181 protein-coding genes, 2 pseudogenes and 2 riboswitches (1 of these 185 cut by a window edge) are annotated in these 230,686 nt (G+C 42.3%); of the genes and pseudogenes, 128 read left to right on the top strand and 55 right to left on the bottom strand.

All coding sequences use genetic code 11. The features are described from left to right. The 3 genes from ACSSTM_RS08905 to ACSSTM_RS08895 all read left to right on the top strand — a co-directional run. Positions 1-406: the 3' portion of a GNAT family N-acetyltransferase gene (locus ACSSTM_RS08905; protein WP_106037235.1), read on the top strand. Its footprint begins 113 nt before the window's first position; 406 of the gene's 519 nt are visible here — the last part of the coding sequence; its start codon lies beyond the left edge, outside the window; its stop codon occupies positions 404-406. 21 nt (positions 407-427) lie between these two features. Further along, a complete protein-coding gene (locus tag ACSSTM_RS08900; RefSeq protein ID WP_106037234.1) occupies positions 428-1,039 on the top strand; it encodes an FMN-binding negative transcriptional regulator in 612 nt (203 codons plus the stop codon). 171 nt (positions 1,040-1,210) lie between these two features. Then, a complete protein-coding gene (locus ACSSTM_RS08895; RefSeq protein ID WP_106037233.1) occupies positions 1,211-1,627 on the top strand; it encodes a hypothetical protein in 417 nt (138 codons plus the stop codon). 62 nt (positions 1,628-1,689) lie between these two features. Here ACSSTM_RS08895 and ACSSTM_RS08890 read toward each other — a convergent pair whose 3' ends face one another. Continuing rightward, a complete protein-coding gene (locus ACSSTM_RS08890; RefSeq protein WP_034664852.1) occupies positions 1,690-2,157 on the bottom strand; it encodes a hypothetical protein in 468 nt (155 codons plus the stop codon). 124 nt (positions 2,158-2,281) lie between these two features. Beyond that, positions 2,282-2,956, bottom strand: coding sequence for a hypothetical protein (locus ACSSTM_RS08885; protein ID WP_034664848.1), 675 nt, complete (start codon positions 2,954-2,956; stop codon positions 2,282-2,284). Positions 2,957-3,165: 209 nt separating this feature from the next. Here ACSSTM_RS08885 and ACSSTM_RS08880 point away from each other — a divergent pair, with 209 nt between their 5' ends. After that, positions 3,166-3,534 carry an RlpA-like double-psi beta-barrel domain-containing protein gene (locus tag ACSSTM_RS08880; protein WP_003213878.1) on the top strand — a complete coding sequence of 123 codons (369 nt, stop codon included), beginning with the start codon at positions 3,166-3,168 and terminating at the stop codon, positions 3,532-3,534. A 73-nt stretch (positions 3,535-3,607) separates the two neighbouring features. Further along, positions 3,608-4,657 (top strand): hypothetical protein, encoded by a 1,050-nt coding sequence (locus ACSSTM_RS08875; RefSeq protein WP_034664845.1) that lies wholly within the window; start codon positions 3,608-3,610, stop codon positions 4,655-4,657. A 214-nt stretch (positions 4,658-4,871) separates the two neighbouring features. Here the strand turns inward: ACSSTM_RS08875 and ACSSTM_RS08870 are convergent, their stop codons facing one another. From ACSSTM_RS08870 to gabP, 3 genes are all read right to left on the bottom strand, one after another. Then, positions 4,872-5,246 (bottom strand): carboxymuconolactone decarboxylase family protein, encoded by a 375-nt coding sequence (locus tag ACSSTM_RS08870; protein ID WP_034664837.1) that lies wholly within the window; start codon positions 5,244-5,246, stop codon positions 4,872-4,874. Between the two features lie 285 nt (positions 5,247-5,531). Further along, positions 5,532-7,064: a multicopper oxidase family protein gene (locus tag ACSSTM_RS08865; RefSeq protein ID WP_400560081.1), complete on the bottom strand. Its 1,533-nt coding sequence runs from the start codon at positions 7,062-7,064 to the stop codon at positions 5,532-5,534. 98 nt (positions 7,065-7,162) lie between these two features. Continuing rightward, entirely contained in the window at positions 7,163-8,551 is a 1,389-nt protein-coding gene (gene gabP, locus ACSSTM_RS08860) for a GABA permease (RefSeq protein WP_034664831.1), read from the bottom strand. A gap of 482 nt (positions 8,552-9,033) precedes the next feature. Between gabP and ACSSTM_RS08855 the strand changes: the two genes are divergently transcribed. The 5 genes from ACSSTM_RS08855 to guaA all read left to right on the top strand — a co-directional run bounded on the left by ACSSTM_RS08855 (position 9,034) and on the right by guaA (position 16,125). Further along, on the top strand, positions 9,034-9,933 hold the full coding sequence (locus ACSSTM_RS08855) for a cation diffusion facilitator family transporter (RefSeq protein WP_060595662.1): 900 nt from the start codon (positions 9,034-9,036) through the stop codon (positions 9,931-9,933). A gap of 103 nt (positions 9,934-10,036) precedes the next feature. Then, entirely contained in the window at positions 10,037-10,999 is a 963-nt protein-coding gene (locus ACSSTM_RS08850; protein ID WP_095286056.1) for an AAA family ATPase, read from the top strand. Then, a complete protein-coding gene (locus tag ACSSTM_RS08845; RefSeq protein ID WP_420735158.1) occupies positions 10,996-12,186 on the top strand; it encodes a DUF58 domain-containing protein in 1,191 nt (396 codons plus the stop codon). The genes ACSSTM_RS08850 and ACSSTM_RS08845 overlap by 4 nt, the downstream gene beginning before the upstream one ends. Positions 12,187-12,195: 9 nt before the next feature. Continuing rightward, positions 12,196-14,397: a DUF4129 domain-containing transglutaminase family protein gene (locus tag ACSSTM_RS08840; protein ID WP_420735159.1), complete on the top strand. Its 2,202-nt coding sequence runs from the start codon at positions 12,196-12,198 to the stop codon at positions 14,395-14,397. Between the two features lie 186 nt (positions 14,398-14,583). Continuing rightward, a complete protein-coding gene (guaA, locus tag ACSSTM_RS08835) occupies positions 14,584-16,125 on the top strand; it encodes a glutamine-hydrolyzing GMP synthase (RefSeq protein WP_095286054.1) in 1,542 nt (513 codons plus the stop codon). Positions 16,126-16,387: 262 nt separating this feature from the next. Here the strand turns inward: guaA and ACSSTM_RS08830 are convergent, their stop codons facing one another. After that, on the bottom strand, positions 16,388-17,302 hold the full coding sequence (locus ACSSTM_RS08830; protein WP_309416267.1) for an AraC family transcriptional regulator: 915 nt from the start codon (positions 17,300-17,302) through the stop codon (positions 16,388-16,390). Positions 17,303-17,592: 290 nt separating this feature from the next. Here ACSSTM_RS08830 and ACSSTM_RS08825 point away from each other — a divergent pair, with 290 nt between their 5' ends. Then, positions 17,593-18,831, top strand: a complete 1,239-nt coding sequence (locus ACSSTM_RS08825; protein WP_034664809.1) for a hypothetical protein — start codon at positions 17,593-17,595, stop codon at positions 18,829-18,831. A gap of 497 nt (positions 18,832-19,328) precedes the next feature. Here the strand turns inward: ACSSTM_RS08825 and ACSSTM_RS08820 are convergent, their stop codons facing one another. The 3 genes from ACSSTM_RS08820 to ACSSTM_RS08810 form a co-directional block, all read right to left on the bottom strand. Continuing rightward, on the bottom strand, positions 19,329-19,895 hold the full coding sequence (locus ACSSTM_RS08820; RefSeq protein ID WP_309416270.1) for a GNAT family N-acetyltransferase: 567 nt from the start codon (positions 19,893-19,895) through the stop codon (positions 19,329-19,331). 4 nt (positions 19,896-19,899) lie between these two features. After that, complete coding sequence (locus tag ACSSTM_RS08815) at positions 19,900-20,085, bottom strand: Fe3+ hydroxamate ABC transporter substrate-binding protein (protein WP_106043793.1); 186 nt, start codon at positions 20,083-20,085, stop codon at positions 19,900-19,902. Between the two features lie 266 nt (positions 20,086-20,351). After that, positions 20,352-21,539 carry an MFS transporter gene (locus ACSSTM_RS08810; protein ID WP_309416272.1) on the bottom strand — a complete coding sequence of 396 codons (1,188 nt, stop codon included), beginning with the start codon at positions 21,537-21,539 and terminating at the stop codon, positions 20,352-20,354. Positions 21,540-21,640: 101 nt separating this feature from the next. Between ACSSTM_RS08810 and ACSSTM_RS08805 the strand changes: the two genes are divergently transcribed. From ACSSTM_RS08805 to ablB, 19 genes are all read left to right on the top strand, one after another. Beyond that, entirely contained in the window at positions 21,641-22,537 is an 897-nt protein-coding gene (locus ACSSTM_RS08805; RefSeq protein WP_034664796.1) for a LysR family transcriptional regulator, read from the top strand. Between the two features lie 115 nt (positions 22,538-22,652). Beyond that, a riboswitch (purine riboswitch) is annotated at positions 22,653-22,754 on the top strand. Between the two features lie 145 nt (positions 22,755-22,899). Then, positions 22,900-24,225 (top strand): NCS2 family permease, encoded by a 1,326-nt coding sequence (locus tag ACSSTM_RS08800; RefSeq protein WP_034664933.1) that lies wholly within the window; start codon positions 22,900-22,902, stop codon positions 24,223-24,225. A gap of 218 nt (positions 24,226-24,443) precedes the next feature. Further along, the gene (locus tag ACSSTM_RS08795; RefSeq protein WP_309416273.1) at positions 24,444-25,244 is read left to right on the top strand and encodes a hypothetical protein; all 801 of its coding nucleotides are present in this window, start codon (positions 24,444-24,446) and stop codon (positions 25,242-25,244) included. Positions 25,245-25,446: 202 nt separating this feature from the next. After that, positions 25,447-26,001, top strand: a complete 555-nt coding sequence (locus ACSSTM_RS08790; protein WP_024424505.1) for a DUF2179 domain-containing protein — start codon at positions 25,447-25,449, stop codon at positions 25,999-26,001. Next, entirely contained in the window at positions 25,998-26,198 is a 201-nt protein-coding gene (locus tag ACSSTM_RS08785; RefSeq protein WP_012009137.1) for an NETI motif-containing protein, read from the top strand. Before ACSSTM_RS08790 ends, ACSSTM_RS08785 begins: the two co-directional genes overlap by 4 nt. Positions 26,199-26,277: 79 nt before the next feature. Continuing rightward, a riboswitch (purine riboswitch) is annotated at positions 26,278-26,379 on the top strand. 169 nt (positions 26,380-26,548) lie between these two features. Then, positions 26,549-27,037, top strand: a complete 489-nt coding sequence (gene purE, locus ACSSTM_RS08780) for a 5-(carboxyamino)imidazole ribonucleotide mutase (protein WP_058015578.1) — start codon at positions 26,549-26,551, stop codon at positions 27,035-27,037. Then, positions 27,030-28,172 carry a 5-(carboxyamino)imidazole ribonucleotide synthase gene (purK, locus tag ACSSTM_RS08775; protein WP_187704365.1) on the top strand — a complete coding sequence of 381 codons (1,143 nt, stop codon included), beginning with the start codon at positions 27,030-27,032 and terminating at the stop codon, positions 28,170-28,172. The genes purE and purK overlap by 8 nt, the downstream gene beginning before the upstream one ends. Next, positions 28,169-29,464, top strand: coding sequence for an adenylosuccinate lyase (gene purB / locus ACSSTM_RS08770; protein ID WP_034664786.1), 1,296 nt, complete (start codon positions 28,169-28,171; stop codon positions 29,462-29,464). The genes purK and purB overlap by 4 nt, the downstream gene beginning before the upstream one ends. Positions 29,465-29,536: 72 nt before the next feature. Continuing rightward, positions 29,537-30,259: a phosphoribosylaminoimidazolesuccinocarboxamide synthase gene (purC, locus tag ACSSTM_RS08765; RefSeq protein WP_275718549.1), complete on the top strand. Its 723-nt coding sequence runs from the start codon at positions 29,537-29,539 to the stop codon at positions 30,257-30,259. Further along, positions 30,252-30,506 (top strand): phosphoribosylformylglycinamidine synthase subunit PurS, encoded by a 255-nt coding sequence (gene purS / locus ACSSTM_RS08760; protein WP_003214349.1) that lies wholly within the window; start codon positions 30,252-30,254, stop codon positions 30,504-30,506. Before purC ends, purS begins: the two co-directional genes overlap by 8 nt. Next, complete coding sequence (purQ, locus tag ACSSTM_RS08755; RefSeq protein ID WP_034664782.1) at positions 30,503-31,186, top strand: phosphoribosylformylglycinamidine synthase subunit PurQ; 684 nt, start codon at positions 30,503-30,505, stop codon at positions 31,184-31,186. The genes purS and purQ overlap by 4 nt, the downstream gene beginning before the upstream one ends. Beyond that, complete coding sequence (purL, locus tag ACSSTM_RS08750) at positions 31,170-33,401, top strand: phosphoribosylformylglycinamidine synthase subunit PurL (protein WP_420735161.1); 2,232 nt, start codon at positions 31,170-31,172, stop codon at positions 33,399-33,401. Before purQ ends, purL begins: the two co-directional genes overlap by 17 nt. Then, a complete protein-coding gene (gene purF / locus ACSSTM_RS08745; RefSeq protein ID WP_034664775.1) occupies positions 33,377-34,807 on the top strand; it encodes an amidophosphoribosyltransferase in 1,431 nt (476 codons plus the stop codon). The genes purL and purF overlap by 25 nt, the downstream gene beginning before the upstream one ends. Positions 34,808-34,902: 95 nt before the next feature. Further along, positions 34,903-35,943, top strand: coding sequence for a phosphoribosylformylglycinamidine cyclo-ligase (gene purM, locus ACSSTM_RS08740; RefSeq protein WP_034664771.1), 1,041 nt, complete (start codon positions 34,903-34,905; stop codon positions 35,941-35,943). Continuing rightward, positions 35,940-36,509 (top strand): phosphoribosylglycinamide formyltransferase, encoded by a 570-nt coding sequence (purN, locus tag ACSSTM_RS08735; RefSeq protein ID WP_034664770.1) that lies wholly within the window; start codon positions 35,940-35,942, stop codon positions 36,507-36,509. The genes purM and purN overlap by 4 nt, the downstream gene beginning before the upstream one ends. A gap of 15 nt (positions 36,510-36,524) precedes the next feature. After that, complete coding sequence (gene purH, locus ACSSTM_RS08730) at positions 36,525-38,063, top strand: bifunctional phosphoribosylaminoimidazolecarboxamide formyltransferase/IMP cyclohydrolase (protein ID WP_034664768.1); 1,539 nt, start codon at positions 36,525-36,527, stop codon at positions 38,061-38,063. A gap of 12 nt (positions 38,064-38,075) precedes the next feature. Beyond that, positions 38,076-39,350, top strand: coding sequence for a phosphoribosylamine--glycine ligase (gene purD, locus ACSSTM_RS08725; protein ID WP_420735162.1), 1,275 nt, complete (start codon positions 38,076-38,078; stop codon positions 39,348-39,350). Positions 39,351-39,461: 111 nt separating this feature from the next. Then, positions 39,462-39,653 (top strand): hypothetical protein, encoded by a 192-nt coding sequence (locus tag ACSSTM_RS08720; protein ID WP_034664763.1) that lies wholly within the window; start codon positions 39,462-39,464, stop codon positions 39,651-39,653. Between the two features lie 22 nt (positions 39,654-39,675). Further along, the gene (gene ablB, locus ACSSTM_RS08715) at positions 39,676-40,521 is read left to right on the top strand and encodes a putative beta-lysine N-acetyltransferase (RefSeq protein WP_095286034.1); all 846 of its coding nucleotides are present in this window, start codon (positions 39,676-39,678) and stop codon (positions 40,519-40,521) included. Here ablB and ACSSTM_RS08710 read toward each other — a convergent pair. Next, entirely contained in the window at positions 40,516-42,174 is a 1,659-nt protein-coding gene (locus ACSSTM_RS08710; RefSeq protein WP_095286033.1) for a PucR family transcriptional regulator, read from the bottom strand. The genes ablB and ACSSTM_RS08710 overlap by 6 nt on opposite strands. A gap of 191 nt (positions 42,175-42,365) precedes the next feature. Here ACSSTM_RS08710 and ACSSTM_RS08705 point away from each other — a divergent pair, with 191 nt between their 5' ends. The 4 genes from ACSSTM_RS08705 to ACSSTM_RS08690 are packed head-to-tail and all read left to right on the top strand — an operon-like array spanning position 42,366 to position 46,350. Then, a complete protein-coding gene (locus ACSSTM_RS08705; protein WP_437404142.1) occupies positions 42,366-43,730 on the top strand; it encodes an aspartate aminotransferase family protein in 1,365 nt (454 codons plus the stop codon). A gap of 12 nt (positions 43,731-43,742) precedes the next feature. Next, positions 43,743-44,429, top strand: a complete 687-nt coding sequence (locus tag ACSSTM_RS08700; protein ID WP_282067488.1) for a CoA transferase subunit A — start codon at positions 43,743-43,745, stop codon at positions 44,427-44,429. Next, on the top strand, positions 44,405-45,070 hold the full coding sequence (locus ACSSTM_RS08695) for a 3-oxoacid CoA-transferase subunit B (RefSeq protein WP_282067487.1): 666 nt from the start codon (positions 44,405-44,407) through the stop codon (positions 45,068-45,070). The genes ACSSTM_RS08700 and ACSSTM_RS08695 overlap by 25 nt, the downstream gene beginning before the upstream one ends. A gap of 14 nt (positions 45,071-45,084) precedes the next feature. Further along, complete coding sequence (locus tag ACSSTM_RS08690) at positions 45,085-46,350, top strand: peptidase (protein ID WP_106038384.1); 1,266 nt, start codon at positions 45,085-45,087, stop codon at positions 46,348-46,350. 40 nt (positions 46,351-46,390) lie between these two features. Here ACSSTM_RS08690 and ACSSTM_RS08685 read toward each other — a convergent pair whose 3' ends face one another. Continuing rightward, the gene (locus ACSSTM_RS08685) at positions 46,391-46,612 is read right to left on the bottom strand and encodes a YgaP family membrane protein (protein WP_060595694.1); all 222 of its coding nucleotides are present in this window, start codon (positions 46,610-46,612) and stop codon (positions 46,391-46,393) included. Positions 46,613-46,736: 124 nt separating this feature from the next. Here ACSSTM_RS08685 and ACSSTM_RS08680 point away from each other — a divergent pair, with 124 nt between their 5' ends. Further along, positions 46,737-48,479, top strand: a complete 1,743-nt coding sequence (locus tag ACSSTM_RS08680; RefSeq protein WP_268496240.1) for an adenine deaminase C-terminal domain-containing protein — start codon at positions 46,737-46,739, stop codon at positions 48,477-48,479. A 551-nt stretch (positions 48,480-49,030) separates the two neighbouring features. Further along, positions 49,031-49,345, top strand: coding sequence for a YerC/YecD family TrpR-related protein (locus ACSSTM_RS08675; protein ID WP_003214053.1), 315 nt, complete (start codon positions 49,031-49,033; stop codon positions 49,343-49,345). Positions 49,346-49,583: 238 nt separating this feature from the next. Here the strand turns inward: ACSSTM_RS08675 and ACSSTM_RS08670 are convergent, their stop codons facing one another. Next, positions 49,584-51,164 (bottom strand): FMN-binding glutamate synthase family protein, encoded by a 1,581-nt coding sequence (locus ACSSTM_RS08670; protein ID WP_437404141.1) that lies wholly within the window; start codon positions 51,162-51,164, stop codon positions 49,584-49,586. Between the two features lie 139 nt (positions 51,165-51,303). On the opposite strand from ACSSTM_RS08670, the gene ACSSTM_RS08665 reads away from it, so the two are divergent. After that, a complete protein-coding gene (locus tag ACSSTM_RS08665) occupies positions 51,304-51,534 on the top strand; it encodes a hypothetical protein (protein ID WP_003214314.1) in 231 nt (76 codons plus the stop codon). Here ACSSTM_RS08665 and ACSSTM_RS08660 read toward each other — a convergent pair. Further along, positions 51,515-51,937, bottom strand: a complete 423-nt coding sequence (locus ACSSTM_RS08660; RefSeq protein ID WP_437404140.1) for a DUF2283 domain-containing protein — start codon at positions 51,935-51,937, stop codon at positions 51,515-51,517. The genes ACSSTM_RS08665 and ACSSTM_RS08660 overlap by 20 nt on opposite strands. Positions 51,938-52,209: 272 nt before the next feature. On the opposite strand from ACSSTM_RS08660, the gene ACSSTM_RS08655 reads away from it, so the two are divergent. From ACSSTM_RS08655 to ACSSTM_RS08565, 19 genes are all read left to right on the top strand, one after another. Next, complete coding sequence (locus ACSSTM_RS08655; RefSeq protein ID WP_066031213.1) at positions 52,210-52,902, top strand: heptaprenylglyceryl phosphate synthase; 693 nt, start codon at positions 52,210-52,212, stop codon at positions 52,900-52,902. A 57-nt stretch (positions 52,903-52,959) separates the two neighbouring features. After that, entirely contained in the window at positions 52,960-55,182 is a 2,223-nt protein-coding gene (pcrA, locus tag ACSSTM_RS08650; protein ID WP_437404139.1) for a DNA helicase PcrA, read from the top strand. A 44-nt stretch (positions 55,183-55,226) separates the two neighbouring features. Then, positions 55,227-57,233, top strand: coding sequence for an NAD-dependent DNA ligase LigA (gene ligA, locus ACSSTM_RS08645; RefSeq protein ID WP_034664717.1), 2,007 nt, complete (start codon positions 55,227-55,229; stop codon positions 57,231-57,233). A 15-nt stretch (positions 57,234-57,248) separates the two neighbouring features. Further along, a complete protein-coding gene (locus tag ACSSTM_RS08640) occupies positions 57,249-58,436 on the top strand; it encodes a CamS family sex pheromone protein (protein WP_034664713.1) in 1,188 nt (395 codons plus the stop codon). 133 nt (positions 58,437-58,569) lie between these two features. Further along, complete coding sequence (locus ACSSTM_RS08635; RefSeq protein ID WP_034664928.1) at positions 58,570-59,769, top strand: MFS transporter; 1,200 nt, start codon at positions 58,570-58,572, stop codon at positions 59,767-59,769. Positions 59,770-59,860: 91 nt separating this feature from the next. Continuing rightward, entirely contained in the window at positions 59,861-64,330 is a 4,470-nt protein-coding gene (locus ACSSTM_RS08630; RefSeq protein WP_106038389.1) for a non-ribosomal peptide synthetase, read from the top strand. A 23-nt stretch (positions 64,331-64,353) separates the two neighbouring features. Next, positions 64,354-65,868, top strand: a complete 1,515-nt coding sequence (locus ACSSTM_RS08625) for a serine hydrolase domain-containing protein (protein WP_223249933.1) — start codon at positions 64,354-64,356, stop codon at positions 65,866-65,868. After that, complete coding sequence (locus ACSSTM_RS08620) at positions 65,831-66,811, top strand: C39 family peptidase (RefSeq protein WP_437404138.1); 981 nt, start codon at positions 65,831-65,833, stop codon at positions 66,809-66,811. Before ACSSTM_RS08625 ends, ACSSTM_RS08620 begins: the two co-directional genes overlap by 38 nt. Continuing rightward, on the top strand, positions 66,808-67,524 hold the full coding sequence (locus ACSSTM_RS08615) for a thioesterase II family protein (RefSeq protein WP_437404137.1): 717 nt from the start codon (positions 66,808-66,810) through the stop codon (positions 67,522-67,524). Before ACSSTM_RS08620 ends, ACSSTM_RS08615 begins: the two co-directional genes overlap by 4 nt. Further along, positions 67,521-68,378 carry a 3-hydroxyacyl-CoA dehydrogenase family protein gene (locus tag ACSSTM_RS08610; RefSeq protein WP_034664701.1) on the top strand — a complete coding sequence of 286 codons (858 nt, stop codon included), beginning with the start codon at positions 67,521-67,523 and terminating at the stop codon, positions 68,376-68,378. Before ACSSTM_RS08615 ends, ACSSTM_RS08610 begins: the two co-directional genes overlap by 4 nt. A gap of 14 nt (positions 68,379-68,392) precedes the next feature. After that, positions 68,393-69,448, top strand: a complete 1,056-nt coding sequence (locus ACSSTM_RS08605; protein WP_034664698.1) for an HAD-IIIC family phosphatase — start codon at positions 68,393-68,395, stop codon at positions 69,446-69,448. 27 nt (positions 69,449-69,475) lie between these two features. Continuing rightward, positions 69,476-69,745, top strand: coding sequence for an acyl carrier protein (locus ACSSTM_RS08600; protein WP_034664694.1), 270 nt, complete (start codon positions 69,476-69,478; stop codon positions 69,743-69,745). Further along, positions 69,732-70,874, top strand: a complete 1,143-nt coding sequence (locus ACSSTM_RS08595; protein WP_034664692.1) for an acyl-CoA dehydrogenase family protein — start codon at positions 69,732-69,734, stop codon at positions 70,872-70,874. Before ACSSTM_RS08600 ends, ACSSTM_RS08595 begins: the two co-directional genes overlap by 14 nt. 19 nt (positions 70,875-70,893) lie before the next feature. Further along, entirely contained in the window at positions 70,894-79,983 is a 9,090-nt protein-coding gene (locus ACSSTM_RS08590) for a hybrid non-ribosomal peptide synthetase/type I polyketide synthase (protein WP_034664688.1), read from the top strand. Positions 79,984-80,003: 20 nt separating this feature from the next. Next, positions 80,004-82,673: a non-ribosomal peptide synthetase gene (locus tag ACSSTM_RS08585; protein WP_437404136.1), complete on the top strand. Its 2,670-nt coding sequence runs from the start codon at positions 80,004-80,006 to the stop codon at positions 82,671-82,673. Continuing rightward, positions 82,666-87,171, top strand: a complete 4,506-nt coding sequence (locus ACSSTM_RS08580; RefSeq protein ID WP_437404135.1) for a type I polyketide synthase — start codon at positions 82,666-82,668, stop codon at positions 87,169-87,171. The genes ACSSTM_RS08585 and ACSSTM_RS08580 overlap by 8 nt, the downstream gene beginning before the upstream one ends. An 18-nt stretch (positions 87,172-87,189) precedes the next feature. After that, positions 87,190-94,422, top strand: a complete 7,233-nt coding sequence (locus tag ACSSTM_RS08575) for an SDR family NAD(P)-dependent oxidoreductase (protein WP_437404134.1) — start codon at positions 87,190-87,192, stop codon at positions 94,420-94,422. Beyond that, positions 94,415-100,825, top strand: coding sequence for an HAD-IIIC family phosphatase (locus ACSSTM_RS08570; RefSeq protein ID WP_437404133.1), 6,411 nt, complete (start codon positions 94,415-94,417; stop codon positions 100,823-100,825). The genes ACSSTM_RS08575 and ACSSTM_RS08570 overlap by 8 nt, the downstream gene beginning before the upstream one ends. Then, the gene (locus tag ACSSTM_RS08565) at positions 100,818-101,825 is read left to right on the top strand and encodes a phosphotransferase enzyme family protein (RefSeq protein ID WP_420735169.1); all 1,008 of its coding nucleotides are present in this window, start codon (positions 100,818-100,820) and stop codon (positions 101,823-101,825) included. Before ACSSTM_RS08570 ends, ACSSTM_RS08565 begins: the two co-directional genes overlap by 8 nt. Positions 101,826-101,866: 41 nt before the next feature. Here the strand turns inward: ACSSTM_RS08565 and ACSSTM_RS08560 are convergent, their stop codons facing one another. The 3 genes from ACSSTM_RS08560 to putP form a co-directional block, all read right to left on the bottom strand. Beyond that, positions 101,867-103,273 carry an alkaline phosphatase gene (locus ACSSTM_RS08560; protein WP_420735170.1) on the bottom strand — a complete coding sequence of 469 codons (1,407 nt, stop codon included), beginning with the start codon at positions 103,271-103,273 and terminating at the stop codon, positions 101,867-101,869. Positions 103,274-103,385: 112 nt separating this feature from the next. Further along, positions 103,386-104,078: an MgtC/SapB family protein gene (locus ACSSTM_RS08555; RefSeq protein WP_034664661.1), complete on the bottom strand. Its 693-nt coding sequence runs from the start codon at positions 104,076-104,078 to the stop codon at positions 103,386-103,388. Between the two features lie 164 nt (positions 104,079-104,242). Then, entirely contained in the window at positions 104,243-105,724 is a 1,482-nt protein-coding gene (putP, locus tag ACSSTM_RS08550) for a sodium/proline symporter PutP (protein ID WP_106038400.1), read from the bottom strand. A gap of 420 nt (positions 105,725-106,144) precedes the next feature. Here putP and gatC point away from each other — a divergent pair, with 420 nt between their 5' ends. From gatC to gatB, 3 genes are read left to right on the top strand one after another with little or no spacing between them, the layout of a single operon-like run. Continuing rightward, positions 106,145-106,435 carry an Asp-tRNA(Asn)/Glu-tRNA(Gln) amidotransferase subunit GatC gene (gene gatC / locus ACSSTM_RS08545; RefSeq protein ID WP_003213898.1) on the top strand — a complete coding sequence of 97 codons (291 nt, stop codon included), beginning with the start codon at positions 106,145-106,147 and terminating at the stop codon, positions 106,433-106,435. Positions 106,436-106,449: 14 nt separating this feature from the next. Beyond that, entirely contained in the window at positions 106,450-107,907 is a 1,458-nt protein-coding gene (gatA, locus tag ACSSTM_RS08540) for an Asp-tRNA(Asn)/Glu-tRNA(Gln) amidotransferase subunit GatA (RefSeq protein ID WP_034664650.1), read from the top strand. Positions 107,908-107,920: 13 nt separating this feature from the next. Next, a complete protein-coding gene (gene gatB, locus ACSSTM_RS08535; RefSeq protein WP_034664646.1) occupies positions 107,921-109,351 on the top strand; it encodes an Asp-tRNA(Asn)/Glu-tRNA(Gln) amidotransferase subunit GatB in 1,431 nt (476 codons plus the stop codon). A gap of 181 nt (positions 109,352-109,532) precedes the next feature. On the opposite strand, the gene ACSSTM_RS08530 is transcribed toward gatB, so the two are convergent. After that, positions 109,533-110,378 (bottom strand): TetR/AcrR family transcriptional regulator, encoded by an 846-nt coding sequence (locus ACSSTM_RS08530; RefSeq protein WP_095286009.1) that lies wholly within the window; start codon positions 110,376-110,378, stop codon positions 109,533-109,535. A gap of 131 nt (positions 110,379-110,509) precedes the next feature. Here ACSSTM_RS08530 and ACSSTM_RS08525 point away from each other — a divergent pair, with 131 nt between their 5' ends. After that, on the top strand, positions 110,510-113,734 hold the full coding sequence (locus ACSSTM_RS08525) for an efflux RND transporter permease subunit (RefSeq protein WP_437404132.1): 3,225 nt from the start codon (positions 110,510-110,512) through the stop codon (positions 113,732-113,734). A gap of 30 nt (positions 113,735-113,764) precedes the next feature. On the opposite strand, the gene ACSSTM_RS08520 is transcribed toward ACSSTM_RS08525, so the two are convergent. Beyond that, on the bottom strand, positions 113,765-114,718 hold the full coding sequence (locus ACSSTM_RS08520) for a nucleoside hydrolase (RefSeq protein WP_095286007.1): 954 nt from the start codon (positions 114,716-114,718) through the stop codon (positions 113,765-113,767). A 181-nt stretch (positions 114,719-114,899) separates the two neighbouring features. On the opposite strand from ACSSTM_RS08520, the gene ACSSTM_RS08515 reads away from it, so the two are divergent. Both ACSSTM_RS08515 and rlmD (ACSSTM_RS08510) read left to right on the top strand, forming a co-directional pair. Then, entirely contained in the window at positions 114,900-115,808 is a 909-nt protein-coding gene (locus ACSSTM_RS08515) for a diacylglycerol kinase (protein WP_034664632.1), read from the top strand. Between the two features lie 60 nt (positions 115,809-115,868). Further along, entirely contained in the window at positions 115,869-117,248 is a 1,380-nt protein-coding gene (rlmD, locus tag ACSSTM_RS08510; protein WP_309416303.1) for a 23S rRNA (uracil(1939)-C(5))-methyltransferase RlmD, read from the top strand. 167 nt (positions 117,249-117,415) lie between these two features. Here the strand turns inward: rlmD (ACSSTM_RS08510) and ACSSTM_RS08505 are convergent, their stop codons facing one another. Further along, positions 117,416-117,976, bottom strand: coding sequence for a hypothetical protein (locus ACSSTM_RS08505; protein ID WP_437404131.1), 561 nt, complete (start codon positions 117,974-117,976; stop codon positions 117,416-117,418). 635 nt (positions 117,977-118,611) lie between these two features. Between ACSSTM_RS08505 and ACSSTM_RS08500 the strand changes: the two genes are divergently transcribed. Both ACSSTM_RS08500 and ACSSTM_RS08495 read left to right on the top strand, forming a co-directional pair. Beyond that, positions 118,612-119,583: a tRNA dihydrouridine synthase gene (locus ACSSTM_RS08500; protein WP_034664624.1), complete on the top strand. Its 972-nt coding sequence runs from the start codon at positions 118,612-118,614 to the stop codon at positions 119,581-119,583. A gap of 110 nt (positions 119,584-119,693) precedes the next feature. Beyond that, a pseudogene (locus ACSSTM_RS08495) lies at positions 119,694-120,143 on the top strand (SMI1/KNR4 family protein); the annotation flags it as partial. A gap of 134 nt (positions 120,144-120,277) precedes the next feature. Here ACSSTM_RS08495 and ACSSTM_RS08490 read toward each other — a convergent pair. Then, entirely contained in the window at positions 120,278-121,042 is a 765-nt protein-coding gene (locus tag ACSSTM_RS08490; protein ID WP_034664621.1) for a MurR/RpiR family transcriptional regulator, read from the bottom strand. A gap of 148 nt (positions 121,043-121,190) precedes the next feature. Between ACSSTM_RS08490 and ACSSTM_RS08485 the strand changes: the two genes are divergently transcribed. Then, positions 121,191-122,780 carry an alpha-glucoside-specific PTS transporter subunit IIBC gene (locus ACSSTM_RS08485; RefSeq protein ID WP_095286006.1) on the top strand — a complete coding sequence of 530 codons (1,590 nt, stop codon included), beginning with the start codon at positions 121,191-121,193 and terminating at the stop codon, positions 122,778-122,780. Between the two features lie 17 nt (positions 122,781-122,797). Beyond that, the gene (locus ACSSTM_RS08480; protein ID WP_095286005.1) at positions 122,798-124,123 is read left to right on the top strand and encodes a 6-phospho-alpha-glucosidase; all 1,326 of its coding nucleotides are present in this window, start codon (positions 122,798-122,800) and stop codon (positions 124,121-124,123) included. A 147-nt stretch (positions 124,124-124,270) separates the two neighbouring features. Here ACSSTM_RS08480 and ACSSTM_RS08475 read toward each other — a convergent pair whose 3' ends face one another. Beyond that, on the bottom strand, positions 124,271-124,642 hold the full coding sequence (locus ACSSTM_RS08475; protein ID WP_034664610.1) for a hypothetical protein: 372 nt from the start codon (positions 124,640-124,642) through the stop codon (positions 124,271-124,273). Positions 124,643-124,823: 181 nt separating this feature from the next. Between ACSSTM_RS08475 and ACSSTM_RS08470 the strand changes: the two genes are divergently transcribed. Together ACSSTM_RS08470 and ACSSTM_RS08465 are read left to right on the top strand one after the other, a co-directional pair. Then, positions 124,824-125,261, top strand: a complete 438-nt coding sequence (locus tag ACSSTM_RS08470; protein WP_095286004.1) for an Rrf2 family transcriptional regulator — start codon at positions 124,824-124,826, stop codon at positions 125,259-125,261. Between the two features lie 64 nt (positions 125,262-125,325). Then, the gene (locus ACSSTM_RS08465) at positions 125,326-126,240 is read left to right on the top strand and encodes an NAD(P)/FAD-dependent oxidoreductase (protein WP_095286003.1); all 915 of its coding nucleotides are present in this window, start codon (positions 125,326-125,328) and stop codon (positions 126,238-126,240) included. 10 nt (positions 126,241-126,250) lie between these two features. On the opposite strand, the gene ACSSTM_RS08460 is transcribed toward ACSSTM_RS08465, so the two are convergent. After that, a complete protein-coding gene (locus ACSSTM_RS08460) occupies positions 126,251-126,457 on the bottom strand; it encodes a hypothetical protein (RefSeq protein WP_095286002.1) in 207 nt (68 codons plus the stop codon). 113 nt (positions 126,458-126,570) lie between these two features. Between ACSSTM_RS08460 and ACSSTM_RS08455 the strand changes: the two genes are divergently transcribed. After that, positions 126,571-127,218 carry a DUF3885 domain-containing protein gene (locus tag ACSSTM_RS08455; protein WP_095286001.1) on the top strand — a complete coding sequence of 216 codons (648 nt, stop codon included), beginning with the start codon at positions 126,571-126,573 and terminating at the stop codon, positions 127,216-127,218. Positions 127,219-127,251: 33 nt separating this feature from the next. Here ACSSTM_RS08455 and ACSSTM_RS08450 read toward each other — a convergent pair whose 3' ends face one another. Further along, the gene (locus ACSSTM_RS08450; protein WP_034664592.1) at positions 127,252-128,580 is read right to left on the bottom strand and encodes a 6-phospho-beta-glucosidase; all 1,329 of its coding nucleotides are present in this window, start codon (positions 128,578-128,580) and stop codon (positions 127,252-127,254) included. A 199-nt stretch (positions 128,581-128,779) separates the two neighbouring features. On the opposite strand from ACSSTM_RS08450, the gene ACSSTM_RS08445 reads away from it, so the two are divergent. Beyond that, positions 128,780-129,511 carry a MurR/RpiR family transcriptional regulator gene (locus ACSSTM_RS08445; RefSeq protein ID WP_034664588.1) on the top strand — a complete coding sequence of 244 codons (732 nt, stop codon included), beginning with the start codon at positions 128,780-128,782 and terminating at the stop codon, positions 129,509-129,511. Positions 129,512-129,529: 18 nt separating this feature from the next. Here the strand turns inward: ACSSTM_RS08445 and ACSSTM_RS08440 are convergent, their stop codons facing one another. Next, positions 129,530-130,729: an MFS transporter gene (locus ACSSTM_RS08440; protein WP_034664584.1), complete on the bottom strand. Its 1,200-nt coding sequence runs from the start codon at positions 130,727-130,729 to the stop codon at positions 129,530-129,532. 145 nt (positions 130,730-130,874) lie between these two features. Here ACSSTM_RS08440 and ACSSTM_RS08435 point away from each other — a divergent pair, with 145 nt between their 5' ends. Further along, the gene (locus tag ACSSTM_RS08435) at positions 130,875-131,354 is read left to right on the top strand and encodes an aminoacyl-tRNA deacylase (protein ID WP_060595726.1); all 480 of its coding nucleotides are present in this window, start codon (positions 130,875-130,877) and stop codon (positions 131,352-131,354) included. A gap of 34 nt (positions 131,355-131,388) precedes the next feature. Here the strand turns inward: ACSSTM_RS08435 and ACSSTM_RS08430 are convergent, their stop codons facing one another. Then, the gene (locus ACSSTM_RS08430) at positions 131,389-132,297 is read right to left on the bottom strand and encodes a LysR family transcriptional regulator (RefSeq protein WP_095286000.1); all 909 of its coding nucleotides are present in this window, start codon (positions 132,295-132,297) and stop codon (positions 131,389-131,391) included. A 103-nt stretch (positions 132,298-132,400) separates the two neighbouring features. On the opposite strand from ACSSTM_RS08430, the gene ACSSTM_RS08425 reads away from it, so the two are divergent. Next, on the top strand, positions 132,401-133,600 hold the full coding sequence (locus ACSSTM_RS08425) for an MFS transporter (protein ID WP_106038412.1): 1,200 nt from the start codon (positions 132,401-132,403) through the stop codon (positions 133,598-133,600). Between the two features lie 65 nt (positions 133,601-133,665). Here the strand turns inward: ACSSTM_RS08425 and ACSSTM_RS08420 are convergent, their stop codons facing one another. Together ACSSTM_RS08420 and ACSSTM_RS08415 are read right to left on the bottom strand one after the other, a co-directional pair. Then, a complete protein-coding gene (locus ACSSTM_RS08420) occupies positions 133,666-134,745 on the bottom strand; it encodes a DUF3900 domain-containing protein (protein ID WP_012009211.1) in 1,080 nt (359 codons plus the stop codon). A gap of 198 nt (positions 134,746-134,943) precedes the next feature. Further along, positions 134,944-135,093 (bottom strand): DUF1540 domain-containing protein, encoded by a 150-nt coding sequence (locus tag ACSSTM_RS08415; protein WP_003213883.1) that lies wholly within the window; start codon positions 135,091-135,093, stop codon positions 134,944-134,946. Positions 135,094-135,448: 355 nt separating this feature from the next. On the opposite strand from ACSSTM_RS08415, the gene rfbF reads away from it, so the two are divergent. From rfbF to ACSSTM_RS08390, 5 genes are read left to right on the top strand one after another with little or no spacing between them, the layout of a single operon-like run. After that, positions 135,449-136,213: a glucose-1-phosphate cytidylyltransferase gene (gene rfbF / locus ACSSTM_RS08410; RefSeq protein ID WP_437404130.1), complete on the top strand. Its 765-nt coding sequence runs from the start codon at positions 135,449-135,451 to the stop codon at positions 136,211-136,213. A gap of 4 nt (positions 136,214-136,217) precedes the next feature. Continuing rightward, positions 136,218-137,189: a GDP-mannose 4,6-dehydratase gene (locus ACSSTM_RS08405; protein ID WP_437404291.1), complete on the top strand. Its 972-nt coding sequence runs from the start codon at positions 136,218-136,220 to the stop codon at positions 137,187-137,189. Between the two features lie 12 nt (positions 137,190-137,201). Continuing rightward, entirely contained in the window at positions 137,202-138,113 is a 912-nt protein-coding gene (locus ACSSTM_RS08400; RefSeq protein ID WP_095285996.1) for a putative nucleotide-diphospho-sugar transferase, read from the top strand. Then, positions 138,110-139,300: a glycosyltransferase family 2 protein gene (locus ACSSTM_RS08395; protein ID WP_095285995.1), complete on the top strand. Its 1,191-nt coding sequence runs from the start codon at positions 138,110-138,112 to the stop codon at positions 139,298-139,300. Before ACSSTM_RS08400 ends, ACSSTM_RS08395 begins: the two co-directional genes overlap by 4 nt. Then, positions 139,301-140,230: a putative nucleotide-diphospho-sugar transferase gene (locus ACSSTM_RS08390; RefSeq protein WP_095285994.1), complete on the top strand. Its 930-nt coding sequence runs from the start codon at positions 139,301-139,303 to the stop codon at positions 140,228-140,230. A gap of 35 nt (positions 140,231-140,265) precedes the next feature. Here ACSSTM_RS08390 and ACSSTM_RS08385 read toward each other — a convergent pair whose 3' ends face one another. Beyond that, entirely contained in the window at positions 140,266-141,504 is a 1,239-nt protein-coding gene (locus ACSSTM_RS08385) for an MFS transporter (RefSeq protein WP_034664564.1), read from the bottom strand. A gap of 134 nt (positions 141,505-141,638) precedes the next feature. Then, complete coding sequence (gene pbp4, locus ACSSTM_RS08380) at positions 141,639-143,678, bottom strand: penicillin-binding protein PBP4(5) (RefSeq protein WP_437404129.1); 2,040 nt, start codon at positions 143,676-143,678, stop codon at positions 141,639-141,641. A 261-nt stretch (positions 143,679-143,939) separates the two neighbouring features. Between pbp4 and ACSSTM_RS08375 the strand changes: the two genes are divergently transcribed. After that, positions 143,940-145,355: an SLC13 family permease gene (locus tag ACSSTM_RS08375; protein ID WP_034664557.1), complete on the top strand. Its 1,416-nt coding sequence runs from the start codon at positions 143,940-143,942 to the stop codon at positions 145,353-145,355. A 203-nt stretch (positions 145,356-145,558) separates the two neighbouring features. Here ACSSTM_RS08375 and ACSSTM_RS08370 read toward each other — a convergent pair whose 3' ends face one another. After that, positions 145,559-146,950 carry an amino acid permease gene (locus tag ACSSTM_RS08370; protein WP_034664554.1) on the bottom strand — a complete coding sequence of 464 codons (1,392 nt, stop codon included), beginning with the start codon at positions 146,948-146,950 and terminating at the stop codon, positions 145,559-145,561. Between the two features lie 180 nt (positions 146,951-147,130). Next, positions 147,131-148,204: a tetratricopeptide repeat-containing glycosyltransferase family 2 protein gene (locus tag ACSSTM_RS08365; protein WP_034664551.1), complete on the bottom strand. Its 1,074-nt coding sequence runs from the start codon at positions 148,202-148,204 to the stop codon at positions 147,131-147,133. A gap of 134 nt (positions 148,205-148,338) precedes the next feature. On the opposite strand from ACSSTM_RS08365, the gene ACSSTM_RS08360 reads away from it, so the two are divergent. Then, positions 148,339-150,228, top strand: coding sequence for an ABC-F family ATP-binding cassette domain-containing protein (locus tag ACSSTM_RS08360; protein ID WP_437404128.1), 1,890 nt, complete (start codon positions 148,339-148,341; stop codon positions 150,226-150,228). A 25-nt stretch (positions 150,229-150,253) separates the two neighbouring features. On the opposite strand, the gene folE2 is transcribed toward ACSSTM_RS08360, so the two are convergent. Beyond that, the gene (gene folE2 / locus ACSSTM_RS08355; protein ID WP_034664546.1) at positions 150,254-151,150 is read right to left on the bottom strand and encodes a GTP cyclohydrolase FolE2; all 897 of its coding nucleotides are present in this window, start codon (positions 151,148-151,150) and stop codon (positions 150,254-150,256) included. A 143-nt stretch (positions 151,151-151,293) separates the two neighbouring features. Between folE2 and ACSSTM_RS08350 the strand changes: the two genes are divergently transcribed. Continuing rightward, entirely contained in the window at positions 151,294-151,719 is a 426-nt protein-coding gene (locus ACSSTM_RS08350) for a MerR family transcriptional regulator (RefSeq protein WP_034664543.1), read from the top strand. A gap of 56 nt (positions 151,720-151,775) precedes the next feature. Further along, entirely contained in the window at positions 151,776-152,966 is a 1,191-nt protein-coding gene (locus ACSSTM_RS08345) for an MFS transporter (RefSeq protein WP_034664540.1), read from the top strand. Positions 152,967-153,015: 49 nt separating this feature from the next. Here ACSSTM_RS08345 and ACSSTM_RS08340 read toward each other — a convergent pair whose 3' ends face one another. Beyond that, positions 153,016-154,569: an ABC-F family ATP-binding cassette domain-containing protein gene (locus tag ACSSTM_RS08340; protein ID WP_106038417.1), complete on the bottom strand. Its 1,554-nt coding sequence runs from the start codon at positions 154,567-154,569 to the stop codon at positions 153,016-153,018. Between the two features lie 152 nt (positions 154,570-154,721). Between ACSSTM_RS08340 and ACSSTM_RS08335 the strand changes: the two genes are divergently transcribed. Beyond that, positions 154,722-155,864 carry a DEAD/DEAH box helicase gene (locus ACSSTM_RS08335; protein WP_034664534.1) on the top strand — a complete coding sequence of 381 codons (1,143 nt, stop codon included), beginning with the start codon at positions 154,722-154,724 and terminating at the stop codon, positions 155,862-155,864. A 34-nt stretch (positions 155,865-155,898) separates the two neighbouring features. Here ACSSTM_RS08335 and ACSSTM_RS08330 read toward each other — a convergent pair whose 3' ends face one another. Both ACSSTM_RS08330 and ACSSTM_RS08325 read right to left on the bottom strand, forming a co-directional pair. Beyond that, complete coding sequence (locus tag ACSSTM_RS08330) at positions 155,899-156,903, bottom strand: NADP-dependent oxidoreductase (protein ID WP_437404127.1); 1,005 nt, start codon at positions 156,901-156,903, stop codon at positions 155,899-155,901. Positions 156,904-157,011: 108 nt separating this feature from the next. Then, the gene (locus ACSSTM_RS08325) at positions 157,012-157,401 is read right to left on the bottom strand and encodes a YfmB family protein (protein WP_034664527.1); all 390 of its coding nucleotides are present in this window, start codon (positions 157,399-157,401) and stop codon (positions 157,012-157,014) included. Between the two features lie 221 nt (positions 157,402-157,622). Between ACSSTM_RS08325 and ACSSTM_RS08320 the strand changes: the two genes are divergently transcribed. From ACSSTM_RS08320 to ACSSTM_RS08265, 12 genes are all read left to right on the top strand, one after another. Next, complete coding sequence (locus ACSSTM_RS08320) at positions 157,623-157,970, top strand: general stress protein (RefSeq protein WP_060595744.1); 348 nt, start codon at positions 157,623-157,625, stop codon at positions 157,968-157,970. 962 nt (positions 157,971-158,932) lie between these two features. Beyond that, positions 158,933-159,589, top strand: coding sequence for a class I SAM-dependent methyltransferase (locus tag ACSSTM_RS08315; protein ID WP_034664521.1), 657 nt, complete (start codon positions 158,933-158,935; stop codon positions 159,587-159,589). A gap of 343 nt (positions 159,590-159,932) precedes the next feature. Beyond that, positions 159,933-160,658: a GTP cyclohydrolase II gene (locus tag ACSSTM_RS08310; protein ID WP_066031179.1), complete on the top strand. Its 726-nt coding sequence runs from the start codon at positions 159,933-159,935 to the stop codon at positions 160,656-160,658. A gap of 33 nt (positions 160,659-160,691) precedes the next feature. After that, positions 160,692-161,495 carry a formylglycine-generating enzyme family protein gene (locus ACSSTM_RS08305; RefSeq protein ID WP_106031354.1) on the top strand — a complete coding sequence of 268 codons (804 nt, stop codon included), beginning with the start codon at positions 160,692-160,694 and terminating at the stop codon, positions 161,493-161,495. Positions 161,496-161,499: 4 nt separating this feature from the next. Then, the gene (locus tag ACSSTM_RS08300; protein ID WP_106031353.1) at positions 161,500-163,257 is read left to right on the top strand and encodes a WD40 repeat domain-containing protein; all 1,758 of its coding nucleotides are present in this window, start codon (positions 161,500-161,502) and stop codon (positions 163,255-163,257) included. 283 nt (positions 163,258-163,540) lie between these two features. Continuing rightward, the gene (gene ribD, locus ACSSTM_RS08295; protein WP_420086629.1) at positions 163,541-164,623 is read left to right on the top strand and encodes a bifunctional diaminohydroxyphosphoribosylaminopyrimidine deaminase/5-amino-6-(5-phosphoribosylamino)uracil reductase RibD; all 1,083 of its coding nucleotides are present in this window, start codon (positions 163,541-163,543) and stop codon (positions 164,621-164,623) included. A gap of 116 nt (positions 164,624-164,739) precedes the next feature. Continuing rightward, on the top strand, positions 164,740-167,217 hold the full coding sequence (locus ACSSTM_RS08290) for an exosporium glycoprotein BclB-related protein (protein ID WP_437404126.1): 2,478 nt from the start codon (positions 164,740-164,742) through the stop codon (positions 167,215-167,217). 138 nt (positions 167,218-167,355) lie between these two features. Continuing rightward, positions 167,356-168,954: a sensor histidine kinase gene (locus tag ACSSTM_RS08285; RefSeq protein WP_106071870.1), complete on the top strand. Its 1,599-nt coding sequence runs from the start codon at positions 167,356-167,358 to the stop codon at positions 168,952-168,954. Between the two features lie 3 nt (positions 168,955-168,957). Then, complete coding sequence (locus tag ACSSTM_RS08280; RefSeq protein ID WP_034665245.1) at positions 168,958-169,656, top strand: response regulator; 699 nt, start codon at positions 168,958-168,960, stop codon at positions 169,654-169,656. A 3-nt stretch (positions 169,657-169,659) separates the two neighbouring features. Then, positions 169,660-170,637 carry a tripartite tricarboxylate transporter substrate-binding protein gene (locus ACSSTM_RS08275; protein WP_034665226.1) on the top strand — a complete coding sequence of 326 codons (978 nt, stop codon included), beginning with the start codon at positions 169,660-169,662 and terminating at the stop codon, positions 170,635-170,637. Positions 170,638-170,827: 190 nt separating this feature from the next. Then, positions 170,828-172,126: a citrate:proton symporter gene (locus ACSSTM_RS08270; RefSeq protein WP_034665220.1), complete on the top strand. Its 1,299-nt coding sequence runs from the start codon at positions 170,828-170,830 to the stop codon at positions 172,124-172,126. A 180-nt stretch (positions 172,127-172,306) separates the two neighbouring features. Further along, positions 172,307-173,938, top strand: coding sequence for a M14 family metallopeptidase (locus tag ACSSTM_RS08265; protein ID WP_187704398.1), 1,632 nt, complete (start codon positions 172,307-172,309; stop codon positions 173,936-173,938). A gap of 228 nt (positions 173,939-174,166) precedes the next feature. On the opposite strand, the gene ACSSTM_RS08260 is transcribed toward ACSSTM_RS08265, so the two are convergent. Continuing rightward, entirely contained in the window at positions 174,167-174,652 is a 486-nt protein-coding gene (locus tag ACSSTM_RS08260; protein WP_095286068.1) for a phenolic acid decarboxylase, read from the bottom strand. A 112-nt stretch (positions 174,653-174,764) separates the two neighbouring features. Here ACSSTM_RS08260 and ACSSTM_RS08255 point away from each other — a divergent pair, with 112 nt between their 5' ends. Together ACSSTM_RS08255 and ACSSTM_RS08250 are read left to right on the top strand one after the other, a co-directional pair. Next, positions 174,765-175,322 (top strand): PadR family transcriptional regulator, encoded by a 558-nt coding sequence (locus tag ACSSTM_RS08255; RefSeq protein WP_034665213.1) that lies wholly within the window; start codon positions 174,765-174,767, stop codon positions 175,320-175,322. 104 nt (positions 175,323-175,426) lie between these two features. Then, positions 175,427-176,533: a nitric oxide synthase oxygenase gene (locus tag ACSSTM_RS08250; RefSeq protein ID WP_034665210.1), complete on the top strand. Its 1,107-nt coding sequence runs from the start codon at positions 175,427-175,429 to the stop codon at positions 176,531-176,533. A 19-nt stretch (positions 176,534-176,552) separates the two neighbouring features. Here ACSSTM_RS08250 and ACSSTM_RS08245 read toward each other — a convergent pair whose 3' ends face one another. After that, on the bottom strand, positions 176,553-176,822 hold the full coding sequence (locus tag ACSSTM_RS08245; RefSeq protein WP_170938433.1) for an acylphosphatase: 270 nt from the start codon (positions 176,820-176,822) through the stop codon (positions 176,553-176,555). 122 nt (positions 176,823-176,944) lie between these two features. Between ACSSTM_RS08245 and ACSSTM_RS08240 the strand changes: the two genes are divergently transcribed. After that, positions 176,945-177,595 (top strand): MOSC domain-containing protein, encoded by a 651-nt coding sequence (locus ACSSTM_RS08240; protein ID WP_106038422.1) that lies wholly within the window; start codon positions 176,945-176,947, stop codon positions 177,593-177,595. 41 nt (positions 177,596-177,636) lie between these two features. Here the strand turns inward: ACSSTM_RS08240 and ACSSTM_RS08235 are convergent, their stop codons facing one another. The 3 genes from ACSSTM_RS08235 to map form a co-directional block, all read right to left on the bottom strand. Further along, on the bottom strand, positions 177,637-177,774 hold the full coding sequence (locus ACSSTM_RS08235; protein ID WP_003214303.1) for a YflJ family protein: 138 nt from the start codon (positions 177,772-177,774) through the stop codon (positions 177,637-177,639). Between the two features lie 134 nt (positions 177,775-177,908). After that, the gene (locus ACSSTM_RS08230; RefSeq protein ID WP_003214360.1) at positions 177,909-178,070 is read right to left on the bottom strand and encodes a hypothetical protein; all 162 of its coding nucleotides are present in this window, start codon (positions 178,068-178,070) and stop codon (positions 177,909-177,911) included. 123 nt (positions 178,071-178,193) lie between these two features. Further along, positions 178,194-178,943, bottom strand: coding sequence for a type I methionyl aminopeptidase (gene map, locus ACSSTM_RS08225; RefSeq protein WP_034665196.1), 750 nt, complete (start codon positions 178,941-178,943; stop codon positions 178,194-178,196). 191 nt (positions 178,944-179,134) lie between these two features. Here map and nagE point away from each other — a divergent pair, with 191 nt between their 5' ends. Further along, the gene (gene nagE, locus ACSSTM_RS08220) at positions 179,135-180,496 is read left to right on the top strand and encodes an N-acetylglucosamine-specific PTS transporter subunit IIBC (protein ID WP_437404290.1); all 1,362 of its coding nucleotides are present in this window, start codon (positions 179,135-179,137) and stop codon (positions 180,494-180,496) included. Between the two features lie 18 nt (positions 180,497-180,514). Here the strand turns inward: nagE and ACSSTM_RS08215 are convergent, their stop codons facing one another. Then, complete coding sequence (locus ACSSTM_RS08215; protein WP_095286073.1) at positions 180,515-181,273, bottom strand: DUF817 domain-containing protein; 759 nt, start codon at positions 181,271-181,273, stop codon at positions 180,515-180,517. Positions 181,274-181,468: 195 nt separating this feature from the next. Here ACSSTM_RS08215 and ACSSTM_RS08210 point away from each other — a divergent pair, with 195 nt between their 5' ends. After that, a complete protein-coding gene (locus tag ACSSTM_RS08210; RefSeq protein ID WP_034665187.1) occupies positions 181,469-181,972 on the top strand; it encodes a DoxX family protein in 504 nt (167 codons plus the stop codon). A gap of 44 nt (positions 181,973-182,016) precedes the next feature. Here the strand turns inward: ACSSTM_RS08210 and ACSSTM_RS08205 are convergent, their stop codons facing one another. Together ACSSTM_RS08205 and ACSSTM_RS08200 are read right to left on the bottom strand one after the other, a co-directional pair. After that, positions 182,017-182,604, bottom strand: coding sequence for a YjgB family protein (locus ACSSTM_RS08205; RefSeq protein ID WP_437404125.1), 588 nt, complete (start codon positions 182,602-182,604; stop codon positions 182,017-182,019). A gap of 99 nt (positions 182,605-182,703) precedes the next feature. Continuing rightward, positions 182,704-184,686, bottom strand: coding sequence for an LTA synthase family protein (locus ACSSTM_RS08200; RefSeq protein WP_034665184.1), 1,983 nt, complete (start codon positions 184,684-184,686; stop codon positions 182,704-182,706). A 578-nt stretch (positions 184,687-185,264) separates the two neighbouring features. Between ACSSTM_RS08200 and ACSSTM_RS08195 the strand changes: the two genes are divergently transcribed. The 7 genes from ACSSTM_RS08195 to ACSSTM_RS08165 all read left to right on the top strand — a co-directional run bounded on the left by ACSSTM_RS08195 (position 185,265) and on the right by ACSSTM_RS08165 (position 193,718). Beyond that, positions 185,265-186,923, top strand: a complete 1,659-nt coding sequence (locus ACSSTM_RS08195; RefSeq protein WP_095286076.1) for a pyridoxal phosphate-dependent decarboxylase family protein — start codon at positions 185,265-185,267, stop codon at positions 186,921-186,923. A 31-nt stretch (positions 186,924-186,954) separates the two neighbouring features. Then, entirely contained in the window at positions 186,955-188,679 is a 1,725-nt protein-coding gene (locus tag ACSSTM_RS08190; RefSeq protein ID WP_034665174.1) for a methyl-accepting chemotaxis protein, read from the top strand. A 79-nt stretch (positions 188,680-188,758) separates the two neighbouring features. Then, the gene (locus ACSSTM_RS08185) at positions 188,759-189,145 is read left to right on the top strand and encodes a DUF1992 domain-containing protein (protein WP_034665171.1); all 387 of its coding nucleotides are present in this window, start codon (positions 188,759-188,761) and stop codon (positions 189,143-189,145) included. Positions 189,146-189,309: 164 nt separating this feature from the next. Further along, on the top strand, positions 189,310-190,746 hold the full coding sequence (gene treP / locus ACSSTM_RS08180) for a PTS system trehalose-specific EIIBC component (RefSeq protein WP_034665169.1): 1,437 nt from the start codon (positions 189,310-189,312) through the stop codon (positions 190,744-190,746). A 15-nt stretch (positions 190,747-190,761) separates the two neighbouring features. After that, the gene (treC, locus tag ACSSTM_RS08175; RefSeq protein WP_437404124.1) at positions 190,762-192,462 is read left to right on the top strand and encodes an alpha,alpha-phosphotrehalase; all 1,701 of its coding nucleotides are present in this window, start codon (positions 190,762-190,764) and stop codon (positions 192,460-192,462) included. A 19-nt stretch (positions 192,463-192,481) separates the two neighbouring features. After that, positions 192,482-193,210 (top strand): trehalose operon repressor, encoded by a 729-nt coding sequence (gene treR / locus ACSSTM_RS08170; protein ID WP_437404123.1) that lies wholly within the window; start codon positions 192,482-192,484, stop codon positions 193,208-193,210. Between the two features lie 73 nt (positions 193,211-193,283). Next, positions 193,284-193,718 (top strand): hypothetical protein, encoded by a 435-nt coding sequence (locus tag ACSSTM_RS08165; protein ID WP_060595769.1) that lies wholly within the window; start codon positions 193,284-193,286, stop codon positions 193,716-193,718. Positions 193,719-193,766: 48 nt separating this feature from the next. Here the strand turns inward: ACSSTM_RS08165 and ACSSTM_RS08160 are convergent, their stop codons facing one another. After that, positions 193,767-198,056 (bottom strand): multifunctional 2',3'-cyclic-nucleotide 2'-phosphodiesterase/3'-nucleotidase/5'-nucleotidase, encoded by a 4,290-nt coding sequence (locus ACSSTM_RS08160; RefSeq protein ID WP_437404122.1) that lies wholly within the window; start codon positions 198,054-198,056, stop codon positions 193,767-193,769. A gap of 254 nt (positions 198,057-198,310) precedes the next feature. Here ACSSTM_RS08160 and ACSSTM_RS08155 point away from each other — a divergent pair, with 254 nt between their 5' ends. Then, positions 198,311-198,829: a type 1 glutamine amidotransferase domain-containing protein gene (locus ACSSTM_RS08155; protein ID WP_060595771.1), complete on the top strand. Its 519-nt coding sequence runs from the start codon at positions 198,311-198,313 to the stop codon at positions 198,827-198,829. Positions 198,830-198,941: 112 nt separating this feature from the next. On the opposite strand, the gene ACSSTM_RS08150 is transcribed toward ACSSTM_RS08155, so the two are convergent. Both ACSSTM_RS08150 and ACSSTM_RS08145 read right to left on the bottom strand, forming a co-directional pair. Beyond that, on the bottom strand, positions 198,942-199,157 hold the full coding sequence (locus ACSSTM_RS08150; RefSeq protein WP_003214000.1) for a DUF1128 domain-containing protein: 216 nt from the start codon (positions 199,155-199,157) through the stop codon (positions 198,942-198,944). 77 nt (positions 199,158-199,234) lie between these two features. Continuing rightward, a complete protein-coding gene (locus tag ACSSTM_RS08145; RefSeq protein ID WP_060595772.1) occupies positions 199,235-200,590 on the bottom strand; it encodes an alanine/glycine:cation symporter family protein in 1,356 nt (451 codons plus the stop codon). A gap of 174 nt (positions 200,591-200,764) precedes the next feature. On the opposite strand from ACSSTM_RS08145, the gene ACSSTM_RS08140 reads away from it, so the two are divergent. The 3 genes from ACSSTM_RS08140 to ACSSTM_RS08130 are packed head-to-tail and all read left to right on the top strand — an operon-like array spanning position 200,765 to position 202,425. After that, a complete protein-coding gene (locus ACSSTM_RS08140; protein WP_034665148.1) occupies positions 200,765-201,235 on the top strand; it encodes a low molecular weight protein-tyrosine-phosphatase in 471 nt (156 codons plus the stop codon). Between the two features lie 20 nt (positions 201,236-201,255). After that, positions 201,256-201,588 (top strand): hypothetical protein, encoded by a 333-nt coding sequence (locus ACSSTM_RS08135; RefSeq protein ID WP_034665145.1) that lies wholly within the window; start codon positions 201,256-201,258, stop codon positions 201,586-201,588. 18 nt (positions 201,589-201,606) lie between these two features. Next, positions 201,607-202,425, top strand: a complete 819-nt coding sequence (locus ACSSTM_RS08130; RefSeq protein WP_034665141.1) for a YihY/virulence factor BrkB family protein — start codon at positions 201,607-201,609, stop codon at positions 202,423-202,425. 209 nt (positions 202,426-202,634) lie between these two features. Here ACSSTM_RS08130 and ACSSTM_RS08125 read toward each other — a convergent pair whose 3' ends face one another. Then, complete coding sequence (locus tag ACSSTM_RS08125) at positions 202,635-203,816, bottom strand: MFS transporter (RefSeq protein WP_066031166.1); 1,182 nt, start codon at positions 203,814-203,816, stop codon at positions 202,635-202,637. Positions 203,817-203,891: 75 nt separating this feature from the next. Here ACSSTM_RS08125 and ACSSTM_RS08120 point away from each other — a divergent pair, with 75 nt between their 5' ends. The 3 genes from ACSSTM_RS08120 to ACSSTM_RS08110 all read left to right on the top strand — a co-directional run bounded on the left by ACSSTM_RS08120 (position 203,892) and on the right by ACSSTM_RS08110 (position 206,251). Then, the gene (locus ACSSTM_RS08120; RefSeq protein ID WP_106038430.1) at positions 203,892-204,269 is read left to right on the top strand and encodes an OsmC family protein; all 378 of its coding nucleotides are present in this window, start codon (positions 203,892-203,894) and stop codon (positions 204,267-204,269) included. 64 nt (positions 204,270-204,333) lie between these two features. Beyond that, positions 204,334-205,401, top strand: a complete 1,068-nt coding sequence (gene cax / locus ACSSTM_RS08115) for a calcium/proton exchanger (protein WP_034665131.1) — start codon at positions 204,334-204,336, stop codon at positions 205,399-205,401. Between the two features lie 67 nt (positions 205,402-205,468). Then, a complete protein-coding gene (locus ACSSTM_RS08110; protein ID WP_034665127.1) occupies positions 205,469-206,251 on the top strand; it encodes a YfkD famly protein in 783 nt (260 codons plus the stop codon). A gap of 352 nt (positions 206,252-206,603) precedes the next feature. Here the strand turns inward: ACSSTM_RS08110 and ACSSTM_RS08105 are convergent, their stop codons facing one another. From ACSSTM_RS08105 to yfkAB, 4 genes are all read right to left on the bottom strand, one after another. Further along, positions 206,604-207,323: a YebC/PmpR family DNA-binding transcriptional regulator gene (locus ACSSTM_RS08105; protein WP_003218036.1), complete on the bottom strand. Its 720-nt coding sequence runs from the start codon at positions 207,321-207,323 to the stop codon at positions 206,604-206,606. Between the two features lie 131 nt (positions 207,324-207,454). Continuing rightward, on the bottom strand, positions 207,455-207,856 hold the full coding sequence (locus tag ACSSTM_RS08100) for a nuclear transport factor 2 family protein (RefSeq protein ID WP_034665117.1): 402 nt from the start codon (positions 207,854-207,856) through the stop codon (positions 207,455-207,457). A 101-nt stretch (positions 207,857-207,957) separates the two neighbouring features. Then, entirely contained in the window at positions 207,958-208,794 is an 837-nt protein-coding gene (locus tag ACSSTM_RS08095) for a mechanosensitive ion channel family protein (RefSeq protein ID WP_309416357.1), read from the bottom strand. Between the two features lie 7 nt (positions 208,795-208,801). Next, positions 208,802-209,923 (bottom strand): radical SAM/CxCxxxxC motif protein YfkAB, encoded by a 1,122-nt coding sequence (yfkAB, locus tag ACSSTM_RS08090; protein ID WP_034665111.1) that lies wholly within the window; start codon positions 209,921-209,923, stop codon positions 208,802-208,804. A 146-nt stretch (positions 209,924-210,069) separates the two neighbouring features. On the opposite strand from yfkAB, the gene ACSSTM_RS08085 reads away from it, so the two are divergent. Beyond that, complete coding sequence (locus ACSSTM_RS08085; RefSeq protein WP_012009274.1) at positions 210,070-210,261, top strand: SE1561 family protein; 192 nt, start codon at positions 210,070-210,072, stop codon at positions 210,259-210,261. A gap of 101 nt (positions 210,262-210,362) precedes the next feature. Then, positions 210,363-211,154: a delta-lactam-biosynthetic de-N-acetylase gene (pdaA, locus tag ACSSTM_RS08080; RefSeq protein WP_034665108.1), complete on the top strand. Its 792-nt coding sequence runs from the start codon at positions 210,363-210,365 to the stop codon at positions 211,152-211,154. Positions 211,155-211,188: 34 nt separating this feature from the next. Here the strand turns inward: pdaA and ACSSTM_RS08075 are convergent. The 3 genes and pseudogenes from ACSSTM_RS08075 to ACSSTM_RS08065 all read right to left on the bottom strand — a co-directional run bounded on the left by ACSSTM_RS08075 (position 211,189) and on the right by ACSSTM_RS08065 (position 213,311). Further along, a pseudogene (locus ACSSTM_RS08075) lies at positions 211,189-211,680 on the bottom strand (DUF2716 domain-containing protein). A 32-nt stretch (positions 211,681-211,712) separates the two neighbouring features. Further along, on the bottom strand, positions 211,713-212,672 hold the full coding sequence (gene corA, locus ACSSTM_RS08070; protein WP_309416358.1) for a magnesium/cobalt transporter CorA: 960 nt from the start codon (positions 212,670-212,672) through the stop codon (positions 211,713-211,715). A 132-nt stretch (positions 212,673-212,804) separates the two neighbouring features. Next, the gene (locus ACSSTM_RS08065; protein WP_034665101.1) at positions 212,805-213,311 is read right to left on the bottom strand and encodes a hypothetical protein; all 507 of its coding nucleotides are present in this window, start codon (positions 213,309-213,311) and stop codon (positions 212,805-212,807) included. A 431-nt stretch (positions 213,312-213,742) separates the two neighbouring features. Between ACSSTM_RS08065 and ACSSTM_RS08060 the strand changes: the two genes are divergently transcribed. The 13 genes from ACSSTM_RS08060 to ACSSTM_RS08000 all read left to right on the top strand — a co-directional run bounded on the left by ACSSTM_RS08060 (position 213,743) and on the right by ACSSTM_RS08000 (position 228,860). Beyond that, complete coding sequence (locus ACSSTM_RS08060; protein WP_187704405.1) at positions 213,743-214,612, top strand: DNA-3-methyladenine glycosylase family protein; 870 nt, start codon at positions 213,743-213,745, stop codon at positions 214,610-214,612. 102 nt (positions 214,613-214,714) lie between these two features. After that, the gene (gene rlmD, locus ACSSTM_RS08055; RefSeq protein WP_034665094.1) at positions 214,715-216,100 is read left to right on the top strand and encodes a 23S rRNA (uracil(1939)-C(5))-methyltransferase RlmD; all 1,386 of its coding nucleotides are present in this window, start codon (positions 214,715-214,717) and stop codon (positions 216,098-216,100) included. A 152-nt stretch (positions 216,101-216,252) separates the two neighbouring features. Beyond that, positions 216,253-216,819: a TetR/AcrR family transcriptional regulator gene (locus ACSSTM_RS08050; protein WP_034665091.1), complete on the top strand. Its 567-nt coding sequence runs from the start codon at positions 216,253-216,255 to the stop codon at positions 216,817-216,819. Positions 216,820-216,877: 58 nt separating this feature from the next. Next, positions 216,878-218,737 carry an alpha/beta fold hydrolase gene (locus ACSSTM_RS08045; RefSeq protein WP_034665089.1) on the top strand — a complete coding sequence of 620 codons (1,860 nt, stop codon included), beginning with the start codon at positions 216,878-216,880 and terminating at the stop codon, positions 218,735-218,737. Positions 218,738-218,843: 106 nt separating this feature from the next. Beyond that, positions 218,844-219,254: a DUF6508 domain-containing protein gene (locus ACSSTM_RS08040; RefSeq protein WP_034665085.1), complete on the top strand. Its 411-nt coding sequence runs from the start codon at positions 218,844-218,846 to the stop codon at positions 219,252-219,254. Positions 219,255-219,400: 146 nt separating this feature from the next. Further along, positions 219,401-219,745 (top strand): hypothetical protein, encoded by a 345-nt coding sequence (locus ACSSTM_RS08035; protein WP_420735183.1) that lies wholly within the window; start codon positions 219,401-219,403, stop codon positions 219,743-219,745. Between the two features lie 139 nt (positions 219,746-219,884). After that, positions 219,885-220,712, top strand: a complete 828-nt coding sequence (locus tag ACSSTM_RS08030) for a MerR family transcriptional regulator (protein WP_268496215.1) — start codon at positions 219,885-219,887, stop codon at positions 220,710-220,712. Between the two features lie 26 nt (positions 220,713-220,738). Next, entirely contained in the window at positions 220,739-221,926 is a 1,188-nt protein-coding gene (locus ACSSTM_RS08025; RefSeq protein WP_420735185.1) for an MFS transporter, read from the top strand. 355 nt (positions 221,927-222,281) lie between these two features. Further along, positions 222,282-225,851, top strand: coding sequence for a YobI family P-loop NTPase (locus tag ACSSTM_RS08020; protein ID WP_309416361.1), 3,570 nt, complete (start codon positions 222,282-222,284; stop codon positions 225,849-225,851). A gap of 94 nt (positions 225,852-225,945) precedes the next feature. Next, entirely contained in the window at positions 225,946-226,197 is a 252-nt protein-coding gene (locus tag ACSSTM_RS08015) for a His/Gly/Thr/Pro-type tRNA ligase C-terminal domain-containing protein (RefSeq protein WP_420735186.1), read from the top strand. A 173-nt stretch (positions 226,198-226,370) separates the two neighbouring features. Beyond that, positions 226,371-226,937, top strand: a complete 567-nt coding sequence (locus ACSSTM_RS08010; RefSeq protein ID WP_437404121.1) for a hypothetical protein — start codon at positions 226,371-226,373, stop codon at positions 226,935-226,937. Between the two features lie 26 nt (positions 226,938-226,963). Beyond that, positions 226,964-228,247: a hypothetical protein gene (locus ACSSTM_RS08005; protein WP_437404120.1), complete on the top strand. Its 1,284-nt coding sequence runs from the start codon at positions 226,964-226,966 to the stop codon at positions 228,245-228,247. Between the two features lie 331 nt (positions 228,248-228,578). Continuing rightward, positions 228,579-228,860 (top strand): hypothetical protein, encoded by a 282-nt coding sequence (locus ACSSTM_RS08000; protein WP_003217864.1) that lies wholly within the window; start codon positions 228,579-228,581, stop codon positions 228,858-228,860. 54 nt (positions 228,861-228,914) lie between these two features. Here the strand turns inward: ACSSTM_RS08000 and ACSSTM_RS07995 are convergent, their stop codons facing one another. After that, entirely contained in the window at positions 228,915-230,423 is a 1,509-nt protein-coding gene (locus tag ACSSTM_RS07995; protein ID WP_034665066.1) for a helix-turn-helix domain-containing protein, read from the bottom strand. Positions 230,424-230,686: the final 263 nt, after the last annotated feature.

Raw genomic sequence — 230,686 nt, 5'->3', positions numbered from 1 at the left:
TGCTTACGTAAAGACAGCCTTTCATCCGAACCAGCTGTTAAAAGAATTACATCATCCATCTTCACAGTTCTATTTTGTTCAAGTGAATGGCGAAGTTGCTGGTTATTTGAAGGTCAATATGGATGATGCGCAGTCAGAAGAGATGGGAAGTGAAGCGTTAGAGATTGAAAGAATTTATATTAAGCAGTCCTTTCAAAAACAAGGATTAGGCCGATATTTAATCAATCAAGCCTTTGAGATCGCGAAGAAATATCATAAACGTGATGTTTGGCTTGGGGTGTGGGAGCACAACAAAGCGGCCATTGCATTTTATCAAAAGCTTGGGTTTGTTCAAACAGGGGTGCACGCATTCCTTATGGGAGACGAAGAACAATTGGACTTCATTATGACCAAAACACTTAGCTGAATCAATAAGGGGGAAGGGAATATGCATATTCCATCTTTTTTTCAAGTGAAAGATATGGAAGAAGTAAAAGCATTTATTCAATTACATTCATTTGCAACAGTTGTGACCACAACGGATGAAAAACCCATTGCGACACATATTCCAGTGAGTTTTCATCAAGTTGAAGATTCGTATGTGATTACAGGGCATATGGCGATTGGAAATCCTCAGTGGAAAACGTTTGAAGAAAATGAGAAGGTGCTCGTCATCTTTCAAGGACCACATGCCTATATATCCTCTTCATGGTATGAAAAAGAAGCCGTACCGACATGGAATTATCAGGCTGTCCATGTATATGGAAAGGCTGTGCTGTTAGAAAAAGGGGAACTGGTAAAAGAATTAACCACGATGCTGGAAACATACGAAAGCCACAGAGAACAGCCTGTTTTATGGGATACATTGTCTGATGAACTGTTAGAGAAACAAATGAAAGGGATTGTGGGCTTTAAAATCATCATTGATGAAGTTCAGGCTGCTTTTAAACTAAGCCAAAATCGCCATGAAAGGGATTATGCTCACATCATTGAAAAGTTGGAAGCAGAGGGTGACGTGGAAATGGCTGAGGCGATGAAAAAGAGAGTAAAGGATGTATGAGAAAAGCACTCTTATGATCAAGAGTGCTTTTTTTTGTTTTGAGAGAAATGAGATATCTTGGCTTATAATGTCACATTTTCTTTAAAATTACATAAAAAAATCCACTATTTCCATAAAAAATCAGATCAATTCCTTATAATAAAGGTATCTGAGAATGGGGAGTGAGTCGAGATGGACCAAAACTTGCTGCAAATGAATCAAGTGAGATCAGAGGATGAATTAGCGGTTGTTAATATATCTTCTACAGAAATTGGGGCGCTGTCAAAGGAAGCGGCTAAGCGGATTTTACAAACGAAGGATACGGATGATATTCATTTACTGATGTATGTCCCGATTGAAAAGAAAGCAGATTTGATTTGGTTGATTGAAAGTGTTGGACAGGCGTTAGAAGATGAGGATGAAGATAACGTTGCACTTGAATTTGCTGATTTGCTCTATTTCTTTGTCATTCCATTTTATAAGGAGTATATTTTGAGGGAACATCATTTGTATGAGTGTATAGATGATTTGTTGGTACTATTAGCATCAAGGACTCACTCAGATATTCACACACTAGTTGATGCGATGAGAGACGATTTGACTGAATAAACATGAAAAAAGGCTTGTAGAGAGGTCCTCTACAAGCTTTTTTCATCGTAAAAAACCATAAATTACTGGGCTCTTTCCCACGTGATTTTTGTTTCATTTGTTTTTTTCTTTCCTTTTGCCAGTACTTTGCCGTTTTCTTGTTTCACGGTGATGTTTAGGTCGTAAAAGGAATAGAGGGCGCCAAGGCTGTCATTTTCTGGTTTGTGCAGGTTGTTTTCTTTTTCAGTTGATGCCCCAATGGCCAGCGTCTTGGCAAAGTTTAAACCGATGACTTCAGCGTAATCACTATTGGTATCAGATGAAGCGGTCACGTTTAAAGAAATGACTTTTTTCTTTTGATCAACGGTGATGTCAGTATCTTTTATGAGTTTAGACTGCTCCATGACTTCTTTCGTTTCATTTTGAATGCGGTCATTAATCGTTGGAAGTGCCTTAGATTCTGTTTTTTGTTCTTTCGTCGTATTCGAGCAAGCTGCTAGAATGAAGAGACTTGCAACTAGGCTCATGAAAACAAGTAGACTTTTTCTCACGTTCGTTCTCCTTTTTTCTGCGAAGTATGTATGTTTATGTTACCACGAATCCTTGTTTTGATTAAAAGAGAAGTGTTGATAAGCTGTGAACAATAAAAAGCACCCAAAATAGGGCGCTTTTTTCTTATTGTGCTGAAAGGCTTGTACTTAATGGAACAGAAGAAATGACGGTGAATTTAGGAGCCGCAGCACCAGACTCTAAATTTTTACGTAAAAGCGATGATTTGATTGTTCCATCCCATTTTTTATAGACACTTCCTGAAGTATTCGCACGAAGCTGTACATTCGAGAAACTTGCTTGTGAGTAGCTGTTTGTTCCATTATCTTGGACGCCGTGAACCATTTTGACGACATCGAGGTTTTTCAGACGACTAGGGTTGAAAACAGGCTGCTTATAGCGCAATTTCCCATTGACGTATAGTGACACTGTGCCATCACCATTGTTGATGAGCTTTAAGTTGACACGTGCACCATCCGTAATGCTCTTATCGTACTCACTGTTCCAGTATTGACTGCCGCCTTGTGAGCCGCTGCCAAGAAAGACCTTATAGCCAGAAGACGTTTTTGAAATACCGCTCTCTACAACGGCAGAGCCGAGACCGAGGTACCAGTCCGCATAGCCATTTTTAATAGTGGCTGTTTTCGGCAGCACAATATCAGCAGAGATACCTGACCATTTTGCCTCATCCGTTTGTGTCACAATCGCGCCGTGACGAGGACCAGCTGCAGAGGCAGGGATACTTGATAGCATCAAAACGAAGGCCAAACTTACACTCAAAACGATGAACCACTTTTTCATAAAAATTCCTCCTTAAATTGGATTCACTTTTATTATATAAAATGAAAGAGAGGGGCTACTTACATTGTTCTGGCCGATTTTGGTATTTTTTGTGAACAAAATCGGTCATAAAGTGGTCAACTTGTATTCGAATTGTAATGTGACTGTAAAATAACTGGGGGCATCTTCATGTATAATAAGTGCAGAAACCAAATACGGAGGATTTTTTAATGAATAAAAAGCTTATCGCGACAATCGTAACAGTAGCTAGTTTATTTTTGGCGTTTAGTTTCTCACATGGAGCAAGTGCAAAAAAAGTAAGCGGCAATATTACTTGGTATAATGGTGTCGGTAAAAAGGGCGCAGATGGAAAAAAACTCGGTCATTGGGATGCAGCAACTAAAATGGGATTTGACGTACCGAAAAAAGGTACAAAACTTAGAGTGACAACAAAAGCGAAACCACATAAAGTGATTACAGTATATAAATATGATGTAGGCAGAATGCCAAACGCTGTATTAGACGTCAGTCCAAAAGCATTCAAAGCACTAGGGTATAAAACAAGTAAAGGTGTCGTAAAAGGGCATTACACTTATTAATACATAGTCATGCAAAGAAGCGGGAAAAGTTTATTTTCTGGCTTCTTTTCTTGTAGAGAGGGTCTGAAAGGCAATGAAAAAATCAACATGGTGGATCATCACGGTCATCGGAGTCGCAGTGATTGCGGCAGTCATTTTCTTCATGATGAAGCCGGCGCAAGAGGCGAAACATGCAGGAAAAGTGAAAACGAATCAAGATGCAAAAGACGAATTACTCGTTTCATTTACAGATCAACAGTTAAACAATACGTATTACCTGCATGACCGGGCGCTTCATACGGAGAAACTGACAGCATATCCTTCGATTGCTTATGATTCTACGAAACAGCTTTTATATTACACGTATACGGATGAAGACACACAAAAAGTGAGTATTCGAGAACTGAATGTGAAAACAGATGAAGAAAAAACGCTATTTACGAGTGATGATTCCATCGACAGTATGAGGCTGTCTGGAGACGGGAAACAGTTATATCTCAGGTATAACAAGGATTCTGGCGAACAATTTTATGTCGCTTCTTATGATTTGAATACACAAAAAATGAAGGTGTTATATCCAGAAAAAAGCAAGGATGATACGGTGAGTTCTTTTGCTTATGATCCGGCGTCAAACCTTCTGGCAATCCAGCATTATTCCTTAAAAGAAGATTACAAGAAAACCGATGAAGCGAATGAAAAGGGAAGAGACCCTGAACCAACGACCATGAAGATCACCCTTCAAACAGGTGCGAAGGGGAAGCGTATTACACGTATCTCGCAAACGATCAATGATATTTCATTTTCACCAGATCATAAGACATTGATTTATACAGAAGTGAAGGTGCGAAACGAAAAAGAAGTATCCTCTATTAAGATGCTTGATGTAGAAACCGGAAAAACGACAACACTCGTTAAGAACAGTGAGGATATGCATATTTTAAGTGCCGCACAGCCGCAATTTTCTACGGACGGATCTTCTGTTTATTTCTTAGGTGTTGCTAAAAACGCAAAGGAATTAAAGGATGACACCGGACGAAAAGCAAAGGTAAGAACGATATTTGAATACAATATCAAGAAGAAAACAGTGGAAGCCGCTTGGGAGAAGGATGGCGGAATTGTTAACAATTTCACTGTCAATCGATAAGGGTACGTTCAGTTATTTGATATAACTGGACGTTTTTTTATTTTGCCGCTTGAAATGATGGTGAAATTGAGGAATTCATGGAAGGGAAAGCAATTTTTAAGCAGAGAAACGTGTGGTATTTTCGTATTTTGCTTATGTGACAGAGGAAAAGAAAGAGAGTAATATGAGTGTACATAAAAAACGAGAGGACACAAGGCTTCTCGTTTTCACTGATTTATTTGGTGTTATTGTCTAGTAAGTTTTGAAAGATAAACAGGGCATTAATGGAGTGAGGGAATCCAGCAACTTTTGTACAGTGCTTAATAATCTCCATGATCTCTATGACAGAAAGTCCGATATGTAATGCTTGTTCAAAATGAGTCTTTAATTCTTCATCACAATCGCCTTTTGTAATGAGGGCAGATAATGTGCTGATGGCCTTTTGTTTTTCATCTAAAATGAAGTGGTTGAATTCTTTTTGTTCACCGAGTTCAATTGTTAGCTGTTCAATATTTGACCAAATGCTCTCGTTTTCCTGAATTGAAAGCTTCTCTATGTTACCTGCCGCTGTTTCTTGTGTGACCTGGCAAGTCTCTTTTTCTTCATTCAAATTGAACTCCTCCGTTTTTTATCGCAATTTTCCATTTGTTCGTTCATTGTGGCTTATGTGCCTTTTGACAGATGCAATGGGTATATAGTAGTATTATCGGTTTGCTGCGTCAACTTTTTAAGTATTGAATGTACAAATAAATGCCATTTCAAGTCATGCTTTGTTTTATTTTAGAGTAATTCAATGAAAAGGAAATAAAGGGCTAATATATCGCTGTCTGTTAGCCCTTCGCAATGATTTACTCAATACATGTGTTTAAGCATGTGACGGGAGATTAATTTCATTTTATTGGATGATATCCATCGGCCGCATCATGTCATAATCCTCGTGCTCTAATATATGACAATGCCACACATACCTGCCGCTGTATGGAACAAAGCGAGCGATGATCCGAATGACTTCACCGGCATGCGCTTGAATGGTGTCCTTGTAGCCTTGTTCATGTAAAGGAGGGGCTTCGTTCGGTCCTGTATACACAATTTCCCCTGTCGATTGATAGACCTCTGTATCAAATGGTCTTCTGTCTATCACCCTAAATTGAACAAGATGTAAATGAATGGGATGTGTGCCCCTTGTTGGATTGACGATGGACCAAACCTCTACACTGCCAAGCCGAGGATTTTCCGTGACGGGGTCATTCCAAAATTGGTTATCCAGCAATAAAATGGGGCGGCCGTATTTATCCTGTGTACCGGTAAGAGTGAGCGTACGCTCTTTATCAGCTCGACTAGGCCGAAGCGGTGGAAGCGGTTTGAAAATAGGCCGTAATGTTTTAGGTGCTCTCCCTTTTAGCGGCCGTGTGACTTTAAATTGCATGATGTTTGCATCTGTTTCAGGATTCACATCCTGTCCGCAGCCGGCTGTATTTTTGAGAGTGATCGTTTTGTTTTCGTAAGCTGAAAAGTCGATGATGACATCGAAACGTTCAGCAGGTGCGATGCTAAAGGATTGATGGCGAACAGGTCTTGGCAAAAAGCCCCCATCGGAACCAATTTGCAAGATTGTGGCGTCGTTATCTAGATGCAGCTCATAAGTTCTAGTATTGGACGCATTTAAGATACGAAAGCGGTATTTTCGCGGCTCTACTTCTAAATAAGGCCATACTTTTCCATTGACTAAAATCGTTTCTCCACAAAAAAAGGGCACGATGGATGGGTCTGGTAGGTCACTGTCTTCTGGCGTGTCGTTTGGTCTGCTAGGATAAAACAGTGAGCCATCCTCCTGAAACGTACGGTCCATGATCATTAAAGGAATGTCATAGTCATCTTTCGGCAGCTCTAAGGACTTTTCAAACGCATCAGAGATCAAATAAAACCCAGCTAAGCCGGCGTACACATTTAATCGTGTCAATGCCATCGCATGATCGTGATACCACAATGTGCAGGCTTGCTGATGATTTGGGTATACGTATACCTCTCGTTCAAAGAAGGGGCCGGTTGCTTCAAAGTCTCGTGAAAACCAAGCCTCTGGATAGCCGTCACTGCTTGCTGGTGTGACGCCGCCATGCAGATGAACGACCGTTTTGACTTCTGGTTCATCATGATGGCCGGCATGAATGGTGTGATCGACCGGCAGGAAATGCTTCAACGGCAATTTGTTCATCCATTTCACTTTGACTTTTTCATTTCGATTCGCTTGAATGGTGGGACCAGGCAAACTGCCATTATAGGTCCATAGCTTGGTTGGGGGCAGGTCTCTATGAACTTTTAGAAATACCTCCTCCATAGCGATTTCATAATACGTTTGTCTTGGGTTCTTTTTGACGGGCTCCGCGACTTCTGGGATTGGCAGCTCGTCAACAAATTTTTCTAGGTTCATGTTGTCTAATCCTCACTTAAAATCCAATTTGATACAGTATAAGTGCGGACATGAAAATAGGTGAATAAAATAAAAAAACCCGCTTTTCAGCGGGAGCATTACGGATGTTTATTTTCAAGCGCTGCATTTGCAGGCACTTTTTTATTCGGTTTAAAGACGAAATAAGCGGCAAGCACACCGAAGGTAATGATACTTGTCAAAATGAGCTGTGGTCTCATTGATTCGATAAACAGCATCGATGCCAAGATGGCGCAAATGACCAAAATGGTAAAGTACGTGAGATATGGGAACAGCCACATTTTGATTTTGAGCTGCTCTGGATTTTCTTTTTCGATTTTACGGCGCATTCTTAATTGTGAAACAGCAATGACCAAGTAGACAAGAAGGGCAATGGCGCCGGATGCATTGACTAAGAACAAAAAGATGGTTTCAGGATAAAAGTAGTTCATCATGACGGCAATGTAGGAAAAGAAGGTGCCTGCGACTGTAGCCGCTACAGGAACACCACGTTTGCTGATTTTCATAAAGCGTTTCGGTGCTTCGCCTCTTTCCGCTAATGAATAAAGCATTCTGGACGTTGTGTACAAACCGGAGTTTAAGCAAGATAGAACGGCTGTTAAAACAATGACGTTCATGACTTGAGCTGCTGATGGGACGCCGATGTATTCTAATACCGCAACGAACGGGCTTGTTAAAATACTCGCTGAATTCCATGGAAGCAAGGTCACAACGACAGCGATGGATCCGACATAGAACACGATGATACGCCATACAACAGAGCGGGTAGCTGTTGTCACAGACTTGACTGGGTCTGCTGATTCTCCGGCCGCTATTGCCACAATCTCGGTTCCCATGAAGGAAAAGATGACGACGACAATTCCGAGTAAAACAGAGCTGAATCCATTTGGAAGGAAACCGCCGTTCCCCGTTAAATTGGCAAGACCTGCAGTATGATGACCGCCAAAACCAAAGATAAATGCAAAACCGATGAGTAGAAAGAGAATAATGCTGACGACTTTTATTAATGAGAACCAGTATTCAAATTCGCCAAAAGATTTAACAGAAAAGATATTCGTTAATGTTAAGAGGATAGTGAGGATAAGACTTGTGAGCCAAACAGGTGCATCTCCATACCAATACTGAATAATGGCAGCACCGGCAATGGCTTCGATGGCGATGACGATGACCCAGAAGAACCAGTAAAGCCAGCCGATTGTAAACCCGGCCCAAGGACCGATGGCATCACTCGCATATTGTGAGAAGGAACCGCTTGTCGGATAGGCGCATGCCATTTCTCCAAGCATTCTCATAATAAAGATCACCAGAAGTCCGGCAAAAGAATAGGAAAGAATGGCTCCAGGCCCTGCAGAATGAATGACAGCGCCGCTACCAACAAATAGCCCTGCGCCAATAACCCCAGCAATGGAGATCATTGAAATATGTCTTGTTTTCAGATTTTTTTGAAGACCGTTTGTCATGTTGGACATGTCTTTACCTCCAAACATTTCTCTTCATAGAGAAATTGTTTTTAGAATATTTTAAATTTTATCATACTGAATTGTCATTCAGCATTGGACAGGTTATCAAACTGACATTTCAAACCTCTTAACATGATGTTAAAAAGTATAAAGGATTTGAGAGATTATGTTCCCTCTTTTTCCTCAGTTCATTCTTAAAAATAGCATAAGATCGGATGAAGAGAAGTTGTGTCTCAAAATAAAATTATTCTGATAATTTTTCGGTAAGAGTGATATTGCCCATATGATCATCACAGAGTGAATTGGAAAAAGGTTGATGGGAGTAGGTCTTGAGGTCAATTGACCTTATAAAAATAAGTTTACTTAGGTCAACACATTTCTATGTATCCTATTTTGCTGACACAAGCGAATCATGTTGCTGTAGACCCACATGGGCTTTGCTTTGTAAGATAAATAATAGAAAAGTGATGTGTGAGGAGGCGCGGTTCGACATGGAGCGCTATAACGAATTAAGACAAGGTGAAACAGGTGCTTGGGTCAGCATCATTGCCTATGTGATTTTATCAGCGGTGAAACTTCTAATTGGGTATGTGTTTCATTCAGAGGCTCTTTCGGCAGATGGATTGAATAATACGACGGATATTATTGCATCCCTTGCTGTGTTGATTGGGCTGCGTATTTCTCAAAAGCCGCCTGATGAAGATCATCCATACGGTCATTTTCGAGCAGAGAATATTGCGTCTCTTGTGGCGTCCTTTATTATGATGCTTGTTGGACTTCAGGTTCTGCTGAGTGCGGGCCGGTCGCTCTTCTCATCTGAGCATCAAACGCCCGATATGATCGCAGCTTGGACGGCAGCAGGAAGTGCTGTGGTGATGTACGGCGTGTATATTTACAACCGCAATCTGTCCAAACGGATCAATAGCCAGGCTCTTCATGCAGCAGCAGCTGATAATAAATCAGATGCGTATGTGAGTATTGGAACATTTGTAGGGATTATCGCCTCTCAATTTCAGCTGGCATGGATTGATACGCTTGCAGCGTTTGTCATTGGCCTCATTATTTGTAAAACGGCGTGGGAGATTTTCAGAGATGCCTCTCATTCGTTAACGGACGGTTTTCATATAAAAGATATGTCCAAATATAAAGAGACCATTGAAGCAACACCTGGAGTGGGCGATTTGAAAGATATTAAGGCACGGTATCTCGGAAGTACGGTCCATGTGGATGTAGTAGTGGAGGTCGAGCCGCACTTGAACATTGCAGAAAGCCATGATATTGCAGATGAGATCGAACGTAGAATGAAGAAGGAACATGATATTTTACACTCTCATGTTCATATGGAGCCAGCAGGTGAGACAAAAGAAGAGAAGAAGTCTTTTCCATCGTGAGAAGGCTTCTTTTTTTCTACATGCTGATGTTTTATGCAAATGCGCGTTGTATGGTAAAGTTAGACTATATGAAATTTAACGGAAACGTGATAGGAGGATCAGGATGGCATTTGATGAACCGATGCATTCAGATTTACAAAAAATCGTAGATAACATCAATAAAGTCATGGTTGGGAAAAAAGACATTGCGATATTAAGCCTTGTTGCGATTTTGGCGAAGGGGCATGTGCTACTAGAGGATGTGCCTGGTGTTGGGAAGACGATGATGGTTCGTGCTTTGGCAAAATCCATTGGCTGTGAGTTTAAGCGAATCCAATTCACTCCTGACCTTTTGCCTTCAGATGTAACAGGTGTGTCGATTTATAATAAAAAGACAAATGAATTTGAATTTAGGCAAGGACCGATTATGGGGCAGATTATTTTGGCTGATGAGATCAACCGGACCTCTCCTAAAACACAGTCGGCATTGCTCGAAGCGATGGAGGAAGGCAGTGTCACAGTGGACGGAGAAACAATGCCGCTTGCGGATCCTTTTTTCGTCATGGCGACGCAGAATCCAGTGGAATATGAAGGGACCTATCCGCTGCCAGAAGCGCAAATGGACCGGTTTTTATTCAAGCTGCAGATGGGATATCCGACCATGCTGGAGGAGCTGGAGGTGCTCAACTTGCAGGAAAAGCAGTCCCCGATTGATACACTTCAAGCTGTCATGACAAAGGAACATATTCATGCGTTGCAGCAAGCTGTTCAGACCATTCATGTGGATGCATCCATTAAAGAATATATTGTGGAAATTGCTCAAGCGACGCGTCAGCATCCATCTGTTTATTTAGGTGTGAGTCCAAGGGGATCGATCGCCCTCATGAAAGCGGCTCAGGCGTATGCACTTTTGAATCAGCGAGATTATGTGATTCCTGATGATATACAGTATTTGGCGCCATATACATTGCCGCATCGAATGATTTTGACATCAGAAGCGACGTATGAAGGGAAGAAGGCGGAGACACTGCTGCGACAAATGCTTGAGCAAATTGGCGTGCCAGTTCAAAAGTCGATGACTCAATGAAGTCACGTCATCGTTTGGCTGTTTTATTATGGTTACGGGTAATGATGCTCATCATCCTCACTGCGGCAGTCTTTTGTTATGCCATGTTTCAGGGAGGGTTTGTGAGTTGGTTCCTTTTTTATGCATTTTTACCATATACTTTGTATGCTTTGCTGTTTGCGCTCGTTCCGCTGCGAGCGACAGTCAAAAGGACATTACAGCAAACCCGATTGAAGGCGGGAGACGTGCTGTCCGTTGACCTTGAAATCAAGCGGACAAATCCATTTCCATACGTTTACGTCTTGATTGAGGATGATCCGCCGGACACCTTTCATTTACAGGAACAAATTGAAATGAAGCAAATGCTGTTTCCTTGGTTTCGGAAAACGTGGCGTTTTTCCTATCAATTGAATGATGTCAAGCGCGGGGAACATCATTTGTCAGCGGTTCGAATCAAAACGGGCGATATGTTTGGTTTTGTGGAGAAAGAAGTGATCATTCCGTTAGAAAAAAAGCTGCTTGTCTATCCCAAAATGCTCGATCTTCAGGTGGAGTCTGCTGAGTCAGTGAATGAAAATGGAGGCAAAGCGGTTCACTCGTGGTTAAATGAACCGACCCATGTGACAACAGGCGTACGGGAATACCAGCAAGGAGACCGTTTTGCTTGGGTGGACTGGAAGACGACGGCTAGAAGGGGTCAGCTGATGACGAAGGAATTTGAACAGAATCAAACAAAGGATCTTGTCGTGTTTGCTGATTTTACAGATGAAGCGGTTTTTGAGACCGTCGTGTCTATTGCAGCGTCTGTACTACAATCGGCAGTGAAAAAAGGGGTGCCTTCAGGTCTTGTACCTCTAGGAAATCAGCATGCCTTTCGAGTGGATCAAGGAGAAATTCATTTACAGGACATGCTCTATTATTTAACAAGGGTGCAGCATCAACCTTCTCGCGCACAAGAATATAAGGCGTTAGCAGCGAGTGAGTACCAGCACTCTGGAAAATATGTCGTCACGGGTCAGCTGCAAGAAGAGCTTGCTGCGAGCCTCTTTGGAAATCGAAACAGAAAGAACATCACTGTTCTTTTAGTGAAGAGAGCTTTGGATCGCTTCACGACAAAAGAAAAACAGCTTGTAGACCGGCTCAAGGCATCTGGAATACGCACGACCCTTTTATTTGAAGACCGGCTGCACGAAAGAACTGTGAGGTGACAAACATTTATGCTGGATACGCATCAGCGGCAAAGCCGTTTTGAGTTGTTCATCTATTATGCTATAGCATTTCTGCTGCTTTGGGAGTGGCTTCGTCCGCTTCAAGACTTTACAGAGACGAGTCATACGTCTTATTTCATCATTTTTATAGGGCTTACGTGTTTGTTTACATTCTTTCGTTTGAAGTGGTATGTGACGTTTCCTATTTGTACTGGCATGATCTTGCTCGCCTTATATTTGATCTTTTATCAAGCAGAGCCAAGCTATCCGGCTGCATTATTTGCTGATATCAAAGATAATATCACCATCATGAGCACAGGCATGTGGAGTGACATGTACCCGTCCTTCCGCACATTATTGTTTTATATTTTGCTATGGCTGCTTGTCTACTTGCTTCATTATTGGGTGGTCTATCAGCAGCGTATCTTTTTCTTTTTACTCATGACGATTGTGTATGTCACGATTCTTGATACATTTACGCCATATGATGCGACCTTTGCAATCGTTCGCATTATGGTGTTTGGCTTTTGTTTGCTTGGGTTGCTGTATTTCGATCGACTGCGTTCGGCTGAAGGCATTCGGGTGTCACAGAAGGCGCGTCTAAAGTGGTTTTTGCCCATGCTGGCGCTTGTCCTCCTATCAGCGGCACTCGGCGCTTCTTTGCCAAAGTCTGATCCGAAATGGCCTGATCCTGTCCCGTTTTTTAAGGCGGTGACGAATCAAGATAACGCAGCCGGGCAGAATAAGGTGGGATATAGTTCAGATGATTCATCGCTTGGCGGACCGTTTAGTGAGGATCGCACACCGGTCTTTAAATGGAGCGGAAAGAAGCCATCTTACTTTCGGGTCGAAACAAAAAGCATCTACACAGGAAAGGGCTGGGAGGATGCCTCAAATGATACAAAGCCTACTCGGCTAAAGGACGACGATGTGCCGAATCGGTGGTTTACCGAGCGTGTAAAAACAGAGGTGCACGAAACGAGAGTCGATATGGAATCTGACTATCGATTTAATCATGCCGTCTATCCAATTGGGACGATCACACTGATGCCAATGGAAAATATTCCGCTGCAAATGATGGGGAAAACGGAAAAAATTGTCCCATCCAGTCAAAATCCGCCGAAAAATTTAGGGAACTACCAAGTCACCTTCTTATCTCCTACATTTATCCTTGAGGATTTGCAGAGGATTAAAGTGCCAACAAAGAAGCAGGTAAATCAGGAGGTTGGCCGTGAATACTTGCAGCTTCCTTCCTCATTGCCAGAGCGTGTGAAGACGCTGGCAAACAGCTTAACGGAAACGAAGGATAATATGTATGATAAAGCCAAAGCGATCGAGGATTATTTAGGATCTGCGAAGTTTTCATATGAAACGCAAAATGTCGCTGTGCCTGGTCGTAATGAAGATTATGTAGACCAATTTTTATTTGATACGATGATCGGCTACTGTGATAATTTTTCATCCTCTATGATAGTGATGCTTCGTTCGATCGGGATTCCGGCGAGATGGGTGAAAGGATATACGGCAGGTCAGTTATATGAAACACAGATGGATGGAAACAATGTGTATGAAGTGACCAATAACAATGCGCATTCATGGGTAGAGGTGTATTTTCCAAACAGAGGCTGGGTCACCTTCGAACCGACAAAAGGATTTACGAACCCACAGACATTTACGAATGAAGCCGTTTCAAGCGATCAAACGGATGATCAAAAGGAAGAAGATCAGCCTAGCTCTGATGCACGCGAAGATCAGCCGGCAGAACAGCCGCAGCAGCAGGAGACAGATCAGCCGGCAGAACCAAAGAAACAAACAGCACAAGCAAAGCCAAGTATGGTGCATGTTGGTTCAATCTTGGGTTATGCGGCAGGAGCTATGGTCCTTCTTGGATTGATGAGCTGGCTGCTTTATCGATTAAGAGCAAGGTGGCTGCCATTCTTTATTGTGAGAAAGGTGAAACGTCTGCCAGAGGAGGAAGCATTCTTCTATGCGTATGCGGCTCTATTAAAGCAGCTGAAGCGCAGGGGGATTGAGAAAAGCCCAGGCATGACGCTAAGAGAATTCGCTTCTTTGATCGATGACAAGGATGGAGATCATCGCATGTCAGAACTGACGCAGCTCTATGAGCGGGCACTCTATCGACGAGAGGATGCGTCGGCGCTTTGGCGGCAATCGGCAAAGTTATGGGAAAATTTAATAAACAGGAGATAGTCTTGACCCCGTACCTTCCTGTTGTTAGAATAGGTGAATATTAAAACCTTCTAAAATACATGAAATTGAAGCGTTCGGATGTGAGTCTGGGCGCTTCAAAAGCGTGATTCACACTGAGAGCAGGTTTTCTCCTCTCATTTTTTCTGTGCGTTTATAAAAAACTATATTGGACATAGAGGTGACACCATGACAAATTTAGTAAATGAAATGATTTTGGTTCTAGATTTCGGCAGTCAGTACAATCAGCTGATCACACGCCGTATTCGTGAATTTGGTGTGTACAGTGAGCTTCATCCGCACACTTTAACTGCTGAAGAAATTAAAGAAATGGCGCCTAAAGGAATCATCCTTTCAGGCGGACCGAACAGTGTTTATGATGAAGGATCTTTCCGCTGTGATGAAAAGATTTTTGATCTAGACATTCCGGTTCTAGGCATTTGCTACGGCATGCAGCTCATGACTCACTATTTAGGCGGGAAAGTAGAAGCAGCAAGCCAGCGTGAATATGGAAAAGCAGATATCCACATTAACGGAACACCTGCTTTATTCAAAGACCTTCCGACTGATCAAGTCGTTTGGATGAGCCATGGTGACCTCGTTGTTGAAGTACCAGAAGGCTTTACAGTTGATGCAACAAGTCCACATTGTCCAAACTCAGCGATGAGCTTAGCTGAGAAGAATTTCTATGGCGTTCAGTTCCACCCAGAGGTTCGTCACTCTGAGTACGGAAATGATCTATTGAAAAACTTTGTCTTCGGCGTGTGTGACTGCGATGGCAAATGGTCAATGGAGAACTTCATTGAAATCGAAATGCAGAAAATCCGTGAAACAGTAGGCGACAAACAAGTATTGTGCGCACTAAGCGGCGGTGTAGATTCATCTGTTGTAGCGGTATTGATCCACAAAGCCATCGGCGATCAGCTGACATGTATTTTCGTTGACCATGGTCTTCTTCGCAAAGGCGAAGCAGAAGGGGTTATGAAGACATTTAGCGAAGGTTTCAACATGAACGTGATTAAAGTAGATGCGAAAGATCGTTTCTTAAACAAGCTAAAAGGTGTGTCTGATCCTGAGCAAAAACGTAAAATCATCGGTAACGAATTCATCTATGTATTCGATGATGAATCGGACAAGCTAAAAGGAATCGACTACTTAGCACAAGGAACACTTTATACAGACATTATTGAGAGCGGAACAGCAACGGCACAAACAATCAAATCTCACCACAACGTAGGCGGTCTTCCAGAAGACATGCAGTTCGAATTGATTGAGCCTTTGAATACACTATTCAAGGATGAAGTCCGTGCCCTAGGTTCAGAGCTGGGCATTCCTGACGACATCGTCTGGAGACAGCCATTCCCAGGTCCAGGACTAGGTATCCGTGTACTAGGTGAAATTTCTGAAGAAAAACTAGAAATCGTCCGTGAATCGGATGCGATTCTACGCGAAGAAATTGCCAACTTCGGCCTTGAGCGCGACATCTGGCAATACTTCACGGTTCTCCCAGACATCCGCAGCGTAGGCGTCATGGGTGACGCAAGAACATACGACTACACAATCGGTATCCGTGCTGTTACTTCGATTGATGGGATGACGAGTGACTGGGCAAGAATCCCTTGGGATGTGCTTGAAAAGATCTCAACTCGTATCGTGAATGAAGTGAAGCATATTAACCGCGTGGTGTATGATATTACGAGTAAGCCGCCTGCTACGATTGAGTGGGAGTAGGACTTTATTACTACATTTGTGCTTGGAACGTTGATGGATAAGGGTTTAACCTTTTGAAAAAAAGATAAAACCATTTTGAAATATACACTCCCCCACCAAAAAACCCTACCAGAATTTCGGTAGGGTTTTTTCTTTATGTGATTTTACTTCTGATTTAATGTGGTATCCTCTTTATCTTCACCAAATAAAAATCCAAGGCCCCAAATAAAGGTGAGTGAATTAACAGCGTACAATAAAATTGCACCAATCTTTTTCATGGCAATCAATTTCCTCCTAACTTCAGTCTGCTATAGCCCTCAAAATTTAAATTGACTGGTTCATCCTCTAAATCATCCACAGTATTTTGTTCTGTCACTGGCACACTTTCATCTACAGTTTTAAAACTAAGTTCGTCCATCCAAATTTGACCTGGACCTTGTAGTAAAATGCCAAACGCAATGACTTCACTTTTTACTGGAACATCTAGTACTACACTAAAATGATTCCATCCGTTTGTTCCTGTAATTGGACGGTTCATCATATTGTCAAACGCAAGAACTTCACCTGAAGAATGGTCCATTCTCATCCATAAACCAGCTGAGCCTTTCACATCTTCGCTTTTGACAAAAGCAGAAAATTGAAGGCGTTCCCCTCGGTAACGCTCAGACTTAATTTGCTGCATCAATGTCGCGAAACCTCGAGCTTTTTCATCTTTTGATTTCAGATAAGCGGAGTAAGTACCACTGTGTACAATTCTGTCATCCAAACCTGTTTCATAGTCAGATGGGGTGTCCCCCGTCATAATCCAGCCAGTAGGTGTGTTTTTATTTGCAGCCATATTTGTTTCCTCCTCATCAATGACATTCCTTAATAATTTCCGATAACGTGCGGGTGACATGTCATATATCTTCTTAAAGGCTCTAGTGAAGGATTCCTGTGAACTAAATCGATACTGCAATGCGATATCAATCGCCCGTTGGTCCGTATGAATTAAATCCTTCGCCGCTTGGGTCATCCGTCGTTCCCGTATATAATCAACAACTGACTTCTTAATCACTTTTTTGAACACACGGTGAAAGTGAAACCTAGAATAACCAGCGTGTTTCGCTAGAGTTTGAAGCGGCAAATCATCTTTCAGGTGTTGTTCAATATAATTTAAAGTTTCTTGAATCGTTTTTTCATGTTCTTGATAGGACAATCGAGCACCTCCTTGCCTTACGAGTTTAGTATAGCGGAAATGCTCTTTAGGAAACTTGACTTTTTGTGCTGTGTTGCGATTTTAGAACTGACCTTTTAGTCGTGGTTCAGGACTAAGTATCCGCGTACTGGGTGGAATTTCTGAAGAAGAACTTGAAATCGTACGGGAAGCGGATGCGATTTACACTAAGAAATCTTTCTTGAACATAAAAAAGAGTAGTCGATAAAATAAATGGAGAAGTATTTACTTTTTGCTTTATATTTTAATTAGTATTAGTAGGAGGAATTTATATGAAAAGAGAAAGTAGAGCTGGAAATTCATTCAATACATTAATTCTTTTTATTTATTTGTGTATACTAATTTTTTTATTGTCAAAAAAATTGTATTTGTTGTCTAGTATTTATGTTGTATTAATTAGTTTATGGCTAATTTGGGTGAATAGAAAACCCATTACTAGAAACATCAATACTCTCTTTGTTGAGCTGAAAAAGTTAAATCAATTAAAATATTATTATATTACAGATGATAATAAATATATTGATTTAGAGAAGAGACAGTATATCTTTAATTTATTCCGTGATGCAGCGGTGGGGACATTTTTTATTTCATTAGTTAACATCATAGCAATACGAAGTTTACTTGAACATTTTTTAGGTAAATCAGAAATTGTGAATTTATTCACTATCATCAGCATCAGTTTTGTATTAATTATTGGTTATGGGGGTATAATAGCAGGTTTAGTTTATAAATATACAACAGCTACATATGTTTTGATACCAATTATTAATGCTTTCATCTACTTTTTCTTTTTGCATCCAATAATTAATTCTTTACCTTATTTCGTTGGATTTTTGACTTACTTATTTACTACAGTGATACTGTATTCTGCGTTAACATATGCTTTTCCAGTTCATATTTTAAGGAAATTAAATGGAAAGACAGTATTAATTAGTTCATTTACAACAATTTCAGCTGCACTGTTAAGTCCAATTTTGTTGTTCTATTTTTCTAGTTATATCAAATCCGGAAAATATTTATTAACTATTGAAACTGTAAAAAAAGAGACTGACATCTCGGATACATTAAAAAACATTATTTTGGATAATCCTGATCTAGTAGATGTGATTAATCACTTTTTGTTGAAAGAAGTTTCGAGTCAGTTGACTTCAATGATAAGTTTAGGAATAACTGCATTTACAATATCTTATATTATAGGTGGTTTATTAATTAATAGAAAAATAACGAAAAATAAATTGAAAGCAAAATCTATTTATAGAAAATTAATTAAAGAAGAATACCCAATGGAATATAAGAATTTAGTTGCATGCTCGTATTACGGCGGAGAAGATTATGAAAACCTTTTATTAAATAATGATATAACTTCAAAAATAATCAAAGATAACGAGGTTAAATTAGATATTCCAAATTATTCAATAAAAACACAGTTTACAGCTTGGTTGAAAAGAAAAATAATTGTATACTCTATTTTCTCCTCATATAAAAAAATATTTAGTGAATTAAGGAAGTAGTTCAAAATCACTTGAAGTTACAAAATAGTTCTTGAAATCTCCCAATGACGCCCTTTTTCTTGACTCTAGTGATTCTCCAAGCTGTTGAATCACACTCCTCGAACCGATGACAAGAACTACTTTATATTTCTGATTGATATGAACGTGTATGTTTTGCTACTGGTTTATTTCTCGATTATTTACTTATATAGGTTACATGCCATTCAGTATTGGAGACATTTGTTACTTTAGGGTTTTATCATTCTATAGACACTTTTTATATATAAAATTTCGTTGTAATAGCACTTTAGCACACCTTTCTTCTCCGAATCTTTCCGAGGGAGAAAGGGTGCTGAATGTTCAATTTGCTAGACAAGTTTTCAATATATGGGTTTAGCTCGTAAATGTGACGGAGCATATTCGGGTTGTGATTTTGAATGAAAAAAGTATTTGTTTTTCCTTGGTCCGTTATGACTTTATATAGTATGATCAAATGAATATGCAAGACTTAATGAATTCTATTTTGTTTCAAAATCCCTCTTCAAAATCGAATACATAAACACATCATCAAACCCATGTTGACCAAGATCATACTCTCTCAATAAACCCTCTCGTACAAAATCAAAGTTCTCCAATAATTGAACTGAAGACGTATTTGCTGGATCAATGATGGCTTCAATCCGATTCAGGTTCATCTCCTGAAATCCATATCGTAACACCGCAGCGATCGCTTCACTCATAATCCCTTTTCTCCAATGATCGTGATGTAATTCATAGCCGATTTCCGTGCGGCAGTGCTGTTTTTCCAAGTTAAGAAATCCACAGCTGCCGATGATCGCAGGATCATCTTTTAAAGAAATGCCCCACCGGATGCCTGTTTGTTCTTTGAAGATATTGTCATACCACTTGATTTCTCCTTTTGTGTCCTCGATGGTTTCATGAGCATCAATGCCCATGTAGCGGCAGACGGTTTCATTGGATAAATAGATGTGCATATCCTCAGCATCTTCCATTGTTGCTTGTTTTAAGATCAGTCTTTCGGTATGTATTGTTGGAAATGATTGTGGAAAGGTGATTTTGTTCATTTGGTTATCCTCCATGCGATGTCTTTTGTTCTGTACATGCCTTACAATAAAAAACCCCTTCATTCCTCAGCCAAGCCTTTACCTCTGTCATTCCTCTTCTCTTTGGATAGATCAGCTTGACGTACACTTCTTCGTTTCCTTCTATCTTTTTCTGACAGCTAGCACACGTTGGTTCTTCGAATCGAAACAATCGACATACTCCTTTTTGTAGATATTTCTTCCATTATATCAAATATTCAACTTGTTCTTTCGACTCGATTCTTCACTTTTTCTGTTTTTGTCCGACATATGCTAAGTAAAAGAAATTTCCGTTTGTTGAAACCGTTTGAGAGAAAGCTTGCTCTAACAGGTGTAGGAGGTGTGAGTGAGATGAAGCATGTGCGTCTAATTAAAAAAGCACAAAAAGGGAATGTCCCGGCATCAAAAGCTAGTCGATAAATAAGAGAGCGAACATGGTTATCCATGTTCGCTTTTTGTCTGTTGATGGACCAGTCGATTACGATGGAACGAGTACCGAATCAACATGAATGCAACAAAACTGGCTAAACCGCCAATCCAGCTTAAGTTCGTGACATTTGTATATTGTATAATCACACCGCCGATTGACGATCCGAGCATCATGCCGATATTCATAATCGCTGTATTAAAACTCAGCACGGTTTCTGATGCTTGGGGTTTTAGAGAGATGAGGTAAAACTGCTTCGCTGGAGTTGTCGTCCATGTAGCGATGCCCCATATGGCTAGTGTGATCAAGACACTAATTGTAGAGAATTGCGTAAAAAATAAGGCAAAGAGAGCGAACATCTGGATCATGATGCTGATCGAGATGGTTCGGTTTGGCCCCCATTGATCAACGGCGAAGCCGCCAAAGCGTGAGCCTATAAAAGCAGCAATTCCTAATATAAGTAAGGAAATACTTGTCATTTCAAGAGAAAAGCCTGCGGTCTGTCGTAATAAAGGAGAGATATAAGCGAATACCATTGTGTAGCCTAAGATCCAAAAGACGGTCGTGGCTAAGCCGCTGATCACCCTGCGGTCTTGAAGGATGTGTAATTGCTGCTTCAATGGCAGATGTGAATGTCCCTCCATTCGTGGCAGTAATTGATAAAGCAGGACCAAGAGACAAGCAGTACCTAGCGCAATGATGAGAAAAATATAGTGCCAATCCACATGACCTGATAGAAATGTGCCAATAGGAACACCAAGTACGAGTGAAACGGTAAAACCAGTAATGACCGTCGCCATCGCGCTTCCTTTTTTTTCTGGAGGGGCGATCTGCGCTGCATAATTCGTGGCGACCACAATATATAAGCCGCCGCTCATGGCCATGATGACTCGAGATAGCAGGAGCAGCACAAAGTGATGGCTAAAAAAGGCGACCACATTGCCTAAAATAAACACAAAAATAGCCGATAACAGAACCTTTTTTCGGTTCAATTTCGATGTTGCCATGACTAAAAAGAGAGCGCCTACTGCATAAAATAGAGAGTAAACGGTGATAAGCTGCCCGGCAGCAGGAATGGAGATGTGTAAATCAACTGCAATTATATCTAGAATGCCAGACACGACGAATTCTGAAGTGCCTGTGACAAATGAACCGACAGCTAAAAGAATAATCAATAGCTGATGAGATGTGTTTTTCATTTTTGAACCCTTCCTTCATTTTGATACGTTGTATTTAGTTTAAATTCCGTGCTAACATAAGTAAAATTGATGTTTTTCATGAAGGGGATGAGTGAATACTCATGAGCTTTGTTCGCTTTGATATTATCGCAAAAGTGGTGGAGCTTGGCAGTTTTACCGCAGCAGCTGAAGCATTAAATATGACGCAGTCCGCCGTGAGTCATGCAGTGGCAAGTTTAGAAACGGAGTGGGGTGTGTCTTTATTCATTCGCGACCGAAAAAAGGGCATTATGCTGACGGACATCGGTCAAACTCTTCTCCCGCATATTAGAGAAGTGTTAAATAGGATGGAGAAGATCCAGCAAGAAATTGCGTTAACGAAAAATATTGAAACAGGCTTGATTCGTATCGGTACATTTGCCAGTGCATCTGCTTGTTTATTGCCTAAGCTGCTTGTAAGCTATCAGAAAAAGCATCCGAAAATCGAATTTAAATTTTATGAGGGGACGTATGAAGAAATATTGGAGTGGCTGGATTCTGGCATTATTGATGTTGGATTTGTTGTGAAAGGCCATGCGGATGAAGCCTTCGACTTGCTGCCGCTGATCAAAGATGAGATGGTGGTCGCTTATCATCCTCATCATCGATTCCACCAGCAGCCCATTGTAGACATAACAGATTTGGCGGATGAACCTTTTATTATGCCGACTGGCATGTATCAATCACATGTAGAGGATATTTTTTCTGAGGCCCAATTGAAGCCGGCTACTTTATTTGAAGTACATGATTGTACGACTATTGCTCGTATGGTCGGGGAAGGGCTTGGTGTCACGATAGGCCCTGAGTTGTTTTTAAAAACGCAGCAGCTTGTGCACATTCGTCAGCTGAATGTGTCTCATCATCGTGAGGTTGCGCTCGCCTGTCCTTCTCTCTCCCAAGCTTCTCCGGCAGTGAAAGAGTTTTTCCATGTGGCCGAAACGGTTTTTGTAAAAGAGAAGGATTTAGAGAAGGGTGTATAAAGAACTAGATGTGGTTTTCCAAATTCGTGTAATAAGACGAATGAAGCGGACATTTCTTTGAAAATTGTTCGCTTTTCGTATTGTGTTTTAAAAATGAAGTTGGTACAATAGACACAGAAATCAAATAGATAGAAGTCGTATAATCGCGGGGATATGGCCCGCAAGTTTCTACCAAGCTACCGTAAATGGCTTGACTACGTCAATTCACACTCGTTTGATATAAATCATGCATTGTTCTTGTTTTATGTCACGGTCTGAATTCACACTTGTAGTCAAGCGTCCCAAAACTGTTGGGGCGTTTTTTATTTGACTTGTGAATGGGACAGACTAAAGCAAAAGGACATGAAGGGAGTCAGTTGGCTTTGAAACAGTTTTTTCAGTTTGATGAGTTAGGAACGAATTACCGCAGAGAAATCATCGGTGGTTTAACCACATTTTTGTCGATGGCTTACATTTTGTTTGTCAATCCGATCACACTTGCTTTAGTGTCCGTACCGGATTTTCCAGATAAATTACGAATTGATCAGGGCGCTGTCTTTACAGCGACGGCGTTAGCCTCTGCCGCAGGGTGTATTCTGATGGGGTTGATTGCCAGGTATCCGATTGCGATTGCACCAGGTATGGGTTTGAATGCCTTCTTCGCCTTCTCGGTTGTTCTTGGCATGGGCATCACATGGGAAGCAGCACTTTCTGGTGTGTTTGTTTCAGGATTGATCTTTGTTGCCCTTTCTTTAACAGGTTTCCGTGAAAAAATCATCAATGCCATTCCGGCTGAGCTGAAGCTGGCGGTTGGTGCGGGTATTGGTTTGTTCATTACGTTTGTCGGTCTGCAAGGCTCTGGCATTATCGCCAATAATGATAATACGCTCGTTTCGATTGGAAACATTCACAGTGGCCCTGTCTTATTAACGGTGTTTGGTATCGTTGTGACTGTCATTTTAATGGTTCTTCGAGTGAATGCAGGTGTCTTCATCGGGATGCTTGTGACAGCTATTGCAGGAATGATCGTTGGTCTTGTACCAGTACCGACGCAAATTGTGGGAAGTATTCCAAGCTTATCTCCAACCTTTGGCCAAGCCTTGATTCATTTACCAGAAATTTTCTCAATTCAAATGCTTGTCGTGATTTTAACGTTCTTATTCGTTGGGTTCTTTGATACAGCAGGAACGCTTGTGGCTGTTGCAACCCAAGCTGGTTTAATGAAAAATAATGAGCTGCCGCGTGCAGGAAGAGCACTTCTGGCGGATTCATCTTCAATCGTTGTAGGTTCTGTCCTTGGAACATCCACAACGACATCTTATGTTGAATCCAGCTCAGGTGTAGCTGCTGGTGCGCGTTCTGGATTTGCAGCTGTCGTAACAGGTATTTTCTTCTTACTTGCGATGTTCTTCTCGCCGCTATTATCCATCGTTACATCGAATGTGACAGCACCTGCTTTAATCATTGTCGGTGCACTGATGGTCGCTCCGCTTGCGAAGATTGCCTGGGATCGTTTTGAAATTGCCGTACCAGCCTTCTTAACGATGATTATGATGCCACTCACATACAGTATTGCAACAGGGATTGCGGTTGGCTTTATTTTCTACCCGATTACGATGATCTTTAAAGGGAAAGCCAAAGAAGTACATCCGATTATGTACGGATTGTTTGTGATCTTTATTCTTTACTTTGCTTTCTTAAATCATTAATTGTGCAATCAAAACAGCAGCTCATGGAAGCTGCTGTTTTTTTGTTTTGTCTAATTTTCTTGCCATTTTAAAACCTCTGCTGCCTTTTATCCGTCTATTCGTATGAACGTCAAGGCATCTTGACTGAACAGAGAGACTCCGCTACTTTAAGAGGAGTCATCCGAACAGGTCATTCGTATGAGCCTGTAAGGATTGTGCTGGATAGGAGTTGATATGAGATGTTAGAAAAAGATCAAGAGCAAAGTACATCAGACTTAAAAAATGAAGAGCCATCAATAGATCAAGAAACGAGGCAATCCCGCCTCGGCAGAAGCGCCGCAAAACGTGGAAGAACCTCGAAAGCAAAAGCAGCAGCGGCTGATGAGCGTTCTGCCATTCAGCGTATGCTGCAAGGTGTAGGAGGCGCGTTTAAGCGCTATGGCTCATATGGACTTGCGATGTTAAAATCACCGAGTCGAGCAATCAATCAAGCGGAAACATTACGGATGAAGTACGCCTGGATTTCGATTGTGTTATGCAGCGTGTTTTTTGCTTTAGGCAACTATGTTCAATTAAAGGCGTCAAAGACCCGTTTATTAGGCTTTGGCATTCATTACTCTTTTGGTGACGCCTTTTTGAGGATAGCGGTCTTTACACTCATCCTGTTGACATTGATGATGCTTACCGTCTGGTTACTCGGAAAGTACATGCTAAAAGGAAACATATCACTGAAAGAAGTGATCATGAAGTTTGGTGCCGCCCTTGTGCCGGTTTTGGTTTTATCCATCCTTTGGCTTGTATTTGCCATGATGAATATTCCATATGTGACGGTCATTTTATCTGTGATGATGTTTTTTGGTCTCCAGTTGATTGCGATCGTACTCTTTCGCTCGATTCAATCGGAGCATGAAGCGGTGCGCGGTGATTTGATGTATGCGGGCTGGATCTTTTTATTGGTGGAGCTTGTCATCATTGCACTACTCTGGAGCATTGTCGGAGAGTATTTGATTCCATCACTTGTTCCTGTTCGATTTGGATAAACACACTGAAAGCCTCCTTTTTTGAAAAAGGAGGCTTTCATGTTGAGAAGAGGAAAAAACGGGTAAACTCTTGGTAACAAAGACCACCTTTGTTGTCGAAAGATATATGTGTTTTTCTCGCGCAAATTTGATTGTATCAAGGTATGTTCTCTAGTAGAATATGGGGTGCTTTATTTGATTTTTAGTGCAGGGGGTTCGAATCGTGCTTCAACAACTTTTATCCAATGCGTTCACCATGGTTTTGATCATTTTAGTGATTAATATTGTCTATGTTTCTTTTTCCACTATGCGTTTGATTTTAACAATGAAAGGCAGACGGTACGCAGCTGCTTTTGCTGGTACGATTGAAATGCTTATCTATGTCATTGGGTTAAGTATCGTACTTGATAACTTAGATCAAATACAAAATGTCATTGCGTATGCGCTAGGTTATGGGATGGGAATCATTGTCGGGATGAAAATTGAAGAGAAGCTGGCACTTGGCTACACAACTGTTAACGTGATCACAAAAGAATTGGATGTCGATCTCCCAAGACAATTGAGAGAAAAAGGATATGGTGTCACCAGCTGGGTAGCAGGCGGTCTTGAAGGAGACCGGACAGCATTGCAAATTTTAACACCGAGAAAATATGAACTGCAATTATATGAAACGATTAAAACGCTGGATTCAAAGGCGTTTATCATTTCGTATGAGCCCAAATCGATTCACGGCGGCTTCTGGGTGAAGGCTGTGAAGAAAAGGAGAATTAAAGAATGACCGCAAAACCAAAGAAGAAGAAATTCTATGTGGAAGACAACATGACGATCGATCAAGTGTTGTCCCAGATGGCAGCGGAAGGCTACTCGCCTGTCCGACGAATGGAGGAGCCCATTTTTCAGGAAAAGAAGGAAAATGGGTCGATTCAGATCATTCCGATTGGGAAAAAAATCGTATTTGAAGGAAAAATAGTCTAAATCCGAACATTAAAACGACGACTTCATAGATTGTTCGATAAATCCGTTGACATCATGAACATCCGTTGTTAAGATAAACATGAAATCAAAACACGAGCCTCATATAATCTTGGGAATATGGCCCATAAGTTTCTACCCAGTTACCGTAAATGACTGGACTATGCAGGATAGTGAACAAAACTGACATGGCGTTTCAAAAGCGAACAGCGCTTACCATGGCCCGGTTTGTGTTGCTTCCTAACAATGCAATGCAAATCGGGCCTTTTTGTTCGGCGTTTGACAAGCTGCTTAGGTTTGGGAAGCGTGTCAAACGATACAAGATCGAATATCAGCTTAAAGGTGGGGACAAAATGAAGCCGCTTGTAGGTGTCATCATGGGAAGTACATCTGATTGGGAAACAATGAAAAATGCGTGCGATATCTTAGAGGAATTAGACATTCCGTATGAAAAACAGGTGGTATCCGCACATCGGACACCTGACTTGATGTTTGAATATGCGGCAGAAGCAAGAGGTAAAGGACTAAAAGTCATCATTGCCGGTGCTGGAGGCGCAGCACATTTACCGGGGATGGTCGCAGCGAAAACGACACTGCCGGTCATTGGTGTGCCCGTACAATCAAAAGCACTAAATGGGCTGGATTCCTTATTATCCATCGTTCAAATGCCAGGCGGTGTACCGGTTGCGACAGTGGCGATTGGCAAAGCCGGTGCAACAAATGCAGGGCTTCTTGCCGCGCAAATGATTTCAGCATTTGATGAAACAATCGCTGCTCGCCTTGAAGAAAGAAGAGAGCAAACAAAACAGACTGTACTAGAAAGCAGTGATCAGCTTGGCTAAGCAGACCATTTTTCCAAACGCAACCATCGGTATTATCGGCGGAGGACAGCTTGGCAGATATATGGCCGTCAGCGCAAAGCAAATGGGATACCGGGCAGCTGTGTTAGATCCAGTCGCACAATCTCCTTGTGGACAGGTTGCTGATACAGAAATCACAGCTGCATATAGTGACCTCGAAGCGATTCGACAGCTGGCAGAAATCAGCGATGTCGTGACATATGAATTTGAAAATATTGATTATGATGCACTTAATCAATTGAAGGAAGAAGCCAATTTACCGCAAGGAAGTGAACTTCTTCTTTTAACTCAAAATCGTGAAACGGAGAAAAAAGGGATTGTAGACGCAGGCTGTGAAGTCGCGCCTTATCGCATCATTCATGATGAAAAAGAGCTGGAAGACGCAGTGGCCGTGCTTGGTTTGCCAGCCGTGCTGAAAACATGCAGAGGCGGCTACGACGGAAAAGGGCAGTATGTGATCAAGGAAAAAGGACAGCTTCATGAAGCAGCAGCATTGCTCACACATGGAACTTGTATTTTAGAAAGCTGGGTCCCATTTCAAATGGAGCTCTCGGTGATCGTCACTCGTTCTATTCATGGGGAGATTGCGGTATTCCCAGTCGCTGAGAACATTCATAAGCACAACATTTTGTTCCAAAGCATTGTGCCTGCAAGGGTAGAGGAACGCATTCAGGAGAAGGCAAAAGAGCTGGCAACGACACTGGCTGAAAAGCTGGGGCTAGTCGGTACACTTGCTGTAGAACTGTTCCTGACAAACGAGGGAGAGCTGCTCGTCAATGAACTGGCGCCTCGCCCGCATAATTCTGGTCATTATACGCTCGATTTATGTGAGACGAGTCAGTTTGAACAGCACGTTCGCGCGATATGTGGTTTGCCGCTTGGCGGTACAGCCCTTTTCTCAGAGGGCATGATGGTGAACTTATTAGGCGATGAAGTGGACATCCCAACAGAGCATCCTGAGCTTCTCAAAGAAGCGAAGCTTTATCTATATGGAAAGCATGAAGTAAAAGCCGGCCGCAAAATGGGTCACATGACATTTATGAAACAGCTTGATGATGAATGGATGACAAACATCACAAAGATATGGACTGAAAGAGATGGAGGAAACGGGAAATGATCGAACGTTACGCACGACCAGAAATGTCAGCAATCTGGACAGAGGAAAACAAATTTAATGCATGGCTTGAAGTAGAAATTCTCGCTTGTGAAGCTTGGGCAGAGCTTGGCGTTATTCCGAAAGAAGACGTTGTGACCATGCGCAAGAATGCAAGCTTTGATATTGATCGTATTCTAGAGATTGAACAAGACACGCGCCACGACGTGGTTGCCTTTACGCGTGCTGTATCTGAATCTCTAGGAGAAGAAAGAAAGTGGGTTCATTACGGGTTAACATCTACAGACGTAGTGGATACGGCGCTTTCATATTTATTAAAGCAGGCGAACGATATCTTGCTCAAGGACATTGAGAGATTTGTTGACATCCTAAAAGAAAAAGCAAAAGAGCACAAATATACCGTCATGATGGGTCGTACACATGGTGTACACGCTGAACCGACAACATTTGGCCTGAAGCTTGGTCTTTGGTACGAAGAAATGAAGCGTAACCTAGAACGTTTTAAACAAGCAAAAGCTGGCATCGAATACGGCAAAATTTCTGGAGCTGTTGGCACATATGCGAACATCGACCCGTTTGTTGAGCAATATGTATGTGAGAAGCTTGGCATCAAAGCTGCACCAATTTCCACCCAAACCTTGCAGCGTGATCGTCATGCAGATTACATGGCTACTCTTGCACTCGTCGCAACAAGCATTGAGAAATTTGCTGTTGAAATTCGTGGACTTCAAAAGAGTGAAACACGTGAAGTAGAAGAGTTCTTCGCAAAAGGACAAAAAGGATCATCAGCGATGCCGCATAAACGGAACCCAATCGGCTCTGAAAATATGACGGGAATTGCCCGCGTCATCCGTGGATATATGCTGACAGCTTATGAAAATGTACCGCTTTGGCATGAGCGTGATATTTCTCATTCCTCTGCTGAGCGCATCATTTTACCAGATGCAACGATTGCACTGAACTATATGCTGAACCGTTTCTCAAACATCGTGAAGAACTTGACGGTCTTCCCTGAGAACATGAAACGCAACATGGACCGCACACTTGGCTTGATTTACTCACAGCGCGTTCTTCTTGCATTAATCGATACAGGCATGGCACGTGAAGAGGCATATGATACGGTTCAGCCGAAGGCGATGGAAGCGTGGGAAAAGCAGGTGCCATTCCGTTCATTAGTAGAAGCGGAGGAAAAAATCACATCACGCTTAACACCTGAACAAATCGCTGACTGCTTCGATTACAACTATCACTTGAAAAATGTCGATATGATTTTCGAACGTCTAGGTCTTGCGTAAGAAATGGGCCGCCTGCTTGTCAGGTGCCCAATCCTGAAAATTGCCAACATTCAAATTAGGAGGCCAACCTGAATGACTGTGAAACAAGAACTTCTCTACGAAGGCAAAGCGAAAAAAATCTATCAGACCGATGACGAGCATATTTTATATGTCGAATATAAAGACTCAGCGACAGCATTTAACGGCGAAAAGAAAGCTGAAATCGAAGGCAAAGGCAGACTGAATAACGAAATTTCAAGCTTAATCTTTCAAATGCTGCATGAGAAAGGGATCAACAATCACTTTGTGAAACGACTCTCTGACACAGAACAGCTCATTCAAAAGGTGCAGATTGTTCCGCTTGAAGTGGTTGTACGAAATGTAGTGGCAGGCAGTATGTCAAAGCGCCTTGGCATTCCAGAGGGAACAAAACTGGATACACCATTAATCGAGTTTTACTACAAGGATGATGCACTCGGCGATCCGCTCATTACAGAAGATCATATTCACATTTTACATGCAGCGACACCAGAGCAGGTCGAGGAAATGAAACAGATCACAAGACAAGTGAATGAAGAGTTAAAGCAAATCTTCTCAGACTGCCATGTAAATTTAATTGATTTCAAGCTTGAATTCGGAATAGATCACGAGAATCGTATTTTGCTAGCTGATGAGATTTCACCTGATACGTGCAGGCTTTGGGACAAAGATACAAACGAAAAGCTTGATAAAGACGTGTTCAGACGAAACCTGGGCGGCTTAACAAATGCATACGAAGAAATTTTCAAAAGACTTGGAGGCCATAAACATGTATAAAGTGAAAATTTTTGTCAGCTTAAAAGAGAGCGTTCTTGATCCACAAGGAAGTGCCGTGCAGCACGCCTTGCACAGCATGTCTTATCAGGAAGTAAAGGATGTCCGTATCGGGAAATACATGGAGCTTGTCATTGAAAAATCAGATCGTGATTTAGACACAGTCGTCAAAGAAATGTGTGAAAAATTACTGGCCAACACGGTGATTGAAGATTACCGCTATGAGGTGGAGGAGGTTGTCGCACAGTGAAGTTTGCAGTGATCGTCTTGCCTGGCTCTAACTGTGATATCGATATGTACCATGCGATTCAAGATGAGTTAGGTGAACAAGTTGAATATGTATGGCACGACGAAACGAGTCTAGACGGATTTGACGGTGTACTCGTACCAGGCGGTTTCTCTTATGGGGATTACTTAAGATGTGGTGCGATCGCTCGCTTCTCTAACATCATGCCGGCGGTGAAAAAAGCAGCTGCGGAAGGAAAGCCTGTTCTCGGTGTTTGTAACGGGTTCCAAATTCTTCAGGAGCTTGGCATTCTTCCAGGTGCGATGAGACGAAATAAAGACTTGAAATTTATCTGTCGTTCAGTTGAACTCATTGTAGAGAACAGCGAAACGCAATTTACAAGCGGCTATCAAAAAGGCGAATCCATTACGATTCCTGTAGCACACGGTGAAGGCAACTTCTACTGTGATGAAGACACTTTAGCGAAGCTCATTCAAAATGGCCAAATCGCTTTCACTTACGGAGACGATATTAACGGCAGTGTCAATCGAATTGCAGGTATAACGAATGAAGAGGGCAATGTACTCGGCATGATGCCGCACCCTGAGCGCGCGGTTGATTCATTACTAGGCAGCGCAGACGGACTTAAATTGTTTCAATCTATCGTGAAAAATTGGAGGGACACTCATGTCACTACTGCTTGAACCAAGTCACAAGCAAATTAAAGAAGAGAAATTGTATCAGCAAATGGGATTGAGTGATGAAGAATTCGCTTTAATTGAATCCATTATTGGCAGACTGCCAAACTACACAGAAACGGGTATTTTTTCTGTCATGTGGTCAGAGCATTGCAGTTATAAAAACTCAAAGCCTGTTTTAAGCAAATTCCCGACAAAAGGAGAGCATGTTCTTCAAGGTCCTGGGGAAGGCGCTGGAATCGTGGATATTGGAGACAACCAAGCGGTTGTATTTAAAATCGAATCACATAACCATCCATCTGCGATTGAACCGTATCAAGGAGCGGCTACAGGTGTCGGCGGAATTATCCGTGATGTATTCTCCATGGGTGCGCGTCCAATTGCTGTATTAAACTCTCTTCGTTTTGGTGAACTGACTTCACCGCGCGTGAAGTACTTGTTTGAAGAAGTAGTGGCAGGGATCGCAGGCTATGGAAACTGTATCGGAATTCCAACAGTCGGCGGAGAGGTTCATTTTGATCAAAGCTATGAAGGCAATCCGCTCGTAAATGCGATGTGTGTTGGATTAATCAACCACGAGGACATCAAAAAAGGGCAGGCCAAAGGTGTCGGCAACACGGTGATGTACGTTGGTGCTAAAACGGGACGTGACGGTATTCACGGTGCAACATTTGCGTCTGAAGAATTTTCTGATGAATCAGAAGAAAAACGTTCAGCGGTTCAAGTCGGCGATCCGTTCATGGAAAAGCTGCTGCTTGAAGCGTGCCTTGAAGTCATCAAAAACGATGCGCTCGTTGGGATTCAAGATATGGGAGCGGCTGGCTTAACAAGCTCAAGCGCGGAAATGGCAAGTAAAGCAGGTTCTGGAATCGAGATGAATCTAGATCTCATTCCGCAGCGTGAAACAGGTATGTCGGCATACGAAATGATGCTGTCTGAATCGCAAGAGAGAATGCTGCTGGTCATTGAAAAAGGCCGCGAACAAGAAATCATTGATATTTTCGAAAAATACGATCTTGAAGCGGTATCAGTCGGTCATGTGACAAACGATAAAATGCTTCGTTTACTCCATCAAGGTGAAGTCGTATGTGAGCTTCCTGTTGACGCTCTTGCAGAAGAAGCGCCGGTTTATCACAAGCCATCAAGTGAGCCTGCATACTATCGTGAGTTTTTAGAAACAAAAGTTGAAGCTCCAGCCATCACAGATGCAGCAGAAACGTTAAAACAGCTCCTTCAGCAGCCAACAATTGCAAGTAAAGAATGGGTTTATGATCAGTATGACTACATGGTTCGGACAAATACAGTCGTTGCACCGGGCTCTGATGCGGGCGTACTAAGAATCCGCGGAACGAAAAAAGCCCTAGCGATGACAACAGATTGTAACGCACGCTATCTCTACCTTGATCCAGAGGTTGGCGGGAAAATCGCAGTCGCTGAAGCAGCACGTAACATTGTCTGCTCAGGCGCTCGTCCGCTTGCAGTGACAGATAACCTGAACTTCGGTAACCCGGAGAAACCAGAAATTTTCTGGCAAATAGAAAAGTCAGCTGACGGGATTAGCGAAGCATGCCGCACGCTAAGCACACCAGTTATCGGTGGGAACGTCTCTTTATATAACGAATCAAATGGAACAGCGATTTACCCAACACCAGTCATTGGAATGGTTGGTTTGGTTGAAGATACTGCTCATATTACGACTCAATCGTTCCAGCAGGCTGGCGATGTGATTTTCGTCATTGGTGAGACGAAGGAAGAATTCGCAGGCAGTGAGCTTCAAAAGATGACAGAAGGCCGTATTTACGGAAAAGCACCAGACATTGATTTGGATGTAGAGCTCACGCGTCAAGAAGCTCTGCTAGCCGCGATTCAAAACGGTCTCGTTCAATCAGCACACGATGTGTCTGAAGGCGGACTTGGTGTAGCACTTGCTGAAAGTACGTTTGGAACAGACGGTCTTGGCGCTGATATCCAAATCGATTTAAACAGCGAAGCTTCCTTATTCAGTGAAACACAGTCACGTTTTGTTGTCACAGTCAGACCAGAGCACTGCGAAGCGTTTGCTGCGGCGGTCAAAGATGCGAAAGAAGTCGGAACGGTCACAAATGATGGTGTATTTACCGTCAAAAATCAAGAAGGACAACAATGGATTCATGCAGCGGTCAACGAGCTTGAACGTGCATGGAAAGGAGCGATCCCATGCTTGCTGAAATCAGAGGCTTAAATGAAGAGTGTGGTGTCTTTGGGGTTTGGGGACACGAAGAAGCCCCGCAAATCACATATTACGGATTGCATAGCCTTCAGCACCGAGGACAAGAAGGTGCGGGAATCATTGCAACAGATGGTGAGAACCTGACATCACACAAAGGCCTTGGACTGATTACGGAAGTCTTTCAAAACGGTGAGCTAAAGGATTTGAAAGGAAAAGGGGCGATCGGACACGTTCGGTATGCGACAGCAGGCGGAGGCGGCTTTGAAAATGTGCAGCCCCTCTTCTTCCGCTCGCAAAACAACGGCAGTCTTGCCCTTGCTCATAATGGAAACTTAGTGAATGCAACGCAGTTAAAGCAGCAGCTAGAGAACCAAGGGAGCATTTTCCAGACCTCTTCTGATACCGAAGTGCTGGCTCATTTAATTAAGCGCAGCGGGCATATTGAATTAAAAGAGCAGATCAAAAATGCGCTGTCCATGCTGAAAGGAGCATATGCTTTCTTAATCATGACGGAAACAGAAATGATCGTGGCTCTTGATCCGAACGGCTTACGCCCGCTTTCACTTGGTATGCTTGGAGATGCTTATGTCGTCGCTTCTGAAACATGTGCATTTGATGTCGTCGGCGCTACGTATTTACGTGATGTGGAGCCTGGCGAAATGCTGATCATTAATGATGAAGGCTTGAAATCTGAGCGCTTCTCGATGAACATTAACCGCAGCATGTGCAGCATGGAATACATTTATTTCTCAAGACCTGACAGCAATATCAACGGCATCAATGTGCATAGTGCGAGAAAGAATCTAGGCAAAAAGCTTGCCGAAGAAGCGCATGTCGAAGCAGATGTTGTGACAGGTGTACCAGATTCCAGTATTTCTGCAGCGATTGGATATGCCGAAGCAACAGGTATTCCGTATGAGCTCGGTTTGATTAAAAACCGTTATGTCGGCCGGACCTTTATCCAGCCGTCTCAAGCATTGCGTGAGCAGGGCGTACGGATGAAGCTGTCTGCTGTGCGCGGGGTTGTCGAAGGAAAGCGTGTTGTGATGGTGGATGATTCCATCGTACGCGGTACAACGAGCCGCAGAATTGTCACGATGCTAAGAGAAGCGGGTGCGACGGAAGTCCATGTACGCATTAGTTCACCGCCAATCGCGCATCCATGTTTTTATGGAATTGATACGTCCACACACGAAGAGCTGATTGCTTCTTCTCATTCAGTGGAAGAAATTAGACAGGAAATCGGTGCAGACTCCATTGCATTTTTATCTGTAGACGGTTTAATGGACGGGATTGGCAGGAAGTATGATGATCCGCAGCGCGGGCAGTGTTTAGCATGCTTTACTGGTAAATACCCGACTGAAATTTATGAAGATACAGTTCTTCCGCATGTGAAGGAAACGGTCCTGACGAAATAATCGAATAAAGGAGCAGCAGTCAAGATGAGTTGATATGCTGCTCTTTCATTCTGCCGAAAATACATGGAAAGCAGCAGCTAAAAGGAGTGAATGGGATGTCAGAAGCATATAAAAACGCCGGTGTCGACATCGAAGCAGGGTACGAAGCCGTCAAACGAATGAAAACACACGTAGAACGTACAAAACGAGCAGGTGTCATGGGCGCTCTAGGTGGATTTGGCGGTATGTTTGATCTATCTGAGCTGCCATATAAAAAGCCCGTTCTTGTTTCAGGAACAGATGGTGTCGGAACGAAATTAAAGCTTGCCTTTTTAATGGATAAACACGATACGATCGGCGTCGATGCCGTGGCCATGTGTGTCAACGATGTGCTTGCACAAGGGGCAGAACCGCTCTTTTTCTTAGATTACTTAGCCGTTGGAAAAGCAGATCCGCTAAAAATTGAATCCATTGTCAAAGGGGTGGCTGACGGCTGTGAGCAGTCTGGTTCAGCACTTGTCGGCGGTGAGACAGCCGAAATGCCAGGTCTTTACACAGAAGAAGAATATGATATTGCTGGTTTTTCGGTAGGTGTCGTTGAAAAGGATGAAATCGTGACAGGAGACAGCATCAAAGAGGGACATTTGCTCATTGGACTGAGCTCAAGCGGAATTCATAGCAATGGTTACTCTCTCGTTCGTAAAGTTTTGCTGGAAGACGCTGGTCTTGACCTGCATCAAACGTATGAACCTTTTACAAGACCGCTCGGAGAAGAGCTTCTTGAACCGACAAAAATTTATGTGAAGCCCGTTCTCAAACAAGTGAAAGCCGGCAAAGTTGACGGCATGGCACATGTGACAGGCGGCGGTTTTATTGAAAATTTACCACGTATGCTGCCTGAAGGTCTTGGCGTTGAGATTGATAACGGTTCATGGCCAGTGCCACCAATTTTCTCCTTTATTCAAGAAAAGGGTCAGTTGAAGGCAGAAGAGATGTTCAATGTGTTTAATATGGGCATTGGCTTTGTCTTAGCTGTAAAAGAGGACGATCTTGTGGATGTGATTAGTGAACTTGAACAAGATGGAGAGAAAGCATTTCTCATCGGTCGTGTTCAAAAAGGAGAAGGTGTCACATTCGGCGGTGGAAGCCTCTCATGAAGAAGTTTGCTATCTTCGCCTCTGGAAGCGGGACAAACTTTCAAGCCATTATAGATACGTTAAAAGAAGAACAGTGGCAGGCAGAGGCCGCCATTGTGATTTGTGATAAACCGGGTGCGAAGGTGCTGGAGCGTGCTGAGAAAGAGGGCATTGCCTCCTTTGCTTTTACCCCGAAGGCTTTTCCGAATAAAGCCGCTTTTGAACAAACGATCATCGAACAGCTCAGGCTTCATGAAGTGGAATGGGTTTTCCTTGCTGGGTATATGAGACTGATCGGTCCGACATTACTTGAAGCGTATAGAGGGAAAATCGTGAATATCCACCCATCCTTGCTGCCAGCCTTCCCAGGTCTTGATGCCATCGGACAAGCCTATCAAGCAGGCGTCAAAGTGGCAGGCATCACCGTCCATTTTGTCGATGAAGGGATGGATACCGGTCCGATTATTGATCAATCGGCGATTTATATTGAACAAGGTGAAGAGCTTGAATCGATTGAAAAAAGAATGCATGAACTAGAACACACACTATATCCAAAAGTGATCAAATCACTTTTAGAATTATCTTAATGAGGTGACGAAGGCATGACGATCAAACGCGCATTAATCAGTGTTTCCGATAAAACGAATCTTGTACCTTTTGTGAAAGAATTAACAGAACTTGGCGTTGAAGTGATTTCAACTGGAGGTACACATAAGCTTCTTCAAGAGAACGGCATTGATGTCATTGGGATTTCTGAAGTCACTGGATTCCCTGAAATCATGGACGGACGACTCAAAACGCTTCACCCGAACATTCATGGTGGACTTTTGGCAGTGAGAGAAAACGATGAGCATATGGCACAGATTGAAAAGCATGGCATTCAGCCGATTGATCTTGTTGTCGTGAATCTCTATCCATTCAAAGAGACGATCTCAAAAGACGATGTAACGTATGAAGAAGCGATTGAAAACATTGATATTGGCGGACCGGGAATGCTTCGTGCGGCATCGAAAAACCACCAAGACGTCACAGTGATTGTCGATCCTCGTGATTATGATACAGTCGTTCAGCAAATCAAAGAAGGCGGCGTGCCGCTAGAGAAAAAACGTGAGCTTGCGGCGAAGGTATTCCGTCATACGGCTGCTTACGATGCCCTCATTGCGGATTATTTAACGAACTATGTTGGCGAAACAGAGCCAGAGCAGTTCACCGTCACGTTTGAGAAAAAACAATCCCTTCGTTATGGAGAAAACCCGCACCAAGCGGCGACTTTCTATGAAAATGCTCTTCCAAGCAAAGGCTCTTTAGCTACTGCAGCGCAATTACACGGAAAAGAACTTTCCTACAACAATATCAAAGATGCAGATGCAGCTCTTCAAATCGTACGAGAATTTACGGAGCCAGCGGCTGTGGCTGTAAAACATATGAATCCGTGCGGCGTTGGTACAGGAGAAACGATTGCTGAAGCCTTTGACCGTGCATTCAAAGCAGATGAAACCTCTATTTTTGGCGGCATTGTGGCGCTTAACCGTGAAGTAGACAAACAAACGGCAGACGTGCTGCATACGATTTTCTTAGAAATTGTTATCGCCCCATCCTTTAGCCAAGAAGCACTTGACGTGTTAACAGCGAAAAAGAATCTTCGCCTATTAACACTAGATGTAGAAGCGGATCTTGAGAAAAAAGAAAAGCAGCTGACAAGTGTCCATGGCGGACTGCTCGTGCAGGATATTGACACGTACGGCTTAGAGGAAGCAACCATCTCTATTCCAACGAAAAGAGAACCAACAGAAGACGAATGGAAAGATTTAAAGCTTGCATGGAAAGTCGTCAAGCATGTGAAATCAAACGCCATTGTCCTTGCAAAAGATCAAATGACAGCAGGTATCGGCGCTGGTCAGATGAACCGTGTTGGCTCAGCAAACATTGCGATTGAACAAGCAGGTGAAAAGGCGAAAGGAAGCGCACTAGGCTCTGATGCATTCTTCCCAATGGGCGATACAGTGGAAGCTGCTGCGAAGGCAGGCGTCACAGCGATCATTCAACCAGGCGGTTCCATTCGTGATGAAGAATCGATTCAAAAGGCAGATAAATACGGCATCGCCATGGTCTTCACTGGCGTTAGACATTTCAAACATTAAGGGGATGACAGTGTGAACGTATTAATTATCGGCAGAGGCGGAAGAGAGCATACCATCGCATGGAAAGTGAAGCAAAGTGAACTTGTCAGCCAAGTATTTGTCGCACCCGGCAATGATGGAATGACAGATGCTGCGAAGCTTGTCCCAATCGATGAAGGTAATCATGAGGCATTAATTCGTTTTGCAAAAGAAAATGAAATCGGCTTAACAATTGTCGGTCCAGAGGTTCCTTTAATTGCAGGTGTGGTGGATGCATTTGAAGAGGCAGGTCTAAAGGTATTTGGACCAAATGCAAAAGCTGCGGTTATTGAGGGCTCAAAGGAATTTGCAAAAGACTTAATGAAAAACTATGATATCCCGACCGCCGCTTACGCTACCTTCACATCGTTTGAAGAAGCGAAGGCTTATGTGGAAGAAAAGGGTGCGCCGATTGTCATTAAAGCAGACGGTCTTGCAGCAGGAAAAGGCGTGACAGTCGCTATGACACTTGAAGAGGCGATCAACTGTCTGCACGACTTTTTGGAAGATGAAAAGTTTGGCGATGCGAGTGCATCTGTCGTCATCGAGGAATTTTTAACAGGCGAGGAATTTTCACTGATGGCCTTTGTCAATGGAGAAAAGGTGTATCCAATGGTGATCGCGCAGGATCACAAACGGGCATTCGAAGATGACAAAGGGCCGAATACCGGCGGGATGGGGGCTTATTCGCCAGTACCGCAAATTTCAGATGAAGTCGTCCAAAAAGCGGTTGAAGATGTCGTCAAACCGGCGGCTCGCGCAATGGTGCAGGAAGAGCGTCCGTTTACAGGCATTTTATATGCAGGCTTAATGCTGACACCAGAAGGCTCAAAGGTCATTGAATTCAATGCACGCTTTGGCGATCCTGAAACGCAGGTTGTTCTCCCTCGTCTTGAATCAGATCTAGTCCAAGTATTCCTCGATATTCTAGATGGAAAAGATGTGGACTTACAGTGGAAAGACACTGCCGCTGTCAGTGTAGTTCTTGCTTCAGAAGGATACCCGGAGGACTACGCAAAAGGCACACCAATCGGTGCTTTGCAAACAACTGTGTCTAATGTCGTGACCTTCCACGCAGGAACAAAAAAAGAAAACGATCAATTCGTCACAAATGGCGGCCGTGTAGCAAATGTGACGGCATTTGACGACACATTTGAAGCGGCAAGATCAAGAGTGTATGAAGCCGTTGAAGAAATCATGCAGCCAGGACTATTTTACCGCCGTGACGTTGGCGCCCGTGCGCTGAAGGCTGCGGGGAAATCGATTTAATCAAAACACCTTTCTATCTGTCGAGATGGAAAGGTGTTTTTTGTTCGTGAGAAGGGATGCCGATTGAATATGAAGAAGTAATATGGGATCACGAGTTGATGGGGAGTCAGTATGATCATTCAAGGAATCATTCTATTTGCAATCGTATTACTTATTTTATTTGTCGTGTTCTCAAATCTCATCATGAATGAAGCAAGAAAGCAAAACAAAGTCAAAAAGAGATCAGCCATGATGTATATGAGCATGTCTATATTGGTGAGTATGGCGATTGTCTCATCCATTTGGAAGTTCTTTATTAACTGATTCATAAGAGAGGAATGAGTGTATGGTGCAATTGAAGAAACTTGCAAACGAGCGTTTTTCTGCCTTGATCTGTATTGATTCATTTAATGAGCGAATCCGTTTAGATGATTATAGCGGCAGGGTGCGGGATGTCATTCAGTCAGTTCTTCAGGAAGCGGCGGACTGCAAGGCTTCTAAGGTCATTGTGAAAGTAAGACGTGAGCATGTACCTCTTTTTTTAGAAAAAGGCTTTCGGCTTGAAGGCGTGTTTTCTCATTATTTTCTTGGAAGTGATGCGTACGGCATGTCGCTTTTTCTCACTGAGGATCGAATGAACAGTTCGTATTGGCTGGAGGAAGATGAGATCGTCGCATCCATTCAAGCGAAAGAGATCAAAAAAGACCAAGGCACATGGCAGGATGAGTATGTGATGAGGAAAGCCGATCCGAAGGATATTCACAAGCTGGCAAAGCTCTATGATACGGTCTTTGAAACGTATCCCACGCCAATGAACGAGCCAGATTATATCCAAAAGGTAATGGAGGAAGGGACTGTCTTTTATGCCGTTGAACATGACGGACACATTGTGAGTGCGGCATCCGCTGAAATCAATGCGCCGTATGGCCATGCGGAATTAACAGATTGTGCGACCCTTCCATCATACAGAAAACTAGGATTCATGTATCATTTGATTCTAGCACTTGAAAAAGAACTCCAGTCGATGCATATCTATGTCTTTTATTCTCTTGCACGTGCACTGTCCTATGGAATGAATCAAGTGTTTTATCAGCTTGGTTATACGTATACCGGGCGCTTCCAAAACAACTGCTATATTTTTGACAAAATTGAAGATATGAATCTATGGGTCAAAACGCCGAATGAATCATGAAATGGTTCTCATCTGATCTAGCAGACCAGATAGACGGTACGCCATGATACTGAGCTGCAGCTTCATCCGATCATCAGTGGATTTGAGGCTGCAGCCTGTTCTCGTTTCAATTTGTTTCAGCCGGTAGCTTAATGTATGTCTATGAATAAACAATTCTCCCGCAGATTTTTGAATATTTTCATTGTGTGCCAAATACACTTCGAGTGTATGGATCAGGTCAGCCCCTTGTTTTTTCGTATAAAGCAAAGGACTTAACAGCTCCACATAAAAATCATGCAAATTCATACCTGCTTCATTCATTTCAAGAAGCATGCCATATAAGCCGAGCTTTTGATAATGAATGATGCTTTCGTCTGTTTTTAAAAGTGGAAGGAGCCTTGCTGCATACTGCGCTTCCTTCGCACTTTTTGCAAAGAGACTGATCTGGTCATAGGCTCTCCCGATGCCAATTACAATCGGATGGACGGGAAAAAAATACGACCAAGTGCTCCGGCACTCCTCTGCTGCGCGATACCACTCCGCTTCTTGAAACGCTTTTTTTCCTGCGGGTGTCAGGACAAAAATGGAATCGAGCCTTGCCTTTAGTAAAAAGGGAATATGTCTGCGTTCAAATATCGACGTGAGTAATTGAGAGAGGCGCTGCATCATTTGATGATCGAGCTGTGTGTGCTGATGCTGAAATTGAAAGTAGATAACCACCTGCTCCTCGCTCATATCATATTGCAGCTTTGTTGCTTGTTCGACCACGTAGCTTTCTTCTGTATATTGCTGCTGCAAAATATCATCTAACAAATGTCCCTGCATTTGGTTTTCTGTATCTTGAATGGCCTTTTGCTTCAGCCATTCAATCGCATACACTGCCCCGGCATGCTCGATGGCAATCGCGTCGAGATGATGCCACGTATCCTTTTTCTTTAAAGACACAATAAACCCGAAAATATCACCCATCGCAATCACCGGACATGCGGCGAGGACAAACGCTCCGCACGTGTCATAGACGAGCCGGCCTTTCTCCTCTGCCTGCTTAAGAAGGGGCATGGTTTCAATTGGTTCACGATCTGTCAGAAAGCCAAAGGCAGGAGAGTACGTCACTTCATCTTTGATGAGATGAGCCGCTGTTTGATGTAAAAAGACATCAAGCACGACAATGTTCGCTGCAGTGAGATGTGCCAGTTCATCTGTAATTTGCCTCACATTTTTATTCCTTACATTTAATTGGGTCAGTCTTTGATGAATCGCTGATGAATATTTAAGCTGATGGAGCTGACTGCTCACGATTTGTTCTAGGACGGCTTTTGTAATGTCTGAGAAATTGATGTGCGGCGGAATTTCGATGAGCGGAATGCCGCTATTTTTCGCCGCTTGAATGAGTGATGTTGGAATTTCCGTTAAGTATACGCCTTTATAAATGGCAATGGCTGAAAGCCTGTGAGATTGAATCAATTCCTCAAGCCGGGCGCGTCTTTCTTGATTGTCTGCAAGTCCAAAGCCTGTTGTGACGAGTAATTCCCCTTCGGAAAGCCTCGAGGTGTCCTCGATAATTTCCACGATGGTTACCCACTGTATGAGGCGGTCCAGTCCATTTTCTCCAGCAAGCAGCTTTGTTCCCTTCATGATATCGAGCGAGAGTGCATCTTTGACGAGAATCGCCATAGACTCATGACCTCCTTTTGAACACTCTTATACACGATGTATAAAAAATGCGTGTGAAATTCGGGCATGTGGCGAATGGAGGATGACTGCCCTCTTGATTAAGCTAATCTTATAACAAGTATACAAAATTTTCTTGCGATTCATGAAAAAAGAAAGATGCAGCTGCTGACAAGAGAGGGAGGAATGGCAAAGTGGAGACCCGGGATTACTTAATCAAACCGATGTTGAATCAGCATTATCCTGTGGCTGTGAAAGGAGAGGGGATTTATTTATATGATCGGGACGGAAAAAAATATATAGATGGCTCATCGGGGGCTGTCACGGCAAGTATTGGACATGGCATACGTGAGATCATTGATGCCATGACAGAGCAAGCGGAAAAAGTGAGCTTTACGTACAGATCGCAATTCACAAATGAACCAGCAGAAGAACTTGCCTATGAATTGAGTACGCTTTGCCCAGGTAACCTGAACTGGTCTTTTTTTGTCGGAAGCGGATCAGAGGCAACGGAAACGGCTATGAAAATTGCTATTCAGCATTGGCAGGAGCAGGGGAAGGCTGAGAAAAATCACATTATCTCAAGATGGATGAGTTATCACGGCATCACACTCGGTGCGCTGTCGATGTCAGGACATATTGCAAGGAGAGAGCGCTTTGAACCATTGCTCGAAAAGCACCCGGTGCTGTCTCCGCCATATAGCTATCGTTCATGGCTGCCAAAGGAAGAGGGCAAGCAGGTCGAATGGTATGTTCAGGAATTTAAAACCGTCATTCAGCGTATAGGAAAAGAGAGGATTGCCGCTTTTATTGCAGAGCCGATTGTTGGAGCAGCGGGAGCGGCGCTTGTACCGCCAGACGGATATTTTGAAGCGATGAAGCGTGTCTGTGAGGAAAACGATATTTTAATGATTGCAGACGAAGTCATGACAGGCTTTGGACGAACTGGGAAAATGTTTGCGATGGAACATTGGGGCGTCGTACCAGATATTATGGTTCTCGGCAAAGGCATGAGTGCTGGCTATTCACCGATTGCGGCAGCCGTCTCAGCGGATCATGTTATCGCACCGATTCTGAGCGGTTCAGGTTCTGTGATGGCAGGTCACACCTATAGCGGCAATCCGCTTTCAGCAGCCGTCTCACTAGCCGTCATTCGATATATGAAAAAACATCAGCTTCCTGAACGAGCGGATCTGTCTGGCCGATATTTAATGAATGCTTTAAAGGATTTGCAAACAAACCATTTCATCATAGGAGATGTGAGAGGAAAGGGACTGCTCATTGGCATTGAGTTTGTCGCAGACCGCTTATCGAAAACACCATTTCCTGCCCATGCTCAAATGACGCATTTAGTCGTTGAGACGGCCAAGCAAAATGGATTGCTTGTTTATCCGGCAAGCGCTGGAGAGGATGGAGTGGGAGGTGCAGCGGTCATGATTGCACCGCCGCTTTCCATCACGCAGCAGGAGATGGATGAACTCATTCAATTATTTGAGCAGACAATCACGCAGGTCGAACAAGAAGTCATCAATCGAGGGTTTTTCCCATCTGCGATGTAGGGAGGAAAGATGATGAACAAAACAGTGAATGTAGATGAAGTGATCACGCATTTTAGGGACGGCATGACCATCATGTTTGGCGGGTTTGGCGGCGTAGGGTCTCCGCCATCATTGATCGACACCATCCTAGAAGCCAATATCAAAGATCTGACATTGATCGGAAACGATGCAGGCTTCCCGCAAATCGGTGTTGGCCGGCTGATCACAGAAGGAAGAGTCAAGAAGATCATTGCTTCTCATATTGGCTCAAATCCAATAGCCGGACAGAAAATGCAGGCAGGTACACTAGACGTTCATTTTTACCCGCAAGGCATTCTAGCAGAAAAAATTCGAGCAGGCGGGATGGGCTTGGCAGGCATTGTGACAGATGTCGGCATGGATAGCCTCAATCTCGATGAGAAGCAGCTCGTGCCGCTAAACGAGAAGACATATATCCTTGAGCCTGCGCTGACAGCGGATATTGCCATTGTGAATGCCCTCAAAGCAGACGAAGCAGGAAATCTGATTTTTGATAAAAGTGCACGGAATACAAACCCGATTGTGGCGATGGCAGGAGACTGGACCATTGCGGAAGTGGAAGAGATTGTGCCTGTGGGCAGTCTTCATCCAGAAGAAATCGTGACACCAGGCGTATTTGTGAACCAGATCGTGCAATCAAAAGGAGTGAACTGGACATGGGCATGGGAGACATCGATTTAAGACACCGCATAGCCAAACGCGCGGCGCAGGAAATTGAAGATGGTATGATCGTCAATCTAGGGATCGGCATCCCGACACTTGCAGCTGAATACATCCCAGCGCATTATAGGGTGTGGCTGCATGCAGAAAACGGCATTATGGGGGCAGGAGCCTCACCAGCACAAGGAGAAGAAGATCCGAATTTGTGCAATGCCGGTGGTTTCCCCATTACGTTAGCAAAAGGCGGTTCATACATGGACAGCACGACTGCTTTTGGTATCATTCGAAAAGGCATGCTGGATATGACCATTTTAGGTGCACTTGAAGTAAGCAGTCAGGGTGATCTTGCGAATTGGATTGTGCCGGGTAAACGAGTACCCGGGATGGGCGGAGCGATTGAGCTTGCGCAAAAGGCGAAAAAGGTTGTGGTGGTGATGAGCCACCTTGATAAACACGGTGAGTCAAAGGTGAAATCTGCCTGTACACTGCCCTTAACCGCTAAGTCTTGTGTGGATCTGATTATTACGGATATGGCAGTCATTGAGGTCAAATCACAGCTGCTCATTCTACGTGAAGTCATGCCGCCGTTTCAGCCGGAAGATGTCATAAGGGCGACAGAGGCCCCATTAATTTTAGCGCCCGATGTCAAATCTGTTGTGTAGAAAGGATGACTGACTTGCAGCCAATTACACGGATCAGAAGCTGGATGAGAGAGCACCAAGATGAAGCGATTGCGCTTCTTCAGCAAATGGTGCAATGTGAAAGCACCCAAGGGAATGAACAAGATGTGCAGCAAATCGTAGCAAATAAGCTTTCCGCAATTGGTTTTGATGTAGATGTATGGGACATTGGCGGAGAAGACCTGCTGGAACATCCGTATTTCTATTCCCCGAGGCGTTCCTTTAAAGGAAGTCCCAATGTCGCCGGACGATTGAAGGGGAAAGGCGGCGGCAAATCCATTTTATTAAATGGGCACGTGGATGTTGTTCCAGCAGGAGATACGAAACAATGGACATATCCGCCCTACAGCGGGCATATCATAAACGGGAGACTTTATGGACGCGGGGCAACAGATATGAAAGGCGGAAATGTTTCTTTACTCTTCGCACTAGAGGCACTGCATGCGCTTCAGATTCCGCTGAAAGGAGATGTTGTGTTTCATAGTGTCGTCGAAGAAGAAAGCGGCGGTGCAGGCACCCTTGCAGCCATACTGAGAGGGTATACAGCAGATGCGGCCATCATTCCAGAACCAAGTCATATGAAAATCTTTCCGATTCAGCAGGGATCTAAGTGGTTCAGACTGTATATTAAAGGAAGGGCAGCTCATGGCGGAACAAGATATCACGGTGTTTCCGCTATTGAAAAGAGTATGATCGTTCTTACGCATATAGCGGCACTTGAAGAAGAACGAAATCAACGTATCACCGAGCCGTTATTTCAGCATATCCCAATTCCGATCCCCATCAACATGGGGAAAATTCAAGGCGGTGATTGGCCGTCCTCTGTAGCAGATCTGGTCACAATGGAGGGCAGACTTGGTGTGATGCCAGGTGAGACGGTTGAGCAGGCAGAGAAGGAATTAGAAAATTGGATGACGGGACTTGGGGAAAAGGATGAATGGTTCAAAGATCATCCTGTCGAGGTCGAATGGTTTGGTGCAAGATGGCTTCCAGGCTCAATCGATACGAATCATCCACTTTTAAGTCTATTGAAGGAACAATATGAAGCGGTCAAGAAGGAGCCGCCAAAGATCGAAGCCGCTCCTTGGGGAACGGACGGCGGATTACTCTCACAGGCGGCAGGTATTCCGATCATCGTGTTTGGTCCTGGAACAACAGAGCTTGCCCATTTTCCGAATGAATCCATCGACATTGAGCATGTGATTGAAGCAGCAGAAATTATCGCAGGTACGATGGTGGAATGGTGTGAAGCAGCGGAGTGATGAAAGAGGCGGAAAATAATTACAAAAAAAGAAGGCTGTCTCACTCAGCCTTCTCTTTATGTGTGTCCTGCTGCTCACACATATACGTCACTGGACAAAAACGAAGAATACCAGATGCCAGTTTCATCCCGCCGCACATGATGCTGAAAAGCAGCATTTTACTCCATGGTTTTCTAGCATATAAAGAACCAGCCACAGTACATATTGTCATTCCGCAGGCAATTCGAATGAGCGCTTCCATTAAGCCGAGATTAGGTTTCATTGAAGGTGAATCTCCTTTTTTAAATATTTTAAGTGTGATTTCAAGAAATTGTAACGTTTCATTAATGCGTAACGTGGTTCGTTATGTTACGATAGTGCTAATACAAATGAAGGAGAGTATGTGAATGTCCGAACGTACTTTTAATTGGAGAAACAATGACATCCGCACACAAATCGATGTAGTCGACTCAAAAATAGTTCCAACACTCCTTTTAACGAATGGACTCGTGCTAAACCCATTTTTGAAACAATGGGTGAAGGCAAATATTTGGATACATGATGATCGAATTGTTTATGTCGGAGCAGAGCTTCCTCAAAATAAATCAGCTAAACGTGTGATTGATTGTGAAGGGAAATACATTGTGCCTGGGTATATAGAGCCTCACGCGCATCCGTTCCATATTTATAATCCCCAATCACTTGCAGAATATGTGTCTCAATTTGGCACAACAACGATGGTCAGCGATAACTTATTTCTTCTTTTGCAGAGCAATGAAAAGAAAGCGCTTTCCACTCTGTGTGAATTAAAACAGCAGCCATTTCAGTATTTCTGGTGGTCTAGATACGATCTTCAGACTGAAGTCAGATATGAAGATGAGATGCTTCCTATCAACTATCGCAAGGAATGGATTGATCATCCTGATGTCCTTCAAGGCGGCGAATTAACAAGCTGGCCAAGATTGATGGACGGTGATGATCTCATTTTATATTGCATGCAAGAAACGAAGAAGCAGAGAAAACGAATTGAAGGGCATTTCCCCGGAGCTTCCGAGAAAACGCTAACAAAAATGAAGCTGTTTGGCGCGGACAGCGATCATGAAGCGATGAATGCGGACGATGTGCTAAAACGCTTGTCCCTTGGCTACCATGTCTCACTTCGTCATTCTTCCATCCGCCCAGATTTAGTGAACATTTTAAGAGAACTGCACGAGTGTGATTTTAGACACTATGATCACTTTTTCTATACAACAGACGGAGCTGCGCCTCATTTTTATGAGGAAGGTATGATTAATCGTTTGATTTCAATTGCCCTTGAAGAAGGCGTGCCTATCATTGATGCGTATAATATGGCGACATTTAACATTGCAAAATACTATCAAATTGATGACCTATTAGGTGTTGTCGGTCCCGGCCGGCTGGCTTCTTTGAATATTTTAGATGATCCGATGAACCCAAATCCTGAAACGGTGATATCTAAAGGGGTTATTCTCAAATTAGATGGCGAGAACCAGCATCAATTTCAAGAAACTAAATGGAAAAATGGCGGGCTTGTTCCATTAGATTTAGGCTATGATCTGACGATGAGTGATTTGCAATTTTCCATGCCGCTAGGTGTCAAAATGAGAAATGCTGTCATCATGGAGCCTTATACAGTGGAGATTGATAACTCGGTGAACCAGCTGTCCTGTGACCATGATCAAAGTTTCTTTAGCCTGATTGACCGAAAAGGCGAGTGGCGTGTGAATACGATGCTTAAAGGTTTTGCAAATAAAGTGCAGGGCTTTGTCAGCTCATTTTCGCTCACGGGTGACATTTTAGTGATTGGGAAAAATAAAGAGGACATGATGCTGGCACATAAGAGAATGAAAGAAATCGGCGGGGGGATCGTCCTCACAGAGAACGGGAAAATTTTGCACGAAATCCCGCTACAATTATCAGGCTGTGCATCGGCTGAACCGTTTGAGACTGTTCTTCAGCAGATACAAACATTACGCGAGCTGCTCATTGAGCGAGGCTATCCATTTGATTGCCCAATTGATACACTTGTCTTTTTCCAAAGTACACATTTGCCGTATATTCGAGTGACACCAAGAGGAATATTTGATGTCATGAAAAAAACTGTACTCTTTCCGTCTATAATGCGTTAAAATATAACAGAGTGGAGCTGTATCATCTTTGCCACATTTCTGACAGCTGTTATAGGGCAGAAGTGAGCAATGGATCTCTTCGCTACCATGTAAGTGAAAATGCTTATGTGGAGTTGTTGAAGCAGAGGGCTTTGACATGACGAGTGAAATGCCCTAATTGAAAAATGAATCTGTCGGTTACGCTGGCCGACCAACATATTTTGAATAATTGAGCGAGGCGGGGCGCATGTTTGTGGTCTCGCCGAGCTTTCCGCACAACCTGTATTTTAGGGCATACCTAATCAAGCAGAAGTGATCTTGATATCGGAAGCAAACAAGTTTGTCAGATTGTCGTACAAGGAAAATGACAGAACTTGTCGAATTTGTATACGATAAAGAAGCTTCGGCTTACGAAAGAACTGACGGCATTTCCAGCGTAGAACCAAACCTGTCATGATTCGTTCAAAGCTCATTGCTGAGGTTGAAAAAAATTAGTCAGGAAAGATACCGCTTTTCTTCATAGAATGTCGTGCGAAGCGGTGTGCCAATAGTAAAGGAGAAGATGTATAAAGATGCAAATTGATAAATTAAGGGGCAAAAGCTTAGATCAGTTATTCAACTCCATCTTATCCCTTAAAGACCTGGAAGAATGCTATCGATTCTTTGATGATTTGTGTACCATCAATGAAATCCAATCTTTATCACAGCGTCTTGAAGTAGCGCGTATGCTTCGCGAGGGGAACACGTATCATAAAATTGAGACGGAAACAGGTGCGAGCACCGCAACCATCTCACGTGTCAAACGCTGCTTGAACTACGGAAATGATGCCTATACGATGGCACTTGACCGCGTAGCAGAACAGCAGGCAAATGACGAAACAAAATAAAACAGCTTTCACTGTAAACAATCCTTTTCAACAAGAATGGAGTTGTTTACAGTTTTTTTATGGAGAGCACTGAAAAGACAAGCAAGGACTGGCTGAATGAAGCGGGTCCTGTTTTTTATTTTAGCTCGCCTATAACCTCACGCATCCTCCATCTCCTATCATTTGTATAAGTTCTTTATACGCGATTGAGCCAAAATGTCAACGAAAAAAAAGGTGCGAAAACGCACCTTTTCCCAAACTAGACAGATGGCTGTGTCCCTGAAAACATCGGCACTTCACTTGTCTGGCCATTTTCTTGTCTGTAGATAATATGTTTCTCATTAAAATGAATGGGAGATTCAATTCCAGCGGCTGCGGATAAATTAAACAAACCTTCTCTAAGAGACAGGATATAATTGCAGACTCGGTATTTCTTTTCTTCAATTGATAAACCCTTTTGCAGCTTTGGATCCGTTGTGGCGACCCCGACTGGGCATTTATTCGTGTGGCACACTTGTGCGCGAATGCATCCGACTGAAAACATGAGTCCCCGTGCGATATTTACAAAGTCAGCACCCATGGAAAGGGCAATCGCAATTTTATCAGGTGAGAGAAGTTTGCCGGAAGCAAAGAGTTTTACCTGATCTCTGACACCGTATTCTTTCAATATTTGATGAACCATTGGGAGCGCCGTGAAAATGGGCAGCCCTGCGGAATCTGCCAATTCATGAAAGGATGCGCCAGTGCCGCCTTCTCCGCCATCCACTGTAATGAAATCAGGATGCTTTCCGCTTTTTTTCATATACGCTGCAAGCTCTTCAATGTTTTCTTTATGTCCGACAACAAGCTTGATGCCGACAGGCTTTCCGCCTATACTTCGCAGCTGTTCAATGAAATCAAACATATCAGGAATGGAGTGGAACATCTCAAATCGGTTTGGGCTGTCAATGGATTGATGGGGCGGCAATTTACGGATATTCGCAATTTCTTCGGTGACCTTTTCGCCGTCAATATGACCGCCGCGTGTTTTTGCTCCTTGTGCCAGCTTCAGCTCAAAGGCTTTGACTTCCTCGTGCTCGCTTTTTTTCTTAAATTCTTCAAAGGAAAAAGCGCCATCCTCTGTTCTGACACCAAATAGACCGGGCCCAATCTGGCAAATGATATCGGCTCCGCCTTTGAGGTGATATGGGGAAAGCCCGCCTTCACCTGTGTTCATCCACGTACCGCCAGCCATTTTTAATCCAGAGGATAGTGCTGTAATGGCCCTGTCGCCTAAAGATCCGTAGCTCATGGCAGACTGTCCAATCAGGCCTTTTACACGGAAAGGCTTTTGACATGTGTGTTCGCCAATCACTTGTACATCGTCTTGATGGAGATAGTAAGGTTTTGCTTCGACCTCTTTGGTATGTTCACTTCTTCGCAGTAAATTGTCTTGATCAATCTGATACACTTTTGTATGAATTTTTTCAAATTGATCGATGCGTAACTCATCTCGCTGCTTTGGAAAAAGGACGTTGCGAATGTAGTAACCAGGCTTGTCAAAATCACGTTTTGATCCAAAGCCCATCGTCCGGCTTTTGTACTTCCCAGACATGACAGCTTGCTCATATTCTCTTCTTGAGAAAGGAAGCTCCTCCCGATCATTCAGAAAAAGATATTGGCGCAGCTCAGGTCCTATTTTTTCAAAAATAAACCGCAGCTTTCCAATGACCGGATAATTTCGCAGGACAGAATGCTCTTCCTGTTTTTCATCTCGCATCCAAATCCAGATGAATAAAATGATTGGTAAGATGAAACAAATCACTAATAGTGCGCCAATGACAATGAAAGTTGTTGTCACGAAGATCCCCTCTTTTCTCTATCATTGCTGTTGTTATTCCACTTTTCATTGAAAGAGAAACCACTTCAACAGATTGTGACGTTTAGAAATGAAAAGGCGGGGTAACTTACAAATAAGATCATAAGGGGAGGGAACATACATGAATAAGCGTCCGAATGCGTATGTACTTGCAGGATTAGGGGTTGGTGGTGCTGTGTTATTAGCAGTAAAAAATAAACAGCATCTCAAAAAATGGGCAAGCATGTTCCGCTCAGATGAAAAAATTCCTGAAAAAGCTGGACACCCTGATCCATTAGATATTCAAGACAACAAGATGGTGGATGAAGGGGCCATGACATCCGTCCATTATTTCAATGAAGTGAGACAATAGTTTGGAAAAGCCGTTTTGACCATTCAAAACGGTTTTTTCTTGTCTTTCTTTTGATGTTATATCGAAGAGGATCGACAATCGTAAAACCGATCAGCCCTTTGTGATCAGGCGTCGAGAATTGAAATTCAATGCCCGATAAATGATAGGTTGAGAGAACTTCCTGATCCGTAAAACGTAACGAAAGCTCGTCCTCATAAACGGGTGCATGCTTCAGAACCTCTGCTTCTTCTGTAAATAACTCCAGACCAGCCACTCGGCCCTCTTTATCAATATCTGCATTCACACATTCATTTACGTCTAATTCAATGGTTTCTTTGATTGTCCCGATTCTAGGCGGGATGAGATCAATGTATCCGATGTCGATCGTTTGATCATATGTGATGGTTCTTTTCAAATCATTCACCTGCTTATTAGATAGTAAAATGTTCCTTTATTGTATAATATCATGTGATGAGACGAAGCAGCTCGCATTTCAGTTCAGTATTAATATATTTATCTCCCTCAGTCCTCTTGAAGTGGATCTTTTCACATAGTCTCCATTAGCCTCATCTAGAGTTAAAATTGTCCATTTTCAAAAGAATGAAACTTTTAGCTGAAGGAGGTTACCCATTTTTTGCGGTCACTGATTTTGTTATAATATTTAAATGGAATGAAACGAATGGAGGAACGTTTTTCATGTATGATGTTACCGAGTGGAAGCATGTCTTTAAACTCGATCCAAATAAAGAAATATCCGATGAACAGCTGGAGGCGATTTGTGAATCTGGTACGGATGCCATATTGATTGGCGGCAGTGACAATGTGACAGAGGACAATGTGCTCCAATTGATGTCAAAGGTCCGCCGATTTCTTGTGCCATGTGTGCTCGAAATCTCAACACATGAAATGATTGTGCCGGGCTTCGATCTGTATTTCATCCCGACCGTCTTAAACAGCTCTCATCCTGATTGGATTGTTGGGCTTCATAAGGACGCGATGAAGGAATTCGGTGATTTGATGTCAATGGAAGAGATCGTGCCTGAAGGCTATGTTATTTTAAATGAAGAGTGTAAAGCGGCCAAGCTCACAGAGGCAAATACAGCGCTGGACATCGATGACGTAAGGGCATATGCAAGAGTGGCAGAGCATTTGATGAAGCTGCCCATTTTTTATCTAGAATACAGCGGAACGCTTGGAGATATAGAGCTTGTGAAAGAAACAAAAGCAGTGCTTCATGAAACGGTCCTTTTTTATGGCGGGGGCATTGAAAACGCGAAGCAGGCAGAAGACTTTGCGCAGTATGCAGACGTGGTTGTTGTAGGAAACGTCATTTATGACAATTTCAAAGAAGCATTAAAGACAGTGGGCGCAGTCAAAAAGTCATCATAGTCAAACAAGACGAAACGGGTTAAAATAGAACATAAGTTCGAATTGGCGGTGAATGGAATGAATGAAATATCGAATCATCTATTAGAAGGGCTGAATGACGCGCAGAAAGAAGCGGTCAAAGCAACAGATGGACCTTTATTATTGATGGCAGGAGCAGGAAGCGGAAAGACACGGGTGCTCACACATCGAATTGCCTACTTAATGGTCGAAAAGCATGTGGCTCCGTGGAACATTTTAGCGATTACGTTTACAAATAAGGCAGCACGTGAAATGCGTGAGCGTGTCCAGGCCATTTTAGGGCCTGGTGCGGATGACATTTGGATCTCTACGTTCCACAGCATGTGTGTGCGCATTTTACGACGCGATATTGACCGTATTGGTGTGAATCGCAACTTCTCTATATTAGACACATCTGATCAACTTTCAGTAATTAAAAACATTTTAAAAGAACGAAATATCGATCCTAAAAAGTTCGATCCACGCAGCATTTTAGGATCAATCAGCAGTGCAAAAAACGAACTCATTGACGCAGAGGAATATGCCAAAACAGCCGGTGATTTCTATGATCAAGTGGTCAGCGACGTCTATACAGATTATCAAAAACGATTACTCAAAAACCAGTCACTCGATTTTGATGATCTTATTATGATGACGATTCGTCTGTTTGAACGGATCCCTGAAGTATTAGAACACTATCAGCGGAAATTCCAATACATTCATGTCGATGAGTATCAGGATACGAACAGAGCACAGTACATGCTTGTGAAACTGCTCGCTCAGCGTTTTCAAAATATATGTGTGGTGGGTGACTCGGATCAGTCCATTTACCGCTGGCGCGGAGCGGATATTACAAACATTCTCTCCTTTGAAAAAGATTATCCGTCCAGTGAAGTGATTCTGCTTGAGCAAAATTACAGATCGACTAAACGTATTCTGCATGCCGCAAATACAGTCATCCAAAACAATGCGAACCGTAAGCCGAAAAATCTTTGGACAGAAAATGATGAAGGAGCGAAGATAGCCTATTACCGTGCAGATAATGAATTCGGTGAAGGTCAATTTGTTGCTGGAAAGATTCATCAGCTTCATCAGAGCGGTAAGCGTAAATTATCCGATTTTGCGATTCTTTATCGAACCAATGCCCAGTCTCGTGTCATAGAGGAAACATTATTGAAGTCAAACATTCAATACAACATTGTCGGCGGCACGAAGTTCTATGACAGAAAAGAGATCAAGGACATTTTGGCTTACTTACGCCTAGTAGCTAACCCAGATGACGACATTAGCTTTGCACGTATTGTCAACGTACCAAAACGTGGAATCGGTGCGACATCTGTTGATAAAATCGCAGCATATGCGGAGATGAATGACCTGTCTATGTTTGAAGCGCTTGGTCAGGTAGATTTCATTGGACTCAGTGCAAGGGCAGCCAATGCGCTTGATGAGTTCAAACAGCTCATTGATCAAATGACGAACATGCAGGATTATTTATCTGTCACAGAATTAACAGAAGAAATCCTAGAGAAAACCGGCTATCGTGAAGCACTGAAGGTTGAAAAAACGATTGAAGCACAAAGCCGTCTAGAAAATATTGACGAGTTTCTCTCCGTCACTAAGAACTTTGAAGAACAAAATGAAGACAAGTCTCTCGTGACTTTCCTGACAGATCTCGCCCTCGTCGCAGACATTGATAAGCTGGATGAGAATGAGGAAGAAGATCAGGATGCCGTCATCTTAATGACTCTTCATGCTGCAAAAGGTCTAGAATTCCCTGTTGTTTTCTTAATGGGCATGGAGGAAGGTGTTTTCCCGCACAGCCGTTCATTAATGGAAGATGCAGAGATGGAAGAAGAGCGCCGCCTTGCCTATGTAGGCATCACACGGGCGGAAGAAGAGCTTTATTTATCAAGTGCCAAGATGAGAACACTCTTCGGCCGGACAAACATGAACCTTGAATCAAGATTCATTCGAGAAATACCAGCCGATTTATTGGACAACCTAAATGAGAAAAAAGAAACGAAAACACCATTTGGCCAAACAAGAGAAAGACCGCAAAGACGGGGACCTGTCTCACGTCCGCAAACTCAAACCATTCAAAACACAGGCGGCGGAAGTATTGGCTGGGCTGTGGGTGATAAAGCGGCTCATAAAAAATGGGGCGTTGGAACGGTTGTGAGTGTAAAAGGCAGTGGAGACAGCACAGAGCTTGATATTGCCTTTCCAAGCCCTACAGGCATTAAGCGTCTTCTCGCAGCATTTGCGCCAATTGAGAAGCAATAAACCGATAGCACTTATAAAACGGATGAATTGAAAGGAAGAAGCAGATGGATAAAGAAGCAGCGAAACGCCGGATCGAGGAACTGCACCAGATTTTGAACCAATACAACTACGAATATCATACACTTGATCGTCCAAGTGTTCCTGACGCTGAATATGATGCGCGGATGCGTGAGCTGATCTCTTTAGAGGAAGAGCACCCTGATTTAAAAGCAGCGGACTCCCCCTCACAAAGAGTAGGAGGCGCTGTGTTAGACGCCTTCCAAAAAGTGCGTCACGGCACACCGATGCTCAGCCTCGGGAATGCGTTTAATGAACAGGACCTTCTTGATTTTGACCGCCGGGTTCGTCAAGCAGTTGGTGACGATGTCGCATACAATGTCGAGCTGAAAATTGACGGACTCGCTGTTTCTCTCCGTTATGAAAACGGTGTGTTTGTCCGAGGTGCCACGCGTGGAGATGGGACAACGGGTGAGGATATTACTGAAAACCTCAAAACCATTCGTTCCATCCCGCTCAAAATCAAACGTCCTCTGTCGATTGAAGTGAGAGGCGAGGCATTTATGCCAAAACCTTCTTTTGAAGCATTAAACGAAAAAAGATTACAAAACGAAGAAGAGCCGTTTGCGAACCCGCGTAATGCGGCTGCAGGCTCGCTTCGTCAGCTTGATACGAAAATTGCGGCGAAACGAAACCTTGATATCTTCGTCTACAGTATAGCGGAGCTTGATGAAATCGGTGTTGAATCGCAAAGCGAGGGACTTGATCTTCTCGACGAACTTGGCTTTAAAACGAACAAAGAAAGACGGATGTGCCACACGATTGAAGAAGTGATCGACCTCATTGAAACATTGAAAACGAAGCGTGCCGATTTTTCATATGAAATCGATGGAATTGTCATCAAAGTCGATTCGTTAGCTCAGCAGGAAGAGCTCGGCTTTACAGCAAAAAGTCCCCGCTGGGCGGTTGCGTACAAGTTTCCGGCTGAAGAGGTCGTGACAAAGCTGCTTGATATTGAACTAAGTGTAGGGCGTACAGGCGTCATCACACCAACGGCGATTCTTGAACCTGTCAAAGTAGCAGGGACGACAGTGCAGCGTGCTTCTCTTCATAATGAAGATTTGATCAAAGAAAAGGATATTCGCCTTTTTGATCAAGTGATTGTGAAAAAAGCGGGCGATATTATTCCGGAAGTCGCAGGCGTACTGATCGATCAGCGTACAGGAGAAGAAAAGCCGTTTCACATGCCGACTGAATGCCCAGAGTGTCATAGTGAGCTGGTGAGAATTGAAGGCGAAGTGGCTTTGCGTTGCATCAATCCAGAATGCCCTGCTCAAATACGTGAGGGACTCATTCACTTTGTTTCCCGTAATGCAATGAACATTGATGGGCTTGGCGAGCGGGTCATTACACAGCTTTTCCAAGAACAGCTTGTCTCTCGTGTGTCCGATCTTTACCGATTAACGAAAGAAGAGCTCATTCAGCTTGAGCGAATGGGCGAAAAATCTGTCGACAATTTACTGCGTTCGATTGAGCAATCGAAAGAAAACTCTCTAGAGCGTTTACTATTTGGACTCGGTATACGATTTATTGGCTCTAAAGCGGCAAAGACCTTGGCGATGCATTTCGGCGACATCGATCAATTAAAGCAAGCGACGAAAGAACAATTACTCGAAGTCGATGAAATCGGTGAAAAAATGGCTGATGCCGTCGTCACGTACTTTGAGAAAGAAGAAATACTCAACCTGCTAAATGAACTAAAAGAGCTAGGGGTCAATATGACCTACACAGGGCCAAAGCCGGTGAAGGCAGAAGAAAGTGATTCCTATTTTGCAGGCAAAACCATTGTGCTGACAGGGAAATTAGAAGAAATGGCCCGAAACGATGCAAAAGCAGCGATCGAAGCATTAGGCGGCAAGCTGGCAGGTAGTGTGAGTAAAAAAACAGATTTAGTCATTGCCGGAGAAGCAGCGGGAAGTAAGCTGACAAAGGCAGAAGAACTCAATATTGAAATTTGGGACGAAGCTAAAATGCTCGAGGAGCTAAAGAAATAAGAGGAGTGTTTTCTATTGAAAAAGTTGTTATTGCTGCTGACAATGCTCACACTGGTATTGTCAGCGTGTGCACCTTTTGGGGGAAAGGAAGAAGAAGAGGTCACACAAAAAACGGATGAAACGAAGGAAACAGCCATCATCCCGATGTACAATATCTCTGACTCCTATTACAAAATGGTGCTGCCGTTTAAACAAGGGGCTGCGCGAGGATTAACAGCAGAGCGTCTCAACACACGCCTGGACATCGATGAATTTGAAACAGGACTTATGCGCCTTGCAACAGAGTCATTTAATACAAACGACTATCTTTTCCAAGAAGGACAGCATTTAGATGAGGACACCGTTCTCAACTGGCTGGCGCGCAAAAAAACAGGCAGTGATCTGAAAAAGGCAGAAAAAGAAGATAAAGACTTTAAGAATCTCGGCTTAAACCCAGCTCTTCCAAGCTCAGGTTCAACAAAGTCTAAAAATGAAAATAGTCCAATTTACTTAGCTTCGATGCTAGAACATAATTACTTAATTCGAAAAGATAAAAACAGCTTACAGCTTGGCGGAGTTGTCATTGGTCTTGCACTGAACTCTGTTTATTATTACCGTGAAAATATCGGTGATCCGCAGCAAGAAGTGACGATCGATTCATCGAAAAATTCAAAGAAACTATTGTCGGAAGGCGAAAAAATTGCTGAACAAGTGATCAAACGAATTCGTCAAATGGATGGGCTGCAAAAAGTGCCTGTCATGATTGCACTTTATAAGCAAGCACCAAAATCATCTATCGTACCAGGAAACTTTATCGCCAAAACGGATGTGAAAGCAGGCTCAGCTGATATCGGCAATTGGGATACGATCAAAGAGGAGAATGTCTTCTTCCCTTCAGATAATGCGAAAGGCAACTACAAAGATGATTCCGAGCGATTTGACCGCTTCAAAACAAAAGTCGAAGACTACTTCCCGAATTACACCGGAGTCGTAGGAAAAGGCTTTTACAAAAATGGCAACCTGCAAAAAATGAAAGTCGAAATTCCAATGCAGTTCTACGGAAAAACGGAAGTTGTAGCCTTCACGCAATATTTAACAGGTGAAGTCATGGATTACTATAAGAGTACCAATATCGAAATTAACATCACATCTTCTGATCAACAAGAAGCCCTGATCACGAAAAATGCTGAAGACAAAGAACCAACTGTTCATATATATGACTAAATAAAAACCGCCTTTTGGCGGTTTTTTAAATTAGGTAAAATGTATCAAGTTATGAAAATATTGTTATAAAAAGTAGAAGTGTAGAAAATAATGTATTATTATGGGTGATAATGAAGAGAAAATGGAGATCAATATGAAAAACAAATCATTTTACTTTTTATTAGGGGGACAATCCCTAGCTAATTTTGGGGATTCGCTATATGTCCTCGTTCTGACCATCCTGACATATCAATTAACAAATTCTACACTGATTGCTTCAATGGTGGCTGTTTCGCAGTTTGTTGGACAAGCCCTTGGAGCGGTACTCATTCCTTTCTTTATGTATCAATTTAAGCTGAAAAGACTCATTATCTATTTGCAAATGTGTCAAATTGCTTTCTTCGGTTGCTTGATTTTCATTTATATTCTACAACTATCAACTTTTACTATTCCTTTCTTTTTTATCATTGTATTTTTCCTGTCTTTGATAGATGGAGGAACCATTCCTGTTCGAAATTCGATGATCCCGCGTTTAGTAGAAAAGAACTTTTTACTAAAAGCCAATAGTTATATCTTAACTTCTGATCAAATTGTTCTTTTACTAGGCTGGCTTTTAGGAGGGCTGTTTATTGGTATTCTTGGACCGCAGTTTCTCCTATTGACGACACTTGTTTTATACAGTTTGTCGCTCATATCTATGCTCTTTATGATTGATACTGGGGCTGCAGCTAAACATGAGCAACAGTCTGAATCATTTGCTACAAGGGTCTTTTCAGGGTGGAAGCTCATGTATGAAAAGCCGACTATTCGAACATTAACGGTTTTAGAAATGCTATCCATGAGCGGTAGAAGTATCTGGACTGGAGCCATTATCCTTGTGTATGTCACAGAAGTCTTACACCAGCCTGAAACATGGTGGGGCTTTATTAACGCAAGCTATTTTGGCGGAACCATTCTAGGCGGCCTGCTCGTGCTGCGGTTCGCAAAGCATGTGGAACAGCGTTTGTTTGATCACATTTTTTACAGTTCGGTGATCGTAGCTGTGCTAACCCTTTGCTTAGGATTGAATCATTCAGCATGGATGAGTTTGTTGTTTGTCTTTTTATTAGGGCCAGCTTTTCAGCTTCGCAGCATTTCCATTCGTACCTATGTACAAGATACACTGAGTGAAATTGAATTGCCCAAAATACTGTCAGCTCAACATACACTATCAACTTTTATATACGGAATGTCCATCCTCGTTATGAGCACCATGACCGATCTCTTTGGGGCAAGAGTCGTCTTTTTTATAAACGTTGCTCTGTTTACTATGTCGGCTTTCCTAGCGTCTAGATTAAAAAATGAACAAATTTAGACATTTTATCTCAATTATTTACAAAAATACCGTTATATGATTTAATATGTTCGTAGAAATGTTAACTATATGAAAAGTAGAGGTGGCGTAATTGACTAGTAGTTTAGTATATTGGCCATTAACACATCCGCAGCGGCGCGTGATGAACATGGAAACATTTTATCCAGAAACACCGATCAATCATATTGGTGGTATCATTTTCGTCAATGGGCCGTTGCAGCTTGATAAACTGAAGCAGGCCATTGCATCTTGTATCATGATGACAGAATCTCTTCGTCTCAAGCTAGTAGAGAAAGATGGTGAGACGCTTCAATACGTTGATCCAAACGCCGATAATCCAATTCCTGCCTATGAGTTTTCCACACATGAAGACATGCTAGAATGGGCCGAAAAAGCCTTCAAAACACCATTTCAATTAACAGAAACCCCTCTCGCCGAATTTGCTGTATTAAAAGTCGGTGAACAACAATCCGGTTATTTCATCAAATGCCATCATACAGTAGCAGATGGATGGTCGATGAAAGTAATCATCGATAAAATTAGCCAGCTTTACACTGCTCTTACCCAAAGCTCCTCTATTGAACAAGAAGCAGATAATCATTCTGTATTTACTGTTAAAGAATCAAAATATATGAACTCCCCAAGATTTAAAAAAGATCAGCAATTTTGGAAAGAAGCATTATCTGATGTGTCTGATAGTTATTTGGTACAGGGAACTGACCAAATCAAAGGCCATCGGCACAGCCATTATCTTGATCGACAACTCTCAGAACGAATCTATGAATTTATAGATACCCATCATTGTTCAATCAACTCTTTATTTACTTTAGGACTCTTCGTTTATTTGCATAAAAGATACCAGCAAAAAGATTTTATTATTGGGACGCCAGTTCTCAATCGTTCCGGACAAAAGGAAAAAGCCACGTCCGGTATGACCGTCAGTACAATGCCATATCGAATGAAGATTGATCCTCATCTCTCTTTGTTAGAAAGTCTGACAGACGTTCAAAAAAGCTATAAGGCTTACTTCCTGCATCAGCGTTATCCCTATGATGCACTTGTCAAAGATTTAGAGCTTGCCAAAGCAGGATATAATCAGCTTTTTCAAATCTATATCAACTCCTACAGCACAAATATGGTGCAGGAGATGGAAGGATACAAAGTTGATTACATAGAGCTTTACAATGGCTTCCAGCCATATGGCTTACAAGTTGCTGTGAAAGAATGGGATGAAAAAGGGCAAATCGAGCTTCAATATGACTACAAGATCTCAGATTACAGCAATGAAGACATCGACTTTCTACACGAAAGAATGCTTCTCTTTGTCGAAACCATACTCGCTCAGCCAAAGCAGCTGTTAAAAGACGTACTTCTTATGACAGAAGACGAGGAACATCGAGAGCTATATCAATGGAACGACACAGGCGTGCTATTTCCACAGAAACAAAAAATCCATGAATTGATCACAGACATGTCAAAGACTTCTCCTGATCGAATCGCGATTCAGGACGGATCTTGTATCATGACATACGGTGAACTTGAGAGAAAAACCAATCAAATGGCTCATTTCCTACAAACACATGGCTTACAGAGGCATGACTTTGTTGCAGTATGTATGAATCATTCACCAGAACTTATCGTGCTGCTGCTGGGGATTTTAAAGGCTGGAGGTGCATATGTGCCGATTGATCCTGAGTATCCGCAGGAACGCATTCAGTTTATTTTGGATGACAGCCAGGCAAAGCTGTTTTTCACAGATGACGCATCTGCATACCATTTTAATGGCGATACGTACAATATCTACAACGTGTGGGATCAGTTGGATCAGTATGATGCGGTACATCCATTCATTGGGGATGCTGAAGACGTCGCATATATGATTTATACGTCTGGCTCTACAGGCCAGCCAAAGGGAGTCATGATTGAGCACCGAAGCTTAGTGAACTATATCATGTCTGCCAAAACACACTATACTGATTCATCAGATGATCATTTTGCCTTGTATTCATCTATTGCGTTTGATTTAACCGTGACATCCATTTATACGCCATTGGTCATTGGCAGTACAGTGGTGATCTATCGTCAAGAGGATCAGCCAGGCTTTTTATTAGAACATATTTTGTTTGATCAAAAAGCAAAGGTCATCAAGCTGACACCAGCTCATATGGCACTATTAACAGATGCTGCACTGTCTCAATCAGTTGTGAAACGGATGATTGTGGGAGGAGAACAATTATCGACCGCTTTGGCCAAAAGAATCACAGAGGCAAGTGATGGAAGGATATCCATCTTTAATGAATATGGACCAACTGAAGCAACCGTCGGCTGTATGATTCATCAATTCCATCAAGAGGATGGAGGGACATCGGTGTCAATTGGTGTGCCAATGCCAAATACAGAGATTTACCTTTTAGATGAGAATCAGCAAGCCGTGCTGCCAGGGACAGTAGGAGAAATATATATTTCAGGCGCGGGTGTTGGAAGAGGATATTGGCAAAGACCTGATTTGCATGAATCGCGCTTTCTGCCCAATCCATTTGTAAGCGGTCGCCGCATGTATAGAACAGGTGATATAGCCAAACGAGCAAATGATGGAAAGATTGATTACATTGGCAGGATTGATCATCAAATCAAGCTGCGAGGCTACCGGATTGAGCTGGGTGAAATTGAACTTGCACTTATGGCACTTGAAGAAGTTGATAAAGCAGCTGTTATTGATCTAACCGATGCATCTGGAGAAAAACAGCTGGCTGCATATATTGAATTGAAAGAAAAAGAGCTGACGTCCTTTTTACTTAGAAAGAAATTATCAGATCAGCTTCCAGCTTATATGGTACCTGCCTATTTTGTTGTACTAGATGAACTCCCGCTTACTCAAAACGGAAAAATCAATCGGACAGCACTGCCTGATCCATTGCTGTCTCAAGTGGAAACAGCCGTTGAATGGTCCAAGGAAACAGCGGACATTGAAGAGATCATAGTAGATACAGCAAAAGACATCTTAGGGCATGAAACGATCGAACCGGCTGATCATTTTTATCAGCTTGGCGGTGATTCCATTAAGGCGATTCAATTTATTGCGAAGTTAAAAGACAAAGGACTCTATTTAAAAACCAAAGATCTTTTTACGTATCCCATTTTTCGAGAAATGGCACAAGTCGTTCAGCAGGAACCAGTCTTACATATTTCACAAGAGCAGGCTGCGGGCGATGTGAAATCGATCCCAATTATCGAATGGTTCTGGTCCCAGCGGTTAAAAGATGAACATTTTTGGCATCAATCCATCATTGTTCATTCAAAGAAAAAGATGGATGAAAGAATCGTGCAGGATGCTTTAAAAGAGCTGGTCATTCATCACGACGGATTAAGGTTAAAAGTACATGAGGCAACTAACACACTCTATTATGATGAAGACATTCATGATATTCCGCTGATGATACACGATTTCACGGCATTGTCAGAAGAGAATGTGGAAGAAGCGCTAAAAGATGTAGGGTGTCAGGTCAAGCAAAGGACTCATCTTTATCAAGGACCATTGATTCAGGCAGCGCTTTGTCAAACTGATTCTCAATCACATCTCATTTTTGCCGCCCATCATCTTTTAGCTGATGGTATGTCATGGCAAATTCTTGTGGAGGACTTGATTCAATTATTGCATGCAGAGAAGGTTACAGCAGAAATGCTTCCTTCTAAAACCCATTCCTATCAAACATTTACAGAGCGGATGAACCAGTATGCAGTATCAGAGGATGTAAAAGAGTCGTTCAGCTATTGGCAAAAAGCGGTGCAGCATATTCAGCCTCTGTATCAAGTTTCTTCAAATGAGGGATATGTCAGAGACGAAGTCAAATTAACCAAGGCATTATCAGTGGAGCTCACGGATCAATTGATCAATCAAGCGAATCAAGCGTATCAAACGCAGCCTCACGAACTGTTAATTTCAGCCTTGACGCAAGCCTGTTATCAGCAAACGAATCAAAAGCGGATTTCTTTGGAATTAGAAGGTCATGGCAGGGATGCTGTGGAGGAAGATATTGATGTATCTAGAACGTTCGGCTGGTTCACCACCATGTACCCTGTGAATGTTCATGTGTCTGAATCTCTCTCAGATCACATACGGGCTGTCAAAGAAACGATACGTGAAGTGCCAAATAAAGGTGCAGACTATGGGCTGCTCTCACTCATCAATAGGCAGCTTCCTGATCATTCAGCGCCGCAATTACGCTTTAACTATCTAGGTGAAATTGATCAGGTGCTTAAACAATCATCTGATTATGAGATGACTTACTTTACATCGGGGATTGATTCGTCATTGGAGAATCCGTTAACAACCGTCATCGATATGGTCGCTACCATCAAGGGCGGCCAGCTGATATTCCATCTTTCTTTTAGCGCAAAACAGCTGTGTGAAACAGACATGACGCGGCTATTACAAGAGGTAGAGCGGCAAATTGAGCGTTTGGTACAGCATTGCTTAGAGAAAGAAGGAATCGAATTTACACCGTCTGATTTTGAAACAGTGGATATGTCTCTTGAAGAAATGGATTCATTATTTACATGAGGAAAAATCAGCATGTTATCTACATGTCATGTTTATTAGCGGTCTTATGGATAAGCAGCTTTGCTGGGGGGACACATGCAAAAGCAGTGATTTCACCTAAAGACATTGATCAAGTGATAGAGGAACAGATGAAGCTTGGGCGCATTCCAGGCATGTCCGCTGTGGTTGTGAAAAAGGACGAAGTGGTGTACCAAAAAGGCTTTGGTTATGCGGATCGAAAGAAAAAGAAGCAAGTGACAGCCAGCACTTTCTTTGAAATTGGTTCTACATCAAAGGCGTTTACCGCTCTTGCTATTGTGGAGTTAGAGAAGCAAGGAAAACTTCATATAAAAGATCCGGTGAGCAGCTATATTCCAGGTTTTTTTCCAACATACCATGGAAAGCCTCAGCGTTTGACGGTGGAGCAATTAATGCATCACACAAGCGGCATTCCCTTTCAATCCATTGCGCTTATCCAGCCTGATACTGCAAAGGATGCGCTGAAAAAAACAGTTCATCAGCTGAAATCAATCGAGCTTAATCGCAAGCCAGGCAGCTCCTTTGAATATGCCACCATCAACTATGATGTCCTTGGTCTCATCATTGAAAATGTAACAGGAACGTCATATGAGGCTTATATGAAAGAACTATTTAAAAGGCATCACCTTGACCAAACGGAGGCTGGGCTAAAACGCATGAAGTCCGGTGTTGTCTCAGAAGGATTTAAACTGCATTTCCTTGCTCCGCATGCTTATGAAGCACCAGAATATCGAGGCAACACCCCTGCAGGCTATATTGTGATGAATAGTCAGGATGTGGGGACTTGGCTGCAATATCAATTGACCGATTCAACTTGGTCTCGTTTTGTAAAAAATCCGGATCACTTAACTGTGAATGTCCCAGATGAAGGGAAGCATGTCTATTACAATGCCGGCTGGTATATAGAAAAGGCGCATGGGCAGGTGGACTCGCTTTTTCATGCAGGCTCTAACCCAAACTATTCATCATTTTTTCTGATCCAGCCAAAAGAAGATATTGCTATCGGAGTGTTAGCAAATATGAATAGCAGCTACACCGAGCAAACGGCACGTCTTATTGCCAATACGATCGCGGGTACAAATGAAGAAGCAGAGTCATCAATAGATCCATTTCAGCTCATTGATCAATTGAGTTTAGCAGCGACATGTCTTTTTATTTTGCTGCAAATGGTGTCTATCGTTCGTTTTATCAAGTGGAGGAAGCGTGTAAGAAACGGCGCTTTAGTTCGCAGAGACATGTCACTTGGCGTCTGGCTGAAAAGCATCGGCTGGGTGCTGCTGCTAATTGGGATATTGCTCCTGCCAATGATTCTTTCGCAGCTAGCCTTTAATGGGCTGCCTTGGAAAATGACTTTTATATGGGGACCTTCCTCTCTCATTGAATTAGCGATTTCTTATTATTTGTTTTTCATTTGGTTTTGTACGATTGGTTTCATCAAAGGATTTATGGTGACATCTACTGCTGGAAAGAGAGGAAAAAAAGATGACCGTCAAACAGATTTCGGGCATTCATCCTTATAATGATTTGTTTTATCGAAGCTGTTTCTTCAATTGCTTTTTTCCAATTGTGAAGCTGCATGATCAAGAAGTCGCTCCATACTTATTAAATGATCAATTTGCCTATGGGCTTACAGATGACGGCTTGCTGCAGATTGACTGGATGTCGGCACACGAACCAGAAAAGATTATGAATTTACAAGGCATTCAAGTTGAAAAAATGACGTATTGTGTCAATCTCATTGAAAAGGTCAAACAAGATGTGATGCGGGACCGCCCTGTGATTGTTTGGGTAGACCCTTACGTTCAGAGAGGCAGAAAAGAGTATTTGACAACCCATAGCCGTCATTCAATTTTAATTACGGGTTTCGATGAAAATCAGCAAACATTTCAAGTATTAGAGAATCGGCATTTAGATAATTTGTCTTATGAGCATCAAGTGCTGTCATTTAAAGATGTACAGAAAGGGTATGACACCTTTCATGATCATTTTCAGCCGAATGATCAATTTCATTCTTATGCGTCCTTCTACTTTGAACCGGACAAGCTCTCGACTGAATTATTTGATCAAAAAACGACTTATTTCCTGAGAAATATGCATGGTCAGATAGACGTAATCGAAAAAGGAATTACAGCTCTTGAAACATTTTATGAGCAATTTCCGCAATGGGATGATATCGAGAAGCTCGTGGCGTCTTTCAATCAGATCATCAATACGAAGAAAGTGGAGCTGTATCGGCTGAATCTCATCAAAGGCGATCTACCTGAGCTGGTGGGATGGATGGAACGTATTGTATCAGAATGGGAGAAAGCGAGGCATCAGGCAGCAAAACTCCTTTTCTCAGGTGAGATGTCTAGTAGGTACCAAGCCAATATCAAAGCTTCTTTAGAACAAATCATTCATGATGAAAAACACTGGCTGGAAGCGTTGGCAATCAAATGCAAAAGGAAGTGTGGCGTGTCGTGAAGTTATTTTGCTTACCGTACGCAGGTGGGGCAAGTACCGTATTCAGTACGTGGAAATCTTATATAGACCAGTCGATAGAAATTCATGCCCTTGAACTCCCTGGGCACGGGACAAGAATGACAGAGCCTGTTCTAACCGATTTACAGCAGGTCGCAGATGATCTTTATGTACAGGCGTCCTCCTCTTTAAAAGAAGGAGAAGGAGAGCCCTATGCCATTTTCGGTCATAGCATGGGAGCCGTCCTTGCGTATGAATTACAAAAAAGAATGAAAACAAGGTTAAACAAAGAGCCTGTCCATGTCTTTTATTCTGGGCGCTTTCCACCACATATTCCAGAAAAGAAAGTCTATCATCAACTGTCAGATTCCAAACTAAAAGAGGCGATCATTGCGATGGGAGGCGTTCCTGAGGAACTTGCCGATAACCATGCAGTGCTTGATTTCTTTCTGCCGATTTTAAGAGCAGACTTTCAGCTTTTGGAGACCTATCTGTGTGATGAAGTCGTTCCAGCTGCTTGTCCAATTTCTATTTTTTATGGTACACGTGATTTGCCTTCTGTGCTGTTCGATTTAGACGATTGGGATCAATATACAAGCGAAGATTGTGCGTTTTTTGAATTCGATGGAGATCACTTTTTTATTCATTCATTAACAAATGAAGTCGTAGAAAAAATCAATGTCATTTTAAAGCGAATTGGAGTGTTGGAGAAATGAACACGAAGCACGTAGGTGTGATTGGAGCAGGTGTGATGGGGGCTGATATGGCATTAGACCTTTCAGCAAATGGCTATCAAGTCACATTAGTTGATGTCACAGAAGAAAAACTAAATGAAGCGCTGGAAAAAATCAAGAAGACCTATCAACTGGTTCAATTTGTGAGAAAGAAGAAAATCTCATTGTCTTTAGAAGATGTATTGTCTCAAATCCAGCTGTCAACTTCACTTGAAGGCTTACATGACGCGCATATCGTCATTGAAAATGTGACGGAAGATTGGGAGATTAAAAGACCCATTTATGAAGAGCTGCGAGATATTTGTGCGAAAGAAACCATCTATTTTGTAAACACGAGCTGTATTTCGATTACAAAGGTAGGGTCCCTTATGCATCACCCTGAGAAGGTCATTGGGGCGCACTTTATGAACCCTGTTCCTCTTAAAGCGTTGGTTGAAGTGATTAGAGGAAAAGCAACTTCTGATGACACAGTTGAAACCGCAAAAGGTTTCTTGAAATCGTTTGATAAAACACCTGTTGTGGTGCATGATTTTCCGGGATTTGTTTCCAACCGTGTGCTTATGCTGACAATCAACGAAGCGATTTGGGCGGTGCAAGATCAAGTCGCCACACCAGCAGATGTCGATAAAATTTTCCGCGGGGGTTTCGGCCATAAAATGGGACCACTTGCGACAGGGGACTTAATTGGGCTTGATACGATTTTGAATTCATTGCTTGTTTTATACGAGAGCTACAAAGATCCGAAGTTCCGTCCATGTCCTCTACTTGTCAAAATGGTCGACGCAGGCGAGTACGGCAAAAAATCAGGTAAAGGCTTTTTCCAATATGACATGTGAGAGGAGAAAAACAAATGGCTAAGCAAATCAAGTGTGTTGTCTGGGATTTAGATCATACATTATGGGATGGAATTTTACTTGAATCAGATGAAGTGATGTTAAAGCCTTCGATGAAGGAAGTGCTAACAGAATTAGATGAGCGCGGTATCCTTCTTTCTATTGCAAGCCGGAATGATGAAGCAGCCGTGAGGGAAAAGCTCTCCGCCTTTGGGATCGAGCATTTCTTTCTCTATCCAGAGATTCATTGGAATGCCAAATCTAGTTCTTTAGAGAGAATCAGCGAGCGCCTAAATATTCATAAAGATACCATTCTCTTTATTGATGATCAGCCATTTGAACGAGAGGAAGTGAAGGCTGTTCATCCAGAGATTACGTGCTGGGATGCAGTGGATTATATGTCATTACTCACTGATGATCGGCTGCGTCCAGTCTTTATCACAGAAGATGCCAGACGACGCAGAAGAATGTATTTAGAAGCGGACCAAAGGCAGCAGGAAGAAGAGAAATATGAAGGGCCGCCTGAGAAATTCTTGGCGTCTTTACATATGAAATTCGTGATTTCAGAAGCAGGAGAACAAGACCTCCAGCGAGCTGAAGAACTGACCGTCCGTACCAATCAATTAAATGCGAGCGGGAAAACCTATGATTATGAAGAACTTGATTTCTTCCGTCAATCAGATTCTCACTTGCTGCTTGTCTGTGAACTTGAAGATAAATTCGGTTCCTATGGAAAAATTGGACTCTCATTAATAGAAGAAACAGGCGACACCTGGCATGTCAAACTGCTGCTTATGTCTTGCCGCGTCATGTCTCGTGGTGTCGGGACCATTTTACTCACAACGATTTTGCAAGAAGCGAAAAAGCGAGGAAAGCGCCTTGTGGCTGACTTTAAACAAACCGACCGAAACCGCATGATGTATATCACATACAAGTTTGCGAATTTCAAAGAAATCGAGAAGGGGGAGGATGGCTATATCTTGTTTGAAAATGATTTAAGCATGATTCAGCCTTTCCCAGAATACGTAGATGTCAATATTGAATTAAATCAAAAAGATCCAGCCAAACAATAAAAAAGCGAAAAGCGAGGAGATTAAATCATGAACCTACACGAACAAGTAAGAGCCTATATCGAGCAAAACCTAGTGGTATTTGATGAGGAAATTGAGCTTGGAAATGATGATCATATTTTTGAACAAGGCTTTGTCAATTCTCTATTTGCGATGAAACTAGTGAACTATATCGAACATGATTTTCACTTCCAATTAGATAACGAAGACCTCGACATTGCTCATTTTAGTACGGTCAATCGCATTGTCGCCTTAATTGAGAGAAAACAACAGGGGGCCGCTCTTCATGAAAACAGCTGAACAAACGATCGATGCCATTGAAGAAATACGACAGTATTGCGATGAACATATCCGTCCTTTTGCCAATGAATTCGATGAGACGGAACATTTACCAGAGTCGCTCATTCGAGATATGGCGAAAAGAGGCTACTTGGCAGCAGGTATACCGTCTTCCTATCAAGGGCTGGGGCTTGATCCAATAGCATATGGACAGTTCACGGAACAAGTGGGAAAAGCTTGCTGTAATGTACGGACATTATTGACAGTGAATTCACTCGTAGGAGAAGCCATTCTTCGTTATGGAACAGAAGACCAAAAACAAGGCTGGCTTGTTGAATTAGCTAAAGGAGAAAAAATCGGTGCCTTTGCTTTGTCAGAGCCGAATATTGGTTCAGATGCCAATCATGTTGAAACAAGCTATCAAAAAGAAGGACAATCCTATGTATTAAATGGGAAGAAAAAGTGGATTTCCTTTGGAGCGATTGCAGATTTCTTTATTGTGATTGCAAGAGACGGTGAACAAGTCACGGCATTCCTTGTCGATCGAGATCAGCCGGGTGTAGAGATTGAGAGAATTACAGGAATGATGGCCAATCGAGCATCATATCTAGCGGAAATCACTCTAGATCATGTCCAGGTGCATGAAGACTGTGTCTTAGGACCTGTTGGGGGCGGATTTAACCACGTGGTGTCACTCGCATTAGACCATGGAAGATACAGTGTCGCTTGGGCAGGGCTTGCCATCGCACAAGAAGCCGTTGATTCTCTTGTCACGTATTCACGTAAAAGAACACAGTTTAATGAAAAATTGTACAAGCATCAAATGATCAAAGGCATGATCGGAGATGCGGTTACCCAGCTCCATGCAGCGAGAGCCTTATGCCTAAAGGCTGGAGAAATGAGAGAAGCGAATCATCCTGATGCGATCACAGAAACATCCATTGCAAAATATTTCACCTCTAAAATCGCCGTTGACATTACAAATACAAATGTCCAAATCCATGGCGGAAGTGGATTTAGCCGGGAAAACTCAGCTTCAAGACTATATCGTGAAGCGAAGGTGCTTGAAATTATTGAAGGAACTTCGCAAATTCAGCAGCAGGTTATTGCTAACTATGGTTTACGCCATTATTTCGTGAAACATTCTTAGAGAGAAAGGAGATGATCCCATGGCTTTACAGCCGCAGAAGCTGGATAAACAGAACATTGAAAATATGTTAGGTATCACTACGATCCAAGAGGGACTGCTGTTTCATCATTTAATGGAACCGAACGGAACAGCTTATTTTGAACAACTGCTGATCGAAATAGACGGACCGATAGATCGAGACATTTTTGAACAATCATGGACGAATGTCACCAAACAGCATGAAATGCTTAGAACATTGTTCAGATGGCAGGAACTCGCAAGACCAGTACAAATTGTGCTGAAGCAGCACCAGCCAGACATTCGATATCGTGATTTGACACAAGCTAAGGAGCCTCTTCATGTGCTGAAAGAGGAGGTGACGGCACAGAACCGAGAAGAACGCTTTGATCTGCAGGAAGTCCCATTTCGCCTGACGTTATGTGAAGTGAATGATGAAGTCAGCTGGGTTCTCATTAGCTTCCATCACATTTTATTGGACGGATGGAGCCTTGGGATTGTATTAAGCGATTGGATGAGTGCATATGAGCGCTTATCGAATGGGGACAAACCTCTTCTTGAACAAAGACCGTCCTACCAATCATTTGTCAAATGGCAGCAGAAAAACCTTCAACAGACAGAAGCACAAGCCGCCTATTGGAAAAATGTTTTCAATGGCTGGAGTTATGCAGAACTGCTTCCGAAGTCAAGCGGCGCATATGAAAATTCAGAAGTTTTTCATCAATATGAACATCAAGTGGATACTTCCATTGCGGAGAGCCTGAGCAAATTCACGAATCAATATGACGTGACGCTCGCATCTGTGATGTATACGCTGTGGGGAGTTTTGCTATCTAAGTATGCCAACCAAGATGATATTGTCTTTGGGACAACAGTATCAGGGAGAAATGCGGATGTCCCTCATATTGAAAAGATGACAGGGCTGTTCATTAACACATTGCCGCTGCGGGTCTCATTCGAACAAGAGCGGCCGATTCTTGAACAGATGCAGGAAGTGAGTCGTGAGATAGCTGTAAGAAATGAATATGAACATACACCGCTATCTGATTTAAAGAAATATGCAGGAATGACGGCAGAGCAATCGTTATTTGATTCAATCGTCGTCATTGAAAACTATCCACTAGATCAAATGCTCACGAAAAACGATCAGCCTATTCGTATTCGTGGATTTGAGATGACTGAGCAGACAGAATTCGATCTCACGCTTAGTGTCCAGGCGTTTGATGATCAGCTGCACTTTTCATTGGTGTATAACCCCGTCAGCTTTTCAGCTGAACAAATCGAAAAGTGGTGTCAGCATTTTCTTCATCTCCTGTCTGATGCCTGTGCTCATCCGCACAAATCTGCTGCTCAGCTACAGCTGCTATCAGAAGAAGAGAAAGAAAAGCAATTAGCGGTCTTCCGGCAGTATGGCGGGGCAACATCTAGCAATGAACCAACGGTGATTGACCTTTTTGAAGCACAAGTGGAACGAACGCCAGCGGCAGCCGCAGTTGAGTTTGGCGATACGACGGTTACATATGAACAACTCAATAAGAGAGTGAACCAGCTCGCACATTATTTACAAAACAAAGGAGTCAAACAGGAGCAGCGTGTCGGCATTTTAGCAGAGCATTCCATTGAAATGGTGATAGCGTGCTTAGCGATCTTAAAAGCTGGCGGTGCATACGTGCCGATTGATCCTGAATACCCGCAGGAACGAATAGAATATCTATTAGAAGACAGCGGAGTAGAATGGCTCTTAACTCATCCAATTAAAGGGCTCACCTATGCTTATCATGGAGAAAAAATTGATATCACACAGCCGGATCTATACACCGGACCATCAGACAACTTGGCAGAAGCCATCACCTCAGACCAAACAGCCTACTGCATTTATACATCAGGTACGACCGGAAGACCTAAAGGTGTACTCATTCATCATCTTGGCTTAGCCAACTATATTGATTGGGCGAAGCAAGTATATGTTCGAGGAGAAACAAGGCATTTTGCTTTGTATACTTCACTGTCCTTTGACCTGACGGTTACTTCTATTTTCACGCCGCTCATTTCAGGAAATACCATCATGATTTACCACCATGAAAACCGGCAGCTGCTTGTCGAAGACATCATAAAAGATAATCGCGTACATGTGATGAAACTGACACCATCTCATTTACAGTTTATTAAGCATTTGTCTTTCCCAGACAGCCAAATGAAATGTTTCATTTTAGGCGGAGAACAGCTGGAAACATCTCTAGCGAAATCCATTCAGCAGTCCTTCCCGCAGCCAATTGAAATTGTGAATGAATATGGACCAACTGAAACGGTGGTTGGCTGCATGATTCATCGATATGACCAGGATTTTGATCAAGACGTGTATGTACCGATTGGAAAGCCTGCACAGCATACAGATATTCTTCTTTTTGACAGACATATGAATCTCATGCCGGAAGGAACCGTCGGTGAATTATATATTGGCGGGAAAGGTGTCGCAAAAGGGTATTTGAATCGACCGGAACTCACCGAAGAAAGGTTTGTCGATCACCCTTTCCAGCCAGGTGAAAAAATTTATAAAACAGGTGATGCAGCCCGCATTCTGCCTAATGGGCTCATTCAATTTTTAGGTCGAAATGATGATCAAGTGAAGCTGAGAGGCTATCGTATTGAAACAGGTGAAATTGAATTTTGGCTGAATGAACAGCCAGGTATGAAAGCAGCAGCTGTTGTTGTAAAGCCAGATGCTTCTGGTACACCATGTTTGGCCGCATATGTTGTCACGACAGCCAGACTTGATCAAGCTGCAATGAAACAAGCGTTGGCTGATCAGCTGCCGGATTATATGATCCCAACTCACTTTGTTCAATTGGATGATATGCCCCTGACTGCCAATGGCAAACTAGATAAACGGGCATTACCTGCTTTGAAACAGGCGCAGCAAACGAATAAGCAGGCGGGCGCTGCCCATCTTTCTGATACTGAGAAAGTCATTCAAGACATCTGGAAAAAAGTCCTCGGCTTAGATGAGGTAAGTGTTCATGACAAATTCTTTGACATTGGCGGGCATTCACTCAACTTAATCCACGTCAATCAACAGCTCGCTAAGCAATTGAATCAAAGCATTCCAATGGTCGAAATGTTCCGCCGTCCAACGATTAGAGAGCTTGCCGCATATTTAAGCGGCGATTCAGAGCAGGTAGCGGCAGGCACGCAGCCTGTGAAACAAAAGACAAGAAAAGCGAATGAGCCGATTGCCATTATTGGAATGGCTGGTAAATTCCCTGGTGCGAAAAATGTTGAGGCATTTTGGCGAAATTTGAAGAATGGAGAAGAATCAATTTCCTTCTTTTCCGATGAAGAACTGCTTGAAGCTGGTATTGACCGTCAGACCTTCGAACGACCCGATTATGTGAGGGCAAAAGGTGTGATTGATGGACCTGATTTATTTGATGCATCCTTCTTCGGCTATTCGCCAGGTCAGGCAGAAATGATGGATCCTCAAATACGCCTCCTGCATGAGTACGCATATAAGGCGCTGGAAGATGCGGGGTATGTGCAGGAAGATTATACGGGTAAAGTTGGGTTGTTTACTGGGTCCACATCGAATTTTCAATGGATTCAGCGTTTTGCAGCTTCCCTTGATAGCAGTATGTCAGAGCTGTTTGAAGTGGGTTCACTCAATGATACGTACACCGTAAGTACAAGAATTGCCCATAAATTGAATTTGAAAGGACCGGCGCTCACGCTGCAAACCGCTTGTTCGACTTCTTTGGTCGCTTTGCATTTGGCCTGTCAATCCATTGCAAATGGTGATTCAGATGTAGCTCTTGCGGGAGGTGTGTCGATCCTGCACCCAGTGAAATCAGGCTACGTTTATCAGCAGAACATGGTGAAATCAAGCGATGGCCATTGCCGCGCCTTTGATGATCAAGCAGATGGAACTGTTGGAGGAGATGGTGTTGGTCTTGTTGCTTTAAAAGCACTTAGTGAAGCCATAGAAGATGGTGACCATATTTATGCGGTCATTAAGGGCTCTGCTATTAACAATGATGGTGATCAAAAGGTTGGTTTCAATGCTCCAAGCGTTGAAGGACAGACACGTGTCATTCAGGATGCCTTACATCAAGCAGATGTTTCACCAGATACGATTGAATATGTGGAAACACATGGAACTGGAACATCACTTGGTGATCCGATTGAAATAGAGGCGCTCACAAAGGCTTTCGACACAGAGAAAAAACAATTTTGCCGTATTGGGTCTGTCAAAACCAATATTGGACATTTGGATGCAGCGGCAGGAGCAGCTGGCTTGATCAAAGCTGTGCTTTCGCTTCAGCATCACACATTTGTACCTAGTCTTCACTTCAAAAAAGCCAATGAAAACATTGCATTTGAGCATAGCCCTTTCTTTGTAAACACTGAGCTGACTGACTGGAAGCAGCCAGCTTCACATTTGCGGCGGGCTGGGGTGAGCTCATTTGGAATGGGTGGAACCAATGCACATGTCATATTAGAAGAAGCACCACAAAGAGATCGTCAGCAAATGCCTCGTTCTGCTGAGCTGCTTGTTCTTTCAGCAAAGAGCAAAACGAGCTTGGAACGAATGAAAGACAAACTCGTAAACCAAATAGAAAACACGCCTTCTATCAATTTGGCAGACGCAGCTTATACTCTGCAAACAGGAAGACAGTTCTTTGGTTTCCGTCAGGCATTTGTTGCGGCAAGCAGAGAAGATGCTTTGCGAGTATTAACAGAAAAGCAAGGCAAGGGCATTGGAAAGCTCATGCATTCGCATGTGGAGCAACAAAAGATTATTTTTATGTTTTCTGGACAAGGCAATCAATATCTCAATATGGGATTAGATTTGTACCGGGAAGAGCCTTACTTTAAGAAGCAAATGGATGCTTGTTTTCAAGCATATGAAGAAGCAACGGGGCGAAGTCTTGCCCGTATTCTTTACCCATTAGCGGCTGAAACAGACAAGGCGCGTGAAAAATTAGCAAGTACTCAATATGCACAGCCGGCCATTTTTGCCATTGAATATGCCTTATCCATGCTCTTCATTGAATGGGGCATTCGTCCTGATGCAATGATCGGTTATAGCTTTGGCGAATTAACGGCGGCCGCTATATCAGGGCTATTCAGCTTAAAGGACGCAATGTCCATGGTCGCCTATCGTGCGAATGCGATGCAATCGTCACCAGCTGGCGTCATGATGAGTGTTCCATTACCTGAGGAAGAGCTAAAACCGATGCTTCCAAAAGATATTTCTCTCGCGGTTGTCAATGATTCCTCATGTATCGTGTCAGGTCTAGAAGAGGCGATAAGTGAATTTGAACAAGAGCTGAAAAGCAACAGATTGATGTGTATGCGGTTAGGTGGAACCATTGCTGCCCACTCACATGTCATGAAGGAGGCAGCGGAGCAATTCGGAGAAAAATTAAAGCATATGAAAGCCAAAACACTTCGTATTCCATTTATTTCGAATTTGTCAGGAGATTGGATGACAGAGACGAGTGCGAAAGATATGTCTTATTGGAAAAGGCATATGACCGATACAGTTCGCTTTGCTGAAGGCATCACCAATATTTTACAAGAGGACAATATTCAATTAATTGAGATTGGACCAGGACAAGATTTAAGCGTGATGGTCAACAGGTCATTGAACGGCCTGAATCAGCATGTATGTCATGTGCTCAGACATGCAAAACAAGATGTGACGGATACAGAATTTTTACTTGGGCAGATCGGACGTCTATGGACAAACGGATTATCCATTGATTGGAACAGGTTCCATCTAAACCGTCAGCCGCGGAAAATGCCGCTGCCAACGTATGCGTTTGATCAAACTTCCTATTGGTATGATGCAGCAGATCGTGTAAAGCACGAAAAACCAAAGCAGTCTGGACGAAAGCAGCAAATGGATGAATGGTTCTATACCCCTCATTGGGAAGCGGATCTTTTACCTTGCGTGCCATCAGATGATTCGTCTGCCGGAGCCTTGCTTTTGTTTGCAGAGCCATCTGCTTTCGGAGAGAAGATTGCGGCTGAGCTCCTGACGAAACGGAACGAGTTCGTATTGGTTCGTAAAGGAAATGAATTTACGAAGCATGACGAAAAAAGCTATACCATTCGGTCACATGAGCCATCTGATTATGAAAGGCTCATATCAAATCTGGCAGATGACGAAATCAACGTGTCAGAAGTTTGTCATCTATGGGGGCTTTCAGAACGACAGCCATCTCACACGGAAGAAGAATGGGTGAAGCAAACGCAGCAAGATGCTTATTACTCCTTGCTTTATATCGGCCAGGCATTGAAAAAATATGTTTTGGACCAAAAGGTATCGATTACCGTTCTTTCCTCATTGACGTATGCCGTTGGCGGGGAGCCTGAACTTTATCCTGAAAAAGCGATCCATCTAGGACCTGCCATGGTTATTTCACAAGAAACACCGAACTTGCGTTACCGCATTCTTGATATTGATCGCCCGGTGGAAAATGGGGTTCAAGAAAAGCGATTGCTGAAGCAAATAAGCGATGAGCTAGATCGAGCGTATGGACCGCTTCTCACGGTCTATCGACGAAATAAGCGATATGTGAAAAAGTATGCGAAAGGTTCAGTTCCCGAAACAGGACATGCTCATTTGGCTAAAAAAGATGGTGTATACATTTTAATTGGCGGACTTGGGTTTATTGGATTGAATATCGCCCAGACTTTGGCCGAGCAAACGAAGGGAACCTTAATCTTAACGAGCAGGTCTGGACTCCCTGATAGAAGCAAGTGGCAAGAATGGCTGTCTACGCACGATGAACAGGATCCAACAAAGAAAAAAATACAAAAGGTAATGGCACTGGAAGAGACAGGCGCAGACGTTCTCATACAGAAAGTAGACGTTCGTCACAGGGAAGATATCCAGCAATTGATCAACACAGTGGATGCGTCATATGGACAGATCGACGGTGTGATCTATGCAGCTGGAGTGACAGGCGACCAATCTTTCCGGGTGATGGAGCAAACAGATGTCACATTTTCGGAGCCGCATTTTGAAGCGAAGATGAATGGCGTACTTCATCTTGATGCCGCCTTAGGTGATCGATCCCTTGATTTCTGTTTTGTCCTGTCATCTTTGTCACCGATCTTGGGCGGCCTCGGTTTTACAGCCTATACAGCTGTGAATCATTTCATCGATGCGTACGTGTATGAACGCAATCTACGTTCAGAAACACAGTGGTCTGTCATTAGCTTTGACGGCTGGGAATTTGAGCAGGGGAAGCAGCTCGATCTTCCAATCGGAGATGATGTCACCGAAACGTTAATTACAGAAAAAGAAGGAAGAATGATCTTTGAACGATTGCTTTCACTGGATCAAGTGGAACAAATGGTTATTTCGACAACATCTTTACATGATCGTATTCACAGATATGTAGACCGTTTATCCCGTGAGGAAGAGAGCGGCGGAGAGCATGTACAAGATGGAAACTTGTATTCTCGGCCAGCGCTTTCAACGAATTATGCGGCACCTGAAACAGAGCTGGAGAAGGAATTAAGTCAACATTGGCAAGCATTCTTTAAGATTGATGAAATTGGCATAGATGATCATTTCTTTGAAATGGGTGGAGATTCTCTTAAGGCGATTACTTTCATTGGCATTATTCATCGTGCATTTAGTGTAGAGCTGACACTGCCACAATTTTTCCAAATACCTACGATACGATTAATGGCAGCATATATCGACCAAGCAGATACTGCTGCTTATCATGCGATTGAAAAAGCCGAAGTGAAGGAGCATTATCCTCTGTCGTCTGCGCAAAAACGGTTGTATCTCATGCAGCAAATGGATGTAAACAGCACAGGATACAACGAGTTTAAAGCGGGACGAATCAAAGGAAAACTCGATATCAGCAGGTTGGAATGGGCTTTTCAGCAGCTCATTAAGAGACACGAAAGTTTGCGGACAGCGTTTGTACTAGAGAATGGCGTCCCTTATCAAAAGATTGAAGAAGAGGTACCATTTGCAGTCACATTGTTTGACCTCACAAAGGGATCGACACAAGGATCTGAGGAAGATCAAAAACAAGTGATTGAACAATTTTTGACTGCCTTTACGTTAAGTGAAGCTCCATTGATGAGAGTCGGTGTGATGAAGCTGGCAGAAGAGGAATTCGTGCTCATGCTGGACATGCATCACATTATCTCAGACGGTCTTTCTCAAGATATTTTGGTCAACGACTTTATGCAGTTATATGACGGCAGGACGCTTGAGCCTCTCGCTCTGCAATATAAAGATTTTTCAGAATGGCAAAATGACATGCTTGCGTCTGAAGCACTGAAAGAATCGAGTGATTACTGGAAAAACCGGTTAGAGGGTGCCCCGCTACTTGATCTGCCAACAGATTTCGATCGGCCAGAGGTGAGACAATTCCGCGGTGGGCATTATACGTTCCGTATAGAAGAAGCAGAGCTGAACGCGTTTAAGCAAATGATTTTAAAAGAAGACGCCACTCTGTTTATGGGTCTGTTAAGTGTGTATCAGATTTTGCTTCATAAATTAAGCGGACAATCAGATATCACGGTCGGGGTTCCGGTAGCAGGCAGAAAACAAGAGGAGCTGCAGCAAGTCATCGGTATCTTTGTCAATATGCTGCCACTTCGTTTATATCCTAAAGCAGAGCTGACGTACCAGCAATTCCTTCAGGATGTGAAGGCACATGTCATCGGTGATTTCGGACATCAAGAATATCAATATGAACAAATGGTTCAAGACCTCCAGTTAAGCCGGAGTGTCAGCCGGAATCTATTGTTTGATGCTGTGTTCGCTTTGCAAAATATGAATCAGCCAGAACTGAAGGTAGGCGGTTTAACCTTTAGTGATTATCCGTATGAGACAGGAACGTCGCGCTTTGATTTACTCTGGATTGCGTATGAGCAGGAAGATGGTCTTTCTTCAACGATTGAATATAATACTGAGCTTTTCAGTGAGGAAACCATTCAGCGGATTGCAGGCTTGCTGAAAGACATCATGCGGGCTGTTTCAGCAGATGCGATGAGAATAGAAGAGATCGAACTGACTTCTTCATTCAAGCAATTAGACGACGTATCTCTTTTCGAATTAGATGACTTAAAAATATAAGTAAAGAGGTGAATGGAAGAGTGATTGAACATGATGATTTTCAACTGAAAGCAGCGGCGAAGGAAAAGGCGAGGGAAAGAGCCTACTGGACATCTGTCTTATCAAGTGTCCAGCTTGATGGCCGCATTCCTCATACGGTTTCGCAAGTCAAGCCTGCTGAAATAAACCGATCGCTTCATTCGTCCTTCCCTATGGCTATGAACCATTCGTTAAAGCAATTATGTGGAGATTCTGATTTACGCCTGTTTATCGTGCTGACCACAGCCGCTTTTGGCTTGCTTCAACGTTATAGCGGAAAAACTGAGTTGATGGTGACTGTTCCTACAATGGAACAGTCTGCCAATCAATCAGCCATTAATCATATGCTGCCGCTTAAGGCAGAGATTGAGCCTCATATGAGCTTTAGCGCAGGGCTAGAGGCGGTGAAACTAACGTTTCAGGAGGCAGTGCGTCATCAAAACTATCCTGTTCATATTTTAATGGATGAGCTTTGGCGATCAGTAGGAGAAGACAAGAAGCGTGTCAATCTGGCATGTGCGTTTGAGCCATTGCATGGGCATGCTGACCGAGAGCAGCTGCATGCGGATGTGCTCATTGTTTGGAAGAAAGAACAAGATCACCTTCATGCTGAAGTTCACTGGGATGCTTCCATTTATGACGATCAAATGATGGAGCAGTTCTCCAGACATTTCATGACACTCACAGAGCAAAGTCTCAAAACGCCTGAACAAGCGATGAGCACACACTCATTTTTATCTGATATGGAGAAAAGTCAGCTGTTTGATTCGTTTCAAGGAGAGTCGCTCGCTTATCCAGTGGATCGTGATATTGTGTCGTTATTTCAAGAACAAGTCCAATTGCATCCAGCACGAACGGCTGTTGTGTTTGGCACCACCTCCTATACATATGAAGAGGTTGATGATTTATCGAATCGCATTGCACTTAGACTGTCTCAAAGTGAGATGACACGTGAGACTCCTGTTGGACTCAGAATGAATCGGTCTGCTGAACTGGTCATTGCCATTCTTGGCATTTTAAAGGCTGGCTATGCTTATTTACCGATTGATGTCCATCTGCCGATCGAAAGAATTCGGTATATGCTCAAAAACAGCGGTGCTGCAGTTATTGTCTCGGATGCGGACGGGCACGAAGGATTGGATGTCGAGGTTCATGTGATTCAAGACATGCTTCAAGAATCGCCAATAAAAGAGAATCTGACTTGGTCTATTTCGCCTTCGGATATGGCGTATGTCCTGTATACATCAGGAACGACAGGGCATCCAAAAGGGGTCGTTATTGAACATCGTCATGTCATTAATTTGGTATATGGAATGAAAACGCGCTTTTTTGATCTGCTCCCTGATCCTTTGCAAGTAGGGATGCTGGCTTCACACATTTTTGATGCGTCTGTTCAAACATTGTTCCCGGCATTGCTCCTCGGGCATACGCTGCATATTGCCAAAGATGAAGTTCGTATGGATGGGCATGCGTTATGGTCGTTTTACCAAGAAAACCACATTCAGCTGTCAGATGTGACCCCTTCTCACTTAAAGCTGATGAACAAGGCAGCAGCGCAATCGAAACAAGACCTGCCTGCTTTGAACATGCTGCTGGTGGGCGGAGAGGTGTTCACAAAAGAGCTGATGGATCAATTTTTACAGCATGTATCAGGTGAAAAACCGATCATGATTAATGCGTATGGGCCGACTGAATGTACGGTTCAGTCATCATCCTTTTTGATTCCCCATGACTGGGACGAGCAGGTCATTCCTATTGGGCAGCCGATGCCGAATGAGCATATTTTCATATGTGACGCGCAAGGGGAGCCAGTTCCGATTGGCGTCTTTGGCGAACTATATATAGCAGGCGATGGTGTAGGTCGTGGGTACATCAATCACCCTGATCTGAACAAGGAGAAATTTATCAAAAAACCAGAGCTGAGCAGCGGGATGTTATACGGTACGGGAGACCTTGCAAGATGGCGGTTTGATGGGTTGATAGAATTTGCTAAAAGAAACGATGGCCAAGTGAAAATCAGAGGGTATCGAATTGAGCTCGAGGAGATCCGCAGAGCGATTCTTGATGACCCGCATATGCAAGGACTGATTCAAGATGTCATTGTCATTCCTAAGGAAACGAAGGATCAGGACCAATACATTTGCGCATATATGCTGGCAAAACAAGCGATAGATCAGCGTGCGCTTCGTCAGTCTTTAAGTGAAAGGTTACCAGGTTATATGGTGCCGAGGCATGTCATTCAAATAGAACAATTTCCTTTGAATCTATCAGGGAAATTGGATATCCAAGCACTGCCGAATCCAGAAGATCAAGTGGCAGGCAATCAAGAGCCGTTGACCATTCAAGCACATAATGAAACAGAGCAGAAGCTTGTTCGCATTTTCGCATCTATTTTACAAGTCCCTGCTGCGCAGATACGTATAGATGAACCGTTTTTCGATTTAGGCGGGAACTCTTTTAATATCGTTGAACTGTCCAATAAAGTGAAAGAGGAATTTCAGCAGGAGCTGACAGTGATGGAGCTGTTCCAATATACAACTGTTTCGCAAATAGCCGCTCAATTGAGAAACAAAGTCTCAGGGCAAGAGAAACAGATCGAAAATGATGGAGAAAATGAAGCGGATGACTTAGAAAGTGCCGCTCAACTGTTAGGCGGGATGATAGATGAGTAAGTTCACAGGATTAGAGGTTGCAGTGGTTGGGATGGCCTGCCGTTTTCCGGGAGCAAAGAATATTCATCACTTTTGGGACAACCTTGCAAATGGAAGAGAGTCCATTACGTTCTTTTCGAAGGAAGAGCTGCTTGAGGCAGGGGTTGAGAAAGAAGCATTAGACCATGAGCAATATGTACGTGCCAAAGGAGCAGTCGATCAGCATGATCACTTTGATGCAGATTTCTTTGGTTATTCACAGCGTGAAGCAGAAGTAATGGACCCGCAAATCCGCATGTTTCATGAGGTGGCATGGGAATCCCTTGAAGATGCAGGCTATAACCCTGAAACCTATCAGGAACCGATTGGTTTATTTGGAGCTGCTTCTGCTAATTTATATTGGCAAGCTGCTTCCATGCTGATGAGAACGAATCACTCATCTGAACAATTTGCGGCTGTTCAGTTAACAGATAAAGATTTCATGAACACAAAGGTATCCTACAAATTGAATTTGAAGGGACCGAGCGTAGCTGTTGATACAGCTTGTTCTTCCTCTTTGACTGCCATTCATATGGCGGCGCGCGCCCTGATTACCGGAGAATGTAAAATGGCACTCGCAGGCGGCGTCACCATTACGACCCCTCACAAAAAAGGATACATGTATCAAGAGGGCATGATCATGTCGCCGGATGGGCACTGCCGGGCTTTTGATGAACAGGCAGAAGGAACCGTTGGCGGCGAGGGCTGCGGTGTTGTTGTGCTCAAATCATTAAAGCAGGCACTAAAGGATAAGGACCATATCTATGGCGTGATTAAAGGTTCAGCCTATAACAATGACGGCGGGCGGAAGGTTGGCTACACAGCACCAAGTATAGAAGGACAAAGCGAAGTCATTAAAAAGGCACTCAACATCAGTCGTGTAGAAACTGAGAGTATATCTTATATTGAAGCACATGGCACAGGTACGACTCTTGGAGATCCAGTTGAAATTGAGTCACTAAAGCAAGCCTTTCAAACGGATAAAAAACAGTTTTGTGCGATTGGGTCTGTGAAAACCAATATTGGTCATCTTGACTCAGCCGCAGGGATTGCAGGTTTTATCAAGACAACGCTTAGTCTGTACCATCAGATGCTGCCGCCTAGCCTTCATTATAAAAAACCGAATCCGAAAATTGATTTTGAATCAAGCCCATTTTATGTAAATACAACACCCGTACCATGGACGAAATCAGAGCAGCCGCTGCGTGCCGGGGTCAGTTCATTTGGAGTCGGCGGAACGAATGTACATCTGATTATGGAAGAGGCACCCGTCGCCGACAAACCGTCAGTAGAAAGAGATCATGAACTAATGGTGATTTCGGCAAGATCGAAGCAGGCGGTTCAAAAGTCTGCTGAACAAATGACATCTTATTTAAAAGAACATAAGCATGTCACACTATCCGATGCTGCATTTACCCTGCAAGAGGGACGAAAGCATTTTCCTTATCGACAAGCTTTTCTTGCAGGTCCGGGCCGCACATTCCAGTCAGCCGGCCAGCCGCAAAAGGCCTTTCAACAGCCTGCGGTCGTTTGGATGTTTTCTGGTCAAGGTGCTCAGTATGTGAATATGGGCAAGGATTTATATGAGAAAGACCCTGAATTTAAAGAAACGCTTCAGAAATGTTTTGCCATTATTTTATCGTTATCAGGTGTTGAGATCGAGAACGTGTTATATCCAACAACCGAAGAAGAGTTCATAAAAGCAGAACAACTTATGCAGCAAACATCATATACACAAATCATCTTGTTTAGTTTTGAGTATGCGCTCGCATCGAAGCTGATGGGACTAGGCATACGTCCGCATTATTTCATTGGTCATAGTATTGGAGAAATCACAGCTGCCTGCGTGGCCGGTATGATCAACCTTGAAGATGCCATCCGGATCGTTTTAAAAAGAGGCAGTTTGATGCAAAAAATGCCTCCAGGTGAAATGGCCGGTGTGTCACTCCCTGCCGATGAGATTGAACATGATCTTCCAGAAGGTGTCGAGCTTTCTGCAGTGAATAGCTCACAATTATCTGTTGTTTCCGGTCCTTCAGAACGGTTACAGATTTATCTCGAACAAGCTGAAAAAAGAGGAGCTTCTGTCCAAAAGCTGAAAACCTCTCACGCCTTTCATACGAGTATGATGGCTGAAGCGTCCGAACAGTTTAAGAACGTTCTCTCGGAGATCACCTATCAGCAGGGCGAGATTCCGATCCTTTCGAATGTGACAGGGAGCTGGTTAACAAATGAACAAGCCGCATCACCTGATTACTGGGCATCTCATATCAGGCAGCCTGTTTTATTTAGTCAAGGAGTAGAGACGTTACTTGGACTTGGAGAAGTGGTTTTCATTGAAGTGGGGCCAGGTCATACGTTAACTCAATTTGTGAGACGACATGATGACTATGATGTGAACAAAGCAGCGGCTGTTTCATTGGTGAGACATCCAAAAGAACAAGCTGCTGATGATGAATATATGAAAAAGGCTATAGGGAAGCTGTGGAGTTTCGGAGTGGAACCGAATTGGAGCGCTGTCAGAAAAGAAAAGGCCCTATATCGAGTGTCACTGCCAACATATCCATTCGAGCATCAAATATTCCCTTCTCCGCAGTTTAAAGCGGATCAGCTGATGACCGCTTTAGCGCCATCAGAAAAGGGGGAGAAACTCTCAGCTGATTTTCAAGACTGGTTTTACATCCCGGTATGGGAGCGCTCTGCACCTGTACTAAAAGAGAAGCATCATCAAGGGAAGCGTATCTTGGTTTTTGAGAAAAATGGTCATATTGGCGTTTATTTGAAAGAACGGCATGCAGAGGTTGTCAGCGTATGTCAAAGTGATCATACGATCAAAGAAAATGACCAGTTGATGAAGGCTGACGTTCATATGCTGTCACATTTAGAGTGGGTGATGGCTGAACTGCAGCAATCTGAATTTATACCGGAAGAGATCATCTGGATGCATGATGAACTAACAGAAGATACCGATGATCAGCCAAACTACTTATCTGTGCTCGATCTCGTCAGGCTGATCAGCCAGTATCATAACACAGCCATCCGTCTTCATCTTGTGACAAACCAAGCGCATGATGTAATCGGGATGGAGAAGGTCAATCCTCTTCAAGCAACATGTACTGGGCTGGCTCTGACCATTCCTCAAGAATATCAGCATATTGCGTGTCAGCACATTGATTTATGTCAGGAAACAAAGGCGGACTGGCCGCTATTTCTTTCATACGAGGTTGCAATGCACGATCAAGATGCGGTCGTGGCGTATCGCGTGAACAGCAGGTGGGTTCGAAAGGCTTCAAGTACCCCTTTAAACAAAGAGGAATCGTCCAAGCAGCCTTTCAGGACTCATGGCGTTTACCTCATGACCGGCGGTATGGGGGGCATTGGCTTCACATTAGCTAAACATTTAGCAGAAACGTATCAAGCGAAACTTGTGTTCATGAGCCGAGTACAAATACGTGAACGCTCTGCATGGCATGAGCTTCGTGATGCAGATGGGAAAGAAGCTGAGACCGTGAAAAAGCTGATGACTCTTGAAGAGTTAGGAGCTGATGTACAAGTTGTACACGGTGATGTGTCAGATCAAGATGCTGTGCAGAAAGCGGTCCAGCTGGCTCATACGTCATTTGGTGATTTACATGGTGTCATTCATGCGGCAGGAGAGGCAGATGGGAAGATCATCCAAGCAAGAACAGCAGACGATGAAATTCGCATGTGTCAGGCAAAAATCAACGGGACCTATGTGCTGGATGAAGCACTCAAGGATGAAACGCTCGACTTCTTTTTACTTTGTTCATCCCTTGTGTCCTTTCTTGGAGCGGCTGGACAAGTGGCTTATGCGGCTTCCAATGCTTTTATGGACAGCTTTGCTCATGCGAAGAGGCAGGAAGGGAAGCCAGTGATTTCTTTAAACTGGGATCGGTGGGAAAAAGTCGGTATGGCACACGACTCAGCATTAGCGGCCAAAGTCAATGACATGATGGCACTTGAGGAGCACGCAGGAATTTTACCAGAACAAGGGATAAAGGCCTTTCAGGAAGTGCTGCGTCTAGATTATCCGCAAATTCTTGTTTCCGTTCGAGACATGGGTGAGAGAATGAAACATCGCTTAACACCTATGCAGCAGGAAGAAGAGCCGTCTCAAGAAATATCGCAGGTCATAGATGATCGTCTAGAAGCATCATTGAGTGATGTACTCAGCTCCTTTTTTCATCATGAACCGGATGTGAATGAGAACTTCTTTGAAATGGGTGCGACATCCCTTGATTTGCTGCAGATGAGCGGTCATATCAAATCAGTTTATGGCATAGAGGTTCCGGTGGTCATGATGTATAGCCATCCGACGATCGCGTCATTGGCTGCAGAACTGAAGAAGATACATGGAGTAAAGGAAGAAAAGCAAGCTGTCACTGAATCATCTAATCTCCGTAAACAGGCGATGGCAGATGGGAAAAACCGCCGTAAACAGAGATTAAAACGAAAATAGATGGGAGAAATGCAGCGTATGTCTGATCAAGAGCAATGGACCGAATCTGGACTTGAAATTGCAGTTGTAGGATTAGCAGGTACGTTTCCCGGAGCACCGAATGTGCAAGCGTTTTGGGAAAATGTATCGCAAGGGAAAGAATCCGTTACGTTTTTCACTGATGAAGAATTAAAGGCAGCGGGTGTAGATGAGACGCTGCTAAAGCGTTCTGATTATGTGAAGGCAAAGCCATTTTTACAGAATGCATCATCATTTGATGCAGACTTTTTTGGCTACTCTCCGCGAGAGGCATCCATTATGGACCCGCAAATTCGATTGATGCATGAATGCACATGGCATGCGCTAGAGGACGCAGGCTATGAGCCTGAGCAATACGAAGGTTTAATTGGTCTTTATGCCGGGGCATCTAGCAATCTATCGTGGATGGGGCAGCATATGTCGTCACTTGAAAAGAACGAAGATGTATTTCAAATCATGCATCTCAATGACCCGTCCTTTGCTTCTCGGATTGCTTATAAATTAAATCTAAAAGGTCCAAGCGTATCGGTACAAACGGCTTGCTCCACGTCGCTTGTTGCTATTCATATGGCCTGTCAAGGATTAATCGGAGGTGAATGCGACCTTGCGTTAGCAGGAGGTGTCACACTCCATCAGCCGCAAATCACAGGCTATCAATACCAAGAAGGAATGATTTATTCTCCTGATGGCCATTGCCGTCCGTTTGATGAAAAAGCAAAAGGAACCATTTTTGGTGAGGGTGCAGGCGTGGTTGCGCTAAAACGATTGAAAGATGCGATAGAAGACGGAGATTTTATTTATGCCGTCGTAAAAGGATCTGCAACGAACAATGATGGAAGCAATAAAGTCGGCTATACAGCCCCAAGTGTGAGTGGACAGGCAAGTGTCATTGAATCTGCGTTAGAAATGGCTGAGACAGAACCAGAGACGATTTCTTATATCGAAGCACATGGAACGGGTACGCCTGTTGGAGATCCGATTGAGATTGAGGCGCTTACTCGTGCTTTTCAAACAGATCAACAAGGCTATTGCCGGATTGGATCAGTCAAAGCCAATATTGGGCATTTAGATGCCGCAAGCGGCGTGGCTGGTTTTATCAAAACAGTCATGATGCTGCATCATCGTCAATTTGCCCCGATGCCGCACTTTGACAAGCCGAATCACCGTATTCCGTTTGATCAAACGCCATTTTATGTTGGGACAGACAAAGAGGAGTGGAAGTCGTCTCATTTGCCAAGGAGAGCTGGAGTCAGTGCCTTTGGTATAGGGGGAGCAAATGCTCATGTCATCTTAGAAGAGGCGAAGCCAAGAAAAACAAACGGCACGGACTCGTCCAAAGAATTAATTGTGCTTTCAGCTAGATCAACGCATGATATGAAGAACATGACAAAAAACTTGAAGGAATATGTCTCCTCACATCATGAACTCTCACTTGGCCAAGCAGCTTACACTTTACAAAGTGGTAGAAAAGCCTTCAAATATCGAAAAACGTTTGTCTGTTCGTCGCGGGATGAATTATTAGAGCAACTGCAAGTGCTAAATGAAGATACAGCAGGCAGAGAAAGTCTTCTTTATAAACGAATAAGCATGAGGCTGACGGGGTATCATGAGTCAGGTTTACGTGATTACATCAAGCTGTATGAGAAAGATCATTCTTTCAAAACAGAAGTGGATCGATTAATGAGCCTCGTCCAATCTGCGGTACCTATCAAAAAAGACGAGCTGTTCCATTCCAAACAAAGCAGACAATCAGAAGTGGCTATGCTGATCATGACATCGGCTTTTGCCAACGAGCTAAGGTCACTCGGAATTGAACCAGATGGTTGGATTGGAGAAGGCAGCGGAGTCTGGACAGCTTTATATGCAGCAGGCGGGCTCGAGCTAAAAGATGCGGCATCTATTGTGTACCATCTTCATGACACCGAGACGGTTAATCAAAGGCTGGCTTCCCTGCCTCAGAGGACACTCCAACAGCCTGTTTACTTGCAGCAGACCGGGGAGGAACTAACCACTTTCCACCCAGCGTCTGCAAAGTGTTTTCTTGATATGGATCAGCCTGTAAAACCGCCTTTGATTGAGCAAGAATCAACAGCCTTGATCATTGATCTTTCAATAAAACAAAGCATTGTGGTTGAAAAGGGAGCAGAAAAATCAACCGAATCACTTGATGGAGACATTCTTCAAATCGCCGGTGTTCTTTGGGAAATGGGGGTCGGCTTATCCTTTCCTTTAACAGAGGAGAAGAACAGGCAGCGCATTCCGCTACCTGGGTATCCATTTCATAAAACCGATTTTTCTGCACAAACAAATACGATGGCAGCCATTGAGCCACAAAAGCCGCAGGATGTAAAGCGTGTTTTTACTTCGCTCGCTTCTTTACAAAAAGATATTCACGACATTGTTCAAACTCATTTTGGGTTTGATCAAATGGATGATGAATCTCCATTTTTTGAATTTGGTGCGACATCACTTGATATATCTCAGCTTGCAGCGAAAATATCTGAGCGAATGGATCAACAAATTGACACTGTTCAATTGTATCGGTTTGCTACAGTGGCAAGCCTTGCTGAATATTTGTTTGAAGAACAGATGGAACGAGATCAAACACCTGCTTCTCTCCCAGTAAAGAACACGTCCCAGGAGCATACGGATATTGCGATTGTCGGAATGGCAGGAAGATTCCCAGGGGCTTCGTCGCTAGAAGACTTTTGGCAGCGTCTTGTAAATGGCGAGGAAATGATTCACTTTTTCACAGAAGAAGAACTCAAGAAAGCAGGGCTGGATGCGTCTGTTTATCAGCATCCGAATTTCATTGGAGCAAAAGGCCGTTTACAAGAGATCGAAGGCTTTGATGCAGACTTCTTCAACTATTCTGCTAGAGAGGCAGAGCTCATGGATCCGCAGTTCAGGCTCTTGCATGAATGTGCTTGGGAAGCGCTGGAGGATGCTGGCTGTGACCCTGATCGAATGGCAGGGAAAATTGGTGTTTATACAGGAACGAGTCCAAATCATGAGTGGCTGACGCGATTTGCACATCAAATGGAAGCAACTGAGCAATTCAGCGCAATGCTGTTAAATGATCGTGAATTTTTTAGTACGCAGCTTTCTTATAAATTGAATTTACACGGGCCTAGCGTGACCATGCAGACAGCTTGTTCGACCTCACTTGTCAACATTGGCATGGCCTGTCAAGCATTATTGAATCAAGAATGTGATGCAGCACTGGCTGGCGGTGTGACGGTCAGTTCTCCAGAAAATATCGGCTACATCTATCAAGATGGGATGATTCAATCAAAAGATGGACATTGCCGTCCGTTTGACCAAGAGGCGAGCGGAACCATTTTCGGAGATGGAGCGGGGATTGTTCTGCTAAAACGTTATGAAGATGCGATGAGAGACGGCAACCCGATTCATGCGGTCATCAAAGGGGTTGGTGTGAACAATGATGGCAGCCGAAAAGCTGGTTTTACCGCTCCAAGTGTGGAAGGACAGGCAGAGGTTTTAAAAGAAACGTATGAAAAATCAGGTATCGATCCCGCATCCATTGGTTATGTAGAAGCACATGGTACGGGGACAAAAATGGGAGATCCAATTGAGGTATCTGCCCTTAGTCAAGTGTTCAAAGGGACAGATCCGCTGACGATTCCGATCGGTTCTGTGAAAAGTAATGTCGGCCACTTAAATAGTGCGGCAGGGATTGCAGGTCTGTTTAAAGCCATTTTGGCCCTCCAGCATAAAACGATCCCGCCAACCATTCATTATGAATCACCCAATCAGGAGATCCCTTTCAAAGATACACCGTTTTATGTGAATCAAAAGGCGTTGTATTGGAAGGAAGCAGATGGCCCGAGAAGAGCGGGGGTTAGCTCTTTCGGTATCGGTGGAACGAACGCCCATATGATCATAGAAGAGGGCATACAGGCGAAGCAAAAACCAGCTTCTAACCAAAAGCAGCTGCTCGTCTTATCAGCAAAAACGGATACTGCTTTAGCGAAAATGACAGAGCAATTAAAGCAGTATGTGATCCAGCACCCTCAAGTTCCGCTTGAAGATATTGCTTATACATTGCGGTATGGCAGAAAGCAATTTCCATACCGAAAAGCCATCGTGCTCGCGTCTGCTGATGAATGGATGCAGCAGAAACAGCTTGAAACGAGTGTGTTCCGAAGCAAAAAATGGCGTAAAGCGACCTTTATGTTTTCGGGTCAAGGCGCTCAGTATGCTGGTATGATGCGCGGATTATACGATGCAGAGCCAGTGTTCAAATGGGAAGTAGATAGATGCTTTAAATATGTAATGGAAACGGAGCAAGTTGATTTAAAGGGCATTGTTTTTTCCAAGAATGAAACGAACGAAGACATCACAAAAACGTCAAATGCTCAGCCGCTTCTCTTTATATTTGAGTATGCATTAGCCAAATTGCTTCAGCATAGCGGTGTTGAGCCAGAATCAATGATTGGACACAGTATCGGCGAATACGTTGCCGCTTGCTTGTCAGGGGTCTTTTCTCTGGAGTCTGCATTAACACTCGTGATGGCAAGAGCAAGATTGATGCAAGACATGGAAAAAGGCGCCATGCTTAGTGTGCAATTACCCGAGGCAGAGCTGACTTCGATGATTGATGAATCGCTTTCTGTTGCTGCTGTCAATGCAAAAGACCTTTGTGTCGTTTCTGGAAGAGAAGAGCATATCACTGCATTTGAAAAGAAACTGCAAGACAAAGGAATTGTCACAAGACAGCTCCATACTTCTCATGCCTTTCATTCCTATATGATGGAGCCGATGCTTGAGGCGTTTCAACAATTCGTAGAGAAAGTAGAATTGCATGAGCCGACGATTCCGTTTATATCGAATGTGACAGGCACCTGGGCAACAAGTGAAGAGGTGATGACAGCATCTTATTGGACGAGCCACCTGCGTGGAACCGTTCGTTTTCATGAAGGTCTATCTCAGCTGTTAACCGATGAAGTACGAGCGCTCATTGAAGTTGGACCTGGAAACAGCTTGACGGCATTAGCGAAACGTCATGATAACAAAGAGTCTCATCATGATGTTCTGAATATGGTGAGGCATGCAAGAGAACAAGCGGATGACCATGCATATTTCTTAAAAAGAATAGGAGAGCTATGGGCAGGCGGCTACGAGGTCAAAGCGCAGCAACATCCAACTCAAGAGGAACGTCAGCTCGTATCGCTGCCGACCTATCCATTCGAGCGGAAACGATATTGGATTGAAGCAGGAAAGCCGGTTTCTCCGCAGCTATCCGCTCCTAAGGAAACGAAGAAGAAAGAGATGGAAGAATGGTTCTACCTGCCTTCATGGGAGCAGCAGCCGCTAAAACCTGTTTTCGAAAAAGAAACAGAAGAACAAACGTGGCTCATTTTCAGGGAACAGGATGCTTTTCATGAACTGTTTACCCATTCATTTAAGCAACAAGGTATCAAGGTCATTTCTGTCACAAAGGGTGAAGCTTATCAAGAGCAAGAGCAGTCGTTTACGATCAATCCGGCAGAAGGCCAGCACTACCGTAACATGCTAGATTCATTGTCTAATAGAGGTGTCAATATCAATCGGATTCTGCATTTATGGGAAGCTGCGAAAGAAGATGACAACTCGAATCGTCAATCCGCTTTTCAGGCGCACATTGAAAAAGGCTATTACAGCTTAATTTTCTTATCTCAAGCGATTGCTGCCCAAAAAAATATTCGAGAATGCCGTCTGTTTACGATCACTAGCGGAATTCAGCCAGTCACAGGCAATGAGACGATATGTGCAGAGAAAAGTGCAATGCTTGGACCGTGTAAAGTGATTTCACAGGAATACCATCATATCAAATGCTGGAATATTGATGTGGAAGATGTGCCAGACGTGATGTCTTGGAAGGAACAAGCGCTTGTCGATCTCATTGTGCAGGAAATCATGCAGCCTGGAAAGGATCAGCTTGTGGCGTATCGTAATCGTCAACGCTGGGTGCAGAGCTACAAACATTTGCCGCTGCAAAAAGAAGATGGACTTCCGAAGATGATCAGGCCAAATGGTGTGTATCTGATCACAGGAGGTTTAGGCGGCATCGGATTTGTTCTATCAAAGATGCTGGCGAAGGAAGGAAACGTACATCTTTATTTAACTGGAAGAACGGCATTGCCGCCGAGAGATGAATGGGCGTCATACGTTCACCAAGTAAATGCCGATGAAGCGCAGCGCACGAGAATTGAGAAGGTGCTTGAGCTCGAACGATTAGGTGCAACAGTAGAAGCGGTGCAGGCGAATGCAGGAGATCTGGATCAGATGAAACGTGTTTTTGAGACCATTCGCAAAAAGCATGGCGGCGTTCATGGTGTATTCCATGCAGCCGGATTACCAGGAAGTACATCCTTCCGTGCAATCAAAGATATCCCTTCTACACTGGCGAAGGGAGAGGATCAATTCCAATCAAAGGTGAAAGGGCTCGATGTACTAGAGCAGCTGCTGGAACAAGAACAAGCAGACTTTTGTCTTCTCTTTTCTTCCATTAGTGCATTGCTTGGGGGCTTAGGATTCTCTGCTTACTCAGCGGCTAACTTATATATGGATGCATTTGCAGCTAGACTTAATCAACATAGTCAAACCCCGTGGATGTGTGTGAACTGGGATGCGTGGAATTTCTGGGGTGAGCTAGAATCCACAATTGGTGAATCGATAAATGAGCTTGCGATATTACCAGAAGAGGGTGCTGAGCTGTTCCAGTATGTTCTGTCTAACCGGCAGAATCGACACATGCTCGTGTCCACAGGAAATCTTGAAGAACGAATGGATCAATGGCTGTCACTAGAGCCGAAGGCAGCAGCGAATGAGGATTCATATGAGGTGTCTAAGCACGAAAGACCAGAGCTGGGCAATCCATATGTGGCTCCTCGAAATGAAACTGAAAAAGCGATCTGTCAAGTTTGGCAGGATTTTATGGGCATGGAACAAGTGGGCATTCACGACAATTTCTTTGATCTAGGCGCAAGCTCGCTGGATATTGTTCAAGTCACCAATCGGTTAAATCAAGCACTTCAAACAAATGAAGCGGTTGTGACCTTGTTTACGTACCCATCTGTTGCTGAGCTTGCGAAATATATCCAGCCTTCTGAGGACTCGCAGGAAGAAGCGATGGAAGAAGAACTAGCCGTCGTCACTTCAGGTGATCGAAGAGCTCGTTTTAAACAGCAACGGAATAAAAGATTGAGAGGCGGAATCGAGAATGAATGATACAACGAATCACTATCATGGCGCAGAAATTGCTGTTATCGGTCTTGCAGGTCGTTTTCCAGGGGCCAAAAATGTAGATGAGTACTGGGAGAATCTGAAAAAGGGAAAAGAAACAATCTCCTTTTTTACAGAGGAAGAATTACGGCGTGAAGGTACAGATGAAGCTTTATTAAAAAACCCCCGTTTTGTTAAAGCAAAAGGGATGCTAGATGATGTTGATTTATTTGATGCAGATTTCTTTGACTATACACCAAAGGAAGCGGCTATGATGGATCCGCAGTTCAGACTGTTTCATGAATGTGTGTGGACGGCGCTTGAAGACGCTGGGTACGATCCGTTTGAATATAAAGGGCAAATTGGTCTTTATACAGGTGCAGGAATCAATACAGAATGGGTCATGAGAGCACTTCAAGGGGCGGCTCAAGGTGAGGATTCGAAAACACTGGAAGCTGCCGTTCTGAATATGCGTGATTATTTAGCGACGATGATTTCATATAAATTAAATTTGAAGGGGCCGAGTATGGTGGTGCAAACCGCCTGCTCGACCTCGATGGTGTCGATTCATTTAGCTGTTCAGGCTTTATTAAGCGGTGACTGTCATATGGCTGTTGCAGGCGGCGTGTCCATTCGCCTGCCGCAAAAATCGGGCTATCTTTATCAAGAAGGCATGATCCATTCATCTGACGGACATTGCCGCGTCTTTGATAACAAGGCCGATGGAACCGTTTTTGGTGATGGTGCAGGAGCCGTTATTTTAAAAAATTTAGAGGATGCCATTGAAGACGGCGATCACATTTATGCTGTTATTAAAGGATCATCTATTAATAATGACGGAAATAGAAAAGTAGGATATACAGCGCCGAGTACGAAAGGTCAAGTATCAGCGATTAAAACAGCACTTCGAATGGCTGAGGTGGAACCTGAAACCATTTCGTACATTGAAGCACATGGAACCGGAACAACCCTCGGAGATCCGATCGAAATTGAAGCGCTCAAGCAAGCGTTTGATACAGATAAAAAAGGCTTTTGCCGCATTGGTTCTGTCAAATCAAATGTTGGACATTTGAATGATGCGTCAGGTGTCGCCGGCTTTATTAAAACCGTTTTAAGCTTAAAGCATCAAGTGATTCCGCCGACGATTCATTTTGAAACGCCGAATGAAAAAATTGAATTTGCCAATTCGCCTTTCGTTGTAAACACAGACTTGACGCCATGGAGCAAGCAGGAATCTCCTCGCCGTGCAGGTGTAAGCTCATTTGGGATTGGTGGAACAAATGCTCATGTCATTTTAGAAGAAGCACCTGCTACACGTGTCGCCGCAGATAGCCCTGAGGATAGTGAACTTCTTTTATTATCTGCCAAAACACCAGCAGCTCTTGAGAAAATGACGGATCGCCTTGCGGACTATTTACTTCAGCATCAGCAGCATGTTCGTCTAAGTGACGTTGCCTATACGCTGCAAACAGGGCGCCATCATTTCCCGCATAAACGTGTCATTCTTGGAAGTAACACGGCTGACATGTTACAGGCGCTGAATCAAAGGTCAAAAGAGGTGGTCAAGACGGCCAGCTCCCAAACATCGAGCCGGCCAGTCGTCTTTCTTTTCCCAGGTCAAGGATCTCAGTATGTAGACATGGGGCGTCAGCTTTATGACAAATATCCAGTCTTTAAGGAAGCACTGGATCAATGCTTGAATCAATTCAAACAGCATATCTCAGTTGATCCATTCAGCATTTTATTCTCAACAGAAGCAAGTGATGATCCTCAGCTGATCAACCAAACAGAATATACGCAGCCGCTTCTGTTTAGTGTGGAATACGCTTTGGCTAAATTGCTGATTCATTTTGGCGTCAAACCGCAGGCACTGATCGGCCACAGTATTGGAGAATACACAGCTGCCGCCGTATCTGGTTTACTATCTGTTGAAGATGCCGTAGATCTTGTGTCTTATCGCGGACAGCTCATTAGCCAGCTTCCAAAAGGCTCTATGCTGAGCGTTCCTTTGAGTGAACAGAACGTGCTGCCATATTTAACAGATGATCTTTCACTTGCAGCAGTAAATGGACCTGAGTTATGTGTAGTGTCAGGGGAGACCGCAGCCATTAATGCACTTGCTGAGAAGCTGGAGGCTGCTGGACATGGGTGCAGGAAGCTTCACACCTCTCATGCCTTCCATTCTAAAATGATGGATGACATCCTGCCATCATTCAAAGAAAAGGTAGCTGAGTATCAATTGAATGCACCGTCTATCCCGTATATTTCTAACGTCACAGGTACGTGGATTGACCATGAAGCAGTGCAAGACCCGGCATATTGGGCTGATCACTTGCGGCAAGCGGTCCGTTTCCGTGATGGAGCGGAGGCATTATTAACGGAGCTTGATCCTATTTTCGTTGAAGTCGGGCCGGGGAATACGTTAAGTGCCTTTATTCGCCAGGCCTCAAAGGAACACCATCAGCAGCCGATTCCATTGATGCGTCACCCGAAAGAAGAGGCAGCAGACGACCGCTACCTGCTGGGCAGGCTTGGTGACATCTGGCTTCAAGGGGTGCCGGTTGACTGGACAAAATTGCGAAATCAGACATCAAATCAAAAAGTATCCTTGCCGACCTATCCATTTGAACGACAACGATATTGGATTGAAAAGGTAGATACATCCGCATTATCTTCATCCTCAGGTGTGCAAATGGTGGTGCCGAAGGAAAACAAGGGGCAGGAAATAGAAAAAAACAATCAAGTCCATTCCGCCGCAGCGAATGATATTGAGGCAACGTTACAGCGGATGTGGAAAGACATTTTAGGAATTGAAAAGGTGGAAAGAGACGACCACTTCTTTGAGCTTGGCGGACATTCGTTAAATGCGACCGGTCTGATTTCTCAAATTCACAAAGAGTTTGGTGTAGAACTTACGCTCACAGACATGTTCAACAATCCGACGATTGAAAAGCTCCAAGCATTCATAGAAAAGGCAGAGAAGCATCAATATTTCAAGATTGAACCAGTGGAAAAGAAAGACACGTATCCATTATCTGCTGCTCAAAGACGGACATTCCTCATTCATCAGCGTATTGGTCAAGTGACCTCATACAACATGCCGATGGCACTAAGATGTAAAGGTGAAATTGACGTCGAGCGCTTTGAGCAGACCTTCAAGCAATTAATTGATCGTCATGAAACATTGCGAACGACCTTTGAATTAAAAGATGGAGAACCGGTTCAGCGGGTCCATGATGATTTCCACTTTGCTGTTGAAATGACAGAGGCTGATGAAGAAGGATTAGAAGCACAAATCGATGAATTCATTCGTCCATTTGACTTAAAGGCTGCACCATTGATCCGTGTGCGTTTTGTGAAAATCGCAGCACATGATCATCTCTTATTAGTCGATATGCATAATATTGTGGCGGATGGAGCGAGCATGAACATCTTTATTAAAGAATTTACTGAGCTCTATCGAGGGGAAACCTTGCCGGAACTGACCGTTCAATATAAAGATTATGCAGAATGGCAAGACAAATATTTCCGCAGCGAGATGTTTCAAAAGCAGCAGGATTATTGGAAGCAGCAAATTGGCTCAAATGTGCCAACTTTGACAATGCCATATGATTTTGAACGGAAGGAACAATCCTTCTTAGGAAGAGCGATTAAATTTAATATTGAACCGCACATCGTTGAGAAAATTGAACAGCTCGCTGAACGGTATCAACTGACAAATAACGTCATCTTGTTCCAGCTCTATGGGCTGCTGCTCTCACGTTATGCGGATCAGGAGGAATTGATTGTCGGTTCACTTGTGGCTGGACGACGTCATGCAGATATCGAGCATACAATTGGCATGTTTACGAACTTCCTGCCAATTAAACTAGACATGGTACAAGAAGCAACCTTTACAGAGCAATTGGCTCAGACAAAGCAAGTGCTGCTTGATGCGTATGACCATCAAGAGTACCCATTTGACCAAATGGTTGAGCATCTGAATCCAAAAACAAGACCGCATCGCAATCCATTCTTTGATACGATGCTCATTTATCATAATGAGTACGATCCGAATATTAAAATTGAAGCCGATGGACTGACATTTGAAACACATGAGTTTGCAAAGGGAATTTCCAAACTCGATATGAAAATGGATGTTGTCAGAGAGGTAACGGGCGAGTTAAAGTGCGTGCTTCAATACAATCTGGCTCTGTTTAAACATGAGACGATGCAAGCTTTCGTCAACCACTTCCAGCACTTGGTCGAACAGGCTGTTCAAACACCTGATCAACTGCTCAAGGATTTCGCTGTTCTTTCACAGGAAGAAGAACAAGCAGCAAAAGAGAAAAGGGAGCGCGCAGAGGAAAAAGCACCGCTCGTACTGACAGTCAGCTCGACATTTACAGCAGATCCAGTCGCACCTTATATTCAGTACTGGACCAAGCAGTTTGATGTGCAGCTTGATGTTCAATTTGCACCGTATGGGCAGGTATATCAGGAATTACTAAATGAGCGCAGCCTTATTTCACAGAAGAAAAACGGTGCGAATCTTCTGCTCATTCGTTTAGAGGATATCACTGGTCCAGCTCATCTTTCACTGGAAGAAAAGAAAAAACTGGCTTCAGAGCATGCTGAAGAACTTGCTAACGTTCTGAAATCAAAAACGAAACATAACCTATATTTTGTTGGGATTCTGCCGATAAGTGCTGCTCTTAAAGACACCCTGCAAGACGTGGAACAAGAGTGGATTGCTCAGTTATCTGAGATAGGCGGTGTTCAGTTGATCGATTGTCGTCAGCTTGCTCAGCAATATCAGATGGATGACATCTTTGATGAAAAAGGAGAGCAAGCCGCACACCTCCCATTCACTGAAGTCTTTTGTGGAGCCATCGGTACAAAAGTCGCGCGAGAGATCATTGCATGGCAAGGTGCACCATTTAAGGTAGCGGCCATTGACTGTGATCATACGCTTTGGAGAGGTGTTGTTTCAGAAGACGGTGTGGAAGGCATCGACATTACGCCAGAACATCAAATGCTTCAGCGCTTTTTAAAACAAAAGCAGCAAGAAGGGCTCCTGCTTGTCTTAAGCAGCAGGAACAATGAAGAAGATGTGTGGCGCGTGTTTGAAAACCACCCAGATATGATCCTGCAAAAAGACGATATCGTCGACTGGCGCATCAATTGGGAAAGTAAACCGGCACATCTAAAAGAGATGGCAGATTCTCTGAACCTTTCATTATCTCAGTTTATTTTCTTAGACGATGATCCAGCTCAGTGCTTGCGTATGAATGAAGAGCTGCCTGAAGTGATGACGCTGCTGTTACCTGCCAATGAAAAAGCGCTTCCGTTATTCGCCCAGCATGCTTGGGCATTCGACCGCTATGATGTCACAGATGAAGATAGAGGGCGAACAACGAGCTACAAGGCTGAAAAGGCTCGTCAAAAAGAGAAAGCAGAATCGCCGTCAATGGAGCAATTTTTACAAGATTTGAATTTGAACATGAGTGTAACAGAGTGGGGAGAAGAGCACCTTGCCCGCGTGGCGCAAATGAGCAGCCGTATTAACCAATTCCGCTTAAATGATCAGCGCTTTGATGAACAGCAGCTGAGAGAGCGGATGGAAAATGAGCATGTCCAGGGCTGGGTCATTGAAGCAGCGGATCGTTTCAGTCATGAAGGGATTGTAGGGGCTATATTGGCTCATCATGCAGGCGACACCTTGAAAATTGATGCATGGATGCTAAGCTGCCGTGCTCTAGGGAAAGGGATTGAGCAAAAATGTCTGACATGGCTCGCTGAATACAGCCGTCTGCATCAGCTTTCTTCCATTGAATTCTCGTTTGCATCGACTGGACGTAATGAGCTGTTCAAGTCATTTATGAAAGAGCACCAGATGCAGGAGGTTGATGAGCAGCAAACATATCGTATACAAGTGGAAGAAATTGATTCACTAAGCAATCACATTCAGATCGTCGACCAATTGTCATCTCGTGAGCACTCGACTGAAGAAATAGAGGATCAAAGGGTGGAGGCAGCAAGTCATTCAGCTTCTAAAGGTTATACATGGGAAACGGTTCAACCAGATCAAACGCTGCACAGCGGTTATGTAAAAGCCCTTAAGGTACATGATCAAGAAGGTCTTCGTGCATTATTAAAGACGGAACTTGTACAGGATCATGGAATTTATGCACAGCCAACCAATGAACGCGAGGCATTGCTTTTTGATATTTGGTGTGACATTCTTCATGTGGAAAAAGTAGGAATTGACAACGACTTTTTCGATTTAGGAGGAAATTCTTTACTTGCTGTCAAAATGGAAGTAGAGATTGAAAAGAAGGGTTGGTATGTTGATGATTTGAATTTTGCTGAAAAACACACCATTCGAGAATTAGCAAAATATATGAAGAGGGAGAATCAGCATGCATAAAGATGTAAAAGCCATATATGAAGAATCAAAAATTTTAGATGAGGCCACTCATTTATACGGGGTCCAGCGAAGTGACATCCACTTTATCGCAGATGCAGAAAACTATGTGTATGAACTTAAAAAAGACGGAGAGTCTTTCATTTTAAAAATTACCCATACCATCCGCAGATCACCTGATTATATTTTAGGTGAAATGGAATGGCTCCATCACTTAGCGAAGGGCGGACTTTCGGTTGCGAAACCAATTGCTTCATTAAATGGCCGTGATATCGAGCAAGTAGACGATGGGCAAGGCGGTTCATTTTTGCTTCGAGTCTATGAAAAAGCATCAGGCCATAAAGTGGAAGAGGCAGACTGGAACGATGAATTATTTTATGCCCTTGGACAGTACACAGGGCGCATGCATAAACTGACAAAAAGCTATCAGCTGTCAGACCCGCGATATAAAAGACAAGAGTGGGATGAAGAGGAGCAGCTTAAATTACGTAAGTATGTCCCGGCCGATCAGACGCTTGTGTTCGAACAAGCGGATCGGTTGATGGAAAAGCTGGCAAAGCTTCCGAAAAATCAGGATACGTACGGATTGGTTCATGCGGATCTTCATCACGGAAACTTCCACTGGGATCAAGGGAAAATTACGACCTTTGATTTCGATGATATTGGGTACAACTGGTTTATGAATGACATTAGCATTTTGCTATACAATGTGTTGTGGTACCCAGTGATTCCATACGAAGACAAAGCTGCTTTTGCAGGAAACTTTATGAAGCAATTCCTTAAAGGCTATCGTGAAGAGAATGAGCTTGGGGATGAGTGGCTTGCCTACATTCCTGACTTCCTTCGCTTACGTCACATGCTGATCTATGGCTTGCTGCATCAAGCATTTGATTTGGCTACCATCGGAGAAGAAGAGAAGGCCATGCTCGCTGGCTTCCGCTCCGACATTGAGCAAGCAGCACCGATTACGACGTTTGACTTTACAAAGCTAAGTCAATCTTAAAATGAAAATCCCCGCCTGTGTGATGAGGCGGGGGTTATTTTTTATGGGCGATAGGTGGACGGTGATTCAATGATGTGAAACAGGTTCTTTCCTTGCTTTGTATTATCGATCCAGCCTTGAAATGCTGCTTTACCAGGTCCATATGCATAGACAGGGACATCCTCACCTGTATGGGCAAAGGTTGTCCAGCCTGAGAAAGAACGCTGATCAAAGATATGTTGAATGCTGAGTTGAATCGTACTGGCCTTCCCTGATTGTGCCGCTTTCTCCACCTGTGAGATTTCCTTTTTTGTGAGCGCGAAATCAATATTGGTGTGAAGGACATCACGTACAGATTGACCCTCTGCGATTTTCTTTGCCATATACACAGGCGTTTTCTTAGCAGCTAGAATGGGTGCTGGGTCCCATTTATAGCCGGTCTCACTTGTCATGCCATCTGCGCCAAAGGAAAATCCTCCAGTCGCATGATCTGCTGTGATGACGACGAGGGTTTCTTGATCCTTTTTAGCGAATTGAAGAGCCGCATGAACTGCTTTCTCAAAATCCTCCATCTCACTCATGGCGCCGACCACATCATTTTCATGTCCAGCAGAATCAATAGTACTGCCTTCAAGCAGCATAAAAAATCCATGCAGGTTGTCTTGATTTAATTGGGTTAATGCTGCCTGCGTCATGTCTTTTAAAGTAGGCACATGCTTTGGACGATCAATGGCTCGATCCAGCTCGTCCTCCTGGAATAAGCCGAGCATTTTCGAAGATGATTGAGAGGTTAAATCATCTTTTGATCGTAGAATGGAATACCCGCTCTTCTTAAATTCTTGCACAAGATTACGGTCTTTTCGATCAAAATATTGCATTCCGCCACCTAGAAGGATATCAACTTTGTGCTCTCCCCCTATTTTCTCATCAAAAAAGTGGTCTGCAATTTGTTCTTTGTTTTTTCGGGAGACGTTATGTGTGCCAAAAGCTGCAGGTGTTGCATCGGTGATGTCAGATGAGACAACAAAGGCTGTTTTCATTTGTGCTTCCTTTGCTGCTTCAACGACACTTCTAAGAGGTTCTTTTTCTTGGTTGACGGCGATGGCATCATTGTATGTCTTTTTCCCAGTCGCCATGGCCGTGGCTGCGGCTGCTGAGTCGGTAATATTATCTCGAGGATCATCTGGATGTGTGGTCTGCATCCCGACTAAATACGGGTCCCAGACGGTTTGTGCTTTTGTAGAACCAAGCTTTTCCTGCTTGAATGTGCGGTAGGCTTTGATCACGGGCATCCCCATTCCATCGCCAACGATAAAAATAATATTTTTTGGTGTTTTCGTTTGTTTCTTGTCTGCTGCTTTTGTTGATACGGGAGTGACATCATGTGAGGTCAATAGAACAGCTAAGACGAGTACCGCTAGAATCCCACACATAAGAAAAATACGATTTTTACGATCCATAGAGCCCATGAAAAATCCCCTTTTATCATTTATTTCATAATTTGTATTTTATTTGAATGAAGGCAATGGTTCAACCCTTTTCCCATAAAAAAAGGCGAAGAGACTTTTGTCCCATCACCTTTTATACCGTATCACACTTCACGCCAACGACGCCTTCTAGATCTTTAATATCAAAGTACACATCGGTTGTATAGCGATCTTTATGCACGCGTACGCGTACTTCCATAATCGGATAGTTCTTTTCTGTTAAATCATCAATTCGAACAGAATGAATGCGAATATTGAGGGCTTTCATTTCTTTTAAAATATCCGTCATGCGGTTTCGATCAGAAAGAGACATTCTGATGCGGATTTCTTTTTCCTGTAAGCGAATCGGCCCGATCCGCTGGAAGAGCCATGGTAGAAATTCGACACTAATCAGAATAAAGAAAAGACTGAGGAAGGCTTCTTTATAAAATCCTGCACCTGTTGCAACCCCAAGTCCTGCTGCTCCCCAGATCATCGCAGAAGTTGTAAGACCTGAGATGACATCATTGCTTTTTCGCAGAATCACACCTGCTCCAATAAAACCAACACCAGATATAATTTGCGCCGGTAACCTGAGTGGGTCCATTTGAAGCTTAGAGACTCGAGGGAAATTGTAGGCTGCATCAATGCTGATGATGGTTAACACGCAGGAGCTGACAGCAATGACAATACACGTTTTTAAGCCGAGGGGCTTTTTCTTCAGCTCTCGTTCAAGCCCAATAATCAAACCGATTAAGGTGGCCACGGCTAATTTTAAGACTGTATCCCATTCAATTGTCCAAAACATGCGTATCGCTCCTTCACTTCATGTACGTTTCACATCATGTATATGATCTTCTCACAGCCCATATGGCTGCACAACTCTTATTTTATTCAGAATCGGAAGAAAGAAAAGCTTTTTATTTTTAAAAAGAGAGTCATCCGCATAAGGCAGATGACCCTTCATGTTCTTTATTTTGTTTCTTCTTCAAGATGATTTTCCATTTTAGTAAACAGCTGTTTTGATGCTTTTGTCGGCTTACTGGTCATTAAGCTCACAATAATGGCAGCTAAACCACTTAACGTAAAGCCAGGAATCATTTCATAAATACCGGTTGCATGGTTAAGGCCTGTCGTGATCCATGTGAGAACCACTACCGCACCAACAATCATCCCAACTAGGGCACCATGATGATTCATTCGTTTCCAGTATAGGCAAAGTAAGATGACTGGACCGAATGAAGAACCAAATCCAGCCCACGCATAACCGACAAGATCAAGAATGGTATCACTTGGATTAAGTGAGAGGCAAAGGGCTATCATAGCGACAACTAGTACAGACATACGGCCAATCATCACGAGCTCTTTATCAGATGCTTTTTTTCTAAAGAACGTTCTGTATAAATCCTCTGTCATCGCACTTGCTGTGACAAGCAGCTGAGACGAAATTGAACTCATAATCGCCGCTAAAATGGCAGAAAGTAAAAATCCAGTGATATATGGATGGAACAACACTTTAGAAAAGACGATAAAGATGGTTTCAGGGTCAGCAAGGTTCATACCCGTTTCATGAACATAGGCAACACCAACTAAACCGACAGACAGTGAACCAATCACTGAAATAATCATCCAGCTCATTCCGATTCGGCGTGCTGGTTTTAAGTCTTTGACGGACGTAATGGCCATAAAGCGCACGATAATATGCGGCTGTCCAAAGTAACCTAGTCCCCAAGCGAGGAAGGATATAATGCCAATGACGCTCGTTCCTCTAAAAATATCAAGCAATTTAGGGTCAATCTGTTGAATATCTTGGAATGTGGCAACAGGTCCGCCTAATTGTGTAAAGGCAACGATCGGCACGAGCACTAATGCTAAAAACATGATAGCTCCTTGGACAAAGTCCGTTAAGCTCACTGCCAGGAATCCACCAAACAATGTATACAAAATAACAATACTTGACGTCAAAATCAGTCCAAACATGTAGTGTGCACCGAATGCTGACTCAAATAAACGTCCGCCTGATACCATCCCAGACGATGTATACAGTGTAAAGAAAATTAAAATGATGACGGCTGATACAGCTTTTAATAAAGAAGATGATCCTTTGAATCGTTTATCAAAGAAATCAGGAATCGTAATGGCATCATCAGCAATCTCTGTATAAGAACGTAAACGAGGTGCAAGAATGAGATAGTTCAAGTAAGCACCGACGATGAGACCAATCGCAAGCCAGGTTGTCGATAAACCTGTTTTATACATTTCACCTGGTACACCCATCAGCATCCAGCCGCTCATATCCGCAGCACCTGCTGAAAGAGCTGTAACAAATGGACCAAGTCCGCGTCCACCAAGCATATAATCATTTAAATCATGTGTTTTCCTGAATGCATACCAACCGATGGCAAGCATCCCGATAAAATAAATAGATAAGGAAATTGTAACTTCAATACTCATTTTGTGTTCTCACCTTTTTCGTATTAATTTGACATCACCTCAATCAAAATATACAGAAGTGTCAGGGCTGGTTTTTTGATTGAATGCCCTGCTCACTGCTATGGTTACTTAACCTAACAGAGTATTCCCAAGTGATCAACCTTCTTAAACCTCCACATTTTGAAGAAAAAATAGACAGATCGGTGATGCGAATCAGTTTGTATGCGCTTACAAAGGTAAGTAAAAGTAAAAATTTTCTGAAAATAAAAGGTGATCTGTATGATTTTCTTTATCAGTTGGATGACAATGATGCTTCGAGAGAAAAGGCCTCTTGCTGCGCCTGCGTAAAGTTGCTTTAGAACAGTAAAATTTGATATGATAAAGTGTATATGACTTATGATCATGACCACGAACACGTATCATTTTTGGAGGTGAACCTGCATGTCTAGAATTTCAATAGAAGAAGTAAAGCACGTGGCGCATTTGGCACGGCTTGCAATCACAGAAGAAGAAGCTGAGATGTTTACTGAACAGCTTGATAGCATCATTTCATTTGCAGAGCAGTTAAACGAGGTAGATACGGAAAACGTTGAACCAACAACACACGTATTAAAAATGAAAAACGTCATGAGAGAAGATGTTCCGAATAAAGGTCTTTCCATTGAGGCAGTCATCAAAAACGCGCCTGATCATAAAGACGGCTATATTCGTGTGCCATCAATTTTGGACTAAAGGAGGCCTGAGACATGTCACTGTTTGATCACAAAATTTCTGAATTAAAAGAGCTTTTACATAAAAAGGAACTGTCTGTTTCTGATTTAGTGGACGAGTCTTATAAACGAATCAATGAAGTAGACGGGAAAGTACAAGCATTCCTTGCACTGGACGAAGAGAAAGCTCGTGCGTATGCAAAGGAATTGGACGAGGCAGTTGGTGAAAAGGACGAGCTTGGTCTATTGTTCGGTATGCCAATCGGTGTGAAAGATAACATCGTCACAAAGGATTTACGTACAACAGCATCTAGTAAAATCCTGCAAAACTTTGACCCTATTTATGATGCAACGGTTGTCAATCGTCTGAGAGATGCGGAAGCAGTCACAATCGGTAAATTAAATATGGACGAATTTGCGATGGGATCTTCTACAGAGAACTCAGGCTACAAAGCAACGAAAAACCCGTGGAATTTAAACACTGTTCCAGGTGGCTCAAGTGGTGGCTCAGCAGCTTCTGTTGCAGCAGGTGAAGTACCATTCTCACTTGGATCAGATACAGGCGGTTCGATTCGCCAGCCGGCATCATTCTGCGGAGTTGTGGGACTGAAGCCGACATATGGCCGTGTATCTAGATACGGTTTAATTGCATTTGCTTCTTCATTAGATCAAATTGGGCCGATTACGCGTAACGTAGAGGACAACGCATACGTACTTCAAGCGATTGCTGGCGTCGATCAAATGGACGCAACGAGCGCAAATGTCGACGTCCCAGATTTTCTTTCTTCATTAACTGGAGACATCAAAGGCATGAAAATTGCAGTGCCAAAAGAATACCTTGGAGAAGGTGTTGGCGAGGAAGCAAAAGAGTCTGTTCTCAAAGCGTTAAAAGTATTAGAAGGACTTGGTGCAACATGGGAAGAAGTGTCTCTGCCGCATTCTAAATATGCGCTTGCGACTTACTACTTACTGTCTTCTTCAGAAGCATCCGCGAACCTTGCGCGCTTTGACGGCATCCGCTATGGCTACCGTACAGATAATGCAGACAACCTGATTGATTTATATAAAAATACACGTTCTGAAGGCTTTGGTAACGAAGTGAAACGCCGCATCATGCTTGGGACATTCGCTCTTAGCTCAGGATATTATGATGCATACTATAAGAAGGCGCAAAAAGTCCGTACATTGATCAAAAAAGACTTCGAAGATGTTTTTGAAAAGTATGATGTCATTGTAGGGCCAACAACGCCAACTCCTGCATTTAACATTGGAGAAAAGACAAGCGATCCACTGACTATGTACGCGAACGATATTTTAACGATCCCTGTGAACCTTGCAGGCGTTCCAGGAATCAGTGTGCCTTGTGGATTTGCAAATGGTCTTCCGTTAGGACTGCAAATCATTGGCAAGCACTTTGATGAAGGAACGGTTTACCGCGTGGCTCACGCTTTCGAGCAAGCAACAGATCATCATAAAGCAAAACCTGAACTGTAAGGGGTGAATCAGAATGAACTTTGAAACGGTAATTGGGCTTGAAGTCCACGTTGAGCTAAAAACACAATCAAAAATTTTCTCCAGCTCGCCGACACCTTTTGGTGCAGCTGCCAACACGCAAACAAGTGTCATTGACCTTGGATATCCTGGCGTACTGCCTGTATTGAACAAAGAAGCGGTGAACTTTGCGATGAAAGCGGCCATGGCGCTGAACTGCGAGATCGCAACAGATACAAAATTTGACCGTAAAAACTACTTCTATCCTGATAACCCAAAGGCGTATCAAATTTCTCAATTTGATAAACCAATCGGTGAAAACGGCTGGATTGAAATTGAAGTAGAAGGCAAAACAAAACGAATCGGTATTACGCGTCTCCATTTGGAAGAGGATGCAGGTAAACTGACGCACACAGGCGACGGATATTCACTAGTCGATTTCAACCGACAAGGCACACCGCTTGTTGAAATCGTATCTGAGCCAGACATTCGGACACCAGAAGAAGCGTATGCGTACTTAGAAAAACTAAAATCCATTATTCAATATACAGGCGTTTCTGACTGTAAGATGGAAGAAGGCTCACTTCGCTGTGATGCCAATATTTCACTTCGTCCGATCGGCCGTGAAGAGTTTGGAACGAAAACAGAGCTCAAGAACTTGAACTCGTTTGCTTTCGTACAAAAAGGTCTTGAATTCGAAGAGAAACGCCAAGAGCAAGTATTGCTATCTGGCGGCTTGATCGAACAGGAAACTCGCCGCTATGACGAAGCGTCTAAAAAGACGATCCTTATGCGTGTCAAAGAGGGCTCAGATGATTACCGCTACTTCCCAGAACCAGATTTGGTGGAGCTGTACATTGATGACGAGTGGAAAGAACGCGTAAGAGCATCCATTCCAGAGCTTCCAGACGAGCGCCGCAAACGCTACATCGATGAGCTTGGACTTCCTGCATATGATGCCATGGTGCTGACGCTGACAAAAGAAATGTCTGATTTCTTTGAAGCAACCATTTCAGAAGGTGCAGAAGCGAAGCAAGCTTCAAACTGGCTGATGGGTGAAGTATCTGCCTACTTAAACTCTGCTCAAAAAGAGCTGGAAGATACAAAGCTAACGCCGCAAGGGCTGGCTGGAATGATCCAACTCATTGAAAAAGGAACGATTTCCTCTAAGATTGCCAAAAAGGTATTCAAAGAGCTCATTGAAAATGGAGGAGACGCAGAAACAATCGTCAAAGAAAAAGGACTTGTCCAAATTTCTGACGAAGGTGCACTGCTCAAACTTGTCACAGAAGCACTTGATAACAACCCGCAATCCATCGAAGACTTTAAAAATGGAAAAGACCGCGCGATTGGCTTCTTAGTCGGACAAATCATGAAAGCATCGAAGGGACAAGCAAACCCGCCGATGGTCAACAAGATTCTCCTAGAAGAAATCAAAAAACGCTAAATAGCAAAAACCGCCTCATGAGAAGAGGCGGTTTTTTTGCTTGAAAGGACAGGGTCTTATCATAGATTCAGACCACCGCCGTATATCAATTCGGAGATTCTTTTCTTATAATGAAGTATAAGCGAAAGTGCACATTCGAAGGGGGATAAAGGTGAGCTAACCGGAAAAACAGCACATAATATTATTGAAGAAACAGCTTCAATTGTTCCACTACTTTTAAGACAGCAGGGTCCTCACACTTTTCTAAATTCGTCAGCATCCCTTGAATGACTGGCTTACGAGGCTCAGCTTTCACCAGTTCTTCTTCAATGACTTCAATGGATACAAGGGTATCATCAGAAAGCAGATGCTCAAGCTTTAACAAACGAAGCTCCTCTTGAAGGGAAGCAGCACTCGGCGCTTCATCGTCCCAAATGGTCTGCTTCAGGATCGGTTTCGTCTGAGAACGAAGCAAGCCTTGAACCAAATCATCGAATCGTTCGAGTATAAAGGAAGAAAGCTCATCAAATGATAATTGCATCTGATCTTGTAAAAGCAGGACCTGCACATACGATTGAATGATTCCTTGAATCATGACTGACAGGTCAGTTATATATGGTTCGATCTCCTGTCCATAAGTGGTCAAGATGGAAATTTGAATTTCATCATTCATTTGCTTTTTCACTGTTTTTGAATACTTTTTAATTTGCTGGTTTTCTGGAATAATGTTCTCGCTGAGGATCAAAATGATAAAATCCTTGTTCTCAGCAAAATGCTGAAACTGTTCAGCGATTTGTTTCTGGAAGATCTTTCTCGGCGCGAGATGCTGATTCTCTTTTCGAATCGTTTCAATACTTTGCATAGACGTGTCGATATAATATTCAAAGGCTCGATTGAAAAGCTGTTCTTTTGATTTGAAATGTAAATAAAATGCGCCTTTTGATATTCCGCACTCATCTGCAATTTCCTGAATGGTCGTAGAAGAAAAACCCTTTTTCGCAAACAACTGGATGCTTGCTTTAATGATTTTTTCTTTTTTTTCGTTCATGAAATAAGGCCCCTTCAGCTTTAGAATGTTACGTCAAACGCAAGTGAAATGGTTGACGGCATTGTATATCACCGTTTATTATGATATAGAATGACCAGTCAGTCAATACATAAAGGAAAATGGAGGACATAATGAATTCGATCATCAATTTTGTATTAAAGAATAAGTTCGCTGTATGGCTCATGACGATTATCGTAACAGTTGCTGGTCTATATGCCGGATTGAATATGAAACAAGAATCAATCCCGAATATCAACACTCCAGTCATTACGGTTTCTACAACGTATCCTGGCGCAACGCCGGACGAAGTATCAGATAAGGTGACCGACCCAATTGAGAAGTCTATTCAAAACCTCAACGGAGTCAATGTGGTCACATCCAATTCATTTGAAAATGCCTCATCTATTCAAGTCGAGTACGACTATAACAAAGACATGGATGAAGCAAAGAAGGAAATTGAAGATGCGATTAGCAATATCAATTTTCCGGAAAATGCAGAAAAACCAAAAATTGCACGCTTTAGCATCAACGCGATTCCAATCTTAGCACTCAGCGTCTCTGGTGATAAAGAATCACTAGAAGACCTTACACAGAAAGTAGAAAACGACCTTGTTCCTTCTCTTGAAGGATTAAACGGTGTCTCTTCTGTCGAAGCTTCAGGACAGCAAATCAAAGAAGTAGAATTTTCTTTTAAACAAAAGAAATTGAAAGAATACGGTTTAGATGAAGAAACCGTCCAAAACATGATCAAAGGCTCTGATGTCAACGTACCATTAGGTCTATACACATTCGGCAACAAACAAAAATCAGTTGTCGTGGACGGCAATATTTTAAGCGTCAAAGATTTGAAAAACATGCGAATCCCTGTCACACCAAGTGCAAGCGGCGGTGCGGGAAGCGCTGGAGCTGGAGCACCATCCAGCGGCGCTGAAAACCCAGGTGCGCAAGGTGCAGAGCAGCAGGCTGGAAATGCTAGTCAGCAGCAAGCAGCAGCTCAGCAGCAAACTGGTGGAGGAGCAGCAAGCGGTCAATCTGTAGAGCTGCCGACGATCAAGCTTTCTGAAATTGCGGATATTAAAGTAGTAAAAGATGCAGAATCGATCTCTAGAACGAATGGAAAAGACAGCATCGGTCTGCAAATTGTCAAAGGCTCTGATGCCAATACTGTGAGTGTGGCAGAAGAAGTGACAAAAGAGCTTGAGAAATTCAAAAAAGACAACAAAGGAATCAAAGTAAGCACGACATATGATCAAGCAGAGCCGATTAAAGAGTCTGTCAGCACAATGCTAAACAAGGCAATCATCGGAGCAATCTTTGCGATCATTATCATTATGTTGTTCCTTCGAGATATCAAATCAACATTAATTTCGGTCATCTCCATTCCGTTATCTCTGTTGATTGCTGTTTTATTATTAAATCAGCTTGATATTACATTAAATATCATGACACTTGGTGCCATGACCGTCGCCATTGGGCGTGTGGTCGATGACTCGATTGTGGTCATAGAAAATATCTATCGACGAATGGCGTTAAAGGATGAACCGTTAAAAGGCAAAGCACTCGTCAGAGAAGCCACAAAAGAAATGTTTATCCCGATCATGTCTTCGACGATTGTGACGATTGCGGTATTCTTACCGTTAGCATTAGTAGGTGGAATGATTGGTGAACTATTCATCCCATTTGCCCTAACGATTGTGTTTGCTTTACTTGCTTCACTGCTTGTCGCCATTACGATTGTTCCAATGATGGCACACAGTCTATTTAAAAAGGACCTGTACGGCACAGCGAAAAAAGTAAAAGAGCATAAACCAAGCAAGCTTGCTGGCGGTTATAGACGTGTACTCAATTGGACACTGAACCATAAATGGATCACATCAGGAATTGCCATTCTTATGCTCGTCGGAAGCTTATTCTTAGCACCACTTGTCGGTGTCAGCTTCTTACCACAGCAAGCAGATAAGACGGCGATGGTAACATATACACCTGAACCTGGACAAACGAGAGAACAAGCAATCGATGAAACGAAAAAAGCAGAAGAATACTTGATCAAACGTGACCATGTCAATACTGTTCAATATTCACTAGGTTCTTCAAATGCGCTTACAGCAAGTGTAGGCGGCAACTCGAACGGTGCGTTATTCTTCGTACAATATGATGAAGACACGCCAAACTTTGATAAAGAAAAAGATAAAGTGGTCAAAGCCCTGCAGGACAAAACGTCTAAAGGGGAATGGAAATCACAAGACTTCTCGTCTGCTGGCGCAAGCAATACAGTAACGTACTATGTCTACGGTGACAAAGTAAGCGATATTGAAGGCACAGTAAAAGATGTCGAGAACATCTTAAAAGATGAGAAAAACTTAAAAAATGTCAGCACAAGCTTATCTGAGAAATACGATGAATATACGTTTAATGCAGATCAAGAAAAACTGGCGAAGCTGGGACTAACTGCTTCACAAATCGCTCAAGCGATTGCCCCTCAAAATAGTGAAACAACACTGACGAAAGTCACAGAGGACGGCAAAGAACTTGATGTGAAGCTTCAAACCGAAAAAGACGAATATAAGAGCAAAAAAGATTTAGAAAATAAAAAGATCACAACACCAACAGGACAAGAAGTCCGGATTGGTGATGTCGTAAAAGTAAAAGATGGTACGACAGCAAATACGGTGACAAAACGTGATGGAAAAATCTACGCAGAAGTGTCTGGTGACATGACAACAGACAACGTCTCAAGTGTGACACAGGATGTTCAGAAGAAAGTCGACAAGCTTGATGTGAAGTCTGGCGTAACGATTGACACAGGCGGCGTAAGTGCGGATATTGAGGAATCCTTTACACAGCTTGGACTTGCAATGCTTGCAGCGATTGCCATTGTGTACCTCGTTCTCGTCATCACATTTGGCGGAGGTCTTGCACCATTTGCGATTCTCTTCTCACTTCCATTTACGATTATTGGCGCACTCGTTGGATTGTTTTTAGCAAAAGAAACCATCAGCTTAAACGCTATGATTGGATTGCTTATGCTGATCGGTATCGTTGTGACAAATGCCATTGTGTTGATTGACCGAGTGATTCATAAAGAAAAAGAAGGTCTTTCAACAAGAGAAGCTTTACTTGAAGCAGGAACAATAAGATTACGTCCAATCTTAATGACTGCACTTGCGACGATCGGTGCACTGCTGCCACTCGCATTAGGATTTGAAGGCGGAAGCCAGATCGTATCAAAAGGACTTGGCGTGACCGTGATCGGCGGTTTAACAAGTTCTACACTTCTCACATTGGTCATCGTCCCAATCGTGTATGAAATTTTAAGCAAGTTCAGACGTAAGAAAAAGTACGCTGAAGAAGAATAAGAGGAATCCCCGCTCATTGGCGGGGATTTTTTATGTTGAAATCTGACAAACAGCTTTTCTCATGAGCTCTTCAAATGCTTGGAAAAAGGCATCACGATCGACATGGTCAATCACTTGTATTGACTTTCCATCTGGATGTTCTTCTGTACGTCCTTGCTTTGGCGTCTCGGTATAAACGATCGCGCTCACTTCCTTTGAACGGGTAAATGATGAAGAAGCAAGTGTCATCGTTGTCAGCACGTCCCATAGGTAATAGGTCGAATTCGTTTCATGATGAATGAGCGGTGGACAAAAGGCGTAGCACTGCCCAATAAAATCAATCCCAATGTGAGAACGAAGGGAAGCCCAGCGCTGACGCACATCAAGTGTAAGCGGAACTTGATTCGTGCTTTCAAGTGCGACCATTTCAATAGGAAAGCGTTCCTGGAAGACAGTGCTGACAGCATAAGGGTCCCAAAATGCATTCCATTCTGCTGTCCCATCATGCTCGGGTTCCTCAACATTGCCTTTTTCAAGAAACGTACCGCCCATCCACACCAATTTCTCAATTTGATTAGAGATTGAAGGATCTTCTTCTAAGGCGCGTGCAAGGTCTGTGAGTGGGCCTGTAAAGAGCAGCGTGACAGGTTCTGCTGCCTTTTTAACGGTTTCGATTAAATGAAGGTGTGCTGGAAGCTTGGACACTTTTGTATCTACAATGCCTTTCTCGTTTAGAATAGGTAAGGCATCTACATAAAAAGCATGCATGCGCCACTCTTTCGGAAAAGGATTGACGCCTCTAGAATTTGAAGCAGCGATTTCAATTTCATAGGGGCTAAATCGATCAATGATTTTTTGAGACGCACTGAGAGCAGGCTCTAAATAACAATCAGCAGGAATCACAGACGTCCCGATCACTTTCAGATGTTCCATTTGAAGGAGAAGAAATAACGAGACGAGGTCATCAACACCGCCATCATGATTAAAATAGACAGGCTTTTTCATCGCATACCATCCTTTAGAGCGTTTTCTTTTATCTTATCAGAATGCTTTCTTGCTGAGTGAAATGTGGCAGGAGATTTCTCATATTAGCTGGTTGTTCTGTTGCCATTTTCAAATCTCATAGTATAATTAAAGGTTGTTAGTGGTGAAAATAGATTGCATAATGAATATAGGATGATGATGAATGAAACGTGCTCGAATTATATACAATCCGACATCTGGGCGTGAACTCTTCAAGAAGAATTTGCCGCAGGTTTTGCAAAAATTTGAACAAGCTGGTTATGAAACATCTTGTCATGCAACCACATGTGCAGGAGATGCGACACAAGCAGCTGAAAAAGCTGCACAGAGAGACTTTGATTTAATTGTAGCAGCAGGTGGAGACGGCACGATCAATGAAGTCGTCAACGGACTAGCACCGCTTGAAAAAAGACCAAAACTAGGAATCATTCCTGTTGGAACAACAAATGACTTCGCAAGAGCACTTGGCATTCCACGAGAAGGTGTTTTAAAAGCGACAGATGCCATTATTGATGGTGTAGCGAAGCCGCTTGATATCGGTAAAGTCAACGGCCATTATTTTATTAATATTGCAGGCGGCGGCCGGTTAACAGAGCTCACTTATGAAGTGCCTAGTAAGCTGAAGACAATGCTTGGACAGCTTGCTTATTATTTAAAAGGCATGGAGATGCTTCCTTCTATCCGCCCGACAGAAGTCGAAATTGAATATGACGGCAAATTGTTTCATGGAGAAATCATGCTGTTTCTTGTTTCACTCACAAATTCAGTAGGCGGCTTTGAAAAGCTAGCGCCAGATTCCATTTTAGATGATGGAATGTTTGACCTGATTATTTTAAAGAAGGTCAATTTAGCAGAAGCCATTCGAGTAGTCAGCCTTGCACTGCGAGGCGAGCATATTCATGATAACAATGTCATCTACGCAAAAGCGAATCGCGTGAAGGTAGATGTAAAAGATAAAATGCAATTAAATTTAGATGGCGAATTCGGCGGCATGCTGCCAGGTGAATTTGAAAACCTGTATCGTCATATAGAATTTATAGTGCCAAAAGCAACAGCTGAAAAAATAGGGTAGAGATTGAACTTGGTTCCTTATGGCGCCAAGTTTTTCTTTGCAAATGAGGTGATAAAATTGGTGAAAATGAAACCGCCTGTTGAAAAGAATGAATACTACAATGTAACCTTCGAAGACTTAACGCACGAGGGTGCAGGTGTAGCGAAAATTGAAGGGTTCCCTGTATTTGTACCGAATGCCCTGCCTGACGAACAAGGGAAAATCAAAGTCACACGTGTCAAAAAAGGATTTGCTTTTGGACGACTCATGGAGCTGACAAAGGAAAGTCAGCACAGGCAAGATGCGCCATGTCCTATCTACAAGCAGTGCGGAGGCTGTCAAATTCAGCATATGAGCTATGAAGGCCAGCTGCTATTTAAACAGAAACAAGTAAAGGACGTTTTAGAGCGGATCGGCAAGCTTGATATGAGCCGTGTAAAAGTTCATCCTGTACTCGGCATGGAAGACCCTTGGAATTACCGAAACAAAGCACAAGTTCCAGTTGGCGAACGGGAAGGCGGACTTGTTGCAGGATTTTATCAGCAGCGTACCCATGAAATCATTGATATGGAAAAATGTTTGATTCAGCAGTCAGAAAATGACGAAGTGGTACAGGCAGTAAAAGACATATGCAATGCGTTTGGCATCAAAGCATATAACGAAGAGCGGCACAAAGGCTGGCTGCGTCATGTGATGGTTCGCTACGGTATTGCAACAGGTGAAATGATGGTTGTGTTTGTCACAAGAACGGCTGACTTTCCGCAAAAGCAGCAGGTGATTGAGCAGATTATAGCACGCTTCCCACACGTTCGGTCAATTGTGCAAAACGTGAATTCTAAGAAAACAAATGTCATTTTCGGAGACGAAACGACTGTTTTATGGGGAGAAGAATACATTTATGACACGATTGGCGACATCAAATTTGCCATTTCAGCCCGCTCGTTTTATCAAGTGAACCCAGCCCAAACTAAGGTGCTTTACGACAAAGCGCTTGAATATGCCGAGCTGCAAGGAGAAGAAACTGTCATCGATGCGTATTGTGGAATCGGTACGATTTCCTTATTTCTCGCACAAAAAGCAGGCAGAGTATATGGCGTAGAAATTGTGCCAGAAGCGATTGAAGATGCAAAACGCAACGCTGCCTTAAACGGAATCAACAACGTCGAATTCGCAGTCGGTGAAGCAGAAACCGTCATCCCAAATTGGTATAAAGAAGGCATCAAAGCAGACACCCTCGTCGTCGACCCGCCAAGAAAGGGCTGTGACGAAGCACTGCTTGATACGATTTTAAAGATGAAACCAAATCGAGTTGTTTACGTGTCCTGTAATCCTGGGACGTTAGCTCGTGATTTGCGCATTCTTGAAGATGGTGGGTATTTGACAGAGGAAGTACAGCCTGTGGATATGTTTCCGCATACGAGTCATGTGGAGTGTGTGGCAAGTCTTGTGATTAATCATTAATGTATTGAAAGACATCCCGATTTCGAGAAAAACATCGATATCAGGATGATGCATAGGCCTTCTGCTGATAGCATCTATGGTCCAAAGATTAAAGCAGCAGTGTTAGAAAAGCGGTATAAAATAATATCTATGAGTAAATAGCCCCCTGTCCTTTATTGGATGGGGGGCTATTCTCCTGTGTTTTTCTGATTTTTTTGATCAAGCGCAGAGGATATGATATCAAGTCCGATGTATAAAAAGCTAACAAAGAAAGATAAAATCAATACACCATTTCCCCATATAGAAACTTCAATTTTCTCCAAATTTAGTACATATTTAATCGTGAAGTAAATAAGAGCCCACGAAGCAAAAAATTCTAAAATATAAATCATCCATTTTGGGAGCTTTAACAAAAAAGTGATTCCTTTCCCTATAAATAAAACTATAAATGACCAAAAAATCACGATGATGCTGACTAACAATGAAAAGTTAATCAAAGAGAAAAATGAATCATAAGTGATGTATTCACCGAAAAGAAAATTCACTCCCAATGAGACTAGATAAAGCATAACAGTTGGAAGGGCAATAACGAAACTTAGGGAAAAAAATATTAGTAAAATAAGAAGAACGGCAGCAATAGCGCCAGGGGCTTCATCTACAACGTTTTTCTTTCTGAAAAAAGTATAGAGTATGATAGACACTAAAAGGAGTATTAAAAAAGTCAATGAAATCACGTAAGAAAAAGACATGAATACCTCCATAAAAAAGCGCTATTAGAAACTAATAGCACTTATTACTTTTAAGAAAAACCAGTGAAATATTTCTAAAATTCGTATAGGTCTTTTAAGAAAATCACTCTTATTATGCAATACACAAAAATTGTAACAAAAACCATATTAAGAATGAATTGTATCTTAGTACTGTATTTTATATAACGTGATATATTTTGAATAGAGAATATCTAAAGTTGAAAAAGTTAAGTATCAGTTTAACAATTTTTTCTGTGTTATTCGCTGCCGGTTGGTCGCTTGATAAAATCATTACTTCTAATACTTATCATGTAACAGAAAAGGCAATTACAATTTAAAAAGCCCCTGCATAGGGCTTTTTTTATTTGAATATCTTTTTTATTAGTTTGCCAGATGCATTACCTGCTGCCCGTCGCATGACACGTTTTCCAGTAGTACCTTTTTGAACGGCGTTTACGTCTCCTCAAATTTTTGATATTTTATAAAGTGCTGATAGCATTTTGTTAATGTTCATTTTATGCTCCTTTTTTGCGTTGAATCCTTACTAAAGTATATAATGATAAAAATTGCTGAAAGATTTTATAGAAGAAACATGCCCTTTAAGGCGCTATGTCATGAGAGGAATTGGATGAAAGATGAGTAAAAATTTCTGGCGTGATTTACCACGGCCATTTTTTATATTAGCACCAATGGAAGAAGTGACAGATGTTGTGTTTCGTCATGTTGTGAGTGAGGCGGCGAGACCTGATGTGTTTTTTACAGAGTTCACGAACAGCGAGAGCTATTGCCATCCGGATGGGATTCAAAGTGTGAAAGGGCGTTTAACGTTTACAGAGGATGAGCAGCCAATTGTTGCTCATATTTGGGGAGACAAGCCTGAGAACTTTAGACAAATGAGCATTGGAATGGCGGAGTTAGGATTTCAGGGGCTTGATATTAATATGGGCTGTCCTGTCCCGAATGTCACGCAAAACGGGAAGGGCAGTGGATTGATTTTACGTCCAGACGTTGCGGCAGAGCTGATTCAGGCTGCAAAAGCTGGGGGGTTACCTGTCAGTGTGAAAACAAGACTTGGTTTTACAGAGGTCGATGAATGGCGCGGGTGGCTCAGACACATATTGGAGCAAGACATTGTGAATTTATCAATCCATCTCCGCACAAGAAAAGAAATGAGCCAAGTGGATGCACATTGGGAGCTCATTCCTGAGATAAAAAAACTTCGTGATGAAGTAGCACCTGATACTCTTTTGACCATCAATGGTGATATTCCTGATCGTCAAACGGGCTTAAAGCTCGCTGAGCAGTATGGAGTGGACGGAGTGATGATTGGGCGCGGGATTTTCCATAATCCATTTGCCTTTGAAAAAGAACAGAAGGAGCATACGAGTGATGAGCTGCTAGGCCTTTTAAGATTGCATCTTGATCTTCATGATCAATATTCATCACTAGGCTTGCGTCCATTCAAGGCACTGCACCGTTTCTTTAAGATTTATGTGAAAGGATTCAGAGGAGCGAGTTTCCTAAGAAATCAATTAATGAACACATCATCAACAGATGAAGTGCGTGCAATGCTGGATGAATTTGAAGCGAGAAATAAAGAACAATAACGATTGAAAAGAGGAGGAGAAGCCCTTCTCTTTTTTCTATGAATAGGACTATTAAACTAGTCGTCTCAAATGGTAAGATAAGATAGAAATAACAATTGGAGGTATTTTATTTGAAATCATTTTGGGATAAAGACAGAGAAAGTGAAGAGACATTTAATAAAATCAATGAGAAAGGAATTGCAAAAGCGGAAAAGAAGCTAGGCGTCATCCTGCCTGATACATATAAGAAACTTATTCTTGAACAAAATGGCGGTTATACCTTGCATAATGCTTTTCCAACGGACCAGCCGAATGGATGGGCAGAGGATCATGTGTCATTTGATCATTTAAGAGGAATTGCTAAAAATGAAGGCATTATGGATAGTGATTATTTAATAGAAGAATGGGAATTGCCTGAGGGACTTGTGCTGATTTGTGGAGATGGTCATACGTGGATTGCATTGGATTACAGAGAAACAAAGGAGCATCCGCCCATTCATTACTTTGATCTAGAATATGAGACGGATTTCAAATTAGCGGATTCGTTTGATGAACTGCTTGCTGGGCATTATACTGCTGAATAACATTGAGCAGTCATCACTTATTTCAGAAAAATATTTTGGTGTTTTTTGAGAGAGACAAAAGTGTCTCTCTTTTTTTATGAAGCAAAATGAATTATTTCACCACTTCACTCCAAAACTGTACCTGTTATTTTTTAAGTCCTATTATTCAATTGGTTCCATTTCCACTCACTAAATTTTCTTACGATAATATCTACCACAATGTAAAATGGCAGAAAGCTTGAGTTGTCCACTTTGTTATACAAAGGAAACGGGGTGCTGCTTACATAGATGTTAAACATGGCATTTTGTGCAAGGAGGTTATTCCTCAATGTGGTCATGCTGATAAATTTGATATGTCTAGTTTTCACCAATTGAATGATTTCATCTAAATTCTTCGATTCGCCTGATAAAGAAATGATAAATAAAAGGTCATCCTCACCAAATTCAACGATTCCATCTGTTAAGTCTCGCTTACTTCGTAAAACTTGAGATTTCTTATGCAGTGACCATAACTGTCGTTGTACATCATTGGCCAAATCGAGCTGAGCTGTTCCTGTACCATAAATATAAATATACGTTGCGCGATCAATCAGTTGATTTAATTGATGAAAGTCCAGCTGCTCCATATATTTCCTTGTCTGCTGGATATCTTGATCGAGCAGCTTCATTAAATCTTGTGTTGTTTCTTCAGTATGATTATTCAATTTCACATAAGACTTTAAGTCACTGTAGCCGTCGAAGCCTATTTTCTTGGCAAGCCGATGGATGGATGAGATGGAAGTATGAGCATAATGAGCAAGATCCTGAATTTTCATTGTCTTCATTTCTTCAAGGTGATCGTGAATGGTTTTAATAATGTGCAGGTCATTCTTATTTAAATCTTCGAAGTATTCATTTACCAGCTTGTCCAATATCATGCGATGTGCCCTCCAACATGAAAATATTTTCTTCCTGTGAAAATATAATCTAATGTTACAACTTGATTTCTAAATACGTCAAACCTATTGGTTTTTGTAAGCGCTCCCTTTACAGTGGTCTTATGGATCAAACAAAGGGGTGATGCTTATGAATGCAATCAAGCGATTTGGCAGTGCTATGGTAGTTCCTGTACTTTTATTCGCATTTTTTGGTATTGTTGTAGGCCTTGCGACTTTATGTAAGAATCCAGCGATTATGGGGGAAATGGCTGCAGAAGGTACGACGTGGTATAAGGTTTGGGCACTGATTGAAAGCGGGGGATGGACGATCTTCAATCATATGGAGCTGGCATTTGTGATTGGCTTGCCCATCTCACTTGCAAAAAAAGCGCAAGCACGTGCTACGCTCGCAGCTTTGATGATTTATCTTGTGTTTAACAATTATATTCATGCTATTTTGACACTTTGGCCGTCCACTTTTGGTGTAGATTTATCGCAAGGTGTCGAGAACGTAGCGGGTGTAAAAGAAATTGCGGGTATACCTACGCTCGATACAAGTATCATTGGTGCGGTTATGATATCTGGAATCGTGATTTGGATCCATAATCGTTTTTATGATCAAAAGCTGCCTGAAATGCTCGGGATTTTCCAGGGGCTTGTATTTGTTGTCATCATCGGATTCTTTGTGATGATTCCTATTGCTTTTATCGTTGCTTTTGTATGGCCTTATGTTCAGCAAGGGATTCAATCTCTCCAAGGGTTCATGTCACAGTCTGGTTATATTGGTGTCTGGCTGTTTCATTTCTTGGAAAGGGTGTTGATTCCAACAGGACTTCACCATTTTATTTATACACCTTTTGAGTTTGGTCCAGCTGCTGTAAATGGGGGGTTAAAACCATATTGGATTGCTCACTTAAATGAATTTGCGACCTCAACTTCCGATTTGAAAAATCTTTATCCATACGGATTTTTACTGCATGGAAATATTAAGATGTTCGGCTGTTTAGGGATAGCTCTAGCGATGTATTTTTCTACCCCGAAAGAAAATAGAAAAAAGGTTTTGGCATTGGTGTTACCCGCCACATTAACAGCAATATTTGCCGGAATTACAGAACCACTTGAATTTACATTTCTATTTCTCGCACCTTATTTATTTGTGATACATGCACTTCTTGGAGCCACCATGGTGACAATCATGAATATGTTTGGTGTTGTCGGAATGATGGGTTCCGGGCTTATTGAGATAGCTGCGTTGAACTGGATTCCGCTCTCTTCAAATCATGGAGGGATTTATCTGATCCAAGCCATGATTGGATGTCTATTTACAGCATTGTATTTTGTCATATTTAGATGGATGATTGTGAAATTTGATATTCCATTACCAGGTCGAAAACATGAGGAGGAGACTAGGCTATATACAAAACAAGATTATGAGAATGCTAATAAAAAGGGTCATGACAAAAAGGAAGCGCCCGTTTATGCGTCTGAGTATGAAGAGAAAGCCGTTTATTTCTTAGAAGGCCTTGGCGGTAAAGAAAACATTAAAGATGTGACAAACTGTGCCACGCGTCTGCGTATTACAGTGATTGACCCTAGCTTGGTGAAAGATAGGGAATACTTTACAAAAAATAAACTGGCACACGGAATAGCTAAGAGTGGTCAAAGCATTCAAATCATTGTTGGCTTAAGTGTACCGCAAGTGAGAGAGTCCTTTGAGGCAAAACTTGCATTTAATTGAAAAAGGAGCTGGATATCATGAAAACATTTAATATTACCATTGCTGGAGGCGGAAGTACATTTACACCAGGGATCATTTTGATGCTGTTAAACTATCTAGAGGAGTTCCCAATTCATACAATTAAACTCTATGATAATGATGAAGCTAGACAAAAGACGATTGCAGATGCATGTGAGATTATGTTAAAAGAACGAGCACCAGAAGTGCGGTTACTGGCAAGCACGGACCCAGAAGAAGCCTTTACTCAAGTCGATTTTGTGATGGCACATATCCGTGTCGGCAAATATGCGATGCGTGAATTAGATGAGAAAATTCCATTGAAGCATGGAGTCGTCGGACAGGAAACATGCGGTCCAGGCGGAATAGCTTATGGAATGCGGTCCATTCCAGGTGTATTAGAACTTGTCGATTATATGGAAAAATACTCACCTGAAGCTTGGATGTTAAACTATTCTAACCCTGCAGCGATAGTAGCAGAGGCAACACGTAAGCTAAGACCTAATGCCAAAATTTTAAACATATGCGATATGCCAATTGGTATTGAAGAATTAATTGCAAAGAATTTAGGCTTATCTTCACGGAAAGAACTAGAAGTAGATTACTATGGTTTGAATCATTTTGGCTGGTGGACAGATATTCGAGATAAAGCAGGAAATAGCTTAATGCCTGAGGTGATTCAGCATGTAAGACAGCATGGTTATGCAACAGATGGAACATCTGAACTAGAACAGCAGAAGAGCTGGAACAGCACGTTAAAAAAGGCTAAAGATATTCAAGCACTTGATCCAAAAACGGTACCGAATACGTATTTGAAATACTATCTATTTCCAGATGAAGAAGTGGCACATTCAAATATAGACTTCACGCGTGCCAATGAAGTGATGGAGGGGCGGGAAGCTTTTGTTTTTAGTGAATGTCAGGCCATCATTGATAAAGGAACGGCAAAGGAAACAAAGCTGACCATTGATGAGCACGCTTCCTATATCGTTGATTTGGCAAGGGCTATTGCTTTTAATAAAAAGGAACGGATGCTGATGATTGTAGAGAACAATGGCGCCATTAGGAACTTTGACCCTACAGCCATGGTCGAAATCCCTTGTATCGTTGGCAGCAGCGGTCCAGAAAAATTAGTGGTTGGAGAAATTCCTAGATTTCAAAAAAGTCTCATGGAGCAGCAAGTTGGCGTAGAAAAATTAGTAGTAGAAGCATTTGAAGAAGGTTCCTATCAAAAACTATGGCAGGCCATCACATTATCGAAAACGGTGCCGAGTGCTAAAGTAGCAAAAGATATTTTAGACGACTTAATTGTGGCAAATAAAGCATTTTGGCCAGAGTTAACATAACACGAGGATAAGCAATATGGGCGTTACATCGCTCATATTGCTTATTTGTTTTTTCAACCGATGTATTCCGCTTTTTTTGTGATGGCGACAAAGCAGTTTTCACTGGGTACTAAAAGCCCCCTCACCAAAAAGGGGGTCACCAATTCCTTACTCTGCACTCTCCTCAACCTCACGGCTATCCTCTGTTTCACCAATATAAATTGGACCGTTTGCGTGGTCGAGTCGGATTGGCCATTCGTATGGAATTTGAAGTCGTTTAGCAATACCTCTCCAGAATTTTGTAGAATCATATTCGAATTCTTGGAAGTCTTTTAATAAGTCTTTGTAAGACGAGCCATCAAATTGAATGAACATATCTTGAAGGCGCATGAACGCGACATGTCTCACTTCTAATGCTGCCGCAGCTTCCATTTCTTCTTCTGTTGCTTCACCAATGATTGTTCCTGCGGGCGGAAGCATGTCGTATACATTGAATTCCTCTTCTTCTTCGTGTGCTGCATTGTGCTGTTGATCTGACATTTTCTTCACTCCTTCTAGTTTTCATCAAAATTTTATTCGTGCTTACCTTTATTATCGGAAGAAAATGCGAAATGTGGAATGAAAAAAGAAGCAGATCCACAACACTTGCTTTTTCTTCTTGAATCTTTTATGATCAATTACAGATATAAAAGGTCTATAATAGATAGAAAGGAATGTTCCTATGAAATATTCTAAAGCGACCAACTATGCACTTCATACGATGGTGTTTTTAACTCTTGCGCCGAAGGGGAAAGCAATTGGCGTTGAGCCTCTTGCTAAAATGCAAGATCTTTCACCCACCTATTTATCTAAAATTTTAACAAAGCTTGTAAAGGCAGGATTGATTGAATCAACACCTGGTGCAAAAGGTGGTTACGCCATTATGAACCAGAAGGAAGACATTTCGTTTTTAGACGTCATTCAGGCTGTAGAAGGGCAAACGAATTTGTTTCGCTGTTCTTTAGAGCATGATTCTTTCATGCCTCATGATGACTGTTTGATTGAACAGGTCATGCAGGATGTTGAAACAAAAATGCAGGAGACGTTAAGTCAAAAGCGGTTAGTTGATATTGCAAGCCAAATTGAGCAGACAGAAAAGAATCCATTTTTCAACATGTGATTTTTTTGAACTAATTATAGATATTAAGAGTCTTTAAAATCTTTAATAAAAAGGAGAGATTTACATGTTATTAGATTGTGCCATTATCGGAGGCGGGCCAGCCGGATTAAGTGTAGCACTTGTTGTGGGGCGGGGCAGAAAACAGGTCATTGTATTCGATGACGAGATGCCAAGAAATCGAGTGACACAGGAATCACATGGATTTATTACAAACGATGGAATGACACCGTTTGAGATCAGACAAGCGGGAGAGGCAGATATTCAAAACTACCCTCATATTCAAATAAAGCGAAGCAGAATTGTTGAGATACAAAACAATGAGGACAACTTTACGTTACTGACACAAGAGGGAGAAAGATTCGAAGCGAAGAAAATCATATTGGCAACAGGACTTCAGGATATACTGCCAGAGATTAAGGGAATTCATGACGTGTATGGAAAGACGTTGTTTAGCTGTCCTTTCTGCGATGGCTGGGAGCTAAAGGACAAGCCGCTTGCCCTAATTGCTGAGAACCCACGCGCCTTGCATATGGCTAAACTTCTTTCCAATTGGACAAAGGATTTGATCGTGTTTACGAATGGACAGCAAGTGTTTGCTGAAGAGGAGCAGGCATTGCTATCAGCACATTTTATACAAGTCATTGATGTACCGATTATGTCAATTCATCATGAGAATGGACAAATGCACTCTCTTCACCTTTCGAATGGGGAAACGGTGAAAAGAGAAGGCGGATTTGTCGCAAGTGAATTCAAGCAGTCAGCTCCATTTGCTGAAAAACTTGGCTGCCAAATGACGAAAAATGCGGGCATTGAAACAGATATTCTTGGACGTACAACCGTCAGCGGTGTCTTTGCATGCGGTGACAATTTAGGCGGCCCTGCTCAACTTGTACTTGCAGCAGCTGCTGGAAGCCAGGCAGGAATGGGCGTCATCCATGAACTTGTGCAAGAGGAATTTCAACAAAAAACATCTCTATGAAAAGAGATGTTCAGCGATGAGCGGTTTTCCGTTTTGCTAAGACGTGAGCAATCCATTCGAAAAGTGCGTAAATCACAAAGAAGATAAGAAGCCAGCTGCTGGCATCGACCCATATATTGGTGATATGAATGATGTTCGCCTGATCAAGTCCAGTCTGTATCCACATGGTGATCAATGCTGTGAGGAACACTTGTAGAAACCATTTTGATTTTTTCAATTGGTCACACCTCCATCTCTTTCCATCATATAAGAAATGACAGTTTATTTCCAATTGTATTTCCATCAGTTTCAACGGTAAAATAATAAATAAAACCAATGGAAGGACATGAGATGAACGATCAAACCAATAGTTTTTTAAAAAGTCATTTTTCTGATCTTGTCCTCACACCGTCCCTTTTTTATCAATGGCCTTTTGGGCTTCGCTTTGAAGTGGCAGATTGGTCATTAGGAGAAGAATCAGTTGTATTAGAAAAAGCAGGGGATCGTGCTTTGAAAATTGTCAGATATGCTTTTGATCCAGAAGACGATATTCTGTTTGTCACGGATGTCTATACGCAGCATGAACATGAATTAACGAAGAAAAAGCTCCTAGTTTATCAGAAATATGTCCGCCAGCAAGTACGCAATCGATTGCGTCACGAGCTTTTGACCTATGTACGACCAGAAATAGATGACCCACTGACATTGGAGAGATTTACACTGAAATGCCGGCTGCAAGATATTCGATTGCGTCCACTTCTACAAGCCATGTGCCGAGAGGATTTCTATGCACCGAATCAAATCATGAAGGGGAAGCTTGATTATGAAATTTATCTCATCAATCTCTCGAAACAGATGATTTTCCACTTATATGATGATCGAGGCTGTGATCTCATAGCGTCAGATTCTGAGCGTCTTCGGCCAGTCTATGAGGGCTTACAGCACTGGCTATTAGACTATGATCGTGCTCAGATGGACCGGCTGTTTGCAGCGAAATAAGAAAACCGCACTTTTGACAAGTGCGGTTCTGTTTTATGCTTCTACTTTATTGAAGAACTGTGGTAAATATTCTTTGTGTGCTTCTAGCATTTCATCGAGGATGCTTTTTGCAATCGCATCTGATGGGACGAGCGGGTTGATCGTCATTGCGACAAGGGCTGTGTTGTAATCGCCTGTCACGGCTGCTTCAGCGGCAACACGTTCAAAGGATTTAATTTGAGAAATGAGTCCTTTGACAGCGACTGGCATTTCACCAACAGCGATTGGTTTAGGACCGTCTTTTGTGATGACGCAGTTGAGTTCAACGGCAGAATCATTTGGAATGTCACTGATGGCACCATTGTTGATGGTGTTCACAGGCTGAATGTCATGCTTGTCGTTATAAATGGATGCAATCAAGTTACAAGCCGCATCACTGTAGTAAGCACCGCCTCGTTTTTCAAGCTGTGGCGGTTTGATATCAAGATCAGGATCTTTGTAAAGCTCGAACAGGTCATTTTCTAGTGCACGAACGACTTCTGCACGAGTTCCTTCATTCTCTGCTGCTTTCTTTTCTTCAGCCAGCATATCACTTGTTTTGTAGTAGTAGCGGTGATATGGACATGGAATGACGCCAAGCCCTTTTAAGAAATCTGCATTCCACGGAATGGCTTGAATGTTGTTCATCGACATGCTGGAGTTTGGATCTGCCATGTCTTCGATGACTTGATCCATGATGCTTTTGCCATCTAAGAATACATTGAGTCCAAAGACCATATGGTTTAATCCAGCAAAGCTGACTTCGACTCTGCTTGCGTCTACATCAAGTCCTTTGGCGATTCCCATGCGAATACCGATTGGCACGTTGCATAAGCCAACGACTTTGCGATGGTTTGAATAGCGAAGAACGGCTTCTGTGACCATACCAGCTGGGTTGGTGAAATTCACAAGCCATGCGTCTGGGCACAGTTCTTCAATATCTTTGACAATATCAAGAATGACTGGAATGGTGCGAAGTCCTTTGAATAGACCTCCTGGACCATTCGTTTCTTGACCAATGACATCATATTTTAAAGGAATGCGTTCATCCTTCATACGTGCTTCAAGAAGTCCGACACGGAATTGTGTTGTGACGAAATCAGCGCCCGCAAGCGCTTTCCGGCGATCTAATGTTAAATGAACCTCGATTGGAAGTCCTGCCTTTTTCACCATGCGTTTTGCAAGATTTCCGACGATTTCAAGCTTCTCTTTTCCCGCTTCAATATCGACAAGCCAAAGCTCGCTAATCGGAAATTCATCGTATCGTTTAATAAATCCTTCTACAAGCTCTGGTGTATAGCTTGATCCTCCGCCAATTGTGACAACCTTTAATCCTTTTGCCATGTGCTGCACCTCCGAATAATGTAACGCGCAATGTTATAATAGAGAAAAGCCAATTCTTTTGTCTGTACATCTATAGCTTATCGTGAGAGCATCTAGTGCGTAAATGACTTCAGCGTCTTTAGGCAAGGGTGCCCTATTTAGAGATTTGTTACATAAAAGAAACACATTGTGACATGCTGTTGGAGAAAGGGGAAGTCAGATGTTTTCAAGTGAGGTCATTTCAAGCTTTAATGAACTAGAAAGCGCTTTATACCGATATATCATGGAAAACAGTGAAAAGGTCGTGTATATGAGAATTCGGGATTTAGCAGATGCTGCCCATATTTCCACCTCGTCTGTCCTTCGCTTTTGCCGAAAAGTGAATTGTGAAGGCTTTTCAGAGTTTAAAGTGAAACTCAAAATGTATTTAGAATCAGAGCAAACTCCTACTTTAAAAAGCACACAGCACTTTCTATATGAATTTATTGAACGCACACTGAAAGGGGACTTTGAAGGGAAAATTAAGGAGGCAGCAAGGCTCATTGCCGATGCAAAAAATGTGCTGTTTATCGGAACTGGCAGCTCTGGTATTTTGGCACAGTATGGGGCGAGGTATTTTTCGAGTCTTGAGAAATTTTCATTTTACATCAATGATCCGTTTTTCCCGATGAATATGCAGTATTTAGACAATAGTGTCACCATTGTGCTGTCTGTATCAGGGGAGAACCGTATTACGATTGATCATATTTCGAAGTTAAAAAGAGAAGGAAGCAAAATCATTAGTATTACAAACAATCAGCACTGTACGATTTCGCGCATTTCCGATTTAAATATTGCTTATTACGTGACAGACGAACGGGTTCACAGAGCCAATATTACGACACAGACGCCAGTTGTGTATATTTTAGAAGCGATGGCTCGTGACATGTTCGCGATGTTAAAGGAAAAGTAAAAGGAGCCGCTGCATGAATCAGCCGCTCTTTTTTTTCTGTCTCATAAAAGCGAGGATGGCAATCCCCGAACAGATGAGCACAAACAAACCGCCTAGCAAATACACAGTCCTCGCTCCGAATGCATCTGCAATCAATCCAACAAAGAAAATAGATAAACCGACAGATACAGAAGAAAGGACGTAATGAGCCGAGTACACCTTTGATAAATCTCGGACGGGCGTTTCCGTTTGAAGAATGGTTTGCTGCGAAACATCCCGAATTTGATAAGCAGGCCCCATCAAAATGCAAAGCAGCAAAGCAAGCCACGGCAGGCTATTCAGTGAAAAGACAATAGTCAGCACTGCATAAATGAATGAACCAGCTGCCATAAAGAGAAGAAGCTGCTTTTGAATCAACCGGCTTATCCACGCAGCCAAGAGCCCGCCTAGAATGGCGCCTGTATAATAAGCGGCGTTGATAAAACCCCACCATTCCTCACTTTCGTTTAAATCATGGGTGACAAAGGCAAGGGTAATCGCCCCGATCCACACAGCGCCCGCCATATTTTCACAAACATCCATAAAGGTCAGAGTGCGAATCGTTTTATTTGTCCAAATAATCGCCCAGCCATCCTTGAAACTGTTCATCTTATTTGCTTTTCGAACCGTGTCTTCTTGCTTGAGAAGAGGAAAAACAGGGATGAAAAACAAATAAGACAACACAATCATGAAACAAGTAATCCACATTAAATAAAAAGGACCAATCAACAGGACGAGCATTCCAGTAAACGAATAACCGGCGATTTGGACCGTTTGATGAAAAATGGAGGCTGTACTGTTCGCTTTCACAAGCTGATTTGCTGGCACAAGCATCGGCATGATGGCCTGTAATAAAGGACTGATGAATCCACCTGTGATGGAAATGAGAATAAGCGCACCAAACAGCCAGACCATATGCTGCTGAAAGAAATGAAATTGGGCTGTAAACACGATGAGCATCACAAGACGTAAAAGAGGGACCCATTTCAACAGCCGACCCGCTTGAAAGTGATCGGTCAAAACAGGAGAGATGAGCCCGGCTAATAGCTGGCAAAGCGTTCTTATTAGCGGAAATAGAGCCGCATAGGCAACAGATTGTGTATCTTGATAGATCACAAACGTGATCGTCATCACAAATAGAATATCACTTAGCATGAGAAGGCTTTTACTGCCTGTATAATACCAAAACTTGTTTCCCATATCCAACCGGCTCCTTTTCAAAAACAAGTTCAGTATAGCATGGTGATGAAGGACCTAGAGGCTTTTCATTGAAAAATACATCTTAAGGATGAGAGGATTGTGATAAGCTAAATGAAAGACATCGCAAGGAAAGGGGTTCAAATCAATGAAAGTACTACCGGCACATGAATTCTTGAATCAGCACAGCATCCCTTATGAGATCAAAGCATTTTCTTCCGAAACAGAGAAGGGAGCCGCAAATGTAGCAGCAGCCCTTGGTTTTCGTGAAAGACAAATGATCAAAACATTGATTTTTGAAACAGGGGAAGGGGAGCAGCTGCTTGTGATGGTTGGCGCAGACCAGCATATTAAGTCAGGGAAACTAAAGAAAGCGGCCGGCTCTCGTAATATTAAAATGGCATCACCAGAGAAGGTTCTGGAAGTGACGGGCTACCGAATTGGCTCGATACCGCCATTTTGCTGGCAGCCAGAAGGCTTCCGCACCATCATCGAAGCTTCGTTATTAGAGGAAGAGGTATTAGGCGTTGGAGCAGGCGAATGGGGAAATGAAATCCTCATCACACCAGAACAATTAGTGAAAGCCTCAAAGGCTGTACCGTATGACATTGTTCAACCAGCCGAATAGAAAAAAAGTGCCTGTTTCTTATGCAGGCACTTTTTTAATTTGCAGCAGGCGCCTTAAATGGATCGATATCTTTCATTTGCAGAAAGGCATCCACTGTTCTATTTTTTTCAAGATCATTCGCCCGTTTGCAGATAACAACGGGTCTGACGATTTCTATGCCTTCGATATATACGCGCCCAATCTCTTTCCGCTTGAGACTGCCTTGAACCGCATCACGGGGAACAAGTGTGATCCCATAGCCAGCTTTGATCATTTGAATCGCTTCATGAACACCGCTGAATTGTAAATCAACAGTCGGTTTTTTAATTCCTTTCGAGGTGAAAAGGGAAAAGAGCTTATCTCTTGTGGAGCTGCCTTCTTCACGCATCAAAAAAGGCTCCAGGCTCAGGCGCTCTAGCGGGACGGTTTTTCCGTTTAACGGATGGTCTGCTGGCACAATAAAATCATAGCTTAAATTCGTCAAATGGGAGGTAACGATCTCCTCATGATGCAAATCTTCAATTACAGCGATGGCCACATCTGATTCATATTGAAGCAGGCTGTCTATCACTTGAGCGGAGTTTCCGCTTTTTAATTCGATTTCTGTCTGTGGTGAAGACGTTTTAAAAGCAGCGAGCCAATCAGGCAGTAAAAAGTTGAGTGGTACGTAGGTAGAAGCGATGCGGAGACGCCCCTTTTTCCCATTTTGTAATAGCGTGATCTGATATTCTACTTCCTTTTCAGCCTCGAACACTTGCCGGGCATAAGGATACAGCATCTTTCCCATTTCTGTGAGCGCAATTCCTCGGCCGTTTCGTTTAAAAAGGCGAAAACCGATCTCTCGTTCAATGCTTCTAAGCTGAGCCGTCACAGCTGGCTGTGTCAAAGATAGTGCGTCTGCTGTTTGTGTGACGCTTTTAGTCTCTGCAACCTTTGCAAAAATCCGAAGGGCATGTAAATTCAACTTTGCACCACCTATCAATTATTTTAATGGTTTAATCAAAAACATTCATTAGATTTATTATAAAGCATCCCTTATCGTAAAGATAGCGAAGGGGGAAGGGAAAATGGATCATCGTCAAAAGCAAGTTGTGTCAATATCGCTCATCACAGCATTTGCACTTATTGGGGATTCAATGCTCTATATTGTTCTTCCAGTCTATTGGAAAGAGATTGGTTTATCATCTATTTGGGAGGTCGGGTTACTGCTGTCCATCAACCGATTCATTCGCATTCCGCTAGCGCCTGTCGTTTGGTGGCTCTATCGCTATATCCCAATGAAGACCGGTGTATTAATGGCGATTTTGATCGCGTCAGTGACCACGATATTATATGGGGTGAGCGGTTTTTGGCTGCTGCTGATCTGCCGCTGCGCATGGGGGCTTGCTTGGACGTTACTCCGTATGAGCGGGATGAGGGTTTTGGCTGAAATAGACGAAGGCTCACAAGGACATTTGACGGGTCTTTATAATGGGCTTTACCGGCTTGGCAGTTTATTTGGCATGTTATTTGGCGGGATTTTCGCCAGCTTGTTCGGCTTCCAGTCCATGACGCTTGTCTTTGGTTTACTCACATTGATAGGGTGCGTTTTTTATGTATCTTTGGATGAAATTGAAAAGAGAGAAGGCACGCAGATGTATCATGGCATCAAACAGAAGTGGTTTGCACGAGATGTTGTAAAAGTACTGATAACAGGCATGCTGGTCGCACTTATTATACAAGGTTTATTCGCATCCACGCTGAGTCATGTCATTGAAGCAAAGATCGATCAGGATGAATTTGCTCTATTTGGCTTTGTCATCGGAGCTTCGGCTTTAAGCGGTGTCATTCAAGCAATCAGGTGGGGGTGGGAACCATTTGTCGCACCGAGAACAGGCAAATGGTTTGATCGGCTTGTGATGAAGGAACGAATGCTATGCTGGATGTTTCTTTCATTTGGAGGGCTCAGTTTTCTTGGGGTCATGCTGAAGGTAAGCGGCTGGTTTCTATTGATGCTGCTTTTGATTCAGCTGCTGGCAACGATTGTAACAACGTTCACCGATACACTTGCCTTTCAAAAAGCCTCTGCTCAAACAGATAAGAACCGCTTTCTCGCCAGCTATTCTTTTGTTCAAGATATGGGGGCTGCTTTAGGGCCTTTGTGCGGGTATACATTGATCCAGTTTTTTGGAACAAACAGCGTCTTTTGGCTGATGCTCATCATAAGCTTAATGCTTGTCAGCATGTGGGTAAGAGGCGGGCAGCATGTCTCTTCTAGTGCAGTGTAAAAAAATAAAGCGTTATATAAAAAAACTGCCTCATGCAGCTGAGCGCAGGAGGCAGTCATATTCTCTTATTCTAAGTCTGAATCGTAGGCTTTTTGCGTCAGCTGGCTGACAACCTCTTTTAATCCATTTGGTTTATGGAATTCAACAGGTGTGCTTCCTTTTTCAAAGACGATTTGGTCTGCTTCGACGAGCACGACATATCGATTGTTGACCTTCGCAATATGGATCGAGTGGCCAAAGTCCGCTAGAAGCCCTTTGATTTCTGTTTCACCTAGACGCATTTTCATTGTGATATCAGGGGTTTGTTCCACAATGTGAGATGCTGCTAGTGTGACCTGTTCTGTATCGAGTGTTTCTCTAATTTCTCGTTTTTCACTCGCTTCCCATATTTCAAGGTCCTCTTCAAATTGCTTTAATTCTTCACTTTCATCCTGTAATGTTTCAAATACTTGTTCCTGCACCATATTCATGACCTGTGATTTCATGATTTCAGGCATAGATTCCCCGTATTCGACGAATTTCAGAAAGTCCTCAAAATAACGAGCATGTGAGGATTGGTGAATTTTCACTTCGGCTTCCTCTGTCATGCCCTCTTCTGGCATAAACGGATATTGAATCGATTTCATGTTTTTTGTTGTAATGGCCATTTCGACTTTTTTGATCAAGGTAGATGTATCAGCGATAGAAGCCACTTTCTGTTCAAAATCGCATTTCATAATAAAGACAAAGGAGTCATCAAAATATTTTTTAGGGACAGCAGACGCAACTAAAAAAACGCCGCCTCTGACAGCACTTGTATCTAAATACGTGCGAACAAACTGTTCGCTGCATTCATTAAATACTTCTTTTGTATCGGCAAATCTCGTTTGATGAAATAAATTGTAGTTTGGATTTGAATCGAGTTCATGACCGGGTTCGACAATGAATCGGCCAATTTTGGTTGGTACTTGTTCAGATTTAGGGTGTCTGTCCACTTTTCGTTTGACGATTTTTTTCAGCTCGCCATCTAAAAAGTCCTTCAGCTCACTTTGTTCAAATTCCTCTTGATCTAATGTTTGATAATGCTTGAACCGTTTATTTGCTTGTTCATCTTTGCCTTCGATTTCTACGACAAAGAATGATAGAAAACGTATCGTAAAATCCATTGATTGGTCACCACTTTTTCTTCTTCGGATATGTTGAGTATAGAAAAAGGAGTGAAAATCGTCAACGAATGCAGAAATATCGTGTCATTATTTCCCGAGAAATGTTTAGTGAAAAACACTTGATAATAATTATCATTCTTGATAGAATGATAAAAGAAAAGAAGGAACCTGCCAGTTCCTTCATCTCAGCAAAACAACTTATTTTGTTTCAAATGTTTCGCAATCAGTTTCGGCATTGCGAGTCACATCAGTCATTGTGTTTTTACCAATTTTAATGGTAGAAGCAGTACAGCTGTTATCAGCCCAAAAACGGCAAGAGTTCACTTCACAAAGTACGTTTTGTGCCATGAGAATTCACCTCCGTGATTCATATTGAGAATGAAGCAAGCTGCCACTTGAATTCATTCCATCTAGTAGTCTCTTTATAAAAAGAGGCTGTTTGTGCTGATGATGCACATGTTTATCATACCATCTACCCTGATAATATACAATTTAAACTTTGAAAGAGCGAGAATACAAATCTCGCTCTTTTTTTATTTGTAAAAATAGTTAAATGCTAGGTGGCACCATCTCTCATTTCGACATATGAATAGAGTAGATTCAAAACCTGATGTCGGACAAAGTATGAGGGTACATGTACTGATTTTCCGCATGAAGATAAGGTTTTCAATCAAAAATTTTCATAGAGAGATGAGGGGAGAAGATGAAAGCAGTCATTCTCTGCGGAGGAAAGGGAACGAGAATGAGTGAGGTCACACAAGCGCTTCCTAAACCACTTGCTATGATCGGAGATCGGCCTATTCTATGGCATATTATGAAAATCTATCAGTATTACGGAGTAGATGAGTTTATCTTATTGCTTGGATATAAAGGAGAGAAGATCAAAGAGTATTTCCTGAACTACGACTGGCTGCATCACAGCATGCAGCTCGATATGGCGACAGGAGATATGAAGCTTTTAGGAAAGTCAGAGAACTGGAAAATCACCTTTTTAGATACGGGTGAGGAGACGATGACAGGCGGACGGTTAAAGCAGGCACAGGACTACATTGGGGGTGAGACATTCATGATGACATATGGTGATGGACTTGCCAATATCAATATGTTTCATCTGCTGAAGCGTCATCAGGATCTTGGGGCAGCTGCGACTGTCACAGGAATTGAAAAGAAGTCCCAGTACGGGACACTGAAGGTGTATAACGGGATGGCACAATCCTTCTCTGAGAAGACAGACAGTGTCGGGATGATCAATGGAGGGTTTTTTGTGTTGTCTCCAAAGGTATTTGACTATTTGACAGACGATGATCAATGCGTGTTTGAAGCGGAGCCTCTGCAAAATCTGGCGAATGATGGAGAGCTTGCGGTTTATGAGCACCACGGATTTTGGACAGCGATCGATACGTATAAGAACCTGAAGGAAATCAATGGCATGTGGACAAATGGAAAACAACCATGGAAGGTTTGGTGACGGCATGAGCGGATTTTGGAATGGGAAAAACGTATTTGTGACTGGATGTACAGGACTATTGGGAAGCTATCTCGTCAAGGAATTGATTGATCAAGGTGCAAACGTAACTGGGCTTGTGCGTGATCAGGTGCCTCGATCGAATTTATATCAAGGCAGTCAATTCGAAAAGATGAATGTGGTGCAAGGTGCATTGGAGGATATGCAAACGATTGAACGTGCGTTAGGAGAATACGAAATTGATACTGTCTTCCATTTGGCGGCGCAGGCCATTGTTGGGGTCGCAAATAGACACCCTGTTTCTACATTTGAAGCCAATATTTTAGGGACATGGAATGTACTGGAGGCTTGCAGAAGACAGTCGCTGATCAAACGAGTCATCGTGGCATCAAGTGACAAAGCATACGGCGATCAGGAGCAGCTTCCATACGATGAAGATATGCCGTTAAATGGGAAACATCCGTATGATGTATCGAAGAGCTGTGCAGATTTAATTTCTCACACGTATTACAACACATATGGTCTTCCGGTTTGTATTACACGCTGCGGCAATTTATACGGGGGCGGGGATTTAAATTTCAACAGAATCATTCCGCAAACCATCCAGCTTGTGCTAGAAGGAGAGGCGCCTGAAATTAGAAGTGACGGGACATTTATTCGTGATTACTTCTACATTGAAGATGCGGTCAAGGCTTATTTGCTGCTAGCTGAGAAGATGGAGGAAAAAGGGCTCGCTGGAGAAGCATTTAACTTTAGTAATGAAATTCAGCTGACGGTGCTTGAGCTCGTGGATAAGATTTTAAAGGCGATGGGCAGTGAACTGAAGCCGCGTATTTTAAACCAAGGAACGCATGAGATTAAGCATCAATATTTGTCGGCAGAAAAGGCGAGAAAGCTGCTTGATTGGAAGCCTGACTACTCCATTGATGAAGGTTTAGAGAAGACGATTGAATGGTATCGCGAATTCTTTCAAAAATAGAGGTGTAAGTAGATGAACAGCATATATTGTACGGTTCTATCGAGTGGAAGACTTTATCAAGCCATTGCGTTTTTCTTATCATTGAAGCAAGTAGAAGATGATGCTGTCATCAAGACGTTATGTATGGATGATGCTGCATTTGATCTGCTTCATCAAATGAATTTTCCTCATGTTGATCTTGTTCATGTACGGGAGCTCGAAACGCCGGAGCTGCTGGAGAAAAAAGAGGAACGGGATGCCTCGGAATATTGCTGGACATTAAAGCCGATTTGGATTGAGTGGTTATTTGAACAGGAGCAGGCAGAGGGCGTAACCTATCTTGATGCGGATTTGTTCTTTTATGAGAGCCCGAAAGCGATTTTTCAACATCAGCCGAATGCCTCTGTTTTACTCTCGAGAGGGGATATTGTGATTCCGAGCTTCGATCCTGAGGAAGTGAAGATGCTTCAGAAGCTTTTAGGACGATATAACTCAGGCTTCCTGTATTTTAAAGGAGATGAAGCCGGCCGGAAATGCCTCAGCTGGTGGAAAGAAGAATGCTTGAAGGAATGCAAAAATGCGCCGGGAGAAGGCAAGTTTGGCGATCAAGGATATCTCGATCATATGCCGAAGCTGTTTGAAAAAGTGGAAGATATTCAAACAAAAGGCGTGAATATTGGTCATTGGAATTATGGGCAGCATTCTTATCGGGAAGAGAATGGACGTATTTTGCTGGAGGATGGGCATCCGCTCATTTGCTATCATTTCAGCGGCTTTCGCATCGTGAGCAAGGATGAGATGCAGCAAATTCATGAAAAAGGGAGAAATGATCTGCCATTTTTCCAAGAAGCCTATCGAAACGTGCTGCGCCATGTGATTGAATCTGTTGAGCAGGTCGATCCGCTGTTTAACGGCTATGCCAAATTGGAGGGGGATGACGCATGAATGAGAAGCCAAAGGTAAGCGTCATTATTCCGAGCTATAATGCCAAAGAGCGTTTAGAAGGGAGTCTTTTTTCCTTAACGCTTCAGGATACGGATATACCATTTGAGGTGATTGTCGCTGATAATGGGTCAACGGACGGCACGATGGAAATGCTTGAGAACATTGAGGTGAATTTCCCGTTTAAAAAGGTACGTATTCCTGTCAATCAAGGGATTGCCAAGGGTCGCAATCATGCCATTCGCGAGGCGGAGGGAGACCTGCTGATATTCCATGACAGCGATATGCTGGCAGAGCCGCAATTTATTCAAAAGCATGCGGAGGCACATGCTGTTCATGAGGACCTTGTGATTTGTGGTGTATGCTGGAAGCGGATTTATCGTTATTTTTACGAAGCATTTGATAAGGATCATATCAATCGGTTGAAAAAGCAAGGCTTGTATAAGCGGAAAATGAAAGATAAAACGCCTCTTTTATCAATGAAGGAAGTTGAAAATGGTGGATTTCTAGAGAAAAGCTTCGATTTGCAGTCTGAGTTTATTGATATTCTCAAAGACATTTTGCGCACGTATAACTATGATTTAGGCTCTTATGAGCTGCCGTGGCGATTTTTTATTACGAATAACTCCTCTGTCAAACGTAAGCATGTCATGGCACTCGGGATGTTTGATGAAAATATCGTTCGGTACGGGTTTGAAGATTATGATTTAGGAATTCGTCTGCATCAGCTTGGTCTCTCGTTTGAATTGCGAGAGGATATCATGAGTGTGCATCAGGAGCATCCAAGTAATTTAACGTCATTTGATGACATCAAATATAACATTTTGTATATGTGCGAGAAGTACAACAATATTGATGCCATTGATGTCCATTTGGCTTTCTCTGGTCCATTTTCTCACACCGTCACAAATGACATTGTGAAAGAGGTCCGGCAGCTGCGTGAAAATCCGGCATTCGATGGTCTGCTTTCTTATTTTTTAGAGCTGCTTCATTTGATCACAGAGCGGAATGTAGGTATCAAACGCGATAAAAAAGATCAGCTGACAGCAAAGCATGTCCCTTTGAAAAAGCTGTCAGAGGCAGCGCAGCTTGCACGGCAGGAATATGGCTGCACAGTGCTTGTAGAAGCCATTCAAGGGCTGACGAAAGAGCTATTACGCGTTGATTTGTTTCAAGTGGATGTGTTGTAGATGGCATCTTATCATTTTACAACCATTGTGTCGAATACCCATATTTTTAAGCTTTTGGCGCTGATTCATTCGCTTGAACAAACCGCCCATTCATTCAAGCTGTCGGTTTTATGTGCGGACCCATTGGCTTACAAGGTGTTAAGTGAATTCCCTCATCCGCACGTTCAATATGAACAGCTTGAAGACATTGAAGATGACATGCTGCGAAAGGCAAAAGATGATCGGACGTTCCATGAGTATTGCTGGACGTTAAAGCCTGCTTTTCTGCTCAAAATCCTTGAGTCCTCAGAAGCGGATTATCTCGCCCATTTGGATACGGATTTGTATTTTTATCATGATCCAGAGGCGGTATTTGCAGAGAATCCGCTCGCTCATTTATTTTTGACGGATCATATGAATTCCAAGCGGTTCTATCACTTTTATGAGTTGTCTGGCCGCTTTAATACTGGATTTGTCGGCTGCCGCAACACAGACGTTGCCAAACAGGCGGTCACACAATGGAAGGATAACTGTCTTGCACACTGTACAGTAGAAATGGATACAGAAAATAAGACGTATGGAGATCAGCGGTATGTTGAAAGATGGATCGATGATTTTGAAGGGGTCCATGTGGTGACATCTAAAGGAGCCAATGCCGCCATTTGGAATATTGAAAACTACAAGCTTTCAGTTGTGAAAGGGGATATGTATCTCGACGAATGTCCACTCTTGTTCTATCATTTTTCTGCCTTTACGATCATTGATGAGAATACCTTTAATCTTAATTGGTATTACTATATGACTGAACAAAATCTAGTGGATCATCTATATATTCCGTATGCCGATTTGGTTCATCAAAAAATTAAACAGGTGCAAAAGGTCTTTCCAGAATTTCAGCAAGGGTTTATTGCAAAGAAGCACGTTCCTGACACGCATTTTTATGAGATATGAAAAAACCGCTCAATAACTGAGCGGTTTTCTCCTTTTTATGATTCATTCCATTTGGAGATGGTTTGATCGCTAGGTAGTAAGAAGGCCAGGATGCCTAATATCGGTAAAAAGGCGACTCCGATCATGGTAGGCGTTAAACCGAAGGCATCAATGAATGAGCCTAGAGCGACTGATCCAATTGCACCCATACCAAACGCAAGCCCAACAGTTAAACCAGACATTGTGCCAATTTTCCCGGGAAATAGTTCTTGAGCATAAACGACTGTGACAGAGAAGCTTGATGTCAGAATGACCCCAATCAGTCCAAGTAAAACATAAGCAAAAACAGGTCCGGCAAATGGCAGCAGCAGGGCAAGCGGAAAGGAAGCCAATAAGGAAATTAAAATCACGGTTTTCTTGCCGAAGCGGTCTGCAAGCGGTCCGCCTAAAAATGTCCCAATTGCACCTAGAATGAGAAATAAGAAAATATAAGTCTGTGATTCTTTAATCGTCAATCCATATTGTTCAATCGCATAAAACGCATAGAAATTCGATATCGCATTCCCATACCAAGAGCGGGCAAAGATGAGAAAGACGATAATGCCAAGTGCTGTGAGTGCTGACTTACGATGAATATCAGATCTTGCAGCTTTTGCTGGAGCCTTTTTCGCTTGAGCTCGAATGGTTTGAAGTCTTCCTGCGTACCATCTTGAAATATAAAGAAGGAAACCGACAGCAATCATTCCAACAATCGTAAACCAAGCCACGCCTGGCTGACCGAGAGGGACGAGCATTAATGCAGCGATCAGCGGAGCAAAGGCTTGACCTGTATTTCCGCCTACTTGATAGATGGACTGTGCAAGTCCTCGTCTTGGACCAGCTGCCATGTTGGCAACACGAGAGCCCTCTGGATGGAAAATTGCAGAGCCGAGTCCGATAAAGACAACGCAAAGCAAAATGGTGGCAAAGGAAGGCGCAAACGCAAGCCCGAATATACCGACAGCACTAGAAAATAAAGCAATCGGGAGTGCATAAGGCATCGGCCGTTTATCTGTATACCACCCAATAGCGGGCTGCATGACGGAGGAGACCATATTTAATGTAAAGGCAATCAGCCCTAATTGTGTAAAGGTCAGCCCCATTGAGCGTTCTAAAATAGGGAACATCGCAGGAATAACGGCTTGCAATGTGTCGTTCAGCATATGGCAAATGCCAATAATCAATAAAATGGGGTAAACCGTTGATCCGGTGACAGAATTTTGAGGTTTATCCTTTGTACGAGCAGCAATAGCCAATGAGACTTCCTCCTTTCATTCAACTGTTTTCTATTTTGCATTCTTCTCATTTTATTCATAAGGTGAACTATAAAACAATAGCAAATTGTCATGATTTAGAAAAAAGAGACACAAGTGCTTGTGTCTCTAAAGGGTTATTGATAAAAAGATGCGATCACAGGCTTCATTTTTTGAATGACGAGTCCGCTTCCGCCGCGGTTTTTCACACCTTCAATCATGCCGACGAGGACGTAATCTTCTTTTTTAGGATTAAATGCAAGTAAAAATCCATTTTCAGAACCGTCTGTTGCCCCTTGTTTGCTCTTCAGCTCTGCCGTTCCTGTTTTAGCGGCAATATCAGTTCCTTCAATTTGTAAGGAGTGAGCTGTACCGTTTGGACTGGTCACGACCTGAGTCAGCGCGTCTTTCACTGAGTTTGCCGAGTCTTCTTTGATGATTTGTTTTGGTGATGCTGTTTTTTCATCTTGAACGACTCGAGGATAGACAAGCTTGCCTCCTGTTGCAAATGGAGAATAGGCATGTACTTGTTCAATCGGTGACATGAGTAATTCGCCTTGGCCATAGGCAGAGTCAGCAAGTAAGATGTCCGATTGAATGCCATCGTTCGATACTTGTGCTGGTTTCATTGTAAATGGCATGTGCAAATCTTCGCCAAACCCAAATGCTTTTACTTTTTTCTCGTAGGTGTCTTTGCCAATTTCCAGTGCTTCCTGTCCGAAGTAAATATTGTCTGAGTACACGAGGGCATCGACCATATTTACGTTTTCTTTATCGTGAACCCGTGTAATTCGATAATTGCCCCAAGATTGATCCTTTTGCCATTTCAGTCCATGAATGGTGCGTACTTTATTAGGTTTTGTGACACCTGTTTCCAGCCCAATGGCCGCTGTAATGGTTTTGAATGTAGACCCTGGTGCATACCGGCTCGCATAGCGAGCTTGGAATGGGAGGTCTGGGTTTTCACTGTATACCTGATATTGCTTAGGTGTGATCCCATTTGTCATGAGATTGACATCGTAGGAAGGGGCGCTGACAAGCGCTAATAGATCCCCCGATGATGGATTCATGATCGTGACGGCCCCTTTTTCACCTTTTAGCTGTTCATAGGTTTTTTTCTGTAAAGAAGCATCAATGGTCAGCTTCACTGTTTTTCCATCTTTTCGATCTGATTTTTGCAATGTTTCTTCAATGCCTGTTTCATCATGGACGATCAGAATGCTTCCGCCATCTTGTCCACGCAGGTTTTTGTCAAACGTAAATTCAAGGCCGGTTTTGCCGATGATTTGATCTGCTTTTAATGCCGGATTTCTTTTGATATCATCTGCATTTGCTTTTCCGACATAGCCGGTGAGATGGGCGGCGGCTTCGTTATAAGGATAGTAACGCATTTCCTTCGTTTGATAGGTGACGCCTTTTACCTCCTTTGGAATCGGCTTTTGCTCTAACATTGATTTGAGCGGGACAAACGTGTCGTCTGTGACCCATGCTTGTTTCAGCTGATTGTCAATCAGTTCTTCGTCTATATCAAACGCCTTGCTGATTTTTTTGATATTGCGTTCTTTTTCTTTCCCTGTTCCGAGTTTACCTGGGATGATGCCAAGTGCGTTTCCACCAGTTGTTTCTGCCAGCGTACGCCCTTTTCGGTCTACAATGTTTCCACGGACAGCAGGGTCTGATTTGACTTTGATAGTATCTCCCTTCTCCATTTGCGGGAAGATGAGATTTGGCTTCCAGTCCACTTTCCACTTGTCATCTTCTTCTGAGAGAACGCCCTTGTAAGAAAGCTTGTGCAGCTTGCCAAAAGACGTTTTCATTGTCACATCATAGGAAAATTGATACCCATTTCCTTTGTCCTGTTTTTCGACGTTGAGCTTTGATATGTTCAGATCATAAGCACCAATTCCGTTAAAGATATTGTCATATTTTTCGGCTAGTTGTTTTTTTGAGAAGTCATTGGCTTTCAAAGACGCACTCGTTACCTCATCAGCCAGCTTCGTAAAGTCTTTCTTCTCCAATTGTTTCGTAAAGGATTCAGCCGCTTTTAAAGCCTCTTTTTCTTTTGAGAAAAGAGTATCTTTTAAGAAAAAGAGAGCAGCTGCTATCACGATGATGCTGAGAAGAGGAATAATGAATTTTTTCTGTTTCCAAAATGATTTTCTTTGATCCGTATACAATGAAAACACCTCAATTTTTGATTAGATCTTCTATATTTTACAGTGATTGCACATGATTTGTATAGTTTCTCCTATGAAAATAGACCAAGGCATCATGTCATGGTTTTGGAAATGGGAGTGAAATGACAGCTGTTTTTATGAAAGATATCTTCATTTTTTCTTATGATTAAAAGGATTTCTTAAGAGATCATCGAATGTGGAAAATTAGAAAAAATATGACAAGCGCTTTCAATAGGGGGAATTGTTATCGTTTATAAAAAAGTGAATGTAATTGGACTTATTCTTGGACCGACACTTTTCTTGCTCGTTCTGTTTCTCATACCTGAAGATGAATTGACCTATGCTGCGAGGGTAGTCTTGGGCATTACGGCTTGGACGGCAACATGGTGGGTGACAGAAGCACTGCCCATACCTGCAACATCTTTATTGCCCATCATCCTACTGCCGACACTTGGCGGGCTTTCTATGGAACAGACATCAAGGGCTTATGGAGATCCGATCGTCTTTATGTACATGGGAGGATTTATGATCGCTATTGCCATTGAAAAATGGAACTTACATAGAAGAATGGCCTTACACATTTTAAGGGTGATTGGCACTAGAAGTGACCGCATTGTATTAGGTGTCATGATCGCGACTGCTTTTTTATCTATGTGGATTTCGAATGCAGCGACAGCCCTGATGATGCTCCCGGTGGCACTTGCAGTGATTAAAGAGGTCAAGGCTAATGAAGTCTTATCTGGTCCATCTCTTGATCGATTCAGTAAAAGCATCTTATTGTCGGTTGCGTATTCAGCGTCAATTGGTGGTCTAGCAACACTTGTCGGATCTGTGCCAAATGCTGTGTTTGCTGCGATGTCAAAAAAGCTATTAGATCGGGAAATTATGTTTTTTGAATGGTTTTTGTTTGGTTTTCCTGTTGCGATGATTCTGCTCATTCTCTTATTTCTGTATTTGACCAAGGTACAGTTCAAGGTAGAGCACACAGGTGAAATGAGTGTAGCGTTCATTCGAAAGGGATTAGAGAATTTAGGAAAAATGAAACAAGAGGAAAAATGGGTGTTTGTTGTTTTTCTCATGACGGCGTTTTTGTGGATTTTTAAGCTCTTTTTGTTTGGAGGGATCACCGTATCTGATACGTCTATCGCCATTTTCGGTGCCATGCTGTTATTTCTCATTCCAGCAACAAATGGTGAGAGAATATTAGAATGGCAGGATATGAAACAGCTGCCGTGGGGGCTTTTGCTTTTGTTTGGAGGTGGGCTTTCGCTCGCTACGGGCTTTGCAGAAACCAATCTAACGGGATGGATTGGGGAAAATCTACAGCATTTACATGGGCTTTCGTATATCGTGCTGTTGATCATTTTAACGGGAGCGATTTTGTTTATGACTGAAATTATGTCAAATACAGCTGTTGCCAATATGATTATTCCGATTACGGTAGGGCTTGGGCTTGCGATTGGCATGGAGCCATATGGGTTAATGGCTGCGGCTGCTTTGGCTTCTTCATGTGCGTTTATGCTGCCGATCTCCACACCGCCAAACGCCGCTGTCTTTAGTGCGGACGTGCTGAAAATATCTGATATGGTCAGGGCAGGCTTTTGGTTAAATATCATCAGTATTGTGGTGATTGTCCTTGCGGTGTATTTCTGGCTCCCGATTGTGCTTAAAAGCTGAGCGGGTTACGAAGGTGGCTTTGATCGAATCGAGACGTCGGTGTTTTTGTTTCTTTTGGCTTCGGTGCTGGTGTGGATTATTTGATGTGAGTGTCCTTTGGCGTGTAATAAGCGTGTTAGATCCAGATATGGTGGACTCAAATTCAGCCAAAAACAGCGTGATTTAAGCAAAAAAAAGAGACCGGGAATCCCCGTGTCTCTTTTCTAATGTGTTTCATTAAGATGGCTTTTTCGTCTTGCATAGGTGAAGTAAACAACGACACCAATGGCTACCCAGATAAGGAAGGCTCTCCAAGTCACCCATGAAAGGGTCGTCGCAAGTGTGATACAAATGACCGCACTGATAATCGGAAGAACAGGCACGAATGGTACTTTAAACGCTGCTTTGACATTCGGGTGCTTTTTCCGTAAAACGATGACGGCAATTGAAATCACCGTAAAGGCTGCAAGTGTACCGATACTCACTAAATTCGCAAGCGTCGATAAATTCACAAAACCTACGATACATGCTGCGACAGCACCTGTCAGCCAAGTGTTGGCAACAGGTGTTTGCGATTTTGGATGAACATTTGAGAAAATTTTTGGCATGAGTCCATCACGGCTCATCGCAAAGGTTAAGCGAACCTGCGCATAGACCAAGGCAATTAAAACCGTTGTGATCCCAATAATGGCACCGGCTGATATGATACCTGCCACACTATGAAGGCCAACGACTTGAAGAGCAAATGCGACAGGGTCACTGACATTCAGTTTCGTATAGTGAACCATGCCGGTTAAGACAAAGGACACACCGATGTATAAAATGGTACAAACACCGAGCGCCCCGATAATGCCGATCGGCATCGCCTTTTGCGGATTTTTGACTTCTTCAGATGCATTGGCGATCGCATCAAATCCGAGATAAGCAAAAAAGACTGTTGCCGCGCCTGCGATTACTCCTTCAAAGCCCATCGGCATAAAGGGTGTCCAGTTTTCAGGTTTGACGTAAGCAAAGCCTGAAATGATAAAGAGAAGGACGATGGCAATTTTGATTAACACAATGATGTTATTCAGCTTCGTGCTTTCTTTGACGCCTCTTGAGACGATAAAGGTGATGAGTAAAATAATAAGTGCGCCTGGAAGGTTAAAGACGGCACCATCAGCGGCTCCAGGTGCAGCTGATAAAGCCTTCGGTATGTGCAGACCGAATCCACTGAGCAGTGATTGAAAATAGGACGACCATCCACTTGCTACAGCAGAGAGCGCAATGACATATTCAAGCATGAGATCCCAGCCCATTAAGAAGGCAAGAAATTCCCCAAGTGTGGCGTAGGAATACGTATAGACGCTTCCTGAGACAGGAATGGACGAGGAGAATTCAGCGTAGCAAAAAGCAGCAAGGGCGCATGCGATCGCAGCCAAAATAAAAGATATAATAATCGCAGGTCCCGCATCCTTTGCTGCCGCAACCCCCGTAATCACAAAGATACCAGTCCCGACCACGCAGCCAATGCCAAGCAAGATTAAATCAAACGTATTTAACGATCGGCTAAGCCGCTTCGTTTGACTTTCAAGCATGAGCTGGTCGAGAGACTTTTTTCGAAATAAAGAACTCATGTTGACCTCCTAATGGATAAATCTTTTCGTAAGACGAATGTTAGTATATGCGTAATTGACAATTTAGTCAATTGGTTGAAAAACGCTTTAAATCATTAAAGTGTTAAACATCACAATCGAATTTGTGCATAAAAAGAGACATCCGCTGGCAGGTGGAAGGCGGATGTGGTGACGGGGGATCTATGTCTGTTCAGCAAATATTTTTTCATTGAACAGCACACTTGGATGAGTGGGGTAATGGGCGGAGGAGGCAAGGTGATGTGTCTTGGCTTTTTCCAAATCGCCGAGCTGATAATAACAATAGCAAAGCTGGAGATGTGGATACCACGTTTTATACTGTGTGAGTGTGAAGGCTGTTTCGTTTTCAGGAGCCTTCAGCGCCTGCTCATACCAAAAGATCGCTGCCTGATGTTTATTTTGTATTTTTAGATGATCCCCGATCCGGCAGCAAAATTCTGGACGGGGCTGATCGTATAAGAAAGAACGTAATAATGAGGATAAAGCCGCTTCCTCGAAGCCTACCGCATAATAGCAGTCGGCTAAATATTGGCATGTGCGAATTTCATCCTCAATCCAGCACTGTTTTGTCGCTAAAAATTCATGATAAAAACGAATCGCCCTGACATGCTGCCTGTTATCTCTTAATTCATTGGCAAAGTAAAAGAGATCACGTGGCGTCATGTCCTCTCCTTTTGCGAGCATGTCTTCATAAATTCGAAGATTGCGCCCGGGCTCACCAGTGGTTGTTTTCTTGCGCTTTTGATGTGTGACGGCTATATCGGCTGGAAAGATGTTGCCATACACTTGAAGAAACTCATGTACGGCCCCGTACCACTGAAAGTTCAAGGCACGCTTCACAAGGCGATTTCTTCTATATTTAAAATTCACCTGACCGTCTTCATCGAATCCCACATGATAAAACATCGAGACGGCGTCCACCGAAGGATCAAGTGTCTCTTTGAGCTGAAGAAGTTTTTGACGGTCTTCTTCAAGCAGAACATCGTCAGCATCAAGCCATAAAATATACTCTTTCGTTGCATGTGAGAAAGCGAAATTGCGGGCTTTTGCAAAGTGCTGAACCCATTCGAAATCAAGTACCTGTGCTGAAAAGGAGTGAGCAATCTCCTTCGTACGATCTGTTGACCCTGTATCAACGATGATCATCTCATCTACAATGTCTTGGACAGAGGAAAGGCAGTCCGCTAACACCTCCTCTTCATTTTTCACAATCATACATAAGCTAATGGTTACCATCTTTAGATCACCTCTTCATAGTGTATCGAGCAGCAAAAGGAAACATTCTTTTCAGCAGCGGGTTTTTTTAAAACTAGTTTTCTGCTACTGGCTGATTTAAAATAAAGGGAGAATCTATGTAAGGGCTGATAAAAATGAGTTTATTGAATGTTGAAGGATTATATAAAACCTATGGCGAGAAAACGCTGTTTGATCATATTTCTTTTCATATAGAACCAAAGGAACGCATCGGATTGATTGGACCAAACGGAACAGGAAAGTCAACGCTCCTAAAGGTCATTGCGGGACTTGAATCGTTTGAGGAGGGTGACATCACGAAGGCAGGGACACTTGATATCGAATTTCTCGAGCAAGACCCTGAAATGAGCGGGGATGAAACGATTCTTGATTACATTTTTTCTGGAACTGCACCCATGATTCAAACGATGAAGGCGTATGAACAGGCGCTAGCCGATTTAGAGCATGATCCGCAAAATGAAGCAAAACAAGAAGCGCTGATGCGCATGCAAAATCGAATGGATCAGGAAGATGCATGGGATGCGAACCTGTCAGCAAAAACGATTTTGACAAAGCTTGGTGTCAAAGATGTGAGCCGCTCTGTTCATGCATTATCAGGCGGACAGAAAAAGCGTGTCGCGATTGCTAAAAATTTAATTCAGCCTGCGGGATTACTGATTTTAGATGAGCCAACCAACCATCTCGATAATGCAACGATTGAATGGCTCGAAGGATATTTGAGTCAATACAGCGGTGCTGTCATTCTGGTGACGCATGATCGTTATTTCCTAAACCGTGTGGCCAACCGAATTTATGAATTGAATCAAGGGCAGCTCTATACGTATAAAGGAAATTATGAAGTCTTTTTAGAAAAAAGAGCCGAACGAGAAGCAGAAGCTCAGGTGAAAGAAACGAAGCGTCAAAACTTACTCAGACGAGAACTTGCATGGCTGAGAAGAGGGGCAAAAGCAAGATCGACGAAGCAAAAAGCACGCATTGGCAGAGCCGAAGAGCTGATGGATCAAAAAGGGCCTGATGCGAAAGGAGAGCTTGATTTCGCTATCGGCTCGCACCGCCTAGGAAAACAAGTCATAGAGGCAGAAGACTTATCAATTTCATTTGCTGGCCAGACCCTTGTGGAGCGGTTTACAGATTTAGTCGTGCCGGGCGACCGGATTGGATTTATCGGACCGAATGGAGTCGGCAAAACGACTCTTCTTAACTGTCTAGCGGGTAAAATAGAACCGACTACAGGACAATTGACCATTGGACAAACCGTTCGCATTGGCTATTACACGCAGGATCACAAGGAAATGGATGAAGAACTGACCATCATTGAGTACATCAAGGAAACAGCTGAGATCGTCAAGACATCTGATGGCGCCATCGTGACAGCAGAGCAAATGCTAGAACGGTTCCTATTCCCAAGATCCATGCAGCGGACGTTTATTCGCAAGCTGTCAGGGGGAGAACGCCGCAGATTGTATTTATTGAAAGTCTTAATGGAAGAACCAAATGTTCTCTTTTTAGATGAGCCGACGAACGATCTTGATACGGAGACCCTCAGCATTTTAGAGGATTATTTAGAACAGTTTCCTGGCGTTGTCATGACCGTATCGCATGATCGTTATTTCTTAGACCGAGTGGTTCATCGTCTGCTTGTCTTTGAAGGAAATGGCCGCATTTCACACTACCAAGGCGCTTACAGCGATTACATGGAGCAAGAAAAAGAGGCGAAGCGGACAGAGACAAAGCCTGCTGAGAAACAAGTAGAAGCGGCACCTAAAAAGAGAAAAAAACTTTCTTATAAAGACCAGCTTGAATGGGACGGAATTGAAGACCGGATACAGGCTTTAGAGGAAAAACACCAGCAGCTTGAATCCAGCATTGCGGAGGCAGGCAGTGATTTTGGAAAAATTCAAGAGCTGATGGACGAACAAAAAGCCGTTGCTGAAGAACTAGAACAAGCAATGGACCGCTGGACAGAACTATCGCTGATGATTGAGGAATTAGAGAGTCATGACTAAGAAATAAGAAACCTGTAGAGTTGATCTACAGGTTTTTTTGATAAGAGCATTTCGCATAGGCATCATGCTGATGAATGGATTCCTCATTACGACACTCGACTTGAAAGCCCCTGACCCATGGCTGCTCATATAATTCGATGGCCATTAACCTTGTGAGATCTTCTACAAAGCGTGGATTTTCATAAGCCTCTTCTGTCACTTTCTTTTCATCAGGTCTTTTAAGCACAGGATAGAGCGGTGCACTCGCATTGGACTCAATGATATGTAAAAGAGCTGCTTTCATGTCTTCAGGAAATGATGTTTGTTCAAACAACTCTACCTGAATGGAAACAGAGCCACGCTGATTATGTGCACCGTATTCACTAATTTCTTTAGAACAAGGACATAATGTGGTGACTTGTGCATCGCAGCCAATATGACAGGTCCATCCATCCTTTTCATGAAAATGAATGTCATATGTGATTGTCGCATGCATCAAACCCGATTTCCCGGTGACCGGGCTTTGCTTTTCCATGTACCAAGGGAAGGAAACTTGAACCGAGGCAGATGACTGATTCATCTGACGGGTAAGTGCTGCTGTCAATGCTTTTAAGCTATTCACATCAAGCGGCTTGCCGCTTTCGTAAAACGAGTGCAGCTGTTCAGTGAGACGGCTCATATGAATGCCTTTTTCGTGAGCTCTCAGGGAGGTACTCAGTGCAAAGTCAGCAGAAGTTATTTGGTCCTGCGGTGCCGTTTTAGACAAAATTCGTACAGGATAAGACACGCGGCAGATGCCGACTTGTTCAAGATGAAAATAAAAGTCCTGCTCCGTCTTTTGGATGTCAGTCATGTTCTCTTTTTGAGGGGGCTTCGTTCCAAGGCTTGGCGGTACAGATCCGAATTGTTGGTGTCGTTCTTTTTTGGGTGGAAAAGAAAACATGAGATCCCTCCTTTAAATCGTAATTATTACTATTTATTTTGCATCAAAACACGAGAAAAATCAAAAGTGCAAACATTTACGTTTACGTTAAGGTTATAAAGGTGTATAATAAATCATGAATTGATGAGCAGGAGGCACTGGCAATGGAATGGATGAAAATTGATCAAGTGGCGAAAAGAAGCGGACTGACCAAACGGACGATACGTTTCTATGAAGAGATTGGTTTATTATCAGCACCAAAGCGGACAGAGGGCGGTGTCAGACTTTACTCAGAGGACGACATGGAAGAACTAGAGAAAGTGATGCAGGCAAAAGAGGTACTTGGGTTTTCTTTACAAGAGCTTCAATCGTTTATGGAAATAGGAAAGCAGCTTGAGCTGAATAAAGAGGGTTACTTGCTGTCGCTTGATCCGAAGGAACGATTAGAGAAGCTGTTAGATATTGAGGCGCAGCTGTCTGTACAGCATCAATTGATTACAAAAAAGCTTGAAACGATTCAATCTTTTAAAAAGGATCTTGAAACGATGAAAGAAAGAGCGGCTCATGCAATTGAGCAATTACAAAAATAAACACCTCTGCGTGTTTATTTTATTTTGTCAACATTTGAAGGAAAGGTTCTGATGGAATGAAGGAAGAAGAAGTGTTGAAACAGCGTACAAGTCTGCTTAGGCAGCCGAAAGCCGTCTGGGCTGTTGCCTTTGCGTGTGTGATTTCATTTATGGGGATAGGACTTGTGGACCCGATCTTGCCAGCCATTGCATCACAATTAGATGCATCTCCAAGTCAGGTCTCCCTTTTATTTACGAGCTACTTACTTGTGACCGGCTTTGTCATGTTTTTTACCGGCTTTATCTCTAGTCGGATTGGTGCGAAATGGACGTTATTAGTAGGACTCATTTTTATTATTGTCTTTTCTGCTTTAGGCGGTACCTCTTCAACGATTAATGAATTAATCGGCTTTAGAGGCGGATGGGGCATTGGGAATGCCTTATTTATTTCAACTGCCCTCTCTGTCATTGTCGGTGTGTCTGTTGGAGGAAGTGCGAAGGCCATTATTTTATACGAGGCTGCACTAGGTCTTGGGATTTCGGTTGGACCGCTGCTTGGCGGAGAGCTTGGGACGATCTCTTGGCGCGGGCCATTCTTTGGCGTTGCGGTGTTAATGCTTGTTGCTCTTTTAGCCATTACGTTTATGCTCCCGCCGATGCAAAAACCTCAGAAAAAGGTGAAATTATTCGAGGCTGTGGGGGCGTTAAAATATAAAGGGCTATTAACGATGGCATCTGCGGCTTTCTTATACAATTTTGGTTTCTTTGTGCTTTTAGCCTATTCGCCATTTGTGCTTCATCTGGATGAGCATGGTCTTGGTTATGTCTTTTTTGGATGGGGACTTTTTTTGGCCGTGACATCCGTCTTCTCAGCGCCGGTCATTCATCGCAAACTTGGGACATTGACTTCCCTTGTGGTTCTGTTTGCTTCATTTGCTGTGATTTTATTCGGCATTGGGGTATGGACTTCACATGTTGTAGTCGTCATCTGCGGAATTGTTATTGCTGGGGGCATCCTTGGCATGATCAATACAGTGCTCACGACCGCTGTGATGGGATCGGCGCCGGTTGAACGTTCGATTGCTTCATCCTCTTACAGTGCTGTGCGGTTTATTGGGGGCGCGATTGCTCCTTGGATTGCCGGCGTACTTGCTGAATCTTACACAGCAAGCACCCCTTACTATGTAGGGGCGGCTGTCGTTCTGTTAGGCATGATCATCCTGCTTCTTGGTCGGAAGCATTTGGTCAATATTCAAGCAGGTCATTAAATAGAAAAAAGCCTTATATCTTCTGAACAGATATAAGGCTTTTTTGTCGTTATAATACTTTTGTCGTCCAAGATTCGCAATTCCAAGTTTCAGTGGCTACATCTTGATAAAATTCAGGTTCGTGAGAGATCAATAAGACGCTCCCTTTGTATTCTTTTAATGCACGTTTTAGTTCTTCTTTTGCATCGACATCCAAGTGATTGGTCGGCTCATCGAGAACAAGTAAGTTGGTTTCTTCGTTGATCAGCTTACAAAGACGGACCTTTGCTTTTTCTCCACCGCTTAAAACAGACACGCGGCTTTCAATATGCTTTGTCGTTAATCCGCATTTTGCAAGAGCGGCTCTGACTTCATATTGCGTGTAAGAAGGGAAGGTACTCCACACCTCTTCAATACAAGTGTTGCTGTTTTGCTCTTTTACTTCTTGCTCAAAGTAGCCAATATGCAGGAATTCTCCGCGTTCCACTTCACCAGAAATCGGCGTGATTTCTCCAAGCAGACTTCGCAGCAATGTCGTTTTTCCGATACCGTTAGCGCCGTATAACGCAATTTTTTGCCCGCGTTCCATTTTCAGATTCAATGGACGAGAGAGCGGTTCATCATAACCAATAACCAAATCTTTTGTTTCAAAAATCAATTTCCCGGAAGTTCGTGCCAGCTTAAAGTGGAATTCAGGCTTTGGCTTTTCTGCTGCCAATTCAATCATATCCATCTTATCCAGTTTCTTTTGACGGGACATGGCCATATTTCTTGTGCTGACACGCGCTTTGTTTCTTGCAACAAAATCCTTTAATTCAGCGACTTCCTGCTGCTGCCTTTTATAAGCTGCTTCAAGCTGCTGCTTTTTGACTTCGTACACTTGTTTAAATTGATCATAATCACCAACATAGCGAGTGAGCTCTTGATTTTCAACATGATAAATCAAGTTAATGACGCTGTTTAAAAATGGAATATCATGTGAAATGAGGATAAACGCATTTTCATATTCCTGTAAATAGCGTTTCAGCCACTCAATATGCTGCTCATCCAAATAGTTGGTTGGCTCATCGAGAAGGAGAATTTCTGGCTTCTCTAACAGCAATTTCGCAAGCAATACTTTTGTACGCTGCCCGCCGCTCAGCTCCGTCACATCACGGTCCAGCCCAAGATCCGTTAACCCAAGACCTCTCGCAATTTCTTCGACCTTGGAATCAATGATATAAAAATCATTGTTTGTGAGCGCATCTTGAATGACGCCCACTTCCTCTAACAGCTTTTCCAGCTCATCAGGATCGGCTTCACCCATTTTGCCGTAAATGTCATTCATCGCTGCTTCCATGGAAAATAAATAGTGGAATGCATCCTGAAGCACTTCGCGGATCGTTCTTCCCTTTTCTAGTACAGTATGCTGATCAAGGTAGCCGACACGGACATTTTTTGCCCATTCGACTTTTCCTGCATCTGGCTCCAGCTTGCCAGTAATAATATTCATAAACGTTGACTTTCCTTCACCGTTGGCGCCAATTAAGCCGACATGCTCGCCTTTTAATAAACGGAAGGAGACTTCGTGAAAAATGGCTCTGTCGCCAAAGCCATGGCTTAAATCTTTAACAGATAATATCATTTTTTACACCTCAAATAGATTCAAAACGGCTAGTGCCTCTCATGATTATATCGAACTGTCCGGCTCGATAAAAGCATCAAAAGAAAAATTGCGTTTCAAAGCTGATTTTGAGATACTAAAGGATAGATTGAATGAGGATAAAGGAGATCGACATGATAGAAAATTGGGCATTTTTGAAAGAAGCAAAGCCATTTATTCAGGAAAACTTTCAAGCGGCTGGCTTCGAAAAACCAACAGCTATACAAGAAAAAACAGCAGAGTGGATTACGGAGAAGCGTGATGTGATCGCGGAATCGCCTACGGGAACGGGGAAGACACTGGCGTATGTGTTGCCGCTTTTAAATAAAATCGATGTGAATATCAAACACCCGCAAGTCTTAATCTTGGCACCTTCAAGAGAGCTTGTGATGCAAATTTTTGATGTCGTGCAAGAGTTCAAACAAGGATCAGACATCAAAGCGGTCTCCTTGATTGGTGGAGCGAACATCAAAAAGCAGCAGGAAAAACTAAAGAAACACCCGAACATCGTTGTCGCAACACCTGGCCGTGTACAGGAATTAATCAAAATCAAAAAACTGAAAATGCATGAAGTGAAAACGGTCGTGCTAGATGAAGCAGATCAGCTTCTTGTGCCAGAGCATATGAAAACGATCCAAGCGATCATTAAATCCACATTAAAAGAAAGACAAATCCTCTGTTTTTCTGCGACGTTAAAAGAGGAAACGGTTCAACTGATTAAACAAATGACGTCTGAACCAGAAGTATTGAAAATTGCCAGAAGTGAGGAAGAAGCGCAGAAAGTAGGACACTATTATCTGTTATGTGATCAGCGTGATAAAGTGAAATTACTGCAAAAGCTATCACGGCTTGAGGACATGCAGGCGCTCGTCTTTGTGCGTGATATTACGAATTTAAGCATTTATGCAGAGAAATTAGCGTATCACCATGTCGACCTTGGTGTGCTTCATAGTGAGGCGAAAAAAGCAGAGCGTGCTATCATCTTAAAGGAATTTGAACAGCGTGAATTCCCGCTTCTCCTTGCAACAGATATCGCAGCAAGAGGCATCGATATTGACGATCTGCCGTACGTAATCCATGCCGACCTGCCAAACGAAGAAGGCTATATCCACCGTTCAGGCAGAACCGGGCGCGCAGGAAAGGAAGGGGCTGTCATCAGCCTAGTCACACCTCAAGAGCATGCAACGCTCAAAAAAATGGCGAAAAAGCTGAATCTTTCGCTTCAGGAAATTGTTTATAAGCAAGGCCAGCTGCATCTTGCCCCCAAGCAGGCATAAAAAAGGACCCTTCCACATGGAGGGGCCTTTTTTATTATGAAATTTTGACAAGCTGTTTTCCGACATTTTCACCTTTGAATAGTCCAAGGAATGCATCAGGAATGTTGTCAAAGCCTTCAATGATTGTTTCTTTATAAGTCAGTTTGTCTTCTTTTACCCATTGTGCGAGATCTCTTGCAGCCTCTTCAAAACGATCTGAATAGTTGGCAACAATGAAGCCTTGCATCAATGCGCTTGTTTTAATGAGTTTTGTTTGCACACGCGGTCCGATGTCCTCGCTTGCGCTAATGTTATAAGACGAAATCGCGCCGCACACTGGAATACGTGCAAAGCGGTTCAAATGATTCATCACGGCATCAGAAATTTCGCCGCCAACATTGTCAAAATACACATCGACGCCGTTAGGGCACGCCTTTGCTATGGCATCATCTAAATCATTTGTTGTTTTATAATTAATCGTTTCATCAAAGCCCAGCTCTTTTAAGTAAGCCAGCTTGTCATCAGATCCGGCAATCCCAACGACGTGAGCGCCTTTGATCTTAGCAATTTGTCCCACAACGGAACCAACGGCACCTGCGGCTCCAGAAATGACAACGGTCTCGCCTTCTTTTGGCTGGCCAATCGCAAGAAGTCCGAAATAAGCGGTTTGCCCTGGCATGCCCAAAATTCCTAAATAATAGGACAATGGCGCAATGGATGGATCAATTTTAGTCAGAGATTCAGCTTTGGCTGTGGAATATTCTTGCCAGCCAAGGAATCCAAGAACAAAATCCCCTTTTTCAAATTGAGGCGAATTGGATTCAACGACTTCTCCGACAACACCGCCCTGAATCACTTCATTTAGCTTGAATGGAGGTGTATAGGATTTTGTATCCTGCATTCGTCCTCTCATATAAGGATCTACAGAAACATATTTCGTTTGAATCAAGACTTCGCCATCTTGCGGCACAGGTATATCGACTGTTTCAAAATGAAAAACATCTTTTGTAGGTAATCCTTTTGGACGTTTGGCTAATTGAATTTGCTTTTGTTGACTCATGTCAAATCCTCCCTTTCACTTGCAGCCTAGATTTACATTAACATGATGCTTCTTTTCATTCAAAACATACGGTCTTTTTCAAACACATACAAAAAAGCAGCCGCCATCTCATAGATGAGGACTACTTTTTTGGAAGGCAACAGAGAGGAGCGGCGGTAGACAGCCAAACAGCTGATACACGTCCGCATCACGTTCTTTTAACAAATATTCGTTCGCATTTTGCATGGAGGCTTTCATCATATCGCGCGTCACAAAAGGAAAAAGGATATTCAAGTATGAGGACAACAGGTCTTGTGGATCTTGTTCAATCGACTCGATATCTCCAATGTTAATGATGATTGAAAAGAGATAATCAATGGAGATGCGAAAGTGCTGTTCAGCAAACAATGTAAGCGGCTTTGCTTTTGCTTCTTCAGGATTCCACTTCTGAAAAAGCTGTTTCACCAAATCACTGACAACCCAAGCATTAAACTGCTGCTCCGCTGAAAAGTAATACATCAGCTCTACCTCATTTCTAGCCTCCAGTATAAGAATTGTACAACAAAACAGCAGGGATGAATACAATATTTCAGAAAATTTAGTCATTTTTACAGGATTTTTGTCAAAAATAAGCCAATAGTCACGGTTAGTACACAATGTAAAATGGATGTGCTCAAGGAAGGTTTAATGACAAAAGTGACGGGTAAAAGATTCGTAAGACGCTAAAGGAGGAATATAAAATGAAACCTGTTGTAAGAGAGTATTCAAATGATGAGACACTTCAAAGAGATGTAGAGCAATTAAAAGCACTCGGTGTAGCAAGAGAGGACATTTATGTTCTGTCCCATGACGATGATCGTACAGAGCGTATTGCTGGAAATGCAGATGCTAATACGATAGGTCAAAGAGAAGTTGGACTTAAACATGCTGTTGGGAACATCTTTAGTAAAAAGGGCGATGAGCTCCGAAATAAAATCCATGAAATTGGTTTCTCTAAAGAAGAAGCTGAGAAATTTGAAGAACATTTAGACGAAGGAAAAGTCCTTCTCTTTGTGACAGACCATGAAAAAGTGAAAACTTGGGCATAAACGCCAACTGAAAAAAGCCTCTTACTTTCGTAAGGGGCTTTTTTTCATGCCGATATCTCTGAAGGAGAGAACATATCTTTTTTACTATAATAAGAAAAAACAGCAGATTGGAATAAACAGTAAATCATCTAATTGAAAATACAGATATACCAAAGAAAATGATAGGAAATGAGAAAAGAATAGTAAAAATTTCACAAAAATCCATTCGGGAAATAATCATTGTATCTTTCGATTTTGTTTCAAAATGTAATAAAAATCTTGTGTAATTTAGTAGATAAATTTCTTAGTTCTATTGGTTTATGTTGTATTTTTGTGTAGAAATAAGTGTTTTGAGGTCAAAAAACCACGAAAAATACCTGTATTTTCAATTAGGAAATTCATTTTAATGTTTAGGAAATAATTTGTTGACAAAATAATCTAAAAACAATATATTTGGCTTATTCCAGTCATTGTGGAAGTAGTTGTTAAATATCTGATGAGTTTATTCAAGGCGCATTCTAGTGAGAGGTGGTGTCATAAAACCAAGGTACAAGCGCTTTTAAGAGAAAAAGCTTGCTTGGAATATTTCTACTAAAACATAAGAAAACGGTCTTTTACAATGGTAGCCGATCTAAACAGTAGATTGACCTTTCTACTATGATCCCTTTGCAAGAGATATTCAAAAGACGTTATGTTCTTGTCTAAGAGAGAAAGCGGTTTCAATAAAGGCTGTGAGTTGATCGAACGGTGAAGGAGGTGAACTCATATGAAAAAAAGAGACAATAAGCTGAGGCGCTGCAGCTCTCAAATGGCTGCATATGAGGATGCATGCTGAAAAAGAAGAGTGAACATGTGGGATGCTACTCTCCTTTTTCAGAAAACAGATTTTCCTAAAAAATCCATCTTTCATTTTAACATAAGGTTTTTGGCTTGAAAATGACCTTTGCCCGAAAAGTCGATTTTGAATAGAAGGAGGTCCTGTGATGAAAAAAGCTTTATACCATGAAGACAGTGGGTTGTATCTAGAAAAAATGCGTATGGCATTTCAAGAACATTATGAGAAAAGAACAGATATGTGGTCTACTGATCCATCCTTAACAGATGCAGCCGTGATGTCATTAAAGGCATGGCATTCACGGGAAAAGAATGCACTTGCTTCTGTGCTCGATATCGGGTGCGGGAACGGCCGGGCACTTGAACATTTAAGGGGGCTTTCTGCATATGTCGGTATCGACCTGTATGAGCATGAGGAGTGGGAAGGATTACAGAAAAGAGAAACGGTTCCTGTCCATTTTGTTCATCAAGATTTTATGTCCTGGTCGATGGATCAGGGACGCGGGATGCAGTTTGATTTAATTTTAGATCATGGCTGCTTTCATCACCAGCATCCTGATGATCATGAGCGTTATTTAAAACAGGTCTCCTCTTTGCTTCATGAAGGCGGCGTCTTCTCACTTGTTGTATGGGGAGAAGAGTGGAGAACAGGGTTGATCGGAGAAGATGGCCGTTTCCACTTTTCATTTTCAGACTCTCAGCTTGGAGAAAGAATTTGTTCATCAGGTCTGGAGCTTGTATCGATTACACCATTAAAAGCAAAGGCCGGCATTAGCCAGCATCATGTCATTGCCGTCAAAATCTAGTACAAAGGTGATCACTCAAACCTAGCAGAGGTGTTCATTCTAATAAAGAGCATGCATCATGTAAGAATCGAAAGGCGTTAACATCGTATGAACCAAGATTTCTGCTCCTTTGTACTGGACAAGACCTAGATTGAAACATCGCTAGAAGAGCTGGGAACGGAGACATTCTTGCGACAATCAGGGTCTGAACGATGAGAGGAATCGCACATCCATATTCTTTTTAGGCATGAGTGCCGCTTGAAATAGGAGCACATATGCTAAGGGAGTGCGGACACATATTCATCACTCCATCACTGCGCTATGAGAGTCGATTTGGGTGCAGCGATGAATAGGGGGGAGACAAATGAACAAGTTTGTAGATGAATTACAATCAATGATTCATCATTTTACCTTTCAAGAAAAAAACTATTTGCTCGTGGGGCCAGTGAACCTGCCGATCTCCATTCAACATGAAGAAGTGCCATTTAAATGGTATGCCTTCGCACCTGTTGAAGGGGAGACAAAACCAACGATCGAATCTATTGTCCAAATGAGTACCGCGCAGCAAACCTTTTCCTCTTGTCTCTTATTTGGCGACTTTGAAAATGAGGTGCCGCCGCTAGTGCGCATTCATAGTGTCTGCCAAACAGGGGATGTGTTTGGGTCACTGAAATGTGACTGCGGTCCACAGCTTGCGTTATCGCTGAAGAAAATCACCGATTACGGTAAAGGCATGCTCGTATATATGGCCAATCAAGAAGGGCGGTCAATTGGGCTGATGGCGAAAGCATTGACGTATAAATTACAGGAAATGAAGCTGGATACTTTTGAAGCCAACCGCCTGATTGGCTGCGGAGATGATGACCGGCATTACGAGGAGGCAGCGGCTGTTCTGCACTATTTAAACAAAGGGAAACCAATGCACCTCCTAACGAACAATCCAGATAAAGTCGATTCCATTGCTGCTTACGGTCTTCCTGTATTGCGATTTGATCATACGGTCGAAGCTTCTCTCTATAATGCAGCCTATTTGAAGGCAAAAGCAGCCTCAGGGCATATGGTCGATGAGAAAAAATTAATTAATCAGTAGATGAGTTTACTTTAAAGAAGGCGGGAGAAAAGCGTGAAACCTGAAATCAATTGGATTCAAATCCCAAGCGGCTATGCAACGATTGGAAGTAATGAAGAAGATATGAAAAAGGCATCAGAATTCTGGAAGGACAAGCTTCTCAATCCAACCTACGGCCGTGAGAAAAAATTTCAAAAATGGCTGTACAAAGAATTTCCATCCTATCAGCCGTATATCAATGAATTTTTTATTTCAGATACGGTCGTCACCAATGAATGGTATCAAAGCTACTGTGATGAAACAGGCCAGGCGTACCCGGAGAGCTTAACGAATCAAGAGCTTGGTGGCGGGAAAGATCATCCGGCTTGGGGCATGGATATCGAGGAAGCCTTCTCGTTCTGCCAGTGGCTGAGCGGGAAACTTGGGATAGACGTGTCGATTCCTACTGAAGAAGAATGGGAATATGCTGCCCGGGGAAATACGAGAAATCAATACCCGTGGGGAGATGAGTTTGATCCTTCTTTATGTAATACGTTCGAATCAAATATTGAAAAAACGACGCCTGTCCGTCAATACAAAAAGGGCAGATCCTTATTTGGTCTTTATGATATGGGGGGCAACGTCGAGGAATGGGTCAACACCAAATATCATGTATACGAAGGCGGCATCGAGGTCGTAGATGATTTAACGGAGACGCTTGGCAGTAATTACTACATTTTAAAAGGCGGCTCCTTTGCAAGAGGCGGAGATTTATGCAGAGTCGCCAGAAGACACGGGAAGCATCCAGATCCCGTTTTCCGATTTACTGGTTTTCGTATAGTGACTCGTCAAAAACAACATATAAAGGTGGGAGTGTAAAATCATGCATAGAGGACCGATTACATCTGTTTTATCAACTCAGCAGGACCAAATTGTTTACACTGGCGGCTATGACCGTTGTATTTATAAGTGGAACCGGGCAACAGGAGAAGGAACGTTTATTGGAAGTCACGAGCATATCATTAACTCTTTATCTCTTTCTGAAAACGGAAAGTATTTAGCGAGTGCATCGTCAGACTACACCATTCAATTGTATGATACAGGTACTCATACTCGAATTCGCACCCTGTTTGGTCATGCGGATGATGTAGAAGCCGTCGCCTTTGCCAAACAGGATACCTTACTAGTATCGGTGTCTAGAGATAGAAGGTGCTTAGTGTGGGATATCGAAACAGGAGCTATTTTAAGAGAATTCCATGGACATAGCAAAGATGTATTAGCTGTATGGATACATGGAGATAAAGCTTATACAACAGGTGATGATGGCTACGTTCTTGTATGGTTGTATGATACAGGAGAAATTGTAGGAGAAATTGGTCCGTTTGATTATGAGCTGGACACAATCAGCGGCAGCAATCAAAAAGAAGTGTTCGCACTTGGCAGAGACGATGGCACCGTCATTATTTATGATGCGGTTACTTTACAGGAGAAAAAAATCATTAAAGCCCATTTACAGGGCGTCAAGCGGGTGAACTTTTCTCCAAGCGGCAATTACTTGCTGACAGCAGGCTATGACCATTTAATTAAGCTGTGGAATTATGAAACAGGGGATTTAGTCGATACGTTGCTGCCTCATAAATATCAGTGGGAGCGTTCGCTTGTCTGGACGGAAGATGAGAAATCCATCCTAGGAGCCAGCTTTGGAAAAACGTATTGTGAATGGTCTATTGAAAAGGGAAAAGTTGTATCAGATGAGATTGAAATGGCGACACCATCTATTAATGATATTGCGCTGACTGATGCGGGAGATATCATCACAGCATCAGATGACGGAAAATTCAGAAAGAACGGGATTGAAATCGCTAAATCGACAGGCGTTTTAACAAATGGAGTGGCTGTCGCACGAGATGGAAGCTATTATGCGTGGGGAGATCATGCAAGTCAGGTGCATATTGTTCATGAATCATTACAGCAAATGGTTTCGTTTGATCTCAACACAGGGCCGGTCAACAGTGTGTATTTCCACGAGGAGGATCGGCAATTCTATATTGGAACTTACGGCGGTTATGTACATGTCATTTCGACAGAACATTTAAAGGAAATTGGCCGTTCCAAAGCACACGATTGTGCTGTTAAAGCATTAAAAGTAGAAGGAGATCATATCATCACAGCCGCGGTAGAAGGAACCATCTGTCTTTTAGATAAGAAGAGCTTGTCTTTAAAAGCGAAATATATCGGAGCGACAGAGCTGTTAAATGATGTATTCATTGATAGTAAAAGAGATCGTATTGCCATTGTCAGCCGTGACAAGAATGTGAGATTGTTTGATTTGCATACAGGAAGAATTTTAGACCAGCATAATGAACACCAGTATTCTATTAAATCTGTCTCTGTCACAGACTCTGGCTATATTGTGAGCGGAGATTATTGGGGCTATGTCGTTGTGTGGAATCCAGAGCTAGATGTCAATACCGGCCCAATTAGAATTGCCAAGAATGGGATTAGTGCCATCAGACAATTAGGCAATGATGTATACGCAAGCTCATATGACGGCGGGATTTATCATATTCGAGAAGATGGCACACATACTGAAGTACTGCGCTTATTTGAACAATTTCCGAAAGAAGTAATCTCTCATTAAGAAAAAGAATGTAAGCGGGGGATTCTCATGATAAGTGTTTGCAAGGAACATATGAAAAAAGGCCTGACTGTACTCAATTGTCCGCATGTGCTCCTCATTAATAAATATGAATTACGCAAATGCTGTTTTTGTAAACAACGAGCATCATATAAACTTTTTTATTCCTTGCCTTACTATGATCGATCTGAAAAGAAACGGATGGAAAAAATATAGCACATGAGAATAGAACTCCTTCATTTCCTGAAGGAGTTCTTTCCCTTGAAAGAGAAGAAAGGAGACTCACATGAAAGACGATGTTTTTTATATGAAGCTGGCGATTGCCAACGCAAAGGCAATGAAAGGGCAAACCTCCCCAAATCCGCTTGTCGGTGCAGTCATTGTACAGCAAGGTGAGATTGTTGGGATTGGTGCTCACATGAAGGCGGGCGAACCTCATGCTGAAATTCATGCGCTGCAAATGGCAGGGGAAAAGGCAAAGGGAGCTGACATGTATGTGACGCTTGAACCTTGTTCGCATCATGGGAAAACGGGTCCTTGCACGGAAGCCATTATCAAAAGTGGTGTGAAACGTGTAGTCATTGCGACGCAAGACCCAAATCCGCTTGTCGCAGGTAAGGGGGTTACCATGTTGAAACAAGCAGGGATCGAAGTAGATGAAGGAATATGTAAACAGGAGGCGGATCGCTTAAATGTGCCTTTTTTTCATTTCATTCAATCAGACCTTCCTTACATCATATTAAAATCAGCCATTTCGTTAGACGGGAAAATTGCAACATCTCATCTTGAAAGCAAATGGATCACAGGAACAGAAGCGAGGAAAGAAGTGCAGCAATTGCGTCAAGAAGCCGATGCTGTGATAACAGGTGTCGAAACGATTATTCAAGATGATGCAGGTCTTATTGTGAAAGATTCAATGGCGACCCAGCCCATTCGTGTCATTTTAGATTCCACATTAAGGATTCCGCTTCATGCGAAATGTTTAACAGATCATATGGCCGAAACCATTATTTGCACCTCGCACATGTATGATCAGAAAAAGTATGAACAGCTGGTAGATAAAGGGCATCAAGTCTATGTCACAAGCGGAGAGCAGCGGACAAATATTCATGACGTGTTACGAATGCTGAAGGAACGTTCTGTCATGTCAGTTCTCGTTGAAGCAGGAGGAAATGTGAGTGCGTCCTTTTTAGAAGAATCACTAGTCAATGAAGCCGTCATTTATATGGCACCTTTATTAATCGGTGGAAAACATGCACCTACTTTTTTTGAAGGAGAGGGGGTGAAAAAACTAAAAGAAGCGATCCGTCCAGCAGATATTGAATATAGTATGGTTGGAAAAGATATCAAAATGACAATAAAATTCTAATAAATGTAAGACTTTGTGCATCGAGCGCAAGGTCTTTTCAATACTTCTTGATAAAAATAAAAGTGTACATACACCTTTCCAAGGAATGATGAATACGATGGATGGGGGGTGATTCCATGAGAAGATGTAGACAATGCGGAAAGACATATCCAACTCATTCGACAGACCACTACCAAAAAGGAAGCTGGTATGATGCGTATAAGGATGACGGCTGGGAATGTGATAGTTGTAAGAAAGGGAAATCTGGAAAGCCAGGGAAACCAGTGAAAAATCCTTGCTGCGGAAAAGATCCTTGTGTTTGTGTGATTCAAGGTCCGCCAGGCGGGAGAGGAAGAAGAGGCCCAGCAGGTCCAGCAGGTGCAGTGGGTCCAGCGGGTCCAGCAGGCCCAGCAGGCCCAGCAGGCCCGGCAGGAGCAACTGGAGCCACTGGTGTAGGCTTAACGGGCATCGTGGCATTTGATCCAGCGGTAGCCCCAACCTATCCAGTAGGTCAAGTCGTGACATTCGATGGAAGTACGTATGTGGTGAATTCAGCGCCGCCAACAGGTACGCCAGGTACGTCACCAGATTATACATTGTTAGCAGCTGCTGGTGAAACGGGTGCAACCGGAGCAACAGGTACAGGAGCGACCGGTGCGACAGGAGATACAGGTGCGACTGGAGTTACCGGAGCAACCGGAATCACAGGAGCCACAGGAGCAACAGGTACAGGAGCGACCGGTGCGACAGGAGATACAGGTGCGACTGGAGTTACCGGAGCAACCGGAATCACAGGAGCCACAGGAGCAACAGGTACAGGAGCGACCGGTGCGACAGGAGATACAGGTGCGACTGGAGTTACCGGAGCAACCGGAATCACAGGAGCCACAGGAGCAACAGGTACAGGAGCGACCGGTGCGACAGGAGATACAGGTGCGACTGGAGTTACCGGAGCAACCGGGATCACAGGAGCCACAGGAGCAACAGGTACAGGAGCAACCGGTGCAACAGGAGATACAGGTGCGACTGGAGTTACCGGAGCAACCGGGATCACAGGAGCCACAGGAGCAACAGGTACAGGAGCGACCGGTGCGACAGGAGATACAGGTGCGACTGGAGTTACCGGAGCAACCGGGATCACAGGAGCCACAGGAGCAACAGGTACAGGAGCAACCGGTGCAACAGGTGATACGGGAGCGACTGGAGTTACCGGAGCAACCGGGATCACAGGAGCAACAGGTACAGGAGCGACCGGTGCAACAGGAGATACAGGTGCGACTGGAGTTACCGGAGCAACCGGAATCACAGGAGCCACAGGAGCAACCGGAGATATCGGGGCCACCGGAGTCACAGGAGCGACCGGAGATACCGGAGCAACCGGAATCACAGGAGCCACAGGAGCAACCGGAGATATCGGGGCCACCGGAGTCACAGGAGCGACCGGAGATACCGGCGCCACCGGAGCGACTGGAGTAACGGGAGCAACCGGAGATATCGGGGCCACCGGAGCGACTGGAGTAACGGGAGCAACCGGAGATATCGGGGCCACCGGAGCGACCGGAGTAACGGGAGCAACAGGAGATACTGGCGCGACCGGAGTCACCGGAGCGACTGGAGATACCGGCGCCACCGGAGCGACTGGAGTAACGGGCGCCACCGGAGATACCGGCGCCACCGGAGCGACTGGAGTAACGGGCGCCACCGGAGATATCGGCGCGACCGGAGTCACAGGAGCCACAGGAGATACTGGCGCGACCGGAGTCACCGGAGTCACCGGAGTCACCGGAGCGACCGGAGATACCGGCGCCACCGGAGCGACTGGAGTAACGGGCGCCACCGGAGATACCGGCGCCACCGGAGCGACTGGAGTAACGGGCGCCACCGGAGATACCGGCGCCACCGGAGCGACTGGAGTAACGGGCGCCACCGGAGATACCGGCGCCACCGGAGCGACTGGAGTAACGGGAGCCACAGGAGATATCGGCGCGACCGGAGTCACAGGAGCCACAGGAGATACTGGCGCGACCGGAGTCACCGGAGTCACCGGAGCGACCGGAGATACCGGCGCCACCGGAGTTACAGGAGCAACCGGAGCAACTGGATCGAGTGCGATTATTCCATTTGCATCAGGTACCCCTGCTGTCTTGACTACAATTGCAGGGGGTCTTGTCGGAACTTCTAGTTTGGTCGGCTTTGGTAGCTCTGCAACAGGCGTTAGCATACTAGGTGGTATCATCGATTTAACAGGAGCAGCAGGTACTCTTTTAAATATGGCATTCTCTGTACCAAGGGATGGCACTATTACTTCATTTGCCGGATACTTTAGTACTACGGCAGCATTGGCTTTAGTCGGCACGAGTATTACAGTGACAGCTAGCTTATTTGCTTCACCGACACCAGATAACAGCTTCACTCAAGTAGCGAGTGTCACGTTGGCACCACCATTAACGGGGATTTTAACTATTGGTGCTATTTCAAACGGAATCGCTACCGGCCTGAATGTGCCAGTTACAGCAGAAACAAGATTACTGGTTGTTTTCTCTGCGACTGCAACAGGCTTATCTTTAATTAACACTGTAGCAGGCTATGCGAGTGCAGGCTTATCTATCACGTAATTGAAACAGGGATGACTCGATTTGAGTCGTCCTTTTTTGTTTGAATGAATTTTCTCTTAACTTCGTAAGAAAAAATGATATGATTTTCTTAGAGTCTAGTCGATGAATCTACTTGAATTAGGGGTTGTAGCGGTGAGGATGGGCAAAAGGAAAGTCACTTTACAAACGAAAATTTTGGGGTTAATTATCGGGCTTTTGCTTGTTGTCATTGCGTTATTGACCATTTGTTTTGGTTTTCTGCAGACATCAGAAAGGCAGCGGCAAGCTGAACAGCTGGCGGTGCAAACCGCTAGAACAATCTCATATATGCCGCCCATTAAAACATCGGTGGGCACCTCATCAGTGTCTGAGTATGAAGAACAGGCAGTGCTTGAGCAAATGAAGGATCAAGTCAGAGCACATGCCATCTTCATTACCAATCAAAAAGGGAAGGTCCTTTTTCATACGAATCATGAGAATGTAGGAAAAACCATCAGTGTATTTAGAGGAAGAAGTACCCTGCTATTTGGGGGAACCTCCATATCAACGGGTGATTCTAATGGTGAAATCGTTGTCAGAGGCAGTGCCCCGATTATGAAAGAAACAGGCAAGCATGAAGAAATTATTGGCACAGTCACCGTCGAATTTTTAAAAAAGGAAATTGATCAAGCGACAGCCCATCAACTAATCAAGCTTAGCTATATTGCCCTTTTTGTGCTCTTGCCTGGTATATTCGGAGCGATTTTTTTAACAAGAAGTATTCGCAAAGATACATTAGGGCTTGAACCGCACGAAATTGCTTCATTATTTCGAGAAAGAGAAGCGATGCTGCTTGCTATAAAAGAAGGGATTATTGCATTTGACCGCAAAGGCGCGATAACGATGATGAATACATCTGCTGAACACATGCTGCGCGTTTCATCCGAACTGCCTCTTCATATTGACCAAGTCTTGCCAAAAGCCAATCTCCTTTTCTATTTAAAGGCGGAAACGATTGAACCGAACATCGAAACCGTCGTCAATGATAAAACCTATGTCTTAAATGTGAAAAAAGTGGTGCAGGACAATCGAGTTTTTGGGGGAATTGTGAGCTTCAGGGAGAAAACAGAGCTGACGAAGCTGCTGGATACATTAACAGAGGTCAGCCAATATTCAGAAGACCTGAGGGCACAAACGCATGAATTCTCAAATAAGCTGTACGCCATTTTAGGTTTGCTTGAGCTGAAGCAAGTGGATGAAGCCATCGACTTAATAAAGGAAGAATATACGCTGCAAAACCGTCAGCACGATTTACTGATGAAGCAAATACGATCTCCTAAAATACAAGCCATTCTACTCGGTAAGTTAGGGAAAGCATCTGAGAAGAAGGTCCATTTCCACATCGATGAAAATAGTTCATTGGAGCCGCTTCCAGCACATTTAAGTCTATCTCACTTTATTATCATCATTGGTAATCTTGTAGATAACGCCTTTGAGGCCGTACTAAATAAGGAGACGCGCGAGGTAAGTCTGTTCATTACAGATATTGGGTTTGATATTATCATAGAAGTATCTGATTCAGGTGATGGAGTAAACGAGGAAGAACTTTCACATATTTTCACAAGAGGCCATTCGTCAAAGGGGGAAGGACGAGGCTACGGGCTAGCGAATGTGAAAGAAGTGTTGGACGAACTTGGGGGCTGGATTGAAGTGACGAACCAAAAAGAAGGCGGTGCCATCTTCACTGCATACATACCGAAAGGCACAAAGGGGGAATAAATGGTGATGAAGGTACTCATTGCGGAGGATGATTTTCGAATCGCAGCCATTCATGAATCTTATATACAACAAATAGAAGGATTTCAAGTCGCCGGAAAGGCAAAGAGTGCAAAAGATATGTGGGAGGCGCTCCAAAAGGAACAAGTCGACCTCATCCTGCTTGATGTATATATGCCCGATGAGCTCGGTACAAACCTGTTGCCGCTTTTAAGAGAACACTATCCAGAAATAGATGTAATTATTATCACGGCTGCAACGGAAACGACACTTTTAAGAGATGCACTTCATTACGGAGTGGTTCATTATTTAATCAAACCAGTGACCGCACAAAAGTTTGCGCAAGTTTTAACCGAATATAAAGAGAAGAAAGACATCATTAATTCTAAGGATGAAGTCAATCAAACGATGATTGATTTGTTTTTTGGACAGATGCAAGAAGAGCCAAAAGAAAAGGATGGCAGGGACCTGCCTACAGGGATCAATTCGCTGACTTTGGACAAGGTGAAAACATTGATGGCATCAGAGAATAATGGGATTACAGCGGAAGAACTCGGAGAAAAGATGGGGGCTTCACGCACAACAGCGAGACGGTACGTCGAGTATCTCGTGACAACAGGAGAATGCCGGGCAGAGCTTGCGTACGGAATCATTGGCAGACCAGAACGGAAATATTATCCTGCCATAAAGCAAGCGGAGTCATAAAAGATGAAAAAAGGAATATGCCTTGTCATTATGATCTGTCTTTGTATGACGCTCACCTTTAATGAAAAAAAGGGAGGCGACTCTTTCCTGCAGCACAGCCCATTATATATTGTGGTGTCTGGTGTCCCTGACGGCGGCTTTGACCAAACAGCTCAAGTGATGAAATCAGTGCTCGAGAAAGAAAAGCTGGTGAAGCGGCCGGTGAATATCCTTTATCAAAGAGGCGGAACGGTGGATAAAGGATGGACATATATGATGGAGCGAGATACCAACTATGTTAGTTTGAATTCAAGCTTATTGTTAAGCCGTAATTTGCTTGGCAGCAGTAACATGACAATGAACGATGTCACACCGCTCGCCATTTTGGCAGAAGAGTGGCAGGTCGTCGCAGTCCCAGTGGATTCTCCCTTTTCAAATGGGAAGGAGCTATTAAACACACTAAAGAAGAAACCAGATTCCTTAAAAATTGGATTTGCCCCAGACTTCGGTAATGATGATCAAATCTCGTTCGCACGAGCGGCAGAAATGGCAGGAATTGATCCATACCGCATCCAATTTTTGAAATTTGACAGTGCAGATGATTTATTTCAAGCGCTGATTGACCATGAGGTAGATGCAGCAACGACCACGATTACAGAAGTTCGTCATGATTATGAAAAGAAGAGGCTAAAGCTTGTAGCAACCACAACGAATCAGCGTTTAGCGGGATTTGAAGATGTGCCGACTTGGAAAGAGCAAGGCATCCCGCTCATCTTCTCTCATTGGCGTGGTGTGATGGGCCCAAAGCAAATGAATCAGCATGATATTCGTGAATGGGATCAGCTTCTTCAAAAAATGACACAAACGAAGTCCTGGAAAAAGCAATTAAAGCAAAAGGGCTGGACAAGTCGTTATATGAACAGCAATGAGGCTAAGATCTTTATGGAGGAGCAATTAAGGCGATATGAGCAATTTATCCAAGGAGAACAAGCGGTCGAGTGAGACCGCTTTTTTTATGGAATCCATCAAAAGCAAAGTTTGAACAAAATGAACAAAAAGCATTTATCGACCGAAAAAGAATTAAAATTCATAATATTTACTTCAATTTCAACGTCAGATATCATGACAGAAAGGGTTGGAAATGGGATACCAACATTTAATGAAAGCGTATACAACATAAGGGGTGAACAAAGTGTTAGCAATCTTAGGATTTCTTATGATGGTTGTATTTATGGTTTTGATTATGACGAAACGTATGTCTGTTTTAACGGCATTGGTGTTAACACCAATTGCATTTGCTCTTATTGCAGGTTTTCATTTTACTGAAATTTCAGACATGATTGTCAAAGGTGTACAGCAAGTCGCACCGACAGCGGTCATGATTATGTTTGCGATTTTGTACTTTGGCATTATGATTGATGCTGGTTTATTTGATCCAATGGTGGCGAAAATTTTAAACATTGTCAAAGGTGATCCATTAAAAATTGTCGTCGGAACAGCTGTCCTGACCATGCTTGTTGCACTTGATGGTGACGGGACAACAACGTACATGATTACAACAACAGCGATGCTTCCGTTATTTACGCTGCTTGGCATCCGTCCGATTATTTTAGCGGGGATTGCCGGAGTTGGCATGGGGATTATGAATACAATTCCATGGGGAGGTGCCACACCTAGAGCGGCGAGTGCACTTGGCGTTGATCCTTCACTTTTATTTGGCCCGATGATTCCAGTCATTGGTGCAGGGGTTTTGAGCATGATTGTGGTGGCATACTTTCTTGGGAAGTCTGAAAGAAAACGTCTTGGTGTCATTGAGCTCGACCAGCCGATTCATGCAAATGAAATGGCAGCGGCACTGCAGGATGACATCAAGCGGCCGAAACTTTGGTGGTTTAACTTGACGCTTACGTTGTTATTGGTGCTCCTTCTTGTCTCAGGAAAAGTCAGCTTAACGGTTCTATTTGTTCTTGCTTTCTGTGTGGCGATTATCGTGAACTATCCGAACCTTGAACAGCAGCGTGAGCGGATTGCGGCTCATTCAACCAACGTCTTAGCCATTGCCTCTATGATTTTTGCGGCAGGGGTTTTTACAGGTATCTTAACTGGAACGAAAATGGTCGATGAAATGGCGATTTCGATTGTATCTGCCATTCCAGAGCAGCTTGGCGGCTTCATTCCAGTCATTGTTGCGTTAACGAGCGGGATATTTACGTTCTTTATGCCGAATGATGCATACTTTTATGGGGTCCTGCCGATCCTATCAGAAACAGCGGCAGCATACGGTGTTGATAAAATCGAAATCGCGAGAGCTTCTATTATTGGTCAGCCGATTCATATGCTAAGCCCACTTGTTCCATCGACTCATTTACTTGTTGGACTTGTTGGGGTATCACTGGATCAGCATCAGAAGTTTGGCATGAAATGGGCTGTACTTGCAGTCGTCGCCATGACGGTCATGTCGATACTCATTGGGGCCATCTCCATTTGGTAAATAAAAGAGTGTCTGCTACTTGAGCAGGCACTTTTTTTAGGTCATATTGCCGAGCAGGCTCGATTCATTTGCCCTATACAAAAAACATGTCTGTTCCTCCAAAAGATATATTTTTGAAAAATACTGACACTTTTACTGTTTTTTTCTTTATAATGCAAATCAACGAAGGGAGAGGATAGCATGTCCAAACGAAAAGGCACGATTCTTTTTACTGCTGTATGCCTCATAGCAGGAAGTTTGTCGATGGTGAGCCCAGCTTCAGCTCATGCAGATACCCCTTATTTTGGAAAGAGTTATGAACAGCCGGCCTCAGTGAAGAAGCTATACCCTGAACCTGACGAGACGTTCGACACCCCTGCCTTTCAGAAAAAAGGAGAAGCCTTTACAACACAAGAAGAGCTTCAAGAATTCTTGCGTGATATTGTCCGCAAAAGTCCTTACGCTACGCAGAAACAGATTGGAACATCCATTGAAGGACGGTCCATTTCAGCTCTCTACTTTACAAAGGATCGTCATATCTCTCCACTTTCAAAAAAGCCAACGATCTGGCTTCAAGCACAAATACACGGAAATGAACCAGCCTCCGGTGAATCTGCTCTCGTCATCGCAAAACGATTAGCAGGTGAACAAGGAGAGCGTATACTCAATCATGTGAATATGATCATTGTCCCGAGAATCAATCCTGATGGTTCTTATGCGTTTGACCGCAGGCTTGCAAACGGAACGGATGGAAACCGTGATCATATGACATTAGAATCTCCAGAGCTCACAGCCCTGCATCAAGAATTTAATCGGTATGCACCAGAAGTAGTCATTGATGCCCATGAATACGATGTAGGACAAAAGCAGTTTGATGATATCGGCTCAGCGGGTGCCCTCAAATATCACGATTTACTGATATTATCAGGCAAGAACTTGAATATTCCAGAAAGCATCCGGCTCACGTCAAATGAATTATACGTGAGCGGCGTCCGTGAAACGCTGACAAATCAAGGATTTTCGAATGATTTATATTATACAAGCACAAGAGGAAAGGATGGAAAGATCGATCTCTATGAAGGCGGAACGGATGCACGAATTGGCCGAAATGCCTTGGCGCTCTCGCCAGCTTTGTCATTTCTTGTAGAAAGCAGAGGGATTGGAATTGGAAGAGAGGATTTTACCCGCCGCGTCGCAGCACAAGTCACCACACATGAAAAAATCATTGAAACAACGGTGAAGCATGCTAAGCAGGTGAAGCAGCAAATGGTGACGGAGCGACTGAAGCTGGTGAAAAAAGGACTCCAATCAAATGATGACGATCAAGTGGTTATTCAAGATGATTTCAAAGCGCCAATGGATGATTCGCTTGAAATGGTGGATATTGAAAAAGGACGGACCATCAATATCCCTGTACGCTTTCACAGTGCGAGCGATGCTGTTCCTGTCATGTCGAGAGAACGACCGACAGCTTATCTCGTTTTACCTGGGCATGAAGGGGTAGAACGGAAGCTGAAAACTTTAGGGTTAAAAAGTGTCACATTGCCTGTCGGCGTGAAAGTACCGGTACAAGCCTATCAAGTAACAAAACGAGACGAAAAGAGCAAAACAGATATTCAGCTTGAAACAGAACTCACCCAAAAGAAACGTCAGCTGCCAAAAGGGACAAAGGTATATATCACGGCGCAGCCGCAAACGAATTTATTGTCACTTGCCCTTGAGCCAGAATCAAAAGACAGCTATATGTCATCTGGGTTTATTGCTTCAAAAGTAGGCGATGAACTCCCAGTGTACCGGTTCTTGCTATCTAAAAAGACGTTAGGCATTAAATAAAAAAGGGCTAAAATTATTTTAGCCCTCAGCGTGTAGACAAACCCTCGCATTCGGTGTCAGTCCTGTGCGCCGATGCTCACGAATGTTAAATTCGCTCCGCTTCGGTGCTCGTCCTTCCTAGACTGCAAAGGTTTTCTATCACGCTGAAAAGAAGACAAAGGGCTAAAATAAACATCATTTTTAGCCCTTTGTCTACAATCTAGAAGCGGCACAGTGCGTGCCGCTTTTTTATTTTCGTCCAGCTCTTATTTCATCAGTCAAGCCTTCATATGGTGCTTCGGCGATAATGGTTTCGTCATTTACACCTGCATGATGGATATACGTAATGTCCGCAAATTCTGGAACAACATATTTTGGATAGGTGTCGTATTTTTCTCGAGATTCTTTCATGAGATCGATATAGTCATTTTGATAGCAAACTGTGATATCTGGACGTTCATGCACCCATTTTGGGAAGAAGATGACGCCATGCATGCGTTTTTCTTCAGGCATAAAGTTCAGAGAGACGTCTGTCCCAGTTGGTTCTGTCCAAGAAACTTTGTAAACGCCTTTTGTCAGCTTCACAATATTCACTTCTTGATCACGGACCCAGCGGCCTCCAACCATTCCGCTATGAATGCGGTAATCAATGGTGTGATCGTTTTTAATGTAAATCTCATATTCCCAGCCATTTTCATACGTATAAATCATATGAAGTCCAACGAATTGATCCATGTTTATTCCTTCTTTCATTAAAATGATGTTATTTCAAACATGTCATGATTTACATGTTTATTTTAAAGTCTATGGTATACTATTGTCAAAGAATAAGCGTTGGAGGCACATCATGAGAGTTTTAAAATATGCCATTCTTGGTTTACTAGATCAGTGTGAGCTGACGGGATATGATATAACCAAACATTTTAAGGATTCCCTTGGACAGTTTTGGAGTGCGAAGCACAGCCAAATTTACCCTGAGCTGAAGCGTCTCACAGAAGAAGGGTTTATTGAATTTGATATTCGTATACAAGGAAAGAAGCTGGAGAAGAAGGTTTATCAAATCACAGAGGCAGGGAAAGCAGAATTGCATCAGTGGTTAAGGACAAAAGACCCGATACCAGAAACAACAAAGGATGAATTCATGCTCAAAACATTTTTCATCTCTTCCATGGACAACAAAGAAGCGGCTGACTTGTTTACACATCAACTGCTAGAGCGCACCAAAAAAATAGACATGCTAGAACAGAAGCTGCACGCTTTAACGGAGGAAGACCCTGCCGCTGAATCGCTTCATTCAGCGCAATTTGGGCATTACTTAGTGCTGACAAGGGCAATTGAAAGAGAAAAAGGCTATGTCCGCTGGCTCGAGCAGACCCTTAAACGGATTGATTCATCCGCGCTCTAAGGACAATGGTCGGATGATATGATAAAAAATGGTTTGAAACCAGTGAATTTATTAATAGAAACCGCTACAATGGATATATTCGTATTAAAGTGAGGCGAGTATGTTTGAGTAATCAAGAAGCGTTGTGGAATGAAGCAGAAGCTTTTATTTCTTTATGCTATGAAGAATTAAGCAAGTCAAATGAAGAGAAAGCAGCACGTCTGCATGAAATAAAACAAGAAATTGACTCTAAAGGGATGTATACTCACACACAAGAGGAATTGGCGCACGGGGCGAAAATGGCGTGGCGCAACAGCAACCGCTGCATTGGCCGTTTGTTTTGGTCAACCCTGCAAGTTCACGACTGCCGGCATGTGAAGACAGAAGAAGAGGTGAAAGAGGCACTCTTTCATCATATTGAGTATGCGACAAATGGCGGGAAAATCAAACCATCCATTACGATCTTTCCTCCAGAAAATCATTCGCAAAAGGAAGTCGTCATTTATAATCATCAGCTCGTTCGTTATGCAGGCTATGAGACGGAGTATGGCATCATTGGCGACGAGGCATCTCTTGAATTGACAAAGTTGTGTGAAGCCCATGGCTGGAAAGGGGAGGGCACGCATTTTGATATTCTGCCTCTCATGTTTCAGCTAAAGGATCAGCCGCCCGTTCTGTATGAGCTTCCGAAAGAAATCGTCCAAGAAGTCGAGATTACCCATCCTGAATATGAAGGATTTCGTGATTTAGGATTGAAATGGTACGCCGTTCCGATTATTGCTGATATGAAATTAGAGATTGGCGGTATTCATTACAATGCGGCACCGTTTAACGGATGGTATATGGGTACAGAAATTGGCGCACGTAACCTAGCCGATGAAAATCGCTACAATATGTTGAAAAAAGTTGCTTCTATTTTAGGGCTGGACACGACAAAGAATGCGTCGCTTTGGAAGGACAAAGCCATTGTTGAGTTGAATGTGGCGGTTCTCCATTCTTACCGAGAAGCAGGGGTGACCATTGTTGATCACCATACAGCAGCACATCAATTCAAACAGTTTGAAAAGCAGGAAGAAAAGGCTGACCGCAAGCTGACTGGGGACTGGACATGGCTGATTCCGCCAGTATCACCAGCTGCTACCCACATCTTCCACAAGCATTACGACAATACCATTGTGAAGCCGAATTATTTTTATCAGGAAAAGCCCTACCATGGGACAGAAAAAGCCTAGCGAGAGCTAGGTTTTTTGATTACCTTATTCGAAAATCCTTATAATGAGCTAACTCAGTGAGCGGCTCCATCTGCATATCTGTGACCTTTGAAAAAGGGCTTCCTTTTCGAACGGTCTTTAAGAAATCAAGCACCTTTTGCTGCTCACCCTCTACCTTTAACTCGACATGACCTTCATCTGTGTTGCGTACCCAGCCTTTCATCCCGCGATTGACTGCTTCGCCTTGTACAAAATAGCGAAAACCGACTCCCTGCACCCGTCCTGTGACAATGGCATGATAATGAATCAATGTCATCTCTCCTTTTTTCTCATCGTACCATAGCATGTATCTGACCTTCACGCATCGACTATGATTTAATTGTCTAACGATGTAAAATAATAGGCATGAGACAACCAAAGGAGATGGTCATCGTGGGACAGAAGAGATATGACATAGTAGGAATCCAAGTAGGACAACCCATCACGACCTATGCGAACGGAAAAGAAATCAAAACAGCCATCAACAAAAAGCGTATTCATGAGCCTGTATATTTGAGTAAGGTCAATTTTGAGGGAGATAGCCAAGGTGATTTGGTTCATCATGGAGGATATGATAAAGCCGTCTGCGTCTTTCCATATGATCATTATGCTTACTTCGAGCAATTTTTAGGGGTTACATTACAGGAAGCTGCGTTTGGCGAAAATCTGACAGTGCGCAAGCTAGTCGAGACGAAGGTGCGTATTGGCGATGTCTTTCAACTTGGAGAAGCACTTGTTGAAGTGAGCCAGCCAAGACAGCCGTGTGTGAAACTATCTTTTAAGCACGCTAACATGAAGCTTGTCAAGGAAGTACAGCAAACGGGGTATACCGGTTTTTATTTACGGGTGCTGAAAGAAGGCATAGTGCCGCCTGATGGTTCTCTTGTATTAGTAGAAAAAGCGCCCCATCACATTACAGTCCATGAAGTGAACGAGGTCAAATATCGTCAAACAAGTCCAGAGAGGCTGAAAGCCGTTCTTGCAGTAGATGCCTTAGCAGATGTGGTGAGGAAGTCTTTAGAAAAACGAATTCAGCACATTTAAAAAAAGCCGTACATCTTATGCTGATGTACGGCTTTAAGCGTTTATGAGCTAGGTTTCTTTTGCTCAAGAAGATTTGCAAGGAAATATGTTTTTAAGCTTTGAAGCTTTCTTCCTTCATGCTTGGTCACACCAAGCTTCTTTAATTCTTCGACATACCAGCCTTTGCTACCATAATGCATGATAGAAAACTCCTTTCAATTGAAACTGCCTGCATTGTAACATCTCAAAAAAGGACGTGAAAAGTGTGCAGGGGTTAAGAAATGAAAACTGATTCTATCTGCCTATGATCCATGTATATGCTGGAAATAATCATTTATGAATTTGGCGGGTTGAGGGTAACGATGATCATGCCGACCGTCATAATCATGATGACAATACCAAGATAAGTCATCATGGATTGTTTTTTCTTAATACCTACAACCGTTAAGATGATACTTTCTATCAAAAAGATAACTCCTATGATGATGAACCACATATCAAATAAGACCCCTTTCGCATATCTTTGCCTATTTTACCACAGGCATTTTTGTTTAGTCGTGACAGATTCGTGAAAGGGAAACGAAAAAAACCCCTCCAGTGAAGAAGGGGACCTGCTGGCTTACAGCTTCGTTAAAATAATGGGTTCGTCTTTTGTGATCACAATGGTATGTTCAATCTGTGCCACTAGGCTTTTATCTGGTGTTTTAAATGTCCAGCCGTCATCAGTCTGATAAATCGATTCAGCATTTGTTGAAATAAAAGGTTCGAAGGCGATCACTGTGCCATTCTTAAACAAAGCATTATCGAATGGATCATAATAGTTCAAAATATGGTTGGGTGCTTCATGCAGATTTTTCCCAATGCCGTGTCCTGTTAGGTTTTTAATGACGGTAAATCCTTGTTCTTTGGCTGTATTGTAGACCGCACGGCCAATTTGGTTTTGTCTTTTACCGGCTTTTGCATGCTTTAATCCTTCGAGGAATGCATCCTCTGCACACTGGCATAATGCTTCAAGACGAGCATCACCTGTACCTAATACGAATGAAATGCCGGTATCGGAATAATAGCCGTCCAGCTCTGCTGAGATATCAATATTGATGAGGTCGCCCTCTTGTAAAATGGTTTTTTCACTTGGAATACCGTGTGCAACTTCATCGTTCACGCTGATACAAGTCGTCCCAGGGAAGTCATATTCCTTTTCAGGCGCCGAATTGGCCCCATGCTCTTCTAATATTTTTTTTCCAATCAAATCTAATTCTTTTGTAGACATGCCTGGTTTCGCTTGGCTTTTCATTTCTTCTCTTGCCAAAGCGACAATTCGACCGACTTTTTTTAAGGCTTCTAACTCATGATCATGTTTGACAATCACTGTTCATTCCCGCTTTCTATAACTTCATTCTATTCAATAGCTTACCACATTTTACGCGAAAAGAGTAAAGAGCGGAATGTCAAATGAATGTGGACAAATTGGTATAGATAACTAGATGTGCATATGATATATTTTTTATGAACATCATGAACGTTTGGTCATGATGAAGACAAAGGGGGAGAAGGCAAATGGTGTTTCAGTTTTTTCAAAAGCTAGGCAAATCATTTATGCTTCCAATCGCTGTGCTTCCGGCAGCAGGGATTATTTTGGCTATTGGGCGGGAGGATGTATTCGATATCCCGTTTATTCATGCGGCAGGGAATGCTATTTTTGCAAACTTGGCTTTAATTTTTGCAATGGGTATAGCGATCGGCATTGCAAAGGATGGTAATGGGGCAGCGGCATTATCAGGTGCGATCTCTTATTTTATTTTATCAGCTGGTACAACGTCGATTAACTCAACGAACAATATGGGGGTATTGGGCGGTATTTTATGCGGGCTATTGGCAGGGTATGTGTACAATCGCTTCAAGGATACAAAACTGCCGGAATACTTAGGGTTCTTTAGCGGAAGACGGCTTGTGCCCATTATGACCGCACTTTTCACCATTCTATTAGCAGCCGTTTTCGGATATGTATGGCCTCCGATTCAAAGCGGGATCAATGGTTTAGGGGAATGGATTTTAAGTCTTGGTGCGACGGGTGCAGGGCTGTTTGGTTTCTTTAACCGATTGCTCATTCCATTAGGGCTTCATCATGTGCTGAATAACTTATTTTGGTTTCAATTCGGGGAATTCAGCGGGGCAACAGGGGATCTAGCGCGATTCTTTAAAGGAGATCCAAGTGCGGGTGTCTTTATGACCGGGTTCTTCCCAGTGATGATGTTCGGTCTGCCAGCGGCATGTCTAGCCATGGTTGTGACCGCAAAGCCTGAAAAGCGAAAAGCTACAGCTGGCTTGATGATTGGGATGGCGCTTACGTCATTTATTACAGGGATCACTGAACCAATTGAATTTTCATTTATGTTTTTATCTCCACTCTTATATGGTGTCCATGCTGTGCTAACAGGTCTTTCGCTCTTTATTGTGAACACCATTGGAATTCATAGCGGCTTCGCCTTTTCAGCAGGAGCGATTGATTACGTTTTAAGCTTTGGCATCGCACAAAAACCACTCATGCTGCTCGGAGTTGGGGTGCTTTATGGCATTGTGTACTTTGTCGTTTTCTATTTCCTCATTAAACTGTTAAAGCTCAAAACACCAGGCAGGGAAGATGTTGACATTGAAGATATTGCAGCCGATGATACGAAGACGGCAGGTGCGAGTATGCTTGTAGAGGGACTTGGCGGCAAAGACAATATCACCACGATTGATCATTGTGCCACTCGTCTACGTTTAACAGTAGAAGATACACATTTATTAAATGAAGGCACATTGAAAAAAGCAGGTGCCAAAGGGGTACTGACTTCAGGGAAATCCTCCGTACAAATCATCATTGGAACGAATGTAGAATTTGTCGCAGATGATCTCCGCAAGGAAGTCGATCGAGATTGAAAAAAGCGTTCAGCCAGGTCAAATGGGCTGAACGTTTTTTTGTTTGCGCTGTTCGATCACCAGCACAATACTGATTACAACAAGTAAAAACCAAGAACTGATTTTCCCAAGATGTACGAGAGACCAAGCGTGCTGTTGATTTGGATATTGCCATGCTCCTAAAAAGGTGGTGACATTTTCGGCAATCCAAATGAAGAAACCAATCAGCAGAAATGAGACGACAAGCGGCATTCGAAAGGTAGAAGAGCCAACCTGAAACGAGACGGACGTTTTTCGAAACACGACAACAAGCAGCAATGTCAGCCACCACCTGAGATCATAGAGCCAATGATGCGTAAAGAAATTGAGATAAATGCACAAACTGATCCCGATTGAAAAAAACGGATGGGGCCATGAAGCCATCTGCACTTGAAGTCGGGACAGTGCCTGATAAATATAGCTTGCTACACTCGCATACATAAACCCGCTATAGAGCGGAACCCCAAAGACCTTCGTATAAGCTTCTTCAGGATAGGACCAAGAACCCATATGTACTTTATACATTTCTAAGCCAATTCCAATGAGGTGAAATAGACAAATCACCTTCAGTTCATTCAATGTCTCCAGCCGAAGCGTCAGCATGAGAATCTGTGCCAGGAGGCAAAGCAGTAGAATGAAATCATACCGGTGAAGAAAAGGAATAGCCACCATCTTTGATAGGGCAAGCGCCGCAAAGATCATGACGGGGAATAGACACGACATCGCCTGTAAGTAAGCAAAATGGAATAATGTTTTCATACAAAGTTAAACCCCTTCTTATTGTCTGAAATGACTTAGACGGTTTTAGCAAGGGAAAAGTTTACATCACATAGATATTCATGAACAATTTGTGAATATCTATGTGAAAAAGATCACAAATTAGAAACGGCATAGTATAATAAGATCATAAATATAATGTGAAATATTTCACATAAATTAAAAGGAGGCATCATCATGTTTACAAAATTCTTACAAACGAATGTATGGGCAGCGGTTATCCTTTTGGCAGCAAGACTTTATATCGGATGGACTTGGCTGACATCTGGTATAGGAAAACTAACAGGCGGATTCGATGCATCAGGATATTTACAATTTGCGATAGCTGAACCTGTTGTCAAAGATGGCCATTTAGTGTATCCGTTCTATGTATGGTTTTTAGAAAATGTCGCTTTGCCGAATGCGGGACTATTCAGTGCCATGGTCATGTGGGGAGAAATCTTAGTAGGTCTAGGATTAATCGTTGGATTGTTCACAACAACTGCAGCCTTTTTCGGAAGCGTGATGAATGTCTCTTTCTTACTAGCTGGTACCGTCTCTGTCAACCCGCTTCTCTTGCTCATTGCCATCGTCATCATGGCAGCGAAAGGGAATGCAGGCAAATTTGGACTTGATTATGTCGCAGGTCCAGTCTTGAAACGAACAATGAAAAGAAAGCCGCATTTAGAAGTGGCTTCATAATAAAGAAAAAGCATCCTCAGCTTCTGCTCAGGATGCTTTTTTATTTAGGAATCGGCTTTCATCAGGTTAATATGCAGGACGGTGAGTTTATGCTGATTTATATCTGGGTCATGGCCGACGATAAATTCAAGCTCATAATCTCCAGTTCGATACACGTATTTTTTCTCTTTTGTCTGAGGGATGGTGCTGACCGAATCCGCTGGTCCAAGTTGTTTCTTTAATAGGGAAGGGGTCATCCCGCCGATATTCGTTTCTTTTTCTACATTTGTACCGAAATAACGGATTTCGTCAATTTTGCCTTTTGCATCATAATGAAAAGCAAATCCCGGATTCCCCATTTCAGCATGATACAAATCAAAGCTGCTGTGACCTGTTTCTGGATATGGATTTCCTAGTTTATGATGAACGTCTTTTTTTGTTTGAACACCAATTTTTAGTCCTTCTGCATAGTACGGCATTTGTCCTTTATGTGCCAGCTCATACACGTTGTTTAATGTGTTTTTCGGACCTTGAGGAACGGATTGTTCTACTGCTGTTTTGGTCATGGCGTGTGCTGAGACCGCAGGGCTGAAACCAATTAGGGCGGACGAAGCGAGTGAAACAGTCACGACAAAAGCGGTTGTTTTTTTCAAGATAAATCCCTCCTTCTTCTTTCTATACCCGGTGCAATAGCGGTCAAACGTGAAAAGAACCAGCTGATCAGGGATCGGCTGGTTCTTAAAATGAGAAAGTTATTTTGATGAAGAGCTGGATTCATCTTTGGCGGAAGAGGAATCTTCTTCATCCTGTACTTTCTTTGTATAGTCATATTGATTGCGGTCAATCGGTGTAAAGCCTTTAGGCTTGTAGAAACGGAGTAAATCTTCGGTGACGATCTTATCAGATGTCTCCAGCATCTTTTTCACCGTTTCATTTTCTTGTGATGCTTTATCAGTCGGCTCAATTTTCTCGCCTGTTTTGTTGCTGTAATAGTTATTGCCTACTTTTGTGTAGTCCTTAGAGACGAAGTCACCGTTTCTAAATGGCACAAGCTCTTTGAAGTTCTTCGATAAGATATCAGAACCAGACATTAAATAGTTCTTCGTATCATCGCCGAGCAGGTGCAGAAGGGTTGGTGCGATATCGACTTCTCCAGAGTATTTATGAATCTGTCCGCCTTTTACCCCTGGTACATGAATAAAGAGCGGCACACGCATGAGCTGCGCATTTTCATAATCTCCGATTTTTTGTCCTGTCACTTTTTCCATCGCTTCATTGTGATTTTCAGAAATGCCGTAATGGTCTCCGTACATAATGACGACTGTATTGTCATAGAGACCTGATTTTTTCAAGTCGTTGAAGAACTGTTCAATGGCTTCATCTAAATAATGAGCCGATTGGAAATAGTTATTGACGACAGAGTCTCCGAAGTCACCAGGTTCGAAATCGGTATCACCTTCATCCATTCCAAATGGGAAATGGTTCGATAACGTAATGAATTTCGAATAAAACGGCTGCTTCAAGTTTTCGAGCATTGGCATGGATTCTTTGAAGAAAGGTTTGTCTTTCAGCCCATAGTTCTTCGTATCTTGCTCATTCATATCGTAGTACTCAGAATCGTAAAATCTGTCATATCCAAACGACTTAAACATTTCATTACGGTTCCAGAAGGTTTTCGTATTGCCGTGGAATTCTGCTGACGTGTATTGATCCTTCTTCAAGATGCCAGGAAGTGCTTGATACGTGTTTTGCGCTTTGTTAATAAAAACAGAGCCCTGTGATAATGGGAATAGCCCAGTATCCATCATAAATTCAGCATCAGACGTCTTTCCTTGTCCTGTTTGATGGAAGAAGTTATCAAAGTAAAACGTTTGGTTGTCGTGTGCCAATGAATTAAGGAATGGCGTCACTTCTTTTCCGTTTACTTTGTAATCAATGACAAAGTTTTGCAGAGATTCAAGAGAAATGGTGATCACGTTCATGCCTTTCGCTTTCCCGTAATACGCCGGGTTAGGATCAGCGCTGTTCGCTTTTAAATAGTTCTCTACATCTGTCACGTCATTTGAATTTGCCAGAGCACGCTGGCTGTTTGATTTCACATTTTGAATGGCATCAAACACAGTAAAATTATAAGCACCTAAATATTTAACTAAATAATTGCGGTCAAACGATCTTGATAAAAGCTCTGGTCGATCAATCTCTGCGGCGACTAAGTTCATCACAAAGATCACAACAGAGGACACAAGGACGAGTCTAAACGATTTTGACTTTTGAACAGGTACAGTAGCTGTACTTGTTTGCTGCTGCTTTTTCATGCGGACTGCGAGTACGATCAAAATGATTGTATCCATAAAGTAAAACATATCAGTCCAACGCATGAGTGAAAATGCACTATCACCTAATTGTCCGCCATTCGTTCCTGCCTGCATCACGGTAGGCAGCGTGATAAAGTCATTGAAGAATCGATAGTACACGATGTTTGCGTATAGTAAAAAAGACATGAAAAAATGAATCACAATGATAGCGGCAGGCTGCCATTTTTTCTTGAACAATAAAGCAAAGCCAAGAAAGAACAAGCTGGAGCTAATAGGATTCACGAAAAGCAAAATATGCTGAAGCACATTTGATATACCAAGTTTAAATTCAATTAAATACGCTGAATACGTTTTGAGCCAAAGTAAGATGGCTGCAATAACAAAGAAGCCGAGGCCTCGTTTTTGAATAAATGTTTTCATAAAAACACTCCTTTTCTCCGATACACGGAAGAGGCGGAACGAAAGAAAACGAACCATTAGAATATACCATGAAATGCTCAAATAGAAAAGTGTTAACCGGAGAAGAGCGTCAGCAGCCTGTCCGAGCAATAAAAGGGAAGAAAACGAAAATATTCGCTCTTCGAAAAACTTTTTATGAAATTCATCCTATTATTAACAGAAAATTCAGCAATTTCCCAGTTGCTATATCAATAAAACAGGTAAAAAGACACAAGCCTAAAGAATTAATTTGGTTTCTACAATGATGATTTAGAGAGTATTTCCAGTGTTTCTTAATGTTTATGCAGGTTAAGTAAAAAAAATGAGAAAAAGAATGGAGGAGGAACATGGATGAAATTTCCTTCTATGAGATATATCAATATATTTTTTTGTTTCATCAACATAATGTTTTCGATGTGTTTTGTAAGGGTTTTATTTATTTTGATGAATGAACAAATTATCTAAATATACTTAAGTGAACATTTCGAGACTATAAACTTTTAAATTGGGGTCGATATAGACTTTGACAGGAAATCTTCCATTGAAAGGATTGATAGTATATGACTGTACGAGCAGAGAACCTCGTTCAGAACTGGTTTCCGAGTGAGGACGGAAATGCAGCAGAGCGTAAAGAACTCATCAAATTGATGGAGCAGATTGTTTCAGGGGTCGATCATCTGAAAGATCCGAACCGTGCACACCTAAAGGGTGAAAAGAATCGTGGAGAAGATTTTTACCAAAAGCTCACTGAAACAAGTCAAATTCCGGTGAACGGCCAACAAGCGGAACTTGTGAATGAAGAATTACTGAAGCTTTTACATAACCATCCATACCACACAAAGTATTTCTTCACGAACATTTTGCCAATGGCAAGTACACCAGGAATTCTAGGCATGCTGACGGCCATGCTGGTAAATGGAAACAACCTATGGGATGTTTATGGACCAGCAGGAGCGGAAGCTGAGGTCAGAGTGGTCTCAATGATGTCTAAGCTCATCGGATATGATCCAAGTGTGAGCGGGGGATATACAACATGGGGAGGTCAGGGAGCCATTTTCTCAGGACTACGTTTAGCGATTGCAAAAGTTGCGCCGGAGTCACTACGGAAAGGTGTCCCGCAAAATCTTTATGCGTTTTGTTCTGATGCTGCACATTACAGCTTATTTAAGTCAATGGAAGCAACAGGACTTGGCACAGACAATTTGATCAGAATTAAGACGAATAAAGATCATTCGATGGATATGGAAGATTTGCGTTGTCAAATGGAACGTGTTGCACAAAATGGCGGAATTCCCGTTTATATTGTCGCAACAACCGGAACAACAGATGCCATTGCAATTGATGATGTAAAAGGGGTACGTGAAACAGCAGAAGCCATTGCTGAGGAGTATGGTCTACAGGTGCCGCATATTCATGCGGATTCAGCGCTCGGCGGATTTTTTGCTTTCTTTAATGAGTATGATGTAGCTGAAAACCCGCTGCAATTCTCATACGGTGTTCTTCGTATGCTAAAAGAAATCAAAGCGAAATTCCAGCATCTTTCTCTTGCTGACACGATGTGCTTTGACTTTCAAAAGCTCGGCCAAACACCTTACACATCTAGTTTATTCTTAGTGAAAAATGCTGCTGACCTAAAGCGTTTAGATCTGGAAGAACAAGAGACACCATATGTTGGTCATAGAGGCTACGGCGAATACCATACGGGTTATACACTGGAATGCTCAAGAATGGGAAGCTCTATCAGTATGCTGAGTGTGCTGTTAACGTTTGGAATTGAAGGCTACCAGCGCTTGCTCGGTCAATTCCTAGAGGTGAACCTTGCCTTTAGAGAAGCACTCAGTCAAGAAATTCCGCAAGCTGAAGTCGTGAATGATGACAACGTCGGAATGGCTACATTATTTAGAATTTACCTAGACGGCTCACCGCGTTTTCAAGAAGAGATTTCAGGCGAAGCGACTGCAATGGAAATTGAGCGGAATAATGAATTGAACAAAATGCTGTTTGAAAAGCTTGGAGAGAAAAGAGACGAAATGTTCTTTGGCGATACAACGAAGTTTTTACTTGTAAATGCAAAAGAAGGACAAGAATTCTATCTAAGTGTTAGTAAGTTTTTTGTTATCTCACCTTATACGTTACCAGAGCATATCCCACATATCGTATCTTATTTAAAAGATGTGATCGCATCTGTTTGTGGACAATTTGAACATGTACATGCTTAAATCAAATCTGAGAGTGGAGATGTAGGAAAAAATGGCGAAACAAAGGAAATTTGGAGGGTACACGATATCCTCTAAAATCATGTCAGTCGTTGTCGTAACATTACTCGCAACCGTTGCACTATTCGTTTTAACATTTTATCTAGTCAGCCAGGATTTATCATCCCAGTTATTAAAGCAATTTGATTATCGATTAACAACAGATATTGATACTGCAAAGAAAGAAATCGATAATTTGGATGGAAACGTTCTTGGCATTAGCGGGAAGGATGATCCCCTTTATGTGGAGGTCAAAAAGAAATTCAAGGAGCTTCAAGAAGATCATACGCTTGAGAACTTATACGTGCTATCTAATAAAGGCGGCAAAGAAAGAATTATTATATTAACTGGGGAAGAAAATGATTTTGATCAAGATTATGCCTTTTCAGATGAGATGAAACAAGCACTTTCTGAAGATAAAATGATCAAAAGTGATATTTACAAAGACTCATTTGGTACACATAAATCAGTCTTTTTGCCAATCAAAGATTCAGGCGGTGAACTGACGGGGATTTTAGGAATTGATTTAGATGCATCTGTTGTGCCTGAAACAACGAAGAAGCTGACGATCTATATCACGGTTGCATCTGCTATTGTGCTCATCGGTGGGTTGTTTTTCTCCTTTATCATGGGCAGAAGAATTGCGAAACCAGCACGTTCATTGATGGAATCAGCGAACCGAATTGCTGACGGTGATTTAACTGGAATGGTAGAGGTTGAAAGTAAAGATGAGATCGGTCAACTTGCCGCATCCTTCCAAAAGATGCAGGGGCGGATCAAAGAGCTCATTGCGAAGATCTCAAACTCATCTAGTGAAGTGTCGAAAATGTCCTCACAGCTTCGCACCGTAACGAATGAATCGAGTCAAAGTGCGCAGCAAGTGTCAGAAGCCATGACGAATATGAGTGAAGGAATCAATGATTCTGTCGCAAATATTACGGATTGTACAACATCCGTTGCAGAGATCGATACTCAAATCGAAGGTGTCACAAAAGAAGTCGATGAAATGAAATCTGTTTCATCTGACGTACAAGAGCAGTCAGAATCTGGTCAAAAACTAGTGAATCATGTGCTTGAGCATCTGAATATGTTACATGACAAGATGACCAACTCAAAGCAGGCAGCAGAAGAATTACAATCTCATTCCACGGAGATTGAAAGTGTCATCTCGATTATTACGGACATTTCAGCGCAAACGAATCTGCTTGCACTGAATGCTTCAATTGAAGCGGCACGTGTTGGAGAAGAAGGAAAAGGGTTTGCCGTTGTGGCAGATGAGGTGCGTAAGTTAGCTGAGCAATCAGCGGATGCGGCTAAAACCGTTTCAGACCTCGTCATCGGCACACAGGAAAACAGTCAGCGTGTTCTTGAAAGCGTAGAGGAAAGCAGTAAAGCAGTGGAAGAAGGACGTGAACAAATGGAAGGCACGTCACAAAACTTCGCTGTGATTTACGACGGCGTATCTCAGTTTTCAAGAAGAACGAACAATTTGCTTGCTTCTATTAAGCAAGTAGAGCAAGCATATCAAACGATTTCTACATCGATTGAACAAATTTCGGTTGTATCGGAAGAACACGCCGCCAGCTCTCAAGAAGTAGCGGCAGCAACAGAACAGCAAAGTGCTGGCATGCAGCAAATTTCAAGTGCGATTGAACAGCTCTCTGATATGTCAGAGGACTTAGCACAGATGGTTTCTACCTTCAAAATTGACAATAAATAACGAGAAAGCTGACTCTTGTGAGAGAGTCAGCTTTTTTGCTATGCTTAATCAAATCGTTGCAGATGAAAGGAGAAACGCCATGGATTTTGCACAGAGATTATCAGAAGAACGGATCAAAAAAGCGATGGATCACGGGGCTTTTGAAGGATTATCTGGCTTTGGCAAACCCCTGCCTAAAGATGATGCTGCTCATGTACCTGAAGAACTCAGAATGGGCTACAGGATGATGAAAAATGCTGGCTTTGCTGGGGAAGAAACAGCACTGAAAAAAGAACTCATGACCGTCAAAGAGCTTCTTCACTCCAGTATAGACGGAGAGGAAAGAAAAAAACTTTCTCTCATATGTGAAGAAAAACAAAAACGCCTGGATGAACTCACATCTAAGCGCCAAACTTTTGCCCGTCCAGCCTCCTCCTTTTATAAAAACAGGGTCTACGAAAAATTAACGGAGCATAAAAAAAGATGATGACACGCTGCCTCTCCTGAGCACATTGAGGGAGCTTTTTTTATGAAAGCGCTGCATTTTGTTGTTGACTACATGTATATACAAATATAAAATAAGAAACAAACATGTATATACAAGTTTTTTGGTTCTTTTTTCTTATAAAAAACGATCTCGGAGGGGATAGCATGGCTGATTATCAGGCAGCAGCAGATCAGATTGTGAAAGCCATCGGCGGCAAAGAAAATATTGATCAAGCAACACATTGTGTGACAAGGCTGCGCTTTGTACTGAAAGATGAAGGAAAGGTTGACGAGAAAGCACTTGAACAAATAGAAGAAGTGAAGGGATCTTTCTCAGCGAACGGTCAATACCAAGTTGTGATCGGCCAAGGGGTCGTCAATCGAGTATATGCTGAAATGGTGAAACAGACAGGCATTGGGGAAGCCACAAAAGAGGACGTTAAGCGTGCCTCTGATCAAAAATTAAATCCATTGCAGCGTGCTGTGAAAACGCTTGCGGATATCTTTATTCCGATTCTTCCTGCCATCGTCACAGCCGGTTTATTAATGGGGATTAATAATATTTTAACAGCTCCAGATATTTTCTTTGATCAAAAATCGATTGTGGATGTGTATCCGGCATGGGCTGATTTAGCGAATATGATCAACTTGATTGCAGGCACTGCCTTCACATTCCTGCCCGCATTAATCGGCTGGTCAGCAGTGAAGCGGTTTGGGGGAAATCCGCTCTTAGGGATGGTCCTTGGGCTGATGCTCGTACACCCAGACTTATTAAATGCGTGGGGCTATGGAGCGGCTGAAAAGTCCGGTGAGATTCCTGTCTGGAATTTGTTTGGACTTGAAGTGCAAAAGGTAGGCTATCAAGGGCAGGTTCTTCCGATACTCGTCGCCTCCTATTTACTTGCAAAGCTCGAATTATTCATCACAAAACGGACACCTGAAAGTATTCAGCTGTTAGTGGTTGCACCGATTACGTTATTAGTCATTGGCTTTTTATCCTTTATCGTCATTGGACCTGTTACATTTGCAATCGGTAACGTTTTAACATCTGGACTTGTGGCTGTATTCCAGCAGTTCGCAGCACTTGGCGGTCTATTATACGGCGGATTGTACGCTGCATTAGTGATTACAGGGATGCACCATACGTTCCTCGCTGTCGATATTCAATTGATTAATTCCAAACTGCATGGCACGTTTCTATGGCCGATGCTCGCACTGTCTAATATCGCACAAGGATCAGCCGCACTCGCGATGATGTTTGTTTTAAAAGATGAAAAGCAAAAGGGGCTCTCACTGACATCAAGTATTTCCGCTTACTTAGGAATTACCGAGCCAGCGATGTTTGGCGTCAACCTGCGCTATCGATTCCCATTTATTTTTGCACTCATTAGCTCTGGTTTAGCTGGTATGTTTATCGCCTCTCAAGGGGTGCTGGCAAGCTCAGTTGGTGTTGGAGGCATTCCAGGAATCTTCTCCATTATCCCGAAATATTGGGGCGCATTTGCGATAGGGATGGTCATTGTACTCATCGTCCCGTTCATTGGAACCCTTTTGTATGCAAAGCTAAAAAAGAAGAAAGATGTTTCACAAGAACTTAACTAGTGGTGGTGAAGGAAATTGAAACAACAAACAAACGAACCGTGGTGGAAAAAAGCGGTGGTCTATCAAATTTACCCGAAGAGCTTTTTAGATACAACGGGCTCAGGTACAGGCGATATCAATGGCGTGACAAAAAAGCTTGATTATATCAAACAGCTGGGGGCGGATTGTATTTGGCTGACGCCAATGTATGAGTCCCCGCAGCATGACAACGGCTATGATATTAGTGACTATACAAAAATCCATGACATGTACGGCACAATGGCGGATTTTGAACACATGCTGAAAGAAGCCCATGATCGAGGCATACGAGTCATCATGGATTTAGCCGTCAATCATACATCCATTTTCCATGAGTGGTTTCAAGCCTCACGCGAGTCAAAGGATCATCCTTATCGAGATTATTATATTTGGAAGGAGCCTAAAGCAGACGGATCACCGCCGAATGATTGGCAGTCAAAATTTGGCGGTCCAGCCTGGGAGCTAGATGAAGCAACGGGAGAGTATTATCTTCATTTATACGATGTCACACAGGCGGATCTCAATTGGGAAAAGGATGAGGTGCGCAGGCAAGTATATGACATCATGCATTTTTGGTTTGATAAAGGAATTGATGGATTCAGGCTGGATGTCATCAACAACATCTCGAAAGATCAACGCTTCTTAGATGACGCCGGACAGTCTGTGCAAGGAGACGGCCGGATGTATTATACGGATGGCCCAAGAATTCATGAGTTTCTGCATGAAATGAATCAAGAGGTTTTTTCGAAATATGACAGCATGACAGTCGGGGAAATGTCTTCAACGAATATCGCAGACTGCATTCGGTATACAAGACCGGATCGGCAGGAGCTGGATATGACGTTTAACTTCCATCATTTAAAGGTCGATTATCCAAACGGAGAGAAATGGGCCCTCGCACCATTTGATTTTCAGGAATTGAAGTCGATTCTGTCCGAATGGCAGACGAAAATGCATGAGGGCGGCGGCTGGAATGCGCTCTTCTGGTGCAATCATGATCAGCCGCGTATCGTCTCAAGATACGGTGATGATGAAACGTACCATCAGCAATCAGCGAAGATGCTGGCGACTACCATTCATCTCATGCAAGGGACTCCGTATATTTATCAAGGTGAAGAAATTGGCATGAAGAATCCTCGTTTTGAGGACATATCGTCTTACCGTGATATTGAATCACTTAATATGTATGAAGCCATGCTTGAAAAAGGGAAATCAAAGGAAGAAGCACTCGCCATTTTACAGGTCAAGTCAAGAGATAATGCGAGAACACCGATGCAGTGGACCTCAGAAAAGAATGCAGGTTTCTCAAAAGGAACACCTTGGATTGAGCCAGCCAATAACGACATTTCAGTAGAAGCTTCATTAAAGGATCAGTCGTCTATTTTCTATCATTATCAAGCGCTTTGCAGGCTGCGTAAAGAACTTGATGTGATCACATATGGAAGCTTCACTTTACTCTTAGCAGAAGATCCGAAGGTTTTTGCTTATGTCAGAGAAAGCCATGAGGAGAAGCTTCTTGTGATCAATCATTTTTATGCAGGGGAGGCGGACTTTACGCTTCCTGATGAGCTCGTGCAGGCTATAGATGAGATGGAGGGGCAAGTGCTGTTATCCAATTATGAGGATGTACCGGCAGATATGAAGGGATTTACGTTGCGTCCATATGAGTCAATCGTTTATCATTTAACCAAACGCTAGAAAATGGGGCGGAGGGAAAATGAAAGAGAATAAGTTTCGAGTGATTTATGATCAGCTCGCAAGACGAATTGAACAAGGTGATTGGCAGGATAAAGGCATTCTGCCATCAGAGCATGAGCTATCCTTGATGTACGATACGTCCCGTGAGACGGTAAGAAAGGCATTAAATATCCTTGTGCAAAATGGCTATATCCAAAAAATCCGCGGGAAAGGCTCTGTCTTGCTGAATCGTGAGAAAATGCAATTCCCAGTCTCGGGTCTCGTCAGCTTTAAAGAGCTTTCCCAAACACTTGGCCGAAAGACAGTTACGACGGTTCACGAATTTGGTTTAATCAAACCGGATCAGTATATTCAGTCTCAGCTGAAAATAAGTGGACAGGAGGATGTCTGGGAAGTCATCCGCTCTCGCAATATTAGCGGAGAAGAAGTGATTTTAGACAAGGATTACTTTTTGCAAAAGCATGTGTCAGTCTTGTCGAAGGACATTTGTGAAGGATCAATCTACGAGTATATTGAAGGAGAGCTCGGTGTATCAATCAGCTATGCCCAAAAGGAATTTGTGGTAGAGCCATGTACAGAAGAAGACGCCAAGTATCTTGATTTGAACGAGTTTGACCATGTCGTCGTCGTGAAGAATTACGTGTTCTTAGAGGATACAAGTTTATTTCAATACACGGAAAGCCGTCACCGATTAGACCGCTTCAGATTCGTCGATTTTGCAAGAAGAGAAAAAGTGGACAGAGCATAGGCTCTGTCCATTTCAGGTTTTGGGAGAAGGAGAGAGATAGACGACGAATAGATCACCCTTTTTAGGAGGAAAGATGATTAGATTAAATAGACCACTAAAATTAAGAGATTTAGAAATATTCAGCGTGATGAAAGATCATCAGATTTTATGTTATGTCATCATTGAAGATACGCGAAAACCGTTTACGGAAGAAGACAGAAAGCTAGACCCATTATGTTATATGGATGAAGAAGATATACAAGCGATTTTGAATGTGTTTCATATTTCCATTATCAATGATGAGAAATTAAGTGAAGAGGATTTAACGATGGTAAAAGGTTTTTTTGCTGATTTAGTAAATAATACGAACTTAACGAATTTTATTACGAGAGATTATGTTTTAAAGAATTTATATGATGTCGAGGATGAAAATGACATGATGTTCTTTAATAGAATGCTTCGGCATATAGGGTCAGATGATGTGAAAGAATTTGACGACCGCAATTGGATCTATTTATCTCAAGATTAATGACTATTCCATGAAAAAAGGACAGAGCATAGGCTCTGTCCTTTTCCTTTAGGATGATACATTTTTTCTTGTACGCTTGCGCTGGTAGTAATAAAGGATACCGCCTGCGGCGAGCATGAGCACGCCAATCAGTACAGCTGTATACATCATCGTGGCTGTATTCGGCAGTGTGCCGCCTTGGAGGCCGGTTCCATCTTGGTTTGGATCTGTACCTGTGCCTCCGCCTGGTGCTGATGTTTCGCCGTCTCCACCAGTTTGATCTGGAGTTGTTCCAGCTGCCCCGCTTTGGTTGAGGACGGTGTATTCGCTGAAGTGCTCAGTTTGACCTGATGCGACTCCGTTTTCAAATGATCCATTACTAGTTTTGGCGTAACGATTCTTCTCGCGATCCACATAATACACACCAGGTTTTTTCGCCTTTTGAGGCTCGTCTAGTGTAAAGGATAGTGTGACAGGGTCTTTAAAGGTCGAAACCTTTTTCTTGTCTTGTTTGATTTGGAAATCATACGTATCCGTTAATGCGTTTTTCACTTTATCCGTCTTTGTCATCCATATATCTGCGCTTTTCTCTGACAAATTGGAGAGCGGCAATGCGAGTCCCACTTTGTCATGATAGATGGTGACGTTTGGATCTTGCTCTCTTTTCTTCAGCTCGGCTACTTGCGCTTTTGATAGAGACAATTGAACGTTTTCCGCTTTGCTTGCTTTGTCTAAATAGAGAAATGCTTTGTTTGTATGCTGCACATACGTTTGGAATTTCTTATCATCTTGAATGTCATAAGCGCCTTTTCCTTTCACGCGAGGAAGGAACACTTCTTTCACCCTGTGATCGATGACAGGCGAAATCTGCCCGTCTGCCTTTTCAATTTGCTCTTTGAAGATTTCATAGTCGACATACCCTAAGTCTTCGCCGTGAGAGGCTTCTGTAAAGACGCTGTAGCCGTCGCCGCCTGTGCCGACAAATGCGTTTGTGGCTACGCGGTATGTTTTCTCATCATCAATGTCTGTCAGTTGACCCTTTTGGTCTTTCAATTTCACATCAATCAGCCTGCTGCCAGCTGGTTTACTGAGTGTAAACGTATATTCAATGCCAGCTACATGAGGGAATGCACCTCCGCCTTCCTCAATGCCTGACAGCCCCTGTTCGAGTGTTTTTTTAATTTGACTGCCTTTTAAATCTGCGACATAAAGTGTATTTCCGAAAGGCATCACCGTTAAAATATCACCTAAAGTGATATCTCCTTTTTCAATGCTGCCTCGAATACCGCCGCCGTTTGTGATGGCAAGGTCAGCATCGGCAGATTCTTGTGCTTTCTGCAGCATGCCGTCGGCAATAAAGTTCCCAAGATTCGTTTCCTTCGCACGGACGTGCTCGCGTTGTCCGTCTAATAGGACATCTGTATAGCCGACTTTTTCTGTTTTTAAATCTTGAATATCTGCTTTGTACCCATCAAGGATCGCTGTTGCATCTGCATCTTCTTTGACAGAGTCATCAATAGAGATCAGGTCAAAAGAAGATTCTTTTGGCTGTACGACGCCTTTTTTGTCAAAGGCTACGTCTACTTTCCCTAAAAATTGTCCATAGTCTTTCACCTGAGCGACAATTGTAGGTTCTTTTTTATTGATGACCTTTAATTTTTCAACAAGTGTGTGCGTGTGACCGCCAATGATTAAATCAATACCGTCAACTTTTTGAGCCAGCTCAAGGTCACGATTGTAGCCAATGTGTGTTAACGCAATGATTTTATTGATTTTTTCTTCTGTTTGAATGGTGTTGACTGTTTCTTTTGCTTTCTTGTACGCATCTTTAAATTGAATGTTAGGACCGCTGCTGGATGTAATGGCTGTGTCTTCAGTCGTTAAGCCGAATACGGCCACCTTTTCACCATTAACATCAAGCAGGATGTAAGGGTAGATCCCGGCTTCTTTTTTCTCACCAGCTTTAAATGAGGCTGGTTTTTTCACTAAGTCGCTCAATTGTTTTTCCTTCGAGACATCCACGTTTGATGACACAATCGGGAATTGAGGCTTTTCAAATTGATGACGGTTTTTCGGATCGACATCTGATGCATCACCTGTCAGAAATTGACGTAGTACAGAAGGACCTTTGTCAAATTCATGATTACCAAACGTCATGGCATCGTATTTCATTAAGTTCATCAATTTCAGATCGGCAAGTCCTTGCCATTTTGTGAAGTATAGGTCACCAGAGAAGACATCTCCAGCGTCCAATAAAATATTGTTCTTGCTTTCAGCACGGATTTCTTTGATCTTTGTTGCGCGTCTTGCCGCATCATCAAGGTGTGCGTGTGTATCGTTCGTATGCATGACTGTTAAATTCCAGTTGTCTGATGAAGGCGGTTCTGTTGTGCCATCCTCTTTAAAGGCTAGCTTGTACACACCAAGACCATCTGTGCTTGCGTTACGAACAAAGTCTACGCTGCTTGATTTCTCAGCAAACGGTTTGGCTAAAAGAGAAGATTCAAATGTTAAAGTTGCGCCTTTCACCGGTGCAATGGCCCAGTTTTGATCTGCACTTGGGTTGATGGTTTTTTGTTCGATAATATAATCCATCAGTACTTGGCGGTTCTCATCTGCTGAGGCAAGCACCACTTTATCTTGGGTCAGATGCGGAAAGCCTCCGCCGCCAGAAGCACGATAGTTATTTGTCACGACTAAAAATTCTTGATTGTCAGAGACTGTTTTCCCGTTGTAAGACAGGTTTTTGATGCGGTTTGCATTGGCGTTGACCAGTGTGCCTGTTGTGCTGTATTTAGCAGGCTGCGTCACATCGACTTGGTATGTCACACCATCTATTACATCAAAGTTATACGAGCGGTATTCCTCGTTTAAAATCGGCTGTTCTTTTGAAACGTTCGGTTTGATCTGATTAAACTGTCCGGCAGACATTTCTAACCAGTCTTTCACTTCACTGCCTCTCAGTTTCACAATCTGCACAGTGTTATCGTAAAGGTAGAGATCGCCGATGTTCTTAATCGCTAAATCTCCTTTTGCGATATTTGTATAATAATTTACACCGTTTCGTCCGCCTGCTTTAAACGGCGCACCTGCAGATAAAATCGGTAAATTTTGATACGCAGTGTCCTTCATTTTTTCTTGTGCATACCATTTTTGGGCATCTGTCACAATTTGAATCGAAGGGTCATCCATCACTTGAGCGAAAAAGCTATTAATGTCTGCTTCTGTATTGCCAACAGGCTTTCTCACGTAATCAAGTGTGTTTTGATGCGTTGTTTGAATGGCATCTTTTACTGTGCTTTTCTGAGATGATACTCCGGCAACAGATTCGATCTTGCCTGTTCCGTCGGTGACCTTCCAGCTGCTGCCGTCAGGCTCTAGTGTTAAATCAATGACTCCGAGGTAGCTGCCCCAGTTTTTTGACATGACGACTGGGATGCCGTTGATGGTTCCTTTTGAGACATCGAATTTGTCAACGCCGTTATATTCAGCGCTTGGGAATGTGCCATGCTGGTGCCCAGATACAATGGCATTGATGCCTTTTGTTTTCGTGGCAAGGTCAAAGATCATATTTTCTGATCCTTTAGGTGAAGCTGTTTTTTCAATTCCTGTATGGGCAAGAGCGACAATGACATCTGCGCCTTTCGCCTTCATTTCAGGAATGGTTTCATTGGCAGATTCGACGATGTCCTGCACTTGGACTTGTCCATCTAAATGCTTCTTATCCCACGTCATAATTTGTGGTGGAACAAATCCTATGTAACCAACTTTCACAGTTTGTGAGGCTCCGTTTGCATCTTTAAAGGTTTTATCTTGGATCACGTAAGGTGTAAAACGGTGTTCTCCATTTAGCTTTTTGACGTTCGCATTGACAATCGGGAAGTTGGCGCCCGCAATGGTACCGTCAAGGAAAGATAATCCGTAGTTAAATTCATGATTGCCAAGTGTTCCTGCATCGTATTTTAGTTTGTTGAGTGTATGAATAATGGGGTGAACCTTTGTTTGATTGATGATGCTGTCTTTCTCATGTTTGTAAACGTATTCTCCAAGAGGGGTTCCTTGAATCAGGTCTCCGTTATCAACAAGGAGTGTATTTGGATTTTGTGAACGGTGCTTGTCAATCAGCTCGGCTGTTTTTGCCAAGCCAAATTCATTTGTTTCTTTGTCGCTGTAATAATCATAATTCATCATGTTCGCATGAACATCGGTTGTGGCTAAGATGCTGACCTTTACGGCTTTGCCGTTTTCTGTTTCTGCATGAGTAGGTACTGCTGGGAGAATGAGACTAATCATCATAATGGAAGTGAGCAGAATAGACAGGTTTTTCCTTCGTTTAGACCTATGTGTTTGCTTCTTCACCTGATCTCCGCCTTTCTAATTTTTTTGACCACAATACCTATTGTAGAAATGTTTCGTTAACTTTTGTAGTTATTTTTTGCAGATTATTGTAAAGATAACATAAATCATACGAATTACCTTGTTAAGGGAATGCGAATGAGTCGAATTGCTTATTTTTATCATAAGGGGTTTTCTGATAGGGATAGGATGTTTCATTTCAACATGCCCGGGTATAGTGTGTAGTGTAAACGATAATCAAGCAGGAGGGTTTCTACATGGGTAAGAAAATTGCAGTTGTATTAACAGATTACTTTGAGGATGTTGAATTCACCGAGCCTGCAAAAGCCTTTAAAGATGCAGGTCATGAAATCACAGTGATTGAAAACGAAAAAGGAAAAACAGTGAAAGGGAAGCAAGGAGATGCAGAAGTGAGAGTGGATGCGTCCATTGATCACGTGAAGCCTGAAGACTTCGATGCACTTCTCATTCCTGGCGGTTTCTCACCAGACATTCTGCGTGCAGATGATCGTTACGTCCAATTCACTAAAACATTTATGGATGAGAAAAAACCAGTATTTGCGATCTGTCACGGACCGCAATTGCTTATTACAGCGAAGACGCTGGAAGGAAGAGGCGCAACTGGCTATACATCCATTCAAGTAGATATGGAAAACGCAGGCGCTAAATTTAAAGACGAAGAAGTTGTCGTTTGTCAGGATCAGCTTGTGACAAGCCGTACACCTGATGACATTCCAGCATTTAACCGTGAATCATTAAAACTGCTTGAGAAATAAACCGCAGTTATGACAGGATAAAAAAAGCCAGCACCTTAAGGGGTGCTGGCTTTTTCTGCGCATGATGTAAGGAAACTGCGTGCAGACCGCAAAGCAGCTTCCTGATGCACCATTATTTTCTTAAGTTTTTTAGCTCGCTTGCGATGGCTTGCATTTCACTTGGGCTGAATGAAGATTTTTTCATCACCATTTGGTGAAGAAATTCGATATCTTCGTACTTGTCTGGACTGAAGTCCTCGGCTTTGATGACTCCAATGTTCAGCATATTTAACTTTTGCGAAATGTCTTCAATCAGCTGATTGACTTCAGCCGCTTTTTGCTCTGACAAGGGCGGCACGTCCTTTCCTGCATATATGTCGAATAATATGTCTATTTTAACAGAAATGCAAAAGAATAAAAGGGCTATTAAGATGACACGGAGATGTTTTTCTCCTTTTTCTCCTGCTTAATCTTATCAATGATTCGTTTGGATTCAAATACGACAACCCCTGATAAACCGATGAGCCCGATTAAGTTTGGAATGGCCATCAGCCCATTGAGCATATCTGCTACACCCCAAACGAAGTCATTTTTAAACACGGCACCGAAAAAGACAGCAATGACAAACACGATGCGATAATACATGACGTACGAATCCTTCGCCAAATATGTAAAGCATTTTTCGCCATAATAGGACCAGCCAATGATGGTGGAATAGGCAAACAAGAGCAGACCGATTGCCACAATGGTTGAGCCAACTGGACCGAGGAAATGAGCAAAGGATAACGAGGTCAGCGCATCACTTTTCACTGTTAAATACATATCTGCCATGACAATGGTAATGCCAGTGATAGAACAAACAATGATTGTATCGATAAACACTTGCGTCATAGATACGAGAGCTTGACGGGCAGGCATATCCGTTTTCGCAGCCGCAGCAGCAATTGGTGCTGACCCAAGACCTGCTTCATTGGAAAATACTCCTCGTGCCACACCCCAGCGAATGACAGTTCCAATTGCACCACCTGCCACGGCTTGACCCGTAAAGGCATCTGAGAAAATAAGACCGACTGCGCCTGGAACGAGATCAGCATTCATGACAAGAATGATCAGACCGCAAATGACGTAGAATAAAGCCATGACTGGTACAAAAATAGATGTGACCCGGCCAATGCTTTTAATTCCGCCTAAAATCACGAGTGCCGTAAAAGCCGTAATGATGATACCTGTTACCCATGTTGGAATTTGAAAAGTAGAATTCATGACTCCTGAGATGGAATTAGACTGTACCAGGTTGCCGATCCCAAAGGCAGCACTGGCGCCGAAAACAGCAAATAGAACCCCTAGCCATTTCTGTTTCAATCCATGCTCTAAATAATACATAGGTCCGCCAGACATTTCGCCTTTTTCGTTTTTGATCCTGTATTTAACTGCAAGAACAGCTTCTGCAAACTTAGTGGCCATTCCGAAAAATGCAGCAAACCACATCCAGAATACCGCACCCGGACCACCCGCTATAACTGCCGAGGCCACACCTACGATATTCCCTGTACCGACAGTTGCAGCAAGAGCCGTCATTAACGCTTGGAAATGAGAAATATCTCCTTCTGACATTTTGTCTTGTTTAGAAAAAGCGAGCTTTAAAGAATAAGGAAGTAATCTAATTTGAATGAAGAGAACGCGAAAGGTGAGGTATATTCCAGTACCAACAATTAAAATCAACAGGGGAGGCCCCCACAAAAAATTGTTCATCGTCGTGACAAACTGCTCAATTATTCCCATCTAATATCCCCCTTTGTTTGTGTAATTCTCCTAAAGTTTCTCCTGTTTTTGTGTAATTTGTCAATGGCGATGAGAGCTTTTCTTGCAAAGTTTCCAAAAGAAAAAGGGCTTGATATGATAGAGAAAAGGTTTTCGAAAAGAACTCTTAGGGAAAAGATAGGAGGAGAATGAAGAATGATTCATGTGTTATTCGTTTGTCTTGGCAATATTTGCAGGTCACCGATGGCAGAGGCCATGTTTAGAAAAAGAGTAGAAGATGAGGGGCTTAGCGAGCACTTTGTGATTGATTCAGCAGGGATTGGCGGCTGGCATCAAGGAAGTCCTCCGCATGAAGGAACGCGAAAGCTGCTTGATGAAAAAGGCATCAGCTATGAAGGAATGACTGCAAGACAAATCATGGAGAAGGATATCACCACATACGACTATATCATGGCGATGGATGCAGAAAATGTAGGGGCACTTCGCAGTATAGCCGGCTATGGGAAACATCACTTTATTGGCCGTCTTCTTGATTTTGTAGAAGACGACGATCGAGATGATGTGCCAGATCCTTATTACACTGGGAACTTTGAGGAAGTCCATGAATTAATTGAAACAGGAATTGACCGTTTTTTGACGTATGTAAAGAAAGAGAACCACCTTTAACTGAAAGGAGATCAGACGAGATGGAAGAAAAAAATCAAATCGTGCTCCGAGGAGCTGCCATAGGAGCAGCTTGCGGCGCATTGCTAACTTTATTTCATCGGCCAACGAGAATTGCACTCAAAGACAAATGGAATGACTGCCAGCAAAAGCTGGATGAATACCGCCAGGAGCCAGGCAGAATATCGGCTTGCATGAAAGAAAAGATGGAAGAAACGAAGCAGCTGATGCGAACAGTCTCAGATGATTTGTCATTTTTAAATGAACAGGTCAATCAGTTAAAGGAAACAACCCCAAGGGTATTAGAAATTATTGAAGAAACAAAGGATCACTTTCAATCGAAACAGACAGATTGATCATTGGAGATGAGGCGTATGGGTTTTATTAAAGCGTTAATTGAACGCTTTTTGCTGCATGAAGGACCGGCAAAATCTGCTGAGCTTGCGTATTTCTTTTTGCTTTCATTATTTCCGTTTCTCATCTTCGTGCTGACACTGGTTGGGTATTTGCCGCTGACGTCAAAGGATGTCCTGAGCGTCATTTCTGGTTATGCGCCAGAAGGAGCGCTTTCGATGATTGAATCCATTGCCGATCAGACGCTGAATAATCGTAACGGCGGATTATTATCGTTCGGGATTATTGCCGCCCTTTGGTCAGCATCTAACGGCATTAATGCCGTCGTCAGAGCTTTTAACCATGCTTACGAAGTTGAGGAGAATCGTTCCTTCATTCTCGTACGTTTAACATCAATCATCTTAACGATCGCGATGGTTTTGACCATTATTTTTGCCTTGATGCTGCCTGTCTTTGGAAAAGAACTTGGTTTATTTGTCGCTAAATTAGTCGGGCAGTCAGATGCCTTTCTCACCGTATGGACTGCGATGAGATGGATCATTAGCCCGCTGATTTTGTTGATTGTTTTTACATCCTTGTACTATTTTGCTCCAAACATTAGACTGAAATTGAAATTTGTTCTGCCAGGTGCCATTTTTGCATCGATTGGATGGATTTTGGTCAGCATGCTGTTTTCATTTTACGTAGGCGAGTTTGCCAACTACAGTGCGATGTACGGAAGCATTGGGGGAATCATTATTTTAATGATCTGGTTTTATTTAACCGGCATCATGATTATCCTTGGCGGCGAGCTCAATGCGCTTTTACATAAACGTAAAATCGTACCAGGCAAGCTATAAAGAAATCCGGGCATCCTAAAGAAGAACGAACAAGTTCAATCTGAATGGATGGGGGAAATCACATATGTCCAAACAATCGAAAAAAGGCGGAAGCAATACGAAACAAAACAAAGGTCATCAGCCTAAGCACAAAACAAGCGGCAGTGCGAACGGGCAAAATGGATATCACTAAATGAAAAACTCCTCTGCATAGCGCAGGGGAGTTTTTTTCATTTAGAAATGGATGCATTGGAACTTTCAACCACTGCTGCCGTTCGCCCAAATCGAACGCAGAAAAACACGAATAATATCACGATGCTGACAAGGTAAAGTAAATTCATTCCTTCAAACGTTTGCACAAAGATTCCACCGAGAACAGGCCCGAGAATACTCCCCGCACTAAACGCCATCCCGCACATCAAATTTCCAGCAGGAAGCAGATGCTTTGGCAATAAGTCGGTCATATAACTGATGCCAAGTGAGAAGGTAGAGCCTACAGCCATTCCGGCAATAAAGAAACAAATTGCAACAGCCAAAACCGATTGAATGAAAATTCCTGCTAGTAGGAAAAAGAAAGACCCGACGAGTGTGACACATAAAATGATGCGGCGCCTGCCAAACCGGTCGCTGAGCATCCCGAGAGGTAGCTGAAAGACAATACTTCCAATGGCAAACGCAGGTAAAATAAACGCAACTGCATCTACTGTTACCCCGCTTCTGAGTGCATAAACAGGGAAGTTGCTATTGAGTGTCGTTTCTAAAAAGCCATAGCAAAAAGGCATCATAAAGGCGACCCAGCCAAATTGAAAGGCTTTCTTAAAGCGCTTCAAACTGTTTGTCTGCTCTGACGTCTGCACTTCGCCCGTATCTGGATATGTATTTTTCAAAACAAAAACAAGCAGCCAAATACATAAACTAACGGCACCAGAAACAATGAAAGGTAAAGATGGGTTGATTTCAATGAGTGGTGTTAAAAAAGGTCCAGCGGCAAAACCGAGTCCAAAGGATAACCCATACAATGAAATATTTCGCCCGCGATTTCTCGATGACGACGCATAGGTCACCCACGTCTGTGTAGAGAAATGCAGCATATGATCACCAATCCCGATCATGAGCCGCAGGAAGAACCAGACGACATAAGATTCAAAAAACACAAAGCTAAACAAGCTTAAAAAGACAGCAGCGCCCCCAATGACAATTAACGGCTTAAACCCAAACCGGCGAAGCGGCGCTTCCATAAAGGGAGATGCTAGCAACACGCCAAGATATAAGCCTGTGGCATGCAGACCGTTTAACGTAGGAGAAGTGCCGGCATGTTCAAAAATAATCGAAATGACAGGCAATAACGCTCCCTGCGAAAAACCAGATACAGATACAAGTAAAATTAAAATCAAAAAGTGAATTCTCGACATAAGAAGCTCCTTACAAGTTCATATTTTCATCGTACAATGGAACCATAGGGGTTTCAATAGAAAGGTGGAAAAGGAATGAAACTGATATACGAAACGGACCGGTGGATTGCGGGAACAAATGAAAAGCAGCTGTATATCTCAGGAAAAGAAGAAATGGGGTACAGGCCATCTCAATTGTTCACCTCAGCTATTGCAGGCTGCTTTGGAGAAATGCTCATTCATGTATGCCGGAAAAAGCGAATATCCTGTGAAGGGCTGACGATCACACCTGAAACGACAAGAGCAGGAGCTGTAAACAAAATCTCCCGTATTCATTTACATATCATTTTTGAACACATCAATACATCTGAAGAACAAATAGATAAAGTCATCACAATTGCTTTGAAGCATTGTTCGATGGTGCAGTCTGTGAAAGGAAGTATTGAGGTCACCTTCTCACACGAGCGAATCTAAATGTATATGATGCCGGCACTCACGAAAGAATAACAATCAGACATATGAAAAGGAGAATGGCTGTATGAATCGTTTGTTTCTTGTGATTGTCGCAATTGGTGTGCCGCTATCGGTCATTGGGAGTTTTCTTCATTTTCCGCAGGTCATCATGTTTGCTGTGTATTGTATCGCCATTATTGGTCTTGCTAGTTTTATGGGAAGAGCCACAGAAAGTCTTGCCATCATAGCGGGCCCAAGAATTGGCGGGCTTTTAAACGCCACATTTGGAAATGCGGTAGAGTTAATTATTTCATTTTTTGCATTAAAGCAAGGACTGACAGCTATTGTACTTGCTTCATTAACTGGATCAGTTATCGGAAACTTACTGCTTGTGGCGGGGCTGTCTTTTTTCGTTGGCGGATTAAAATATAAGCGCCAAGTGTTCAATGTCCACGATGCAAGGCACAACTCGGGCTTGCTCATGTTTGCCATTATTGTGGCGTTTGTCATTCCAGAAGTGTTTTCGGTGGAGATGGCTGAGGATAAACAATTTGTTTTAAGCATTGGAATTAGCATTGTGATGATTTTGCTTTATGTCGCAGCGCTCTATTTCAAACTGGTCAGCCACCGCGGAGTCTATGTTGCCAAGCTGGAGAGCATGGACGGGGAAGCGGAGACGGAAGAAGAAACACCTGAATGGTCTGGTAAGTTTGCCACTGTGATTTTGCTGCTTGCGACGATTGCCGTTGCGTACATTTCAGAGCGCCTCGTTCATACATTTGATACGGTGGGAGAACAATTTGGCTGGAGTGAGCTGTTTATCGGAGTCATTATTGTGGCCATCGTCGGAAATGCCGCAGAACATGCCTCTGCTGTCATCATGGCGTATAAAAACAAAATGGATGTCGCAGTGGAAATAGCTTTTGGTTCCACACTTCAGGTTGCGATGATGGTGGCACCAATCCTTGTCATCAGCTCGCTTTTTTTCAATACGCAGATGCCGCTCATTTTCTCCTTACCAGAGCTCATTGCGATGGCATCCGCTGTATTACTCACAGTCATTTTATCTAATGACGGAGATACCAATTGGTTTGAAGGTGCCACATTGCTTGCTGCCTATTTCATTATGGCGATTGGATTTTTCCTTTTATAATCTTTTGTGGATAAGGGACGTCTTTGCGGAAAATACTATGGAAAAATGAATGAGAAAGAGTGATGATATGAAAAAGATGCCCCGCATCATGTTTGTTGTTCTCTTATCCTTAAGTTTTCTATACAGCTTTCCACTAGAGGCGGCGAAGCCATTTAAAGTGCCATCCTCTGTCGCCAGTATCTCAAAGGAGAATACGTATCCGAACGCGTCACAGGATCAGCCCCTGCTCCAGCCGAGTGAGCTGACAGCTGAATTGTTCAAAACAACGAATGTACCGATTGAAAATACCCATTTGATCAAAATGCTGAATGAATCCAGCATTTCAGGGACGCCATTAGCGGTTGGATACCGCGCGACCATTTTCCTCGGAAGATGGGCACTAAGCTACGATTCAAACGAAACGGTCGCCAACTGGGAATACAAAAAAGTGAATACGAATCACATTGATAACAGAGGCGGCAACAAAACAGCCATTGGTAAATACGTTCAAAAGCAGCAAGTAAAAGTGAGCGGCGGGCTCACAGCAAAGGTGCCAAACCCGGAAGATGTGAAAACATTGATGATGCAAAAAGCCATTCAAAAAACAAAGCTGCCCCTCGCTTTTGACACAGTGATTGGCGCAGGAACAAAACGAGATCAGTCGTACCATGTATCTCCGAAAAAAGCAGCTTCGCTTCATGCCTATGCACCAGCGATTAATGAAAAAGGAAAGGTGACATACGGAGAAGTGTACCTTGTGCTTAAAGGAAATAAACGAAAACTCGTCGTGAAAAACGTGACCTCGCAAGGAATCGGCGCTTGGATTCCTGTGCAGGATCACCTGACGTTTGGCTTTCAAGGGATGAATTAAAACAGTCATCTCCTCTTATCAAGAGAGGAGATGACTGTTTTTTTGCTAATTGGATTTCTTTTTTTCCTGTTTCAGTTCACTCTTGTAAAAATCAAAGAGGTTATAGAAAAACCATAAGATGAAAAGAAAGAAGATCACTTTAGTCAATATCGTTAAATTGTTGAAAATAAAGACCAAGAAACGGGATGATCATAAATCCATAATAAGAAAACCACCATGTTTTAAAGATGGAACTCAGCTCCTTAAAAACTTGTAGAAATTAACATGATATTCACATGGTACATTTTTTTGAGAAAATAAAAAAGCCACAGTAGAAGTTGAATGAACCCAACCACTACTATGGCTTAAATTTTTATTCCCCTAAATCCACATTATGATAAACCTGCTGCACATCTTCAAGCTCTTCTAATACATCGATTAGTTTCTCGAATTGTGCTTTAGATTCATCGTCTAATGTCACTTCGTTTTGAGGAAGCATCGTGATTTCAGCGACAGTGAATTCTTCAACGCCGGCTTGTTTGAATGCTTCTTGTACTTGATGGAATTGATCTGGTTCAGCGTATACGATCACTGTTTCATCTTCTTCCATGATGTCACGTACATCAACGTCTGCTTCCATTAAAAGCTCAAGCGTTTCTTCTTCACTTTTTCCTTCGACACCGATGACAGCTGTTTGGTCAAACATATAAGCAACAGAGCCGCTTACGCCCATGTTTCCACCGTTTTTCCCGAATGCCGCACGAACATCTGACGCTGTGCGGTTCACGTTATTGGTGAGGGCATCAACGATTACCATTGATCCGTTTGGACCAAATCCTTCGTAGCGCAGCTCATCGAAATTCTCTTCCGCACCGCCTTTGGCTTTTTCAATGGCACGGTCTACAATGTGTTTTGGGACACTATATGTTTTGGCACGTTCTAGAACAAAGCGAAGTGCTTGGTTTGATTCTGGGTTTGGCTCACCTTGTTTGGCAGCCACATAGATTTCACGCCCGAATTTTGCGTAAATACGACTTGTACTGGCATCCTTTGATGCTTTCTTTTCTTTAATGTTGTTCCACTTACGACCCATCTTATTCACTCTCTTTCACTTAGTAAATACACAGTATGAGGGTCCCCATGCTGCATGAAATCATTCTGCCTTCTATTATACATGAATCAGTCAAGAGGATAGAAGTAAGAGGGCTGAAATGAAGAGATTTCTTAGCTGATGTGTCCAAGCTGTTCAAGCGTTTCATGCTGCTTGTGAGATCTCGTCAGCTCGTCGCACCGAATGATCCTGCCATCTAATAACGTGAAAAGAGCCATGACATCAATTAAACCCCGGTCCCCGCTTGCGAGTTCCACATGTACAGTGTAACGAAAACACCCTTGCTGCGTATCTTCATCAAATAACACATCATGAAAAGCGGGGATTTCAAGCTGTTTTGTCAATCCTTTTAATGTGGATAGATGCTTTTTAAACTCATCAAGTGTCGAAACCTTTCCATCAGTCACTTGCTGATAATCAGGTGAAAAATAAGCCTCCACTTTTTCTATATTGAATTTGATTAATACCTCTTCATACATCTCTTTAATAAATGATATCGCTTCTTTTTTTGTCATGAATCAACATCCTCTCTTTATGTTAACCAGTTAACTATAATCAATTATAATTAACTAGTTAACAAAAAACAATCAAAAAAATAACCCCATCATAAATGAGGTTATTTTGCAGGCTGGGGATAAACGAGATCTTCAAGCAATTTGACATCATGCTGATGAAGTTGTTTGATCATTTCTTTTCGGACAGCGAGGGCAGCATCGAAGTATTTTTCGTCTTCGACCATTCCTTTCACTGTGATCTCAATCCCGCGGTTCAGCTTGTTCAGGCCCATAATGCCATGAACTTGAAACGGTTCAATGGCATGTTGAAATTCATCTTTTTTGAGAAAATCATGATGCATCTGATTTAAATTGTCACAGGCCGTTTCGAGTGCTTGAAAGGCTGTGTCTGGGTTTTGATTCGCACTAATTAATACAGACTCCGTAATCCGCATGTATTGCATGTTATAGTTTTGAATTTGCCGGATGTCTCCGTTAGAAATGGTTAACAGCTTGCCGCTCCATTCTCTAATTTGCAGAGAGCGGAGACCAATCTCTTCAATCGTTCCATTAAAGAGGTTATTCACTGTCACATAATCCCCTTTATGAATCTGACGTTCATAGATCAGAAAAATGCCTGCTAAAATATCGCGAATCAGCGTCTGGGCGCCAAAACCGATGACGATCCCAGCAACACCAGCACCTGCAAGAATTTTCCCAAAATCATGAAAGAAGAGAGAAATGACATACATTACAAAGCAAATCGAAGCGGTGTATTTCGTAACAGATTTGACCAAGCTCTCGATCGTTTTTTTCTTCTTGTCCTCTATAAACTCCGTTCGTTTAAAGAAAATTTGAAGCGCTTTGTTAATCATAAAGACGGCAAGCCAAAGAACGAGTCCAACAAGGAGAATTTCAATGTATTTGTTCTTGACTATTGTCAGAAAAGTATCGTCCATCTATCGGTTACCCCCTGGCTGTACGAGAAGTAAAATCAACATCTTGATAATAGCTGTTTTTCACAAGAACATTCGGACCGAGGCATTGTACGCTTGGACAATGGCAATTCAGCTCTTTTGCTAATTTTGTGTCCATCCAGCGTGAATAAGCAGATTGCAATGTATCAGTAGCAATGTTTCCAAGCGCCGGTGTATCGCCAAAGTCTGTCACAATAATATTCCCATCAAAAATATTCACATTCAAACGTGAGCGGCCGTCAGGGTCATTTCGTACCGTGACATGTTTCTCCTGACGCAATCGCTTGAGGAGGCGCTGATCTTCTTCATCTGTGCTGCAAGAATAAAATGGCAGGGTGCCAAACAGCATCCATGTGTCTTGATCACGAATATCAAGCAGCTGATGAATCGCATCACGCATTTGCGGAAGCGTCAATGATTCAAGGGCGCTGGCAAAATCACTTGGGTACATTGGGTGAACTTCGTGGCGCTGGCATTTCATTTCCTCCACGATTTGCCGGTGGATGTGTTCAATATATGGAAGCGTGCGCTTATTGAGCATGGTTTCAGCAGATACGGTAACACCCGCTTTGACAAGTGCCCGGCTATTTTCAATCATGCGGTTAAATAATTTCTCGCGCTGCTCAAAGGTTGGTTTTCTGTCCATCATCGCAAAACCGACCGTTGCAAACTCTTCGACAGTTCCCCAGTTATGTGAGATGTGAAGGACATCTAAGTATGGAATAATTTCCTCATATCGCGCCAAATCAAGTGTTAAGTTTGAATTGATCTGTGTACGGACGCCGCGTTCATGGGCATATTTTAATAAAGGGACGACATATTCCCGCACAGATTTGAGAGAAAGCATAGGCTCTCCGCCTGTAATACTGATTGAGCGCAGAAGCGGAACTTCATCTAAACGGCGAAGCAGTAAATCAAGCGGCAGTGCATTCGGGTCCTTAGGCTGTAAGGTATAGCCGACCGCACAGTGCTCACATCTCATGTTACACAACGTCGTTGTTGTAAATTCGATATTTGTCAGCTTCATCTCTCCGTAATCCTGCACATCGAGATAGGCTTCCCAAGGGTCGTATGCAGGTGTAATCGGACGAAGTGCTGTTTTTTGGTTCATGGTATCTATCTCCTTTTCATTCGGGCAAACGTGGACCCGCCAACAGTTAATTTTAAGCCCCATCACCGTTATACGCAAGTGGGGTTTCATTGATTTACAAGGGAAAAAAAGATAAGCTAGAAACAAATGCTAAAGGGAGTGTATCTATGGGCAAGGCAGCAGACAGCAAAGAGCAGCAGGTTGATTATTTAAAGAACCGATTAGATATGTTTATGAATGTGATTGATTCATTAGATCCTGAATCAACAGATGTTGAGGATATAGACAGACTGATCCAGATGATTGACGACCTAGAAGCGAAATATGAACGGTTTAAAAACGATTGGAAGGAAGAATAGCTCGCGCAGTGCGGGCTTTTTTCTTTAAATTGGCAGGTGAATCAGTGTATGAGTCTCGGTCTTATTCTGCACAATAGAAGAAAAACCGGGAAGTGACGTAAATGAAAAAATACATGCTCATCTGTTTATGTGCGCTTTTTGTATCCATGCCTCTCTCAGAAGCGGAAGCCGTGTCTAATAAGCCCGTCCACTGGGGATTTGCGAAAAGCAAAGAACACAAGCCAGCAGATGCGGGTAAAGAATTGAACGTCCTTTTAAAAAAGTATGATGCCTTTTATTTAGGAAACACGAAAAAGAAAGAGATTTATTTTACCTTCGACAATGGCTATGAAAATGGGTACACGCCGAAGATCTTAGATGTGCTGAAAAAACATCAAGTACCAGGCACCTTTTTTGTGACAGGGCACTTTGTAAAGGATCAGCCTGAGCTCGTCAAACGGATGGCAAAGGAAGGTCATATCATTGGCAACCATTCCTATCACCATCCAGATTTAACAACAAAGAGTACGAAAGAAATCAAAGAAGAGCTGGGGCGTGTCAATGAAGCCGTGTACAAAATCACTGGAAAACAAGACAACCTCTATCTTCGTCCGCCGCGCGGTGTATTCAGTGAAAGGGTGCTGAAGGAAACAAAAGAGCTCGGCTACCAAACCGTTTTCTGGTCAGTGGCGTTTGTGGACTGGCATATTCATCATCAAAAAGGAAAACAGTATGCCTACGATCAAATGATGAAGCAGGCGCACCCAGGTGCCATTTACTTACTTCATACCGTCTCAAGGGACAATGCCGAGGCATTGGATGATGCCATCACGGCTCTGAAAAAACAAGGATATTCCTTTAAAAGCCTAGACGATCTCATGCTTGAAAAAGTATGGCATCTGCCTCAGCTATAGAAAAAAGCTTGCAGAAGACCTGCGAGCTTTTTCTTTATCCTTCTCTTATTTTACGCTGAAACAAAATCGGGTGATGACGCGTAAAAGAGTCAATCAAGCCCTCACCGAAAATCGTGATTGTTTGCTCCCAAGGATGTCCTAGCAAGCCCCAATGCATCTCTTTTGATAAAAAGAAATCATAATCCCCGTTAGGAAGCACAGGGACTCTCTATTCCCCAATTTCATCTTTTTCAAATGACCCGTATGGTGTGATCCAGTAGCATTCGTGCTGCCAATCGAGTGCCAGCATATATTCGTCTGTTCTCATATGCTCCTGAAAAGCAAGTAACGCTTTCTCTTCAAGGTCTTCCTCCGCATGTAGAAGGGAAGGGTCCTCAAAATAAACAGAGATATTATATGTAATATAAGGAGATGGTACGTGGAATGAGGGAAAACGAGAGATGCTTGGATTAAATTTGAAATCTCGATAGAACGTCTTCCATACCAGCCTTAGTTCTTGATGAGTCAATGGAATCCAGTTTTCCACCTTAACCGCCCCCAAGCTATTCTCTCAACAAATTATTTGAAAATGCGGAACCACCCTTTATGCTTAAACCACAAAAGCATACCCGAGACGAGCAGACCCATGAAAATCAGCACCCAAAAATAGCCATACTTCCAGTGTAATTCAGGCATGTTGTCAAAGTTCATCCCGTACACCCCAACAATAAAGGTCAGTGGAATAAAAATGGTCGACACAATGGTCAATGTCATCATGATTGCATTCATTCGATTGGAATTCAGCGTCTGATAGCTGTCTCGTAAATCGGCCGTCATATCACGGTTTGACTCGACGATCTCGGTTAGTTTCAAAAGGTGATCATAAATATCATTGAAATATGCTTGCCGGTTCGTATCGCTTCTCATTGTATTTGTGTTGACAATACGATATAAAAGGTCCCTCATCGGAATAATCGTTCTTCGCAGTTTGAGCAAATCGGATCGAATTCCGAATACTTCGTTCATCAGCGTTCCATATGTTTTATGACCTTCTTCATCCTCAATTTCATTCAGCCTGTCCTCAATTTGATAAATAATAGGGAAATAATCATCGACAAGCTGATCAATCAGCATATAGGCGATATGCTCAGGTCCACTGTTTCTGGCTTTATCAGATTCTTTGAGCTTTCGAATGACACGGTCAATGTATGGCGCCTCCTTCAAATGAAAGGTCACGATATAATTGTCACCAACAAACAGATCGATTTCCTCAGATCGAAGCGTCTTTTGATTCAGGGCATGAAGCACGAAAAATAAATACCCTTCATAAAAATCAAGCTTCGGCCGCTGTAAATAATGGAAGCAATCCTCAATCGCAAGCGGATGGAACTGAAAGTATTCCTTCAAAAGCGCTGCTTCCTTTTCCGTTGGCGCATGAAAATCAATCCAGTACCAGGCGATATTGGGGCTTGAAAGCTGCTGTAATGTTGCATGTTCAATCAAGTCGCCGTTTTTTGTCACTGCAATTTTTTTCAGCATGTGCACCCCTCCAGACTTGCATTATATCATGAAGCAGCACCGGTGAACTTATACGTGTTCTGCATAAAAAAGCCGATCTCATTACTGAGATCGGTCCAATGTGCGTGTATGATTGATGGATAAAACCGAGAATTAAGGACGACGGAAGTTGACGAAACCACCGTTGCGGTCGAACCAGCCTCTAAACGCCCAGTTGATGTAGCCGCCGTCACCTTTGTTTGTGAAAGATCCATTTTCAAATACCCAAACTCCGTAAGTAATGCTTCCGTATTTCACAGTAGCAAACGTTTTGACTCCGTTGAAACGAGTCTCATAACCTTGGCTTAAGTTAAATACCATGACATTGTATTTTGAGCCCGCAGCATAGAAAGCAGACTCCATTAGTCCTTTGACAAAGCCTTCACGGTTTGTGTTAGCATTTGCAGCATTGATTAATGCATTAGCTATACCAAGTACGTCAAAGTTAATATTAACGTTTCCTGCGGTTGTAGATGCTTTACTTTCAGCAGCTTTGTTTAAAACAGTTTGCTGAACAGTAGTTGAAACTGGAGTAGTTTTTTGTTCAGCAGCGTCAGCGAATACTGGTAGTGTCGAAGAAACAGCAGTGGCAAGGGCAACAGAAAGAATGGTTTTTTTCATTGGTCGGATCTCCTTTGTTTTTAAATTTTGGTGTTCCTTTTCGTAAAAAGTGAAACTAGGTGAAGCCGGTTATCAATGAGGTAAAATATGGTCCTGCAAGATAAAACAAATGATTGCCTAATCAGCTAATTCCTTTGTTCACCTCCTTGATATGTCATAATTATACAAATGTTTTCGGAATAGAAGATATCACCCAGAGGTTCTATTTCTAATTTAAGGTAAATAATCCTAAAATATTGAAGGGTGCTGTCGAATTTTAGCTGAATTCGACTAAAAATGTTCCTTCATCCAAAAGGAAAATGACCGTAAATAAGGAAGATATAACTGATAAATTCTTGTACTCTTTATGTTTAAAAGTATTCAATATGGAGAATCATTCATGCAAAGTGAAACAATCGCATCTGCGTGTTTGCAGAAAGGAAGAGGAAAACATGTGGGAAAAAGAGCTGATGGTGGAGCCGCCGTATCATTTCGATCAAGTGCTCAGACGCTTATCAAGTGATCCATTAAAAGCAGTCGATTTGAATAAACGAGAAATCAAAGTACCAATTAGGTTAGAACAAAAACCATACGTTGTCGTCGTTCAAGCCACCGGAACAAAAGAAGCGCCCACGTTTCGGGTGCAAGGAAAAGGTCCTGAGGAACCTCTCATATGTGAGGTGAAGCGGATATTTGGCATGAAGCATCAATTACACGCTGTGCATGAGCATTTTTCTCAAACGAATTTAGCGTCCATATTTGAGCGTCATGTCGGGACACCGCTCATGCTGGATTTTCATTTATATCATTGTTTGATGAAATGCATCATTCATCAGCAGCTCAATCTGGCGTTTGCTTATGAGCTCACGAAACGGTTTGTTCATACGTACGGTGAGCAAATAGAAGGTGTTTGGTTTGATCCTTTACCGGAAGCCATCGCCTCACTTGAAACAGAGGATTTGAGAAAGCTCCAATTTAGTCAGCGGAAAGCGGAATATGTCATCGATGTATCGAAGCGAATTGTGAGCGGCTCTCTTTGTTTAGAAGAATTACACGATTTAACTGATCTGGAGGTGGAAGAACGTCTGCTTCCGATTAGAGGGATTGGACCTTGGACAGTTCAAAATGTGCTCATGAATGGACTTGGAAGACCAAATCTCTTTCCGATGGCAGATATCGGTATTCAAAACGCCATCAAGCGGCACTTTGACCTGCCTGAAAAGCCGACAAAAGAAGAAATGGCAGCATTAAGCAAGGAGTGGACCCCGTATTTAAGCTACTCTTCTTTATATTTATGGAGAAGCATTGAGACAGATAAATAAATGAAAGGGATTTTCTCTCTTTGTCCAAGTCATGATATACTAATGAGATGGAATAAAATGAAGACAACCTATAAAGGGTTCAGATAGAACGGAGAGAATGAAGTGAAGGAAAAACAGCAAGGTGCCCTTTTACAAAAGGGACAGCAGTTCCCGCTTACCATTAAACGCCTTGGCATTAATGGGGAAGGGGTCGGTTATTTTAAAAAGCAAGTGGTCTTTGTCCCGGGTGCGCTTCCAGGCGAAGAAGTGGTTGTGGAAGCAACGAATGTCCAAGCAAAATATGCAGAAGGTACGGTTAGAAAAGTCCGAAAGCGCTCCGAGCATCGAGTGAAACCGCCATGCCCAGTATACGAGCAGTGCGGAGGCTGTCAGCTTCAGCATTTGGCATACGAGCAGCAGCTAAAGGAAAAACGAGATATTGTCATTCAATCAATGGAACGACACACGAAGCTATCGGTCGAAACGCTAGATATTAGACCAACGATCGGCATGGAAGATCCGTGGCACTACCGGAACAAAAGCCAGTTCCAAGTAGGGCGTTCTCACAGCGGTGACATCATTGCTGGACTTTACGGACTGAACTCTCATAAGCTTGTACCGATCAAGGAATGTATCGTGCAGCATCCAAATACGAACAAAACAACGGGCGTTGTCCGCAAAATCTTAGAGAAATTCGGTGTATCGGTCTACAATGAACGGACAAGAAAAGGCGACGTACGCTCAATTGTCGTGCGTGTCGGCTTTGAAACAGGGGAAGTACAAGTCGTCCTTGTCACATCGAAACCTGAATTTCCAAAGAAAAAAGAAATCGCCGAAGCCATTCAAAAACGTCTGCCAGAAGTGACGTCCATTATGCACAATGTCAACGGTGAAAAAACGTCGGTCATCTTTGGCCATAAGACATCTCACCTAGCTGGCAACATGGTCATTCAAGAATTTTTAGGGGACGTCTCCTTTGAACTGAGTGCACGTGCTTTCTTCCAATTGAATCCGAAGCAAACGCTAAAGCTTTACGACGAAGCGAAAAAAGCGGCCAAACTGACTGGCAAAGAAAAGGTTGTCGATGCGTATTGCGGCGTTGGAACGATTGGTATGTGGCTTTCAGATGGCGCCAAAGAAGTACGAGGAATGGATGTCATCAAAGAATCGATTGATGATGCCAAGAAAAATGCCAAAAAACACGGCATGAAAAACGCGACCTATGTGACAGGAACAGCTGAACACTGGCTGCCAAAATGGGTCAAAGAAGGCTTCCGTCCTGACGTCATCGTCGTGGACCCGCCAAGAACAGGCTGCGAGCGCACCTTCTTAGACACTGTCAAACAAGTCAAACCAAAACGCCTTGTCTACGTCTCTTGCAACCCATCGACATTAGCAAAAGACCTCGAATACATGTCAAAAGACTACAAAATCGAATACATGCAGCCAGTGGATATGTTTCCGCAAACGGCGCATGTGGAGACAGTTGTATCGCTCGTGAAAAAATAGACTTTAATCAAGGCTCGAAAATCAATATTAGATTTTCGAGCTTTTTTGTTTTGGGGGCATTTCTTTAATCAGACTTTTTTCTAAATGAATATAAACACTTGTAATATTTAAAATAGTACTATATAGTTCTAATTATGAAAAAAGTAAAATTAATGAATCAAAAACGTGTGCTTGAAGTTGCTGCAACTTTATTTTTAGAAAAAGGATTTGCTTATACAAGCATGGATGAATTAGTACGTGTAAGCAAAGTGTCAAAGTCTAACGTGTATTATCACTTTTCTAATAAGGAGGATTTATTAGAAGGAGTCGTTGATTATTGGATTGAAATGTATCAATCTGCAATTGATGACGTACTATCTCAGAACCAATTTTTAGTTGAAGAACGTATCCAACTGTTTTTAAAGCAATTATCACAAGGAGTTCAATCGAGAGAATATAAGGGGAGCTGTCCATTTATTACTCTTTATATTCAAAGTCCTACACAGGCCACACAAATAAAAGAAAAAATAGGTCTGTTTTTTACAGGATTACAAAAGAAAGTTTCTCTATTACTGAAACAAGGGGTAGAGAATGGAGAATTTAGAAAGACGATTCATATTGATGAGGTTGCATCACTGTTTATTACCAATCTTGAAGGCGCGTTATTTATTTCAGAAACATTGAAGGATGCAACTGTCATTACGAAAACAGCAGATCATATTTTTAACTTGCTTCGATAAAGAAGCTTTTTTTTCACATTAAATTAGTACTGATTAGTACTAAAAGGGAGATTTTTATATGAGAACAGTATTATTAATTGGTGGAACGGGCTTTATTGGAAAGCAATTAGTCGAAGAATTAGCCAAAGAGGATGTGAACATTCTTCTTTTAGTGAGGTCGAAAAGTAAAGCAACACGCATTTTTCAAGAAAGAGGCATTTTAAAAGAAGCAGTGATGCACTTTGTTGAAGGTGATTTGACGAAAATAGATTTAGGGCTAAGTGCTGATGATAAGGAGAGGGTATTGAAAACGGATGTGATGATTCACGCAGGAGGCCCCATGGATATTCAAGCGACAAGTAAAAAGGCAGCTTCCGTCTTTTTAAATGGCGCCAAACATATTAGTGACTTAGCTAAAAGTATTCATCAATTGAAGGGCTTGCAGCAATTTATTCATGTTGTCGGTTATATGAGTCCCTTTGATGATCAAAATAGCAAGATTGAAATTGATGTGTTTAAAGAAGGAAACAGTTATTTGAAAATAAAAAGTCCTTATGAGAGAACAAAATTTTTAGCAGATCTTTATATTCGTCAACAGGCATTAGCAGTAGGTTATCCGCTTTCTGTCATTAATCCGCCAACTGTAGTCGGCAGTAGTAAAACGGGGAGTACAGAGCAGATAGCAGGATTAGGTTTGCTTGTGAAGAGTATGCGAAGAGGGCTCATGCCGGTGATTCCTGGAGGTAAGGACTATAGGTTGCCACTTATTTCAAACGATGAGTTTGCGAGGTTTATTGTGCAGGTTTTCAGATTGGAACAGTCGGCTATTCAAACATATACACTTGTTGAAGACAAACAGAACGATCAGAACTTTGCTGAATTATTAAGTATGATGTCAGAAAGTATGAATATGAGGGCACCAAAAATCTCTGTCCCAATGCCACTGATGAAAGCTATAATGAATAGTGGCGTAAGTAAAATAACAAACATTCCTTCTGATGGACTGAACTTTATGACAAAACGAACATTTTCAAATGTTGCAGCGAAAAAAATAATGGGAGAAGATTGGTTTAAGAAGACGAGTGTCATGAAATTTTTCCCTGCTGTAGTAGCTGATCTGGATTATCGAATGATGAATCAAAATGGTAAGGATCATCATTTATTTAAACGAACATTATGTGATAACACGACTCTTTATCAATTACAAGGAGAGGGTAAACCTTTTATTTTATTACATGGTTTATTGAGTGATGGAGAGGATTTATTCCCTCTAGCACAAGAGCTACATGAAAAAACGGGTCAACCTGTATGGATCTTGGATCTTCCAGGTTTGGGACGATCTCCTTTTAAAAGAGAGAAACATCTTCTAGATATCTATTTGAATGTCGTGAAAAAGGTATTGGAGAAAGCGACGAATGGTGCACATCTAATCGGCCATTCATTCGGTGCGTATATTCTTCTGGAAGCATTGGTACAAGAGTACATCGATAAGAAGTATTCAATCACTTTACTTCAGCCACCTGTTGATAAGAAAAAAACTGCATCGCGAAATGTTCCTCAATTTATGAACAAATGGACATTGAAATGGGCAACGACTAATATGATAGGGCGTTATGTATTAAGTAATGGTTTGTTTGAAAATACGGAGAGCATCCCTGGACATTATATTGAAAAAGTCAGAAATAGTTTTACATCTCCTAGAATATTAAATACGACGGTTCAGCTTAACAGCTTACTACAGAAATTCGATCAAGATGATTTCAATGAGGTCACAAAGGATCATCTTCATATGATTTGGGGGGTCTATGACAAAGGCTATTCTGCCCCATCGCATCTTGGTAAAGTTGATTTTGTTCCATATGGTCATCATTTCCCACTTAGCCATCCGAGTCAAACGGCAGCATTGGTCATAAAGCAGATGAGGGTATGGGATAAATAAAAGGTTTAAGGGAGACCAGCGTGGCTAAAAAATTTCAATAGTAGAATACTTGATGAATTCGCGAGAAACAAAGTGAACCATATAAATGAAATAGAGGAGGATGAGAATGAGCCAATTCGATAATCTAACAAAATACATACCGCTGCTTCAGGAAGATCCTATTGGAGAATGGGTCATCGATCAAGAAAATGATGGCACAGCTGAACATCCGATTCAGATGCCCTTTGTGAATTATTCCGAAACGGTTCGTCACTTGATCGAAGATGTTTATACCTTTGCAAAACAACATCAAGAGCTGGAGCTTACCCGCTACAGAGAGATCCTCAAAGAAAATGGGATTGAAGGTGGACCGAACGATATCGAGAATGTGGACACTTCAAATTTAAATGCGCAGTGTGTGCTTGCTCTCATGATGGGGGTTGTGAGAGCCGAACGGTTTAGCGAGGGTGCCATATTCAAATTCTTTAAAAGCGGAGCTATTGTAAAGTGCCTGGAAAGATTGGATTGTTTGGAGTGATCAAATGAAAAGTAAAACAGATGCAGCCAACACTTTTCCACCTATGAAAATAGAAGAAATTGATAACATTTTATTAAATGCTCTTGATGCGTATAAAATTCATTTTACAAGATCCCTATTGTCCTGATAAAAGTGATATTCACAGTGTGTATGTCATCTATAAAAAGTCTATACTCAATTTACTTGAAGGTAGGATTCGTTCTATTCATAGTCATGAATTCATGAATGCTAAGAAAAAGGATCGAGCGATTTCTAAAGAAGATATTGAATATGTACTAGAGATGGCTACAGTTGTGGTTCTTGCAAGTGAAAATAGTGGAGTACTGACAAATTATTTTTATAGCGGAGTCGGCGAAAGGTTAGATCGTATTTTTAATATATGCTTAGGTTATTCTTCAGATTTACAGAAAACAGAGAACAAAGTAAGATTGCAACGATTTATGAATGATATAAAGATTGTTGAAGAGATGGGATTGTTAGAAAATTTTTAGGATCATGAGCAAAACCTAGATGTTAGAGAAATCTAGGTTTTTTCGCGCTTTTGAAAAATTTATTCAACTTCATGTTGACCTTCCTCTTAACTGAAAGGTTTATACTTTGATCAGATCAACAAAACGGAGGAGATGCAGGATGTTCAAGATCGGCGATTTTTCTATGTTAAGTAAAGTGCCTGTTAAAACCTTAAGATATTATGACCAAATTGATTTATTAAAGCCTAAGCAGATTGATCAAGATTCGGGATACCGATATTACTCAGCTGAGCAGCTGCTTGAGGTCAATCGAATTTTTCTGTACAAGGAATTGGGCTTTACGTTAAAGCAAATGGCTCAGCTTCTTCGGGAAGATATTTCGGTAGAGCAGATTCAGGGCATGTTTCTGCTGAAAGAAAGTGAGATTCAGCAATTGATCGAGAGAGAACAACAGAAATTAGCGCGTATTAAGGAGCGGATGCACCTCATTAAACGAGAGGGGTGTGTTGAAAAAGAACAGGAGGTCATCATCAAATCTGTTGAAAGCAAAAGCATCATGTCTTTTCAATCCAACGGAACTGTTGACGAAATTCCTTCATTCTTTCAAACGTTTCATCATTTATTACTTAAAAATCAACAAGAATTGATCTCGGGACCACAAATGGTGCTGTGGAGGGAATCAATGGAAAAAGAAAGTGAGTTCGAATTTGAGGTGGGGTATTCCGTCAAAGCGTTAAGGTGCACTCTTCCTCAAGGAATCACGATACGTACGTTACCTGCTGAAGAAACAATGGCGACACTGTTATTTCATTCACATTCTCCATCCGCACAAACTGCTTGTATTGACCTGGCGACATGGATTGAAAATAACGGATACCGCGTGAAAGAAGACCAGCCGGGCCGAGAGATTTATTACCCTTTGTCTGAAAATGAAGAAGGCAGACTCATTGAAATTCAAATTCCTATTATAGATGAAATCAAATCGTAAACATTGCCCAAAGGAGAAACGTCACGATGAAAAACAAAACCGTTGTCTATTTACTTGCTTTAGCAGCCTTTTTAATTGGAACGATTGAATATATCATTACAGGCATTATCCAGATGGTCGCAGATGATTTACATGTCACGACGTCTGCTGCTGGATTATTGGTCACGTCTTTAGCGCTCTCAGCAGCCATCGGCGCACCGATTGTCATTGCACTGACGATCAATATGGACCGCAGAAAAATATTATCATGGATGCTGATCATTTTTATTTTAAGTAATTTCATCACAAGTGTCAGCCATTCGTTTGAAATGGTGATGATGACAAGGATTTTACAAGGAATCAGTGGGGGGACGGCTATTGTAGTGGCAATGGCTGTTGCGACTCGTCTTGTAGAACGTGAAAAAAGAGGAACAGCCATTGGCATCATTTTAATGGGATTAAGCAGCTCCTTGGTTTTAGGTGTTCCAATCGGGACATTTCTAAGCAGTATGATCGGATGGAAAGCATTATTCGCAACCATTGGATTGATCACGCTTATTCCGCTGATTGTTGTGTATAGGCGAATTCCGTCTATGAAAGAACAAGAACCGGTGACACTTGGTATGCAATTATCGATTTTAAAAGATAAGCGAATATTACTTGCGGTGGCAGTGACGCTATTCTATGTAGGTGGATATTCCACGTTATTTACCTATTTAACGCCCTTCCTGCAAGCATCAGCAAACCTTAGTATCACAGAAATCAGTGGCATTTTATTACTAGCTGGAATATGCAGCTTTTTGGGCTCCAGCCTTGGAGGGATTGCAGCAGATAAAAAGGGCCCAATATTCACGATTTTCTCTGGAATCATTCTGCAAATCATCATGCTCATGCTGCTAGCATTTGTCACAGGGAATCTCGTGGTCATGGTGGCTGTCATCATGATATGGATGATCGCTACATGGAGCACATCACCAGCTCAGCAGCTATATCTTGTCACACTTGTACCAAAATCTCCTGATATCGCATTAAGTGTCAATACATCATTTATTCAATTCGGATTTGCCTTAGGCTCTGGTGTAGGAGGGATTGTGTTAAGCGAAACATCTATATTAAACCTAAGCTGGATCAGTGCTGGAACCGTTTGTCTCTCTTTACTCATGACCATTCTAATGGTGGCGTTTGACCGATTTTCTCAGCGTAAGAGTTTAAAGGTGATCGAGCAAGGAAGTTAGCATGGTTTCAATTTTTCTTGACGTTTATGCTAACACAAGTTCAGCTCTTCGATTAGAAGGGACTACTTATTTCAAGTAGTTCCTTTTTTAATAGCAACTAATGAGGCTGAACAGACTACAATATTAATTTGAATAATACACCAGTTAAGGATGTTTATTTGCTACAATAGTAGTAAATATCCAAAGAGCCAAGGATGAAGAAAAGAGGCATCAGGAACAAAATTAATTCAAGGTATAAAGCAATTTTTATATAAAATGATAATTTTCTAAATATTGTAAACATTCTTTTTTTAATTTTGTGGATTATATAAAGTGTTAATCAGTATTATATTTAAATAAAGAATAGAGGGATAGAGTGGAAGAGCAAAACTATAATTTTCAAAAATTAACACCTGATAGTGATGTAGATTTAAAACATTATGAGAGTGCCATTGATTTTATATTTAAAACTCCTGATGTTAAGAACATTGCTATCTCTGGAGCATATGGAGCTGGTAAAAGCAGCTTAATAGATTCATATAAAAAAAAGCATAATAGTTTGGAATTCAAGCGAATTTCATTGGCACATTTTAAGCAATCTGATACAGAAGACGAAAATAAAATTAAGGAATCTGTATTAGAAGGGAAAATAATAAATCAGCTAATACACCAAATCCCATCAGATAATATTATTCAAACAAATTTTAAAGTTAAGAAAAATATAAAAAGCGGAAAATTAGTATTAACTACTTTATTGACAATGCTTTTTTTATTATCTATTTTACATATTACAATGTTCGTATTGTGGAATAGGTATGTGGTTTCGTTATCATCTTCTAGGCTTAAAGATATTTTAAGCATATCTACAAATAAATATAGTCTTATCATCAGTGGAATACTGGTTGCTATAACATTTTCTGTATTTCTTTATTCATTGATAAAAGTTCAAAAAACAAAAAATATATTTAGAAAGCTCAGCTTGCAAGGCAACGAAATTGAGATTTTTGAAGAAAACGAAGATTCCTATTTCGATAAATATTTAAATGAAGTTTTATATTTGTTTGAAAATATTAATGCCGATGTCATTGTATTTGAAGATATGGATCGTTATGAAGCAACTAGAATCTTTGAACGCCTACGTGAGATTAATACTTTGGCGAATATTAATAGAGAAAAACCAATTCGATTTTTTTATCTTTTAAGAGATGATATTTTTGTATCAAAGGATCGAACAAAGTTTTTTGATTATATAATACCAGTTGTTCCTGTGGTAGATAGCTCAAATTCATATGATCAATTTATTACGCATTTTAAATCAGGTGGTATTTATAAGCTATTTGATAATAACTTTTTACAAGGTCTTTCATTATATATTGACGATATGAGAATCCTTAAAAACATATACAATGAGTTCGTAATTTATTATAACAGACTCAATACAACAGAATTAAATAGTAATAAAATGCTTGCTATTATAACCTATAAGAATTTATTTCCAAGAGATTTTAGCGAATTGCAACTTAACCAAGGTATGGTATATACACTTTTTGCAAAAAAAGATGAATTTATTGAAAATGAGATTGAAACGCTTGAAGTGTTAATGGATGATAAGAAAAAAGAAATTGAACTTGTTAAAAAAGAGCATTTAACTTCCATTGAAGAATTAAAAGATTTATATTCAGTAAAAAATAACCGGCTATCTAATTGGCAGCGAGAAGATGCTAAGTATAAAGAGGAATTTTCTGACCGTGAGCAGGCTATAAAGAACATTTTAAATAATCGACTTCCTATTTTAGAAGAGGAATTATCACGTATCGAACAAGAAATAACTTCATTGAAATCCAAACAACTTAATGAGATTATTTCAAGAGAGAATATAGATGATATTTTTAAAGTGATATCAACAAATGAGATAGGAGTTGAATCTACTTTTGATGATATTAAAGGTAGTGAATATTTTGCATTGCTGAAGTATCTTATACGTAATGGATTTATAGATGAAACCTATGCTGACTACATGACTTATTTTTATGAGACCAGTCTTAGTAGAGTAGATAAAACTTTTTTACGAAGTATTACTGACAGAAGAGCCAAAGAATATACTTTTAAACTAGATAACCCGTCGCGTATAATTGATAGATTGCGATTAGTAGATTTCGCTCAAGAAGAGATCCTTAATTTTGATTTGTTTCAACATCTGTTGAAGTCAAATAATATTTCAAACTCTCTTCAAATATTTTTAAACCATCTAAAAAATACTAAGGATTTTAAATTTGTTGGACAATTTTTTGATACTAAAAGGGAAGTTTCAAATTTTGTGAAATATCTTAATACAGAATGGCCAGAAATGTTATCTAATGCAATAAAAGAAAGTAATTTAACTGACAAGCAGATTCGCCTTTATTCAATATATACTTTTTATTATTCTGATGAAAATAATATTCGGATTATAGACGAAGAGAAGGCACTTTCTGATTACATTTCTAAATGTGCTGATTATTTAGATATAGAATCTCCCGACATACAAAAGCTAATCCATGGATTAAGGTTACTGAAAATATCTTTTGTTCGAATTGATAATGCAAAACTTGAACTTTTAGAAGCTGTTTATTCGAATTGTTTATATGAAATAAATTTTGATAATTTGAAATTAATGCTCAAGAAATTTTATCCGGTGAATGAAGATGAAGAAATACATCATAAAAATTACACTTTGGTGTTAAGTCAACCTGATTCACATTTGGCAAATTACGTAAATGGAAACATAGATAAATATGTTGATGTTATATTGTCAAACAGTAACGGTAAAATCAATGATGAAGAATCAGTAGCTTTACGTATCTTAAATAATGAAACCATAAAACTTGATCAGAAAGAGTCCTATTTGAAGTTATTACAAACTTCAATTACGTCAATTGTTGACGTTGGTGATAAAGATTTGTGGATTTTACTATTAAAGAATAATTTAGTTAAGTATACGGAAGAAAACATTATTGAATATTTTGGATATAGAGAATCGCTAGATGATAATTTAATATCTTTGATTAATAAAGATATGTCCAAGTTGGATTTTCGCAGAATAAAAAACAATTATGATGAGGAGAAGGTAGAAAAGTTTTTTAATGCTTCATTAGTTTCTAATGAGCTTTTCAATTACAAATATAGAGAAATTCTAACTACACTTGATTATAAATTGAATAATTTAAATATTGTTGGTATACCTGAAGAAAAGTTATGTATCCTGATCCAAGAGGATATTTTAGAGATGCATGTTGAAAATCTACTGTTCTTGCGAAAACATTATCCAAATCAAGTGTTAGACTTTATTGAAAAGAATCTTAAAGAATACGTTAATTTAATTGCATATGATGATTTTAAAATTGACGAGTTACTAGAAGTTCTCTCATGGAATGTTGAGGATAATATTAAACTTAGGTTGCTTGAATTTACAAGTGATTCGATATCAATTGTTGAAAAAGGCTATTCTACTCAAGTTATAAAATATATTTTGAGTAACAACTTCGACTCTAACGATTATTACTATCTATTTTCAACTTATGAAGAATGGGATGATGAAATTAAACAACTAATAGAAGAATTGGCAGTGAAGCTTGAAGAATTAAGTGTAGCTATAGCTGATACCAAGAATGTTTCAAAAAAATTATTGGAGAAATTAATAACTTCTAAAGAACTAGAAGATAACATAAAAATTGATATATTCATTTCATCATTTCCGAACTTGGATAAGGAAACATGTAAAGGATATCTTGATTTATTGGGCTTCAAAAAATTTATTAAGCTATTTGAAGAAAGGAGTAGACCTCAGTTTGAAAAAAATGAAGTTAATTCAAAACTATTAGATGCATTTAAACAAAGAAACTGGATTTCTGATTATCAAGATAATATAAATAAAGCTGGATACTACAAAGTTATAAGAAAGACATAAGGCTAATTCTTCCGAAAATTTAATATGATATTTCTCGTTATAACAAGTACAAATCATACCTGTCTCAAGCGTTCACTTTGATTACTGCATAGAGGTGCAGGAGCAATTAAGAAAGGTCGGAATAAGAGTGACAATCGATGAACGGGATGAAAAACTCGGCTATAAAATGAGAGAAGCACAAATGCAAAAAATCCCTTATATCGCTGTCATTGGCGATACAGAAATGAAAGAAAAAACACTGAACATCAGACAGCATGGAGAAAAGATTTCAAAGCAGCTGTTTATTGATGACTTTAAACATTTGGCAGCCCACCAAATAAAAGACAGAACAGCTGCTCAAATATGATGTGCTGATTTCATGAAGAAAGATAAGACGTTCATTGAATGATGGGCGTCTTTTCATTTGCGAAAAAAGCCGAATTGACAGTAGAAAGGGAAAATATTGAAACATTTTTTCGGTAAAATCGTAATAAAGATAGAGCGTTCAACAGAAACATTTAAAACGGAGAGGAGTATTACATGGAACAAGCTGCACTGAAAAAGATGAGGACGAAACAAATAGCTGTCTCTAATTTAATAGCCGTTATCATAATCGTCGCTTTTTTAATGTTGATTCAAATTGTTGAAATTCGATTTACACATTTCTTTCTTTGTTTAGGAATTTTAATGCTCCTTCAAAGCATTTATGGTTTTATTAAAAAAGGATCAACAAAGTCTTTCATTCCAATTTTCGAGCAGATAGCTATTTATGAAAAAGAAAAATTGGGGAAAGAGTGGGAGAAAGAACAGAAGGTGGATAATGTTTGGAAACTGATATTGAGTGGGCTTATGTTCTTTCAGTCTTTTAGCTTCCAAGATGTATCGAACCCATTCTTTGATATCCAACCTTTATTTCTACTTTTCTTATTGATTATGGCTCTAGCTCTTATCAATATAAGCATGCTTTTTCGCTTTAGAAAAATCGACCGATCGACTGATGGAGAATTAACAGGCTATACAAAAGAGTCAAACATAATGGGAATTGCTTTAGGATTCTTGTCAGTAATCATCATCTTCATCTTTATCGTTATTTTTGTTCTTCCATAAAACTTAACCATTTTGAGGTGAATCCATTGAATGCAAACATACAACAATTGATTGATCAGACAAAGGCGAAATTTGGCTTAGATCTTTATCATCTAAAAAGACACAGCTTTCATCGTTACGTCAATATGTTTAATGAAACGATTTATACATTGAATATGGAATGGTTCCCCTCTCATGAAGCTGAACCTGAGGACGACGATGTCAACCCAGACGGCACAGCCATTATTGAAGTGAATTTGAATAAAGGACAGGTGGAAACAGTTATTTTTGTCATGGACAAAACCTATGCGCAGCATGGTGTCACATTTAAGAGACCATATCCAGCTCATGTCATTCAATGGATCGAACAAGAAACAGGGTTGATCTATGGTGAGCATTTTCACATGCATCAGAAGGAAAAAGGGGGACTTTTTTTCGAAGAAGCAATAGATGGCGTGAAAGTGACGCCTTCAGGCAGAATGGAGGTGAAATGGGATGAACATGGACAGCTCATGTACTTTACACACCACGGCCCATTTTTAGCCAAAACATTACTGAGAACTGAGGAATATGTGCTTTCTATTGATAAGCTGGAGAACTTAGCCGAGCAGCAAGTGCAGCAGTTTCAATGGCCTTCCTTCGAGCACAATCGAATTCGAGCAATTTATGCATTAGAAGAAATCTATGTCAAGAACGATGGAACAGGAACGCTTCCGTTTGAACTTGGGCGTGGAGAAACGCATTGTATACACATGAATGAGATCATTGAGTGGAATGAACCGTTAAACAATGCCTTTGAAAAAAAGGAAATGAATATCCATGAGGACATTTCAGCTGAACAAGCTTTCTCATTGGAGCCTTCACCGGATACCATCCCGATATCAAAAGAAGAGCAAGCTGAGTGTATCAAAGCAATCCGAAGATTCTTGGCGCAAAAATATCCAAAGGATACAGGGAAGTGGGTTCTGAAAACACTCCAACGTGATCATGGATACATCCATGCGATATTAAAAACGAACGGGCAAGAAGGCAGTGGGTTTATGGACAAGATCAAGGTCTTCATTGACGCCAGCTTGTTTGAAGCCGTTAATTACATAGATAAAAAAGAAATGTTTCAAGTGTGCGGGATACTCAATCCTTCTCAAGCAGCAAGTGAAATTTCTGTATCTCAGAAAGAAGCCTTTGAAAAATTGAGAGAACGTCTTGAACTTACACCTATCTACGTCTATGACGAAGTGCAAAAACAATATGTTCTATGCGGAAAGCTCGATTGCCATGATGGTGTTGATGCAGAGAGCGGCGAAGTGTTTTCTTTGAAAGACCTCTCATAATTTCTTAAGGAACAGTGAGGAGCTGTTCTTTTTTGTCTCATTGCACCAATTTTTTGAAGAAATTTGGAATTTTGTAGCAGGAAGTTGTCGTTTCATCACGAAAGAAACAGATAAGAATATGATCATAGGTCCATCGGTTGGAATATAGTAGACGTCATACATAGTAAACACTCCTGACAGTAAAGTTTATCTACAATGCTTTTTGAAGAAAAATGAAATCGTGTCTCTAGTAGTATACGACATTTGGTGGACTGACATCATAGGATGACTTGAACACGTTTGTTTTTAGGTAAGCTTGAAGCCATGATAGAAGAAAGTGAGGATATCTGCCTTGAGTACATTGGAAGTGTTTCGTCAGTTTTTGGTTGACCATTATCCTGCGTTACAAGATGAGCTTTGGCTGAAAGATGTTGATACCCTTCGAATCTCTCCTATTCTTCATCCTTTTCTGAAAAGCAAGCTGCCAGAGGGGATCGAAAAATTCACTTGTGTCCTATTCACGCAGCAGACAGATCAAACCGCTGCACCGCTCAAAGTATACCTTCTATTAGATGAATATGAGCAATCACTTTACGCCATTGATTTGATGAATGAACAAATCGTGCTTCATTAATACAGAAGCAAAAAGCTGCTTGAGAAGCTCTCAAGCAGCTTTTTTTGATGAACATTAGTCGATCATATCAACCAATCTTAGGTGCAAGTTGTCCAATTCTTTCTTTGTTGGAAAAGAGCTGATCAGCAGCGTAGACCGCCCGAATTGAACCGGAAGCTCAGTATCAGTCACAATCATATCAATCCCAAGTTGATCCATCGTTACATCATTTAATGTATTTTCTGGACTTGTAAAAGTGTGAATGAGAGGAGGCACGCTTAATTTAATTAAATCTGTTATAAACAAACTATGATAATAGCCTAATGTTGAAATAACAAATATGTTCAACACGTTTCTCCGCTCCATTTCCAATTGAACAAGCCCTCTCCAGGTAGACGTAATGATACGGATCAATTCCCGTTCATTTTTCACAAAAGAAGCGAGTATATCGTCTGTTTTTAACTCTTGGATGATATGAGTAATCCTCGAATAGAAGTAAGGAAGCTGCTCTTTCACCTCTGATAAATAACTCGATTTCTTTTTGAAAAGGAATCCATCTCTCACGGTAATTTCCTTAGAATACACATAATATTGGAGAAGAATCAGTGTCATCACCTTGCGATTAGCCACCTCTTGATGATAAATCAACTCCAATTGATTGATAAATGAATGAATGGCTTCAAAGAGGCGTGGTGTATGCGATTGAAAGAACGTCAACTTTTCTTCGACAGATTCAATTGATTTAAAGTGGCCAATAGCTGGTTCGATCAATAGTAAAAAGACAAATTCGTGATGATCCAGCGTAATACCAAAAATGTCCTTTGTCATTTGGCAAATGTGCTCTTCCCAGTTTTTGATTTGATTATAGATACCTTTGGCTGTAGAGGTCTGTTTTTCTTCATTCATCGAGTACGTATAATTGCGTCGTATGGTAAAATTTTTCCTCACTCGGTGAATGGAAACACCGAGCCACAGGCAGTATTTATCTATAGCCACATCTGGTACATTGACTTCGAGAACCTGAAATAGCTCTTGTAATAAATCAACTGCGTCTTGCTTTTGAATATCATCGAATGGCCAAAGCCGGCTTCCATACACTTCAAACAAAAACTCAACAAAGAATTGACGAATCTCCTTCTCATTCCCATGGAACTGCATACTATCCGGGCGTAACTCGATGTCATAGGATGTAAGGATCGAATTGATTTTATGAATGGTGTTATACAATGTGGATCTACTAATATTAAGCGTGTCCATCCATTCATAGAAAGACCTGTTTTGTTCGAAAAAAATGCCGTCAATCAATCGAATTTCAATCGTATCTTTTAATATTTCCTTGATATAATAATCCACTCGTATCGTCTGTGTATAACAAATGGATATGCCTTGTCTTGGCTTTATGTGGATTAACGGCTCTCCATTCTCTGTTTTGAACGATTTCATTTGTTCTAAATCGCTTTGAATGGCACGAACCGAACCGATATGTTCATTCGATATTTCTTGAAGGCTCCACCACTTATTTTTGGATACAAGCAGTTTTAAAATTTTTATCCATCTCTTTGATTTATTATCAATGAGCTCCATCAAACAACTAACTCCTTCCCTTGGCTTGCCTCTATATATTATGAAGTTCCGATAAAGAACATGAGATTCTCAAAATAGGCATGAAATGATTGTAATGTTTAGGCTAAATCGTTTTGTCTTCACTTTTGATGATAAAGAAGAAAAAAATTAGACGAAAACAAATGTTATTCGCTGATTCTCCATATTTTTCTTTTAAAAGGTGATAAGTATGCCATGAATCCTATAAAAATGGATCATTTTAGATATTTTGTTTATTTTTTTGC

Source organism: Bacillus sp. RK1064 (genome assembly GCF_051488405.1).
Classification (GTDB): Bacteria; Bacillota; Bacilli; order Bacillales; family Bacillaceae; genus Bacillus.
Note: the sequence above shows the minus strand (reverse complement) of the source record. Positions and strands in the feature narration are given on the sequence as shown.

Bases quoted from the DNA above. Each gene is read 5' to 3' on its own strand.
- purM (WP_034664771.1), top strand. From the start codon at position 34,903: ATGTCAGAAGCATATAAAAACGCCGGTGTCGACATCGAAGCAGGGTAC.
- ACSSTM_RS08405 (WP_437404291.1), top strand. From the start codon at position 136,218: ATGAGCGGATTTTGGAATGGGAAAAACGTATTTGTGACTGGATGTACA.
- gatA (WP_034664650.1), top strand. From the start codon at position 106,450: ATGTCACTGTTTGATCACAAAATTTCTGAATTAAAAGAGCTTTTACAT.
- ACSSTM_RS08855 (WP_060595662.1), top strand. From the start codon at position 9,034: ATGGAGCGCTATAACGAATTAAGACAAGGTGAAACAGGTGCTTGGGTC.
- ACSSTM_RS08260 (WP_095286068.1), bottom strand. From the start codon at position 174,652: ATGGATCAATTCGTTGGACTTCATATGATTTATACGTATGAAAATGGC.
- ACSSTM_RS08215 (WP_095286073.1), bottom strand. From the start codon at position 181,273: ATGAAAACATTATTCCATTTTGCTTACTTACAGGCGATGTCGTGTCTA.
- ACSSTM_RS08685 (WP_060595694.1), bottom strand. From the start codon at position 46,612: ATGAAACCTAATCTCGGCTTAATGGAAGCGCTCATTCGAATTGCCTGC.
- ACSSTM_RS08595 (WP_034664692.1), top strand. From the start codon at position 69,732: ATGAAAACAGCTGAACAAACGATCGATGCCATTGAAGAAATACGACAG.
- ACSSTM_RS08620 (WP_437404138.1), top strand. From the start codon at position 65,831: ATGACCGTCAAACAGATTTCGGGCATTCATCCTTATAATGATTTGTTT.
- ACSSTM_RS08040 (WP_034665085.1), top strand. From the start codon at position 218,844: ATGAGCCAATTCGATAATCTAACAAAATACATACCGCTGCTTCAGGAA.
- ACSSTM_RS08700 (WP_282067488.1), top strand. From the start codon at position 43,743: ATGAACAAAACAGTGAATGTAGATGAAGTGATCACGCATTTTAGGGAC.
- ACSSTM_RS08465 (WP_095286003.1), top strand. From the start codon at position 125,326: ATGTTATTAGATTGTGCCATTATCGGAGGCGGGCCAGCCGGATTAAGT.
- ACSSTM_RS08470 (WP_095286004.1), top strand. From the start codon at position 124,824: ATGAAATATTCTAAAGCGACCAACTATGCACTTCATACGATGGTGTTT.
- ACSSTM_RS08165 (WP_060595769.1), top strand. From the start codon at position 193,284: ATGATTAGATTAAATAGACCACTAAAATTAAGAGATTTAGAAATATTC.
- ACSSTM_RS08825 (WP_034664809.1), top strand. From the start codon at position 17,593: ATGAAAAGAGAAAGTAGAGCTGGAAATTCATTCAATACATTAATTCTT.
- treP (WP_034665169.1), top strand. From the start codon at position 189,310: ATGGCTGATTATCAGGCAGCAGCAGATCAGATTGTGAAAGCCATCGGC.
- ACSSTM_RS08370 (WP_034664554.1), bottom strand. From the start codon at position 146,950: ATGAGTTCTTTATTTCGAAAAAAGTCTCTCGACCAGCTCATGCTTGAA.
- ACSSTM_RS08590 (WP_034664688.1), top strand. From the start codon at position 70,894: ATGGCTTTACAGCCGCAGAAGCTGGATAAACAGAACATTGAAAATATG.
- ACSSTM_RS08655 (WP_066031213.1), top strand. From the start codon at position 52,210: ATGTATGATGTTACCGAGTGGAAGCATGTCTTTAAACTCGATCCAAAT.
- ACSSTM_RS08300 (WP_106031353.1), top strand. From the start codon at position 161,500: ATGCATAGAGGACCGATTACATCTGTTTTATCAACTCAGCAGGACCAA.
- ACSSTM_RS08125 (WP_066031166.1), bottom strand. From the start codon at position 203,816: ATGTCGAGAATTCACTTTTTGATTTTAATTTTACTTGTATCTGTATCT.
- ACSSTM_RS08190 (WP_034665174.1), top strand. From the start codon at position 186,955: ATGGCGAAACAAAGGAAATTTGGAGGGTACACGATATCCTCTAAAATC.
- purB (WP_034664786.1), top strand. From the start codon at position 28,169: ATGATCGAACGTTACGCACGACCAGAAATGTCAGCAATCTGGACAGAG.
- ACSSTM_RS08885 (WP_034664848.1), bottom strand. From the start codon at position 2,956: ATGAAAAAGTGGTTCATCGTTTTGAGTGTAAGTTTGGCCTTCGTTTTG.
- ACSSTM_RS08155 (WP_060595771.1), top strand. From the start codon at position 198,311: ATGGGTAAGAAAATTGCAGTTGTATTAACAGATTACTTTGAGGATGTT.
- ACSSTM_RS08605 (WP_034664698.1), top strand. From the start codon at position 68,393: ATGGCTAAGCAAATCAAGTGTGTTGTCTGGGATTTAGATCATACATTA.
- purN (WP_034664770.1), top strand. From the start codon at position 35,940: ATGAAGAAGTTTGCTATCTTCGCCTCTGGAAGCGGGACAAACTTTCAA.
- purC (WP_275718549.1), top strand. From the start codon at position 29,537: ATGACTGTGAAACAAGAACTTCTCTACGAAGGCAAAGCGAAAAAAATC.
- ACSSTM_RS08145 (WP_060595772.1), bottom strand. From the start codon at position 200,590: ATGGGAATAATTGAGCAGTTTGTCACGACGATGAACAATTTTTTGTGG.
- ACSSTM_RS08350 (WP_034664543.1), top strand. From the start codon at position 151,294: ATGGAATGGATGAAAATTGATCAAGTGGCGAAAAGAAGCGGACTGACC.
- ACSSTM_RS08440 (WP_034664584.1), bottom strand. From the start codon at position 130,729: ATGGGAAACAAGTTTTGGTATTATACAGGCAGTAAAAGCCTTCTCATG.
- gabP (WP_034664831.1), bottom strand. From the start codon at position 8,551: ATGTCCAACATGACAAACGGTCTTCAAAAAAATCTGAAAACAAGACAT.
- ACSSTM_RS08100 (WP_034665117.1), bottom strand. From the start codon at position 207,856: ATGACAAAAAAAGAAGCGATATCATTTATTAAAGAGATGTATGAAGAG.
- ACSSTM_RS08130 (WP_034665141.1), top strand. From the start codon at position 201,607: ATGGGTTTTATTAAAGCGTTAATTGAACGCTTTTTGCTGCATGAAGGA.
- ACSSTM_RS08025 (WP_420735185.1), top strand. From the start codon at position 220,739: ATGAAAAACAAAACCGTTGTCTATTTACTTGCTTTAGCAGCCTTTTTA.
- ACSSTM_RS08810 (WP_309416272.1), bottom strand. From the start codon at position 21,539: ATGAAAAACACATCTCATCAGCTATTGATTATTCTTTTAGCTGTCGGT.
- ACSSTM_RS08290 (WP_437404126.1), top strand. From the start codon at position 164,740: ATGAGAAGATGTAGACAATGCGGAAAGACATATCCAACTCATTCGACA.
- ACSSTM_RS08560 (WP_420735170.1), bottom strand. From the start codon at position 103,273: ATGGGCTCTATGGATCGTAAAAATCGTATTTTTCTTATGTGTGGGATT.
- ACSSTM_RS08575 (WP_437404134.1), top strand. From the start codon at position 87,190: ATGTCTGATCAAGAGCAATGGACCGAATCTGGACTTGAAATTGCAGTT.
- ACSSTM_RS08085 (WP_012009274.1), top strand. From the start codon at position 210,070: ATGGGCAAGGCAGCAGACAGCAAAGAGCAGCAGGTTGATTATTTAAAG.
- ACSSTM_RS08360 (WP_437404128.1), top strand. From the start codon at position 148,339: ATGAGTTTATTGAATGTTGAAGGATTATATAAAACCTATGGCGAGAAA.
- ACSSTM_RS08325 (WP_034664527.1), bottom strand. From the start codon at position 157,401: ATGTATTACTTTTCAGCGGAGCAGCAGTTTAATGCTTGGGTTGTCAGT.
- ACSSTM_RS08120 (WP_106038430.1), top strand. From the start codon at position 203,892: ATGAAACTGATATACGAAACGGACCGGTGGATTGCGGGAACAAATGAA.
- putP (WP_106038400.1), bottom strand. From the start codon at position 105,724: ATGAGTATTGAAGTTACAATTTCCTTATCTATTTATTTTATCGGGATG.
- ACSSTM_RS08210 (WP_034665187.1), top strand. From the start codon at position 181,469: ATGTTTACAAAATTCTTACAAACGAATGTATGGGCAGCGGTTATCCTT.
- ACSSTM_RS08275 (WP_034665226.1), top strand. From the start codon at position 169,660: ATGAAAAAAGGAATATGCCTTGTCATTATGATCTGTCTTTGTATGACG.
- ACSSTM_RS08895 (WP_106037233.1), top strand. From the start codon at position 1,211: ATGGACCAAAACTTGCTGCAAATGAATCAAGTGAGATCAGAGGATGAA.
- ACSSTM_RS08865 (WP_400560081.1), bottom strand. From the start codon at position 7,064: ATGAACCTAGAAAAATTTGTTGACGAGCTGCCAATCCCAGAAGTCGCG.
- ACSSTM_RS08415 (WP_003213883.1), bottom strand. From the start codon at position 135,093: ATGGCACAAAACGTACTTTGTGAAGTGAACTCTTGCCGTTTTTGGGCT.
- guaA (WP_095286054.1), top strand. From the start codon at position 14,584: ATGACAAATTTAGTAAATGAAATGATTTTGGTTCTAGATTTCGGCAGT.
- ACSSTM_RS08200 (WP_034665184.1), bottom strand. From the start codon at position 184,686: ATGAAAACATTTATTCAAAAACGAGGCCTCGGCTTCTTTGTTATTGCA.
- ACSSTM_RS08515 (WP_034664632.1), top strand. From the start codon at position 114,900: ATGAAACGTGCTCGAATTATATACAATCCGACATCTGGGCGTGAACTC.
- ACSSTM_RS08420 (WP_012009211.1), bottom strand. From the start codon at position 134,745: ATGGATTTTACGATACGTTTTCTATCATTCTTTGTCGTAGAAATCGAA.
- ACSSTM_RS08255 (WP_034665213.1), top strand. From the start codon at position 174,765: ATGAGAGTTTTAAAATATGCCATTCTTGGTTTACTAGATCAGTGTGAG.
- ACSSTM_RS08445 (WP_034664588.1), top strand. From the start codon at position 128,780: ATGTTTTCAAGTGAGGTCATTTCAAGCTTTAATGAACTAGAAAGCGCT.
- ACSSTM_RS08435 (WP_060595726.1), top strand. From the start codon at position 130,875: ATGAAAGTACTACCGGCACATGAATTCTTGAATCAGCACAGCATCCCT.
- ACSSTM_RS08010 (WP_437404121.1), top strand. From the start codon at position 226,371: ATGGAACAAGCTGCACTGAAAAAGATGAGGACGAAACAAATAGCTGTC.
- ACSSTM_RS08570 (WP_437404133.1), top strand. From the start codon at position 94,415: ATGAATGATACAACGAATCACTATCATGGCGCAGAAATTGCTGTTATC.
- ACSSTM_RS08695 (WP_282067487.1), top strand. From the start codon at position 44,405: ATGGGCATGGGAGACATCGATTTAAGACACCGCATAGCCAAACGCGCG.
- ribD (WP_420086629.1), top strand. From the start codon at position 163,541: ATGAAAGACGATGTTTTTTATATGAAGCTGGCGATTGCCAACGCAAAG.
- pcrA (WP_437404139.1), top strand. From the start codon at position 52,960: ATGAATGAAATATCGAATCATCTATTAGAAGGGCTGAATGACGCGCAG.
- ACSSTM_RS08900 (WP_106037234.1), top strand. From the start codon at position 428: ATGCATATTCCATCTTTTTTTCAAGTGAAAGATATGGAAGAAGTAAAA.
- ACSSTM_RS08230 (WP_003214360.1), bottom strand. From the start codon at position 178,070: ATGTGGTTCATCATCATAGGAGTTATCTTTTTGATAGAAAGTATCATC.
- ACSSTM_RS08520 (WP_095286007.1), bottom strand. From the start codon at position 114,718: ATGAAAAAGCCTGTCTATTTTAATCATGATGGCGGTGTTGATGACCTC.
- pdaA (WP_034665108.1), top strand. From the start codon at position 210,363: ATGAAAAAATACATGCTCATCTGTTTATGTGCGCTTTTTGTATCCATG.
- ACSSTM_RS08845 (WP_420735158.1), top strand. From the start codon at position 10,996: ATGAAGTCACGTCATCGTTTGGCTGTTTTATTATGGTTACGGGTAATG.
- ACSSTM_RS08390 (WP_095285994.1), top strand. From the start codon at position 139,301: ATGGCATCTTATCATTTTACAACCATTGTGTCGAATACCCATATTTTT.
- ACSSTM_RS08285 (WP_106071870.1), top strand. From the start codon at position 167,356: ATGGGCAAAAGGAAAGTCACTTTACAAACGAAAATTTTGGGGTTAATT.
- ACSSTM_RS08335 (WP_034664534.1), top strand. From the start codon at position 154,722: ATGATAGAAAATTGGGCATTTTTGAAAGAAGCAAAGCCATTTATTCAG.
- gatC (WP_003213898.1), top strand. From the start codon at position 106,145: ATGTCTAGAATTTCAATAGAAGAAGTAAAGCACGTGGCGCATTTGGCA.
- gatB (WP_034664646.1), top strand. From the start codon at position 107,921: ATGAACTTTGAAACGGTAATTGGGCTTGAAGTCCACGTTGAGCTAAAA.
- ACSSTM_RS08525 (WP_437404132.1), top strand. From the start codon at position 110,510: ATGAATTCGATCATCAATTTTGTATTAAAGAATAAGTTCGCTGTATGG.
- ACSSTM_RS08060 (WP_187704405.1), top strand. From the start codon at position 213,743: ATGTGGGAAAAAGAGCTGATGGTGGAGCCGCCGTATCATTTCGATCAA.
- ACSSTM_RS08455 (WP_095286001.1), top strand. From the start codon at position 126,571: ATGAACGATCAAACCAATAGTTTTTTAAAAAGTCATTTTTCTGATCTT.
- folE2 (WP_034664546.1), bottom strand. From the start codon at position 151,150: ATGTTTTCTTTTCCACCCAAAAAAGAACGACACCAACAATTCGGATCT.
- ACSSTM_RS08805 (WP_034664796.1), top strand. From the start codon at position 21,641: ATGAGCTTTGTTCGCTTTGATATTATCGCAAAAGTGGTGGAGCTTGGC.
- purL (WP_420735161.1), top strand. From the start codon at position 31,170: ATGTCACTACTGCTTGAACCAAGTCACAAGCAAATTAAAGAAGAGAAA.
- ACSSTM_RS08500 (WP_034664624.1), top strand. From the start codon at position 118,612: ATGAGTAAAAATTTCTGGCGTGATTTACCACGGCCATTTTTTATATTA.
- purF (WP_034664775.1), top strand. From the start codon at position 33,377: ATGCTTGCTGAAATCAGAGGCTTAAATGAAGAGTGTGGTGTCTTTGGG.
- ACSSTM_RS08235 (WP_003214303.1), bottom strand. From the start codon at position 177,774: ATGCATTATGGTAGCAAAGGCTGGTATGTCGAAGAATTAAAGAAGCTT.
- ACSSTM_RS08625 (WP_223249933.1), top strand. From the start codon at position 64,354: ATGTCATGTTTATTAGCGGTCTTATGGATAAGCAGCTTTGCTGGGGGG.
- ACSSTM_RS08875 (WP_034664845.1), top strand. From the start codon at position 3,608: ATGAAAAAATCAACATGGTGGATCATCACGGTCATCGGAGTCGCAGTG.
- ACSSTM_RS08480 (WP_095286005.1), top strand. From the start codon at position 122,798: ATGAAAACATTTAATATTACCATTGCTGGAGGCGGAAGTACATTTACA.
- ACSSTM_RS08110 (WP_034665127.1), top strand. From the start codon at position 205,469: ATGAAAAAGATGCCCCGCATCATGTTTGTTGTTCTCTTATCCTTAAGT.
- ACSSTM_RS08320 (WP_060595744.1), top strand. From the start codon at position 157,623: ATGAAACCTGTTGTAAGAGAGTATTCAAATGATGAGACACTTCAAAGA.
- purE (WP_058015578.1), top strand. From the start codon at position 26,549: ATGAAGCCGCTTGTAGGTGTCATCATGGGAAGTACATCTGATTGGGAA.
- ACSSTM_RS08720 (WP_034664763.1), top strand. From the start codon at position 39,462: ATGATCATTCAAGGAATCATTCTATTTGCAATCGTATTACTTATTTTA.
- rfbF (WP_437404130.1), top strand. From the start codon at position 135,449: ATGAAAGCAGTCATTCTCTGCGGAGGAAAGGGAACGAGAATGAGTGAG.
- ACSSTM_RS08400 (WP_095285996.1), top strand. From the start codon at position 137,202: ATGAACAGCATATATTGTACGGTTCTATCGAGTGGAAGACTTTATCAA.
- ACSSTM_RS08195 (WP_095286076.1), top strand. From the start codon at position 185,265: ATGACTGTACGAGCAGAGAACCTCGTTCAGAACTGGTTTCCGAGTGAG.
- ACSSTM_RS08050 (WP_034665091.1), top strand. From the start codon at position 216,253: ATGAATCAAAAACGTGTGCTTGAAGTTGCTGCAACTTTATTTTTAGAA.
- ACSSTM_RS08340 (WP_106038417.1), bottom strand. From the start codon at position 154,569: ATGATATTATCTGTTAAAGATTTAAGCCATGGCTTTGGCGACAGAGCC.
- purH (WP_034664768.1), top strand. From the start codon at position 36,525: ATGACGATCAAACGCGCATTAATCAGTGTTTCCGATAAAACGAATCTT.
- ACSSTM_RS08710 (WP_095286033.1), bottom strand. From the start codon at position 42,174: ATGGCGATTCTCGTCAAAGATGCACTCTCGCTCGATATCATGAAGGGA.
- ACSSTM_RS08555 (WP_034664661.1), bottom strand. From the start codon at position 104,078: ATGTTTTGGACAATTGAATGGGATACAGTCTTAAAATTAGCCGTGGCC.
- ACSSTM_RS08795 (WP_309416273.1), top strand. From the start codon at position 24,444: ATGTTAGAAAAAGATCAAGAGCAAAGTACATCAGACTTAAAAAATGAA.
- ACSSTM_RS08425 (WP_106038412.1), top strand. From the start codon at position 132,401: ATGGATCATCGTCAAAAGCAAGTTGTGTCAATATCGCTCATCACAGCA.
- ACSSTM_RS08680 (WP_268496240.1), top strand. From the start codon at position 46,737: ATGTCCGAACGTACTTTTAATTGGAGAAACAATGACATCCGCACACAA.
- ACSSTM_RS08840 (WP_420735159.1), top strand. From the start codon at position 12,196: ATGCTGGATACGCATCAGCGGCAAAGCCGTTTTGAGTTGTTCATCTAT.
- ACSSTM_RS08045 (WP_034665089.1), top strand. From the start codon at position 216,878: ATGAGAACAGTATTATTAATTGGTGGAACGGGCTTTATTGGAAAGCAA.
- ACSSTM_RS08820 (WP_309416270.1), bottom strand. From the start codon at position 19,895: ATGAACAAAATCACCTTTCCACAATCATTTCCAACAATACATACCGAA.
- ACSSTM_RS08065 (WP_034665101.1), bottom strand. From the start codon at position 213,311: ATGAAAAAAACCATTCTTTCTGTTGCCCTTGCCACTGCTGTTTCTTCG.
- ACSSTM_RS08265 (WP_187704398.1), top strand. From the start codon at position 172,307: ATGTCCAAACGAAAAGGCACGATTCTTTTTACTGCTGTATGCCTCATA.
- ACSSTM_RS08565 (WP_420735169.1), top strand. From the start codon at position 100,818: ATGCATAAAGATGTAAAAGCCATATATGAAGAATCAAAAATTTTAGAT.
- ACSSTM_RS08485 (WP_095286006.1), top strand. From the start codon at position 121,191: ATGAATGCAATCAAGCGATTTGGCAGTGCTATGGTAGTTCCTGTACTT.
- ACSSTM_RS08395 (WP_095285995.1), top strand. From the start codon at position 138,110: ATGAATGAGAAGCCAAAGGTAAGCGTCATTATTCCGAGCTATAATGCC.
- ACSSTM_RS08030 (WP_268496215.1), top strand. From the start codon at position 219,885: ATGTTCAAGATCGGCGATTTTTCTATGTTAAGTAAAGTGCCTGTTAAA.
- ACSSTM_RS08880 (WP_003213878.1), top strand. From the start codon at position 3,166: ATGAATAAAAAGCTTATCGCGACAATCGTAACAGTAGCTAGTTTATTT.
- ligA (WP_034664717.1), top strand. From the start codon at position 55,227: ATGGATAAAGAAGCAGCGAAACGCCGGATCGAGGAACTGCACCAGATT.
- ACSSTM_RS08850 (WP_095286056.1), top strand. From the start codon at position 10,037: ATGGCATTTGATGAACCGATGCATTCAGATTTACAAAAAATCGTAGAT.
- ACSSTM_RS08185 (WP_034665171.1), top strand. From the start codon at position 188,759: ATGGATTTTGCACAGAGATTATCAGAAGAACGGATCAAAAAAGCGATG.
- treR (WP_437404123.1), top strand. From the start codon at position 192,482: ATGAAAGAGAATAAGTTTCGAGTGATTTATGATCAGCTCGCAAGACGA.
- cax (WP_034665131.1), top strand. From the start codon at position 204,334: ATGAATCGTTTGTTTCTTGTGATTGTCGCAATTGGTGTGCCGCTATCG.
- ACSSTM_RS08105 (WP_003218036.1), bottom strand. From the start codon at position 207,323: ATGGGTCGTAAGTGGAACAACATTAAAGAAAAGAAAGCATCAAAGGAT.
- ACSSTM_RS08135 (WP_034665145.1), top strand. From the start codon at position 201,256: ATGGAAGAAAAAAATCAAATCGTGCTCCGAGGAGCTGCCATAGGAGCA.
- ACSSTM_RS08675 (WP_003214053.1), top strand. From the start codon at position 49,031: ATGCAAATTGATAAATTAAGGGGCAAAAGCTTAGATCAGTTATTCAAC.
- corA (WP_309416358.1), bottom strand. From the start codon at position 212,672: ATGCTGAAAAAAATTGCAGTGACAAAAAACGGCGACTTGATTGAACAT.
- ACSSTM_RS08580 (WP_437404135.1), top strand. From the start codon at position 82,666: ATGAGTAAGTTCACAGGATTAGAGGTTGCAGTGGTTGGGATGGCCTGC.
- ACSSTM_RS08365 (WP_034664551.1), bottom strand. From the start codon at position 148,204: ATGGTAACCATTAGCTTATGTATGATTGTGAAAAATGAAGAGGAGGTG.
- ACSSTM_RS08610 (WP_034664701.1), top strand. From the start codon at position 67,521: ATGAACACGAAGCACGTAGGTGTGATTGGAGCAGGTGTGATGGGGGCT.
- ACSSTM_RS08095 (WP_309416357.1), bottom strand. From the start codon at position 208,794: ATGGACGATACTTTTCTGACAATAGTCAAGAACAAATACATTGAAATT.
- ablB (WP_095286034.1), top strand. From the start codon at position 39,676: ATGGTGCAATTGAAGAAACTTGCAAACGAGCGTTTTTCTGCCTTGATC.
- ACSSTM_RS08505 (WP_437404131.1), bottom strand. From the start codon at position 117,976: ATGTCTTTTTCTTACGTGATTTCATTGACTTTTTTAATACTCCTTTTA.
- ACSSTM_RS08475 (WP_034664610.1), bottom strand. From the start codon at position 124,642: ATGTCAGATCAACAGCACAATGCAGCACACGAAGAAGAAGAGGAATTC.
- ACSSTM_RS08310 (WP_066031179.1), top strand. From the start codon at position 159,933: ATGAACAAGTTTGTAGATGAATTACAATCAATGATTCATCATTTTACC.
- ACSSTM_RS08315 (WP_034664521.1), top strand. From the start codon at position 158,933: ATGAAAAAAGCTTTATACCATGAAGACAGTGGGTTGTATCTAGAAAAA.
- ACSSTM_RS08450 (WP_034664592.1), bottom strand. From the start codon at position 128,580: ATGGCAAAAGGATTAAAGGTTGTCACAATTGGCGGAGGATCAAGCTAT.
- ACSSTM_RS07995 (WP_034665066.1), bottom strand. From the start codon at position 230,423: ATGGAGCTCATTGATAATAAATCAAAGAGATGGATAAAAATTTTAAAA.
- ACSSTM_RS08665 (WP_003214314.1), top strand. From the start codon at position 51,304: ATGAATAAGCGTCCGAATGCGTATGTACTTGCAGGATTAGGGGTTGGT.
- ACSSTM_RS08600 (WP_034664694.1), top strand. From the start codon at position 69,476: ATGAACCTACACGAACAAGTAAGAGCCTATATCGAGCAAAACCTAGTG.
- ACSSTM_RS08785 (WP_012009137.1), top strand. From the start codon at position 25,998: ATGACCGCAAAACCAAAGAAGAAGAAATTCTATGTGGAAGACAACATG.
- ACSSTM_RS08330 (WP_437404127.1), bottom strand. From the start codon at position 156,903: ATGAGTCAACAAAAGCAAATTCAATTAGCCAAACGTCCAAAAGGATTA.
- ACSSTM_RS08490 (WP_034664621.1), bottom strand. From the start codon at position 121,042: ATGATATTGGACAAGCTGGTAAATGAATACTTCGAAGATTTAAATAAG.
- purS (WP_003214349.1), top strand. From the start codon at position 30,252: ATGTATAAAGTGAAAATTTTTGTCAGCTTAAAAGAGAGCGTTCTTGAT.
- ACSSTM_RS08635 (WP_034664928.1), top strand. From the start codon at position 58,570: ATGAAAAACAAATCATTTTACTTTTTATTAGGGGGACAATCCCTAGCT.
- ACSSTM_RS08530 (WP_095286009.1), bottom strand. From the start codon at position 110,378: ATGAACGAAAAAAAAGAAAAAATCATTAAAGCAAGCATCCAGTTGTTT.
- yfkAB (WP_034665111.1), bottom strand. From the start codon at position 209,923: ATGAACCAAAAAACAGCACTTCGTCCGATTACACCTGCATACGACCCT.
- ACSSTM_RS08140 (WP_034665148.1), top strand. From the start codon at position 200,765: ATGATTCATGTGTTATTCGTTTGTCTTGGCAATATTTGCAGGTCACCG.
- ACSSTM_RS08345 (WP_034664540.1), top strand. From the start codon at position 151,776: ATGAAGGAAGAAGAAGTGTTGAAACAGCGTACAAGTCTGCTTAGGCAG.